The 230686-nt window shown below is 32.5% G+C and carries 201 protein-coding genes, 4 tRNA genes and 2 pseudogenes (1 of these 207 only partly in view); 134 read left to right on the top strand and 73 right to left on the bottom strand.

The genetic code is table 11. The features are described from left to right. Window positions 1-178: 178 nt before the first annotated feature. The 5 genes from EV196_RS03530 to EV196_RS03510 all read left to right on the top strand — a co-directional run bounded on the left by EV196_RS03530 (window position 179) and on the right by EV196_RS03510 (window position 7573). The gene (locus tag EV196_RS03530; RefSeq protein ID WP_132214938.1) at window positions 179-643 is read left to right on the top strand and encodes a hypothetical protein; all 465 of its coding nucleotides are present in this window, start codon (window positions 179-181) and stop codon (window positions 641-643) included. Between the two features lie 11 nt (window positions 644-654). Beyond that, entirely contained in the window at window positions 655-3636 is a 2982-nt protein-coding gene (locus EV196_RS03525; protein WP_132214936.1) for a type I restriction endonuclease subunit R, read from the top strand. A gap of 16 nt (window positions 3637-3652) precedes the next feature. Continuing rightward, on the top strand, window positions 3653-5668 hold the full coding sequence (locus tag EV196_RS03520; protein WP_132214934.1) for an AAA family ATPase: 2016 nt from the start codon (window positions 3653-3655) through the stop codon (window positions 5666-5668). A gap of 1 nt (window position 5669) precedes the next feature. After that, the gene (locus tag EV196_RS03515) at window positions 5670-6698 is read left to right on the top strand and encodes a hypothetical protein (RefSeq protein WP_132214932.1); all 1029 of its coding nucleotides are present in this window, start codon (window positions 5670-5672) and stop codon (window positions 6696-6698) included. Window positions 6699-6796: 98 nt separating this feature from the next. Further along, complete coding sequence (locus EV196_RS03510; protein WP_132214930.1) at window positions 6797-7573, top strand: uracil-DNA glycosylase family protein; 777 nt, start codon at window positions 6797-6799, stop codon at window positions 7571-7573. A 54-nt stretch (window positions 7574-7627) separates the two neighbouring features. Here the strand turns inward: EV196_RS03510 and EV196_RS03505 are convergent, their stop codons facing one another. From EV196_RS03505 to EV196_RS03495, 3 genes are all read right to left on the bottom strand, one after another. Next, window positions 7628-8851 (bottom strand): PD-(D/E)XK nuclease family protein, encoded by a 1224-nt coding sequence (locus tag EV196_RS03505; RefSeq protein WP_132214928.1) that lies wholly within the window; start codon window positions 8849-8851, stop codon window positions 7628-7630. Window positions 8852-8886: 35 nt separating this feature from the next. After that, window positions 8887-9225 carry a cyclic-phosphate processing receiver domain-containing protein gene (locus tag EV196_RS03500; RefSeq protein WP_132214926.1) on the bottom strand — a complete coding sequence of 113 codons (339 nt, stop codon included), beginning with the start codon at window positions 9223-9225 and terminating at the stop codon, window positions 8887-8889. 300 nt (window positions 9226-9525) lie between these two features. Further along, window positions 9526-9599 (bottom strand) — tRNA-Ile (locus tag EV196_RS03495). 393 nt (window positions 9600-9992) lie between these two features. Here EV196_RS03495 and rbfA point away from each other — a divergent pair. Beyond that, on the top strand, window positions 9993-10397 hold the full coding sequence (gene rbfA / locus EV196_RS03490; RefSeq protein ID WP_132214924.1) for a 30S ribosome-binding factor RbfA: 405 nt from the start codon (window positions 9993-9995) through the stop codon (window positions 10395-10397). Between the two features lie 7 nt (window positions 10398-10404). Continuing rightward, window positions 10405-11610: an ABC transporter permease gene (locus tag EV196_RS03485; RefSeq protein ID WP_132214922.1), complete on the top strand. Its 1206-nt coding sequence runs from the start codon at window positions 10405-10407 to the stop codon at window positions 11608-11610. Window positions 11611-11657: 47 nt separating this feature from the next. Here the strand turns inward: EV196_RS03485 and EV196_RS03480 are convergent, their stop codons facing one another. Together EV196_RS03480 and EV196_RS03475 are read right to left on the bottom strand one after the other, a co-directional pair. Next, the gene (locus tag EV196_RS03480) at window positions 11658-12569 is read right to left on the bottom strand and encodes a cation diffusion facilitator family transporter (RefSeq protein ID WP_132214920.1); all 912 of its coding nucleotides are present in this window, start codon (window positions 12567-12569) and stop codon (window positions 11658-11660) included. Beyond that, a complete protein-coding gene (locus EV196_RS03475) occupies window positions 12570-13004 on the bottom strand; it encodes an RpiB/LacA/LacB family sugar-phosphate isomerase (protein ID WP_132214918.1) in 435 nt (144 codons plus the stop codon). Between the two features lie 592 nt (window positions 13005-13596). Here EV196_RS03475 and EV196_RS03470 point away from each other — a divergent pair. The 17 genes from EV196_RS03470 (at window position 13597) to EV196_RS03390 (ending at window position 46754) form a co-directional block, all read left to right on the top strand. Continuing rightward, the gene (locus EV196_RS03470; protein ID WP_132214916.1) at window positions 13597-17352 is read left to right on the top strand and encodes a carbohydrate-binding protein; all 3756 of its coding nucleotides are present in this window, start codon (window positions 13597-13599) and stop codon (window positions 17350-17352) included. A 199-nt stretch (window positions 17353-17551) separates the two neighbouring features. Continuing rightward, complete coding sequence (locus EV196_RS03465; protein ID WP_132214914.1) at window positions 17552-19789, top strand: ribonuclease R family protein; 2238 nt, start codon at window positions 17552-17554, stop codon at window positions 19787-19789. Between the two features lie 172 nt (window positions 19790-19961). Then, the gene (locus tag EV196_RS03460) at window positions 19962-22181 is read left to right on the top strand and encodes an FUSC family protein (RefSeq protein WP_132214912.1); all 2220 of its coding nucleotides are present in this window, start codon (window positions 19962-19964) and stop codon (window positions 22179-22181) included. Window positions 22182-22284: 103 nt separating this feature from the next. Continuing rightward, on the top strand, window positions 22285-22959 hold the full coding sequence (locus EV196_RS03455; RefSeq protein WP_132214910.1) for a head GIN domain-containing protein: 675 nt from the start codon (window positions 22285-22287) through the stop codon (window positions 22957-22959). Window positions 22960-23225: 266 nt separating this feature from the next. Beyond that, window positions 23226-26036, top strand: coding sequence for a helix-turn-helix and ligand-binding sensor domain-containing protein (locus EV196_RS03450; protein ID WP_132214908.1), 2811 nt, complete (start codon window positions 23226-23228; stop codon window positions 26034-26036). Between the two features lie 232 nt (window positions 26037-26268). Further along, complete coding sequence (locus tag EV196_RS03445; RefSeq protein WP_132214906.1) at window positions 26269-29280, top strand: SusC/RagA family TonB-linked outer membrane protein; 3012 nt, start codon at window positions 26269-26271, stop codon at window positions 29278-29280. Window positions 29281-29289: 9 nt separating this feature from the next. Next, window positions 29290-30771: a RagB/SusD family nutrient uptake outer membrane protein gene (locus EV196_RS03440; protein ID WP_132214904.1), complete on the top strand. Its 1482-nt coding sequence runs from the start codon at window positions 29290-29292 to the stop codon at window positions 30769-30771. Window positions 30772-30867: 96 nt separating this feature from the next. Then, window positions 30868-32943, top strand: coding sequence for a hypothetical protein (locus tag EV196_RS03435; protein WP_132214902.1), 2076 nt, complete (start codon window positions 30868-30870; stop codon window positions 32941-32943). A gap of 11 nt (window positions 32944-32954) precedes the next feature. Next, window positions 32955-33839: a glucan endo-1,3-beta-D-glucosidase gene (locus tag EV196_RS03430; protein ID WP_132214900.1), complete on the top strand. Its 885-nt coding sequence runs from the start codon at window positions 32955-32957 to the stop codon at window positions 33837-33839. Window positions 33840-33913: 74 nt separating this feature from the next. Then, complete coding sequence (locus EV196_RS03425; RefSeq protein WP_132214898.1) at window positions 33914-35011, top strand: glycoside hydrolase family 16 protein; 1098 nt, start codon at window positions 33914-33916, stop codon at window positions 35009-35011. Window positions 35012-35059: 48 nt separating this feature from the next. Next, the gene (locus tag EV196_RS03420; protein ID WP_132214896.1) at window positions 35060-36367 is read left to right on the top strand and encodes a glycoside hydrolase family 2 TIM barrel-domain containing protein; all 1308 of its coding nucleotides are present in this window, start codon (window positions 35060-35062) and stop codon (window positions 36365-36367) included. Between the two features lie 4 nt (window positions 36368-36371). Further along, window positions 36372-39788, top strand: coding sequence for a hypothetical protein (locus EV196_RS03415; RefSeq protein ID WP_132214894.1), 3417 nt, complete (start codon window positions 36372-36374; stop codon window positions 39786-39788). Between the two features lie 4 nt (window positions 39789-39792). Then, window positions 39793-41088 carry a glycosyl hydrolase family 17 protein gene (locus tag EV196_RS03410; protein ID WP_132214892.1) on the top strand — a complete coding sequence of 432 codons (1296 nt, stop codon included), beginning with the start codon at window positions 39793-39795 and terminating at the stop codon, window positions 41086-41088. Between the two features lie 50 nt (window positions 41089-41138). Then, window positions 41139-42584, top strand: a complete 1446-nt coding sequence (locus EV196_RS03405) for a glycoside hydrolase family 30 protein (RefSeq protein WP_394343239.1) — start codon at window positions 41139-41141, stop codon at window positions 42582-42584. A 35-nt stretch (window positions 42585-42619) separates the two neighbouring features. Beyond that, entirely contained in the window at window positions 42620-44959 is a 2340-nt protein-coding gene (locus tag EV196_RS03400; protein WP_132214888.1) for an MFS transporter, read from the top strand. Between the two features lie 2 nt (window positions 44960-44961). Beyond that, entirely contained in the window at window positions 44962-45846 is an 885-nt protein-coding gene (locus tag EV196_RS03395; protein WP_132214886.1) for a glycoside hydrolase family 17 protein, read from the top strand. A 227-nt stretch (window positions 45847-46073) separates the two neighbouring features. Continuing rightward, complete coding sequence (locus tag EV196_RS03390) at window positions 46074-46754, top strand: LysE family translocator (RefSeq protein WP_132214884.1); 681 nt, start codon at window positions 46074-46076, stop codon at window positions 46752-46754. A 389-nt stretch (window positions 46755-47143) separates the two neighbouring features. Here the strand turns inward: EV196_RS03390 and EV196_RS03385 are convergent. Both EV196_RS03385 and folB read right to left on the bottom strand, forming a co-directional pair. After that, window positions 47144-47214, bottom strand: a tRNA-Cys gene (locus tag EV196_RS03385). A gap of 50 nt (window positions 47215-47264) precedes the next feature. Beyond that, window positions 47265-47627 carry a dihydroneopterin aldolase gene (folB, locus tag EV196_RS03380; protein ID WP_132214882.1) on the bottom strand — a complete coding sequence of 121 codons (363 nt, stop codon included), beginning with the start codon at window positions 47625-47627 and terminating at the stop codon, window positions 47265-47267. 79 nt (window positions 47628-47706) lie between these two features. Between folB and EV196_RS03375 the strand changes: the two genes are divergently transcribed. The 3 genes from EV196_RS03375 (at window position 47707) to EV196_RS03365 (ending at window position 51497) form a co-directional block, all read left to right on the top strand. After that, window positions 47707-49707 (top strand): glutamine--tRNA ligase/YqeY domain fusion protein, encoded by a 2001-nt coding sequence (locus EV196_RS03375; RefSeq protein ID WP_132214880.1) that lies wholly within the window; start codon window positions 47707-47709, stop codon window positions 49705-49707. Window positions 49708-49788: 81 nt separating this feature from the next. Further along, window positions 49789-50274, top strand: a complete 486-nt coding sequence (locus tag EV196_RS03370) for a DUF1761 domain-containing protein (protein WP_132214878.1) — start codon at window positions 49789-49791, stop codon at window positions 50272-50274. A gap of 68 nt (window positions 50275-50342) precedes the next feature. Continuing rightward, the gene (locus tag EV196_RS03365) at window positions 50343-51497 is read left to right on the top strand and encodes a GNAT family N-acetyltransferase (RefSeq protein WP_132214876.1); all 1155 of its coding nucleotides are present in this window, start codon (window positions 50343-50345) and stop codon (window positions 51495-51497) included. Window positions 51498-51558: 61 nt separating this feature from the next. On the opposite strand, the gene EV196_RS03360 is transcribed toward EV196_RS03365, so the two are convergent. Continuing rightward, window positions 51559-52485: an SPFH domain-containing protein gene (locus tag EV196_RS03360; protein WP_132214874.1), complete on the bottom strand. Its 927-nt coding sequence runs from the start codon at window positions 52483-52485 to the stop codon at window positions 51559-51561. A gap of 302 nt (window positions 52486-52787) precedes the next feature. Between EV196_RS03360 and EV196_RS03355 the strand changes: the two genes are divergently transcribed. Further along, window positions 52788-53906 carry a glycoside hydrolase family protein gene (locus EV196_RS03355; protein ID WP_132214872.1) on the top strand — a complete coding sequence of 373 codons (1119 nt, stop codon included), beginning with the start codon at window positions 52788-52790 and terminating at the stop codon, window positions 53904-53906. Window positions 53907-53948: 42 nt separating this feature from the next. Here EV196_RS03355 and gltX read toward each other — a convergent pair whose 3' ends face one another. Then, window positions 53949-55460, bottom strand: a complete 1512-nt coding sequence (gene gltX / locus EV196_RS03350) for a glutamate--tRNA ligase (RefSeq protein WP_132214870.1) — start codon at window positions 55458-55460, stop codon at window positions 53949-53951. A gap of 113 nt (window positions 55461-55573) precedes the next feature. Here gltX and EV196_RS03345 point away from each other — a divergent pair, with 113 nt between their 5' ends. The 5 genes from EV196_RS03345 (at window position 55574) to EV196_RS03325 (ending at window position 63030) form a co-directional block, all read left to right on the top strand. Then, entirely contained in the window at window positions 55574-58960 is a 3387-nt protein-coding gene (locus EV196_RS03345) for a DUF4175 family protein (protein ID WP_132215008.1), read from the top strand. After that, the gene (gene ybeY / locus EV196_RS03340) at window positions 58953-59363 is read left to right on the top strand and encodes an rRNA maturation RNase YbeY (RefSeq protein WP_132214868.1); all 411 of its coding nucleotides are present in this window, start codon (window positions 58953-58955) and stop codon (window positions 59361-59363) included. The genes EV196_RS03345 and ybeY overlap by 8 nt, the downstream gene beginning before the upstream one ends. Before the next feature lie 84 nt (window positions 59364-59447). Then, a complete protein-coding gene (gene mnmG, locus EV196_RS03335) occupies window positions 59448-61319 on the top strand; it encodes a tRNA uridine-5-carboxymethylaminomethyl(34) synthesis enzyme MnmG (RefSeq protein ID WP_132214866.1) in 1872 nt (623 codons plus the stop codon). Between the two features lie 107 nt (window positions 61320-61426). After that, complete coding sequence (locus tag EV196_RS03330) at window positions 61427-62287, top strand: class I SAM-dependent methyltransferase (protein ID WP_132214864.1); 861 nt, start codon at window positions 61427-61429, stop codon at window positions 62285-62287. 227 nt (window positions 62288-62514) lie between these two features. Then, window positions 62515-63030: an OmpH family outer membrane protein gene (locus tag EV196_RS03325; protein WP_132214862.1), complete on the top strand. Its 516-nt coding sequence runs from the start codon at window positions 62515-62517 to the stop codon at window positions 63028-63030. Window positions 63031-63091: 61 nt separating this feature from the next. Here the strand turns inward: EV196_RS03325 and EV196_RS03320 are convergent, their stop codons facing one another. Further along, a complete protein-coding gene (locus EV196_RS03320; RefSeq protein WP_132214860.1) occupies window positions 63092-64246 on the bottom strand; it encodes a DNA polymerase III subunit in 1155 nt (384 codons plus the stop codon). 351 nt (window positions 64247-64597) lie between these two features. On the opposite strand from EV196_RS03320, the gene EV196_RS03315 reads away from it, so the two are divergent. From EV196_RS03315 to EV196_RS03305, 3 genes are all read left to right on the top strand, one after another. Next, a complete protein-coding gene (locus tag EV196_RS03315) occupies window positions 64598-65785 on the top strand; it encodes a phosphoglycerate kinase (RefSeq protein ID WP_132214858.1) in 1188 nt (395 codons plus the stop codon). Between the two features lie 222 nt (window positions 65786-66007). Beyond that, entirely contained in the window at window positions 66008-67531 is a 1524-nt protein-coding gene (locus EV196_RS03310) for a lytic transglycosylase domain-containing protein (RefSeq protein WP_132214856.1), read from the top strand. A 25-nt stretch (window positions 67532-67556) separates the two neighbouring features. Continuing rightward, window positions 67557-68564, top strand: coding sequence for a DUF4837 family protein (locus EV196_RS03305; RefSeq protein WP_132214854.1), 1008 nt, complete (start codon window positions 67557-67559; stop codon window positions 68562-68564). Between the two features lie 70 nt (window positions 68565-68634). Here the strand turns inward: EV196_RS03305 and tatA are convergent, their stop codons facing one another. After that, window positions 68635-68814 (bottom strand): twin-arginine translocase TatA/TatE family subunit, encoded by a 180-nt coding sequence (gene tatA, locus EV196_RS03300; RefSeq protein WP_132214852.1) that lies wholly within the window; start codon window positions 68812-68814, stop codon window positions 68635-68637. Between the two features lie 115 nt (window positions 68815-68929). Here tatA and EV196_RS03295 point away from each other — a divergent pair, with 115 nt between their 5' ends. From EV196_RS03295 to EV196_RS03195, 21 genes are all read left to right on the top strand, one after another. Beyond that, complete coding sequence (locus EV196_RS03295) at window positions 68930-69799, top strand: M23 family metallopeptidase (RefSeq protein ID WP_132214850.1); 870 nt, start codon at window positions 68930-68932, stop codon at window positions 69797-69799. A gap of 1 nt (window position 69800) precedes the next feature. Then, on the top strand, window positions 69801-71294 hold the full coding sequence (locus EV196_RS03290; RefSeq protein ID WP_132214848.1) for a GH3 auxin-responsive promoter family protein: 1494 nt from the start codon (window positions 69801-69803) through the stop codon (window positions 71292-71294). 38 nt (window positions 71295-71332) lie between these two features. After that, window positions 71333-73018, top strand: coding sequence for a DUF6909 family protein (locus tag EV196_RS03285; protein ID WP_132214846.1), 1686 nt, complete (start codon window positions 71333-71335; stop codon window positions 73016-73018). Between the two features lie 14 nt (window positions 73019-73032). After that, a complete protein-coding gene (locus tag EV196_RS03280; protein WP_132214844.1) occupies window positions 73033-74106 on the top strand; it encodes a hypothetical protein in 1074 nt (357 codons plus the stop codon). Further along, window positions 74103-75146 (top strand): dTDP-glucose 4,6-dehydratase, encoded by a 1044-nt coding sequence (gene rfbB, locus EV196_RS03275; protein ID WP_132214842.1) that lies wholly within the window; start codon window positions 74103-74105, stop codon window positions 75144-75146. The genes EV196_RS03280 and rfbB overlap by 4 nt, the downstream gene beginning before the upstream one ends. Window positions 75147-75148: 2 nt before the next feature. Then, window positions 75149-76006 (top strand): glucose-1-phosphate thymidylyltransferase RfbA, encoded by an 858-nt coding sequence (rfbA, locus tag EV196_RS03270; protein ID WP_132214840.1) that lies wholly within the window; start codon window positions 75149-75151, stop codon window positions 76004-76006. 1 nt (window position 76007) lies between these two features. Continuing rightward, window positions 76008-76559, top strand: coding sequence for a dTDP-4-dehydrorhamnose 3,5-epimerase (rfbC, locus tag EV196_RS03265; RefSeq protein WP_132214838.1), 552 nt, complete (start codon window positions 76008-76010; stop codon window positions 76557-76559). Further along, the gene (gene rfbD / locus EV196_RS03260) at window positions 76556-77353 is read left to right on the top strand and encodes a dTDP-4-dehydrorhamnose reductase (protein WP_132214836.1); all 798 of its coding nucleotides are present in this window, start codon (window positions 76556-76558) and stop codon (window positions 77351-77353) included. Before rfbC ends, rfbD begins: the two co-directional genes overlap by 4 nt. Window positions 77354-77463: 110 nt before the next feature. Next, complete coding sequence (locus EV196_RS03255) at window positions 77464-78774, top strand: oligosaccharide flippase family protein (protein ID WP_132214834.1); 1311 nt, start codon at window positions 77464-77466, stop codon at window positions 78772-78774. A 45-nt stretch (window positions 78775-78819) separates the two neighbouring features. Continuing rightward, window positions 78820-79521, top strand: coding sequence for an acyltransferase (locus tag EV196_RS03250; RefSeq protein ID WP_132214832.1), 702 nt, complete (start codon window positions 78820-78822; stop codon window positions 79519-79521). Window positions 79522-79562: 41 nt separating this feature from the next. After that, window positions 79563-80411 carry a hypothetical protein gene (locus tag EV196_RS03245; protein ID WP_132214830.1) on the top strand — a complete coding sequence of 283 codons (849 nt, stop codon included), beginning with the start codon at window positions 79563-79565 and terminating at the stop codon, window positions 80409-80411. A 49-nt stretch (window positions 80412-80460) separates the two neighbouring features. Beyond that, window positions 80461-81528, top strand: coding sequence for an EpsG family protein (locus tag EV196_RS03240; protein WP_132214828.1), 1068 nt, complete (start codon window positions 80461-80463; stop codon window positions 81526-81528). Next, entirely contained in the window at window positions 81515-82285 is a 771-nt protein-coding gene (locus tag EV196_RS03235) for a glycosyltransferase family 2 protein (RefSeq protein ID WP_165876088.1), read from the top strand. Before EV196_RS03240 ends, EV196_RS03235 begins: the two co-directional genes overlap by 14 nt. Before the next feature lie 3 nt (window positions 82286-82288). Continuing rightward, window positions 82289-82834: an acyltransferase gene (locus EV196_RS03230; protein WP_132214824.1), complete on the top strand. Its 546-nt coding sequence runs from the start codon at window positions 82289-82291 to the stop codon at window positions 82832-82834. A gap of 3 nt (window positions 82835-82837) precedes the next feature. Further along, window positions 82838-83914 carry a glycosyltransferase gene (locus tag EV196_RS03225; RefSeq protein WP_132214822.1) on the top strand — a complete coding sequence of 359 codons (1077 nt, stop codon included), beginning with the start codon at window positions 82838-82840 and terminating at the stop codon, window positions 83912-83914. 46 nt (window positions 83915-83960) lie between these two features. Then, window positions 83961-85613 (top strand): O-antigen ligase family protein, encoded by a 1653-nt coding sequence (locus EV196_RS03220; protein WP_207902805.1) that lies wholly within the window; start codon window positions 83961-83963, stop codon window positions 85611-85613. After that, a complete protein-coding gene (locus EV196_RS03215) occupies window positions 85601-86359 on the top strand; it encodes a glycosyltransferase family 2 protein (RefSeq protein ID WP_132214817.1) in 759 nt (252 codons plus the stop codon). The genes EV196_RS03220 and EV196_RS03215 overlap by 13 nt, the downstream gene beginning before the upstream one ends. Window positions 86360-86635: 276 nt before the next feature. Next, window positions 86636-87988 (top strand): exopolysaccharide biosynthesis polyprenyl glycosylphosphotransferase, encoded by a 1353-nt coding sequence (locus tag EV196_RS03210; RefSeq protein WP_132214815.1) that lies wholly within the window; start codon window positions 86636-86638, stop codon window positions 87986-87988. 87 nt (window positions 87989-88075) lie between these two features. Beyond that, complete coding sequence (locus tag EV196_RS03205; RefSeq protein ID WP_132214813.1) at window positions 88076-89062, top strand: UDP-glucuronic acid decarboxylase family protein; 987 nt, start codon at window positions 88076-88078, stop codon at window positions 89060-89062. A gap of 9 nt (window positions 89063-89071) precedes the next feature. Further along, a complete protein-coding gene (locus tag EV196_RS03200) occupies window positions 89072-90481 on the top strand; it encodes an exopolysaccharide biosynthesis polyprenyl glycosylphosphotransferase (RefSeq protein ID WP_132214811.1) in 1410 nt (469 codons plus the stop codon). A 6-nt stretch (window positions 90482-90487) separates the two neighbouring features. Further along, window positions 90488-91267, top strand: a complete 780-nt coding sequence (locus EV196_RS03195) for a glycosyltransferase family 2 protein (RefSeq protein WP_132214809.1) — start codon at window positions 90488-90490, stop codon at window positions 91265-91267. Here the strand turns inward: EV196_RS03195 and EV196_RS03190 are convergent. Beyond that, on the bottom strand, window positions 91251-92558 hold the full coding sequence (locus tag EV196_RS03190) for a phenylacetate--CoA ligase family protein (protein ID WP_132214807.1): 1308 nt from the start codon (window positions 92556-92558) through the stop codon (window positions 91251-91253). The genes EV196_RS03195 and EV196_RS03190 overlap by 17 nt on opposite strands. A 91-nt stretch (window positions 92559-92649) precedes the next feature. Between EV196_RS03190 and purD the strand changes: the two genes are divergently transcribed. Beyond that, a complete protein-coding gene (gene purD / locus EV196_RS03185; protein ID WP_132214805.1) occupies window positions 92650-93921 on the top strand; it encodes a phosphoribosylamine--glycine ligase in 1272 nt (423 codons plus the stop codon). Here the strand turns inward: purD and EV196_RS03180 are convergent. Beyond that, entirely contained in the window at window positions 93916-94143 is a 228-nt protein-coding gene (locus EV196_RS03180) for a DUF6341 family protein (RefSeq protein WP_132214803.1), read from the bottom strand. The genes purD and EV196_RS03180 overlap by 6 nt on opposite strands. A 71-nt stretch (window positions 94144-94214) precedes the next feature. Here EV196_RS03180 and EV196_RS03175 point away from each other — a divergent pair, with 71 nt between their 5' ends. Beyond that, window positions 94215-95138 carry a DUF6427 family protein gene (locus EV196_RS03175; RefSeq protein WP_132214801.1) on the top strand — a complete coding sequence of 308 codons (924 nt, stop codon included), beginning with the start codon at window positions 94215-94217 and terminating at the stop codon, window positions 95136-95138. On the opposite strand, the gene upp is transcribed toward EV196_RS03175, so the two are convergent. Continuing rightward, entirely contained in the window at window positions 95127-95786 is a 660-nt protein-coding gene (upp, locus tag EV196_RS03170; protein ID WP_132214799.1) for a uracil phosphoribosyltransferase, read from the bottom strand. The two genes, EV196_RS03175 and upp, sit on opposite strands and share 12 nt — an antisense overlap. A gap of 163 nt (window positions 95787-95949) precedes the next feature. Between upp and EV196_RS03165 the strand changes: the two genes are divergently transcribed. Further along, the gene (locus EV196_RS03165; protein ID WP_132214797.1) at window positions 95950-96555 is read left to right on the top strand and encodes a DUF4254 domain-containing protein; all 606 of its coding nucleotides are present in this window, start codon (window positions 95950-95952) and stop codon (window positions 96553-96555) included. Between the two features lie 69 nt (window positions 96556-96624). Continuing rightward, a complete protein-coding gene (locus EV196_RS03160) occupies window positions 96625-97662 on the top strand; it encodes a glycosyltransferase family 9 protein (protein ID WP_243652161.1) in 1038 nt (345 codons plus the stop codon). A 57-nt stretch (window positions 97663-97719) separates the two neighbouring features. Here the strand turns inward: EV196_RS03160 and EV196_RS03155 are convergent, their stop codons facing one another. Beyond that, complete coding sequence (locus EV196_RS03155) at window positions 97720-98775, bottom strand: ferredoxin--NADP reductase (RefSeq protein ID WP_132214795.1); 1056 nt, start codon at window positions 98773-98775, stop codon at window positions 97720-97722. A 211-nt stretch (window positions 98776-98986) separates the two neighbouring features. On the opposite strand from EV196_RS03155, the gene EV196_RS03150 reads away from it, so the two are divergent. From EV196_RS03150 to EV196_RS03060, 19 genes are all read left to right on the top strand, one after another. Further along, window positions 98987-99388: a DUF2059 domain-containing protein gene (locus EV196_RS03150; protein WP_132214793.1), complete on the top strand. Its 402-nt coding sequence runs from the start codon at window positions 98987-98989 to the stop codon at window positions 99386-99388. A 6-nt stretch (window positions 99389-99394) separates the two neighbouring features. After that, window positions 99395-100873, top strand: a complete 1479-nt coding sequence (locus tag EV196_RS03145; RefSeq protein WP_132214791.1) for a DUF5687 family protein — start codon at window positions 99395-99397, stop codon at window positions 100871-100873. 11 nt (window positions 100874-100884) lie between these two features. Beyond that, the gene (locus EV196_RS03140; protein ID WP_132214789.1) at window positions 100885-101592 is read left to right on the top strand and encodes an ABC transporter ATP-binding protein; all 708 of its coding nucleotides are present in this window, start codon (window positions 100885-100887) and stop codon (window positions 101590-101592) included. A 266-nt stretch (window positions 101593-101858) separates the two neighbouring features. Beyond that, a complete protein-coding gene (porW, locus tag EV196_RS03135; protein ID WP_132214787.1) occupies window positions 101859-104426 on the top strand; it encodes a type IX secretion system periplasmic lipoprotein PorW/SprE in 2568 nt (855 codons plus the stop codon). Between the two features lie 8 nt (window positions 104427-104434). Next, on the top strand, window positions 104435-104854 hold the full coding sequence (locus EV196_RS03130; RefSeq protein WP_132214785.1) for a bactofilin family protein: 420 nt from the start codon (window positions 104435-104437) through the stop codon (window positions 104852-104854). Further along, the gene (locus EV196_RS03125) at window positions 104814-105044 is read left to right on the top strand and encodes an AtpZ/AtpI family protein (protein WP_243652160.1); all 231 of its coding nucleotides are present in this window, start codon (window positions 104814-104816) and stop codon (window positions 105042-105044) included. The genes EV196_RS03130 and EV196_RS03125 overlap by 41 nt, the downstream gene beginning before the upstream one ends. Then, window positions 105044-105436, top strand: coding sequence for a hypothetical protein (locus EV196_RS03120; RefSeq protein ID WP_132214783.1), 393 nt, complete (start codon window positions 105044-105046; stop codon window positions 105434-105436). Before EV196_RS03125 ends, EV196_RS03120 begins: the two co-directional genes overlap by 1 nt. Window positions 105437-105539: 103 nt before the next feature. Continuing rightward, entirely contained in the window at window positions 105540-106652 is a 1113-nt protein-coding gene (gene atpB / locus EV196_RS03115; protein WP_132214781.1) for a F0F1 ATP synthase subunit A, read from the top strand. A 92-nt stretch (window positions 106653-106744) separates the two neighbouring features. Further along, on the top strand, window positions 106745-106936 hold the full coding sequence (gene atpE / locus EV196_RS03110; protein WP_117158138.1) for an ATP synthase F0 subunit C: 192 nt from the start codon (window positions 106745-106747) through the stop codon (window positions 106934-106936). A gap of 74 nt (window positions 106937-107010) precedes the next feature. Then, complete coding sequence (locus EV196_RS03105; protein WP_132214779.1) at window positions 107011-107511, top strand: F0F1 ATP synthase subunit B; 501 nt, start codon at window positions 107011-107013, stop codon at window positions 107509-107511. A 3-nt stretch (window positions 107512-107514) separates the two neighbouring features. After that, complete coding sequence (gene atpH / locus EV196_RS03100; protein WP_132214777.1) at window positions 107515-108051, top strand: ATP synthase F1 subunit delta; 537 nt, start codon at window positions 107515-107517, stop codon at window positions 108049-108051. A 27-nt stretch (window positions 108052-108078) separates the two neighbouring features. Further along, window positions 108079-109659: a F0F1 ATP synthase subunit alpha gene (atpA, locus tag EV196_RS03095; protein ID WP_132214775.1), complete on the top strand. Its 1581-nt coding sequence runs from the start codon at window positions 108079-108081 to the stop codon at window positions 109657-109659. Between the two features lie 98 nt (window positions 109660-109757). Then, on the top strand, window positions 109758-110618 hold the full coding sequence (gene atpG / locus EV196_RS03090) for an ATP synthase F1 subunit gamma (protein ID WP_132214773.1): 861 nt from the start codon (window positions 109758-109760) through the stop codon (window positions 110616-110618). A 135-nt stretch (window positions 110619-110753) separates the two neighbouring features. Then, window positions 110754-112181: an oligosaccharide flippase family protein gene (locus EV196_RS03085; RefSeq protein ID WP_132214771.1), complete on the top strand. Its 1428-nt coding sequence runs from the start codon at window positions 110754-110756 to the stop codon at window positions 112179-112181. A 1-nt stretch (window position 112182) separates the two neighbouring features. Continuing rightward, entirely contained in the window at window positions 112183-112617 is a 435-nt protein-coding gene (dut, locus tag EV196_RS03080) for a dUTP diphosphatase (RefSeq protein ID WP_132214769.1), read from the top strand. A gap of 84 nt (window positions 112618-112701) precedes the next feature. Next, window positions 112702-113721, top strand: a complete 1020-nt coding sequence (locus tag EV196_RS03075) for a sugar phosphate nucleotidyltransferase (RefSeq protein WP_132214767.1) — start codon at window positions 112702-112704, stop codon at window positions 113719-113721. 172 nt (window positions 113722-113893) lie between these two features. After that, on the top strand, window positions 113894-115255 hold the full coding sequence (locus EV196_RS03070) for a tetratricopeptide repeat protein (protein WP_132214765.1): 1362 nt from the start codon (window positions 113894-113896) through the stop codon (window positions 115253-115255). After that, window positions 115255-116022 (top strand): DUF4292 domain-containing protein, encoded by a 768-nt coding sequence (locus EV196_RS03065; protein ID WP_132214763.1) that lies wholly within the window; start codon window positions 115255-115257, stop codon window positions 116020-116022. Before EV196_RS03070 ends, EV196_RS03065 begins: the two co-directional genes overlap by 1 nt. Then, complete coding sequence (locus EV196_RS03060) at window positions 116022-117257, top strand: murein hydrolase activator EnvC family protein (RefSeq protein WP_132214761.1); 1236 nt, start codon at window positions 116022-116024, stop codon at window positions 117255-117257. Before EV196_RS03065 ends, EV196_RS03060 begins: the two co-directional genes overlap by 1 nt. A 135-nt stretch (window positions 117258-117392) precedes the next feature. On the opposite strand, the gene EV196_RS03055 is transcribed toward EV196_RS03060, so the two are convergent. Both EV196_RS03055 and EV196_RS03050 read right to left on the bottom strand, forming a co-directional pair. After that, window positions 117393-117902, bottom strand: coding sequence for an acyl-CoA thioesterase (locus tag EV196_RS03055; protein WP_132214759.1), 510 nt, complete (start codon window positions 117900-117902; stop codon window positions 117393-117395). Window positions 117903-117968: 66 nt separating this feature from the next. Further along, window positions 117969-118916, bottom strand: a complete 948-nt coding sequence (locus EV196_RS03050; RefSeq protein ID WP_132214757.1) for an HU domain-containing protein — start codon at window positions 118914-118916, stop codon at window positions 117969-117971. 104 nt (window positions 118917-119020) lie between these two features. Here EV196_RS03050 and dprA point away from each other — a divergent pair, with 104 nt between their 5' ends. Beyond that, complete coding sequence (gene dprA / locus EV196_RS03045; RefSeq protein ID WP_132214755.1) at window positions 119021-120124, top strand: DNA-processing protein DprA; 1104 nt, start codon at window positions 119021-119023, stop codon at window positions 120122-120124. Window positions 120125-120593: 469 nt separating this feature from the next. On the opposite strand, the pseudogene trpS reads toward dprA, so the two are convergent. Further along, window positions 120594-121559, bottom strand: a pseudogene (gene trpS, locus EV196_RS03040) (tryptophan--tRNA ligase); the annotation flags it as partial. Window positions 121560-121677: 118 nt separating this feature from the next. Here trpS and EV196_RS03035 point away from each other — a divergent pair. Beyond that, on the top strand, window positions 121678-122415 hold the full coding sequence (locus EV196_RS03035) for a lysophospholipid acyltransferase family protein (RefSeq protein WP_132214753.1): 738 nt from the start codon (window positions 121678-121680) through the stop codon (window positions 122413-122415). Between the two features lie 84 nt (window positions 122416-122499). Here EV196_RS03035 and EV196_RS03030 read toward each other — a convergent pair whose 3' ends face one another. The 4 genes from EV196_RS03030 to recA form a co-directional block, all read right to left on the bottom strand. Next, complete coding sequence (locus tag EV196_RS03030) at window positions 122500-123975, bottom strand: hypothetical protein (RefSeq protein ID WP_132214751.1); 1476 nt, start codon at window positions 123973-123975, stop codon at window positions 122500-122502. After that, complete coding sequence (locus EV196_RS03025; RefSeq protein ID WP_132214749.1) at window positions 123976-124518, bottom strand: RNA polymerase sigma factor; 543 nt, start codon at window positions 124516-124518, stop codon at window positions 123976-123978. It abuts the gene before it with no gap. A gap of 31 nt (window positions 124519-124549) precedes the next feature. Continuing rightward, window positions 124550-124963 (bottom strand): hypothetical protein, encoded by a 414-nt coding sequence (locus EV196_RS03020; RefSeq protein ID WP_132214747.1) that lies wholly within the window; start codon window positions 124961-124963, stop codon window positions 124550-124552. A 109-nt stretch (window positions 124964-125072) separates the two neighbouring features. After that, complete coding sequence (gene recA, locus EV196_RS03015) at window positions 125073-126086, bottom strand: recombinase RecA (RefSeq protein ID WP_132214745.1); 1014 nt, start codon at window positions 126084-126086, stop codon at window positions 125073-125075. Window positions 126087-126379: 293 nt separating this feature from the next. Here recA and trhO point away from each other — a divergent pair, with 293 nt between their 5' ends. The 3 genes from trhO to EV196_RS03000 are packed head-to-tail and all read left to right on the top strand — an operon-like array spanning window position 126380 to window position 128926. After that, the gene (gene trhO / locus EV196_RS03010) at window positions 126380-127447 is read left to right on the top strand and encodes an oxygen-dependent tRNA uridine(34) hydroxylase TrhO (RefSeq protein WP_132214743.1); all 1068 of its coding nucleotides are present in this window, start codon (window positions 126380-126382) and stop codon (window positions 127445-127447) included. A 4-nt stretch (window positions 127448-127451) separates the two neighbouring features. Beyond that, a complete protein-coding gene (locus EV196_RS03005) occupies window positions 127452-128696 on the top strand; it encodes a peptidase U32 family protein (protein ID WP_132214741.1) in 1245 nt (414 codons plus the stop codon). Then, a complete protein-coding gene (locus EV196_RS03000) occupies window positions 128696-128926 on the top strand; it encodes a ferredoxin (protein WP_132214739.1) in 231 nt (76 codons plus the stop codon). Before EV196_RS03005 ends, EV196_RS03000 begins: the two co-directional genes overlap by 1 nt. Window positions 128927-129104: 178 nt before the next feature. Here the strand turns inward: EV196_RS03000 and EV196_RS02995 are convergent, their stop codons facing one another. Further along, window positions 129105-130520, bottom strand: a complete 1416-nt coding sequence (locus EV196_RS02995; protein WP_132214736.1) for a peptidoglycan DD-metalloendopeptidase family protein — start codon at window positions 130518-130520, stop codon at window positions 129105-129107. Window positions 130521-130849: 329 nt separating this feature from the next. On the opposite strand from EV196_RS02995, the gene EV196_RS02990 reads away from it, so the two are divergent. The 6 genes from EV196_RS02990 (at window position 130850) to EV196_RS02965 (ending at window position 137401) form a co-directional block, all read left to right on the top strand. Beyond that, window positions 130850-132106: a PSP1 domain-containing protein gene (locus EV196_RS02990; RefSeq protein ID WP_132214734.1), complete on the top strand. Its 1257-nt coding sequence runs from the start codon at window positions 130850-130852 to the stop codon at window positions 132104-132106. Continuing rightward, window positions 132096-132587 (top strand): gliding motility lipoprotein GldH, encoded by a 492-nt coding sequence (locus EV196_RS02985; protein WP_132214732.1) that lies wholly within the window; start codon window positions 132096-132098, stop codon window positions 132585-132587. The genes EV196_RS02990 and EV196_RS02985 overlap by 11 nt, the downstream gene beginning before the upstream one ends. 35 nt (window positions 132588-132622) lie before the next feature. Then, window positions 132623-134953 (top strand): penicillin-binding protein 1A, encoded by a 2331-nt coding sequence (locus EV196_RS02980; protein ID WP_132214730.1) that lies wholly within the window; start codon window positions 132623-132625, stop codon window positions 134951-134953. A gap of 97 nt (window positions 134954-135050) precedes the next feature. Further along, window positions 135051-135752: a CoA transferase subunit A gene (locus EV196_RS02975; protein WP_132214728.1), complete on the top strand. Its 702-nt coding sequence runs from the start codon at window positions 135051-135053 to the stop codon at window positions 135750-135752. Window positions 135753-135844: 92 nt separating this feature from the next. Beyond that, window positions 135845-136504, top strand: coding sequence for a 3-oxoacid CoA-transferase subunit B (locus tag EV196_RS02970; protein ID WP_132214726.1), 660 nt, complete (start codon window positions 135845-135847; stop codon window positions 136502-136504). A gap of 3 nt (window positions 136505-136507) precedes the next feature. Beyond that, window positions 136508-137401: an alpha/beta hydrolase gene (locus EV196_RS02965; RefSeq protein ID WP_132214724.1), complete on the top strand. Its 894-nt coding sequence runs from the start codon at window positions 136508-136510 to the stop codon at window positions 137399-137401. A gap of 357 nt (window positions 137402-137758) precedes the next feature. Here EV196_RS02965 and EV196_RS02960 read toward each other — a convergent pair whose 3' ends face one another. Next, on the bottom strand, window positions 137759-139438 hold the full coding sequence (locus EV196_RS02960; RefSeq protein WP_132214722.1) for an ABC transporter ATP-binding protein: 1680 nt from the start codon (window positions 139436-139438) through the stop codon (window positions 137759-137761). 78 nt (window positions 139439-139516) lie between these two features. After that, the gene (locus tag EV196_RS02955; RefSeq protein WP_132214720.1) at window positions 139517-140515 is read right to left on the bottom strand and encodes an OmpA family protein; all 999 of its coding nucleotides are present in this window, start codon (window positions 140513-140515) and stop codon (window positions 139517-139519) included. A 151-nt stretch (window positions 140516-140666) separates the two neighbouring features. Here EV196_RS02955 and EV196_RS02950 point away from each other — a divergent pair, with 151 nt between their 5' ends. The 4 genes from EV196_RS02950 to EV196_RS02935 all read left to right on the top strand — a co-directional run bounded on the left by EV196_RS02950 (window position 140667) and on the right by EV196_RS02935 (window position 145251). After that, window positions 140667-141659 carry a coiled-coil domain-containing protein gene (locus EV196_RS02950; RefSeq protein WP_132214718.1) on the top strand — a complete coding sequence of 331 codons (993 nt, stop codon included), beginning with the start codon at window positions 140667-140669 and terminating at the stop codon, window positions 141657-141659. 5 nt (window positions 141660-141664) lie between these two features. Continuing rightward, a complete protein-coding gene (locus EV196_RS20025; protein WP_207902804.1) occupies window positions 141665-142270 on the top strand; it encodes a hypothetical protein in 606 nt (201 codons plus the stop codon). Between the two features lie 6 nt (window positions 142271-142276). Further along, the gene (locus EV196_RS02940) at window positions 142277-142621 is read left to right on the top strand and encodes a hypothetical protein (protein ID WP_132214716.1); all 345 of its coding nucleotides are present in this window, start codon (window positions 142277-142279) and stop codon (window positions 142619-142621) included. Between the two features lie 83 nt (window positions 142622-142704). Next, window positions 142705-145251 (top strand): outer membrane beta-barrel protein, encoded by a 2547-nt coding sequence (locus EV196_RS02935; RefSeq protein WP_132214714.1) that lies wholly within the window; start codon window positions 142705-142707, stop codon window positions 145249-145251. Window positions 145252-145399: 148 nt separating this feature from the next. On the opposite strand, the gene EV196_RS02930 is transcribed toward EV196_RS02935, so the two are convergent. The 3 genes from EV196_RS02930 to EV196_RS02920 all read right to left on the bottom strand — a co-directional run bounded on the left by EV196_RS02930 (window position 145400) and on the right by EV196_RS02920 (window position 147941). Next, entirely contained in the window at window positions 145400-146113 is a 714-nt protein-coding gene (locus EV196_RS02930; RefSeq protein ID WP_132214712.1) for a 3'-5' exonuclease, read from the bottom strand. After that, the gene (locus tag EV196_RS02925) at window positions 146110-147255 is read right to left on the bottom strand and encodes a serine hydrolase domain-containing protein (protein WP_132214710.1); all 1146 of its coding nucleotides are present in this window, start codon (window positions 147253-147255) and stop codon (window positions 146110-146112) included. The genes EV196_RS02930 and EV196_RS02925 overlap by 4 nt, the downstream gene beginning before the upstream one ends. 155 nt (window positions 147256-147410) lie before the next feature. Next, the gene (locus EV196_RS02920; protein WP_132214708.1) at window positions 147411-147941 is read right to left on the bottom strand and encodes a methylated-DNA--[protein]-cysteine S-methyltransferase; all 531 of its coding nucleotides are present in this window, start codon (window positions 147939-147941) and stop codon (window positions 147411-147413) included. 113 nt (window positions 147942-148054) lie between these two features. On the opposite strand from EV196_RS02920, the gene EV196_RS02915 reads away from it, so the two are divergent. Continuing rightward, complete coding sequence (locus EV196_RS02915; RefSeq protein ID WP_132214706.1) at window positions 148055-150898, top strand: hypothetical protein; 2844 nt, start codon at window positions 148055-148057, stop codon at window positions 150896-150898. Window positions 150899-150989: 91 nt separating this feature from the next. On the opposite strand, the gene EV196_RS02910 is transcribed toward EV196_RS02915, so the two are convergent. From EV196_RS02910 to EV196_RS02900, 3 genes are read right to left on the bottom strand one after another with little or no spacing between them, the layout of a single operon-like run. After that, on the bottom strand, window positions 150990-152075 hold the full coding sequence (locus EV196_RS02910) for a CNNM domain-containing protein (protein ID WP_132214704.1): 1086 nt from the start codon (window positions 152073-152075) through the stop codon (window positions 150990-150992). A 26-nt stretch (window positions 152076-152101) separates the two neighbouring features. Beyond that, window positions 152102-153091, bottom strand: a complete 990-nt coding sequence (gene hemB / locus EV196_RS02905) for a porphobilinogen synthase (protein WP_132214702.1) — start codon at window positions 153089-153091, stop codon at window positions 152102-152104. A gap of 10 nt (window positions 153092-153101) precedes the next feature. Continuing rightward, window positions 153102-153488, bottom strand: coding sequence for a YchJ family protein (locus tag EV196_RS02900; RefSeq protein ID WP_132214700.1), 387 nt, complete (start codon window positions 153486-153488; stop codon window positions 153102-153104). 42 nt (window positions 153489-153530) lie between these two features. Here EV196_RS02900 and EV196_RS02895 point away from each other — a divergent pair, with 42 nt between their 5' ends. Together EV196_RS02895 and EV196_RS20095 are read left to right on the top strand one after the other, a co-directional pair. Then, window positions 153531-155522, top strand: coding sequence for a DEAD/DEAH box helicase family protein (locus EV196_RS02895; RefSeq protein WP_243652159.1), 1992 nt, complete (start codon window positions 153531-153533; stop codon window positions 155520-155522). Then, window positions 155501-156157 carry a hypothetical protein gene (locus EV196_RS20095; RefSeq protein WP_243652158.1) on the top strand — a complete coding sequence of 219 codons (657 nt, stop codon included), beginning with the start codon at window positions 155501-155503 and terminating at the stop codon, window positions 156155-156157. Before EV196_RS02895 ends, EV196_RS20095 begins: the two co-directional genes overlap by 22 nt. Window positions 156158-156167: 10 nt before the next feature. Here the strand turns inward: EV196_RS20095 and hemF are convergent, their stop codons facing one another. The 10 genes from hemF to hemA all read right to left on the bottom strand — a co-directional run bounded on the left by hemF (window position 156168) and on the right by hemA (window position 166677). Next, window positions 156168-157094, bottom strand: coding sequence for an oxygen-dependent coproporphyrinogen oxidase (gene hemF, locus EV196_RS02890; protein ID WP_132214698.1), 927 nt, complete (start codon window positions 157092-157094; stop codon window positions 156168-156170). A gap of 76 nt (window positions 157095-157170) precedes the next feature. Further along, window positions 157171-157854 carry a hypothetical protein gene (locus tag EV196_RS02885; protein WP_132214696.1) on the bottom strand — a complete coding sequence of 228 codons (684 nt, stop codon included), beginning with the start codon at window positions 157852-157854 and terminating at the stop codon, window positions 157171-157173. Window positions 157855-157866: 12 nt separating this feature from the next. Next, complete coding sequence (locus EV196_RS02880; protein WP_132214694.1) at window positions 157867-158625, bottom strand: hypothetical protein; 759 nt, start codon at window positions 158623-158625, stop codon at window positions 157867-157869. Window positions 158626-158721: 96 nt separating this feature from the next. Then, a complete protein-coding gene (locus EV196_RS02875; protein ID WP_132214692.1) occupies window positions 158722-159255 on the bottom strand; it encodes a GNAT family N-acetyltransferase in 534 nt (177 codons plus the stop codon). Beyond that, entirely contained in the window at window positions 159245-160000 is a 756-nt protein-coding gene (locus tag EV196_RS02870) for an EI24 domain-containing protein (RefSeq protein ID WP_132214690.1), read from the bottom strand. Before EV196_RS02870 ends, EV196_RS02875 begins: the two co-directional genes overlap by 11 nt. 145 nt (window positions 160001-160145) lie before the next feature. Beyond that, window positions 160146-161180: a uroporphyrinogen decarboxylase gene (gene hemE / locus EV196_RS02865; protein WP_132214688.1), complete on the bottom strand. Its 1035-nt coding sequence runs from the start codon at window positions 161178-161180 to the stop codon at window positions 160146-160148. Window positions 161181-161215: 35 nt separating this feature from the next. Then, on the bottom strand, window positions 161216-161932 hold the full coding sequence (locus tag EV196_RS02860; protein ID WP_132214686.1) for a potassium channel family protein: 717 nt from the start codon (window positions 161930-161932) through the stop codon (window positions 161216-161218). Between the two features lie 13 nt (window positions 161933-161945). Continuing rightward, the gene (locus EV196_RS02855) at window positions 161946-163688 is read right to left on the bottom strand and encodes a TrkH family potassium uptake protein (RefSeq protein WP_132214684.1); all 1743 of its coding nucleotides are present in this window, start codon (window positions 163686-163688) and stop codon (window positions 161946-161948) included. A gap of 159 nt (window positions 163689-163847) precedes the next feature. Further along, a complete protein-coding gene (hemC, locus tag EV196_RS02850; RefSeq protein ID WP_132214682.1) occupies window positions 163848-165425 on the bottom strand; it encodes a hydroxymethylbilane synthase in 1578 nt (525 codons plus the stop codon). Next, window positions 165418-166677 carry a glutamyl-tRNA reductase gene (hemA, locus tag EV196_RS02845; RefSeq protein WP_132214680.1) on the bottom strand — a complete coding sequence of 420 codons (1260 nt, stop codon included), beginning with the start codon at window positions 166675-166677 and terminating at the stop codon, window positions 165418-165420. The genes hemC and hemA overlap by 8 nt, the downstream gene beginning before the upstream one ends. A gap of 185 nt (window positions 166678-166862) precedes the next feature. On the opposite strand from hemA, the gene EV196_RS02840 reads away from it, so the two are divergent. The 11 genes from EV196_RS02840 to EV196_RS02795 all read left to right on the top strand — a co-directional run bounded on the left by EV196_RS02840 (window position 166863) and on the right by EV196_RS02795 (window position 175113). Beyond that, a complete protein-coding gene (locus tag EV196_RS02840) occupies window positions 166863-167768 on the top strand; it encodes a helix-turn-helix transcriptional regulator (protein WP_132214678.1) in 906 nt (301 codons plus the stop codon). A 49-nt stretch (window positions 167769-167817) separates the two neighbouring features. Then, the gene (locus EV196_RS02835; RefSeq protein ID WP_132214676.1) at window positions 167818-168057 is read left to right on the top strand and encodes a hypothetical protein; all 240 of its coding nucleotides are present in this window, start codon (window positions 167818-167820) and stop codon (window positions 168055-168057) included. Then, a complete protein-coding gene (locus EV196_RS02830) occupies window positions 168057-168353 on the top strand; it encodes a type II toxin-antitoxin system RelE/ParE family toxin (protein WP_132214674.1) in 297 nt (98 codons plus the stop codon). The genes EV196_RS02835 and EV196_RS02830 overlap by 1 nt, the downstream gene beginning before the upstream one ends. Before the next feature lie 18 nt (window positions 168354-168371). Next, window positions 168372-169094 (top strand): ThuA domain-containing protein, encoded by a 723-nt coding sequence (locus EV196_RS02825; protein WP_132214672.1) that lies wholly within the window; start codon window positions 168372-168374, stop codon window positions 169092-169094. Between the two features lie 90 nt (window positions 169095-169184). Continuing rightward, complete coding sequence (locus EV196_RS19835; protein WP_165876087.1) at window positions 169185-169343, top strand: hypothetical protein; 159 nt, start codon at window positions 169185-169187, stop codon at window positions 169341-169343. 52 nt (window positions 169344-169395) lie between these two features. Next, window positions 169396-170427 carry a ferrochelatase gene (hemH, locus tag EV196_RS02820; RefSeq protein ID WP_132214670.1) on the top strand — a complete coding sequence of 344 codons (1032 nt, stop codon included), beginning with the start codon at window positions 169396-169398 and terminating at the stop codon, window positions 170425-170427. Then, on the top strand, window positions 170427-171779 hold the full coding sequence (locus tag EV196_RS02815; RefSeq protein ID WP_132214668.1) for an MATE family efflux transporter: 1353 nt from the start codon (window positions 170427-170429) through the stop codon (window positions 171777-171779). The genes hemH and EV196_RS02815 overlap by 1 nt, the downstream gene beginning before the upstream one ends. A gap of 2 nt (window positions 171780-171781) precedes the next feature. Beyond that, a complete protein-coding gene (locus tag EV196_RS02810) occupies window positions 171782-172327 on the top strand; it encodes a CopD family protein (protein WP_132214666.1) in 546 nt (181 codons plus the stop codon). Between the two features lie 122 nt (window positions 172328-172449). Beyond that, window positions 172450-173907, top strand: a complete 1458-nt coding sequence (locus EV196_RS02805) for a sensor histidine kinase (RefSeq protein WP_132214664.1) — start codon at window positions 172450-172452, stop codon at window positions 173905-173907. Between the two features lie 3 nt (window positions 173908-173910). After that, on the top strand, window positions 173911-174327 hold the full coding sequence (locus EV196_RS02800; RefSeq protein ID WP_132214662.1) for a copper resistance protein NlpE N-terminal domain-containing protein: 417 nt from the start codon (window positions 173911-173913) through the stop codon (window positions 174325-174327). A 3-nt stretch (window positions 174328-174330) separates the two neighbouring features. Beyond that, window positions 174331-175113 carry an enoyl-CoA hydratase/isomerase family protein gene (locus EV196_RS02795; RefSeq protein WP_132214660.1) on the top strand — a complete coding sequence of 261 codons (783 nt, stop codon included), beginning with the start codon at window positions 174331-174333 and terminating at the stop codon, window positions 175111-175113. A gap of 91 nt (window positions 175114-175204) precedes the next feature. Here the strand turns inward: EV196_RS02795 and EV196_RS02790 are convergent, their stop codons facing one another. The 3 genes from EV196_RS02790 to EV196_RS02780 all read right to left on the bottom strand — a co-directional run bounded on the left by EV196_RS02790 (window position 175205) and on the right by EV196_RS02780 (window position 177142). Then, window positions 175205-175729: a DUF6985 domain-containing protein gene (locus EV196_RS02790; RefSeq protein ID WP_132214658.1), complete on the bottom strand. Its 525-nt coding sequence runs from the start codon at window positions 175727-175729 to the stop codon at window positions 175205-175207. A gap of 150 nt (window positions 175730-175879) precedes the next feature. Continuing rightward, window positions 175880-176356, bottom strand: a complete 477-nt coding sequence (locus tag EV196_RS02785; protein WP_132214656.1) for a hypothetical protein — start codon at window positions 176354-176356, stop codon at window positions 175880-175882. Between the two features lie 102 nt (window positions 176357-176458). Beyond that, a complete protein-coding gene (locus tag EV196_RS02780) occupies window positions 176459-177142 on the bottom strand; it encodes a hypothetical protein (protein WP_132214654.1) in 684 nt (227 codons plus the stop codon). 228 nt (window positions 177143-177370) lie between these two features. On the opposite strand from EV196_RS02780, the gene EV196_RS02775 reads away from it, so the two are divergent. Further along, window positions 177371-178444 carry a PA0069 family radical SAM protein gene (locus EV196_RS02775; RefSeq protein ID WP_132214652.1) on the top strand — a complete coding sequence of 358 codons (1074 nt, stop codon included), beginning with the start codon at window positions 177371-177373 and terminating at the stop codon, window positions 178442-178444. A 54-nt stretch (window positions 178445-178498) separates the two neighbouring features. Here the strand turns inward: EV196_RS02775 and EV196_RS02770 are convergent, their stop codons facing one another. From EV196_RS02770 to EV196_RS02760, 3 genes are all read right to left on the bottom strand, one after another. Next, entirely contained in the window at window positions 178499-179113 is a 615-nt protein-coding gene (locus EV196_RS02770; RefSeq protein WP_132214650.1) for a hypothetical protein, read from the bottom strand. 274 nt (window positions 179114-179387) lie between these two features. After that, entirely contained in the window at window positions 179388-179984 is a 597-nt protein-coding gene (locus EV196_RS02765; RefSeq protein ID WP_132214648.1) for a hypothetical protein, read from the bottom strand. Window positions 179985-180373: 389 nt separating this feature from the next. Next, window positions 180374-180445: transfer RNA gene (locus EV196_RS02760), tRNA-Arg, on the bottom strand. 141 nt (window positions 180446-180586) lie between these two features. Here EV196_RS02760 and EV196_RS02755 point away from each other — a divergent pair. Then, entirely contained in the window at window positions 180587-182047 is a 1461-nt protein-coding gene (locus tag EV196_RS02755) for a YiiX/YebB-like N1pC/P60 family cysteine hydrolase (protein ID WP_132214646.1), read from the top strand. A 54-nt stretch (window positions 182048-182101) separates the two neighbouring features. Here the strand turns inward: EV196_RS02755 and EV196_RS02750 are convergent. The 3 genes from EV196_RS02750 to EV196_RS02740 form a co-directional block, all read right to left on the bottom strand. After that, a tRNA-Asn gene (locus EV196_RS02750) sits at window positions 182102-182175 on the bottom strand. A gap of 74 nt (window positions 182176-182249) precedes the next feature. Beyond that, window positions 182250-183581: an RIP metalloprotease RseP gene (rseP, locus tag EV196_RS02745; RefSeq protein ID WP_132214644.1), complete on the bottom strand. Its 1332-nt coding sequence runs from the start codon at window positions 183579-183581 to the stop codon at window positions 182250-182252. A 73-nt stretch (window positions 183582-183654) separates the two neighbouring features. Beyond that, window positions 183655-185592, bottom strand: coding sequence for a M1 family aminopeptidase (locus EV196_RS02740; protein ID WP_132214642.1), 1938 nt, complete (start codon window positions 185590-185592; stop codon window positions 183655-183657). A 126-nt stretch (window positions 185593-185718) separates the two neighbouring features. Between EV196_RS02740 and EV196_RS02735 the strand changes: the two genes are divergently transcribed. The 5 genes from EV196_RS02735 to EV196_RS02715 all read left to right on the top strand — a co-directional run bounded on the left by EV196_RS02735 (window position 185719) and on the right by EV196_RS02715 (window position 190006). After that, window positions 185719-186387: an SCO family protein gene (locus EV196_RS02735; RefSeq protein ID WP_132214640.1), complete on the top strand. Its 669-nt coding sequence runs from the start codon at window positions 185719-185721 to the stop codon at window positions 186385-186387. A gap of 156 nt (window positions 186388-186543) precedes the next feature. Next, window positions 186544-186774, top strand: coding sequence for a FeoA family protein (locus EV196_RS02730; protein ID WP_132214638.1), 231 nt, complete (start codon window positions 186544-186546; stop codon window positions 186772-186774). Then, window positions 186771-188870: a ferrous iron transport protein B gene (gene feoB, locus EV196_RS02725; protein WP_132214636.1), complete on the top strand. Its 2100-nt coding sequence runs from the start codon at window positions 186771-186773 to the stop codon at window positions 188868-188870. The genes EV196_RS02730 and feoB (EV196_RS02725) overlap by 4 nt, the downstream gene beginning before the upstream one ends. Before the next feature lie 65 nt (window positions 188871-188935). Further along, complete coding sequence (locus tag EV196_RS02720; RefSeq protein ID WP_132214634.1) at window positions 188936-189073, top strand: FeoB-associated Cys-rich membrane protein; 138 nt, start codon at window positions 188936-188938, stop codon at window positions 189071-189073. 48 nt (window positions 189074-189121) lie between these two features. Next, window positions 189122-190006 carry a 3-keto-disaccharide hydrolase gene (locus EV196_RS02715; RefSeq protein ID WP_207902803.1) on the top strand — a complete coding sequence of 295 codons (885 nt, stop codon included), beginning with the start codon at window positions 189122-189124 and terminating at the stop codon, window positions 190004-190006. A gap of 75 nt (window positions 190007-190081) precedes the next feature. Here EV196_RS02715 and feoB (EV196_RS02710) read toward each other — a convergent pair. The 3 genes and pseudogenes from feoB (EV196_RS02710) to EV196_RS02700 form a co-directional block, all read right to left on the bottom strand. Further along, window positions 190082-192274, bottom strand: a pseudogene (gene feoB, locus EV196_RS02710) (ferrous iron transport protein B). Window positions 192275-192277: 3 nt separating this feature from the next. Further along, window positions 192278-193297 (bottom strand): metal-dependent transcriptional regulator, encoded by a 1020-nt coding sequence (locus EV196_RS02705; RefSeq protein WP_132214632.1) that lies wholly within the window; start codon window positions 193295-193297, stop codon window positions 192278-192280. Window positions 193298-193299: 2 nt separating this feature from the next. Continuing rightward, on the bottom strand, window positions 193300-193953 hold the full coding sequence (locus EV196_RS02700; RefSeq protein WP_132214630.1) for a metal-dependent transcriptional regulator: 654 nt from the start codon (window positions 193951-193953) through the stop codon (window positions 193300-193302). 171 nt (window positions 193954-194124) lie between these two features. Between EV196_RS02700 and EV196_RS02695 the strand changes: the two genes are divergently transcribed. Then, the gene (locus EV196_RS02695; protein ID WP_132214628.1) at window positions 194125-196377 is read left to right on the top strand and encodes a TonB-dependent receptor; all 2253 of its coding nucleotides are present in this window, start codon (window positions 194125-194127) and stop codon (window positions 196375-196377) included. Window positions 196378-196431: 54 nt separating this feature from the next. Beyond that, window positions 196432-196791: a YraN family protein gene (locus EV196_RS02690; RefSeq protein WP_132214626.1), complete on the top strand. Its 360-nt coding sequence runs from the start codon at window positions 196432-196434 to the stop codon at window positions 196789-196791. Window positions 196792-196860: 69 nt separating this feature from the next. On the opposite strand, the gene EV196_RS02685 is transcribed toward EV196_RS02690, so the two are convergent. Beyond that, complete coding sequence (locus tag EV196_RS02685; protein WP_132214624.1) at window positions 196861-198189, bottom strand: TlpA family protein disulfide reductase; 1329 nt, start codon at window positions 198187-198189, stop codon at window positions 196861-196863. Between the two features lie 80 nt (window positions 198190-198269). Next, window positions 198270-201680 carry a transcription-repair coupling factor gene (gene mfd / locus EV196_RS02680; protein WP_132214622.1) on the bottom strand — a complete coding sequence of 1137 codons (3411 nt, stop codon included), beginning with the start codon at window positions 201678-201680 and terminating at the stop codon, window positions 198270-198272. A gap of 422 nt (window positions 201681-202102) precedes the next feature. Here mfd and EV196_RS02675 point away from each other — a divergent pair, with 422 nt between their 5' ends. The 3 genes from EV196_RS02675 to EV196_RS02665 all read left to right on the top strand — a co-directional run bounded on the left by EV196_RS02675 (window position 202103) and on the right by EV196_RS02665 (window position 203597). Then, window positions 202103-202534 (top strand): tellurite resistance TerB family protein, encoded by a 432-nt coding sequence (locus EV196_RS02675; protein ID WP_132214620.1) that lies wholly within the window; start codon window positions 202103-202105, stop codon window positions 202532-202534. Between the two features lie 121 nt (window positions 202535-202655). Beyond that, window positions 202656-203000 carry a hypothetical protein gene (locus EV196_RS02670; protein WP_132214618.1) on the top strand — a complete coding sequence of 115 codons (345 nt, stop codon included), beginning with the start codon at window positions 202656-202658 and terminating at the stop codon, window positions 202998-203000. Window positions 203001-203093: 93 nt separating this feature from the next. Continuing rightward, window positions 203094-203597 (top strand): hypothetical protein, encoded by a 504-nt coding sequence (locus EV196_RS02665; protein WP_132214616.1) that lies wholly within the window; start codon window positions 203094-203096, stop codon window positions 203595-203597. A gap of 101 nt (window positions 203598-203698) precedes the next feature. On the opposite strand, the gene EV196_RS02660 is transcribed toward EV196_RS02665, so the two are convergent. Then, entirely contained in the window at window positions 203699-204613 is a 915-nt protein-coding gene (locus EV196_RS02660; RefSeq protein ID WP_165876086.1) for a T9SS type A sorting domain-containing protein, read from the bottom strand. 291 nt (window positions 204614-204904) lie between these two features. On the opposite strand from EV196_RS02660, the gene EV196_RS19830 reads away from it, so the two are divergent. The 4 genes from EV196_RS19830 (at window position 204905) to EV196_RS19815 (ending at window position 205785) form a co-directional block, all read left to right on the top strand. Beyond that, a complete protein-coding gene (locus EV196_RS19830) occupies window positions 204905-205054 on the top strand; it encodes a hypothetical protein (protein ID WP_165876085.1) in 150 nt (49 codons plus the stop codon). Continuing rightward, entirely contained in the window at window positions 205020-205208 is a 189-nt protein-coding gene (locus EV196_RS02655) for a hypothetical protein (RefSeq protein WP_132214612.1), read from the top strand. Before EV196_RS19830 ends, EV196_RS02655 begins: the two co-directional genes overlap by 35 nt. Further along, entirely contained in the window at window positions 205174-205362 is a 189-nt protein-coding gene (locus tag EV196_RS19825) for a hypothetical protein (RefSeq protein ID WP_207902802.1), read from the top strand. The genes EV196_RS02655 and EV196_RS19825 overlap by 35 nt, the downstream gene beginning before the upstream one ends. A gap of 252 nt (window positions 205363-205614) precedes the next feature. After that, window positions 205615-205785, top strand: coding sequence for a hypothetical protein (locus EV196_RS19815; protein ID WP_165876082.1), 171 nt, complete (start codon window positions 205615-205617; stop codon window positions 205783-205785). Between the two features lie 96 nt (window positions 205786-205881). Here the strand turns inward: EV196_RS19815 and EV196_RS02650 are convergent, their stop codons facing one another. Beyond that, a complete protein-coding gene (locus tag EV196_RS02650; protein WP_132214610.1) occupies window positions 205882-208287 on the bottom strand; it encodes a T9SS type A sorting domain-containing protein in 2406 nt (801 codons plus the stop codon). Between the two features lie 108 nt (window positions 208288-208395). Between EV196_RS02650 and EV196_RS02645 the strand changes: the two genes are divergently transcribed. After that, window positions 208396-208872: a regulatory protein RecX gene (locus EV196_RS02645; RefSeq protein WP_132214608.1), complete on the top strand. Its 477-nt coding sequence runs from the start codon at window positions 208396-208398 to the stop codon at window positions 208870-208872. Between the two features lie 36 nt (window positions 208873-208908). Here the strand turns inward: EV196_RS02645 and EV196_RS02640 are convergent, their stop codons facing one another. The 9 genes from EV196_RS02640 to metG all read right to left on the bottom strand — a co-directional run bounded on the left by EV196_RS02640 (window position 208909) and on the right by metG (window position 217789). Continuing rightward, window positions 208909-211035, bottom strand: coding sequence for a Tex family protein (locus EV196_RS02640; RefSeq protein ID WP_132214606.1), 2127 nt, complete (start codon window positions 211033-211035; stop codon window positions 208909-208911). A 111-nt stretch (window positions 211036-211146) separates the two neighbouring features. Next, the gene (locus EV196_RS02635; RefSeq protein ID WP_132214604.1) at window positions 211147-211533 is read right to left on the bottom strand and encodes a cupredoxin domain-containing protein; all 387 of its coding nucleotides are present in this window, start codon (window positions 211531-211533) and stop codon (window positions 211147-211149) included. A 51-nt stretch (window positions 211534-211584) separates the two neighbouring features. Then, window positions 211585-212133: a carboxymuconolactone decarboxylase family protein gene (locus EV196_RS02630; protein ID WP_132214602.1), complete on the bottom strand. Its 549-nt coding sequence runs from the start codon at window positions 212131-212133 to the stop codon at window positions 211585-211587. Window positions 212134-212248: 115 nt separating this feature from the next. Next, window positions 212249-212410: a hypothetical protein gene (locus tag EV196_RS19810; protein ID WP_165876081.1), complete on the bottom strand. Its 162-nt coding sequence runs from the start codon at window positions 212408-212410 to the stop codon at window positions 212249-212251. A 91-nt stretch (window positions 212411-212501) separates the two neighbouring features. Continuing rightward, window positions 212502-213344, bottom strand: coding sequence for a helix-turn-helix domain-containing protein (locus tag EV196_RS02625; RefSeq protein ID WP_132214600.1), 843 nt, complete (start codon window positions 213342-213344; stop codon window positions 212502-212504). A gap of 105 nt (window positions 213345-213449) precedes the next feature. After that, a complete protein-coding gene (locus EV196_RS02620; protein WP_132214598.1) occupies window positions 213450-214154 on the bottom strand; it encodes an OmpA family protein in 705 nt (234 codons plus the stop codon). A 6-nt stretch (window positions 214155-214160) separates the two neighbouring features. After that, on the bottom strand, window positions 214161-214631 hold the full coding sequence (locus EV196_RS02615) for a lipocalin family protein (RefSeq protein ID WP_132214596.1): 471 nt from the start codon (window positions 214629-214631) through the stop codon (window positions 214161-214163). 431 nt (window positions 214632-215062) lie between these two features. Then, the gene (locus EV196_RS02610) at window positions 215063-215581 is read right to left on the bottom strand and encodes a ferritin (RefSeq protein ID WP_132214594.1); all 519 of its coding nucleotides are present in this window, start codon (window positions 215579-215581) and stop codon (window positions 215063-215065) included. Window positions 215582-215689: 108 nt separating this feature from the next. Then, complete coding sequence (gene metG / locus EV196_RS02605) at window positions 215690-217789, bottom strand: methionine--tRNA ligase (protein WP_132214592.1); 2100 nt, start codon at window positions 217787-217789, stop codon at window positions 215690-215692. A gap of 174 nt (window positions 217790-217963) precedes the next feature. Between metG and EV196_RS02600 the strand changes: the two genes are divergently transcribed. Beyond that, window positions 217964-218977 carry a S66 peptidase family protein gene (locus EV196_RS02600; protein ID WP_243652157.1) on the top strand — a complete coding sequence of 338 codons (1014 nt, stop codon included), beginning with the start codon at window positions 217964-217966 and terminating at the stop codon, window positions 218975-218977. Window positions 218978-218996: 19 nt separating this feature from the next. On the opposite strand, the gene EV196_RS02595 is transcribed toward EV196_RS02600, so the two are convergent. Further along, window positions 218997-220106 (bottom strand): T9SS type A sorting domain-containing protein, encoded by a 1110-nt coding sequence (locus EV196_RS02595; RefSeq protein ID WP_132214588.1) that lies wholly within the window; start codon window positions 220104-220106, stop codon window positions 218997-218999. Between the two features lie 205 nt (window positions 220107-220311). Between EV196_RS02595 and EV196_RS02590 the strand changes: the two genes are divergently transcribed. Next, a complete protein-coding gene (locus EV196_RS02590; RefSeq protein ID WP_132214586.1) occupies window positions 220312-220956 on the top strand; it encodes a porin family protein in 645 nt (214 codons plus the stop codon). Between the two features lie 68 nt (window positions 220957-221024). On the opposite strand, the gene EV196_RS02585 is transcribed toward EV196_RS02590, so the two are convergent. Both EV196_RS02585 and EV196_RS02580 read right to left on the bottom strand, forming a co-directional pair. Then, complete coding sequence (locus EV196_RS02585) at window positions 221025-222434, bottom strand: DUF4403 family protein (RefSeq protein ID WP_132214584.1); 1410 nt, start codon at window positions 222432-222434, stop codon at window positions 221025-221027. Window positions 222435-222477: 43 nt separating this feature from the next. Beyond that, window positions 222478-222930, bottom strand: coding sequence for a DUF1569 domain-containing protein (locus EV196_RS02580; RefSeq protein ID WP_132214582.1), 453 nt, complete (start codon window positions 222928-222930; stop codon window positions 222478-222480). Between the two features lie 199 nt (window positions 222931-223129). On the opposite strand from EV196_RS02580, the gene EV196_RS02575 reads away from it, so the two are divergent. Continuing rightward, window positions 223130-223318, top strand: a complete 189-nt coding sequence (locus tag EV196_RS02575) for a hypothetical protein (RefSeq protein WP_132214580.1) — start codon at window positions 223130-223132, stop codon at window positions 223316-223318. 61 nt (window positions 223319-223379) lie between these two features. Here EV196_RS02575 and EV196_RS02570 read toward each other — a convergent pair whose 3' ends face one another. The 3 genes from EV196_RS02570 to EV196_RS02560 all read right to left on the bottom strand — a co-directional run bounded on the left by EV196_RS02570 (window position 223380) and on the right by EV196_RS02560 (window position 226509). Beyond that, entirely contained in the window at window positions 223380-225116 is a 1737-nt protein-coding gene (locus EV196_RS02570; protein WP_132214578.1) for an energy transducer TonB, read from the bottom strand. A gap of 11 nt (window positions 225117-225127) precedes the next feature. Then, window positions 225128-225667 (bottom strand): RNA polymerase sigma factor, encoded by a 540-nt coding sequence (locus EV196_RS02565; protein ID WP_132214576.1) that lies wholly within the window; start codon window positions 225665-225667, stop codon window positions 225128-225130. Between the two features lie 107 nt (window positions 225668-225774). Then, entirely contained in the window at window positions 225775-226509 is a 735-nt protein-coding gene (locus tag EV196_RS02560) for a TerB family tellurite resistance protein (RefSeq protein ID WP_132214574.1), read from the bottom strand. A gap of 196 nt (window positions 226510-226705) precedes the next feature. Between EV196_RS02560 and EV196_RS02555 the strand changes: the two genes are divergently transcribed. The 5 genes from EV196_RS02555 (at window position 226706) to EV196_RS02535 (ending at window position 230102) form a co-directional block, all read left to right on the top strand. Next, window positions 226706-227116, top strand: coding sequence for a BrxA/BrxB family bacilliredoxin (locus EV196_RS02555; protein WP_132214572.1), 411 nt, complete (start codon window positions 226706-226708; stop codon window positions 227114-227116). 106 nt (window positions 227117-227222) lie between these two features. Beyond that, complete coding sequence (locus EV196_RS02550; protein WP_132214570.1) at window positions 227223-227612, top strand: hypothetical protein; 390 nt, start codon at window positions 227223-227225, stop codon at window positions 227610-227612. A gap of 26 nt (window positions 227613-227638) precedes the next feature. Then, on the top strand, window positions 227639-228376 hold the full coding sequence (locus EV196_RS02545) for a lysophospholipid acyltransferase family protein (protein ID WP_132214568.1): 738 nt from the start codon (window positions 227639-227641) through the stop codon (window positions 228374-228376). 12 nt (window positions 228377-228388) lie between these two features. Further along, window positions 228389-229378 (top strand): acyl-ACP desaturase, encoded by a 990-nt coding sequence (locus EV196_RS02540; RefSeq protein ID WP_132214566.1) that lies wholly within the window; start codon window positions 228389-228391, stop codon window positions 229376-229378. A 70-nt stretch (window positions 229379-229448) separates the two neighbouring features. Then, window positions 229449-230102 (top strand): HD domain-containing protein, encoded by a 654-nt coding sequence (locus EV196_RS02535; protein WP_132214564.1) that lies wholly within the window; start codon window positions 229449-229451, stop codon window positions 230100-230102. Between the two features lie 71 nt (window positions 230103-230173). Here EV196_RS02535 and EV196_RS02530 read toward each other — a convergent pair whose 3' ends face one another. Continuing rightward, window positions 230174-230686 carry the 3' portion of an AraC family transcriptional regulator gene (locus EV196_RS02530; protein ID WP_132214562.1) on the bottom strand. Its footprint extends 360 nt past the window's final position, so the window shows 513 of its 873 coding nt (coding positions 361-873); the start codon falls outside the window, past its right edge — the gene reads right to left on this strand; the stop codon is at window positions 230174-230176.

Raw genomic sequence — 230686 nt, 5'->3', positions numbered from 1 at the left:
TGTTTTTTAATGAATTACAAATAAATAAAGGGGTCGTATTAGTATTCAACAAGTTAAAATAAAGGGCTCATAATGGGGTCAAAAGATATAAATTAAAGACACAAAACAATGAAAAACCAAGAAAAAATGGAGTTTGGGGGTAATTAAGCGCTGTGAAAATACATACAAAACTAATAATATGACAAAATATATAGTTGTAAATAAAGATTCCTTTGAGATTATAGAATCTGAAAAAGAGCCATTAAATATTGTTTTAAAAGAACCTAATAAAACATATAGTAAAAACACCTATACACTTGTAACTAACAATGTAAGTATATCATGGCTTGATGAATATAAATGGAATGGTAGATGGAAATGTTTGACAGTAACTTATAAAAAAACTAAACTTCTAGAAATTAATGCAGTTGAAAAACCTCAAATTGTTATTGACACACTTAAAAGATTTAAAAATATTTCAGAAGAGGAATTGGAAAAGCTTTATGAAAAAGCATTAAATAATGAAAAAACAGACCTTGAACAGGAAGTTGAAAAGTTAAAAGAAGAAAAAGTAGAAATGCAAAAAGCATACTGTGGTGCATGTATGGAAGACCCATGTATGTGTAGTGACCCGGAACAAACAAGCACAACGTTAGATTGGTAAAATCATAAATTATGGCATCAGGCACTAAAGAAATCCATTTCGAGGAACATATAGAAAACTATTTAACCAATACGGTTAAGGAGTATCATAGCATTTCAGCAGCTTTATATGATAAAGATTTATGCGTGATACCTAACGAGATTATTGCGTTTGTAAAAGATACACAACCTAAACAATATGAAGCTTTACAAAAACAATATGGCACACAGGTAGACACTAAAATTGTTGAAAATGTTGCCAAAAATATTTCTAAAAACAAAACCCTCGATGTGTTGCGTAATGGCATAAAAGATAGAGGCGAAAAGCTTGAATTGGCTTATTTTAAACCAGCACACAATAAAACACCAGAGCATGAGGTGGCGTATGTTAAAAACCGTTTAGCTATTGTACGCCAATTAAAATACTCCAATCGCAACAACAATTCTATAGATTTTGTGTTGTTTATAAATGGTATTCCGGTAGTAACTGCCGAACTTAAAAATGCATTAACAGGTCAAAACCACCACAATGCGGTTAAACAATATATACAAGATAGAGAACCAAAAGGCGAACCTTTTTTAGAATTTAAACGTTGTTTGGTTCATTTTGCTGTGGGTACCGAAAAAGTGTTAATGGCAACCGAGCTTAAAGGAAGATCCACCTATTTTTTACCATTTAATAAAGGTTTGGTTAACGAAAATCCCAATGGGTTTGCAGTAGCTTACTTATGGGAAGATGTATGGCGCAAAGATTCTTTAATGGACTTAGTACAAAACTTTGTAAGTGTACAAACCGACAAAGAAAAAATATACAACCCAGCAACCAAAAAGCTAGAAGATAAAACATCTACTAAACTATTGTTTCCACGTTTTCATCAACGTCGTGCTGTAAATCGCATTTTAGAAGCCTTAAAAACAGATGGAACAGGTAAAAACTATTTGGTACAACATTCGGCAGGTTCAGGAAAATCGAACACCATTACTTGGTTAGCGTATCGATTGGCTAATTTTTATCAAAATTATACCGATAATAAAGCCTTATACGATTCTATTATAGTTGTGACTGATAGACGCGTGTTAAATAAACAAATACAGGATAATATCCGTCAGTTAGACAACACTCCCGGAGTAGTAGCATATTTAGACGAAAAAACCACAGCACAAGACTTAAAACAAGCCATTGAAGAAAAGAAACGAATTATTATAACTACTATACAAAAGTTTCCCATCATTTCAAACGTGGTAACCAGTTTTCCCGATAGAAAATATGCCATTTTAATAGATGAGGCACATAGTTCACAATCTGGTGAAGCTTCAAGGCATATGCGCAAAGCATTAAGCTTGGAAGAAGCCGCAGAAGAGGAAAAAGACATTAAAACAATTGATGAGATTATTGCAGAAGAGATTTCTAAAAAAGGCCAGCAACCTAATATTTCACAGTTTGCTTTTACCGCCACACCAAAGCCCAAAACATTGGAATTGTTTGGAACCAAAGTGAATGGGCAAATTACCGCCTTTGATGAATACACCATGGAAGAAGCCATTAGAGAAGGGTTTATTAAAGATGTGCTTAAAAACTACATGTCGTTTAAACGATACTACAAATTAGTAAAGCGCACAGAAATTGACGACAAAGAATACGAAAAGAAAAAAACAGTTCGTGTTTTAGGAAATTATGTCGATTTACAAGACCATGCCATAGAAAAGAAAGCTAGAATTATTATTGAGCATTTTGCAAGTCAAACCCAAAACGAAATACAAGGTCAAGCTAGGGCGATGTTGGTTACCAAATCACGCTTACATGCCGTTCGTTTTAAGCGTAAGTTTGATGAAATCATGCAAGAAATGAAATTACCATATAAAGCTCTTGTTGCTTTTTCGGGAACGGTAAAAGATGAAGAAACTGGAGAAGATTATACCGAAACAAGCATGAATAATTTGGGAGGTAAAATAGGTATTCCAGAAGCATTAAAATTACCACAAAACAGAATTTTAATAGTAGCGAATAAGTACCAAACTGGATTTGATGAACCCTTGTTACACACCATGTTTGTTGATAAAAAATTGGGTGGTGCTAACACAGTACAAACCTTATCGCGTTTAAATAGAAACCGACGTGGTAAAGATTCTACCATGATTTTAGATTTTGTAAACGATCCTGAATTAGTAAGAGCTGATTTTCAACATTTTTATGGTAAAAACTATATGGACGAAGAAAATGAAACTGATCCTAACAGTTTATACGATGTTTTAAATACTATTGAAGGCTTTAACGTGTATTACGATACCGAAGTAGAGGCCTTTGCTAATGTTTTTTTCATATCAAAAGAGAATATGGAATCCATACAACCCATTTTAAATACTATTTCAGCACGTTTCGACCACGAACTTGAAGAAGAAGACAAAGCAGCCTTTAAGGCGGCAGTACAGTCGTTTACTAAAGTGTATCGTTTTTTAAGTCAGATTATCACATTTACGGATGTTGAACTTGAAAAAAAATATGTTTTTTTAGCAGCTTTATTAAAGAAGCTACCATATACGCAAAGCAACTTGCCTTTAGATGTAGTAAATGATATTGAGTTAGATAGCTATAAAATCCAACATAAATTTACGACAGATTTAGAACTGGAATCTGCTAATGGTGAAGATGTAGGAATGAAACCAGGAGGTCCCACCCAAAAACCAGAAGATGAATTAGATTTGCTAACCAAAATTATCAAAGTCCTAAATGATACCTTTGGTTTAGAACTAACGGAAGAAGATAAAGTGGATTTCAATAGAGTAAAGAAAAACCTTTATGACAATGATGAGTTGATGGCATATTTCAACAAGCAAAATTCTAAAAATAACATCAAGGATAAGTTTGATGAAGTGGTTGACAACGAATTTTTAAATTTCATAAACACCAAACTTGACTTTTATAACAAAATGACGGATGATAAAGCTAATGCCATGTTTAAAACCATGTTATTTAATGAGTTTTATAATCGAGAAGTTAGAGGGGTTAGGAAATAGAAGCATATAAAATATTATGATTACAAAAATTGGAGTTCAAAACTTTAAGTTATTTAAGGATGAGGTAAATTTAGAGATAAAACCACTCACCGTGCTTACAGGTGCCAATAACAGTGGCAAAAGCTCATTTATAAGTTTTATTAGATTTATTTTCAGAACCTACTACTTAGAATATGATAAAGATTACCATGGCGGTAGTGGTGGAATTGTTCTTAAAAGTTTTGAGCACTTATTTTTAAATGAATATGCTATTAAGAATTTTGGCGATTTAAGAAAATTTTTATCAAAAAATGCTGCGGATAAAAGTTTAACTTTTTCTTTTACCTATTTAGCAAACAAGTTTCCAAGTGATCCACATGACACTTCTGGAATGCAGCTTACTGCCAAATTAAAATATACCAGTAATGCTTTTGATGCTCCTACTAAAAAAAATAGTAATAAAGTTGAAAGTGAGCATCTTTACTTAAATAGAATGGCGTTTTATTATGAAAATAAACTGTTATTTTCTTTAGAACTCCATCAAAACAATAAAATTTTTGAAGGAAAAAATGTAATTAATGCCGACACGCCTATTTGGAGGTTAGAAAATGGTATACAATACAATAATTTAAAAAATTATATATGCACGTATTGGAAAGAGCAAAGAGTAAAAAATGGAAAAAAAGACTGGCAGACTAATTTCAATAAAAAGTATGACATACTTTTGCCAAGTCACTTTATTAAGATTGCTATATCAAATCCTGATTTTTTTAGCAATGAATTTCCATTAAAATCTTATGAAAGAGGACTGTTAGATTATTTAATTGAAAATGGTATAAAAAATCATGATGAGTTACTTATTGAGTATTTTAATTTTGAATCTCAATTGATTAATCAAATTATTAGCCGAAAATTTTCTAATCTTTTTAAAATTAAAGAGAATGATATTCTAATGAATTACGAAATAATTCCTTTAAGTATAAAAGAAGCGTTTGAAAAAGACAATTTTAGATCTAAAGAATTAAACAAATTCTATGAAGAACAAATTAAATCTATTAACAGCCCCATAGTAAATCTTGTTTTAACAGAAATTTTATCAAATGAAAATATTGAAACTAAACCTAAAGGAATCTTAATGAGTTATTTGGATAATAAATTCCTAAAACCGAATAGTAAATTAGATTTTAATGATATTCATTTAATCGAAAAACTAATAAATTGGACAATAACGCAATCTTTAGATTACTTCGAAGAGGATTTAACACAATTTTTAGCTAAAACCCCATGGATAACACTGAATAGTGATTTACCATATGTTGGACAAGACCAAAGTTTTAAATCTACTTTTTATGAAAATGAATCTGAACCTGAATCTTCGATTTTATATCAGTTTGGTGGTTATTATTTCCAATTTACAGCAGAAAAGCAATTAAATTTCATAAATAAATGGTTACAAAATTTAAATATTGCCGATGAATTGATTATCTATCCTACAAGAGATGGAGATGGAGATATTATTAAATTTACATATAAAGTAATCCATAAGTCTTGCGAAACCAATATTGAAGATTTAGGTCTAGGGTCCAGAAAGCTATTATTGATCTTAATGCAACTCGCTATGAATGGTGACATGGAATACAAGAAACGCGAAAAAAACTCAATAATTGGTTATGAAAATATAATCATAGATGGAAAATTAATAATTCTTGAAGAGCCAGAATCAAATCTACACCCATCCTTTCAGAGTAAATTGGCCGATATTATCATAGATGCATATAGGAATTTAAATGTTAAGATTGTAGTAGAAACGCATTCAGAATATCTTATAAGAAAATTGCAATATTTAGTAGCATCTAAGCAGGAAGGAATTTCAAAAAATGATATAGCTATATATTATTTTTATAACCCAAATGAGATTCCTGAAGGAGAAAATCAAATATATCAACTTGATTTGAGAGAAGATGGGTTTATGAATAATGATTTTGGCAGCGGTTTTTTTGATGAAGCATCTTCACTATCTTTAAGATTAATAAACTCTTCTAATTTTAATTAAAATGATGCAATCGTTTGTAGATAACAAGTATTTATTACATTTTTTTAATGCGTTATTAAAATCGGATCGATTTTCAAATGAAGCTGAAATACGAGAAGAGATTTTGAGTTTCTTTAAAAGTAAAACTAATATAAGTTTAGAGGCTGATTTTGAAACAATGTTAAACAACTTAGACAAAAAGAGTGTTCAAATTGTATTAACTCTCATCAATAAATTAACAACTGGACGCAACGGAACCACTATAAAAACAAAATGCGGAAACACTTTTAGAGAGTTAAAACGGGTGGAGGTTTATAGTAAATTAAAAAATCCATTTGCTTCATTTTGGTTAGGAAACTCTTATAACCATTCCTTAGACAAATACTCAAAAGCGAATCCTTACTATTTTTTGAGTAATGATGACGATCTTAATAAGTGGAAAGAAATGTCTAAAACTAAATCTTTTTATGTTGGACCGAAAAACAATAGTAATTCCATTGACTCGCTAAAAGATTGGTCTCAATTAAGTACTTTTTCACACCCTTTTAAAGATATTATAATTAGTGATAGATACTGTTTGAAAGATAAAGTGGGCATTAAATTGAATATTATTCCCATAATTCAAAACCTAGCAGAAAAAACTTCAAAAATTGAAAATATTATCTTTTTTACAGGATTTAATGAACTAATTAATAACTCGATTAGTGATGCCTATGAATTAATTAAGGGGCAATTAGATGAGATAAAAATTAACTACACAAATCTAATTATTTACCACTCAAATTTGACACCCCATACAAGATGTATTATTACTAATAATTTTTTTATAAAATCGGATGACTCTCTAGATTATTTTAATAGCAACGGAAAATATAAAACAAAAGGATCTTTGTTAACTATTGCCCCAGTTTTTAAGATTAATAAATCAGAGTTCAACGACTTAATTTATACTTGGTCAAACATCTTGAATAACTCCCGAGATGAAATGAAATATGGAAATGTTTCAAATAATTTTTTGGATTTAATTTCAAGGGATTTAGTAACCACGTGAAAATGTTTAAAATAGAAATTATTACTTATTAAGGCAGAAGACTTTTTTGAAGTATACAAAGTATAAAATTATGCTGAAAAGAAAAAATATAGAATTAAATGAAATACTCGCTATTACAAGGTGATCTTAAAATTAAGATCATACCTATTTTACAAAATATAATATCTTATAACAAATTGGAATTATCAAATTTATATGATGCTATACAAGAATCTAAAAATGAAATTGATTTTACTAAAAGAGGAAAACCTGCCGACATTTTAAATAATGATTTTGAAGTGTTTTTCGAAAAAACAGGTTTAGGAATCGATCTCCCGATATGGTTTGAATGGGAAAAAGATAAAAAGAAAACCATGATAATTGGAAGAGACCCACAACGAAATCACCATAACAATGAATTGATAATTAGCTCGCCATTTGGGCTGGCAAACAAGAAAGGCAGAGAGTCTATTAAAAATAAATATTGGCAATTTACTGAGCCGCTTCTAGAGAATAATAGAATTTATATAACGGATGTTTATAAACTATTCGCTAAAAATATAACTGACCGAAAATTAATTCGAAAAGATAAAGTTACTCATTATAGGATTTTAAAACAAGAAATAGATGTTATTAAACCAGACAATATTATTACAATTGGAAAAGACGCTAAAATTGCCATTTCAAAAATATTAGAGTGTTCCACTGAATCCCCTCATTTGACCACAAAACAGGGTATTGATATTTACTTTGTGCCTCATATTTCCAGTATGGTCCTTCAAAATTTCATCCCTATTGCAAATTTATTTTTATCAATTGGAAAACTTAAAAATGAGTCTCATTTGCAAAAAATAGGTAAAGACATTTTAGATTATAAAGATGAGTTGTTTAAATAACTCATCTTTATTCAAACTACTTAAAACAAGAATCTGACTTGTTCTAAAAACACTTTAAATTTGTCTTAATATTTGAAAATATTTTTGAATAAACTCAGATACCTCATTGACTGTCTTATTTAAAATTTTTTCATAATTATCAGCGTCCATTAAATTTGAAAGGAAAGCAACATCATTAAAGTCTATTTTTTCTCCATTTAATTCCTTTAAATATTCCCAAATAGGAAAATGATTTGTTGTATTTACTGTGCCCTTTATAAAGCCTTGAACCATTTTTACATTCTCAATATTGGCAGTATGGTTATAAATGCCATAATGAACAGGTTCTCCTTCATTATACATTATAGCAAAACATAATTGTTCGTTTTTAAAATTAGGTAATTCAAGATAAGTATTTTTGGAATCTATATTAAATTCTAATTCTTTAGGTATCCTTTTAGATAAAGCTGTCTCAAATTTCTTTCTAAATTCTTCTCTTATTCTCTTCTTAACAACTGGAAATGTATTGGCAACTTGTTCAGCCTCTAATAGATTGCTAATTAACATCCTTTCTAATTCATCCATAAATTCATCTTTAAGTTGGTTCGTTATTTTTTTGACTAAATTCAAATACTGACGAATATTTATCTTTACGTATTCGTTATCGCATTTTTCAACGCATTTTTCAAGCCATTCAATAATGTGATAATGATAGCTGATGGGATAATAATCTTGATTTGCTAATAATTTCCCTGCACTATGATTTGGTGCTTCATTCCCCCATAAATTCAGATAAAAAATTAAACAACTATTAGGTTTATAATTATTATAACGTTCCAATTGTAATAATTGATCACGGGCATCAATTTTATTTTCTATAATGATATTGATTTTATCGGATTGTATTAAAATATCTATTCTCCCTCCTGTACTTTCATCTAAATCAATAATGCCTATCGATTTTTCTTGAAAGACTATAGGTTTAGCATTTATAAATTCTGTAATTTTTTTCTCTACTTCACAGTTTTCATCATTAGAATGATATACAATTGGAAAAATGACCTTTATAAACTCCTCTAAAAATACGACACCTTGATGATGTGATCCTTTTGGGTTTAACAATTCGGTAATCATTGCGGAATGCGTATTATTCTCGTACCGTTCAATTTTAGTGATACTAAAGATGTTGAAATCCTCTCCACTATCCTTGAGATATTTTTTCTGCTTTTCTAAAATTGTTTTGGTTTTAAAAATTAATATCTTTTCTACTTCAAACATTTTGTTACTTGATTTATTCATAAAATAAATTTAAAACACACACAATACTATTAAACTTAAACACTTTTATTTAAAAACTTAATATAATTATTTAAAAGTCCTTTAATTTGTTCTGAGGCAACCGGATTTGCGGAATGTACCTTAAATTTTAAATGTTGTAAATCTATTCCTGATTCATAAACTAGCCATTTAGCTGCCGCCAATCCATCGGGCGCAACCAAACCATCATTAGCCAATCCAAGATCATTATCAAAACTAATAAACTCTGGAAGTCCATTAACTTCTATGTAATTAACAAATTCCTCATAGGTACGCACAACATCAAATTCTGAAATCATGGTTTTATCATAAACCATATCTACTGTTCTAATATCATCTAAAAAAAGTTTTTTCATTAAAATTAATAACACATTTGATTAAAAAACAATGTCACCTCTTCTTCAAATACATCAATAGGAATATGATGTGTTAAATTATTATGAAGATGGACCTTGTACTCTAAATTTATATTTATAGTTTCGGAAAATTAGTAGGTCACTAAAAATAAAATGACATAAAAGAAACAACGATACCCAAAACGAAATAAAAGCCGCGAAATACTGTTAAAAAATGTTAAATTTTGTGCTGTTTGCAAATTGTTTGCAAATAAAAAGGCTTTAAAGAGTTAAAACTCTGTAAAGCCTTGATTTTACTAGTGGTCCCACCTGGGCTCGAACCAGGGACCACCTGATTATGAGTCAGGTGCTCTAACCAACTGAGCTATAGGACCGATTCGTATATGCTACTGTATAAAATACGGTTTCATTCCGAAATTGGCTGCGAATTTAATACTATTTTTAAAACTCTACAAGAAAATTATTCTTTTAAAATATTTTCTTTACATAGCTTAATAGGTAATGCATTTATAGTTTTGGTTGAAAATAAACAACTCGCTTATTGTCAGATCCTTTTTAGGGTTTTAATGGCAATTCTTATGTTTTCAATTATATCTTTAATCGAAAAAAAAATTGTCATTTCATTCAAAAAATGGAATCATTTATTCAACTTAAACGTTTTTAAATTATAATTAATCTATTCATTTTACTTAAAACTACCGTAAAAAGTTAAATAATCTTTAAATAACCGCTATTTTTGCATCCTAAACCTTTAACAGGTATTTATAATGAGCAACGAAGAGGAAAGTCAAAGACAAAAAAAAATAGGATCGGTTTTACAACGCGATTTAGTTGAAGTGCTACAAGGTGCAGCTACACAGGGTGGTATGCATGGTATATTAATATCGGTTTCTAAAGTAAAGGTAACGGTAGATTTAGGTGTTGCCAAAGTATATTTAAGCATTTTTCCTAACGAAAAAGCTAAAGAATTACTTGTGGGCATCAAATCGAACTCGCCATTAATTAGACACGAATTAGCCCAACGCACCAAACACCAATTACGCCGCATGCCTAATTTAGAATTTTTTATAGATGATTCATTAGAGTATATCGACCAAATTGATAAATCTTTAAAAGGACAGGAAAACCCTATAAAAGATCCTTCTATTTTAGATCCAAGGAAAAAATCTTAATCGAAATTTGAACTTCCCTTTATATATAGCAAAACGTTATTTACGCTCAAAAAGCAGTAACAATGCTATTAATTTTATTACCATTATTGCTGTTGTTGGCGTTATTTTAGGTTCAGCTTCTTTATTTATTGTGCTTTCTGGTTTTTCGGGCTTAAAAGATTTTACACTTAAGTTCTCTAGTATTATCGACCCCGATTTAAAAGCTGAAACCGCAAAAGGAAAATCGTTTTTATTAACCGATGCCGATATTAGTAAGCTTAATCAATTAAGTGATATTGCCCAATATTCTAAAATTGTTGAAGAACGTGTTATTGTTGCATCTCAAGAAAAAAACACCATTGCGACTCTTAAGGGTGTCGATGAACGTTTTGAAAAGGTAGTTAATTTTGATACGGTTATTGAACACGGGCATTGGATAGATCCAAATTCAAGACAAATTATAGTAGGTTGGGGCATTGCCAACACTTTATCGTTAGGCGTTTTAGATTTTACAAATCCCATAAATATTTATGTGCCTAAACCAGGAAAAGGACAAATAACCTCTACTAAAAATGCTTTTAATAGTGTAAAAGTTGTTAATAAAGGTGTGTTTTTTATAAATGAAAAATTAAACGACACTTATGTTTTTGGACCTATAGAGTTAGCTCAAAACTTACTCAATTACGAACCTAACCAAATAAATGCTATAGAATTTAAACTTAAGGAAGGTGTTGATGAAGCCCTTGCTAAAGAACATATTCAAGCCATTTTGGGAGATAAAGTGGTTTTAAAAAATAGAGCACAGCTAAACGATGCGCTTTATAAAATGTTAAACACCGAAAATTTAGTGGTGTATCTAATATTTACACTCGTTTTAATTATTGCTTTTTTTAATGTAATAGGTTCATTAATTATGATGATGCTCGATAAAAAACGAAGCCTCAATACCTTATTTAATATTGGCGTAACCATAAAAGATATTCGACGCATTTTCTTTTACCAAGGCAGTTTAATGAGCATTGTAGGTGGTTTTATAGGTTTATTAATAAGTCTTATTATTGTTTTTCTTCAAAAAACATTTTCTTTGGTTATGATAACGCCATCGCTGGCTTACCCAGTAAACATTAAAATTGAAAACTTATTTATTGTGTTTGTAACTATTTCTGTTTTGGGTATTATAGCTTCAAAAATAGCATCGGTGCGTGTTACAAAATCGTTGGTTGAAGGTCGTTAATTTGAACGAGTTGCTTTAAAAAATAGACAAATAACTTCGTTTCTTAATTAATCTTGAACAATCACTTCCTTAGGATCGTTTTTATTAAATTCTGGTTGAATAGTTACATGGTTAATATCGTACTGCTCATGCAAAACAGCTTCAATATCTTGTAAAATACCATCAAATTCTGTTATTGATACGTTTTCATTTAAATCTAAATGGGCTTCCAGATGCAATTCATTATCACTTAAATTCCAGATATGAACGTGATGCATTTTTTTTACTTTAGAAATTTTATTTACATTTTTTACAACATCATCAATGTTTATATGACTTGGAGTAAAAAGCATCAACATTTTTGTAGAGGTTTTTAATAAATCGTAACCCATCCAAATTAAATACAAGGCTATTAAAAAAGTAAGGAAACTATCTACCCAAAATATTTGATAATATTTCATTAATAATCCACCTACTAAAACGGCTACACTCGCCAACATATCGGTTAATAAATGAATGTATGCAGACTTAATATTTATATTGTTACTAGAATCTTTTTTCAATAACAAAACACTAAAACCATTGCCTAAAATAGCCAATAAAGCCAATATAATTACTAGGTTAGACTCAATGGTTTGCGGATTTTGAAAACGCTCTATAGCTTCTTTTATTAAAATAACAGCAACAATAATTAACGTGGAAGCATTAATGAATGCTGCTAAAATTTCGGCACGTTTATAGCCAAAGGTTCTTTGTACCGACGCTTCTTTTTTTGTTAGTTTATTAGCTACGTAACTAACAACTAAAGAAAGTACATCGCTAAAATTATGAAGCGCATCGCTTAATAACGCCAAACTACCCGATATTAAACCACCAACAACTTGAGATGCCGTTATTAAAATGTTTAAAAAAATAGATATTAAAAGGTTGCGTCCTTTTAAATCGGTATGATTATGGGAATGGTTGTGCGAATGTGACATTTAACAAGAAACTGGTATTTTATCAATACGAGTTTGGTGGCGGCCACCTTCAAATTCTGTATTTAAAAAAACATCAACCATTTCTATAACTTGTTGAACCGCTGTAAACCGTGCCGGAATACATAAAATATTAGCATTGTTATGGCTGCGTATTAAATGTACAATTTCTTTGTTCCAACATAAACCGGCCCGTATTTTTTGGTGTTTATTAGCCGTTATAGCAACACCGTTTGCACTACCACAAAGTAGAATACCAAAATCGGCTTTTTTATTCGCAACATCTTCAGCAACTGGATGTACAAAATCGGCATAATCTACACTATCATTAGTATCAGTTCCATAATTATTAACAATATAACCTTTTGATTCTAAGTGTTTTAAAATAGCAAATTTATAATCAGTACCAGCATGGTCGTTTCCTATAGCAATTTTCATTTTTATATATTTATTGTATTGTTAAACAAAGGTAATAATTATAAACCATGTGTATTATAGTATTCATTACTTGTTAATAAGTGTTTATAATTTTTTAAAATTAAAATATTGTAAATCCATTTAATTTTCCAATCAAAAACCAACATGACATCACCAAAAATTTAACTCACTTTTTTTGGAAATATTATAAGCATTTAAAAGACCTATATGAACACCTATTTTTAAAATATTTATTAATAATTAATAGTATTTTTAAGTTGTTAACAACTGTTTATAGAATTTTAAAAATCGTTAAAAATGAACTCTTTAAAGTAAAATAGATTGTTAATTACCTATTAATAGAATGTAAATTTATTGTAAACAAAATAAAACTTAAAAAAGTTATACCGCTATTAACAAGCAATCATAATCACCATTTTATTTTTTAAATTTTTAAAAGAAAATATTTATATAATATATAATGTGGATAACTAACTTTATTTTTTGAATTAAGGTTTATAATTAATAGTGTTTGCCCTATAATTTATACAAAATACTTTTTTTAATGCTTTTATTTATAATTATAAAATTATAGAAAAAATAATATTTAATTATGAAAGCAAAAATTACACTAGTTACATTTTTATTTTTTAACTGCATTATATTGTTGCAAACATTAAATGCACAAAACTTTGTTCATCCTGGTTTACCATTCACTATCAATGATTTAGAGCGAATGAAGGCAAACCGAAGCAATGTAGAACCTTGGAAAGAGTCATGGGACATTATTTTAGGTATGCAGCAATCATCTCTTGATTATCAAATGCAAGGACCCGCAGTAGAGGTTGTAAACAAAGGAAATGATGATCTTTTTATAAACGATGTAAATGCTGCACTTTATCATGCACTACAATGGTATTTTACAAAAGATTCAGCTCATGCTGAATTGGCCATGTCTATTATAGAACCATGGGCTACCACTCATAAATCATGGGGTGGAACGTCGGCACATCTTGGTGCTGCGTGGAGAGGTGGTACTCTTGTACAAGCTTGTGAAATTTTAAGATATACGTATCCAGGATGGACAGATGAACTTACGGCAAAAACAGAAGATTATTTTCGAGAGGTTTATTGGCCACTATTTAGACTGCCTAACCCATTACGAGCAGCTAACCAAGGAGCAAACAATCTTATGGGAGCTATGTATGTTGCTGTATATATTAACGATCAAGAAAAGTTTGACATGTGTATAGATGCTTATTTAAATGATCAATGTGGCGGTATTTCTAATACATTACCTAATGGTGAAAATGGAGATACAGGTAGAGATCAAGGACATGCTATGGGTATGATTGGAAATCTTGCTACATGTGCAGAAATTGCATGGGCACAAGGAATTGATTTATATGGTGTACTTGATAATAGATTACTTGCAGTACACGAGTATTGGACTAAATATAATTTAGGAAATGATGTACCTTGGATTGATTTTGGAACATGTTATAATTATTTTACATCTATTGGTGCTGATGGTAGAAATCCAGCTTCTTCAGATGCTATTCCTGTAACGGAATTAACTTATGGGGCATATGCGGTTCGTAAAGGTCTTTCAGCACCCTATATAACACAATATCGTGCTGCAATGGGAGTTGATGAGAATACATTTCTTTTTGCTAAGGATGCAACGTTTATGACCACTGCACCCTTTACTTCTGCATCTGATCCAGAATTTACTTTAAGTGAAGTTACCGATTTAACGGGTACAAATATTGGTTCTGTAGGAGTTAACGGTAATACAAATTATAGTAATGGAACTTGGACTATTGAAGGAGCAGGAACAGGTGTTTATAATTCTACTAGCGATTCCTTTCATTATGCATATAAACAAATAACTGGTGATGCAGTATTAATAGCAAAGGTAAATTCAATCGAAAACACAGATAGTAATGCTACAGCGGCAGTAGTAATAAGAGAAAGTTTGGCTGCTAATTCAAAAACAGCAACAATGTCTTTAAAGTCTACATCAGGTTCTATTTATAATTCACGCGGTTTTTATGCTGCTGATGGTAATGGTTCTCTTTCTGATCCAGAACCGGTTGCTCCATTTTGGATAAAGATTGAACGTAGAGGAGATAATATTGTTGGTTTTGTAGGTCCTGATGGTGTAAGTTGGTCTGCTCAACAAAATACTATGTTCGACATGTCTGATAATTTTTATATAGGTTTAGGAGTTTCATCTACAAATAGTATTGAGCTTTGTACTTCTGTTTTTACAGATGTTAAAATAGGTAATGTAGACGGAAATACCGAAGATTTAGGAGTTTATGCACAAATTGAAGCTGAAGATTATTCTTTAATGTCTGGTATTTCTACCGAAACTACTACAGATGTTTCAGGTAATGAGCAAGTAGCTTCAATAGAAGCAGGTGATTGGATGGAATATGAAATTAATGTACCTTTTTCTGGTACTTATATAATGGACTATCGTGTTGCAAGTGCTGTTGCAAGTGATATAACACTATCATCAGGAGCTGGATCTTTAGAACAAGTCACATTTACTTCTACTGGAGGTGATAATCAATGGACTACCATTCAATCTGCAACACCATTTTATTTATCAAAAGGAACGCAAACTATCAAAGTATTAGCTAATTCCAATGGTTTTAAATTAAATTGGATGCGATTATTATTAGAGTGTAAAGATATCCCTATTATTCCTTATGTGGAGTCGTTTAATACGTCTGGTGTATCTTTAGGTAAACGTCAAACTTCAGAAATCACTATTTTACCAGGAAATAAAGCGAGCTTAGAACCGTTAGAACAAGCAAGTGGCTCATGGTCTTGGACCGATGCAAACGATGTTATTATTTCAAATCAAAGAGTATTAGTATTAGATAATATTCAAAAAAGTGCATCTGGTAATTACAAAGTGACTTATACAGGAGATTGCGGTGCACCAATTACACAAATTTTTACTGTGAATGTTACAGATTCAATTTATATTGAAGCCGAAGATTATACACTAATGAATGGTGTAACCGTTGAAGTAACTAGCGATACAAGCGGTGTAAATAATGTTACTAATATGGGTTCAGGAGATTGGTTAGAATACCAAGTAAATGTACCATATAGAGCACTTTACACCATAGACTATCGTGTTGCAAGTGCTACAAACTCTATAAATTTCGATTTAAATATTAATGGGTCACTAACTAAAAACATAAGTTTTAGTGCAACTGGAGGGGCTCAAACTTGGGAAACTAAAACGCAATCTGCCATATATTTAGAAGAAGGGTTACAAACCTTAAGAATACTTCCAAGTACAAATGATTGGAATATCAATTGGTTACAGTTAAATTTTATAGAGTTAATTGACGCATGTAGTTTACCTTATCAAAATACGGGGTTTACAGTACAAAATACAGTAACTAACTGGACAACAGGACTCGTAAATATTTCATGTCAAGATGAAGTTGACGTATTAATAAAGTATGATGAAATTGGTACTTTAACGCAATCGGATAGCTTCAAAGTTTATTACAAATTAGATAGTGGTACAAAAACAGAACTAACCAATATACTAGTATCTGGTAGTAATAAATTTATTTATAAAGATAACTTATCAGGTAGTTCTTTGGAACTTATTATTGAAGCCCAATCATCAAGTTCTAGTGCTTATTATAATGTTTCAGCAATTTCTATTTATATGGGTCACGATGAATCAGACATCATACAAGCAGAACATTTTGATGCCGTTTCGGGATCTAATTCTGAAAATACTTCAGACACTGGTGGCGGATCTAATATGGCTGGAATTAAAAATGGTGCTTATTTAATGTATTCCAACATAAATTTAACAGGAGTAGAAACTATAAATGCGCGTTTTGCAACCAAAACAGTTGGAGGTATTTTAGAAGTAAGAACAGACTCCCCTACTGGCGAATTATTAGGTACAGTAACTTTGCCTAAAACAGGTACTAATTGGCAAACATGGAAAACATTTTCAGGTGCATTATCAAGTAAAGTTGGTTTTTATGATGTTTACTTAGTATTTAAAACTGTTGATCCAGCTAGTACAGCTTATGTAGGCAACATCAATTGGTTTGAGTTAGTTGGTTCTTTAAGTACTTCTGAAGTAAGTTTAGAAAACAACATCGTTATATATCCAAACCCAGTAAAAAACATCATGAATATCACTATAAAACAAGGTATAGAACTTAAACAAGTTAACATATATAATATTCAGGGATCACATGTACTATCAACAAAAGATTTAAAAATTGATACCTCCCATTTAACATCAGGTATGTATTTTGTGGAATTAAATACGAATCTTGGAAAACAAGTTAAAAAAGTAATTATTGAATAACTAAAAATTTTTAATTTAAAAAAAGGCTTACATGAGAATTTGTAAGCCTTTTTTTTATGATTTAATATTAACAAAACATCCATTTAATATTTAAATCGTAGCTTTGTATAAAATAAATAGCAAATCTTCTCCTAAAATAAAGCTATTTAATAACAGAATTTCCAGTATCTTAGGAAATGAATATGATTACAAAAATTAAATGACAAGAAAGAAAAAAGGGAAATCCAAAAAAGGTATTTCCAACCTTACAAATACTATTTTAAGTATTTTAAAAAAAGATAGAAACCAAAGTTTTAACTATAAACAAATTGCTGCTAAATTAGATGTTAACGATGCTAGCAGTAGAAATCAAATTATTAAAAAATTAGCAGAACTTGCTGTAAAAAAAGAAATTGAAGAAGTAGAACGCGGTAAGTTTAAAGCAGTTCATAATGCAGAATACCATAAAGGTATCTTAGATTTATCTGGTAAAGGAACTGGTTACATTATCAGTGATGATTTTGATGATGATGTATTTATCGCATCAAACAATATAAATAAATCCTTAAATGGTGATGAAGTAGAATTCTATGTTTATAAACGTCGCCACCGTGGTAAATTAGAAGGTGAAATTACCCAAGTTTTAAAACGTGAAAAAAGTGAGTATGTCGGCACCATTCAAATTCATGAGAAAAAGAATTTTGCTTTTGTAGTAGCCGATAGTAATAAAATGTACAAAGATATTTTTGTACCTATCAATAAAATAAATAAAGCCGAAGATGGTGATAAGGTATTAGTTAAACTTGAAGATTGGCCAGAAAATGCCGATTCCCCTTATGGAAAAGTGATTCAAGTTTTAGGAAAACCAGGAGATCATAATACCGAAATCCATTCTATTCTAGCGGAATATGGCTTGCCTTACGAGTTTCCGCATGAAGTTGAAGAATTTGCAAATAAAATTGATACGTCCATAACGAAAGAAGAAATTGCAAAACGTCGCGATATGCGTCAAGATTTAACCTTCACCATCGACCCAAAAGATGCAAAAGATTTTGATGATGCCCTTTCCTTTAAAATATTGAAAAATGGTTTGTATGAAATAGGCATTCATATTGCCGATGTATCGCATTATTTACAAGAAGGAACTGTTTTAGATGATGAAGCTTACGAGCGCGCAACGTCTATTTATTTGGTAGATCGGGTGGTTCCCATGCTTCCAGAAGTATTATCAAACAATGCTTGTTCGTTACGTCCGCATGAAGAAAAATTAACTTTTTCTGCAGTCTTTCAAATGAATGAAAAATGTGAGATTAAAAACGAATGGTTTGGTAGAACCGTAACATATAGTGATGCGCGTTTTGCTTATGAAGAAGCGCAAGCTATCATCGAAAATAATGTCAGTTTGAGCGCAGTTGAAACCTCTCAGTTGGACAAAATCAACACAACCATTCCAAAAGAAGTTTCACTTACAGATAAAGCATACAATACCACTCCAGAAATTGCCCAAGCCATCTTAAAAATGGATGAACTAGCAAAAAAAATGCGTGCAAAACGTATGACTGCTGGGGCTATTTCGTTTGATAAAGTAGAAGTAAAGTTCAATTTAGATGAAAATGCAAACCCCGTAGGTGTTTTTTTCAAAACCAGTAAAGATGCCAATAAATTAATTGAAGAATTTATGTTGTTGGCAAACCGAAAAGTATCGGAATTTGTTGGTAAAAAAGATCCTAAAAAAACCTTTGTTTATCGTATTCACGATGAGCCAGACGATAGTAAACTGGCTAATTTACAAGGTATTGTTTCAAAATTTGGTTATAAATTAAATTTTAAAGACCGAAAAACAACCTCAGCATCACTTAACTTTTTATTAAAGGAAGTGAATGGTAAAAAAGAACAAAATTTAGTAGATACTTTGGCTATTAGAAGTATGAGCAAAGCCGAATATTCCACACATAATATTGGTCATTATGGGTTGGCGTTCGATTATTACAGTCATTTTACATCACCTATTCGTCGTTATCCCGATGTGATGGCGCACCGTTTATTGCAATTGTATTTAGATGGCGGAAAATCGGCTAATGAAGACCTTTATGAAGATAAATGCAACCATTCCAGTAACATGGAAAATTTAGCTACCAAAGCGGAGCGCGATTCTATCAAATACATGCAAATTAAATTTATGCAAGATCATAAAGATGAAGAGTTTGTAGGCGTTATTTCTGGTGTAACCGATTGGGGAATTTATGTTGAAATTATTTCGAATAAATGTGAAGGTATGGTAAGCGTTCGAGATATGAAAGACGATCATTATGCCTTCGACCAAGATCAATATGCTATGGTTGGAAGAAACACAAAAACCATGTATCAACTTGGTGATGAAGTAGTTGTAAAAGTTAAAAACACCGATTTAGTTAAAAAACACCTCGATTTCAACTTAATAGGAAAACACGAAGCATAGGTTTTATAAAGTTTTACATTCTATTAAAATTTTGTGCTTTATTTTTAAGCATTTATAAAATATAGAGCGGTTAATTTCTTTAAATATATTTTAGAAGTATTTTAAGCTTAAAACTTCCAAATAAAAAGTCATACCTAAAAATACTTCATAAATTTGGAGCTTAGTTTAATTTATGATTAATAATTTAATTAGGTATTTTAAGAGCATCCACTTTATTAAAGCATTTTTAGTTGCTTTAGCAATGGCTGTTCCTGTGTTAATATCTATATTTTTTTTCGATAGATTAGATATCGGGTTTAGTATTGCTTTGGGGACAATTTTATGTGCACCATCCGATATTCCTGGAGGTTTAAAACATAAGTTTTATGGTATTTTAGCTTCCATAATATTAGCGTTTACCATAACGCTTTTAATAGGTTATTTTAAAAATTACCTTCCTGTTTTAATTCCTTTACTAGTCATTTTAGTTTTTTCAGTTTCTTATATTTCGGTATTTGGCTTTAGGGCGTCATTGGTTTCATTAACAGGTTTATTGGCGCTGGTTTTAGCTTTTACGCGTCAAAATACCGAAACTTCAATTTTAGAACATGCTTTATTTATAGCTTTAGGTGGTTTTTGGTATTTATTTCTAATCATGTTATCTCAAGTCTTATTAAAAAAAGCTCAGATAGATTTTTTGTTTGTTCAATTGATTGAAAAAACTTCAGAATTTGTAAAAATAAGAGGCAAGTTATTAGTTGAAACAGAGGATAGAAGCAACCTTTTAGAGCAGATTTTTAAACTTCAAACGGAAATTAATGAACTGCACGAAACCATAAGGGAAGTTATTTTAGAAAAAAGGCAAAGCTCTGGTTTTAGTAACAGAACAAGACGCCAGCAACTCATATTTTCTAAAATTATGGAAATATATGAGTTGGCTATTTCAAACACGATTGATTATGATAAGTTTGATACCTTATTTAAAGAGCATCCTGAAAAAGTAGATGAGTTTAAATTATTAATTTTTGAAATTTCAGAACGGTTACATCATATTTCTAAAGTTATTTTAAATGAAGAAAAGCTAGCGTTCAATAACAATTTTAAAGTATTATTAAAAAAAATAGATAACCATATTCAAATTTATAAAGTAAGTGTTGGTTTGCCAGAATCTAGGGAAGGAGTTATTTTTTTATTAAACTATAAAGCCTACCAAGAAAAACAAATTGGCAACTTAAATGATATTGTTAGAATATTGTCTAATTATTCTAAAAACGATAAAATTAGGTCTATTAAGGATGCTGAGCAGTTTATTACACCTCAAGATTATGATTTTAGAAAACTGAATGCAAACTTTAGTTTTAAGTCACCAACTTTTAGGCATTCTCTAAGGTTAACCTTAACCATGTTAATTGGTTTTATTATTGGTAATCTTATCGATATGCAACAACCCTATTGGATTTTATTAACCATTGTTGTGATTATGCGACCTAGTTACGGGTTAACAAAAGAACGAACTTTTCAACGTGTTGTTGGTACATTAATAGGTGCTGCTATTGGTGTAGGCATTGTATTATTAACACAAAACATGATTATTTATGGCGTAATTGCGGCAATATCCTTAATAATTGGGTTTTCATTAGTAAAAAATAACTATAGAAATGCAGCGGCTTTTATTACCATGTATGTTATTTTTATGTTTGCCCTCATACATCCCAATATATTAACCGTTATAAAATTTAGAGTTTTCGATACTTTAATTGGTTCTTCATTAGCATACATAGCAAATTACTTTTTTTGGCCAGCTTGGGAATCTAAAAATATTAAAGAGTTTTTCTCTAATTCCATTCAATCTTTTTCAGATTTTCTAAAAGAAATAGATACTCTATATCATGAAAAAGGCGATGTTTCAACCGCATATAGTTTAGCCAGAAAAGAAGCCTTTTTACAAGTTGGAAATTTAAACGCGGCCTACCAAAGGTTAACTCAAGAACCAAAATCTAAACAAGAAAATAGTGCCATGATTTATGATTTGATAACTATTTTCAACACGTATTTATCGTCACTTTCTGCATTGGGCATGTTTATACGCACCAATGAAACGGGTAAAGTTCCAGAACAATTTGAAATTTATGTAAAACATATTTTATTTAATTTAAATGAAGCCATTAGTATTTTAAATAATGTTGATGAATCGAACATTAGTCTAGATTCTGAAGCATTAGCTCTGGCATCAAAAAATTATGAAGACTATTTTAATGATTTATCTACAGCAAGAGATAAGGAAATCGAAAAAGGCTTGCCAATTACTAAAGTAATGCGGCAACAATTGCACGAAACCCAGTTAGTATTCGAGCAAGTGAGATGGTTATTCAACTTATCGGAAGGTTTAGTTAAAAAATTGAAGAAAATTTAATTTTTAAAACCAATGATTTAGATGAATGGTAAAATTTTATTAAAAAAAAAATCACAACGGAATAATAATTGATATTCTTCGTTTTAAACAAAAACATACAAAAATGAAACGCTTAATCTTATTAGTAACAGTTTTAATATCTGGAGCTGCCATCGCTCAAAACCCAATAGAAAAATCGTTAGGAGATTTTCAGGAACTTAAAGTTTACGATTTAATAGAAGTTGAGTTAGTAAAATCTACCGAAAATAAAGCTATTATCACAGGAAGAGATACCGACGATGTGATTATAAACAATAAAAATGGTACGCTTAAAATTAAAATGACCATTGGAAAAAGTTTTGATGGAAATAAAACCAAAGTAATTTTACATTACACATCTTTAGATATTATAGATGCGAATGAAGGTGCTAAAATAGCTGGAAAAGACACTATTGAGCAATTTGAGATAGATTTAAGAGCCCAAGAGGGTGGAAGTATTGAAATACCTTTAAATGTTACCTACACTATTGTAAAAGCGGTTACAGGTGGTAAAATTAAAACGTCTGGTACATCAAAATCTCAAAAAGTATCCCTGTTAACAGGGGGCATATATGAAGGAGAAACACTGGAAACCGATAAAACAGAGGTTTCCATAAATGCTGCTGGAGAAGCCTATGTAAAAGCCTCAAAACAAGTAGATGCAAAAGTAAGAGCAGGAGGCGATGTATATATTTATGGAAAACCAGAAACTATTAACGAAACCACAGTTTTAGGTGGTAGAATTAAAAAAATAGAATAAAACCTTTTTTTAGATATTTTTTTTAAAAGAGGTTATCTGAAAAGTGTAATTCTTTGTCATATTGAGCTTGTCGAAATATTTTGACTTACGATAATCAACATTGGTTTCGAGAAGCTCAACCTGACAAAGCAAATGAAAAACACTTTATAGATAGCCTCTTTTTTGTTTCCGTTTTTTTGAAAGCGTCTATATAATTATTATACAATTTTCCCTTTACTTTTTATTTTTTACTAAATTAGTATTCTTATAAGTCCTTAAACGATTTAATGCCAATTAAACCACTATCTATATTATTCATATTATTTTTTTTCATTGTAGCTAATGGACAAGAGCATCCGCCTATAAAAACTTTTTCGCCAAATGAATATGGCGCAGAAAATCAAAATTGGGCCATATCACAATCTAAAGAAAAGGAAATTTATATAGCTAATAGTATTGGCTTATTGGTTTATAATGGTGCTAAATGGGTACTCTATAACTCACCCAACCAAACCAATATTAGGTCTGTTAAAGTCATAGACGAATTAATTTATACCGGTTGTTATAAAGAGTTTGGTTATTGGAAAAAAAACAATTTTGGTATATTAAATTACACCTCTTTATCATCAGAACTTGAAATATCTTTTTTAGATGATGAAGAAATTTGGAACATCATAAATGTTGATGATTTTATTCTGTTTCAATCCCTTAAACGTATTTATGTTTACAGTAAAAGCGATAATACCTGTTCTGTAATAAATTCTAAATCTACTATTTATAAAGTATTTAAAATAAATGAAGGTGTTTATTTTCAGAAAACAAAAGAAGGTATTTTTGAAATTGTAGATGGTAAGGCGCAATTAGTTTCCAATCATCCTATTTTAAAAGAAAATTTATTGGTTAATATTTTCAACCATCAAGGTAACATCCTATTTCAAACAGAAGATAATGGTTTTTATATTTTCAAAAATAATACACTTACAAAATGGGATATTTCAGCTAATAATTTGCTTTCAAATGATAGAATTTATAGCAGCATTAAGTTAAAAGACAATAGTTTTATTCTGGGAACTATTTCTAATGGTATTTTGCATCTAACTGCAAATGGAGATATTAAACACCATATAAATCAAGATAATGGACTAAGCAACAATACGGTACTTTCAGTATTTGAAGATGTTGACAAAAACGTATGGTTAGGTTTAGAAAATGGTATTAATTGTATCAATATCAATTCACCATTTAGTATTTATAACGATAAAAAAGGTGAAGTTGGCTCTGTGAATGCCTCTATTTTATTCAAAGATTTTTTATATATCGGTACCAATCAAGGGTTATTTTATAAAGAAATTAATTCAGAGAATCAATTTAAGCTTATACCAGGAACTAAAGGTGCTGTTTGGTGTTTAACAGATATTAATGGTACACTGTTTTGTGGACATAACTCTGGAACTTTCATAATAAACGGCACGCAGGCTGCGTTAATTTCTGATGTTCAAGGTACTTGGAATATTAAAACAATTCCTGAAAACAATCATTTATTACTTCAAGGTAACTATAATGGTTTAAACATTATTGAAAACAAACAAGGACAATGGGTGTTTAGAAATAAAATAGAAGGTTTTGATGGTTCGAGTCGTTATTTTGAAATGCTTAATAATACCGATGTATTTGTAAGCCACGAGTATAAAGGTGTTTTTAAAATAAAGTTGGACGCTAACTATATTAAGACTATTTCTGTATTAAAAGACACTTCTGTTGCTAAAGGACTTAAAACCAGTATAATAAAATATAAAAATAACATATTATATACACAAAAAGATGGTATTTTTAAGTTTAATGAAGTAAAAAACAGGTTTGAAAGAGACTCTGTTTTAAGCAAATTTTTTTCAAAAGAAGAATACACCTCTGGTAAATTAGTATTCAACAAGGATACCAATACGCTTTGGGCTTTTTCATTGGAAAACATGAGTTATTTAACTACTTCCAAACTTAGTAACAGTTATAAAATTAATACCATTTCATTACCAAGTTCGTTAAGAAATGATATTACAGGTTACGAAAACATTTCCTATATTAATAACAACAAATATTTGTATGGTAATACCTTAGGATATATAATAATAGATTTGGATAAGTTAACATACAAATCGCACAAAGTATATCTTAACTCAATTTCCAATGGTAATTATAAAAATGGTTTTAAATCTCAATTTTTAGATATATCAAAAAAAGGCATTTTTAAAAATAACGAAAATAATTTTGAGTTTAATTACAGTGTACCAGAATACAATAAATATTTAGAAGCCGAATATCAATATAAACTAGAAGGTATTTATGATGAATGGAGCAATTGGTCTTCACATCCAAGTGTTTTATTTGAAAATTTACCCTATGGCGAATACACTTTTTATGTTAAATCCAGATTAGGAAATGAAGTTTCAGAAAACATCGAAACCTATAGCTTTAAAATTGATGCACCGTGGTATTTAACTAAGGTAATGTTTGCTATCTATTTTATTTTGTTGGCTCTATTTTCTTTATTGATGCACACATTGTATAAACGGTATTATAGAAAACAGCGCGAAAAATTACTTTACAGAACACAGCGGGAGTTAGAATTGAAAGAGTTGGAAAATAAAGAGCAAGTAATGCTCCACAACAATGATAAATTAAGACAGGATATTGACAATAAAAATAGAGAATTAGGTATTTCAACCATGAGTTTAATCAAGAAAAATGAATTCTTAAATACCATAAAAAGTGAATTACAAAAATCTCAAGACCCAAAAAGTTTAAAACGTGTTATTAAAATAATAGATAAGAATTTAACCAATACCGATGATTGGCACGCCTTTGAAGAAGCTTTCAATAACGCCGATAAAGATTTCCTTAAAAAGATAAAATCGCAGCATCCTGCATTAACATCGAACGACTTAAAACTTTGTGCTTATTTGCGTTTAAATTTAACATCTAAAGAAATTGCCCCCTTACTTAACATATCATCGAGAAGTGTTGAAGTAAAACGTTACCGGTTACGTAAAAAAATGGATTTACCCCATGAATCTAGCTTAACAGATTATATTTTAGAGATATAACAACACAACAGTATTTACTTTTACCCATACAAGACCACAACATTTGTGGTTTTATCAACTTTTCCAAAAAAAAATATTAAATGCATTTTTGATAATATTACCCTTGATTATTGTGGTTTTGATAATATTTAACCATTTTTTTTATGATGTATGTTTTTTGTTGCGGTTAAAAATTATAATACACCAATCAATAAAATTAAATTTACATAAACTAAAAATAAACTAAATTAATATGAGGCATTATCTCTTTAAAATCCTAGCATTATTCTTTATTGCATATTCTGGAGCTCAGAATGTGAATGTTAGTGGAAATGTTCAAGACAACTCCGGATTTCCAATTCCGGGTGTCAATGTAATCGTAAAGAATACAACTAAAGGAACTGTAACAGATTTTGATGGTAATTTTACCATTTCAGATGTTAAAACTGGTACAACAGTCGTCTTTAGTTATATTGGTTACGTAACAAAAGAAGTAGTTATTACCAATAGTTCTAAATTAACCGTTCAATTAGTAGAAGATTTAGCAAAACTTGATGAGGTTGTTGTAATTGGTTATGGAACACAAACTAAAAAGGAAATAACAGGAGCAGTAAGTGTTGTTGGTTCCGAAGCTATTGAAGCTTTAAAACCTACCCGAATTGAACAAGCCTTACAAGGGCAAGTGGCAGGGGTTAACATAACAACGCAATCGGGCTCACCAGGTGGAGGATCTACCATTAGTATTCGTGGGGTTTCTACCAACGGCGACAGTAAACCATTAATTTTGGTTGATGGTAACGTTATTGAAGACCTAAGCGTTTTAAATCCAAACGATATTGAAAGCATCAACATACTTAAAGATGCAACAGCAGGTATTTATGGTGTAAGAGCGGCCAACGGTGTTGTTCTTATAAAAACCAAAACAGGGCGTAAAGAAATGCCTATAACGGTAGAGTATAGTGCTTATGCTGGTTTTCAACAAACAACTCGTAAAATTCCTGTTTTAAATGCAACAGAATATGCAGCTATTGTAAACGAAGCATATGCAGCAGGTGGTAATGCCATACCATTTACAGATTTGGCAAGTTTAGGTACTGGTACCGATTGGCAAGACAAGGTTTTTGAAAATGCGCCAATTACCAATCACAATATATCATTTCGTGGTGGTGGAAAAAAATCGGCATATTCCTATAGTGGATCTTTTTTAACCCAAGATGGTATTGTTGGTGGAAGTCAATCAAATTTCACACGTTTTACAAACAACGCCAGTTATAATTTAGACTTTCTAGATAATTTTAAATTCACATCGGGGCTTACCTTAATGAGAACTAACAAAAAGAATCTTCCAGAAAACTCTAATTCTTCGGTACTTTTTAATGCTATTAATATGGCACCAACATTTTCTGTATATGATGAAAATGGCGATTATACTTTAGCAGAAGGTTTGGGCGGTGAGGTTATTAATCCATTAGCACAAATTGATGATACTTATGATAGAGGTAAGGTTATGAGGTTAAGCGGTAACGCAGGTTTATCATACAATTTCTTAGATCATTTTACAGCGCAATCAAACATTCAATTTAATTATTCTGAAGTATCTTCAAAAGTATTCAATCCAATAGCATATTTTGGTAGTGGTAAAAATAGTAATGTGGATAGAAGTAGTGTAACCGAAAATTTAGATTACTATAAAGATTACACATTTGATGCGTTTATTAAATATGAAAACAAAATTAACGACATCCATAACATCAACTTACTTTTAGGAACATCTGTATTTAAAACAACTGGAGAATACACTGGAGCTACTGGATTTGATATTATAGATAATGATGTTGCTAATGCAAATTTAGAGCAAACTACAGATATTGAAAATAGAAACAGATTTACTGGTTACAATGATAAATTCGATTCTAGATTACTATCTTATTTTACAAGAATTCAATACGATTATAAAGGAAAATATCTGTTTTCAGGTGTAGTACGTCGTGATGGTTCAACTAAATTCGGACCTAAAAATAAGTTTGGTTTTTTCCCATCTGCTTCTATTGGTTGGGTAGCATCCGATGAAGATTTTCTTAAAAACAATTCATTAATTAATCTTTTAAAAGTAAGAGCTTCTTACGGTGTTTTAGGAAATGATAGAATTGGTGATTATAGATATGTATCTCTGTTAAATGGAGAAGGCACCTATATTTTTAATGATGTTGAATTAATAGGATTAGCAAGTGGTGGTATTGCCAACCCAGAAATTAGATGGGAAAAACAAAAAACACTCGATTTTGGTATAGACCTTCGTCTTTTAGATAACAAACTGGATATTACAGCCGATTATTTTAAAAAAACAACCGAAGATTTATTAGTAGCTCCAGAAGTTTCAGGATTACTTGGTACAGGTGAATCTCCTTATGTAAACGGTGGTACCGTTGAAAATGAAGGTCTTGAATTTGCTATTGGATATTCAAATAGAGTTAACGATAATTTTAAATTCAGTGTTAAGTATAACGTAACATATATTAAAAATGAAGTTACATATGTAGATACTAACACAGGCTTTTTAACAGGAGGAAGTTTTGGTATTAGCCAACCAGCACCTTCTAGAATGGAAGCTGGTCATGCTATGGGCTATTTTTATGGCTATGAAACTGATGGTATTTTCCAAAATCAAGCTGAAATTAATGAATCTGCTGTGGGCGATATTGCACCAGAACCTGGCGATATTAAATATGTAGATCAAAACAAGGATGGTGTTATCACTGTCGATGATAGAGTTGATATTGGAAACCCAATACCAGACGCCACTATGGGTCTTAATATATCGTTAGATTATAAAAATTTCGATTTTAGTGCCTATGCATTTTCTTCAATTGGAAACGAAATAGTTCGGAATTACGAACGTGGACAACAGCTTACCAACAGAACCAATTCTTATTTAGCACGTTGGACAGGTGAAGGTACAAGTAACTCATTCCCTAGAGTGTCTAACGGTGCAACACCTAATGGTTTGTTCTCAGATTTTTATGTTGAAGATGGGTCGTTTATCCGTTTACAAAACGTTCAATTAGGTTATACTTTTAATGAATTTTCAAATTCTAAAATAAGCAAACTGCGTATTTATGTTTCTGCAAGTAATTTATTTACACTAACAGAATACAAAGGTTACGATCCAACAACTTCAAATGGTGATCCACTTGGAGGAGGTATAGACCAAGGGTTTTACCCAAGTGCTAAAACATTTTTATTAGGTGTTAATTTAAAACTTTAATTAAGTATTATGAAAAATTTTAAAACTATAAATATCCTGGTATGTTTTGCTTTTTTAGCAATATTCTCTTGTGCTGATGACTTTATTGATGTGGCATCACAAGATGAAAATTCAGGAGATTTTTTCAATTCGGAAGAAGATTATCAAAAAGCATTAATAGCGGCTTACGATTATTTACAAGCTACTGCTCAACAAAATCAAATCGCCGAAATAGCATCTGATAATACATTAGCGGGTGGTGAAAGTGCTACCGATACTCCAGGTATTCAAGAAATTGACGATATGATTCACACATCAACAAACGATCAATTACGAAATATTTGGAAGTGGATGTACACAGGTGTAAACCGTACCAATTATATTATGGAATTTCAAGATAAAACTGATTTTGCCAACAAAACAAGTGTATTGGCTCAAACCAGATTTTTAAGAGCATTCTATTATTTTGAATTGGTTAAATGGTTTGGCGATGTGCCTTTAGTAGTTGATAAACGTATTCTATATGGTGAACAATTTGGTTTAGAAAGAACACCAAAAGCGCAAGTTTATGCTCAAATAGAAGACGATTTAAATTTTGCTATAGAGAACTTACCTTATACACAAAGTGAAACAGGTAGAGTAACAAAAGGAGCTGCACAGGCGTTACTAGGAAAAGCTTATTTATATCAAGATAAGTTTACGGAATCTGCAACCGTTTTAGAAGACTTAATTAGCAAAGGACCATATGATTTAGTACCTACTGCATTGGCACCCTTAATGTGGGAAAACGAATATGAAAATAATATAGAGTCTGTTTTTGAAATTCAATATTCTGATGTTGATGGAGGTTCTTACGATTGTTTTGAGTGTTTAGAAGGTAATTATGCTGTTGGTTTCAATGGTGTAAGAGGTTATGAAGGGCCTGTTTTCGATTTTGGTTACAGTTTCAATGTACCAACTCAAGATGTTGTTGATGCCTTTGAAGATGGAGATATTCGTTTAGATTATTCAATATTGGATATTAAACAATGGATAATTGATAATCCAACAGCAAGTTATAATGAAGATGCTGGTTATGAACAAACCGGTTATTATAACAGAAAATATATTGCACGTTTAGGAGACCAAAACCGTCCAGATGCAGCACTAACAAACCCTAATAATTTTCGCGAAATACGTTTTGCAGATGTATTGTTAATGGCTGCAGAGGCTTTAAACCGTGGCAATATTAGCGACGAAAGAGCAAAAATCTATTTAAACAGAGTTCGTAATAGAGCTACTTTAGGCAATATTACAACATCAGGAAACAACTTAACCAACGATATTTATAAAGAACGTCGTGTAGAATTTGTTGGTGAAGGTCTACGTTTCTTCGATTTAGTTAGAACAGGAAGAGCTGCCGGAACAATTCCAGGTTTTCAATCAAATAAAAATGAACTTTTTCCAATTCCTATTGAAGAAATTGAACTTTCAGGAAATACTTGGACTCAAAACCCAGGATACGAAAACTAAAAATGATATGAAATGAGCCTTATAAGAGGCTGATATAAAACAAAAGTCTATAAGCAAAATAGCATTAGACTTTTTAAAACTAATAAATATCTACAAATGAAAACATTAAAATATATATTTAGGCTAAGCCTAGTTTTTTTCTTCTTTATAAATTGTACAGAAGATAATAATGATTTGAGTTTTATAGATAATGTTGCAGCACCTTCAAATGTTTCAGCGTTATTTCAAATAACTCAAGATAATACAGGGTTGGTAACCATAACTCCAAACGCAGAATCGGCCGTTTCATACAATATAACGCTGGGCGATGGTTCAGAAGTTATTAATGTAAAACAAGGCTCTAGTGGTACTCATGTGTATGCCGAAGGAAGCTATACAGCAAAAATAGAAGCTGTAGGCATTACAGGACTTACTACAGAGGTTTCAAAAGACATTGTGGTATCTTTTAAAGCACCAGAAAATTTAGAGGTTACTATTGAAAACGATGCGGCTTTAACTAAGCAAGTAAACGTTACGGTAACTGCAGATTTTGCTATGTTTTATGAAGTGTATTTCGGAGAAGCTGGTAATGATGAGCCTGTGCTTGGTAATATTGGCGAAACTGTAAGTTACACCTACCAAGAAGTAGGAACGTATACCATTCGAATAGTTGCAAAAGGTGGTGCCATTGAAACTACCGAATATTCTCAGGAATTTTTGGTAACAGCTATTTTACAGCCTATTACAAATGCCACCACACCACCACGTCGTGATGCTGCTGATGTTATTTCTATTTACAGTGATGCTTACACCAGTATTTCTGGAGTGAATTTTTTTCCAAACTGGGGACAAGCAACTACATACACTCAAATTGATGTTGAGGAAAATAATATAATTCAATATGGTGATTTGAACTATGAAGGTGTTGATTTTGGAACTACAATTGACGCTTCTGCTATGGAATATTTACACATTGATGTTTGGACAGCCGATTTGGCTTCCTTAGAAATTTTCCCAATAAGCTCTGGTACTGGTGAGAAATCTGTTGTAAAAAACCTTGTTGCAGACGAATGGGTTAGTTTTGATATTCCATTAAGTGATTTTACATCCCAAGGCTTATCAATGGACGATTTATTTCAGTTCAAATTTGTGTCTCCTACTGGAACGGGTACTATATTTTTAGATAATATCTATTTTTATAAACCATCAAGCATTCCAACAGAACCTATTGTTAAAGCACCAACACCAACAGCACCACAGGCTAATGTTATTTCTATTTTTAGTAATGCATATACTAATGTTGCTTTAAGTGAGGTAAACCCAAATTGGGGGCAATCTACTACTTTATCAAGTGTTAATATAGAAAGTAATACTACTTGGTTATACGAAAACTTAAACTATACTGGTTTAGTAACCGATTATGGGAATCCTACAGATTTAACAGGTAAGACCTTTGTTCATTTCGATTATTTTACACCAGACGCAACAACTTTGGGATTAAAATTGGTTAACACATCCTATGCAGATGGTAATGCACTTAAAGAAGATATAGAATTTGTTTCAAGCTTATCATTGGGTACTTGGGTAAGTGTAGATATTCCTTTATCTGATTTTTCAACAGATATTTCAGGAATCACTCAAATTATTTTTGAATCTTCTACGGCCAAAGTATATATAGATAACCTATATTTTTATACTAATGGCGATGGTAGTGCTCCTACGGTAGCAGCGCCAACACCTACGTTTAGTGCAAGTAGTGTTGTATCAATATTTAGTGATGCTTACACCAATGTGGCCCTAAGTGAAGTGAATCCAAATTGGGGACAAACAACAACCTTAACAACTACCAATATTGGAGGTAATAATATCTGGTCGTATCAATCTTTAAATTATACTGGTATTGTAACTAGTTATGATAACCCAACTAATTTATCAGGTTTGAAATATGTACACTTCGATTATTTTACTCCTGATGCAACAACGCTTGGTTTAAAATTAGTTAACACAGCTTATGCTGATGGTAATGCTCTTAAAGAAGATATAGAATATGTAACAAGTATAATTAAAGGAACTTGGGTAAGTGTAGATATTCCTTTAGCTAATTATTCAACAGATATTTCAGCAATTTCACAATTTGTTTTCGAGTCTTCTGGAGCCAATGTATATATCGATAACTTTTACTTTCATAATTAAAATTTAGAACGATGAAAAAATTAAAAAACATAATAAGTTTCTTTTTAATAACTATTTTGGCATTCACAAGTTGTCAAGAAGATGATTTAACGATAGGAGACCTTGTAGCGCCTTCAAACATAGAAATAACGGTTACTTATATTGATAATGATACAGAATCACCAGCACCAGGATTAGGAAGCGGTGAAATTAAAGTATCTGCAACAGCTGATAATGCAACGGCATATCAATTTATAATTCAAGGAAAAACCTTACTTCAAAAAGCAGGTAGCGCATCTCATACCTTCACAACGTTAGGAACCAATACGTATGCGGTTACTGTAGTTGCTTACGGAACGGGTGGTGTGTCTTCTAGTAAAACTATTGAAGTTGAAGCGCTTGCTTTATATGAACCACCAGCTGATTTGATAACCATGCTTACTTCAAACAGCTCTAGAACATGGAGAATTAGTGCAGAATCTAAACCCCATTTTGGTTTAGGTCCAGTAGGTGGAGGAACTCCTTTTGAATGGTATAGTGCGGGAGCAAATGATAAAGATGGAACTGGAATGTACGATGACAGATATACATTTAATATAGATGGGACGTTTACCGCAGTGACTAACGGAACTGTTTTTGGTCGTGAAGTTTTAATTGATGAATTAGGAGGTTCTGGCGGAACTGCAGATGGCGCAGATATATTAAATTATGTTTATGGTGATTATACAGCCCAATGGTCTTTAACAGCTCCAAGTGGTGTTGAAACAATTAGTTTATCTGGTTTAGCTTTTATTGGCTATTACACTGGTGGAAATCATCAATATATTATTCATAGTCGTTCGGCGAATGAAATGGTTTTAACAACTACAGATGGTAATAACGGATTTAATTGGTGGTTTACTTTAATACCTGAATAAAAAGGGATTAATAGCAAGAAGAAGGGAGATTTAATATCTCCCTTTTTTAAAAATAAAAATTTAAAACAGAAAAAATGTTTAAAAAAACGCTTTATATTGTTCAAGTACTATGTTTCTTGTTATTGTCATGCTCTGGAGACAGTGATGAACCAATAAAGGAAGAAACTAAGGATATTATCCCTAATAATCTAGTATTACAAATAGATATTTCTGGTTTAGATAGTAGTAATCCTAATGGAGACGGATCAGGTTTAATTACATGTACCGCTACAGCAACCAATGCCATTTCTTATGGCTTTAAAGTAGGAAGTGAAGCCGAAGTAAAAAACACAACTGGTACTTTTAGTTACACATGTACTAATGAAGGTTTAAACGATTATATCATAACCGTTTTTGCATATTCTAGTACAGGAAATTCCATTAGTACTTTTAAAAAAGTAGCAGTTTTTGTTACTGAAAAAGGGGCACAATTAATTTGGTCTGATGAGTTTGATACTGCTGGTGCTCCAGATGCTACAAAATGGGGTTATAATATTGGTAATGGTGATTATGGTTGGGGCAATGGAGAAAAACAATATTATACAGACAGAACCGATAATGTTAAAGTAGAAAATGGCTTTTTAAAAATAATTGCTAAAAAGGAAAGTTATCAAGGTTTTGAATATACCTCAACAAGATTATTAACCAAAGGCAAATTCGATTTCACCTACGGTAGAGTGGATGTAAGAGCTAAATTACCATCAGGAACTGGTACATGGCCAGCTATTTGGATGTTGGGTGCTAATATTGATACCGCAGGATGGCCGGCATGTGGAGAAATTGACATTATGGAACACTGGGGGCATAATCCAACCAAAATATCAAGTGCCACACATACACCGTCATGTTCTGGAGGTTGTGCCAGTACTTCTGTTGGCGAAACCATAGTAACCGATTATGATACAGCATTCCATGTGTATAGTATAGAATGGACAACAAACGAACTTAAGTTTTTAATAGACGACGTTTATAAATACAGCTATAAACCATCGGTTATTAATAGCAGTACTTGGCCTTATTATGCACCTCAATTTTTAATTCTAAATGTAGCTATGGGAGGAAGTTGGTTTACCATCGATCCTAGTTTTACAGAATCTGTAATGGAAATAGACTATGTTAGGGTGTATCAATAATTAAAATGTTTTTTTCCTATTTAATTATTTGAATTTAAGTAAATACACATGAAAACCAATTTTTTAAAATTCATACTTTTTTTATTTACATCTGCTGTTTTAGCACAAACAGCTAACGTATCTGTAGTAAATAATGAAGAAGGAATGAAATTGGTTGTTAATGGTAACGATTTCATGATTAATGGTATGAATTGGGATTACTTTCCCATTGGAACCAATTATTCATATAGCTTATGGAGTCAATCGGATGCTTTTATAAAAGAAGCCTTAGATGCAGAAATGAGCTTGTTAAAAAATATGGGCGTAAATTCCATTAGAGTGTACACGGGCATTCAACCAAAATGGATTCAATATATCTACGAAAATTATGGTATTTATACCATGCTAAACCATCCTTTTGGAAGGTATGGGGTTATGGTAAATAACACATGGGTACCAGTTACTAATTACAGTGATGAGGCCACTCAAAAGCAGTTATTATTAGAAGTCTCAGAAATGGTCGAAGCTTATAAAAACACACCAGGCTTATTGTTATATCTATTAGGAAACGAAAATAATTATGGACTTTTTTGGGCAGGTGCCGAAACTGAAGATTTTCCAGATGATGAACATGAAAAGCAATTTATAGGTGAAAACCGAGGTAGACCCATGTATAAATTGATGAATGATGCTGTACTTAAAATGAAATCCATCAGTACATCTCATCCTTTTGCTATTTGTAATGGCGATGTTTTATTCATTGATATTATTGCAGAAGAATGTAAAGATGTCGATATATTCGGTGTTAACATGTACCGTGGTATTTCTTTCGTAGATGCATTTCAAGTGGTGAAAGAGAAGCTAAACAAACCCATTTTGTTTACAGAATTTGGTTCAGATGCTTTTAATACCATTAAAAATAAAGAAGACCAAAAATCGCAAGCTTACTATAATTTAGCTAACTGGAAAGAAATTTATGAAAACGTTGCTGGCCAAGGCAAAGCAGGAAATGCTATTGGAGGTTATACATTTCAATTTAGTGATGGATGGTGGAAACATGGCCAAACAACAGATTTAGATATACACGATACCCATGCTTCATGGGCAAATGCAGGTTATAAAAAAGATTATAAACCTGGTAAAAATAATATGAACGAAGAGTGGTTTGGTATTTGTGAAAAAGGGCCAACAAATAGCCGTGGGTTATATAAATTGTATCCACGAGCAGCGTATTATGTATTAAAAGAAGTGCATAAAATAAACCCGTATTCAGAAAAAACGACACTAGATAATGCTTTCAAAAACATTAAAATAAAGAATGCTGTTTTGTTAGCACGTAACGAAAAAGAAAATATAGTAAAATCAATAAAGAACTAAATTAATGGACCAAGTAAATACCATACAAGGCGATTGGGTAACTTTTGAAAATGAAAAGTTTTATAAGATATCGAATTCAGATAAAATGAGACCTTTTTTTATGAGCATTGTGAGTGACTCAAATCACTGGATGTTTGTATCAAGTAACGGTGGATTATCCGCAGGAAGAAAAAACGCTGATTATGCTTTATTTCCTTATTATACCGACGATAAAATAACAGAATCTACCGACGTTACTGGAAGTAAAACCATCTTTCAAGTTCATAAAGATGGCAAAACCCGTATCTGGGAACCATTTTCTATTCGTCAAATTGGGCTATACAATACCGTAACGAATCTTTATAAAAATAGTTACGGTAATAAAGTGGTTTTTGAAGAAATAAATACAGATTTAGGTCTTACTTTCAGATACCAATGGAATTCAAGTAACAGATTTGGCTTTATTAAAAAATCGACCATAATAAACAATACCAAAGAAAAACTGAATATTACAGTTTTAGATGGTTTACAAAACATAGTCCCTTTTGGAGTTTCTGCTAGTTTACAAAACAGTTATAGCAACTTAGTTGATGCTTATAAAAGAAGCGAATTACAAGCGAATGTAGGTATAGGTACTTTTGAATTAAGCGCCATTATTGTAGATAAACCAGAGCCAAGTGAAGCTTTAAAATCTAATATGGTGTGGTCTCATGGTTTAAATAAGCCTACATATTTGTTATCGTCTGTTCAATTAAATAATTTCAGAAGAGGTTTCGAAGTAAAACAAGAGGAAGATGTTAAAGCACAAAAGGGTGCTTATTTTATAGTTTCAAATGTAGATATTGATGCCAATGATGAAAAAAATTGGATGTTTATTGCCAATGTAAATCAATCCATTTCTGGAGTGGTTGAAATTGCTGAAATTATAAAAAATGAAAAGGATATTGTTTCGCTCATTCAAAACGATATTGATGCGGGTACAAACAAATTAGTAGCATTAACGGCTGCTGCCGATGGTGTACAACTATGTGAAGACGATTTAATTAACACCAGACACTTTTCAAATACACTATTTAACATCATGCGTGGTGGTATTTTTGATGATGGCTATACCATTGAAAAAGAGGATTTTGTAAAATATATTGCACACGCAAACAAAAAAGTATTTAAAAAGAAAGAAGATGTATTAGCTTCTTTACCCGAAACGTTCTCTTTGGATTTTATAAAAAATCTAGCTGAAAATGATACTGATAAGAATTTAAAACGTCTTTGTTTTGAATATTTACCATTAAAGTTTAGTAGAAGACACGGCGACCCAAGCAGACCTTGGAACCGATTTTCAATTAACACACAAAACGAAATTGATGGTTCTAAAGTATTGGATTATGAAGGCAATTGGCGAGATATTTTCCAGAATTGGGAAGCTTTGGCACATTCATACCCAGAGTTTATAGAAAGCATGATTCACAAGTTTTTAAACGCCACAACGTTTGAAGGCTACAACCCTTACCGTGTTACAAAAGGAGGTTTCGACTGGGAAGTTATTGAAGAACACGATCCATGGTCTTTTATTGGCTATTGGGGCGATCATCAAATTATCTATCTATTAAAGTTTTTAGAATTTATAGAAAGTCATTATCCAAAGCGTTTAGAAAAACTCTTTAATCAAGATATTTTTGTGTATGCCAATGTGCCTTATAAAATTAAGAGCTATGCTGATACACTAAAAAACCCAAAAGATACTATTGATTTTGATCATGAATTAAACGCTAAAATAATTGAAAAAAGAGGTGAATTGGGTGCCGATGGTGCTTTATTACGTGATGAAAATTATTTTATTTATAAAGTTAATTTAATAGAAAAACTATTGGCAACTGTACTTGCTAAAGTATCAAACTTTATTCCAGAAGGCGGTATTTGGTTAAATACACAGCGCCCCGAATGGAACGATGCCAACAACGCATTGGTTGGTAATGGTGTTTCTATGGTGACGTTGTATTATTTGAACCGTTTTTTAAATTTCTTTGAAACAGTTGTATCAAAATCTGAAACCGAAAGCGTTGAGGTTTCTCTAGAATTATACACGTTCTTTCAAGGTGTTTTAAATACCCTAGAAGCTAATAAAAGTATTCTTTCAGGTAAAGTATCTAACAAGGATAGAAAAACTGTTTTAGATGGTCTAGGATTAGCTGGAAGCGATTACCGTTTAACCATTTATGAAAAAGGTTTTTCAAGTGATAAAGCAGAACTAACTAAAGCCACGTTATTAGAGTTCATTAAAACAACAAAACACTATTTACAGCATACTATTGATGCCAATAAGCGTGAAGATAACATGTATCATGCCTATAATTTAATGACGCTTGAAAACGATAAAGAAGTCTCTATTTCTTATTTATCTGAAATGTTAGAAGGTCAAGTGGCTGTTTTAAGTGCAGGCTATTTAACACCTTCACAAGCATTAAATTTATTGGATGGTTTAAAAAGTAGCGCACTTTTTAGAGAAGATCAATACAGCTATATTTTATATCCAAATAAAGAATTAGCACGATTTGATAAAAAGAACAATATTCCAACCGAAAAAGTGGAACAATCAAGCTTATTAAAGCAATTGGTAAAAGATGGAAATTCTCAAATTATAGAAAAAGATGTTTTAGGCAATTATCATTTTAACGGTAATTTCAATAATGCTAATAGTTTAAAAACAGCCTTAGAAGGTTTATCAGAAACCTACAGTCCTTTGGTTGAAAAAGAAACTAAATATCTTTTAGAAACCTTTGAAACCATTTTCAACCATAAATCTTTTACAGGACGTTCAGGCACCTTTTTTGGGTATGAAGGTTTAGGGTCTATTTACTGGCACATGGTATCAAAACTGTTATTAGCCGTACAGGAAAATTGTTTATTGGCTGTTAATAATGGTGAGAGCGAAGTGCTTATTGGTAAACTTTTAGACCACTACTACGAAATAAATGCGGGCATTGGTGTGCATAAATCGCCTGAGTTATATGGTGCATTCCCAACCGATCCCTATTCACATACGCCAGCTACAAAGGGCGCGCAGCAACCAGGAATGACAGGACAAGTTAAAGAAGATTTGTTAAGCAGATTTGGTGAATTAGGTGTTTTCGTTAAAGGAGGAAGCATCCTATTTAACCCACGTTTATTACGAAAAGAAGAATTTTTAAAGGAGCCTAAAGTATTCAACTATTTTAATCTTAAAAATGACGTTTCTGAAATTAAATTGGATACTGGTGAGCTATGTTTTACATATTGCCAAATCCCTATAATTTATAAGCTTTCAAATAAAAATAGTATTCAAGTGTCTTTTAATGATAAACAAACAGAAATGGAAGGTTTAGAATTAGATGAAAAAACTTCAAAACTGGTTTTTGAAAGAAAAGGAGAAATAAACAGAATAATTGTATCTATTAAAAAATAGAAATATGACTTTCAATTTAAATAAAATTCTAATGCTTACAGCCATTTTAGCCATGGCGGGTTGCGGAAATAAGTCGAATAAAGAAGCAGAAACTGTGATAAATAATAAAAACATGACCGCTGAATCTATTTTAGGAAATCCAGATTATTTAGCAATATCTTATGGTGGTTACAGAGAAAAATTAAGAGATAGTCAACCTACCATTCCGCAGCTTAAAGAAGACATGAAAATTCTTTCTGCCATGGGTATTAAAATATTGCGTACATATAATGTTCAAACACCATTGCCGCATGCTTCCAATGTATTAGAAGCCATCCATCAACTAAAACAAGAAGATAAAAACTTCGAAATGTACGTGATGTTGGGTGCTTGGATGGATTGTGAAAATGCCTGGACAGACAAAACACCTAATCACGATGTTGAAAGTCCTCAAAACGCGGGCGAGATTGATAGAGCCGTGGCTTTAGCAAATAAATATCCTGACATTGTAAAGGTTATTGCTGTTGGTAATGAAGCCATGGTAAAATGGGCTACCAGTTATTTTGTGCAACCTAGTATTATTTTAAAATGGGTGAATCACTTACAAGATTTAAAAAAATCTGGAAAATTACCAGCAGATTTATGGATTACAAGTTCCGATGATTTTGCATCTTGGGGCGGTGGTGACCCACTTTATCATGTTAAAGATTTAGAAAATTTAATAAAAGCAGTCGATTATATTTCGATGCATACGTACCCATATCATAATTCACATTACAATCCAGAGTTTTGGAAAGTTCCAGAAAGTGAACAACACCTATCAGATATTGAAAAAACAGATGCTGCCATGTCTCGTGCGTTACAATTTGCTAAAAAACAATACGATAGTGTATCAAATTACATGAAAAGCTTGGGAGTAAATAAACCGATTCATATAGGCGAAACAGGTTGGGCATCTATTTCAGATGGTTTTTATGGGCAGGATGGTTCTAGAGCTACAGACGAATACAAACAGGCGGCTTATTATAAAAAATTACGTGAATGGACCAATAAAGCAGGTATTTCTTGTTTCTATTTTGAAGCTTTTGATGAGCAATGGAAAGACGCCAGAAACCCTTTAGGTTCTGAAAACCATTTTGGGCTTTTCACTTTAAATGGTGAAGCAAAATATCCGTTATGGGATTTGGTAGATCAAGGTGTTTTTAAAGGCTTAACAAGAGACGGTAAACCCGTTTCCAAAACCTTTAACGGTAATAAAGAAGCATTAATGAAAACCGTTTTACCACCACCAGCTTTAAAAGAAGTAAGTGTAACTAACTAAAAAACTATAAAAAAATGAAAACATATGTTTATTGTCTTTTCGTATTAATTATGAGTTGTAATCAAACCAAAAATCCATTGCAAGTTGAAGTTTTTGAAACATCGGCTAATGGAAATAAATTAACACAAATTACAGATTTTCAACCGGTTGATACGGTTCAGGCAACTATAAAATTATTGCCAGAACAAACGTTTCAAACTATTTCAGGCTTTGGAGGTGCTTTTACAGAGTCTTCAGCTTACTTATTAAACAAATTAAGCAAAGCCAATCGTGATACTATTCTAAAAGCATATTTCGCTAAAGATGGTGCTAGATATTCTTTAACAAGAACCCACATGAATTCTTGCGATTTTTCTTTAAGTCAATATTCATATTCACCAGTTGAAGGCGATAAAAATTTAGAGCATTTTACCATACAAGATGATATGGACGATTTAATTCCTATGATAAAAGATGCCATGGCGGTTTCAGAAGATGGTTTTAAAATATTTGCATCCCCATGGACGGCAGCACCTTGGATGAAAGATAATAACGCATGGGTAGGCGGTAAACTACTTCCCGAATATTACGATACTTGGGCCTTATTCTTTTCAAAATATATAGATGCTTATAAAAAAGAAGGTGTGGAAATTTGGGGTTTTACTGTTGAAAACGAACCTCATGGAAATGGTAATAACTGGGAAAGCATGCATTTTTCACCTAAAGAAATGACCGATTTTGTTGAATTTCATTTAGGTCCTAAATTAGAAGCAGATGGCTATGGTGATAAAATAATTTTGGGTTACGATCAAAATAGAGCGGGCTTAAAAGAATGGGTTGATGAAATGTACCGTGATGAAGCTTCTTCAAAATATTTTGATGGTACAGCGATTCACTGGTATGAAAGCACTTATGATTATTTTCCTGAAGCTTTGCAATATGCGCATAATAAAGCGCCAAATAAATATTTAATTGAAACCGAAGGTTGCGTAGATTCTGAAATTCCGGTATGGCAAGATGATGCTTGGTATTGGAAAAAAGAAGCGACCGATTGGGGTTGGGATTGGGCACCAGAAGACCAAAAACACTTACACCCAAAATACGCACCTGTAAACCGTTATGCGAGAGATATTATTGGTTGCCTAAACAATTGGGTAGATGGTTGGGTAGACTGGAATATGGTTCTAGATACACAAGGAGGCCCAAACTGGTTTGAAAACTGGTGTGTTGCTCCTGTAATTGTAGACCCGGCTAAAGATGAGGTGTACTTTACACCATTGTATTACACCATGGCACATTTTAGCAAGTATATACGTCCTGATGCGAAAGTTATTGGAGTTGAAAATTCAGATGATACTCTTATGGTAACAGCGGCACAAAACCCAGATGGTAGTATTGCTGTGGTTGTTTTTAATGAATTTGAAACCCCAAAAACTATTAGTTTATCATTAAATGAAAAATTAGTAGAATTTAAAATAGATGCGCAAGCAATTCAAACTATTGTAATACCTAATTAAAAAAACCGCTAACTAAGCTAACTAAATTAATTATTATGTCTTCCACCACAAACAAAGTTCCATTCGGGCAAAAAGTCGCCTTCGGTATTGGCATGCTCGCCAATCAAATGTTTCCTGCTGCCTTAGGTATTTTTATGGTAGTTTTAGTTCAAGATTTGGGCTTCCCTGGCTGGATGTGGGGTGTTATTTATTTCTTTCCGAGACTATTTGATTGTTTTACAGATCCTATTATGGGTTTTATTTCCGATAATACAAAATCGCGTTGGGGACGTAGAAGGCAATACGTGTTTCTTGGTGCATTAATAATGGGCATGGCGTTTATTGTGATGTGGCAATTATACCGAGTAGATGGCGTCGATTATAATTTTATTTATTTTATGCTATGGTCGTTTGTGTTTTATCTGGGGCTCACCATTTTTAGCGTACCTTATGTAGCTATGGGTTATGAAATGAGTAACGATTTTCACGAACGCACCAATATTATGGCAGTAGCGCAGTGGATAGGGCAATGGGCTTGGGTAATTGCACCTTGGTTTTGGGTAATTATGTATGACCCAGAATTATTCCCATCGGCCGATATTGCTACCCGATCACTTGCGGTTTGGGTAGGCATTGTTTGTATGATTTTTGCAATGGTACCAGCTATATTTATAAAAAGTAAATCGACCTTAAATGAAAACTATTCGCCGCTTGGTATTAAAACAATAGGAAGTAGCCTTAAAGAAATTTTAAGCGGTGTTGTAGAGGCTTTTAAAATAGTACCTTTTCGAAAACTTTGTATAGCTACTTTTTTAGTTTTCAATGCGTTTAATACGATTGCCGCTTTTTCATTTTTTATTATAGTTTACCATCTTTTTGGTGGCGATGCAGGAGCTGCTGGTATCTGGCCAACTCTTTTTGGGTGTTTGGGAGCTTTAGGCACTACGTTTATGGTAATTCCTATTGTAACTAGAATGTCTAAAAAAATGGGTAAAAAGAAAGCCTTTATTCTCTCTCAAGGTATTTCTATTTTTGGCTATATCATGTTATGGTTTCTATTCGTTCCTGGAAAGCCTTATATGTTTATTTTTGCCCTTCCATTTTTCTCTTTTGGTATTGGTAGTTTATTTGTACTCATGATGTCGATGACTGCCGATGTGATTGATTTAGACGAATTGAATACAGGAAAACGACGAGAAGGTACCTTTGGAGCAATCTATTGGTTTATGGTAAAATTCGGTTTTGCCATTGCAGGCGGCTTAAGCGGTCTCATTATGAGTTCGGTAGGTTTTGATTCTGGTGCAGCAATACAACCAGAAGGCGCCATTGACGGATTAAGATTAGCTTTTTCAGGTGTTCCCATTTTAGGAACGCTCATCGCCATGTATGTAATGCGAAATTATGATGTAACCGAAGAGCGTGCAAACAAAATTCGTGCTGAATTAGATGCGCGTAAAAATACTCATAAACCCCAATCAAGCTCGTATTATCAAACTAATAAATTGGTATCTCTAAAAAATGTTGATTTAAATATCGATACTGGATCTGACACCAATTTTACTTCATTATCAAATACTGAAATAGCACAACTATTTTCAAAATCATTACATGGTGGACTCCACGGATTGTGTTTTAGTCCTTATTCTGAAAGTCAAAACATAGGCGATCAATTATCTGAATCACAAATTGAACAGCGTATGGCCATTATTGCACCTTACACAAAATGGGTGCGTTCTTTTTCATGTACAGATGGTAATGAATACATTCCTATCGCAGCTCGAAATAAGGGCTTAAAAACGATGGTTGGTGCTTGGATTGATACCGACAAAGCTAAAAACGATAGAGAAATTAATGCTTTAATTAATTTGGCCAAACAAGGGCATGTAGATATTGCTGTGGTTGGTAATGAAGCGTTACTTCGTAAGGATTTAACCGAACAAGATGTACTGGACTATATTGCTAAAGTAAAAAAGGCATTGCCCAATATACCTGTTGGTTATGTTGATGCTTATTTTCAATTTCTTGAACGTCCAAACCTTGTAAAAGCTTGCGATGTTATTTTGGCTAATTGCTACCCGTTTTGGGAAGGTTGCCATATAGATAAAGCGTCTACATATTTAAAACAAATGCATGCAGTAACTACAAATGTAGCTCATGGAAAACCTGTTATTATTACAGAAACAGGATGGCCCAACAAAGGCGAAAATACGAATGATGCAAAACCGTCTCATGAAAACGCCATGAAATATTTTATAAATGCGAATAATTGGGCGAACCAAAACCATATTGAGATGTTTTATTTTTCATCGTTTGATGAATCATGGAAGGTTCATCATGAAGGCGATGTTGGTCAGCGTTGGGGTTTATGGGATAAAAACGAACATTTAAAATATTAAGGATGTCATTTAGAGAAGATAAAATAAAATCATTAGCAGGGTTAAAACTTGATGGTAAAACAAAAAAAGGTTTAAACAACCTGTTTAAACGCATTTTAAAAAGCGGTATGCACGGTTTGTGCTTTAGCCCTTATGAAGAAGGTCAAGAACCCGGACAAGAAGTTACCGAAGCCCAGATTAGAAGGCGCATGAAGATTATAAAACCATACACCAAATGGATACGTTCTTTTTCATGTACCGAAGGTAACGAGCTTATACCCATAATAGCTAAGGAATTTGGTATTAAAACGCTTGTAGGTGCTTGGTTGGGCGATAACGATGAAATCAATAAAAAGGAAATCGCAGGACTCATAAAATTGGCCAAGGCGGGCTATGTTGATATGGCCGCAGTTGGTAACGAAGTAATGTACAGAAAAGACCTTACCGAAGAACAACTTTTAGCTTTTATGGGTGAAGTTAAACAAGCGATACCAAACATCCCCATGGGTTATGTAGATGCGTATTATGAGTTTAAACAACGACCCAAAATAACCGAAGCCTGCGATGTTATTTTGGCCAATTGTTACCCGTATTGGGAAGGTTGCAGTGCCGAGTATTCCTTATTGTATATGAAAGATATGTACCAACAAGCTGTAAAAGCAGCCAATGGGAAAAAAGTGATTATCACCGAAACTGGTTGGCCTTCTTTTGGTGAGGGATTAGATGGGGCAGAACCCTCTTATGATAATGCTTTAAAATATTTTATCAATTCACAAGTTTGGTCTACAGAAGATAATATTGAGATGTTTTATTTCTCATCTTTTGATGAATCATGGAAAGTGGGTGCCGAGGGCGTAGTAGGAGCCTATTGGGGACTTTGGGATAAAAGCGAAAGACTGAAATTTTAAACATGTTTATTTGTGAAATGACGAGTAAAAAATAAAATAATAGCGACAAAAATTGTTTAGAAACTAAAATGAGAAGCGTTAACGGTCTCATTTCTTTTAAGATTATATAGATATTGTTGTCTTAAAACTAAGTTTAGTTTGTTTGAAAAGAGATGGTTTATTTATAAAGCATCTTTTTTTGTTTAGGCAATTATTTCTTTACTTTGTGTAAAACACTAACATATTCTATGTTTGATGATATTTTAGCAGCCATTCCTTTCGGAATCATTTTAGCCTTTACTATTGGGCCGGTTTTTTTTGTGTTACTTGAAACCAGTGCTACTAAAGGCTTTAAAAGTGCGCTAATTTTCGACTGTGGTGTTATGCTGGCAGATATTATTTTTATTATAGTAGCATTTTTTAGCACCAACAAACTTTTAGAATCTATAAAAGACGACCCTAGTTTTTTAATTTTTGGAGGCGTATTATTAGTGACTTACGGGTTTATTTCATTTATAAAAGCATCAAAATCTTTTCGAGTTATTGTTAGGGAATATCATAAAATTGAAATAAAAAAAGGCTACGGAAAACTATTTTTAAAAGGGTTTTTGCTCAACTTCATCAATATAGGTGTGTTATTAGGTTGGGTGGCGTTTATTGTAATAGCTAATTCAATTACAAGTTCAAAAGACGGTGTTTTGGTTTTTTTAAGTACTATTTTAATCGTCTATTTTTTAGTCGATTTAGTTAAAATAGTTATTGCAAAAAAATTGAAAAATAAGCTCACCCCTCGTCGTATATTTAAAACTAAAAAAATAATAGCATTGGTTATTTTAGGCTTTGGCGTATTACTTCTGGTGCAAGGTTTTTTTCCAAAAGAAAAAGAACTTTTAAAAGAAAAATTTGAAAATATAAGTCCTATAAAATAAAAAGACTTTCAGTTTAATAGAGTTCTTTTTGTTGAGGTATCGAACGTATTTCGATATAAAAATAACCAGAGTAATAGCTTTTCATTTACATTATTTCCTCTAATAATTCATCATAAAAACGCCCTTAACGAATGTTGAATATTCTTTGAGGTGTCGAGCGTCCGATAGCAATCGCGAGAACTGCAGTAGCAGCTTTTGTTATCCTTTAATCAATTTTTCTTAAAAATTTGCCATAAAAAAACCCTCAACAAAGGTTGAAGGTTTCTTGAGGTATCGAGCGTCCCGATAGCAATCTGGAGAACCGCAGTAGCAGCTTTTGTTATCCTTTAATCAATTTTTCTTAAAAATTTACCATAAAAAAACCCTCAACAAAGGTTGAAGGTTTCTTGAGGTGTCGAGCGGATTCGAACCGCTGTAGCAGCTTTTGCAGAGCTGAGCCTAGCCACTCGGCCACGACACCTTAATTGTGCTGCAAATTTAAAAAAAATTAAGACTTTACAACAGTTAAAATCATTTTTTACGCTTATCAGTCATTTTTATGGTCACTTTTTCTACATCGCCACCTATGGGCGGGTTTAATTTGCTAACCCAAACCGTAGCTTTTTTTACCAATTTATCTTCATTAAATATGCGATTTAAAATACGTTTTGCAACCGTTTCAAGCAATTGCGCAGGTATGGCCATTTCATCTTTTATAATGCGATTTAAAAACACATAATCCACAGTATCAATAAGTTTGTCTGTTTTTGATGATGTTTGTAAATTAGCTTCAACTTGTAAATCTACACGATAATCACTGCCAATTTTTGTTTCCTCTTGTAAGCAACCGTGATAAGCAAATACACGAATATTTTCAACTTTTATAATTCCCATGTTAGGTGGTTTTAAGTCGGTAAAATTACCTAATTTTACACAATATTTTTTGTTTAATTACCTATTGCGATACATTTTTATGTCTGAAGAAAGAAAATCACTAAACTTTTTAGAGCAAATTATAGAAGAAGATTTGGCTAACGGCATGCCAAAAAACAAATTACGATTTCGTTTTCCACCAGAACCAAATGGCTACTTACATATTGGGCACACCAAGGCTATAGGTATTAGTTTTGGTTTGGGTGAAAAGTACAATGCGCCTGTAAATCTTCGTTTTGATGATACCAATCCTGCAAAGGAAGAACAAGAATATGTAGATGCCATTAAAGAAGACGTTTCTTGGTTAGGTTATACATGGGATAAGGAATTATTTTCATCCGATTATTTTAAACAACTTTATGATTGGGCAGTACACTTCATTAAAGAAGGTAAAGCTTACGTAGATTCTCAGTCTAGTGAAGCGATGGCAGAACAAAAAGGAACACCAACACAACCGGGTGTAGATGGGCCTTTTAGAAATAGAAGTATTGCTGAAAATTTAGATTTGTTTGAGCGTATGAAAGCTGGTGAATTTGAAGAAGGCTCCCATATTTTACGCGCAAAAATTGACATGCAACACCCTAATATGCTGATGCGTGACCCTATTATGTATCGAATTTTGAAAAAGGATCATCATAGAACAGGTGACGATTGGTGTATTTACCCCATGTACGATTGGACACATGGTGAGAGCGATTATATTGAGCAAATATCACATTCATTATGTTCACTAGAATTTAAACCTCACAGAGAGCTTTACGATTGGTTTTTAGACCAAGTGGTAGATAAAACCTTAGTTAGACCTAAGCAACGAGAATTTGCGCGTTTAAACCTTAGCTATACCATAATGAGCAAGCGCAAGCTACTTAAACTGGTAGAAGATAAGATCGTAAATGGTTGGGACGACCCACGTATGCCAACAATTTCGGGTTTACGCCGCAGAGGTTACACACCAGCAGCTTTAAGAAAATTTGTAGAAACCGTTGGTGTTGCCAAACGTGATAATATTATTGATGTATCCCTTTTAGAGTTTTGTATTCGAGAGGATTTAAATAAAACTGCGCCACGTGTTATGGCGGTTTTAGATCCTGTTAAATTGGTTATAACAAATTACCCCGAAGGAAAAGAGGAATGGTTAGAAGCTGAAAACAATCAAGAAGACGATAGTGCAGGTTTTAGAAAAGTACCTTTTTCTCGTGAGCTTTATATTGAAAAAGAAGATTTTAAGGAAGTTGCAGGTAATAAGTTTTTCAGATTAAAATTAGGTGGTGAAGTTCGACTTAAGAACGCTTATATTATTAAAGCAGATTCTGTTACAAAAGATCCGAATGGAAACATTACTGAAATACAATGTACGTATTCTGAAGACACTGCTAAAAAAGTAAAAGGCACATTGCATTGGGTCTCCATAAAACATGCTGTTAAAGCTGAAGTTAGAGAATACGACCGTTTATTTATGGATGAAGCGCCCGATAGCCACCAAGATAAAGATTTTATGGAGTTTTTAAACCCTGAATCTTTAAAAATTATTGAAGCTTATGTAGAACCAAGTCTATTAGAAGCTAAAATTGGTGATAGGTTTCAGTTTCAACGTTTAGGTTATTTTAATGTGGATAATGATTCATCCTCTAATAAATTAATATTCAATAAAACGGTTGGTTTAAGAGATTCTTGGGAGAAGCAAAAACCTATAGAAAACAAAAACCAAAATAAACCACAAAATAATACATCGCAACCTCAGCGTAAGGCTATTGATGTGATTCAGCAATTAGGTAAAAAATATACTAATTTACCAGAAGGGAAACAAGAAAAGGCAAAAGCTGAAATTTTAGAACTTGCTAAAGATGTGAGTTATGATGACTTACAACCATTATTTAATACCGCAGCCAAAAAAGTGGGGACACGTATTGCAACCACAATTGTTTTGGGTGTTTTGCTTGAAAACGGACTTGAAAGAAATGCAGAGGTTAATGATTTTATTAACAAAGCTTTAGAAGATACGGATGCTCTTTTAGTTAAAGAGGCTAAAATGCTTCTTTAATTACCTTTTGTAAATAATTAAAAATGAGTTATCTATAAAAAATTTAGCTATATTTAACACCTAACTTCAACTTTTAACAATATGGATTTTTTAAATATTTATGCAATTTTAGCGGCCGCAATTTCAGCCTTGGTGGTTGGTTTTGTTTGGTATCACCCGAAAGTATTTGGTACCGCTTGGATGCATGCAGCAGGTATAACAGAGGAACAGATCAAAGGTGGAAACATGGCTAAAATTTTTGGTTTAGCACTACTTTTTGCTTTTATGTTAAGCTTTATAATGGAAAGTATTGTTATTCATCAAGCAGGTGCATTAAGTTTAGTTGGTGGTGATTCAAGTGTCGCGTTACAATCGTATTCTGATTTTATGACGGATTATGGAAATAATTTCAGAACTTTTAAACATGGAGTTTTACACGGTGTTATCGCTGGTATTTTCTTTGCGTTGCCTGTTTTGGGTACCAATGCCTTATTTGAACGAAAAAGTGCCAAATACATCCTTATAAATAGCGGGTATTGGATAGTAACACTTGGTATCATGGGTGGTATTATTTGTGCTTGGAAATAATAATTTGTAAACTTTTAACTTATATAAAGACTGAAGTATTTTAACTTCGGTCTTTTTTATTTTTAATATTGAAATCATTTAAAATTTATTATGCGGTAGCCAACCTCCCAAATTATTGGGATAAAGTTGTTGCACACGATATTTTTCTTCAAACATCCTATTTGAAAGCCCTTGAAGATGCTTCCCCAAAAAACATTCAACTTTTTTATGTTGGAATTTTTTCTGAAGATATTTTAGTGGGAGTTGCCATTATTCAACGTGTGCAGTTGTACTTAAAAGACATGTTTAGAACCATTAACGTTTCGTGTGCAAAAGAGTTTTGTCGTGATGTAGTTTCAAAAATATTAAAAGGCAATATTTTAGTAGTTGGCAACTTAACGCATACAGGACAACACGGTGTATTTTTTCAAAAGGAAAATATATCTCAAATTGCTTATTTGAATTTGGTTTATAATGCTTTAGAAACGATTAAAAATTATATAAAAACCAATCAAAATAAAACCATACGTGCCATTATGTTTAAAGATTATTTTCTTGATGATACCATACATCTGGAACCTGATTTTTTTAACCAGCATAAATTGCATAAAGTGAATGTACAACCCAATATGATTTTAGAATTTATACCAAACTGGTTAAGTTTTAACGATTATATAAATGCACTTAATAAAAAGTATAGAAATCGATATAAAACAGCTAGAAAAAAATTAAATGGCATTACATGTACAGAACTAGGTTTAGAAGCCATTAAAACGAATTCTAAGAGCTTACACGCCCTTTATTTGAATGTTTCTAACAACGCGAAGTTTAATACGTTTATATTGCCTGAAAATCATTTTTACAGTTTAAAACTTCAGTTAGAAAATCGATTTAGAGTGTTTGGTTATTATTTGAATGAAGAACTTATTGGTTTTTTCACTTTAATAGAAAATGAAAGGCATCTGGAAACTTATTTTTTAGGTTACGATGAAGCGCATCAATATAAAAATCAGTTATATTTAAATATGCTTTATAGTATGTTGGAATTTGGTATCAACAATCAATTTAAAACGGTTGTTTATGCCAGAACTGCTATGGAAATTAAAAGCTCGGTAGGAGCTAAACCTATACCTATGGTTGTGTATATAAAGCATACCAATAGTTTTATAAATGCAGTTTTAAAACAGGTTTTTGGATTAATGAACCCAAAACAAGAGTGGGAGGAAAGGCACCCGTTTTTATAAAAAGATAAAACCCCACAAGTTTTAAAATCTTGTGGGGTTTTATATAATTTATAAAAAAAACTTATTGTAATCTCTTTTTCTCTTTAGCTTCTTTCATTGCCTCACCAATTTGGTTACTAGCAGTAAAACTTGCAAGCATTTCGTTAAGCATATTACTTCCTGCTTGTGGCGAATTTGGCATTAAAATTAGGTTACTATTAGTGTGTTGTCCAATAGATTGCAATGTATCGTAATGTTGTGTTACAACAATTAAAGCAGAGGCTTCCTGCGAGTTTATCCCAACTTTATTTAACACAAGAACCGATTCTTCTAAGCCACGTGCAATTTCACGACGTTGGTCTGCAATACCTTGTCCTTGCAAACGCTTACTTTCAGCTTCAGCTTTCGCTTTTTCAACAATTAAAATACGAGCAGCATCCCCTTCATATTGTGCGGCTGTTTTTTCTCTATCGGCAGCATTAATACGGTTCATGGCTTCTTTTACTTGGGCATCTGGGTCAATATCTGTTACAAGTGTTTTAATGATGTCGTAACCATATTCCATCATGGCATCATTTAATTCGGTTTTAACCGCAATGGCAATATCATCTTTTTTCAAGAAAACATCATCTAAAATCATTTTTGGTACCTCGGCACGTACCACGTCAAATACATAACTAGTAATTTGATCGTGTGGATAGTCTAGTTTGTAAAAAGCATCTTCAACTTTGTCTTTGATAACCTTATATTGAACAGACACTTTTAGTTTAACAAACACATCATCTTTTGTTTTTGTTTCAACAATAACATCTAATTGCTGAATTTTTAAACTTAAACGACCTGCAACTTTGTCTATGATGGGTATTTTTAATTGTAAACCTGATTGGCGAATGCTTAAAAATTTTCCGAAGCGTTCAATAATAGCCGCAGATTGTTGTTTTACTGTAAAGAAGGACGAAAATAAAATAACTAATGCTAGGAAAAGTAAGGGGATAAGATAAAGGCTCATAATAAAATATTTTAAAATGTTTATAATTGGTATTTAATAAATTAAGTTAAAGATACAATGAAAAACGTAGAACTAATCTTATTAGTAGCTATAATATATGCTTTTGTTACAAAAATTAGTTAAAATGTAATTGAGTGTGTTTTTATTAATTTAAGCAATAAAACAAGTTTTCAATAAGTTAGATATATCCTCATTTAAAATTCTTAAAATGTTTTAAGTGATTATAACGTTAAGAATGGTTTAATACCTGCTGGTTTTAAATATTTTTTTAAATTTGAAGATATGAAAAGAAGAATGAAGATATGAAAAGAAGAACATTTTTAGAAACAACACTTAAAGGGTCCGCATTACTTGCCACAACAAGTTTATGGTCTTGTGCTGCCTTTGGAAAACAACCTGAAGCTGCTTTTATAGACCGTATTTTACCCGCTCCAGTAGGCGGTGGTTTTCGTGATGATAAGTATTGGATTTGGGGTTCGTCTGTTATTAAAGGTGAAGATGGTAAATACCATATGTTTGCTTCCAGATGGTCTAAAGATGTTGGTTTTGGAGCTTGGGTAACCAATTCTGAAGTTGTTAGAGCTGTGGCAGACACACCGGTTGGTCCTTATGAATTTCAAGAGGTGGTGTTGCCTGTTCGTGGAAAAGAATTTTTTGATGGCATGTGTACGCACAATCCAAGAATTATAAAATATAAGGATAAATATTTGTTGTATCACTTCGGTACGACTTATAATTTTCCCCAACCCAATAAAGAAAACCCAAAATTTTCTAGTGAAAATTGGAATGAAGCTTGGATAAACAAACGCATAGGTTTAGCTATAAGCGACTCTGTTTTTGGGCCATGGGAACGTGTTGATAAACCAGTAATTGAACCTCGTGCGGGGCATTGGGATGCATCCATAACATCAAATCCTGCGCCAGCAGTAGATCCTAAAACAGGAAAGATATTGTTAATGTATAAATCCTCAGCGACTCCAAAACCACCGTTATTATTAGGTGTTTGTATGGCCGATAGCCCTAGAGGTGAGTATAAAAGATTAAGTGAAGAACCTGTTTTTAGGTTTGAAACCCCAGGTAATGACCACATTGATGTAGAAGATCCATTTATTTGGTGGGCTGGTGATAAATATGAAGCTGTCATTAAAGACCGCTCTGGTGAAATTTGTGGTGAAGAGGGTGGTGGCATCCACGTGTGGTCTAAAGATGGTATAAAATGGCATTTGTTCGATCAAGTAAAAGCATACAGCCGTAATGTTTTATGGGATGATGGAACGACTTCGCATCAAAATCATTTTGAACGTCCTTTTGTTTTAATTGAAGACGGAAAGCCGACTCATTTATTTGCAGCTGTAGGAAGTGGCCCCGAGGCTTGGAAATTTGAAAATACTTGGAATATGGTAATTCCTTTGAAGCATTAATTAAAAAGCCCTAAATTTTGTTTTAGGGCTTTTTTATGAATTTTATAGTTTTGTAATTAATTTTTTAACACGTTTTATAGTTTCTGTTTTCCCAATCATAAACATAATTTCAAAAACATCAGGCCCGTGTAAACCTCCTACAAGAGCAATACGTAAAGGCATCATTATTTGTCCGAACCCCACATTATTAACCGTTATCCAGCCTTTAATTTCTGTTTGTATGTTATCTATTGAAAAATCTGTGATAGTGTCTAAAACATCATTTATAGAAGCCATTAATTCGCCAGTATTTTCTTTAAATGCTTTTTTAGAAGCTTTTTCATCGTAACAATTTGGTGCAACAAAAAAGAAAGCGCTCAATTCCCAAAAATCTGAAATAAATGTTCCACGTTCTTTTATCATGCCAACTACGAGCGCAATGTAATTCACATCAATATCGGCTAATTCAGAATGTTCTTTTTTGAAAGCCTCTGCCAATTCATCATTATTCTGTTCTTGCATGTAATGATGATTGAACCATTTAATTTTATCTGGGTCGAAACGTGCCCCCGATTTATTTACGCGCTCTAATTCAAAAGCAGCAATCAATTCTTCTAAATTAAAAATTTCTTGTTCTGTTCCTGGGTTCCATCCTAAGAATGCTAAAAAGTTTATCATAGCATCTGGGAAATAACCATCCTCTTTGTAACCTCTAGAAATTTCTTCAGTAACTGGATCTGTCCATTGTAATGGAAATACAGGGAAACCTAATTTATCACCATCACGTTTGCTTAATTTTCCTTTTCCTGTAGGTTTTAAAATTAATGGTAAGTGTGCAAATTCTGGAGCTTCCCAACCAAACGCTTTGTATAATTGATAATGCAATGCTAAAGATGGTAACCATTCCTCACCACGAATAACGTGGGTAATTTCCATTAAATGGTCATCTACAATATTTGCTAAATGGTAGGTGGGCATCCCGTCGCTTTTAAACAAAACTTTATCATCTAAAACGTTGGTTTCAATTTTAATGTCGCCACGAATGATGTCTGTTAAATGCAAAGTTTCGTCTTGCGGACTTTTAAATCGGATCACGTAATCATCACCAGCCTCCAATTTAGCCTGAGTTTTTTCCGCGCTAAGCGATAACGAATTGCTTAACTTTAAACGGTTGTGCCAATTGTAAATAAAAGTTTTTCCTTTAGCTTCGTGGTCGGCTCTGTGGAAATCTAATTCTTCTGCAGTATCAAAAGCATAGTAAGCGTTTCCTGATTTAATTAATTCTTCAGCATACGCTTTATATAAATGTTTGCGTTCACTTTGTCTATAAGGTCCAAATTTCTCATTCTTGTTAATACCTTCATCAAAAGGAATTCCACACCAATTCAAAGCATCAATTATGTATTGCTCAGCACCTTCAACATAGCGATTTTGGTCGGTATCTTCAATTCTTAAAATAAAGGTTCCGTTATGTTTTTTGGCAAATAAATAGTTGAATAATGCCGTACGTACACCACCTATATGAAGGGGTCCTGTTGGGCTTGGTGCAAAACGCACACGAACTTTTTTACTCATGTTTTGTAATTTTGTTGCAAAGATACAATTAACACATAATTATAAAGGCTGTAAAAAATAAAATTGTAGTTTAGTAAGTTAATAGTTTAGCGTTGAATTAGTTTCCCCAAATGATGAATAATTTTAAAAATATAAAAACCAAATTAGAAGCATTTATAAAGCGCTACTACACTAATGAGTTGCTTAAAGGTGCTATTCTGTTTTTTGCTATTGGGCTTTTGTATTTCCTATTTACTTTGTTTATTGAACATATTTTATGGTTGAATACAACGGCAAGAACTATTTTGTTTTGGTTTTTCGTTCTAGTTGAATTGGGTTTGCTTGTCAAGTTTATTTTTATTCCTCTAGCAAAATTATTCAAACTTAAAAAAGGAATCAATTATGAAGATGCTTCCAGAATTATCGGTCAGCATTTTCCGGAGGTGAATGATAAGTTGTTGAATGTTCTTCAGCTTCAAAAAAGTACTTCGCAGTCTGAATTACTTTTAGCAAGCATTGAACAAAAATCTTTAGAACTGAATCCCATTCCTTTTAAGCTCGCTGTTAATTTCAAAAAAAATATTCCTTATTTAAAATATGCTGCCATACCCGTATTAATTTTATTGGTAATGTTCATTTTTGGAAAAATGAATTGGTTTAGTGATAGTTTAGAACGCGTTACTCATTACCGAATGGCTTATGAACCACCAGCACCATTCCAGTTTTTTGTTGTAAATGAAAATTTAAACGCTATAGAAAACAAAGACTTTAAATTGATAGTTAAAACAGCAGGCGATGTGATTCCCGAAAATGCTGAAATAATTTATAACAATGAAACCTATTTTTTAAAACAAACTGGAATTGGCGAGTTTGAATATGTCTTTTCTCAACCAAAGGAATCCATCCAATTTCAGCTAAGTTCTAATAATGTCACCTCGAAACCTTATACTATTGAGGTTGTTGAAGTCCCTTCCTTGATAAGTTTTGAAATGCAGCTTAACTACCCAAAGTACACAAACAAACAAAATGAAATTTTGAAAAGTACGGGTAACGCCATGGTTCCAGAAGGTACATACATTACTTGGAGACTTAAAACAAAAGCTACCGATAAGGTTCAGTTATTTGCAAAAGACACTGTTAATTTTTCATCAGATAAAGCCGGTATTTTTGAAACATCTAAACGTGTTTATAATAATTTGGATTATAGTCTAAGCACAAGTAACACTGCCCTTAAAAATTATGAAACCTTAGCATTTAATTTAAATGTTGTTAAAGATGAATTTCCTAATATTAACTTACAAGTTAAAACAGATAGTTTGGATTTACAAACACTATACTTCAAAGGACAGGTGAGCGACGATTACGGATTCAGCAAACTACAGCTGGTTTATTATCCCTCCGAAGATGATACCAAAAAGAAAATTGAAAGCATTTCTATTGCAAATTCTAACATTTCAGAGTTTATAACGGCATTTCCTAACAATTTACAGATTGAAGAAGGAGTTTCTTATGAATTATACTTTCAAGTATTTGATAATGATGCCGTTAATAAGTATAAAAGCGTAAAAAGTAATGTTTTTAGTTATAGAAAGCGTACAAAAGAGGAAGAAGCCACTAAACAGCTAAATTCCCAAAGTGAATCCATCAAAGACTTGAATAAATCCTTAAAGAAATTTGACGAACAGGAGAAACAATTAGAACAATTATCTAAAACTCAAAAAGAGAAATCGAATCTAAATTTCAACGACAAAAAGAAGTTAGAAACTTTTTTAGAACGCCAAAAGCAGCAGGACGAAATGATGAAAAATTTCAACAAAAAGCTCAAAGATAATTTAGAAGAATTTCAAAAGGAAAATAAAGAGAAAGATGTTTTTAAAGAAGATTTACAAAAGCGTTTAGATGAAAATGAAAAACAGTTAAAACAAGATGAAAAGCTACTGGAAGAATTACAAAAACTTCAAGATAAAATCGGGAAAGAAGAGCTTACCCAAAAGTTAGAAGATTTGGCAAAACAGAATAAAAACAAGAAACGTAGTTTAGAACAATTATTGGAATTAACAAAGCGTTTTTATGTTGAAAAAAAGTTAGCAAAACTCAAAGATGATTTGGATAAACTTGCTAGTGAGCAAGACAAATTAGCCAACCAACAAGAAGCTAAAAACGCCAAGGATGAACAAGAGGAATTAAATAAAATATTTGATGAATTTAAAAAGCAATTAGAGGAATTAAAGAAAGATGGAAAAGACTTAAAGAAGCCCATTGAAGTTCCTCAAGATAAATTATTGGAAAACGAAATTACGAAAGATCAAGAAAAGGCGACTGAAGAATTAGAAAAAAAAGAAAAGGCTTCAGACAAAAATGAAAACCAAAAAAACGCTAAGGATAGTCAAAAGAAAGCGGCTCAAAAAATGAAGAAATTGAGCCAACAAATGCAAAGCTCCATGCAAGCAGGAGGTGGCGAACAAATGCAAGAAGATGTTGAAATGCTAAGACAAATTTTAGATAATTTGGTATTGTTTTCATTCGATCAAGAAAAGCTTATGAAACGTTTTCAAATGGTTGAAGAAAACGATAATCAATATGCTTCGTTCCTTAAAAAGCAAAATTATTTAAGAGAACATTTTGAGCATGTAGATGATAGTTTGTTTGCTTTATCGCTTCGCCAACCAAAGCTTTCCGAAGAAGTAAATAAACAAATTACAGATGTGTTTTACAACATAGATAAAGCCCTGGGTTTGTTTGCGGAGAATCAAATTTATCAAGGTGTTTCCAACCAACAATTTACTATCACAGCAGCTAATAATCTAGCTAATTTTTTAAGTGATGTTTTAGATAACATGGAAGAAAACTTAAGTATGTCCATGGGTAAAGGAGGTCAAGGTGATATGCAGTTACCAGATATTATTATGAGCCAAGAGGAGCTCAATAAAATGATGGAAGAAGGTTTGAAAAAAGGTAATGAGGGAAAACCTAAAGGTGAAGGCGAAGGCAAGAAAGAAGGCGAAAAAGGCAAACAAGGAGACCATGGAAAAGAGGGCGAAAAAGAAAATAGTGGTGATGGAAAAAACGGTAATAAAACTGGCGGTGAGGGTGAAGGAAATAGTGAAGACATGAATGGATTATTATACGAAATATATCAGCAACAACAAGAGCTTAGAAATGCCTTGGAAGAGAAGTTGGCTAAAGAAGGTAAATTAGGTAACGCATCGTCTTTATTACGTAAAATGGAAGAGGTTGAATTGGATTTGTTAAACAAAGGTTTTACCAATCAAACACTTCAGAAAATGATGGATCTTAAGCATCAATTATTAAAAATGGAGAATGCTACGTTTCAACAAGGGGAGGATAATAAGCGTGAATCGAAAACCAATCAAGGAGACTATAATAACGATTCCAACAATCAAATTCCTAATGCTAAGCAATATTTTAATACGACTGAAATATTGAACAAACAAATGCTACCTTTGCAGCCAATTTATAAAAAGAAAGTTCAAACTTATTTTAAGCAAAGCAATGATTAGTTTTAATTACGAAACAACCTTTTCATTAGACAATGAAGAGCAATTATCTGAATGGATTAGTAGTGTAATTTCAGAAGAAAAGTGTCAGTTAGAAGAGATTAATTATATCTTTTGTGATGATGAATATCTTCATAAATTGAATGTTCAATTCCTTAATCACGATACGCTTACAGATATTATAAGCTTTGATTATTCCATTGGTAAAAACATACAAGGGGATATTTATATTTCGGTTGATAGAGTAGCAGATAACGCTAAAGATTTTAATGTGTCTGTTCTCGAAGAATTAATGCGCGTTATGGTTCATGGCGTATTGCATTATTGCGGTTACAAAGACAAGTCAGTTACTGAAGCTAAGTTGATGCGTGACAAAGAAAACCACTACCTAAAGCAGCTAGCTTAATATTCAGCAAATCAACGTATATTTGCAAATTCAAAAATCAAATTTAGTTAATGTTCCACGTGGAACAATTCAATAAATCAAGTTATGTTTAATGATGTTTATGATGTTATAGTTGTTGGTGCTGGTCATGCTGGAAGCGAAGCCGCTGCGGCTGCTGCCAACATGGGAAGCAAAACATTGCTTATCACAATGAGCCTGCAAAACATTGCGCAAATGTCTTGTAATCCTGCTATGGGAGGTATTGCGAAAGGCCAAATTGTTCGCGAAATTGATGCGCTTGGTGGATATAGTGGTATCGTTTCTGATACCTCTGCTATACAGTTTAAAATGCTTAATAAATCCAAAGGACCTGCTATGTGGAGTCCGAGAGTTCAGAGTGACCGTATGCGATTTGCAGAAGACTGGAGATTGATGCTGGAAGGGACTCCGAATTTAGATTTCTATCAAGAAATGGTTTCTGGTTTATTAGTTGAAAATAGAAAAGTTGTTGGTGTTAAAACGGCGTTAGGAGTTGAGGTAAAAGGCAGGTCTGTTGTGTTAACTAATGGTACTTTTTTAAATGGATTGATACATATTGGTGATAAGAATTTTGGAGGTGGTAGAGCAGGTGAAAAAGCCGCAACAGGTATTACGGAACAGTTAGTGAGTTTGGGTTTTGAATCTGGGAGAATGAAAACGGGAACGCCTCCACGAGTAGATGGTCGTTCGTTGGATTTTTCTAAAATGATTGAACAGCCTGGGGATGAAAATCCAGAGAAATTCTCTTATTTGGACGTTACTAAACCATTGGTAAAACAACGGTCTTGTCACATGACTTACACAAGTGAATTGGTTCACGATTTGCTGCGTGAAGGGTTTGATAGATCACCTATGTTTAATGGTCGAATTAAAAGTTTAGGGCCTAGATATTGCCCTTCTATAGAAGATAAAATTAATCGTTTTGCAGATAAAGATAGGCATCAATTGTTTGTTGAGCCAGAAGGTTGGAATACTTGTGAAGTTTATGTAAATGGCTTTTCAACATCACTTCCGGAAGACGTTCAATTTAAAGCCTTGCGTTCTGTTGTTGGATTTGAAAACGTGAAATTTTTTAGACCAGGTTACGCTATCGAATATGATTATTTTCCACCTACTCAATTAAAACATACTTTAGAAACTAAGCTGATAGATGGTTTGTATTTCGCTGGTCAAATTAACGGAACAACGGGTTATGAAGAAGCAGCTTCTCAAGGTTTGATGGCTGGTGTTAATGCCAGTTTGAAAGTACATGATAAAGATCCTTTTATTCTAAAAAGAGATGAAGCATATATAGGTGTTTTGATCGATGATTTAATTACCAAGGGGACAGAGGAACCTTATAGAATGTTTACATCTCGCGCAGAATATAGAACCCTTTTGCGTCAAGATAATGCGGATATTCGACTAACACCAAAAAGTTTTGAGTTAGGTTTGGCAAGTGAGGCGCGTATCATTAGAATGGAGGAAAAGCATAATGCGGCTGAAAAGTTTGTTGAGTTTTTTGCTGAAACAAGTATTAAACCAGAAATAGCCAATCCTGTTTTGGAGTTAAAGGATTCTTCTCCAATTAGGCAATCAGATAAGATGTTCAAGATTTTTTCTAGACCAAACATCACTATTGATGATATGCGTAAATTTGAAAAAGTTGAAGCTTACATACAACATAATAATTTGGATATTGAAGTTATTGAGCAAGCAGAAATTCAAGTTAAATATTCTGGATATATTTCGAAAGAAAAGAATAATGCTGATAAATTGAGTAGGTTGGAGTATGTTAAAATACCAGAAAATTTTGATTATTCTCAAATTAAATCTATGAGTTTTGAGGCGCGTGAAAAACTGAAAAAAATACAACCTGCAACGGTGTCTCAAGCTTCAAGAATTAGCGGTGTTTCCCCTAACGATATCTCAGTATTGCTGGTTTATATGGGGCGTTAAATTCCTGAAAAGAGTAAAATTTTAGTTTTAATCCATTTAAAAACTAAATATTATACAAACGTTCCACGTGGAACGTTTGTAGTTTTTTTTAAAATATTTGTGTATTCGTGACAAAAGAAAATTCAAAATCGCCATTTGTAAAAGTAAAAGATCATTCCGTTTCAGGAGAACTGTTTAGTTTAATTGAAAACGAAACATACGGGTTTTTGGAAACAACGCCCCAGCCATCTTCTGAATTCCTACCCGATTATTATATAAGTGAAGATTATATTTCGCATACCGATTCCAAAAGAAATATTTTTGAAAATGTGTACCACTTGGTTAGAAAAATTTCTTTAAAACAAAAGCTTAAACTCATCAATAAGTTTTCATCTGAACAAAAAACGCTTCTCGATGTGGGATGTGGTACGGGCGATTTTTTGCAAACGGCGCAACAAAATAATTGGATGGTTTCTGGAATTGAACCTAACCAAGAGGCGAGAAGTATTGCTAACAAAAAAACCTATAACTCTGTTTTCGATACAGAACAACTTTTAAAATTTGAACCTAAAAGTTTTGACGCTATTACGCTTTGGCATGTATTAGAGCATTTGCCAAATTTAGAAGAACATATTCAAATTTTAAATAAATTATTAAAACCTAATGGTGTTTTAATAATTGCAGTCCCAAATTATAAAAGCTACGATGCCACTTTTTACAAAGAGTATTGGGCGGCTTTTGATGTGCCCAGACATCTATGGCATTTTAATAGAACGTCGATATCTAAATTGGTTTCTAAAATTTCTATGAAAGTAGTAAAAATAAAACCCATGTATTTTGATGCCTTTTATGTAAGTCTTCTTTCTGAAAAATATAAAAATGGCAAAATGAATATTTTAAAAGGCTTTTGGGTTGGTTTGCTGTCAAACTTAAAATCTTTGTCAACAAAAGAGGTTTCTTCCTTAATTTATGTCATTAAAAACTATTAAAATCAATTTTAAGGCGTTTTAAGCTTTGTTTTGCTCTGAAATTGTATAATCACCACCGTAAATTTTAAAAATTGATTTAAACGGATTTATGAGTCTTATTTTTGATAAGAAAACCTTATTAACGTAAATAATTATCATAAATTAAACTTATATAATAAAATCAAACAAATTTTCAACTTAAATATAGTTTACTTTATTACTTTTGCTCGTGTTATAAAATTATACAAATGAAAAATATATTTTACGCAGTAGCGGTTATGTTGGCATTTACTTCTTGCCAAGAACAAGCAAAAATTGGATTTGTTGATAACGGAACAGTTATAAACGATTATCAAGAAAAAAAAGATGTGGAAGCTAAATACCAAGCTAAAGAAGAAGCTTTTAGAAAAAAAGCTGATAGTGTTGGTCAAGATTTTCAATTAGAAGTTCAAGAAACCCAATTAACAGCTCAAAAATCATCTCAAGCTAAAGCTCAAGAATTAATGGGTGGTTTGCAACAAAAGCAACAATTGCTTCAACAAAAAATGCAAATGGAGCAACAACAATTACAACAAGAGTTTCAAGCTGAAATTGATTCTGTAATTAGTAAAGTAAAAAAACACGTTAAAGAATACGGAAAAAGCAATGGCTACACATACATTTTAGGTACTAGTGACGCTGCCGCTACTGTTATGTACGGCGCTGACGATAATGATTTAACAAAAACTATTTTAGATGCCTTAAACAAGGAGTACAAAAAATAGTATTGAAACTTATAAATTTAAAAAGCCTTGAAAATTCAATTTCAAGGCTTTTTTTATGATTTTATTCAGCTTTTTTATGCAATAACCGTGTCAATTTAATAGATAAATCGGTTAAAATTATTTTAGAATTCCCATTGCGTTCAATATGGTAAATAGCGTCTTGCAGTTCGTCGCTTATTTCCATAATGTTATTACCATGTATAAAAGGCGCAAAATTTTCAAGTTTAAATTTATCGGTTTTGGGCTCTAAAAAAACCAAATCGGTGGCATTATAATTAAGTAACAAGGCTTGTCTAAAAAAATCTAAACAGAAATTAAGAAACTGTTTCTGTGTTTCTCTGCCTGTTTTGGAAATATCATCGCTCCAAGAAATTAAATCGTGAATGGCCGCTTTGTTTCCTTTCGCTTTAAAAGCACTTCGAATCCAGAAAATAAACCAAGTTTCAAACTGTAAATCTTCAGAATCTTGATATACTAAATCGCAAGCTTTATTATAATTTCCATTAGCTTGGTGCGCAATTTTTGAAGCCACAGTAGTCTCTAAACTGTACTGTTTTATCAAACCATCTTTAACAACAGCTTCGGCCAAAGGTGGAAAATGTAATACTTGGCAACGCGAACGTATGGTGTTAATTATTTGTTGCTCATCTTCGGCAATTAAAATAAAAACCGTTTTATTGGGCGGCTCTTCAATAAGTTTTAAAAGCTTATTCGCGGCAGCTGTGTTCATTTTTTCTGCCATCCAAATAAGCATCACTTTATAACCACCTTCATAAGCTTTTAAAGACAGTGCTTTTACAATATCTTGCGCCTCATCAACCCCAATTTGCCCTTGTTTATTGTCAACTCCAAGCAATTTGTACCAATCAAATAAATTTCCGTAAGGTTGTTCCTTTAAAAGTTGGCGCCATTCTTCTAAATAATGACTAGAAACAGGATGACTTTTAGCCTTATCACTTGTAGTAACGGGAAATGCAAAATGCAAATCTGGATGCGAAAAATTCTTGAATTTTATGTTGCAGGCTTCGTTACCAGAATTATTTTCTCCATTAATATTGCCACACAAAATATATTGCGCATAAGCAATTGCCATGGGCAATGTACCGCAGCCTTCTGGTCCCACAAACAATTGTGCATGCGGAATGCGTCCATTATCAACACTTTGTGTTAAATGTTTTTTTAGGTGTTCTTGCCCAAGAATATCTGTGAATTGCATAAACAAACCTACACAATTTTTACAACATGGTAAAACACAATTTTAGTATAATGGGCGTTACCACAAGGGTCGGGTTTTCCGCTATATCTTTTGGTTTTTTTAAATTACAAGGGCTCAATACACTCTTAAAAGCTTAAAAACTTTTTTATAAGTCATGTCTTATCAAAGAAAAGCAAAAGGATGCCGCTTCAACCCCTAACGCACCTATTTATTTAGTTAATAGCTATGCCCAAAAGTAGGCTTACTTAAAAAAAATTAAAGCTATATCGTTTTCGTTTAAAAACAGGTTTTATAGCATATTTTAATTAGTTACATTTGTATTTAAATACTTAAAAATAATACATATATATAATGAAAACGCTTAACGATTTTAATTTCAAAAACAAAAAAGCATTAATTCGTGTAGATTTTAATGTGCCTTTAAACGATAAGTTTGAAGTAACCGATGATACCAGAATAGTATCTGCAAAACCAACTATTATTAAAATTTTAGAAGACGGTGGAAGCTGTATTTTAATGTCACATTTAGGACGTCCAAAAGGAGTTCAAGATCAATTTTCTTTACGTCATATCGCTAATAAAGTTGAAGAAATTTTAGGAGTTGAAGTTAAGTTTGTAGATGCTTGCGTAGGTGAAAAAGCTGAGGCTGCGGCTGCTAGTTTGCAACCAGGGGAAATTTTGTTGCTTGAAAATTTACGTTTTCATAAAGAAGAAGAAGCTGGTGATAAAGCATTTGCAGAGCAATTATCAAAACTAGGCGATATTTATGTAAATGATGCTTTTGGAACGGCTCACAGAGCACATGCTTCAACCACTATTGTTGCTCAATTTTTTCCTAATAATAAATGTTTTGGTTATTTATTGGCTCAAGAAATTGAAAGCATCAACAAAGTATTAAAAGATGGTGAAAAACCCGTTTTAGCTGTACTTGGAGGTGCTAAAGTGTCTTCAAAAATAACTATTATCGAAAACATATTAGATGCTGTAGATCACTTAATAATTGGTGGAGGTATGGCATTTACCTTTATTAAAGCGCAAGGCGGAAAAATAGGAAACTCTATTTGTGAAGATGATAAACAAGAATTAGCTTTAGAAATATTAAAACAAGCCAAAGCTAAAAATGTACAAGTGCATATTCCTGTTGATGTTATTGCGGCAGATGCTTTTAGTAACGATGCCAACACGCAAGTTGTTGATATTAATGCAATTCCAGATGGTTGGGAAGGTGTTGATGCGGGACCAAAATCTATAAAACAATTTCACGACGTTGTTATGAAATGTAAAACGATTCTTTGGAATGGACCTCTTGGCGTTTTCGAAATGGAAAGTTTTGCAAAAGGAACTATTGAATTAGGAAATTCTATCGCAGAAGCTACTAAAAATGGTGCATTTTCTCTTGTTGGTGGTGGCGATTCTGTTGCTGCTGTAAAACAATTTGGATTTGAAGATAAAGTGAGTTACGTAAGTACCGGTGGAGGTGCTATGTTAGAAAGTTTAGAAGGTGTTGTTTTACCAGGAATTGCTGCTATTTTAGAATAAGCTTTTTAAATTCAATTAATAATTAGCCACAAGTATATGAGTGTTTTTATTCATGTATTTGTGGTTTTTTATTTTAAAATGTTCAATATATCCGATGAAATGTATTAAAATCCGACGTTTTGCACCTTTTTTTATTAGATAAATGAAATTAAGTTTTTATTTTAACTTAAAAAATACGATTTTAGCCATAATATCGTTCAATATGACCAAATGAATAGATTTATGACGTTTAGATTTTTTATATCGCTAGCACTTTTTAATGTTACTTTGTGCTTTTCACAAATGCAAGATTCTATTTCTGCAAAAGGAAATACGAATGATTTAAAACACATTGAAACCCAAAAGGATAGTCTTTTAATTGAAAAAGTTGAGGATGATTTAATCGCTGCCGATTTTGACCAAAAATGGTTAGAAGAATTATATAGTAATTCGCTTTACGATACTATTTATAATTCCATTACAGAACTTACTTTTGATGAAGTGGAATACCCCGAACTTTCAACTGAAGTTTTAAAAACAAGACTAGCAGATTTAAGTTCAAAAACACCTTTTAATGTGGAATATAATCCTGGTTTAGAAAGTGTTATAAAATCCTATTTAAAAAACAGAAGAGGTAGCTTGCAAAAACTTATTAATTTAAGTGCTTTTTATTTCCCCATGTTCGAGCGTGAATTAGATAATTATGATTTACCTCTTGAAATTAAATATTTAGCCATTGTAGAATCGGCACTGAAACCCAGAGCGAAATCCAGAGTAGGCGCTACGGGCTTATGGCAATTTATGTATAGTACAGGCAAAATGTACGGATTGGATGTAAGCAGTTATGTTGATGAGCGTAGCGATCCCATAAAATCTACCGAAGCTGCTGCAAAATATTTATCAAAACTTTACGAAATTTTTGGAGATTGGGATTTAGCACTTGCTGCTTACAATTCAGGCCCGGGAAATGTAACCAAAGCCATCCGTCGTTCTGGAGGGTATCAAAATTATTGGAATATTAGGCATAATTTACCTCGCGAAACTGCAGGATATTTACCAGCTTTTTTAGCAACGATGTATATTTTTGAGTATGCTGAAGAACATGGTTTTACAAAACCAAAACCAGAAGTCGCTTATTTTGAAACCGATACCATACGCGTAAAACAAATGATTACACTCGATCAAATATCGGAAGCTACGGGTGTTGAAATGGAAGAACTTCAGTTTTTAAATCCTTCATATAAATTAGATATTATCCCTTTTGTAAAAGGTGAAAACTATACACTTCGTCTACCCAGAACTATTATTGGTGATTTTGTAACAAACGAAGAGCAAATATATCAGCTTGCTAAAACAGAATTTGATAAGCGCGAAAAACCCATGCCTCAATTTTTTGACGCGGATACAAAAACGACCCATAAGGTTCGTTCTGGTGAATTTTTAGGCTTAATTGCTAGAAAATATAGTGTTCGTGTAAGCGATATAAAAAAGTGGAATGGTTTAAGAAGTAATAATTTAAAAATAGGGCAGCGTTTAACTATTTATCCGAAAAACGGAGCCGTTTCAGCGACAGTTTCAACTAATAAAGCGACTACTTCTAAAGTGGTTTCTGCTAGTTCAAAAATATATACAGTAAGAAGTGGGGACTCATTATGGAGCATCTCACAAAAATTTTCTGGAGTTTCTGTTCAAAATATTAAAGATTGGAACGGTATTAGTGGTAGTAAATTAAAACCAGGAATGAAACTTAAAGTATCTAAAAGTTAAAACTTCCAAAAACCTAATTTAAATTATGCGAAATATTATTTTTTCAGCAGCTTTACTGTTTTTATTTGTTTCCTGTGGTGACAAAAAATCATCCGATGATAAGATGCTTTTAGATTCATCGGGAAGCATCAACAACGTATCTGTTGTTGTAGACAATGAATTGTGGAACGGTAGCGTAGGAGACGCTATTAGAAACGTGCTTACAGCACCCATTTATGGCTTACCGCAGGATGAGCCTATGTTTACCATTAGTCAAATTCCACCATCAGTTTTTACGGGTTTCGTAACAAAAAACAGAACCATTTTAAAAATTGAAGTAAGTAAAGATGCTGGTATGGAAATAAAAAACAATGTATACGCCCAGCCTCAAAAGGTCATTATAGTGTCAGGTGCATCAAGAGAACAACTTGTGGAAGCTATAAATGATAATGCAGCAAAAATAGTTAAAACCTTTAAAAGTGAAGAAATTGCTGAGAGACAGCGACAAATGGCCAAATCGCCTCATAATTTTACCTCAATTCAAGAAAAATTAGGCTTTACTATTCAATTTCCTTCAGCATATAGAATTAAAAAATCTAGCGATAATTTTTTCTGGATGAGTAAAGACATTACCACTGGAACTACCAATTTATTGTTTTTCACAGTGCCTTTTAATAATATTAAGCGAAACGATAGTTTGGTGAATCAAATAATAAAAATTAGAGATTCTGTAGCAAAAGAGCAAATTAAGGGAAGACAAGATGGCGATATAAAATCAAACGGTGAAAAAGTTGAATCTTATATGACTACTGAAAACATGTATGCTCCTTATGTTCATGAAACTATAATTGATAATAAGCCAGCCATTGAAACTAAAGGATTATGGGATTTAAAAGCAGATTTTATGGGAGGACCATTTATAAATTACGCTATTGAAGACAAAATAAATAAAAGATGGGTAATTGTTGAAGGGTTTGCATTCGCACCTTCGGTAGAAAAACGCAACTACATGTTAGAGCTAGAAGCTATAATTAAATCGATTAAAATTAATTAGAATACGATTTATAAAACAAAAAAGACCAACAAGCTGTTGGTCTTTTTTGTTTATTTCAAAAGAAGATGAATTACTTTTTATCCTCTTTTTTATCGTCTTCTCTACTGGCATCTTTAAATTCTTTAATACCGCTTCCTAGTCCTCTCATTAATTCAGGGATTTTCTTTCCTCCAAACAATAATAGAACAACCACAACAATTAGTACAATTTGCATGGGACCAATAGCTAGAAATATACCTAATGAATTCATAATTATTAATTTTATGATGCAAAGTTAATAATTAAAGTTTAATAAAATCGTTTTAAGCATAACTTTAGCATAAAGCAACCACTCTTGACATAATTTTATTTAATTTTGCTTTAAGATGAACACAAAGAAACCTGAAAAAAGAAAAATAAAACGGAAATTACTCGATAAGTACCGATTGGTAATACTTAACGAGCATACGTTCGAGGAACGCTTATCGATTAAATTAACACGCTTAAACGTATTTGTTCTAGCTTCCTTAACGGCCATTATTTTAATAGCAGGTACCACCATGCTCATTGCTTTTACCACGTTAAAAGAATATATACCTGGTTACTCTTCTGCGTCATTAAAGAAAAAAGCAACCGAACTAAGTTATAAAACCGATTCATTACAACAAGTAATAACCATGAACGATCGGTATTATGAATCTATAAAGAAGGTTTTACAAGGTGAAGTGAGCACGGTAGATTTTTCAAGGGATTCTATTATTCAAGCAGTAAAATTAGAAGCAAGTGAAGTAAACTTAAACCCAACTGCTGAAGATTCTATTTTAAGACAAAAAGTAGATAAAGAAGATAAATATAATTTGTTTGAGTCGGCAACATCTGCATCCAATTTCATATTATTTCCGCCTGTAAATGGAACAATAAGTGAACAATATAATGTAAAAAACAAACATTATGCAGTTGATATTGTGGTTGCCAAAGGAACACCCATTAAAGCAACTGCCGATGGGATTGTTATATTTGCAGAATGGACCGCCAATACAGGTTACGTTGTAATTATTGAGCATAGTTACGGGTTAATTTCAGTTTATAAACACAATTCTGCCTTAGCAAAAACGCAAGGCGATTTGGTAAAGGCAGGTGAGGTTATTGCATCTGCAGGAAATGCAGGAGAGCTTTCTAGCGGTCCGCATTTGCATTTCGAACTTTGGAACGATGGTTACCCAATAAACCCAACAAACTTTATAGATTTTAAATAAGATGATGTCAATAAAATCGGCTTTAGCAAAACCCTTTGCAAAACGTGTGCATTATACAGTTCAAAAGTGGGCCAAAAAACCTTTTGAAACCCAAGAAAAGGTGTTTCAAAACCTAATTTCAGAGGCGGCTAGTACGCAGTTTGGTAAAGACCACGATTTTATAAGTATCAATTCTCATGAAGATTTTGTAAAACGTGTACCCATTCGAGATTATGAAGATTTAAAACCATATGTTGAGCGCGTTGTTGCAGGTGAAGAAGATATTCTTTGGAAAGGAAAACCTATTTATTTTGCTAAAACCTCGGGGACAACGTCTGGTTCAAAATACATCCCTATTACAAAAGAAAGTATGCCCTACCATGTAGAAGCTGCCAGAAATGCTATTTTATTGTATATAAATGAAACAGGAAATAGCAAATTTGTAGATGGTAAAATGATTTTTCTACAAGGAAGCCCCATTCTTAAAGAACAAAATGGCGTTCAATTAGGCCGACTTTCGGGTATCGTAGCACATTATGTTCCTAAATATCTTCAAAAAAACCGATTACCATCATGGGAAACCAATTGTATAGAAGATTGGGAAACAAAAGTTGATGCGATTGTTGAAGAAACGCTTCCGGAGGATATGACGATTATATCGGGTATTCCATCGTGGGTCCAAATGTATTTTGAAAAAATTCAGCAAAAAACAGGTAAAAAAGTAGGTGACGTTTTTAAAAATTTCAACCTTTTTATTTTTGGAGGTGTTAATTATGAACCCTATCGAGCAAAATTTGAAAACTTAATTGGAAGAAAAGTTGATAGTATAGAATTGTACCCAGCAAGCGAAGGTTTTTTTGCATTTCAAGATAAACAGCAAGAAAAAGGCATGTTACTTCAATTAAACTCTGGTATTTTTTACGAGTTTATTAAGGCTGATGAATTTTTTAATGAAAACCCAAAAAGGATTACCATTAAAGATGTAGAGATTGGCGTAAATTATGTGATGATTATTTCAACCAACGCAGGCCTTTGGGCATATAATATTGGCGATACGGTAGAGTTTACTTGCACAAAACCATTTCGTGTTATTGTTTCTGGACGCATCAAACATTTTATTTCCGCTTTTGGAGAACATGTTATTGGCAAAGAAGTAGAACAAGCCATGCAAGAAGCTGTATTAGGCTCAAATATTCAAATTTCAGAATTTACGGTGGCGCCTCAAATTAACCCAAAAGAAGGATTGCCTTTTCATGAATGGTTTATAGAATTTGAAAACGAACCTGATGATATTTCAGCGTTAGCTAGCAAAATAGATGTTTCACTTCAAAAGCAAAATAGTTATTATTTCGATTTAATTCAAGGCAAGGTTTTACAACCGCTTAAGATAACCAAAGTGAAAAAAGATGGGTTTCAAGAGTATATGAAATCTGTTGGGAAATTAGGTGGGCAAAATAAGCTGCCAAGACTGTCTAACGACAGAAAAATAGTTGCGGGTTTACCACACATCAATTAAACTAAAAAGTAGTACATTTGGTGCGTTAAAAAATGAGTATGAGTAACAAAAAACATCACGATAGAACGCGAGCCCAAGAGAGTTCGAACGCCATTGAGCGGATGTATATAACGATGCGCCATTTATTTAATAGAGGCTTTTACAAACCTATGGGTATTTCGGGCGAAACGCTTCGCCAATCCTTACTGCTTTTACGACCAGAAATATATGGTTCTATAGGAGAAGAAAAGGCCGAATTAGAAGGCTTGCTTTATGTTATTGATAGGCTTCCCATTGGGATTGAAGAGTGTACGTTTATTAATTTAACGAGTGACGAGGGGTATTCCAACTCCCATTTCAAAGCTATAATTCCAGAAAAAAGAAGACGTAATTGCTACAGAATTGATGCAGAGCAAATGAATATCGAAATCACGCGCGGACGTTCTGAAATATATGATATTTTAACCCACATCACTTTTATTTTTATTGAATCGCACAAAATTAGTAATCGTGTTTTAATTGATGAAAGCGGAGCAACTACTAGAGATTGGACAAAACTTGAAAAAGCCGTTGCATCAAAAAAGAAATTAACGCAAGAGGAGCGTGAAATAGCGATTACACATACGGCCAATATTTTAGGACGAACGTTTAACGAATTGAGAGCTGCTTATCAAGATTTTGCTACACCAGAACAACCAGAACGCTTACTGCATATTGTGTATTGGTTAGGAAAACTAGCCATAGAAGAGCAAATAAATAATAACAAACGTACCGTAACGTTTAGCCCAGTTTTAAGAGAACGACTTGGTCACCACATACATGGCGAAATTTGGGCAGATGCCATTAAGGACGTATTGTATAAGAATGAATTGTTGGAGAGACCCATACATATCATCAGTGCCAATATGCATAGTGTTATGAATACACTGTTTTCATCATCAATTTTAAAAACAGTACCATCAAAAGATATTTATAGCGTTTATGAGTCATTAAGTAAAAAGGAGAACAATGATTTGCGAAGTAAAGTAACCAAAGAAGCGTTGCAAAATGGTATGATTTATATTGAAGATACTTCGGGTACCAAAATAGATGTTCAAATTTTTGACACCAGTAAAATAGATGTTTCAAAATTAGATATTCAAGTGGACGAAAATCTGATAAAATCTAAAAAACCGGTTATTTTGGTTATGGATTATGCTTTTGGAGAACAAGCATACGAAACTATTGATGAATTACTAAAACCTTATAAAATAAAAGGGAGTAAAATTCATTTGAACATAGATTCTATTTCCATAATGGGAAAAGCGGGCATTTTAGAAGGAGGAAAAGGAGATATCATGATACCAACAGCTCATATTTTTGAAGGTACAGCTGATAATTATCCATTTCATAATGAATTATCTAAAGATGACTTAGAGGACAATGGAATTGATGTTTATGAAGGCACGATGATTACCGTTTTGGGAACTTCACTACAAAACAAAGACATTTTAAAGTTTTTTTACAACTCTACATGGCGTGTTATTGGATTGGAAATGGAGGGAGCACATTATCAAAAAGCCATACAAGCAGCATCAAAAGTAAGAGGCAGTATTAGTCCTAATGTAAAAGTAAGGTACGCTTATTATGCTAGCGATAATCCTTTAGAAACTGGAGCTACACTAGCCTCTGGCGGTTTAGGAACTACAGGTGTAAAACCAACGTATTTAATAACAAGAAAAATAATTGAACAAATATTTAATTAATAATACTTTATAATATGAGTAACGATTTACCAAAACCACAACAATCTGAAGAAGTAGACTTAGGGCAATTATTTAAGCTTATAGGGAATGCTTTTGATCGTTTTTTCCGTTTCATAGGTAATATTTTTAAAACCTTGTTTTTAGCTTTTGTTTGGTTTGTGTTTTTTATAAAAAAGCATATTATAAAGTTATTTATTGCCGGCTTTATTGGGGTTCTGCTAGGATTTTCACTTGAAACGGCTTTAGAACCTGTATATAAATCCTACGCTACCATTAAACAGAATTACCAAACAGGTGAAAATTTATATAATTCTATAAGCTATTATAAAGATTTGGTAAGACAGAAAGATATTAATACCCTAAAAAAATCCTTAAATATTGAAGAAGCTGAAGCGGCATCAATTTTAGATTTTGAAATAGTGCCTATCTTAACAGAAAACGAAAAAATACAGAATTATGATACTTATATCAAAACATTAGACTCTATGGTTGCATCAAAAGTAACCTATGAAACTTATGTTGCTAATTTTGAAGATTATAATTATGAATATCAACAAATTGCTATTAAAGCAAAAGCTAGAAATAATTTCAAAAAAGTATTTGATAAAATAATTGAAAATATTGACACTAATGAGTTCTTTAAAAGAGAACAAAAAAAGGACTTAACAGAACTTAAAAATCAAGAGTCTTCATTAATAGAAGCATTGAACCAATCCGATTCCTTACAAAGTACATACAAGCGTGTATTAGAAAAGGTATCTGGAAAAGAAAATGGAGGACAAACAAGTATCACTATTGAAGGTTCTACACAAATAGACAAAACAAAAGAGTTTGATCTATATAAAAGCGATCTAGAACTAAGAGAAAAATTAGTAGAAAATAGAAGAAAACAAGCCGATAAAGAATTTGTTATAGAAGTAGTGTCTAGCAAGCAAGAAAGTGGTATTATAGACAAAACTAAAAAGGTTTTTGGCAAAACAGTTACTAATAAAATGTTTTATGCTGTTGGTATTGTATTGTTAACTCTATTAGTTTTATTAAGCTTAGAATTTATTAAATTTTTAGAGAAATATAAAACAGATAAATGAAAATATTAATTACAGGAGGTGCGGGATTTATAGGTTCTCATGTGGTAAGGTTATTTGTTGAAAAATATACAAACTACCATATTTTTAACATTGATCTACTAACTTATGCAGGTAATTTAGAAAATTTAAAAGATATTGAAGGCAAGCCCAACTACACGTTTATAAAAGGGGATATTACCAACGAAGTTTTTATAAACGAATTATTCGAAAAGCACAAGTTTGAAAAGGTTATCCACCTAGCCGCGGAATCTCATGTAGATAGATCAATAAAAGATCCATTAGCTTTTGTAAAAACAAACGTAATAGGTACCATGGTTCTTTTAAATGCGTTTAAAAACACTTGGAAAGACAGTTTTAAAGATAAACTATTTTATCATATTAGTACCGATGAGGTTTATGGTACCTTAGGGCAAATTGGCTTGTTTACAGAAACAACGGCTTATGATCCTAATTCACCATATTCTGCATCAAAAGCTAGCTCAGACCATTTTGTAAGAGCCTATGGGGAAACGTATGGTATGCCTTATGTTATAACAAACTGTTCTAATAATTATGGGCAAAATCAATTCCCTGAAAAGTTAATTCCGCTGTTTATTAATAACATAATACATAATAAACCGTTACCTGTTTATGGAGATGGAAATTACACTCGAGATTGGCTGTATATAAAAGATCATGCGGTAGCTATTGATTTAGTTTTTCATAAAGGGATTAACCATGAAACCTATAATATTGGTGGTTTTAACGAGTGGAAAAATATTGACTTAGTTAAGTTGTTATGCCAACAAATGGACGAAAAACTAAATAGACCAAAAGGAACATCAGAGAAGTTAATAACCTATGTAAAAGACCGTCCTGGGCATGATTTAAGATATGCTATTGATGCTTCAAAAATAAACAAGGAATTGGGTTGGAAACCATCCGTAACTTTTGAAGAGGGCTTAAATAAAACTATTGATTGGTATTTAAATAATGAAACATGGCTAAATAATGTAACTAGTGGCGATTATCAAATGTACTATCAAAAACAATACAATTAAAAATGAAAGGCATCATATTAGCAGGAGGCTCAGGAACACGTTTGCACCCACTTACCAAAGTGGTAAGTAAGCAACTCATGCCAGTTTATGATAAACCCATGATATATTATCCACTTACCACTTTAATGTCGGCTGGAATAAATGAAATTTTAATAATTTCAACATCTAAAGACATACCAAGGTTTAAAGAACTATTAGGAAGTGGTAAAGATTACGGTTGTACTTTTGAATATGCTATACAAGAACAGCCTAAAGGATTAGCTGAAGCATTTTTAATAGGTGAGAGCTTTATAGGAAACGATAGTGTCGCGCTTATTTTGGGCGATAATATATTTTATGGCTCGGGCTTAGATGAAACCTTAAGGTCTAAAGTTGACCCAGATGGTGGTGTAATTTTCGCCTACCATGTTCAAGACCCGCAACGTTATGGTGTTGTAGAATTTGATAAAGATAACAATGCTATTTCTATTGAAGAAAAGCCAGAAAAACCAAAATCAAACTATGCTGTTCCTGGTATATATTTTTATGATAATTCTGTGATTTCTATTGCAAAAAGTATACAACCAAGTCAAAGAGGCGAATTAGAAATAACAGATGTAAATAAAGCTTATTTAAAGCTGGGCAAATTAAAAGTTCAAATTTTAGATAAAGGTACAGCTTGGTTAGATACCGGTACATTTACGTCATTAATGCAGGCATCTCAATTTGTTCAGGTAATCGAAGAGCGTCAAGGACAAAAAATTGGATGTATAGAGGAAACGGCATTTAATATGGGATATATAAAAAGAAATCAACTACTTAAACTAGCCGAACCCTTATTAAAAAGTGGTTATGGCGAATATCTTCAACAAATAAAATAGTATGAAAATTGAAGAAACACACTTAAAGGGCTGTTTTGTAATTACACCAAAAGTTTTTGAAGATGAAAGAGGTTACTTTTTTGAAAGCTTTAATCAACATGTTTTTGAAACAGATACTGGCATCAACGTTAATTTTGTACAAGATAATCAGTCTATGTCCGCTAAAAAAGTGTTAAGAGGGCTGCATTTTCAAACAGGAGAATACGCTCAAGCCAAATTAGTGCAAGTAATTAAAGGTAAAGTGTTAGATGTTTGTGTCGATATTAGAAAAAAATCGCCCACTTTCGGACAACATTTTTCAATAATATTAGACGACAAAAATCGTAAACAACTCTATATTCCTAGAGGGTTTGCTCATGGTTTTGTGGTGCTAGAGAACAATACGATATTTTCTTATAAATGTGATTATTTTTATAATAACAAAAATGAAGCGGGCATTATATTTAATGATAAAACATTAAATATTGATTGGGGAATTTCAGAAAATGAGTTAATTATTTCAGAAAAAGATAAGCTTTTACCAACTTTCGAAAACCTATTCAATTTAATATGAATAAGAAAGTACTCGTAACTGGAGCTAATGGTCAGTTAGGTAAAACCATTGAAGAATTGTATTCAATAAATGATGCTAGTTTAGAGTTTACTTTTGTTTCCAAAGAAAATTTAGACATAACAAATGAAGGCGAACTCCTTTTGTATTTTAAAGCAAATAAGTTTGATTACTGTATAAATTGTGCAGCATATACAAACGTAGAACAAGCTGAAAAAACACCTGAAATTGCCTATAGAGTAAATGCAGAAGCTGTTAAAAACTTAGCAGAATCGTGTAAAGAAAATAATATCACTTTAATCCACATATCAACAGATTATGTTTTTGATGGAGAAAAAATCGAACCATATGAGCTAACAGATGTCCCAAACCCAATAAACGAATATGGAAAATCTAAACTATTAGGAGAGCAATATATCCAGAGAACTTTAGAAAAATATTTTATCATAAGAACTTCCTGGTTGTATAGTAAAAAATATAGTAAAAATTTTTACAAATCAATACTAGAAAAGGTTAAAGTTGAAAACGAACTTTTTATTACTGATGAACAAATAGGATGCCCAACAAATACTGAAAATTTAGCTGATTTTATTATTAAGATAATTATTGTTAGGATAAGCAAGTTTGGACTCTATCACTTTTGTGATGAAAAAGCAATGACATGGTATGATTTTGCAAATCAAGTTTTATTTGAGAATTATTTATTAGATAAAATTAAACTTGTAAAAAGTAATAGCTATCGTACTTTTGCGAAACGACCGAAAAATTCAGTTTTAATAAACTCAAAATTATCTTAAAATTGGAATAGGGAAGGATGTTTTTAACTATATGGTTTAGGATGGAAATCAAAATATTGAATTGGAAGCAAGAATTGAAAAATATGATGAGAATTTTTAAGTTTTGATTTATGAAGAGCAGCAATGAAACTAAATCATATAAGATTAATACTTTTTTAAATCTTTTTTTAAAAATAGGATCTCTTGGTTTTAATTTATTAACCATCCCCCTGTTAATAAATTATCTTGGAGAAGAAAGATTCGGTATTTGGCAAACTTTCATATCATTAACAATGATAATAACTGTTTTTAAATTAGGGTATGACAATGGATTACGGAATAGAATAACAGCCTTAATTGCTAAAGACCAGAAAGATGAAATAAGCGGGATTGTTTACGGAGCTTTTAGCCATATTTCAAAAACAACATTTTTTATTGCTTTTCCATTAATTATAATTGTATATAATATTGACCCAACCAGATTTATTGAAGATGTAACTATACCGAAAGAAGAAATTATATATTCATTATTGATTTTTCTTTTCTTTTCTTTTCTTAATAATATATTAAGTTTAACTGACTCAATTTCTTTAGGGTTTCAAAAAAGTTTTTTTACTTCCTCTGTACAGTTTGTTTTTGTTTTTGTTTTTTATATAGTAATTTTTTGTTTTTTCAAAATAGAGCTAGGTAGTAGTTTGATTTACACTGTTTTAACTTATTGTGTAGTTAGGTTAATTGTTTACATTTTATATTTCTTCTTTGTTAAGAAAAAGTTCAGGTTAAAAGTTTTAAAATATACTAATATAGATAGTTTTAAAAAAATGTCATATAATTTTTTTATAATACAGGGATTAGGCCTTACATATATGTATATAGATAATTTTGCAATTACTTATTCCCTTGGCCCTGTTAAGACTGCAGAATATTCGATTATTTATAAATTATTTTTTTCAATTATAAATATTTTTTCAATTTTGTTAATTCAATTTTGGGACAGCTCTAGATTAGCGTATTTGAAGAATGAGTTTGTTTGGATAAAAAAAATGATTATACGATTCTCACTTTTAAGTGTTTTGATTTTATTGGGTTGTCTAACGGTAAGTGTTTTTGCTAAAGAGCTTATGTTTATGTTTTTAGGAAATTCAGAGTTGGAATTTGAAAGAACCACTTTTTATTTATTTTCAATATATACTTTTGTTCATTGTCTTTTTGCAATTTTCATTAATTTATTTAATGGTATCAACTTGTTTTCTTATCAAAAAATAGCATTAGTAGTTATGTTAATGATATATTTATCAGCATTGATTTTTGGTAATCTCTCAACGTATGGATATAATCTAATTCTAATAATAAAAATTATATGTACAATTGTGGTTTTGCCAATTTTAATAGTTCCTTATCTAAGAAAATTCTACTTTAGCACAAGTTTAGATGTTAATTAATCTTATTAAAAGGGATGAGTTATTTATGAAAATTAATACAAAAAAATGACATTCAATTACTTTATAATGTATGTCTTAGGGAGGTTTTATAAAATATTTCTCAAGATTTGGTACAGAGGAAAAATAGAATTTATTGGTAATGGGGTTTTTTTAGGAAAAATAATATGTAAGGGGAGTTCTGTAAAAATTTATAACGATTCAGGGTTTGTTGTTTTTAGTAAATTTGTGTTTATAGGAAATAACATAACAATTAATTTTATTAACAATGCCAGGGTGAAAAAATGTTCTTTTATTTTTAAAGCAAATAACTGTTCGCTCTCTGTAGAAGGTTCTAGAAATATAACTAATACTATATTTGAAGTGTTAGATAATGATTGTTCTATTATTGTAGGAGAGAATACAGGGCTTAATACTAATAGAATATTGGTTGCTGGAAAAAGTAATTATATTAAAATAGGAAAAGAATGTGTTTTTGCAGAGAATGCTGAAGTTTGGGCATCTGACACGCATTCTATTTTAGACCTTAAAACGAATAGAAGGATTAATTTAGATAAACCAATAATTATTGGCGATTATGTGTGGATAGGGAATAGGGCACTCATATTAAAAGGGTCTGAAATAGGAAATAATTCAATAATTGGTGCAAATTCCACTGTAACAGATAAATTCAAAAAAAATGTATTATTAGCTGGAACCCCAGCTAAAGAAATAAAAGAAGGTGTGTATTGGGATATAAATAGATTATAAAAAAAAATTACAATCTGAGTATTATATATTAAAAAATTACAATGATTACATTAGTAAATTTTGCAGATAAAAAATTTAAAAAAAAGCGAAACTGGAGCAGTTTTACAGCCAAATTATTTGGGAAAGTTAATAAGGTAATTAAATATGGTCCTGAAGATATAGACAAAGCTTATATCGAGAAAAATAAAGAAAGTGTAAAGTATAGAGATAAAGGATTTGGAAATTATTTCTGGAAACCCTTTATAGTTAATAAAGCGCTTAATGAAATAAATGATGGTGAATATCTATTTTATGCAGATAGTGGCACTTTGTTTATTAAAACTGTCGTTCCATTAATTAAACATATGGAGAAACAAGAAAAGAATATAATGTGTTTTAGATTACCGTTAATTGAAAAACAATGGACTAAAAGAGATGCTTTTTTACTGATGGATTGTGATAAAGCTTATTATAAAGACTCTACGCAAATTATGGGAGGTTTCATTATTTTAAAGAAATGTAAAGAAAGTATGGAGTTTATAAATCAATGGATTAAGTTTTCTTCTGACAACCGAATTCTAAGTGATGATGAAAATGTAATGGGGAAATCAAACGATCGAGAGTTTATTGCTCATAGACATGATCAATCTGTTCTAAGTTTATTATCTAAAAAACATTCTAATGTTTTAATTGAAGGAGATATAACGGATTATGGATGTTTTCCATATAGGTACATTAATAACTTAAATAATATGGATAAAAAATGTTTATATGATAAAAACATAATAAATAACCCTGAGATTAATGCTTTCAGAGGGACTATTCTGTTAAATAGAAAAAATGATCCTGTAATTTATTTTTGTAAATATTTAGTTAGGCAAATTCTTTTTAAAATAGGAATCAGAAAATAAAATGTTTATTTAAATTTCATCACTATCTCCTTATAAGAAAAATAAGTATATGTTTATTTACATTCTTTTTTTTATTGTTGTATTTCTACTTTTGGAGGCAGGGAAATATAAAATAGTTGAAGGTGTTAATTTTTATTGGTTAGCGTATTTTTTTATTTTCATATTTAGTGCTTTTCGTTTTGATGTTGGTTATGATTTCGAAATGTATTATAATTTAATTGAGGGAAAATCAAGATGGCTTGAGGCACAGTTAAATAGGTTTGATTTTTTAAGTAGAGAGCTAGTCATTTTTTCTAGTTATATTAAATTTACTCAATTCTTTTTTATTGTATCCTCATTTTTAATAATGTTTTTGACATATAAAGTGATTAAAAGAGAAAGCAAAGATTTTGTTATTTCTACTTTAGTGTTTCTATCATTCCCAATATTTTTTCTCAACTCATTCTCTATAGTTAGGCAATATATGGCTCTTTCTATAGTATTCTATTCGCTGAGATATATAAGTTCTAGAAAATTACTTTATTTTTTAATAGCAATATTTGTGGCTGTATTTTTTCATAAAACGGCAATTGTAGCGATAGTGCTATATTGGATTTATAATTTAAAGCTTAAAAACATACACTTTATTATAATATTTATAGGAGGTTTCTTTTCTTCTAAATTACTTTATTTCCTTGTTGAATACTTACTTCCACATTATTTGAAATATTTAGATGAGAATGTAGGTGTAGGTGGAGATAAGCTTTTATTGTTATTTCAAATTATTGGTTTTTTTATTTTATTTTTTGTAGATAAAAAAAAGGAGGATTTAGTCTATAACTTTTATATAAACACTTTTTATGTTGGGTTATTTATATGGTCAAGCCTAGCGCCTTATGGCCATGCAGGGTATAGAGGAGCGCTATATTTTATTGTCTTTTTTATTTTATTAGCACCAGAGGTTATTCAGATCATAAAGCAAAGGAGGCTTTTAAAACAAATAACTTATATAGTTGGTTTTTGTTTCTTTATTTTTACTTTATGGCTAGGAACAAAAAACATACATAAAGATCCTAATATTCCATATCGTGTATTTTTTTTAACAGATAAAACTCATTTTAAAAGTGTTACACCGTAAAAAAAGACCATTAGTTAGTATTATCACTATTACTTTTAATAATGAAAATACAGTCAAAGACACAATTGAGTCATTATTAAATCAAACTTATGATAATCTAGAATATATAATTGTTGATGGCCAATCATTAGATGAAACGGTCTCAATAATAAATCAATATGAAGATAAAATTAAAAGTAGAAATATTTTGTTTAAATTTTTGAGCGAGAAAGATGAAGGTATTGCTGATGCTTGGAATAAAGGTTTAAAACTTTCAACAGGAGATATAATTGGAATGCTGAATTCTGATGATTGGTATGATAATATGGCAGTTGAAAATGTTGTAAATTGTTTGAATATTAATAATTCTGAATTATCTTATGGAGTTTGTAAAAGGGTTAATGAAAAGAATGAGGTTACTGAAGTTATGGATAAAAAATTTAATCCTAAAAGAATTTATTTAAATTTTGGTTTTTCTCATACAACTTGTTTTGCAACAAGAAAAACTTACGATTTAGTAGGCGGATTTAATTTAGATTATAAAATAGCAATTGATACAGACTTTTTGTTTAGGGCTTTTAAGTTAGGTGTTAAATTTAAAAAATGTTCTAATGTTACTTTTATGAGATTAGGAGGAGTAAGCACAAAATTTAAAAGTGTAGCTTTAAATGAAAATCAGAGGGCTATGTTAAATAATGGGTTTAATCCTATATTTGTATTTATTTATGGAATGATTAAAAAAGGGATTTTGATATTACAAGAATTTAAATTGTTATAGTTTATGAAAAAGAAAATTTTATGGATTCCCTTTTACTTTCTTATCCATTACCTTCCAAATCACATAATAAATAAAATACCCTTTTATTTCATAAGGCATTTTTATTATAAATTAATAATTGGAATTAAAATAGGTTCAGGTAGTAGCATACACATGAATGTGATTATTAATAAGAGAAATATTAAGATAGGAAATAATAGCGCTATCAGTAGAGGGTGTTATTTAGATGGACGTGGTGGTTTGATTATTGGGAATAATGTTTCTGTCTCGCCTGGGGTTCAGTTTATCACAGCTTCGCATGATGTTAATAGTAGTGATTTTAAATATATTAAAAAGCAAATTATCATTGAAGATTATGTATGGATAGGAACTAACGCAATTATACTTCCTGGCGTAAAGTTATGCAAGGGTTCAGTTGTTGCGGCGGGATCTGTAGTTAGTAAAGATGTTGAAGAATATAATATTGTTGGAGGCGTACCTTCAAAATTCATGTCTTTAAGAAATAAAAATTTAAACTATAATTGTCGTTGGTTTCCTCCTTTTGATTAAAATATGAAAGAAAAAAAAATTTTAATAGTTGATTTTAATGGAACTTCTGCAATATACACGCATTATCTGTCTAATGGTCTAAAATGCTCTAATGTAGAAGTTTTTATTTTAGGAAAAAAAAAACCTCCTTTTTTGGATGTCTTTAAAGAAACCAATACTTATTTAGGTGTAAACACAGGATTAAAATTAATTGATTATTTACTTAACTGGATTTGGCTTTTATTAAATTTTAAAAAATTTGATGGAATAGTGATTCAGTGGTTGCAACTACTTCGATATTTTAGTTTTGAAGTTTATTTGGTGTCTTTTCTCCAAAAAAAAATTCCTGTCATATACATTGTGCATAACTTATATCCTCATAATAATGAAAATTTCAAAATAAAAAAACGTTATAATTTACTTTATAATAAAGTTAAAAATATTGCAGTTCAAACTAAAAATATCAAAACTATTATTCACAAAATCAATGGTAAATCAAATATAATTAAAATTCAGCATGGATTATTCTTTAAAGAGTTTAGAAAACCAATATTTAATTCAAATAGTAATAATTGTTTAATTATAGGATATATTTCTAAATATAAAGGGATAGAAGACGCTATAGAAGTTGCTAAGATGTTAAAAGAGAGTCAGGAATCTTTTTTTTTAGAGATTATAGGATATGGAGAACCAAATTACATTGAAGCACTTAATAAGAGAGTTTTAGATTATAATTTATCAGATAGAATTAAAATTTATCCAAATGAAGTTTCAACCAATTTTTTAATTAAAAAAATAGTAGAGGCTTCTATGCTTTGGTTACCTTATAAAGAAATAAGTCAAAGCGGTGTAGCCTATACATCCATAGGTTTAGGGGTGCCTTTTGTCGCATATAATGTTGGAAATTTTAAAGAAGCTTTTGGAACTGGAAAAGTTGTAGAAATAGTAGAAAAAGATAATGTAATAGACTTTTGTAAATCTGTTCAAAAAGTCTTAAGAAATAATGGTAGTTACAGAAATAATATAAACAAATTTTTTCCAGATGACTTATGGAGTACCAACAGTATTCTAATTAAAGAAATGTTTAGAAATGTTAAATAAGTTACTAATAAATAACAAGTCCTTTTGTGTTTTTACAGGAAGTTTAGTGATTCCATCATTACTATTGCCTATTAAGTATTCTAGTATACTTTTAGTAATTCTTTTTTTGATTGTTATTTATAAATTAATAACTAAACAAAGAGAAATTAATTTCCCTAAAATTTTATTATTACCTTTTATTATCTATTATATATCAATAATAATTTCATTTCTTATTGACGTTTATTTTGGAATTATAAATTTTGATTTTTTGTTAAGAAATTTGGTAATTATTATAGTACCCCTATTTGTTTTTACTTCAAATTTAAATGAAATTGGAATAAAAAAAATGCTAAATATTTCTTCAATTATAATCTCTTCGCTTGGAGTGGTCTTTATTCTATTATGGGTAACAGGATATATGAAATATTTTAATCAACAAGAATTTAAAAAAAATGAATGGATAAAAAGTGGAATAACCTCAATCGATAATTATAAACCTAACGATTCTGTTTTTGAGTTTGAGATAGGGACAACTTCAAAAACAAATTCATTTAGAAAAGTAGGGTCTTTATCAAAATGGAACAAGAAAGATTCGGTAATTAGAGAATTAACTATCAAGGTTAAGAAAAGTAATCAAGACGTTTGGGTATACTTTCGTAATTTTAATAAAAAACAGAGTCAAGGAGCCTGGTTTAATGCTAAAACAGGGCAGATTGGGTTGACTCAAAAAGGCATTAAGGCTGAAACTAAATTGTTGCCAAATGGTTATTTTAAGTTTATATTAAAAGATAAACCTCAAAGAAAATCTACTAGAGAATGGTTTCACTTTTCTTTGGTTAGTGAAAATGGTGGTAATAAATGGTATGCTGAACAACAAAAAAGCAACAAGTTAATTCAGTTACTACCCCCCAAGTTTTATTTAAGTTCAGGGCAAGATTTATTACAAAAAAAATCATTGTTAAGCTATAAAATAACAAGTTTTAGTAGCCTTCATAGTTATGCTCATGGAACATATATGAGTTTGGTTTTTACTTTTTCTTTAATGTTTTTACTTTTTAATCAGTTTTTAAACAAATGGATTCGGTATCTTTTTATAGCTATAAATATTTTCATTATTTTTAGTTTAGCTTCAAAAGCGGTAATTATTAGTTTGATTATTTTGTTTCCCATTTATTATTATAAATGTATATATCGCAATAAATATACTGTTGCCTTTTGTCTTATTTGTTTTATTGTTGTTTTAATTGGATTTAAAGGTTATGCAATAGATAGGTTTGTTGATATGTATAAAACACTAACTATAGATAATAAAGGAGATTTAGAAAATTTAAGCACTAATGAACGGATTCATATCTATGAAAATTATTACAACTTAATAGATAAGAATTATTGGTTTGGTTATGGTAATATAAACGGGAAAAATGCAGTTAAAACAATATACAATCATGATTTTAATACTCATAATCAATATATTCAAAGTTTATTTAATTCTGGCTTTTTAGGTTTTTTATTATTTATTTTATTTTGTTTATCCCCATTTATTTTAATAAAGAGTACTATTAATAATAGAAATGAGTATATGTTTTTTTTATTAATAGTACTCTTTAATTTTTTATTTGAATCTTTATTGTATAGACAATGGGGATTAATTTTAGTAAGTTTTATCTTTGCCATTTACTTACAAACATTTAAATTGAAGTTAAGATGGTCTCGATAATTATTCCTGTTTATAATTGTGAAAATTTTTTAACACAATGTATTGAATCTGTCTTTAATCAAACTTTTAAAGATTGGGAACTAATTTTAATAGATGATTGTTCAACAGATGGATCAAGAAACATTATTAAGAAATATGCAGAAATAGATTCGAGAGTAAAGTTTTATTTTTTTGATTGTAATGTTGGTGCAGGTTTAGCAAGAAATAAAGGAATTGAGATATCAGAAATGAGATTTATTGCTTTTTTAGATAGTGATGACTTTTGGCATAAGGATAAACTAAAAATGCAAATAGATTTTATGTTAAAAAATAATTTTAGTTTTTCCTATACTAGGTTTTATCAATTGAATGATAGAGAGGAACCAACAAAAATTATTTTATCTCCAAAAACGATAAATGCAAAACAATTGTTGCGAAACAATTATATAAAGACTTTAACAGCAATATATGACACTAAATTATTAGGTAAGGTTTATATGCCAGATTATAGAAAGAGACAGGACTGGGGGCTATGGTTTAATATTTTAGAAAAGGCGAAAATAGCTCATTGTTTACCTAAACCACTTGCTTATTACAGAACTTCTAACACAACATCTTTGAGCACGAACAAATTTGTGTTGATTAGGGAAAACTATAATTTTTATCGTTTATTTTTAAAAAAAAATATTTTAACATGTACTTTAATGATGATTATTTTTTTAGTAGTACATCTTAGATTTAAGGCATATGGTTTTAAAAGGTTATAATTTAATTTCTTAAATCAATCATTTATTCTTTATTTGCATAATGAGATGTTTAATAATTAATTCTCTAAAAAGAAATTTACCAAAGAATAAAATAGAATAAATTAAGGTATTTTTGCTTTCATTATGGTTATCCGGTTTTGATTAGATTTTCATTAGTTAAATGTAACTAAGATTCATATTTTTTTCGTCCTTTTGTATTAATTCAAATAAACCAATCAATTTTCAAGTTAGTAAAGATATTATAAAAGAGCTATTTGTATATTTAAAATAAAAAAATTGAACTATAAACAGGGTAGATATTCAAAATTCATTAAACCATTAGTAGGGTTTATTGATTTAATAATTATAAATGGGGCAACTTTTATTATCCCTATTAATTTAAGCAATCATTATCTGTTTAATTTTTATATATCTATTTTATGGTTAATTATATCTGTAAAGAATAATTTTTATGAAGTTCACCGTCATACTAAAATAATACAGATAACTCCACTTTTAATTAGACAAATAATATTTTATGCCATTATTCTTTATGCTTATATGGGTTTTTTTAAGCAACCAGATGTTGGAAGATTGGCACTTGCTAAATATCTTTTGTTTATTACTCTATTAATATGGTCTTTCAAGTTTTTTACATTTTTTTTATTAAAAAAATTTCGTGCTATTCTAAGTGGTAATGGGAGAAAAGTTATTGTAGTTGGTAAAAATACCAAAACAAGGCAGTTAATAAATATTTTTAAAGATAATCCAGATTATGGATATCAATTTAAAGCAAATTTTTCTATAAATGATGTAGATTTTTCTTTGGATAAATGTTTTAATTATATCATTGAAAATAATATAGATGAAATTTATTTTTCAGTTGCTGAGTTATCAAATAAGCAAATTAATAGATTAATAGATTTTTCTGACAATAATTTAAGAACACTTAAATTTATACCAGACAATAAAGATATTTTTTCTAAAAACCTCAAATTTGAGTATTATGACTATATTCCAATTCTTTCTTTAAGAAAAATCACATTACACGAGCCTATAAACTCTTTTGTTAAAAGAACTTTTGATCTCGTTTTTTCAACACTAGTGATATTATTTATACTGTCATGGTTAACACCATTGATAGCATTTCTTATTAGAATAGAATCAAAAGGGCCTATTTTTTTTAAACAAGTAAGGCATGGTCTAGATGGTCAAGAGTTTAATTGTTTAAAGTTCCGATCTATGGCAGTAAATAAAAATACTGATGACTTACATGTTAAGAAAAATGATATGAGAGTTACAAAGGTGGGTAAATTTATACGTAAAACTAGTTTAGATGAAATGCCCCAGTTTTATAACGTGTTTTCTGGAGACATGTCTATTGTTGGTCCCAGGCCACATATGATTTCACTTTCAGAAGTATATATGCAGAAAGCAGATAAGTATATGGTTAGGCACAATGTAAAACCAGGTATAACAGGGTTAGCTCAAGTTAGTGGTTATAGAGGCGAGGTAGAAAATGATTTAGATATAATAAATAGAGTAAAATACGATATATTTTATATTGAAAATTGGTCTTTATTGTTAGATGCTAATATCGTTATTCAAACATTTTTAAATATATTTAAAGGAGACGAAAAGGCTTATTAATTATTTTAACAAGCCTAATTTAAATGCTTTATGTTTAATTGGCAACAATAATATAGTTTTATATATAGAAACAATAAAAATCAACATATGAAAAAAGTATTAATTACAGGGGCAGCAGGTTTTTTAGGTTCTCATTTATGTGATCGCTTCATTAAAGAAGGGTATAAAGTTATCGGGATGGACAATTTTATAACAGGTGATAAAAAGAATATTGCTCATTTATCAAACAACGAGAATTTTGAATTTATAGATCACGATGTTTCCGAATACATAAAATATGACGGAGATTTAGATTACATACTACATTTCGCATCACCTGCAAGTCCAATCGACTACTTAAAAATCCCCATTCAAACATTAAAAGTAGGCTCTTTAGGAACACATAATTTATTAGGCTTAGCAAAAGCCAAAAATGCTAGAATGCTTATCGCTTCTACTTCCGAGGTTTATGGAGATCCACTGGTACATCCGCAAACAGAAGATTATTACGGAAATGTAAATACCATAGGCCCTCGTGGTGTATATGATGAAGCCAAACGTTTCCAAGAATCTATTACCATGGCATACCACAGATTTCATGGCGTAGAAACCCGTATAGTAAGAATTTTTAATACCTACGGTCCAAGAATGAGACTAAATGATGGCCGTGTAATACCTGCATTTATGGGGCAAGCACTTAGAGGTGAAGATTTAACCATTTTTGGAGATGGTTCGCAAACGCGTTCTTTTTGCTATGTAGACGATCAAGTAGACGGAATATATAAATTGTTATTAAGCGACTATGCGGAGCCTGTAAACATTGGAAATCCACACGAAATTTCCATAAAGGATTTTGCTGAAGAAATTATAAAATTAACAGGAACAACCCAAAAAGTAATTTATCAAGATTTACCTGTTAACGACCCCATGCAACGTCAACCAGATATAACATTAGCTAAAAAGTTATTGGGCTGGGAGCCAAAAGTAGATAGAGCAGAAGGGATGAAAATAACCTATGACTATTTTAAAGGTTTAACCGAAGATGAGCTTTATAAAAGTGAACACAAAGATTTCTCCAGTTTTATTAATAAGTAAAATGAGCTGATGGAGTATAAACGCGGAAGATATTCATGGCTATTAAGACCCATATTAATTACATTCGATCTTATAGTTATAAATTTTTTCGCGTTTAATCTTTTAAATTTTAATGATGAAAACCTGTATTTTTTTTCGTTAAAATTACTTAACAATAAAAATTTGCTCTATGCCATTTATTCTACTGTCTTGTGGCTAACATCAACCTATTTTTTAAATTTTTATAAAGTTTATAGGCATACTTCGATTCTCCATGTAGTGTCTATTTTATTTAGGCAATTTCTAATATATTCAATAATTGTATTTGCGTTTTTGGGGGTATTTAGAAGTATAGATATATCTGCGTTTGTAACCTTACGCTATTTATTATATTCATTTGCCGTCATTGGGCTGGTAAAAATAGTGAGCTATTATGTGCTTAAAACATTTAGGCTTTACCTTAAAGGAAATTTAAGAAACGTTATAATTGTGGGTCGTGGAGAAAGTATTGAAGAACTAACTCAAATATTTACTCTTAAAAAAGAACTTGGATACAACTTAAAAGGTGTTTTTGGTATTTCAGAAGATAAAAATACAACAGGAACTATAGCCGAAAGTTTCAGTTTCTTAGAAAAAAATCAAAACATAGATGAAATATATTGTGCCATTGACGACCTATCTGAAAAAGAAGTAAATGAATATGTTAGGTATGCTAATATGCATCATTGCAATATTAAATTTGTGCCCAATAGGTCTAAACTTTTTACTAAACGGCTTCGTGCAGATTATTACAACTATATACCTGTTTTATCAATTGAAGAAGGTGTCTTAAATGATGATTTTAATAAAATTATAAAAAGAAGTTTTGATATTGTTTTTTCACTATTTATAATAATATTTATTCTGTCTTGGTTGTCTATAATCTTATTCATTTTAATCAAAATTGAATCTAAGGGGCCTTTATTTTATCGCCATAAAAGAAACGGAATTAACTACAAAGAATTCTATTGTTATAAATATAGGTCGTTAACGATCACAAATGAAGTTAAAGGTACTTATGTGAAACAAAAAGATAGTAGAGTAACAACTATCGGACGGTTTTTACGTAAAACGAGCATGGATGAGTTACCGCAATTCATAAATGTTTTAAAGGGAGACATGAGTGTTGTTGGCCCCAGACCACATATGCTGTCTTATACCGATGCGTATTCTAAAAAAATAGACAAATACAACTTTATTTATAGGCATCATGTAAAACCAGGCATTACAGGTTTAGCACAAGTAAAAGGTTACAGAGGGGAAGTTGAAACCGATACAGATATTATCAATAGAATAAAGTACGATATATTTTATATAGAAAATTGGTCGTTGCTATTGGATTTAAAAATCATCTTTCAAACACTTCTAAATATCATACATGGCGATGAAAAAGCATATTGAATTCATTTGAAACCATTAGTATCCATCATAACGCCCCTATTTAATTCTGAAGCATTTATTTCGGAAACCATAAACAGTGTTATAAACCAAACCTATAAAAATTGGGAATTACTTTTAATTGATGATTGTTCAACCGATAAAACCATTGAAATAGCACATCAATTTGTTTTAAAATTTCCAAATATAAAACTTATTAAAAACGACAAAAATTTAGGGGCAGCTATTACCAGAAATAAAGGCATTGAAGCTTCTCAAGGCACTTATATTGCTTTTTTAGATGGCGACGATGTATGGAAGCCAGAAAAGCTAGAAAAACAAATTGCGTATATGCAAGCTGAAAATTGCGATGTATGTTTTAGTGGTTACGAGCAAATAGACGAAGCTGGCAAACCGCTTAACAAATTAATAAAAGCCTTACCAGAACTAACCTATCAAAAATATTTAAAAAGTAATTACATCGGTAACTTAACAGGTATTTACAATGCTACTGTTTTAGGCAAAATAAAAGCCCCTGATTTACGTAAACGACAAGATTGGTTGCTTTGGTTGGCTGCCATTAAAAAATCGGGGAAACCCGCTAAAAGTATTGAGGAATCGTTAGCATATTATCGGGTTCGGAAAAATTCCATGTCTGCAAATAAATTGAATTTATTAAAATATAATTATTTAGTGTACAGAAAAGGGTTGGGGTTTTCAACCATAAAATCTGTTTACTACATGCTAATCTTTTTAAATGAGCATTTTTTCGTAAAATCGAAATTAATTGTTTCTACAGAAAAGATTTAAATTGCTTCAACTTTCCTCGGCTGGTGCGTTCTAAAGCTATTTTTCTTTCGAACAGAACCGTTAAATTAGGCTCTAAATATTTAGAAACCGCGTTTTTAATGGCAGTTAATTTTTCTTCGGAAAGTTGATAAGTACTTGTGTAACTTATTTTAAAAGTATCCAATTTCAACTGTTCAATAATAAATTCTTTTACGTTACCATTGTTTTCAATAACGGTTTTGGTTACGTAGTAAAAAGTTAAACCTGCTGCCTTTTTTCCGCTGGGTAAACTCACAATATCGTTTGTTCTACCTACCAAAGATTCTAGAATCGGTTTGTTGGATGTGCTTTCTTTTGAAAGTTTTCCAATATCTCCCAAATCGTATCGAATAAAGGGGTGTGCTTTGTTGTAAAGTGAGGTTACTACAACCCGACCTTCTTCACCGTAGGGTAAAACCATGTTGTTTTTATCTAAAATTTCAATATATAAATCTTCAGTATTTACAATCCATTCGTTTTTGGTGTTTTGAAAGGCAATCAAACCTAATTCTGCGGCGCCGTATTCATTAATAATTGGAATACCAAATTGTGTTTCTAAAAGGTTTTTATCTGCTTCAAAAAGCATTTCTGAAGTAACAATACACGCTTTTAATGTGGGGCAAACCATTTTTAAAACACTGTTTTCCCGTTGTAAATATTTAGCAAATTGAACAATGGAACTTGTGTACCCATTAATGTAATCGAACTTGGTATTTTTAAATATGATGAGGTTCTTTTCAAGTTCAGAATCACTTAAGTCGAATACGGAAAACCGATAACGTTTACTTAAAAAATCTTTAAAACGTTCTTTGTAATACCCTAATTTATTTAATGGAATCCCATAAAAACGGGCTTGTTTCGAGGCGTTAAAATCCAAATGAAACCAACTATATCTATCCATAAAACCAGCCCAAGTTACTGCATGACAAAATTTATCTTTTGCAAAAATAAAAGGGTCGCCAGAGGAACCAGAGGTTTTATTGATGTAAACATTTTTTTTAGTAAAACCATCTGAAAGTCGCTCGCTTAAAGGGTGTTGCAATTGCCGTTTGGTCATTATAGGAATGCTGCTCCAATCTTTCGGATCAGCATCTTTTGCAAACGTTTTATAAAAAGAATTGTGTTTTAAATGAAATGCAACAATGTCTTGTTTTTTAGTTTCAATATAATTTAAAAGTTCATTTTCATCATGCTTCTGAATAGAATTCAAAAGGTTTTTAGCTTTTTCAATAGGAAAGCCATTAAATTTTAATGAAAGATTGAACAAATTCAAGATAAACTATAATTTTTGGTAAAGTAAATAAAAAATAGTCGTGAATTTAGCAGCATTAATTTATTTTTGTGCTTCATTTAAAAACAATTCAATGAATATTTTAATTCTAGGTTCTGGCGGAAGAGAACATACTTTTGCTTGGAAAATTGCTCAAAGTCCATTGTGTAAAAACTTATTTGTGGCTCCAGGAAATTCAGGAACTGCTACTATAGCAACAAATGTTAACATTGGTGTCACCGATTTTGAGGCAATTAAAAAGTTAGTTTTAAGTGAAAAAATTGATATGGTGGTTGTTGGACCAGAAGATCCTTTGGTAGAAGGTGTTCACGATTATTTTTTAAATGATGATGCTATTAAGCACGTAAAAGTCATTGGACCACAAAAAGAAGCCGCCACTTTAGAAGGTAGTAAGGAGTTTGCTAAAGAATTTCTTTACCGTCACAACATTCCAACAGCAGCTTATGAAAGTTTTACAAAAGATACTGTGGAAAAAGGTTTTACCTTTTTAGAAACGTTAAAGCCGCCATATGTATTGAAAGCAGATGGTTTAGCCGCAGGAAAAGGCGTTGTTATTTTAAATGATTTAGAGGAGGCTAAAGCGGAGCTGAAAAGCATGTTAGTAGATGCTAAATTTGGTCAAGCAAGCACCAAAGTGGTTATTGAAGAGTTTTTAAATGGTATTGAATTGAGCTGTTTTGTGTTAACGGATGGTAAAAATTACAAAATTTTGCCAACCGCCAAAGATTACAAACGTATAGGTGAAGGAGATACAGGTTTAAATACGGGTGGTATGGGAGCTGTATCTCCAGTGCCATTTGCTACCGATGAGTTTCTAAATAAAATTGAAGAACGTATTGTAAAACCAACAATTAATGGTTTTAAAAAGGATAATTTGCCTTATGTTGGCTTTGTGTTTATCGGACTTATAAAAGTGGGGGACGACCCAAAAGTTATCGAATACAATGTACGTATGGGCGATCCTGAAACTGAAGTGGTTTTACCAAGATTGAAAAACGATTTTGTTGAAATTCTTCAAGCCATGGGTAACGGGACTTTAGATAAAATTAATATTGAAATTGACCAGCGTGCTGCAACAACCATTATGTTGGTATCTGGTGGTTACCCAGAAGATTACGAAAAAGGAAAAGAAATTACAGGAATAAACGCTATTGAAGGTTCTATTCCGTTTCATGCTGGTGCACAATTAAAAGATGGTAAAGTGGTAACGTCTGGTGGTCGTGTTATGGCGATTACTTCTTATGGAGACACGTACCAAGAGGCCGTAAAAAAATCTTATCAAAATATAGAAAAACTACATTTTGATAAGATGAATTATCGTAAGGATATCGGTTTCGATTTATAGATAAGAATGCGAAGAAATACTTTTGTTTTCTTCGTTATTATCACTGTATTTTTTAAGTTGTAGCATCCAATAAACCATAGCAACAATACCTATGATAATAAAAATCCAAGAAATAAAGTTTGCGGCAAACCAGTTTTCAAGCTCTAAAGCTCTTAAAGCATCATAAGGCAAGAATAAAACATCAACAAATAAATCTTGTATAGCGTAAAAGAAATCTTTCATGGTATTATAATTATTGGTTTCTAACCAGTTTTAGTTAGTATATTTACGAAGCAAAAATACAAAAACAGTTAATGATAACAAGCATTTTTAATAAATCTAAATCAATAAATTTTATCATTGTTCTTTTTATTACTGTTTTGGCTTTTCTAGCAGCTAGAACAAACTTAATAACAGAACCTGTAACGCCTGCATTTGTTTTTAAACAAATAACGGTATTTGGTATTTGTGTTCTTACAATTTTAGTTTTTAATTTTATTATTACCAAGAATAGTTTAACCCAAACCAATAACTACGAAATTTTATTGTTCAGTTTGTTTTTATTAGCAATCGTACAAACAACAAGCCATACTAATATTCTTATATCTAATCTTTTTGTGTTGTTGGGTCTTAGAAGAATTATAAGTTTGCGTTCACAAAAAAACATTAAAAATAAACTTTTTGATGCCGCTTTATTTATAGCCATGGCTTCATTATTTTATTTTTGGGCCATTCTCTTTTTTATAGTATTTCTTTTTAGTTTGATATTCTATTCTGATAATAATATCAGACATTGGATTATCCCATTTATAGGTGTAGTATCTGTTTTTAGTATTTCGGTTGGTGTGTCGGTTATTGTTTATGATGATTTTTTTGGAATATTTACATCACCCAGAAGTGTTAGTTACGATTTTAGCCCATACAATTCCACTAAATATTTAGTAGCTATAACCATGTTGCTTTCCTTTGGAATATGGTCTTCTATATTTTATATGCAGAGTATTAAAAAGAAAAAAAAAGATTTGAGGGCATCTTTTAAAATTGTTATTGTTACAGCGATACTTGCATTTGTTTTAATATCGCTTGCGCCAAATAAAAATGGCAGTGAGTTTTTGTTTTTGTTTGCCCCGTTAGCTATAATTATTACAAACTACATAGAGATTGTAGAAGACAAATGGTTTAAAGAAGTATTTCTGGCGCTTTTAATACTCACGCCTTTTTTGGTGTTAATGTTGTAGTTTTTCTCCAAAAGATAAATCGCCTGCATCACCTAAACCAGGAACAATATAACCTTTATTGTTTAGTTTTTCATCAACAGTAGCAATCCATAAATGTGTTGTTTTGTCAAAATGTTTTTCAACGTAGTCAATACCTTCTTGTGCACCAATAACACTCACTAAATGGATCTCTTTAGGGGTTCCATAAGGCTTTAAAGCTTCAAAAGCACAAACCATCGATTGTCCTGTTGCTAGCATGGGGTCTGCTAAAATAAGCGTTTTGTTTTCTAAATTGGGGCATGCTAAATATTCTACTATAATTTCAAAATTTTCAGAATTTTGTTCGTGGTGTCTATAGGCGGAAATAAAGGCGTTTTCTGCGGTATCAAAATAATTTAACAATCCATTATGCAACGGTACGCCGGCTCTTAAAACAGAGCATAATACAATATCATTTTCTAGAACCTGTACGGACGATGTTCCTAATGGCGTTTCAACAGAAACCGATTTATAATTTAAGATCTTACTCATTTCATAGCCCAAAATTTCGCCAATTCGCTCAATGTTTCTTCTAAAACGCATACGGTCTTTTTGAATGTTTACATTTCTAACTTCAGAAATAAACGTATTTAAAACTGAGTTTTTTTGTGATAAGTTATGAATGTGCATAAGTTTCAATCTTTCGTTTTGAATGCTAAAGTTAATTATTTCGTGTCAAATTATGGGTATCTTACCATTTATAATAAAAATGAAATCGTATTGGGTATAAAAGAGAAAACCTACTAATTATGTTTAATTTTTGTAGTTTTGTACTTCTTAAAATTTATACACCATGTTTACAAATAAAGCCAATAAAATTTTTCAAGACGTTATAGCAAAATACCACGTTATAAATACTGTAGATCAATCCTTTGACAACCCCTATTCAGAAAGTGATTTATTAGAACATTTATTATATAGAAAATGTTGGATTGATACGGTACAATGGCATTACGAAGACATTATTCGCGACCCGCAAATAGACCCAGTGGCAGCTTTAACCTTAAAGCGGAAAATTGATGCTTCCAACCAGGATAGAACCGATATGGTGGAATACATTGATAGCTATTTTTTAGAAAAATACAAACATGTAACGCCTAAGCAAAACGCAACAATCAACACCGAAAGTCCTGCTTGGGGCGTAGATAGATTATCTATTTTAGCCTTGAAAATTTATCATATGAATGAAGAAGCAACTAGAAAAGATGCTTCTGATGCACACCGTTCTGCTTGCCAAACAAAACTGGATATTTTATTAGAACAACGCGTTGATCTATCTACCGCCATCGATACGCTTCTTAGTGATATTGAAAAAGGCGATAAATACATGAAAGTGTATAAGCAAATGAAAATGTATAATGATGATGAATTAAACCCTGTACTAAGAGGACAGAAATAATAGCAATACAGTTAAATTAATAAACTCCTGTCAGTCTGAGCTTGTCGAAGACTTTTCAAGTAACTATCGATGTCTAAACTGCCAAAACACATACTCGTTATTCGTCTATCCGCTATGGGCGATGTGGCTATGACAGTACCTGTTTTAAGAGCTTTCACACAGCAATATCCAGATGTTAAAATTACCGTTTTAACCAGAGCATTTTTTAGCCCTTTTTTTAGAGAATTAGAAAATGTTTCGGTTTTTCCTGCTGAAGTAAATGGAAACCATAAAGGCATTGTTGGACTTTACAAACTTTCAAAAGAATTAAAAAATTTAGGAATCGATGCTATTGCAGATTTGCATAATGTGCTTAGAACTAATATTTTAAAAACCTTTTTCTTCGGAAAACGTTTTGTCCAAATTGATAAAGGCAGAGCTGAAAAGAAAGCATTGATTTCAGGTGAAAATTTTCAGCAATTAAAAACCACGCATCAACGTTATGCAGATGTTTTTGAGGCTTTGGGTTTTAAATTGAACTTATCAAATCCTACATTTCCTAAAAAAGCTATTTTAAATGAAAAAATAAAAATCCTTTTAGGAGACACTTCAAAAAAGTTAATTGGTATCGCGCCTTTTGCAGCTCATGAAGGTAAAATGTATCCATTAGATGTTATGAAAGACGTGATTAAAACGCTTTCAAAAGAATATAAAGTAATTTTATTTGGCGGTGGAAAAAAGGAAACGGATATTCTAAATGAGGTCAAAACAACATTTGAAAATGTTATAAATGTTGCCGGAAAATTGACCCTTACTGAAGAATTAGACCTTATTTCAAACTTACACTTAATGCTTTCCATGGATTCTGGAAATGCGCATTTAGCAGCCATGTTAGGTGTAAAAGTGGTGACCATTTGGGGTGTAACACATCCGTTTGCAGGTTTTGCGCCATTTAATCAACCAGAGGAATACGCTTTACTTTCAGATAGAAATAAATATCCCAAAATTCCAACGTCCGTTTACGGCAATAAATACCCAGAAACATACAAAGAAGCATCCAGAAGCATTTCACAAGAAACAGTTGTTGATAAAATTGAGTACATAATTTCTGTGAAAGTAGGAATTTAATTTACTAAAAATTCTTATCCACAACCGTGAGTATTCCCCTTCGGGGGTTGGGGGCTTTTAAACATCATCATAATCCACCACAATAGTAGCGGTGGTTGGATGTGCTTGACACGTAAGAATTAAACCAGCAGCCACTTCTTTTTCGGTTAAAATATTGTTTTGGCGCATGGTTACTTCGCCTTCTTTTAGACGGGCTAAACAACTACTGCAAATACCGCCTTGGCATGAATATGGCGCATCGATATCTTCATCTAGAGCAGCTTCTAAAATAGTTTGTTTTTGAGACATTTCAATGGTCGTTGTCTCGTCATCTACCGTAATGGTTGCTGTTGTATTACCGGTTGGCGCTATTTTTTCTTCAATTTCAACAGGTTTTGCAGCTTTAAAAAGCTCGAAGTGAATACGGTCTTTATCAATGCCATTATCTGTTAAAACATCTTTAACAACATGAATCATGGCTTCTGGTCCACACAAATAAAAGGCATCTACCTCAATATGTTTGTGTTGGTTTAACATCACATAATTAACCGTGCTTTTTTCAATCCTGCCAAAAATAGAATCGTCTTTATCTTGCTTGCTAAAAACAAATTGAATAGAAAAACGATCTTTATGTTCATGTTGAAGTTCTAAAAGTTCATTTAAAAACATAGTATCTTCGGTCGATTTGTTTCCATAAACCAAAATAACCTTGCTATTAACTTCTTCTTCCAAAGCACATTTTATAATGCTTAAAATAGGTGTAATACCACTACCAGCAGCAAAAGCAGCTATGTTTTTTGTTTTAGAATCGTTTGGTTCAAATATAAAATGACCTTTTGGTGATGCCACTTCCAAAACATCTCCAGCTCTCAATTTAAAATTAGCATACGATGAAAATGTACCGTCTTGAACCGCTTTTATAGCTATTTTAAGTTCCCCACTTTTAGGAGATTCGCATAGCGAATAATCGCGACGTAATTCTTTACCATTTAAGTTGGCTTTTAAAGTAACATACTGCCCTGCTTTAAATGAAAAGGTGCTTTTCAAGTTATCGGGCACATTAAAAGCTATACTTATGGCGTTATTGGCTTCTTTTTTTATGTTTTTAATGGAGAGTTTGTGAAATGTTGGCATATGTAAGTTTTTTGACAAAAATAATGAAGCCTTTAGATTTATAATACAATTAATTAAAAAAATAATTACTCATGATATTTATGTGTAAGAATATTATCTATATATTTGAATTTAAGAGTCTATCAAATAAATTTTTAAAACCTTGTAACAAACAGTTTAAGTAAAGTACTAACTAATTACAAATTAATAAATAACCTAAGAAATTATCAAAATGAAAAAATTACTATTTGCATGCCTATTTTTAGTTGCCATTGCAACCCAAGCCCAAGAATCTTCTGATTTTAAAACAGAAACTATTGAATTTATAAAACTAACGGGAGCGGGTGCTGCGTTTGATGGTGCCATTGCACAAATTGGTTATAGTGTTCCCGAAGCAAATAAAGAAGCATATACCAAAGAAGCTATGGCCACATTAGATGCTTTATATGATAAGATAGCAGATCTTTATATGGAAGAATTCACTCAAAGTGAAATAAAAGAACTCGTTGCTTTTTACCACACCGATTTAGGAAAAAAATTAGCAACCAAACAATTAAGTTTAACCCAAAAAGCGATGATGTTTGGGCAATCTTGGGGTATGGAAGTGGGTCAAATTGCCCAAAAACATAACTAATTAGTTATGATTAAAAACTTTTTAAGTTTAGAATGGAAATCTTTTTTTAGGTCGGCAAGCTTTGGAAAAGGACTCGCCATAAAAATACTTATGGTATTTTTAGCACTGTATTTTATAACCATTTTTTTAGGGTTGGGAATTATTTTGTACCCAGCACTTAAAAAAGGGTTTCCAGACCAAAATCCACTAACTATTGTAAACAGTGTTCTGTTTTATTGGATTATTGGCGATTTGGTTTTTAGGTTTTTCTTTCAAAAATTACCTGTAATGATTGTAAAACCATTATTGGTTCTACCAATTAAAAGACGGGAAATTGTAAATTATGTTTTAGGAAAATCGGTTACTTCATTTTTTAATTTCCTGCCGCTTTTTGCCATCATACCCTTTGGTATCACCTTATTGATAGAAGGTTATCCAACAGTTTCAGTTTTAACTTGGATGTTAACCTTAATGTTGGTAAGCCTCATTATAAATTTTCTAAATTTTATTATTGAGAGTTTTTCATCAGAAATTGAATTATCCTTTTTGCCCATTATAAGTATCGTTGGTGGCCTGTTTGCTCTTAACTATTTCAATATTATTTCGTTTTCCCAAATTTTTTCTAATGGATTTAATGCTATTTATAATACGCCCATTTTAATTGTAATTCCTGTTTTAATTTTAATAGGACTTTATGTCGTAAACTTCAAATTACTAAGGAAAAAGCTGTTTTTAGATAGTGGTTTAAAAGAAAAAGTAAAGGAAATAGAAACCTCTAATTTAGATTGGACCAAAAATTTTGGAGCTATTGCGCCTTTTATGCAGTTGGATTTAAAACTAATTTGGCGTAATAAGCGTACTAAATCATCAGTTTGGATGTTGTTATTGGGTTTGTTTTATGGACTGTATTTTTACTCGAAGCCTATATACCAAGATATGCCCTGGTTTTTTGCATTTATTGGTATTTTTTCAACAGGCACATTTTTAATCAATTTTGGTCAATTTATTCCTGCTTGGGATAGTGGTTATTACAAACTGCTCATGAGCCAGAATATTAAATACGAACAATATTTGCAATCCAAATTCACATTAATGGCTTTAAGTGTTGTTATATTATTTGTTTTAGGTATTCCTTATGTGTTTTTTGGTTGGAAAATTCTTTTAGCTCATTTTGTGGCTGCTATTTACAATGTTGGGGTTAACACGCATGTTATTTTATATGGTGGCTCATTCAATAGAAAGAAGATAGATTTAAGTCAAAAAGCAGCATTTAATTATCAAGGTACGGGTGCGGTACAATGGCTTATTGGTATTCCATTGTTACTTATCCCCATGGGTATATTTGCTTTGTTTTATTTTCTAATAGGTTTTGAACTAGCCTGTTTAGTCCTAGCAATTTTAGGTATTTTAGGCATTGTGTTTCATCAAAAAATAATGAAAGGCATTACCGCCAAATATGTGCAGTCAAAATATAAAATGATTGATGCTTTCAATCAAAACAACTAATAAACAATATCATGATAGTAACATCAAACTTATCAAAAAAATATAGCGGCAATTTAGTTTTAAATATCGAATCTTTGGAAATTCCAAAAGGACAAAGTTTTGGTTTAGTTGGTAATAACGGTGCTGGTAAAACCACTTATTTCAGCTTGCTTTTAGATTTAATTCAGCCTACAACCGGCTTTATAATAACTAAAGACATTCAAGTGAATGAAAGTGAAGACTGGAAACCTTTTACGTCTGCATTTATAGATGAAAGTTTTTTAATAGGGTATTTAACTGCGGAAGAATACTTCTATTTTATTGGTGAATTGCGTAATCAAAATAAGGCCGATGTAGATGCTTTGGTAGCACAGTTTGAAGATTTCTTTCACGGTGAAATACTCAATCAGAAAAAATACTTACGCGATTTAAGTAAAGGAAACCAAAAGAAGGTGGGTATTGTAGCGGCTTTAATAGGAAATCCTGAAGTGATTATTTTAGATGAACCTTTTGCCAATTTAGACCCAACAACACAAATCCGCCTTAAAGGCATCATTAAAGATTTAGCAGAAAAACAAGGTGTTACCGTATTGGTTTCCAGTCACGATTTAATGCATGTAACCGATGTTTGCGAACGTATTGTGGTGCTTGAAAAAGGTGAAGTTGTAAAAGATTTAGCAACCAATGCCACTACTTTAAAAGAACTGGAAGCACATTTTGCGGGAACGGAAGTTGTCTAGCCTAGGTTTCAGCCGGAGTCTTCAGTTTTCGTCATTTCCAACTCTGCGCCTTTAGGTAACAATTATTATTCTCTGTGAAACGCTGTGGTTCACAGCGAATCTTAGCGTAATAATTTTTGTTTCAAGCCTCAAAACCAAACAAATACTGTCACTTCATCCAAAAATCCTGTCATTTTATCGGATAATCAAAAAAGATGCTTATTTTTACCTGCTTACATAATATAAGCACGAGTTTATAGTTATTATTTAGACTAAAAATACCAACATTGAAAATACCGTTTAAAGCAGCCCTCGTTATTGCATGTTCTATAATACTGTTAGTAAGTTGTTCTAGAAAAAAGGACAAATTCATTAACCGAAATTTTCATGCCGTTACTGCAGAATTCAATGCACTTTACAATGGTTACAATGCCTTGGAAGCTGGCAGAAGCAGTTTAATTGATGGGTATTTTGATAATTATTGGGATGTTTTACCAATTGAACGTATGCAAATATCTGAGGAAGTCATGCTTCCTGGGCAATCTAAAAATGAAAATTTCAATACAGCAGAAGAAAAAGCGGTAAAAGCCATTCAAAAACATAGCATTACGATTGATGGGAAAGAAAAAAACCCTCAAATTGATGAAGCGTACCTGCTTTTAGGAAAATCTAGATATTTCGATCAGCGTTTTATACCAGCGTTGGAGGCTTTTAACTACATCTTGTACAAATATCCTGCAAGTGATAAAATTAACCAAGCGAAAATTTGGCGTGAAAAAACCAACATCCGATTGGATAACGATGAACTTGCCATTAAAAACCTAAAACGTTTATTAAAACAAGAAAAACTTGAAGACCAAGATTTAGCCGATGCTACGTCTATGTTGGCACAAGCGTATTTAAATACAAAATCGGTTGATAGTGCCATTACCCAACTAGAAATAGCTTCGAATGCTACAAAAAGTGATGATGAACGTGGGCGTTACAGATTTATTCAAGGGCAATTATACAACGAATTAGGAAAAAAAGATAGTGCTATTTATGCTTTTGATCGGGTTATTGAACTCAACCGCAGAACACCTCGAATTTATATGATTGGTGCCGAAATTGAAAAAATTAAAAATTTCGATTATGAAAACGGCGATAAATATGAGTTGTTAGAACATATTACAGAACTTGAAGAAAATCGTGAAAACCGACCTTTTTTAGATAAAATCTATCATCAAAAAGCATCTTATTTTCTGCACTATCAATCAGATTCTTTAGCAACCGCATACTTCAATAAATCGTTAAGAACCAACTCGCCAGACAAAGTTTTAAGAGCCAAAAATTACGAGATTTTGGGTGATATGAATTTTGATAAATCTGTTTACGAAACAGCAGGAAACTATTACGATAGTACCATGACAAGTTTGGTTTTAAACTCGAAACCATACAGAATTATAAAACGTAAACGCGATAATTTAGAAGATGTAATTTATTATGAATCCATCGCTAAAGTAAATGACAGTATTTTGAATTTAGTCAATTTATCTGAAGATGAACGTGTTGCTTATTTTGAAACTTTCATTGAAAAGCTAAAAATTAAAGCAAAAGAAGAAAAAGAAAAAGCAGAAGCTGCCGAACGTAATAGTAACTCGGGCTTAGTAGTTGCTAATAATATAGGAAATCAACCGGTTCGAACAGGCACGCCAACACAAGCTGCCATGTTTTATTTTTATAACCCAACAACCGTGGCGTATGGTAAAAATGAATTTACAAAAATTTGGGGAAATCGTGCGTTGGATGATAATTGGAGATGGTCTAACAAAGGAACATCTGGAGCCGTTGGAAATGCTTCAACCAATAATTTAATAGTATCGGCTTCAGAAGACGAATTATTCGATCCGCAGTTTTATATTTCTAAAATTCCTTCCGAAGCTAAAGAAATTGATAGTCTTTCTAAAGATAGAAATTATGCTTATTACCAATTAGGATTGATTTATAAAGAGAAATTTAAAGAATACGAATTGGCAAAAAGTAAACTTCAAAACTTACTAAATAGCAATCCAGAGGAACGATTAATTCTTCCTTCAAAATACAATTTATATAAAATTTATGAAGTTTTAGGCGAAAATAGCGAAGCTTCAATTGCTAAAGCAGATATAGTTTCAAACTACCCAGAATCTCGATATGCCACTATTTTAACGAATCCAGATTCAGCTTCAGATAAAGATAAAAACAGTCCAGAAAGTTTATATGAAACACTGTATGAACAGTATGAAAATCAAGAGTATGCAGAAGTTATTTCAAAAAGTGAAGCATACATAAACACGTTTGATGGCGAACCAATTGTACCAAAGTTAGAGCTTCTAAAAGCCACAGCCACTGGCCGTTTATATGGATTGGAGGCTTATGGAAAAGCTATTAACTATATTGCAATTACGTATGCTAATACACCTGAAGGCAAACAAGCACAAGATATAGAAACTAATGTATTGCCAAAATTAGCGAGTTCCGATTTCATTCAAGAAAGTGATAATACTGCAAATAATTATAAAGTTATTTTCAAGTTTGAAAACCCTAAACCAGAACAGATTGCGAGTTTTCAAAAGACATTGGATGAGGTATTAAAAAACATTAGATATTACACGTTAAAATCATCGGTTGATGTGTATAACCCTAATACCACATTTGTGATAGTTCATGGGTTAAAAAATGAACAAGTAGCAAAAACATTTGACCAGTTGCTTGTTAAAGAAGATAAGAAAAAAATTAAAGAACCATATTTTGCAATAACATCTGCAAATTATCAAATTATTCAAATCCATAAAAATTTGGATGCTTATTTAAGTACAGGTAATAACTCTAAATAAACAATATTATGTTTTCAGATAACAAAAAAGAAAAACAGTCTATTGAAGGCTTATCGAGTCAGAACATCATTTCACAAGGCACTAAAATAGTGGGCGATTTTACAAGCGAAGGCGATTTTAGAATAGATGGTACCTTAGAGGGTAACATTAAAACTTCAGGCAAAGTGGTAGTTGGTAAATCAGGATTTATAAAAGGAACCTTGCAAGGTACCGATGCTTATTTTGAAGGTAAGTTTAATGGTAAATTAGCATTATCGGGCACACTAACCTTAAAAGCAACAGCAAATATTGATGGGGAAGTGGTAGCAGGAAAATTAGCGGTTGAACCAGGTGCTAATTTTAACGTGACCTGTATTATGAAAGGAACCGTAAAAGAAATGAATAAAGGTGGACAGGAAAAATCAACAGGATCCGAAAAAACCGCTTAAAAACGCTGTTATTCTTACTGGAATAGCATTTCAAATGGGTATAACTATTTACCTTTTTATTATGCTGGGCAAATGGTTAGATGTCAAATTTTCTAACGGCGGAAAATTATTCTTGATTATAGGCACCCTGCTTGGTGTTGCCATAGCGCTGTATGTTGTTTTGCAGCAATTAAAGAAGTTTAATGATTAATGAGGAGATTATTAGCGGTAAATATTTTTATAATAGCTAGCATATCTATTATAACCTATTTCATTTACATTTTTGTTTTAGAATATACAGAATTACCCATACTTAAAAGTCAAATTTTATGGGCGTATATTATTAATACCCTGTTGGCAATAGGTATTATGTGTTTTCTATTTTTATTTAGAGAACGGTTTAAAGACCAGTTAGGGCTTCTTTTTATGCTGGGGAGTTTTATAAAATTCGGCTGTTTTTTTATTTTCTTTTATCCATCCTATAATTCCGATGGAAATATAACACGCTACGAGTTTTTTTCCTTCTTTATTCCATATGCCATTTGTTTAGTAACCGAAACAACAACAACTGTACGGATTCTCAATAAATTAGATACAAATTAAGAAGCAAAAACAACCCCTTTAAATAATGTGAAATTTAGATTTTTTATTTTAAGATAAAAACATACCTTTGCACCGATTTTTAGCCCACTATTAATTAAGTGATATGCAAAATATATTTTCATTAAAAACAATTTGTTTATTATTTTTCTTTGTTACAAGCATTTCTTTTGCTCAAGATAGTCATCAAAAGATGCACATTGAAGAAATTGCACCAGAAGTAGAAGGTAAACAAGGTTTAAAAGAAGAAATTAAAGAATACATCAATCATCACTTGCTAGATTCGCATGATTTTGGTTTGTATTCTTACGTAAATGATGCAGGTGAACATAAGCATATTGGTTTTCCGCTTCCAGTAATTTTATGGGATAATGGGTTACAGGTTTTTATGTCTTCAAAATTACATCATGGAGAATCTGTGGCTGAAGTTAATGGAAACTACTACAAGTTATACCACGGAAAAATTTATAAAACAGATGCAGAAGGTACTATTAATTATGACGAGCATCATCATGCAACAAACGCAAAGCCTTTAGATTTTTCAATCACTAAAAACGTTTTCACTATTTTCTTAGTAGGTTTATTAATATTCTTCATGTTTGGAAGAATGGCTAAATCTTACCAAAAAGGAGCTATACCAAAAGGGATGGGTCGTTTATTAGAGCCTATTGTGCTTTATATTCGCGACGACATCGCCATTCCAAATATTGGAAAAAAACACTACAAACGTTACATGAGTTTCTTGTTAACGGTGTTTTTCTTTATCTGGATTATCAACTTATTAGGATTAACGCCGCTTGGGGTTAACGTAACCAACAATATTGCTGTAACGCTCGCATTAGCATTATTAACTTATTTAATAACTACATTTACAGCTAACAAAAACTATTGGGGGCATATTTTCTGGATGCCGGGTGTGCCATGGCCAATGAAAATTATTTTAGCTCCTATTGAGTTATTAGGAACAATAATTAAACCTTTCTCATTATTAATTCGTTTGTATGCAAATATTACTGCAGGACACATTGTATTAATGAGTATTATTGGTTTAATGTTTATTTTTAAAAATTGGTTAGGAAGTTCATTATCATTTGGTTTAGCTTTCGTGCTAGCTTTGTTAGAACTTTTAGTGGCAGCTTTACAAGCCTATATCTTTACAATGTTATCGGCATTGTACTTTGGTTCGGCTGTAGAAGAACATCACCACGACGACCATTAAATTGTAGTTTTTGTCATTTCCATACCTGTACTGAAGTTGTTTTAGTAAAGATGGAAATTTAAATTGAGTGTTTAATTTTTAATATATATATTATGGAAATCCCAACAATTGTAGGAGCTGGTTTAATCGTTATCGGTGCTGGTTTAGGTATTGGTAGAATTGGTGGACAAGCAATGGAAGCTATTGCTCGCCAACCAGAAGCCTCAGGAAAAATCCAAACAGCTATGCTTATCGCAGCTGCACTTATTGAAGGTATTGGATTTGCTGCTTTATTTGCAGCTTAAAAAACAAAAACAGCTATAACGGTTGGTTATAGCTGTTTTTAAATTAAAAATTAACTGGTTAACAAAACGTATAAATGGAAAAATTAATTGAACAATTTTCATTCGGATTATTCTTCTGGCAATTATTATTATTTGTTGGATTAGTACTTTTATTAAAAAAGTTTGCTTGGAAACCAATTCTTGATGCTGTAGAAAAAAGAGAAGAAGGAATTAAAGATGCATTAGATTCTGCTGAAAAGGCAAAATTAGAGATGCAAAACCTTCAAGCTGATAATCAAAAATTATTAAAAGAAGCAAGAGCAGAGCGTGAAGAGATGCTGAAAGAAGCGAGGGACATCAAAAACAAAATGATTGATGATGCTAAAGGTGAAGCACAAGCACAAGCTAATAAAATGATTGAGCAAGCAACAGCTGCCATTGAAAGTGAAAAGAAAGCTGCCATGGCTGAACTTAAAAGTCAAGTTGCTGGTTTATCTATAGAAATAGCTGAAAAAGTAGTACGTGGTGAATTATCTAACAAAGACAAACAAGAACAATTGGTTGAGTCTATGTTAAGTGAAGCTAAATTAAACTAAAACATGGCAGGAGCAAGAGCAGCAATACGTTACGCAAAAGCAGTACTAAGTTTAGCATCAGACAGAAAAACAGCCGATGCTGTTAACGATGAAATGAAGCTAATAGCTAGTACTATTGCACAAAGTAAAGACTTAAGCGATGCGCTTCAAAGCCCAGTATTAAGTGCTTCAGTTAAAAAATCTGTTTTATTAGAAGTTTTTAAAAAAGCAGATAAAACAACTTTAGGTTTAATCGACACCTTGGTAGCAAATAATAGAATTGCTATTTTAGCAGATGTTGCTGCTAAATACAACCAGTTATACGACAAATCCAAAGGTATTGAAGTTGCTACGGTTACAACAGCAATTCCTTTAACCGATGCTCTAAAACACAAAGTATTGGCAAAAGCAAAAGAGCTTACAGGAAAAGATATTGAAGTACAAAGCATTGTAGATGAAAGCATTTTAGGAGGTTTCATTTTACGAATTGGCGATATACAATATAATGCAAGTATTTCAAATCAATTGAGTAAATTAAAAAGAGAATTCACATTAAACTAAGATATTTATATCTAAATAAATAATAAGATGGCAGAAGTAAAACCAGCTGAAATATCAGCAATCTTAAAGCAACAACTAGCAGGTTTCGAAGCAAGTGCTTCCTTAGACGAAGTTGGAACTGTATTAACTGTAGGTGATGGTATTGTACGTGCTTACGGATTAGCTAACGCACAATATGGTGAGTTAGTAGAATTCGAAGCAGGTTTAGAAGGTATCGTACTGAATCTTGAAGAAGATAACGTAGGTATTGTATTATTAGGAGTTTCTGAAGGCGTAAAAGAAGGTTCTACAGTAAAACGTACAGGTCGTATCGCATCTATTAATGTAGGTGAAGGTATTGTTGGACGTGTTGTTGATACTTTAGGAAACCCAATTGATGGTAAAGGACCTATTGCTGGTAAAACTTACGAGATGCCTTTGGAGCGTAAAGCGCCTGGAGTTATTTTCCGTGAGCCAGTTACCGAGCCATTACAAACAGGTATTAAATCGATCGATGCGATGATTCCTGTAGGTCGTGGTCAACGTGAGTTGGTTATTGGTGACCGTCAAACTGGTAAAACAGCGGTTTGTATTGATACCATCTTAAATCAAAAAGAATTTTACGATGCAGGTGAGCCTGTATATTGTATATATGTTGCCGTTGGTCAAAAAGCATCAACCGTAGCTTTAATTGCTAAAACGTTAGAAGAAAAAGGTGCTTTAGCCTATACAACTATCGTAGCAGCAAACGCATCAGATCCTGCTGCAATGCAAGTGTATGCGCCATTTACAGGAGCGTCTATTGGAGAATATTTTAGAGATACAGGTCGTCCAGCATTAATCGTGTTTGATGATTTATCAAAACAAGCGGTAGCTTACCGTGAGGTGTCTTTATTATTACGTCGTCCACCAGGACGTGAGGCGTATCCAGGTGACGTTTTCTACTTACATTCACGTTTATTAGAGCGTTCTGCAAAAGTGATTAATAATGACGAGATTGCTAAAAACATGAACGACCTTCCTGAATCTTTAAAAGGAATTGTTAAAGGTGGTGGTTCGTTAACAGCGTTACCAATCATTGAAACGCAGGCGGGTGACGTATCAGCTTATATTCCAACAAACGTAATTTCTATTACAGATGGACAAATCTTCTTAGATGGAGATTTATTTAACTCTGGGGTACGTCCAGCAATTAACGTTGGTATTTCGGTATCTCGTGTTGGGGGTAATGCTCAAATTAAATCCATGAAAAAAGTGGCTGGTACTTTAAAATTAGACCAAGCACAATATCGTGAGTTAGAAGCGTTTGCTAAGTTTGGATCCGATTTGGATGCGGTTACTTTAAACGTAATTAACAAAGGTAAACGTAACGTTGAGATTTTAAAACAAGCTCAAAACGATCCGTTTAAAGTGGAAGATCAAATTGCGATTATTTACGCAGGATCTAAAAACTTATTAAGAGATGTACCTGTTGAAAAAGTAAAAGAATTTGAAAGAGATTATCTTGAATTCTTAAAAGCGAAACATGCAAATGTGTTAGCACAATTAAAAGCAGGTAAATTAACTGATGAAGTTACAGATACATTAACAGCTGTAGCTAAAGATTTATCAGGAAAATATAAAGCGTAATCCCCTCTTATATCTTCCCATAGGGGAGAAAACAGCAACGGGAATTTCATATTTAACGAATCAATCCCTCTCCTTTGGAGAGGTTAGGAGAGGAAAAAATGGCAAATCTAAAAGAAATACGTAACAGAATAGCATCGGTATCTTCAACCATGCAGATTACCAGTGCCATGAAAATGGTATCGGCTGCAAAATTAAAGAAAGCACAAGACGCTATTACAGCAATGCGTCCGTATGCAAATAAGCTAACCGAGCTTTTACAAAGTTTAAGTGCTACCTTAGATGCAGATTCTGGAAGTAAATTTTCTACGCAACGCGAAATAAAAAAGGTTTTAATTGTAGTTATAACGTCGAATAGAGGTTTAGCAGGAGCATTTAATTCAAATATTATAAAAGAAGTTAATAGGTTAACATCTAAAACCTATGCCAACCAAGAAGTTTCGTATTTGGCTATTGGAAAAAAAGGTAATGATGCTTTTAAAAAGACCAATAGAGTTATTGCAAATGAAAGTGCTATTTATGACGATTTAACTTTTGATAACGTCGCTGAAATAGCTGAACTATTAATGGCGAAATTTGTTGCTGGCCAATTCGATAAAATTGAAATTGTTTATAATAAGTTTAAAAACGCTGCGACACAAGAAGTCATGGTTGAACAATTTTTACCAATAGTTCCTGTGAAATCAGAGTCAAATGTGAATTTAGATTACATTTTTGAACCATCAAAAATTGAAATCGTTGAACAGTTAATTCCTAAGTCGTTAAAAACACAACTGTTTAAAGGTGTTAGAGACTCTTTTGCGAGCGAACACGGTGCACGTATGACTGCGATGCACAAAGCAACAGATAATGCAACAGAGTTAAGGGATCAGCTTAAATTAACGTATAATAAAGCGCGTCAAGCTGCGATTACCAATGAAATTTTAGAGATTGTTGGTGGAGCAGAAGCACTAAATAACTAGTTTTATCATTTCTGCATAAGCAGAAATCCTTTATATATTCAAAAGCCTCAATTATTTGAGGCTTTTTTTATGTCATGATTATTTTTATAGCTCTCTTGAATTATCTACTTTTAACACAACTAATTATATGTTAATTTGAGCGTATTAAAAAAGTTTTTTAAGGACACTATTATTTATGGTTTAGCAACTGTTTTACCTCGTTTAATGAACTTTTTATTAGTGCCATTACACACAGGCAAATTAGCAACTACAAGCTATTCTGATAACACAACGTTTTATGTATATGCTGCTTTTTTTAATGTGCTATTAACCTATGGAATGGAAACTGCTTTTTTTAGATTTTTTAATAAATCTGATGAGAAAGATAAAGTTTTTTCAACCACATTTATAAGTTTAGTTGTAACAACTATTTTATTTTTTTTAATTGTGGTGTTTGTTTTTAATCAGCAACTTTCAATATGGCTTAATATTTCACAAAAGTATTTTAATATTCTTTTGGGTTTATTAGTTTTAGATACGCTTGTTGTGGCGCCTTTTGCTTACTTAAGGGCTACAGGTAGACCCATTAAATTCGCATCTATAAAAATTGCTAATATTTTAATTTATGTGTTATTAAATTATTTCTTCTTATGGGCAATACCAAAATTTAATATAAACGTACCTTATTATGATGAATCAGATTTGGTTCAGTATATTTTTATAGCTAATTTAATAGCTAGCACCGTTACACTTTTATTATTGTCTCCTTATTTTTTTAAAACAAAGTTAGAGTTTAGTAAGCGTGTGTTTAAACAACTTATTAATTATGGATGGCCCATTATGATAGCTGGTTTAGCTTATGTAATTAATGAGAATTTTGATAAATGGATACTCCCATATTTGCTTGATAAAGATATAAATGGTGCTTATAGTGGTTGTTATAAAATAGCAATGTTTATGACCATTTTTATTCAAGCCTTTCGTTTGGGAGCAGAACCTTTTTTCTTTTCACATTCAAAAGAAGTAAATGCTAAAGAAACCTATGCATTAATTATGAAGTATTTTGTAATTGTGGGTAGTTTTATGTTGGTTTTTATTATTTCATATTTAGATATTTTTAAAATAGCGTTGGTTAAAGATGAAAGTTATTGGCAAGCCATTTCTATAGTGCCCATCGTATTAATTGCCAATTTATGTTTGGGAATCTATTTTAATTTGGCTATTTGGTATAAATTGACAGATAAAACGAGGTATGGTATGTATTTATCTATAGTTGGAGCTGTTATTACTATTGCTTTTAATTTATTTTTTATTAAAAGAATGGGCTTCATAGCTGCTGCTTGGGCTACTTTGGCTGCATATGGTGTTATGATGGTGTTATCATATATAATTGGCCAAAAACATTATAGAGTTCCTTACGATTTAAAGAAAATATTAGGGTATTTAACTTTAGCAATTGTATTATCCATCATTACATTAAATACAAATGGCAATTATTACATTAATACTTTTTTAGTTTTGTTATTTTTGGGAAATGTAATCTTGTTTGAACGAAATGAACTAAAACGACTATTAAAAAAATAATATGAAAATTAAAATAATAAACAAATCAAGTCACGCATTACCAAATTATGAAACCCTTGCTTCGGCTGGAATGGATTTGCGAGCCAATTTATCAGAATCTCGTGTTTTAAAACCATTAGAACGAACCATAGTTGGTACGGGGCTATTCATAGAACTACCAATAGGTTACGAAGCACAGGTACGTCCACGTAGTGGTTTAGCAGCTAAAAAAGGAATTACTGTTTTAAACGCACCGGGAACCGTTGATGCTGATTACAGAGGTGAAATTGGCGTTATTTTGGTTAACCTTTCCCATGATAATTTCACTATTGAAAATGGGGAACGTATCGCCCAATTGGTTATTGCAAAACATGAGCGAGCCGAATGGATTGATGTTGCAGAATTAACTGAAACCGCTAGAGGAGAAGGTGGTTTTGGGAGTACAGGAACCAAGTGATTGAAGAATTACGATTAACGATTTTTGATTTCAGAATATAAATCAAATACACAAATCAACGAATAAACGAATCAACTCAAAAAAATGAAAATAATAGTACCAATGGCAGGACGAGGGTCTCGTTTGCGTCCACATAGTTTAACAGTACCAAAACCTTTAATTCCAGTAGCAGGTCAACCTATTGTTCATCGTTTAGTAAAGGACATTGCTAAAGTTTTAAAACAACCTATTGATGAAATTGCATTTGTTTTAGGCGATCCCGCTTTTTTTGGTGATGATGTTGTTCAAAGCTTAGAAAAACTAGCAACCGATTTAGGTGCCAAAGCATCCATTTACCGTCAAGATTTACCTTTGGGTACTGGTCACGCCATTATGTGTGCGAAACCATCTTTATCAGGTCCTGCAGTTATAGCTTATGCCGATACGTTGATACGTGCTCAATTCGATTTAGATCCAGCCGCAGATAGCGTTATTTGGACCAAACAAGTGGACAACCCAGAAGCTTACGGTGTGGTGAAACTAAATGCAAACCAAGAGATCGTCGAGTTGGTTGAAAAACCAGAAACGTTTGTAAGCGACCAAGCCGTAATTGGTATTTATTATTTTAAGGATGTAGCGGTTTTAAAAGAAAAACTACAACAAATTTTAGATGAAAACGTTACCAATGGAGGCGAATACCAAATTAATGATGGTATTAAACGTATGATGGCCGATGGAAAAATTTTTAAAACAGGATCGGTTGATGAGTGGATGGATTGTGGAAACAAAGCCATAACCGTTGAAACAAATACCAGAATGTTAGGATTTTTAAAAGCAGATGGAGAAGAACAATTGGTAGCAACTTCGGCGAAATTGGAAGATTCTAGCATTATCGAACCTTGTTTTATTGGCGAAAATGTGGTGCTTAAAAACAGTACGGTTGGACCTAATGTGTCGATTGGAAATAATAGTGTTATCGAAAATTCAACTATAAAAAATAGTTTGATTCAAACAAACACCATTATTAAAAATGCTAATTTGGATGATGCCATGATTGGTAACCACGTAAAATTTGACGGGAAATTTACGAGTGTGAGTATTGGTGATTATTCTGTTTTAGAATAAGGTCATAACAAATTTGGAATAACTTTTGACTAAACCAATTGTGGGCAAACACGCGCGTTAGGGATTGAAGCGGCATCCTTTTTTGTCATTAAAAGCAAAAAAGATATAGCGTAAAGCCCGACCCGGTTCCTGAACTTGTTTCAGGATAAGGGTAACGCCCAATTAACAATTTATGAAGCAAAAAATCTACATAGTCATCTTTATCATCGGAACATTTTTGCTTCCGCAGATAAATTATGCCCAAGTAGATTTTAATAAAAAGCCAGATGATGATTTAGGCGATGTTGAAGATAAATTTCAAGAGCAATTTTACGAAGCGTTAAAACAAAAAGGTATTGAGAATTACGACCGTTCGGTGACCGCGCTTTTAAAATGTATTGAATTGGATAATTCAGTACCTGTTTTATATTATGAACTGGGAAAAAACTACAATCAGCTTAAAAATTTTGGCGCTGCTGAAGATGCGTTTAAAAAAGCCATAAGTAAAGCACCTGAAAATGAATGGTTTTTGGATGCACTTTACAGTTTTTACATGGAACAAAATGAGTTTGATAAGGCCATAAAAACGGTGAAGCAATTGTTGAAATATCACCCCGATTACAAAGAGAATTTAGCAGCCTTGTATGTAAAAACCAAGGATTATGATGAAGCTTTAAAAATTTTGGATGCATTGGATGCCGAATTTGGTATTTCGGTGGCACGCGACATCATGCGAAATCAAATTTACGAAGCTACAGGACGTAAAAAAGACCAAATTAAAAACTTGGAAGCGCGCGTTGAAGATAATCCAGATAAAGAATCTAATTATTTGCAACTCATTTTCCGCTACAGCGAAAATAACGAAAAGGAAAAAGCGTTTGAAACGGCTAAGGAATTATTGAAAATAAATTCGAATTCACAAATTGTTCATTTGGCTCTATACAAATTTTATTTAGATGAAAATAATGCTGAAAAGGCTATTGAATCGATGAAAATTGTGGTTAAAAGCCCCGAAATAAAACCAGAGGCTAAACTAAAAGTACTTACAGATTTTGTTCAGTTTGTAGGTGAAAATCCGCAATACGAAGCCGATTTAGTTGAAGCAACAGCTTTAGTGGGTGATAGTAACAACAGCAAAACACTTATAGAACTGGGGCAGTATTATTTATCTAAAAACAACAAACCAAAGGCTTTAGAGTATTTTGAAGCGGCTTTAAAAATAGATTCAGAAAACTTCAATGTACTTCGCAACGTATTGTTACTTTACATAGATTTGCAAAAGTTTGATGTGGCAGAAAAAAAGAGTAACGAAGTGTTGCAAAAGTACCCAGCACAACCGTTGTTTTATTTAATAAATGGCGTAGCATTAAACCAATTAAACCAACCAAAAAAAGCGGTTGATATTTTAGAAACGGGATTGGATTTTATAATTGATGATACCAAAATGGAAATCGATTTTTATAAGCAATTAAGTAACGCTTATAACTCGTTAAACAATACAGCAAAGGCAAAAACGTTTAGTGATAAAGCAAAACAATTAGAAACCTCAAATTAATGAAGCTATTAAAGTACATTGTTTTAACCTTGTTGGCATTGGTAGTGGTTAGTTGTAAAACGACTAAAACCATTTCAGGTGGTGAAACCAATTTAAATTTAACAACCAAACAGCTCATAAAGGAAAATGCCAAAAGTGCGCCAGACTTTAAAACCTTGCAATCGAGACTTAAAATAAGCTATGCTCAAGGCGATAAAGAACAATCGTACACCGTAAATTTTAGAGCAAAAAAAGATGAGGTGATATGGATAAGTGCTATGTTTTCGGTTGTAAAAGCGTTAGTTACACCAGAGAAAGTAAGTTTCTATAATAAAATAGATAACACTTATTTTGAAGGCGATTATAAATATTTAAGTGATTTGTTAGGAACTGAATTAGATTTTCAAAAAGTACAGAATTTGTTACTTGGGGAGGCTATTTTCCCTTTGAATTCAAATGCTTATGAAGTTTCTGTTAATGAGGATGCTTATATTCTTCAACCCAAACAACAACGTGAACTTTTTGAAATTTTCTTTTTGTTAGACCCCATTCATTTTAAAATAAAATCCCAACAAGTATCGCAACCAAAAGAGTTGAGGCATTTGCAGATAGATTATTTAACCTATCAAGAAGTAGAAAAGCAAACATTACCAGAAAATATAAAAGTAATTGCTGTTGAAGCTAAAAGTGAAACTGTTATAGATTTAGAGTTTAAAGGTGTAACTTTAAATGAAAATTTAAGTTTTCCTTATAAAATACCCTCAGGTTTTAAAGAAATAAAACTTTAATGTTACAAAATAACCATCCATTTAAAATAGTAGTACTACTAAGCTTTTTGTTTTGTAGTGTTTTTTCGTTTTCCCAAAGTGCCAAACAACAAGAATTGGAGGCGCGTAGGCAGGAACTCCGTTTGGAAATTCAAAAAATTGCCAAGTTACGTTCAGAAAATCAAAGTAAACAAAAATCGCAATTAACCTTAATTCAAGATTTCAAGCACAAAATAGATGTGTTGGATAAGTTTATTAAAGTCACCAACCAACAAGCGAATTTAATAAACCGAGATATTAATTATAACCAAAGAAAAATAACAAGTTTAAGAGACGAATTAAAGGTTTTAAAGGAAGATTATGCGGCTATGATGGTGAAGTCCTATAAAAGCAAAAACCAACAAAGTAGAATCATGTTTTTGCTTTCAGCGAATGATTTCAAACAGGCATATAAGCGTTTGCAGTATATGAAGCAATATACGGATCATCAAAAAGAACAAGGTGAAACGATAAAAGCAAAATCGGCCGAATTACAAGCTACCAACTTAGATTTGCTAAAACAACAAGAAACCAAGAAAAAACTGATTGCTGAAAACAGAGAAGTTCAAAAAACATTAGAAGGCGAACGTAAACAGCATGAAGAATTAATGAAAGCCATTAAAAAGAATCTATCTGTTTATGCAGCCCAAATAAAACAAAAACAACAAGAAGCCGATAGAATTGATGCTGAAATAGACCGTATTATTAAAGAAGCCATTGCTAAATCGAATAAAAAATCGGGTGCTACAACAACAAAAAGTTCTTCTGGGTTTGCTTTAACGCCAGAAGAAAAGGTTTTAGCAGCCAATTTTGTATCAAATAAGGGCAAATTACCGTGGCCAGTTGAAAAGGGCTATGTAACGCTAGGTTATGGCACACAACCGCACCCTATTGATAATTCGTTAACTATTAAAAGTAATGGCGTACGTATAGCAACTGAAAAAGGCGCTAAAGTACTCGCTGTTTTTAATGGGGAAGTAAGTGCCATTATTAGAATGAAAAACGTGAATCCTATAGTGATGATCCGTCATGGAGATTATATAACTTTATACAAGAATCTATCATCGGTATTTGTAAAAGAGGGCGATAAAGTAACTACGAAACAAGTTATAGGCGAAGTATTTACGAACCCTTCAAACGGAGAAACCATTTTAAGTTTTTCAATTTCTAAAGGTACAGCGACTGAAAATCCGGCATCTTGGGTTTTTAAAATGTAACAAATTCCTGCGAAAGCAGGAATCTCTTTTTAAAGTTATTGTATGAACGAGGCAATCTGTTAATTTTTGTATTATTCAAACCAATTTACCTCTCGCATTTTAAAAAGGATACCGCTATCCAGAACGTAAAAAGCCTTACTTAAAAAAAGCTCTTAATTCTGAAGCATCAATAGGTTTCATTTTACCAGATAATAATAAACTTAACTGTTTACGGCGTAAAGCAGCATCAAAACGTTGTTTTTCCAAATCGGTTTCAGGGATTATTTCTGGTACTAAAACAGGTTTTCCAATATCATCAACCGCCACAAAGGTATAAATACCTTCATTGGCTTTAGTTCGATCTCCAGATTGCCTATCTTCAATCCAAACATCAATAAATACTTCCATCGATGTTTTAAAGGCCCGTGATACTTTTGCTTCTACCGTAACCACACTACCTAAAGGTACTGCTTTATTAAAAGCCACATGATTTACAGATGCCGTTACCACAATATGTCTGCAATGGCGTCCTGCAGCTATACTCGCTGCTCTATCCATACGTGCTAATAATTCGCCGCCAAAAAGGTTGTGTAAACTATTGGTTTCACCAGGTAAAACAACGTCGGTAAGTGTTGTTTTAGATTGTTTGGGTGTTTTTGCTTGCATAACAACATGTTTAAAGTTGCGCAAAGAAAAGGATTTTAGAATTTAGAATGTCTTTTTAAGAATTAATTATTCAGCAGTTACGTTCAAATCCTTAACCAACAACCAAGCATCTTCATTGTGATAATTTCTAACGTCACGCAATACTTTTAAAGCTTCTTCGCCAGTTTCATAACTACCGTAAACCACTTCGTGTAAACCATATTTGTTTACGCCAATGGTTCTAGCATTATAACCTTGCTCTTTTAATTGGCTAATGATTGATTCGCAGTTATCTTCAACCCTAAAAGCACCAGCAACCACGTGGTAATTACCAGATTGTTTAGTCACATTTAAAGTGATAGCAGGAAGCGGATTTAAATTAAAAGTAGCTTGCTCAATCTTAGCTTCCAATTGTTGTGTTGCTTGATCTTGAGCTATTTGATTGTGTTGCTCAATTTGATCGATATAATATTTAGAAGACACCAATCCACCTAAAGTTAATGCAATTAAAGCTACCGCAGCGTATTTAAAATACGGTTTAGACTTGCGTTTTTCTGGAGTAATTGTTAATGGAATTACTTTTTCAATAGCTTCAACTTCCGTTTTATAAACTTCACGAGACACTTTAGGCGATACTAATTGAGACAACCCAAAAGAATCTGTTAAATAGTTAAGTTGATAAACAGGTTCAAATAAAATTTTACCTTCACTATTAAAAGTAATGTCACCAATATTCTTAAAAGTAATGGTTTCTCCTTGTGTTAAGTATGATTTTATGCTATTTACACGTTTTGCAATTTTCTCATTAGCAACCTCAAAAGGAATTTTTTCCACATCGGCAATGTAATGCGCTAATAAGCCATCGTTTTTTTGAATCTGCTCGTTAAACGACACCGTTTTTTTAGGTGGATAAAAGCTATTCGTAGCATCATCAATCGTTGCAGATGTACGTTGGGTTAAAAATGCACCAAATTCTGGTATGGTAACACACTCATATCTATAGAGTAAATCGCTTATGTAAGTTTCTAATTGCATAGAAACAAAGTTAAAATTTTTTGCTTTTAGATAAAATTTACAGCGAAGTATTTATTAACATCGTAAAAAATTCTTTTCTTTAACTTCGAAATCAACAATATAGAATGACCGAAAACGATTTGCTTTACACTTTAGCGTTGCAACATGTGCCAAACATAGGGGATATTACGGCAAAACGACTCATTTCACATTGTGGTTCTGCGGAAGCTGTTCTGAAGGAAAAGAAACAAAACTTACTTAAAATTGATGGTATTGGAAGTGTGATTTTAGGCGATTTGTTTAAACCACACCATTTAAAGGAAGCTGAAAATGAACTCATATTCATTAAAGAAAATAACATTCAGGTTTTATATTTTGAAGAAGAAAATTATCCTGATAAACTTAAGCATTGTATTGATGGTCCTCTTGTGTTATTTCAATCGGGAAACATTCATTTAAAACAACAACGTATCATTAGTATTGTTGGAGCCCGAAAAATTACCTCAAACGGTATAGCATTTTGTGAAGATTTGGTTGAAAAACTAGCCATTTACAATCCCGTTATTGTTTCTGGTTTTGCATATGGCACCGATATTACAGCCCATAAAGCAGCTATAAAGCATAATTTACAAACTATTGGTTGTTTGGCGCACGGATTGAACCAAATTTATCCAGCGGTGCATAAAAGGTATATGGTGGATGTTGAAAAGAAAGGTGGCTTTTTTACCGATTTCTGGAGCACGGATACCTTCGATAGAAACAACTTTTTAAAGAGAAACCGAGTGATTGCGGGGTTGAGTGAAGCTACTATTGTGATAGAATCTGCTGAAAAAGGCGGAAGCTTAGTCACTGCCGATATTGCCAATTCATACAACCGTGATGTCTTTGCAGTACCTGGTAGAACCACCGATTCGCAAAGTGTAGGCTGTAACAATTTAATTAAACACCAAAAAGCACATATGTTAACAACACCTTTAGATGTGCCTTATATATTGGGTTGGAAATTAGATGACGATAAAAAACCTGTTATTCAAAAACAGTTGTTTGTTGAATTAGATGCTACCGAAAAAATAATTTATAACCATTTAAAAGACAACGAAAAACAGCAGTTGGATATGATTGCTATTAATTGCAATCTACCTATTTTTAAAGTAGCCAGCGTGTTGTTGAATATGGAACTTAAAGGTGTTGTGCGCCCGTTACCCGGGAAGTTGTTTGAGGTTATCTAATATTAATTCTTGCTTTATATTTTAGGGAAGAAACAATAAGTTTAAAAATATCAATTTCTAACTTAAAGCAATAAATTAATTGATTAACTTTTAGAATATAATTATATAAATGAGTTTCATTCTTTATTACTTTTAAATCTTTGTTTGTTATCGCATAATGTAAAGACTCATCTTGAGTTGTTTTGTCGAATAATTTAATTGTTTGATTTAAAATTTCGCTTGCTGAATTTAGTTTTTCTGAACTTTTCAAGTTTAAACTATCTAATTCAAAATTTATCTTTCTTTGACAATTATCTTGATCTAAAATTTGTTGGATATCTATGTTTAAAAACTGTTGGAGATTATTGTTTCCATGTGTTTTATTCCAATAGTTAATGGCTTGTCTGTGATTTGTTTTCCAAGATTTAATTTTAGAATTGAGGCTGTTAAAGTATTTATCTTGAATTGTTAGAGTTAGTTTAATTGTACTATACCCAACCTTCTCACGAACTCGTTTCAAAACATCATCAGCAACCAATCTCGCTTTTTCAGCACCTAAAGACAAAGCTTTATCAAGCTCATTAAGGTTATTCATATAATAATGGTAACGCTCGCGTTGAACCGCAAAGGTTTCAACTATCAATTCAAACAAGGCTTGTTTGGCGTGTCCGTAACCATAATTACCATTTTCATAATGGGCTTTCATGATTTTTATTTGCTCATCATTAGCCAACAAACGGTAAATAGCAAAACAGTTACAGGTTTTCCAATCTTTAGGGTCTTCAAGTGCTGTGCTATCGGTTTGAATGGTCATTATTTGCTTGCGTAGTTTTTTATCGTCTAAAAATATATTGATGGTGTTATCTCTACTTTTGCTCATTTTTTCACCATCTGTACCAGGAATAAGCATGATGTTTTCTTCCACTTTCCCTTCTGGCAATACAAAAACGTCTCCCATTTTCGCATGAAAACGAGAAGCCACATCGCGTGTCATTTCAATATGTTGCAACTGGTCTTTCCCTACGGGAATTATTTCAGCATCATATAATAAAATATCGGCAGCCATAAGCATGGGGTAGGTAAACAAACCAGCATTTACATCTTCCAGCCTATCGGCTTTATCTTTAAAACTATGTGCCAATGTTAAGCGTTGATACGGAAAAAAACAGCTTAAATACCACGATAATTCGGTTACTTGCGGAATATCACTTTGTCTGTAAAATACGGTTTTCTCAACATCCAACCCAAAGGCTAACCAAGCAGCAGCCACCGAATAGGTGTTTTGCCTTAAAGTTTCGGCATCTTTAATCAGGGTTAACGTGTGTAAATTGGCTATAAATAAAAACGAATCGTTTTCGGGGCTGTTAGCCATTTTTATTGCGGGCATTAATGCGCCTAAAATATTTCCTAAATGTGGTATTCCTGTAGCTTGTATGCCAGTAAGTATTCTTGCCATCCTGTCATTCCCACGAAGGTGGGAATCTATTTTTAATTAATAATTTTAAAATTTTAACAGCAACAAAGGTAATTTTTTTAATAGAATTGCTCAATACAATTATGTATTTTTGGGCTTGATGAAGCTTTTTAAATATCTATTCTGGATTTTATACCGTATTTGGTTCTACATACTTGTAGCATTGCCAATACTTATTTTGTTTCCTATACTTTTAGTTTCTATTTTGAAAGAGTCGTGGTATCCATACTTTTTTAAATTGGCGCGTTTTTGGGCAAAAATAATTTTAGTAGGCATGGGTTTTCGATGGAAAATAGAAAGAGAACAAACGCCCGAAAAAGACGAAAGCTATATGCTTATTGCCAACCATACCTCTATGGCCGATATTATGCTCATGTTAATTTCAATAAAAAACCCCTTTGTTTTTGTGGGGAAAAAGGAGCTGACTAAAATTCCGTTATTCGGTTTTTTTTATAAGCGCACCTGTATTTTGGTTGATAGAAGTTCTGAAAAAAGCCGAAAAGCTGTTTTTTTAAGAGCACAGAGACGATTAAAAACAGGGGTGAGTATTTGTATTTTTCCTGAAGGCGGCGTGCCAGAAGAACACATTATGCTAGATGATTTTAAAGATGGCGCTTTTAGGTTGGCTATTAACCATCATATTCCTGTTATACCCATCACTTTTGGAGATAATAAAAAACGACTTTCGTACACCTTCTTTAGTGGAGGTCCTGGTAAAATGCGTGTAAAAATCCATAAATTTTTATCCACTGAAAATTTAACGGTTCAAGATACAAAGTCATTAAATGAAAAGGCGAGAACCATTATTTTGGAACAATTGCAAGATTTCAATCCATAAAAAAAACGACTCTGGGGAGAGCCGTTTTCATTGATATTAATTTCCGAGCTTAAGGAAAATTAATATCTAGATCTAACCAAAAACCTAGAATTTAATGGCGAATCCGGTATAAACACCAATAAAATAGGGTGTAAAATCGCCAGAAGTATTATTAAACGTGTTAATTTGATATTTAAACATAGGTTCTAAATTCAAATCTATTTTTTGTGAGATTTGGTAATTAAAACCAATACCAAAATTAGCACTATAACTTACGTTGTTTATATTGCTAGCTTCACCCAAAAAGGTTCGTGTACCCGTTTCGGCTTCAGAATATATTTTATTATCACTTAAAAAGAACGAACTAAAACCACCAATTAAGTTAACTCCTAATTTTCTATTTAAAAGCGCATATTGAATTTCCAAAGGCACTTCTATATAGCCTAAAGCCTGATTGATAGAGGTGTTGGTGGTAACAAACGATTCTGGTTTAGCACTTATACTTTCACCACTAACAATTGAAAGATTATCAGATGAATAGTTGGAGGCGCTCCCATCAACATTTTGTAACGCACGCATACTTGAATTTACACCAACCGATTGATAAACAACCACATTGTTGGTATTATAGCCTAAGTTCACTTTGTTAATACCCGAACGTACTTTTATTTTATCGTTAATAACATAACTAGCACTAATACCATAACTCATGTTTACTTCGCCCGTTTTAGAGTTGGCGTTAAATTGAGGGTCTATAGACGAGCCTTCGCCTAAACTATTAAAATAAACAGGTGCTGCATTTGGGGTAATGCGCCATTTGTTCGCGCTTTTTTCATTTTCAATAACATCTTTATTTTTTTCTAAAGCTTCTTCAATGGTTATTGATGTTTTTTCTTTGTTTTCAGCTTTTGCAACAGTGGTGCTGTCTTTTGAAGTATTACTAATGATTTCTTTAGCTCTTTGATTGTTTATTAAAGCTGAGTTTTTTTTAGATGTTTCCTCTTTTATTTCAGAATTATCAGCAATGTTTTTAGAAGTGTTTTTTTCTTCGGAAACAGTAGCAACCGCATTATTATTTGAACTTGTTAAATTGTTTGTTGCGTTCGGTTTTTTATTTGAAGACAAGCTAGATGGATGTTTTCTTTTGTCTTTATGGGTTGAAATAGATGTATTTGAAGTGGATGATTCTTGAGACGCATGCGTTGAATGTGATATAACATTGGTGTTATTTTTAGAATCATTTTCTACATCACTTGGTGCCACATGGTTATTTTCAACAGCAATTTTAGTTTCGGTTGAATTGTTTGAACTTCGCGTTTGCGTGTTTTCAGTATCTACAACATTTGTTGGTTTTTGTTTTATATCTTTTTTATTGAAATAATAAGAACCACCAATGGTTAACAGTAACGCTAATAGTGCCGCAACGCCAGCATATTGCCACCATATAGGGATGATGCGGCGTTTTTTCTTGTCTTGGTTAAGTTCTGCTTCAATGTTTTTCCAAACAGCGTCGCTAGGAGTCGCTTCAAAATCTTTGAAGCGCTCTTGAAATAACCTATCTATATGTTTTTTATCATTCATTTATAATGATTGAGAGCTTTCTGATGTTTTGTAATCTTCAATGTTTTGCTTCAAAATTTGTCTGGCGCGTGCTAAGTTTGATTTTGAAGTACCAATATTAATATCTAGCATGTTTGCTATGTCTTTATGCGAATAATCATCTAGTACATACAGGTTAAAAACCAATCGGTATCTATCTGGTAATTCTTGGATGATTTTTAAAAGATAGTCGATGGAAAGGGCTTCTTCATCAACTTCTAATTCAACATCATCAATAATATTTTCATTTACAATATCAAAAACCTTTTCTTTTCTGTACTGCTGTAAAACGGTATTTATAGTAATGCGCTTTAACCAGCCTTCAAAAGAGCCTTTGTTTTTGTATTGTTCAATTTTTTTGAAAATGGTTAAAAAAGCATCTTGTAAATTATCTTCCGCTTCGACATAATTACGCGAATACTTCAAGCACACAGAGAAAAGTTTACTCGAAAAGAGTTTATACAATTCACTTTGTGCTTTAATATCATTTTTTTTACAATTTTCTATGAGTAGATTTAAACTCAATTTAAAAAAATGGATTAGTTAATACTTAAACTTATTCTGTTACTGGTACTTCAATAATTAAGTATTGATCTTCTCCATTTTCATCTTCACCTTGCCAAAACTTAAATATGTAAGAACCGTTACTTGTAACTACAAAGTTAAAAGTAGCGTCTTCTGTAACATTTTCCAAAGTTTGGCAATTATCATTTTCATAAACCAATGTTATGGGTGCCACAGTACGTTCATTTAGGTTTTTTGAATAATAAAATTCTCTAAAAACATGGCAAGTTGAGGGGTTTAAATACGTAACCGTTATTGGGTATGTTTCTCCTAGAGTAAATTCAGTAGGGATATCAACACTCTCTACGGATAAAATTTCAAAGCTATAATTATCGTTGTCGTTGTCGTCAAGACTACAAGAAACAAGCAAAACTAAAGCTAAACTTAGGGCTATTAACTTTTTCATAAAATTCGACTTTAAATATTTAAATAGTTTTTATTTTATAGATGCATTAATACCTAAATGGTTGCGTATTAAAACAAAAAAATCCCGATGTGTATCGGGATTTTTTAAACTATTCTGCTTCTGAAGCTGCTTTGGCTATTTTTCTAACCTTAGCTTCCAGTTCGTCCATAAGTTCTGGATTATCTTTTATAAGTGCCTTTACAGCATCTCGACCTTGCCCTAGTTTCGTGTCTTCATAACTAAACCATGAACCGCTTTTTTTAACAATTTCGTTTTCAACAGCTATGTCTAAAATTTCACCAACTTTACTAATGCCTTCACCATACATAATGTCAAATTCTGCCATTTTAAAGGGTGGGGCCACTTTATTTTTAACCACTTTTACACGGGTTTTGTTTCCAGACACACTTCCGTCAGTTTCTTTAATTTGAGTAGAACGACGAATATCTAAACGAACAGATGCATAAAATTTTAAAGCATTACCACCTGTTGTTGTTTCTGGATTACCGAACATAACACCAATTTTTTCACGTAACTGGTTAATAAATATAACAGTACAGTTGGTTTTACTAATAGAACCCGTAAGTTTTCTTAAAGCTTGAGACATTAAACGGGCGTGTAATCCCATTTTTGAGTCTCCCATTTCGCCTTCAATTTCACTTTTTGGTGTTAAGGCAGCCACAGAATCAACTACCACAATATCAATAGCGCCCGAGCGAATTAAATTATCGGCAATTTCTAACGCTTGTTCTCCATTATCTGGTTGAGAAATAATTAAGTTATCTAAATCGACACCTAATTTTTCAGCATAAAACCGATCAAAAGCATGTTCCGCATCAATAAAAGCTGCAATACCGCCAGATTTTTGCGCTTCAGCAATAGCATGTAAAGTTAAAGTTGTTTTACCCGAAGACTCTGGTCCGTAAATTTCAATTACACGTCCGCGTGGATAACCACCAACGCCTAAGGCAATATCCAAACCAAGAGAACCCGATGAAATAGCATCTACATCAACAACTGCTTTGTCGCTCATTTTCATTACGGTACCTTTTCCGTAGGCCTTGTCTAATTTATCTAAAGTAAGTTTTAGTGCTTTTAATTTTGCTTCTTTTTCGCTGCTCATTTTCGTTTTTTATTTTTCTAAAGTAATGGATGCTAAAATACTATAAGTTTCGTCATCTTACAATATTCTAACGCAACCTTTATGAACATTTTGCATCTACTAATAAATAGTGGGAAGATTTTGCTATGAAAAACTTATCTTAAGTATACTTTTAAAGTAGACTAACTCAAACTATTATTTAAAGCGCCTGTTCGTAAATGGGTGCTTTTTTTATGTTTATAAGGTTAGTTTTTTTAAAAATTGTACTTTTGCATTTTTAAAATAATTCTTTAACCTTAAAACATTGGTATAGCATGCAACTGTACAATAAATTAAGCGCAAAAGAAAGAGCCGAATTAATAGACCAAGCTGGAAAAAAACGCTTGACGCTTTCTTTTTACCAATACGCTAATATTGGAAATCCACAAATTTTACGTGACCACTTATTTTTAACCTGGGATAAACTAGAAGTTTTAGGCAGAATTTATGTTGCCACAGAAGGTATTAACGGGCAACTTTCTTTACCTGCCGATCGATTTAATGAATTCAAAAACCATTTAGATAGCATCGATTTTTTAAAAGATATTCGGTTGAATATTGCCGTTGAACAAGACAATAAATCGTTTTTAAAGCTGAAAGTAAAAGTGCGTAATAAAATTGTTGCCGACGGTTTAAATGACGACACCTTCGATGTGACCAATAAAGGCATTCATTTGGCAGCGGAAGATTTCAATACATATATTGAAGATGAAAACACTATTTTGGTGGATATGCGTAACCATTACGAAAGCGAAATTGGCCATTTTAAAAACGCCATCACACCCGATGTGGATACGTTTAGAGATTCCTTAGATATTATTGAAGCAGATTTAAAAGACCACAAAGAAGATAAAAATTTAGTGATGTACTGCACAGGCGGTATCCGTTGCGAAAAAGCCAGTGCTTATTTTAAACATAAAGGTTTTAAAAATGTGTTTCAATTAGAAGGTGGCATTATAGAATACACACGTCAAGTAAAAGAACAGAATCTTGAAAATAAATTTTTAGGTCAGAATTTTGTGTTTGATGATAGACGCGCCGAGCGTATTAGTGACGATGTTATAGCAAATTGCCACCAATGTGGAGAACCTTTCGATGTGCATACCAATTGTGCGAACGAAGCTTGCCATTTACTATTTATACAATGTCCAAAATGTAAAGAAGCGATGGAAAATTGTTGTTCTACAACCTGTATGGAAATTAATAGATTGCCTTTCGAGGAACAAAAGGAACTTAGAAAAGGACAAGGTAATAGCAACGATATTTTCAAAAAGGGACGCGCAAATCACTTGCCACATAAAAAGGATTTAAGAAATATTTTCGACCATTTTCAAAAGAAATAATAAGATGCAAAAAATAGAATTAATGGCTCCTGCAGGGAATTTTGAATCAATGCAAGCCGCTTTAGATAATGGTGCAGATTCCATTTATTTTGGTGTTGAACAGTTAAATATGCGTGCTCGTGCATCCATAAATTTCACTTTGGACGATCTTCAAGAAATATCAAAACGATGTAAAGCTAAAAATGTTAGAACCTATTTAACATTGAATACTATTATATACGACCACGATTTATCTATAGTAAAAACACTTATAAACAAGGCGAAAGAAGCAAATATTACAGCAGTTATCGCTATGGATCAAGCAGTAATTATGGCTGCTCGGGAAGTTGGTATGGAAGTGCATATCTCCACCCAAATAAACATAACTAACATTGAAACCGTTAAGTTTTATGCGATGTTTGCCGATACGATGGTTTTGAGCCGTGAATTAAGTTTACGTCAGGTTAAAAAAATCACCGAACAAATCGAGAAAGACCAAATAAAAGGGCCAGCTGGAAAATTGATTGAAATTGAAATTTTCGGTCACGGCGCACTTTGTATGGCAGTTTCTGGCAAATGTTATATGAGTTTACATGCTTATAATTCATCGGCAAATCGAGGGGCTTGCAAACAAAATTGCCGTAAAAAATATACGGTTATTGAGCAGGAAACGGGTTTTGAAATGGAGCTTGATAATGAATACATTATGTCGCCAAAAGATTTATGTACCATCGATATTTTAGATCAAGTTGCCGATGCTGGCATCAAAGTTTTAAAAATTGAAGGACGCGGTCGTGCGCCAGAATATGTTGCCAAAGTAATTTCTTGTTACCGAGCGGCGATTGATAGTTTAGAAAACGAAACCTACGATAAAGAAAAGGTAATCTCTTGGATGCAAGATCTTGAAAAAGTGTACAACCGTGGTTTTTGGAATGGTTATTATTTAGGTCAGAAATTAGGGGAGTGGAGCAATGGTTCTGGGTCGCATGCTACACAAAAGAAAGTGTATATTGGGAAAGGCACACACTTTTTTCCGAAACCTCAAATAGGCGAATTTAAAATTGAAGCGTTCGATATTGCTATTGGCGACACCATTTTAATTACTGGCCCAACCACAGGAGCGAAAGAACTTGAAGTGAGCGACATGATGGTAAACGACCAAAAGCTAAGTAAAGGTAGCAAAGGCGATTTAGTTACCATTCCGCTTGGTTTTAGAATCAGACCATCCGACAAGTTATATAAAATTGTAGAAAATAAAGTAGAAGCTTAATGGTGGTTATCACATTGCAACGCAACAAATGTATTGGCTGTAATTATTGTGTGGAATTAGCGCCGAAACAGTTTCAAATGTCGAAAAAAGACGGAAAATCGGTGTTGCTACATGCAACAGATAAAAAAGGGTTTTTCACTTTGAAATCGAATGAAAACGAGATTTTAGAATCTTGTGAAAATGCATCAAAAGCATGTCCAGTAAAAATAATTAGAGTGAAGTTGATTTAGACATTTGAATTCTTCTGAAAAAAAAGAAGCTGTACGAAAAGTTAAAATTCATCGTCATTACGAACGCAGTGAAGTAATCTGTTTATTCACTATTAACGACTTACAGATTGCTTCGTTCCTCGCAATCACGTAAAATTATACTTTTTAGACAGCCTCTTCTTTAAATAATTAAAACAATTTACTCTTTTACAATCTTAACAGTTTTCTTCTGAGAATTAGCGTCTTCAAGCGTTAAAAAATAAATGCCTTTTGAAGCAGATTCCATGTTAATTTCTTTAATACTTCCCGATGTTATGTTTTCAACTTTAATAGGTTGACCTAACATATTCACTACAGTAGCTTTTTTAATGATAGTATTTGATTTGATATTAATACTATTATTAAACGGATTTGGATACACTTCTGTGTTTTTAAAAATTGCTTCGTCAACACTTAAAGTACCAACGTTAAAGGTATGCGTTACCGTTTGTCCTTTATAGGTTGCTTGCCATTTCCATTCGCCAGCGGCATCAAAAGAACTACTCCAACGCCACCATGAGGCGTCATAACTATCAACAAAATCAAAATTCCAATCACGCAGATTGGTATTGTTTGGTCTAATAATTTTAAGATTGATACTGGTCCCAGCAACTTGATCTCTTAAATACAATCCGAAATAAGCTGTTTCGTTCAGTGCAAATTGGTTACTAACGTTAAGGGTTTCAGTTGTTGGACAATCAGGAAAAACGGCCGGACTAGAGTGTGTTAGCAAAGCGTTTATGTTAGAGTCCACGTAAGGTTTTTGGTCTTGCCACCACGAGTCGGTGTTTAAATTATTACAGGCATCCGCAAAAGGATCTATTAAAATATCTTGTCCTACACCATTTTGTTCAATTTCAGAGTAAACTTCAAAATGTAAATGGGGTCCGGTAGAGTTACCAGAACTTCCTACAATTCCTAGATACTCACCAGCGACTACTGAATCTCCAATATTTTTTTGGGTTGCCGAATTTTGTTTCATATGTCCATACAAGGCAACACTTCCATCTGCATGCTGAACATATACAGCATTCCATTGGTTTGAATTAAAACTGCAACTTCTATCTGAATTCGAAACTGTTTTAGCAATAATCTGCCCAGGAGCAGCTGCAACAATTTCAACACCATCAGTATCCATTAGATTCCAGGAGAATGGCCATGTAAAAATATCGACACCAAGGTGATTGTAACCGGCGTCTGTATCATAGGTTTTTGTTCCGCAGTTATAATCCTTTAAATTATTTGGATACGCCGTATCGTGATCCATATATCCTGAAATGGCCCACACATCATTATAAGTTATGTTACTTGCTTTCTTAACTGGCCAGATGAAAAGTGGGTGATCTAAGGCTTTTGTTTTATTGTAAACTAATTTGTTTTGCGTTTTTAATAGCGCAATATTTTTTTTTATTTCTGTTTTTATCTCGTCTCTTTGCACATTAGTCAGGCATTCTGTTTTTTCCTTGTTGAAGGCATATTCACCACCAGCTACTGTTTTATTCATGTCTTGCGCATGTATATTAAACATAAAAAAGGTTGTAAACATAAAAAAAGTAAATGTAAAATTAAGTTTCATAAGCTAGATTTTTTAGTAGTTATTTACAAACATCAATTTTTTTTTGAATTGTGAGCATATTTTTTTAATATATTTTTACAAAAAATAATAATTAGTGAATAATTTCATTGTTTTTGCTTACATACTCAACAAAAAAATTAAAGATATTTTTGGGTGATATATTTATAATATTTCAAACTGAATAAATAATCTTATCTTTACATCGAGAAGTTTTTTTGAAATAATAGTTCAATTAAATTGGTATTCTCGAAAATATGGGGATTTTAAAATAATTATAAACCTTCATTCGTAATAATTTAATTATTAACGAATTCAATATATAAAAACATATGGCTTGTAACAGTTGTTCAACTGGAAAAGACGGTCAACCAAAAGGATGTAAAAATAATGGCACATGCGGAACGGATAGTTGTAACAAACTAACGGTGTTCGATTGGTTAGCCAATATGTCGCTTCCAAATGGTGAAAAACCGTTTAATTGGGTTGAGGTCCGCTTTAAAAACGGCAGAAAAGAATACTACCACAATACCGAAAACTTAACCTTAAGTATTGGCGATGTGGTGGCAACACAAGCACAATCTGGTCATGATATAGGGATGGTTACCCTTTCGGGGGAATTGGTGCGTGTTCAAATGAAGCGCAAAAATATTTCAGAAAATCCCGAAGAAATTCTTAAAATTTACCGAAAAGCAAGTCAAAAAGATATTGATATTTGGAGTGAAGCGCGAGACAAAGAAGAACCTATGAAGGTTAAAGCGCGACAATTTGCTATCGATTTAAAATTAGAAATGAAAATTTCTGATATCGAATTTCAAGGCGATGCCAGTAAAGCAACGTTTTACTACACTGCCGAAGAACGCGTCGATTTTAGAGAACTCATCAAAGTATTTGCACGCGAATTTAGAACACGAATTGAAATGAAACAAGTAGGGTTTCGTCAAGAAGCTTCCAGACTTGGTGGCATTGGTTCTTGTGGGCGCGAACTTTGTTGTTCTACTTGGTTGACAGATTTTCGTTCTGTAAGTACATCAGCAGCACGTTACCAGCAATTATCATTAAATCCGTTAAAATTAGCAGGACAATGCGGTAAGCTAAAATGCTGTTTAAATTACGAATTGGATAGTTACCTCGATGCTTTAAAAAGTTTCCCCAAAACAGAAATTAAACTTCAAACTGAAAAAGGAACGGCTGTATGCCAAAAAACCGATATTTTTAAAGGGCATATGTGGTATGCTTATGAAGGCGAATGGGCAAACTGGCATAAAATAACTACCGATCAAGCTAATGAAATTATTAGTTTAAACAAGAAGAACCAAAAGGTAGTTAGTTTGGAAGAATATGCTTTAGAAGTTACTGAAGATACTAAAACCGAGTTTGAAAACGTTGTAGGTCAAGATAGTTTAACACGTTTTGATAGTCCAAAACCTAATAAAAAACGTAAAAATAACAGACGCAAACAAAATCAAGGTAATAAGAACAAACCTCCAGAAAGTAATAATACCCAAGGGCAGGCTGTTAAAAAAAATAATAACAGAAATAAGAAGAATAGAAATAAACCTCAAAACACTAAAAACATTGAGAAATAGTGCCACATTATTTTTGTTATTAGCTTCTATAATATTTACATCTTGCGACCCTAATCGTGTTTTTGATGTCTATCAACCCGTACCAAACAAATGGCATAAAGACTCTGTTGCAAGTTTTAATATCAAGGCTCCAGATTCAACAAACGCCTACAATTTGTTTGTTAATTTAAGAAACACTAATACCTATAAATACAATAATATATTTTTAATTGTTGAAATGACTTTTCCGCATGGAAAAACAATAAAAGACACGTTAGAATATAAAATGGCAGATCCTTCAGGTAAGTTTTTAGGTACTGGTTTAACCGATATTAAAGAAAATAAACTTTGGTATAAAGAACAGGTTGTTTTTAAGGAAAAAGGAGACTATGTGGTTAAAATTCAACATGCTATGCGCGAAAACGGAAAAGTTAATGGCGTGGTAGAGCTTGAAGGCATTACCGATGTTGGTTTTAGAATTGAGAAACCAAGTATAAAATAATTTTATAAATTAAAAATCTTTAAGCCACTTAAACTATGGCAGCAAAAAAACAAACATCAGTAACTCAAGACTTTTCAAAATACATTCGTTGGTTTTGGATGCTCTTTATAGGAGGTATTCTTTTAGCAATCCTTATGTTTTTATTAGCATCTTGGGGACTTTTTGGTGAGATGCCAGACCATACGGTTTTAGAAAATCCTAAAACAAATCTTGCAGCCGAAATTATTTCTTCTGATGGAAAAACTATAGGTAAATTTTATTTAAATGATAATAGAACGCCTGTTGAGTACGATGAATTACCAAAGCATTTAGTAGAAGCTTTACTGGCAACTGAAGATGCACGTTTTCACGATCATTCAGGTATTGATGCTGTTGGAACTTTAAGGGCTATTGTTAAAATGGGTAGTGGAGGTGGTGCCAGTACCATTTCTCAACAATTGGCAAAACAGTTGTTTCATGGTGAAGGTTCTAAAAATAAATTGGGCAGGATGACCCAAAAAATTAAAGAATGGATTATTGCCACCCGTTTAGAAAGGCAATACACCAAAGAGGAAATTATCGCACAGTATTTCAATATTTACGATTTTTTAAATAATGCCGATGGTATTAGAAGCGCTGCTAGAATTTACTTTGGAAAAGAACCTAAAGATTTAGATTTAAAGGAATCAGCAATGCTTGTTGGGATGTTTAAAAACTCATCATTATTCAACCCAAGAAAACGTCCTGAGCTTACACTGCAAAGAAGAAATGTAGTATTAGCACAAATGTATAAATACGATTATATTGATGAGAAAGTTAAAGACTCCCTTCAAAAAACACCTCTAGATTTAAACTACAATCCAGAATCTCACCGCGAAGGTATAGCCACTTACTTCAGAACCTATTTAGATGGTTTTATGAAAGATTGGATAAAAAACAATCCGAAACCAGATGGTTCAAAATATAACTTATATAACGATGGTTTAAAAATTCATACCACCATCGATTCTCGTATGCAATTATATGCTGAAAATGCGGTTCAAGATCACATGTCCAGATTGCAGGCTGCCTTTTTTAGTCAAAACACACCAGAAAAAAATAAAACAGCACCATTTATAGATTTATCAGCAGATGAGATTAAGTCATTATTAAGAGGCGCCATGAAGCAATCGGAGCGTTGGAGAAAAATGAAATATGATTTAGATAAGTCTGATAAAGAAATTGAAGCTTCTTTTTACAAACCTACCGAAATGTCTGTTTTTGCTTGGAAAAAAGGAAAAGCAACCGAGATAGATACGATTATGAAACCCATTGATTCCATACGGTATTACAAAACATTTTTACGTACAGGTATGATGGCTATGGATCCACAAACAGGACATGTAAAAGCATGGGTTGGAGGTATTAATTACCGTCATTTTCAATATGATATGGTAAAGCAAGGTAAGAGACAAGTGGGGTCAACCTTTAAACCTTTTGTGTATGCCACAGCTATCGATCAATTACATTATTCACCTTGTGATGTATTTCCAGATACTCCTTTTTGTATAGAAGCCAATAAATATGGAAACCTTAAAGATTGGTGTCCTAAAAATTCTGGTGGCGATTATGGTGGAACCAGAACGTTAAAGGATGCTTTAGCTAATTCAGTAAATACCATTACAGCCCGCTTAATGGACAAAGTTGGTCCAAAACCAGTAATAGATTTAGTTAAGAAATTAGGAATAGAATCCGATATTCCTGCGGTACCTTCCATAGCATTGGGAACTGCCGATTTAAGTGTTTACGAAATGGTTGGCGCCTATGCAGCTTTTGCTAACAAAGGTGTTTACACAAAACCAGTCATGGTAACTACTATTGAAGATAAAAACGGCACTATTTTGTATCAATTTAAACCAGAAACACGCGATGTTTTAGGTGAAGAAGAGGCGTACGTAACCGTAAAACTTTTAGAGGGTGTTACCCAATTTGGTTCTGGTGCAAGATTAAGAAGAACTGGCGAGCCTTATGGTGTTTATAAAGAAATTATTACAGGATATCCGTATGCGTTAACCAACCCAATTGCAGGAAAAACAGGAACCACACAAAACCAAAGTGATGGTTGGTTTATGGGTATGGTACCAAACCTTGTAACAGGTGTTTGGGTAGGCGCCGAAGATAGAGCTGCGCATTTTAGATCCATTACTTATGGTCAAGGAGCTTCTATGGCGTTACCAATTTGGGGACTGTTTATGAAAAGTTGTTATGCTGATAAAACTTTAGATGTATCAACAGGTAATTTTGAAGTTCCTAAAAACCTTTCTATTAATGTAGATTGTTCTAAAGAATCTGGTAATTATGTAAATGGGGAAGAATCTGGAAGCACACCCGATGATTTGAATTTTTAATAACAAGTTTCTACTTTTTAACATAAAAATGAAAAGCCATTCCTTTTAGAATGGCTTTTTTATTTCGTATTTTTAAAAAGCAATAAACAAAATAAGCATGATTAATAAAAAAGTAGCTAATGTTGAAGAGGCCCTTAAAGGTGTTACAGATAATATTACCTGTATGGTCGGTGGTTTTGGGCTTAGTGGCATTCCAGAAAATGCGATTGCCCAATTAGTAAAACTCGGTATCAAAGGTTTAACATGCATTTCTAATAACGCAGGTGTAGATGATTTTGGATTGGGTTTATTACTTCAAAAGCATCAAATTAAAAAGATGATATCGTCTTATGTGGGTGAAAATGATGAATTTGAACGCCAAATGCTTTCTGGCGAATTGGATGTGGAACTTATTCCACAAGGGACGTTAGCAGAACGTTGCAGAGCAGCACAGGCTGGTTTTCCAGCTATTTACACACCCGCAGGATATGGAACGGAAGTAGCCGAAGGAAAAGAAACCCGGGAATTTGATGGAAAAATGTATGTGTTGGAACACGCTTTTAAAGCCGATTTTGCTTTTGTAAAAGCTTGGAAAGGCGATGCCGCAGGTAATTTAATTTTTAAAGGAACTGCCAGAAATTTTAATCCTGTTATGTGTGGCGCCGCAAAAATAACAGTTGCTGAGGTTGAAGAATTGGTACCACTTGGAACTTTAGACCCCAATCAAATTCATATTCCAGGTATTTTTGTGCAACGAATTTTTCAAGGAAACCACTATGAAAAACGCATTGAACAACGAACAGTAAGACAAAGAAACTAAATAAGTTTAAAGTTATAAGGACTTAAACTGCGCTTAGGTTTTTATGAGCACGAGTAAGTAACTTTTATACTTTCAACATTATAACTAAAAACATGTTAGACAAAATAGGAATCGCAAAGCGAATAGCTAAGGAAGTAAAAAATGGCTATTATGTAAACTTAGGCATCGGTATTCCAACCTTGGTTGCCAATTATGTGCGTAATGATATAGAGGTAGAATTTCAAAGTGAAAATGGCGTTTTGGGCATGGGACCATTTCCTTTTGAAGGTGAAGAAGACGCCGATGTGATTAACGCAGGTAAACAAACCATTACCACATTACCGGGAGCTAGTTTTTTCGACTCAGCCATAAGTTTTTCCATGATTCGAGGCAAACATGTCGATTTAACTATTTTAGGAGCCATGGAGGTCGCTGAAAACGGCGATATTGCCAATTGGAAAATTCCTGGACGTCTGGTTAAAGGTATGGGAGGTGCTATGGACTTAGTTGCCAGTGCTGAAAATATTATCGTTGCTATGATGCACACTAATAAAGCAGGAGAATCTAAATTATTAAAGCGTTGCTCATTGCCATTAACAGGAGTTGGCTGTGTAAAAAAAATTGTGACCAACTTAGCTGTTCTTGAGGTTACCGATAAAGGTTTCAAACTTTTAGAACGTGCTCCAGGAATTTCGGTTGAAGCCATTAAAGAAGCTACAGAAGGCACTTTAATTATTGAAGGTGATATTCCAGAAATGGATATAAATAATTAAGCCTTGAAAAAAAGGTATAAATTTTTAATAGTCCTTGCACTGTTTTTAGGAGTCGCTGGATATGTGGTTTTAATACATGTGCTTCCATATTCTATAATAAAACCACCAAGAGTTACTGCGATAAATTATTTATTAACTGATTCTATTAGTTACGATAAAGTTGTTGTAGTTTCCTTTGATTCAACAAAACTTAAAGGTTTTCATGTAAAATCTATTTTAAAGAAACCCAAAGCTTCATTAATTTTAGTTCATGGAGTTGGAGGTTGTAAAGAACATTTCTCTAATCTGGCAATTAATCTCGCCAAAAAAGGATATGATTGTTGGTTTTTTGATAATAGGGCACATGGTGAAAGTGACGGACTGTACTCGACATACGGTTATCTTGAAAAAAAAGACATTAAAGCAATAGTTGATACCATTAAAACTAAAATACCAGAAACCAAAGTAGCTATTTGGGGTAATTCTTTAGGTGGCGCCATAGCCATTCAAGCAATGGAGTATGATAAAAGGATACAATTTGGAATTGTAGAAAGTACTTTTACCAATTTGAGGCAGATAGTTTATGATTACCAAAAGCATTTTTTGTATGGTATAGGAATTAAGTTTGCTTCAAATATCGCATTAAACCAAGCTGGTGAAATCGCTAAATTTAATCCAGATGAAGTTTCTCCAATTCAGTCTGTAAAACATATAACACAGCCCATATTAATTTCTCATGGTGATCAAGATGAAAATATTAGTGTGGATTATGGACATGCTTTGTTTGAAAATTTGGCATCAAAAGACAAATCATTTGTTCTAGTAAAAGGGGGAGGTCATCATAATTTAGCAGCTATTGGTGGAGATGCTTATAAAAAAAAACTTATGGATTTTTTAGAAGTTCATGCTTATAGATAAATTAAGAAAATAAGACTGCTTATTAAAATAGATTTTACTTATAACTCCATTTATTTTAATAGTAAAAAAGAAGTATTTTAACTACATAATAGATTTAAATGTTAAAAATAAACGCATTTAAACGAATTTATGTGTTTTTAAACTGATATACTTAAAAAACGTTATATATTAGCAAGAGTCAAATTAACCAAACAAAATAAATAGATTCCCAAATCTACCATAAACTTGAAGCCTATGAATTTTGCAACAAATCTACCTGAACAACCTACATTTAATGAAAGTAAATTCAAAGAAACAGTTCGTGAGAATTTACAATTTTTAAAAAGCTTAATGTATTTAACTAAGAAAATTTTTATGCTATAATCCTTTAGGGATGGCATCAATTAATTTTTTTGTGTAATCTGTTTTGGGCGATGCATATATAACATCTGCATCGTCCAATTCTTCTATTTTACCCTTATTCATAACTAGTAATTGGTCACTCATATATTTTACAACTGCCAAATCGTGCGATATAAAAATATAGGTAAATCCAAACGTATCTTTAAGTGAGTTTAAGAGGTTTAAAACCTGCGCTTGCACCGAAATATCCAACGCCGAAACCGACTCGTCACACACAATCAATTTAGGTTGTAAGGCAATTGTTCTGGCAATACCAATGCGTTGACGTTGCCCACCTGAAAATTCATGGGGATAGCGGTTAAAATAATCTTCAGATAAGCCTACTTTATTTAAAATTTCAATTGTTTTTTCTTTTCGTTCTACATCATTATTATAAAGCTTATGCACTTTCATAGGTTCCATAATAGCCTCACCTACGGGCATTCTAGGGTTTAGTGATGAATAAGGATCTTGAAAAATTATTTGAATGTCTTTTCGAAGTTTTTTAATTTCTGAATTTGGTAATTTTGTAATATCAATACCTTGATAAAGAATTTTTCCAGCGGTCGCTTTATCTAATTGAAGAATGGCATTTCCCAACGTCGATTTTCCGCAACCCGATTCGCCTACCAACCCCAAGGTTTCACCTTCATATAATTTAAAACTAACATCATTTACTGCTTTAAAAGATTCTGGTTTTGTAAACCAACCCGATTTGGAAATATATTCCTTCTCCACATTAATAACTTCTAATAAAGGCGGTTTACTGTATAGTTTTTCGTGATTTAATTGACGTTCTTCTTGCGTTATAATTTCATGTTTGGTAGTATTTTCCAAATAATCTTTAATAGTTGGCAATACTTTTAAGCGTGTTTTTAATGAAGGACGCGAATTAATAAGTGCCTTTGTATAAGTATGCTGAGGTGTTTTAAATATGGTTGAAACGACGCCTTGTTCTACAATAGCGCCTTTATACATAACTAATACGCGGTCTGCGATTTCAGATATTAAAGACAAATCGTGTGTTATAAAAATAATACTCATTTGGGTTTCAATTTGCAGCTCTTTTAGCAATTGAATGATGTTTTTTTGCACCGTAACATCCAATGCTGTTGTAGGTTCATCGGCAATTAAAATGTCGGGTTTACAACTTATTGCCATGGCAATCATAACCCGTTGTTTTTGGCCTCCAGAAATTTCATGTGGGTACGCTTTGTAAACGCGGCTGGCATCTGGCAATTTTACTTTTTCAAAAAGATTTAGAGTTTCAGATTTTGCTTCTTGTTTAGATAAATTGGTATGTTGTAATAAAATTTCTTGAACTTGTTTTCCGCAGGTCATCGATGGGTTTAAAGAACTCATAGGTTCTTGAAAAATCATCGCTATTTTTTTTCCTCGGATGCTTTGAAATGCTTTTGATGACAACGTAGTTAAATCTACGTCTTTATAAACAATACTTCCTGATGTGATTTTAGATATTTTATTTGGGAGCAAACCCAAGATAGCGAGCGAAGACACCGATTTCCCCGAGCCCGATTCGCCTACAATACCTAAAATTTCATTTTGATTTAAATGATAAGAAATATGATGAATCACTTCATTACTTCCAAAGGAAATGGTTAAATCTGTGATTTTAAGAATTACATTATTTGCCATAAGTAAATATAGCAACATTCCTTATTTGAATCAAATAATATTCAGAATGAATAGATATTTTAAATAATAGCGATAAACCTATTTTCTGATAACTAACGATATTTCAACACGTCGTGCTTCGTCATCGGTAGTCGCTTTATAATCAATACCATAGTTGATTGTTAAAATCCTTGTAGGATGTATACCTTTTGATATCAAATATTTTTTAATCGTTTCAGTACGTTCCATTGATAAGCTTTGGTTATAAACAGCGGACCCTTTTTTACTCGCGAATCCTTTCACTAGCACATCAAAATTCTTGTTTTCATTTAAAATTTTAACCAAATTATTCAAATTCTCAAATTGGTTTTCTTCAATAGATTTAGAGTTGTTCTTAAAAAATATCTGATTTTTATAACTGCTATATTTATTCAAAAGCACGCTTTCTTTAGAAAGCGATGCTTTCTTAAGATTGAGTTCAGATTGAATGGCAATTAACTTTTTCTCAATGTTTGATAAATCATCTGAATAATCAGGATTTGAAGTTTGTAAAGTAGCAACCTTGTTATTTAAAACTGCCGATAGCGAATCTATACTATATTGAAGTTTTTGTTTGTAAATAACGTTTAAACTATCTTTTTCGAGCGTATTTGTTTGTTTTAATGGTTCCTTTTCGATTATTATGGTAATTGGTTCGTTGCTATTCTGTTTAGCTTGTAAGTTTCGTAATTCGTTAATTTTAAATTCTAAATCTTCTATATCCCTTCTTAAATATAAATTGTTATTTGTTTGTGTCGTAGTAGGATTTGGCGTTTTTTTTAAGTTAGTCGCGTTTATTTGTTTCTGTAAAGCTTCTATTTCTTTGTTTAGATAATCAATTTCAAAACTGTCTGATTCTATTTCTTGCGGCTTACCTTGATCATTGATATTACCATGCTCACGCATATTTCGTTTTTTGGCTTCAACTATTTTGCCAATAACAGCTTGTAAATCTTCCTCAGACATTCTAATAACGCTGGTGGTTTCTGTTTTGTTTTGGGCATGAAAAGCTATTGTAAATAGCGCTATCGATACTATAATAATATGTTTTAAGGCCATTTTGTTGGATTTAATAATTAATACGGAATCTATATATAAGACGGTGAAATTATTATTTGGTCACTTTTTATAAAAATAGTGACTTTTTTAAAAAGTTACAGTCATAACTATAAGATAATCAATATTCTTTAATTAATTAATAATCCAAAATATGAAAACAAAAATTATTTTACTAAGTGTATTTGCTTTTGTAGCTTTTAATTGTTCAAAAGCAGACAAAAACGCAGATCAATCTTTAACAAAAGATGCAAATCAAACAAGTTCCAATGTATTAGTTTCAGTAAAAAACCAAGATTCTATTAATTTTCTCAACTCAAAACTAAATTTATTGGGTGCTGAAAAAGATGGTAAAACAAAATTGGTTAATATGGTTTCTAAGCAAAGAGACTCGTTGCAAGCTTTATTAGCTCAACTTGAAACATCTGTTAAAGCGATAAATGATAAAAAACTATCGCCGGGCATCGCAGGTGTAAACAGTAAACTTGACCAACTAAAAGGACAAAAAGAAAATTTGCAAGAGCAAATAGCACTTCAAAAGAAAGAAGTTGCTTTAGCTACAAAAAAAGTTGATATTTTAAATGAAGAAAAAGCAGTTTACCAAGATCAAAAGAAAGCGCTTTATGATAAAGGAGCACCACCAGTTGCCTTTAAAGTAGTTGATTCTTTATTAAACGGAATAAATTCTCAAATGCTTATCCAAAATGATGTTGTTAAAAACATTAACAGAAATGTGGCAGATGCCGAAGAGCAAATGCTTAGAATCACTGGTCAAAGAGATGAATTAAGTAAAAAAATTAGAAATAATTACGACACGCAACTCATATTAAGTGAATATAATTCTGATGAGAAAAACAGATTGGACGCTCAATTGGCTAAAGTGAATGAAAATTTAAATATGCTTTTAAATGAATCGTCAATTTTAGATACCGATTATAAATTATTAGCTGCAAAACTATCCAATTTAAACACGCCTACTGTAGATTTAAGCAAAATTGAAGGAGCAGACAATGCTGAAACCGCAGATTCAGATGAAGAATCAGGAAAATCGTCATTTGCATTAATTGTTGTTTTAGCGCTTGGAGTTATTATGGCAATATTTTATGTAATAGGAAAAAGAAGAAAAAATAAAAACATTAAAAAATAAGAAAAATGGCAACGTCAAAAACACCTATAGAAAAAAACACTGCAGAAACTAAGCCTGCAGCAACCAAACCGGCAGCAGCTAAAAAAGTAGCCACTAAAAAAGCAGCCACTAAAAAAGCAGCCACTAAGAAAGTAGCTACTAAACCTGCAAAAGCAAAAAAAGTAGTTACTAAAAAACCTGTTGTAATAAAAGAAGAGACTCCTATACCAAAAAAAGGCTTCTTTAAAACGCTGTTTGAAAATGTAACCGAAACATTAGATCATGTTACCGAAAATGTAGCAGAAGGAGCCTCTTTTGTAACAGAAAAGGTTAAAGAAACAACTGCAAAGGCTTATGTGGCTAGCACAGAATTGGTAGAAGAAGCCAATGAAAAGATTCATCAATTTACCGACAAGCAATCTTTAAATAAAGAAAAGAATAGAATTGAAGATATTCAAGCAGAGTTAACTTTAAAATTTGGTGAAATTACACTTCAGCATTATTTAAAAAATGACTCAATGCATAGAGCTTTTTTAAATACTAAGCCAATAACCGATTTGGTATTAGAATTTAAGGCGAACGAAAAACAGTTAATAAAACTTGAAAAAGAATTAAAAAAACTAGATAACTAAAACGATATGAAATACATCATCATATACATTTATCTGGCTATTAACGTTTTTTTATTGATCCTAAACTGGAATTTATTTTCATCTTCCATAAATATGGACTTGGGTTTTGGGGTATATAGTATGCCACCATTAATCATGTTACAGGTTATTGGATTGGTAGCATTAATAATTTTTGCTGTCTTAGACGGGGTTAAAGATTTAAAAAGAGAAGTCGTTATTTCAGAACTTCAAAAAACCATTTTAGGTCTTGAAAAAGATGCTGTAATAAATAAACTTCAAAACCAAAACAAATTAACCGAAACTAAAGAGTCTGCACCTATTATCGAAGCCAATAATAAATTAAGCGATTAAGGTCTACATTTTTTTTTAATAAATGATTTTGTTTAAATCTTTAAAAAAGAGAATAAGCATATGGTCATTATAAATAATTCAAAATGAAAAAATTAAACATAGTATTATTCACAATTTTACTTGGAACCACAACGCTTTTCGGGCAAGTAAAAGACATAAGTGTTACCTTGTCTCCAGCTGTAGAATATACCTTTTGGGACGATAAATCTGGATTAGAAGACGGTTTATTGTTTGGAGGTAAAGTTGGTTTTGGATTTGGTGAATATATCGAGTTAAGAGCAACTTACATGCAAGGACTTGATTTAACTACAAATTTTGAAAATTTTGGCTTATCCAATTATTCAAAGGATTTGTTTATTTCAAGAGATGTTAATTTGACACGTTGGGGCGGTGAGTTTAAGGCTAATTTTGGCACAAAAACAAAACTTAATCCCTACTTTACTTTAGGGTCTGGTGTTCAAACAATTCAGTTAGAAGATTTCGAAAAGCAGGAGCAAATTTTTGCCACTTTAGGCTTAGGTGCTAAGTTTAATATTGGTAAACGTGCTGTTTTTGCGTTAGAAGCTAAAAACACGATGTATAATTTTAATGCGGGCGCAAGATTACTTACCGATGCAGACAAAACTACTTTTAGTGTTACCGATGCTGATTTTGAAAATGAAAGATTGAGTAACTGGTCTGCAATGGCATCGTTGCAATTTTATTTAGGTGGTAGAAAACCAGGCGCGCTAACAGAATTAGACAAAGCTTATTTAAATGGTTTTTCTAGCGGATTTAGAGGTTTAAGATTGGTTTTTGAACCAGGTTTAGCAAATATTAAATTTGATGATAAATCCAATTACAGAGACACTTGGATGTTAGGAGGTTATGTGGGTTTAGATTTTAATAATTATGTTGGCTTAAGAGGATTCTATTATAAATCGACTAAAGACGAGCAAATTTCTACAGATTTTGACGAGCTATCTATGTATGGCGCAGAATTTAGAGCACGACTAAATATTGCTAAAGGCATTGCGCCATATTTAGCATTAGGCGGTGGTTATTTAAATACATCGAATGATTATTTAGGAAAAGATGGATTAGCCGTAGATGGCAGTTATTTTGCTTCTGGTGGTATTGGATTAAACATTCCGTTGGCGACAGGACTTCAAGCCTATGGTGGTATAAAAGCCTTATTAACGTCTAATTCAAATGAAGAAGATCTTCAATCACCCGATCAAATTCAAACGCATACCATGTATAATTTTGGTTTGAAAATATCGATTGGTAAAAGAGCAAAATCTGCAAGTTCTGTTTATAATGAAAATTTAAATAATGCTTTAAATGAACAACAAGCTAAAAATGACGAAAAATTAGCGATTCTTAAATCTGATTATAAAGCTAAAATAGCCCAATTAGAATCCGATTTAAATACAGCTAATCAAAATCAGGATGTAGATAAAGCTGTAGAACTATTAGAAGAGAAAAAAGAAACGGAAGAAGCGCTTAAAAAAGTTGAAGAAGTAGAAAAAGTTGCAACCACATCTAAAAAAGCAGCTGTAGAGGTTGCTGAAAAGCAAAAAGTTCAACTTGTAATTCCACAAAAACAACAAATTGAGCAAAAACAAGCTGAAGAAGTTAAAGCAATAGAAAAGGATGCAACCACATCTAAAATGGCACCTGTAGTAGTTGCTGAAAAACAAATAGCTCAGCCTGTGGTTCCACAAAAACAGCAAATTGAACAAAAAGAAGTTAAAGAACCCTTAGTTCAAATGACGCCTGTTGAGTTCGAATTATTAATTCAACGGATATTAAATGAGGTTGAATACAATTCAATAAAACAGACTGTTCAACCCAATCAAATTGATAAAGATGAACAAATTCGTATTTTAAATGAGAGAATTAAGGTTTTAGAAACACGACTTTTACAAGGAAAAACTTCCGAAATAAGAGAGAATACTAAAGCTATTAATACGTTACAACCTGCTTTGGAGGAAGAAAACGATGATAAAACCCGACAAATACTTGATAAATTAGATGAATTAAACAGAAAAATTGAACGTAATTCTGATAAAATTGATTCACGCCCAACGGAAACAATTAATCCACAAACTATTATTGTGAAACCGGGCATAGAATCAAGTATACCATTAGAAAACCAAGACGAGGTTGCTCCAGTTACAGAAAAGGTTGAAGTTGAACAGATTCAAGACGAGGAAGAAGAGAACATGGAAGTAAATGATGAAGAGGTAAGTATTTTTTCTAAATTAACTTTTCAAGACTTGTCTATTTTTGGAGGGATTATGTTTGGCGATGCCACTATGCCAGTAACCGGTGTACGCGCCAATTTTGGCATTGATAATTCTAAAATACTGTTTGTACCCGAATTGTTTTTTGGGTTTTCAGACCCTGTATCATTCGGTTTGTCAGCAAACGGTATCATTCCAATAAATGTTAATAGCACAAAAATAAGCCCTTATGCAGGTGCTGGGTTAGGATTTATGAGGATTGAAGACACGGTGAATCTTAATGCGAATTTAATTGTTGGAACTAGTATGAATGTATTAAACGGAAAACTTTACATCGATTTTACAACGCGTAATTTCTTAAAGTATAATCAGGTTTCTGTTGGGTACAAATTCAGTTTTTGAATTTAATATCAAGAAGAAATAAGTTTTAAAACGACAAAGCGTTTTAAAATACTTAAACTAATTTTAATAAACATCCCTAATAATTCATTTTAAACTTAATGAATTATTAGGGATTGTTTTTTTTAAACCACATAAAAGCAGTTTTTATTTATATATGAATAATTTCATCGTCAGTTAAAATGTTGTCGCCACGTAAGCGTAGAAATATTTGAGCCACCGCAATGGTATCTTTTTCGCAATAAATGACGATGCGGTCAATTTCATTTTCTTCATAGAAAACTCTGTAAACTTCGCTGCCATCAATGTCATCTTTTGGTGATGGAATTCCCAATACATTGGTTAATAATTTTAATGAGGTATAAGATTTATAATCGCCAAATTTCCACAATTCTAATGTGTCTAAATGTGGAATTTCCCAAGGTTTCTTGCCAAAAAGATTGAGTTTATATGGTAATTCGATGTTGTGAATAATCATACGACGTGCTATGTATGGAAAGTCGAATTCTTTGCCATTGTGCGCGCAAAGTAAATGTTTAGTTTCACTGAAATGGGAAATCAGTAAGTTTTTAAAATCTTTTAAAATTTTAACTTCATCACCATGAAAAGATGTGACTCTAAACTGCCTTAAATCTCCTTTTAGAATGAAATATCCAACCGAAATACATACAATTTTACCAAATTCTGCCCAAATACCGGCACGTTCGTAAAATTCCTCAGCAGTTTCATCTTCTTTCCTTTGGTATTTCGACTTGTGTTCCCAAAGGGCTTGTTTGGTATCATCTAATTCAGAAAAATGTTGCGTTTCTGGAACGGTTTCAATGTCCAGAAATAAGATGTTTTCTAAGTTTAATTTTGAAATCATTTTTCAAGCATTTTATAAGCTTCTTCAATATAAACCGTAATGTCATCGGTAAATCGTCCCACAGCTTCATCGGGCGATTTTCTGTGTCCTAAACGTACAATGATTACATTATCATCGGGTTCAACAATAACATATTGACCTAAGTGCCCGCGCATCATAAAAAAGTGCTTTTTGCCTATATCTTTCATCCACCAACCGTAGCCGTATTGCGGACTTTCCTTAAACCTAGGTGTAATAGATTTTGCAACAAAAACCGAATCTAATAACTGTTTGCCATGCCATTTACCATGATCTTTGTAAAGTTTTCCAAAGCGAGCAAAATCTCTGGCATTACTTGAAATACAACAAAATGCTTTAGCTAGTCTGTTTTCACCATCATCCAATTGCCAAAGAGCATCGTCCGTAGCACCCATAGGTTCCCAAAAACTTTCGGAAAGATAAGTGGCTAAGCTTTTTCCTGTTGCTTTTTGAAGAATCATTCCCAATAGTTGTGTGTCGCCACTTAAATATTTAAATTCTTTGCCAGGTGTTTCTACTATTTTTTGGTTTAACATGGTTTCGGCTAAATCATCGTCGTAATTAGCGCGTGCCGTAATGGAAAAGGGACCTTTATAATCTTCAACCCAATCTAAACCAGAAGCCATGGATGCTAAATCGCCTACCGTAGTTTTTTCGCCCTTATATTCTGGATAAAAATCGCTAATAGGTTGGTCTAAACTTTTAATATAACCATCCATAATAGCTTTACCAAGCATAGATGTGGTGATGCTTTTTGCCATGGAAAAGGAATTGGTTTTGGAATTTTCATCGAAGTTTTCATAATAATTTTCAAACCAAATACTGTCGTTTTTTATAATCATGTAGGCTATGGTACCCCAATCTTTATTTACTTTAGAAAGCTTTTCTGTTTCTTTTACACTGTTGTAATCTTTATGAATTGGCCACGGACTTACATCAGTTCCTTTTTTTATGGTATCGTTTTCAAAATAAGGATAATCATCAATAAAAGCAGTGTTGTGCCCTGTCAAATAAACCACACGTACACCTTTTAAAATATAACTATAATCAAAAATATACAGAAGAATTACAAGTGCTACAAGAATAATTGCAATCCATTTAAAAAGCTTTTTTAAGAATTTCATGTGTTTGTGTTTATTGTTTTTTAATTGTTGAATGCTACATCCATTTAATCATTTTTATAGTTAAAAATAATGCAGTTATGGATATTTCATTTTTAAGGAGTTTAGTTGTTTTAAATATAGGAAATATTTTATGTATTTCTGTTTCCGAAAAGAAACTAAAATAGTGATGTTTGTTTGAATGGACTTTCATGTTCCAATAACCATTTTTTTCGGTGTAAACCACCAGCGTAACCTGTTAAACTACCATCGCTTCCAATAACGCGGTGGCATGGAACGATAATCCACAGCGGATTTTTTCCGTTAGCATTTGCAACGGCTCGAATCGCTTTTACATCGCCTAGTTGTTTAGAAAGTTCTAAATAAGAAATTGTTTTGCCATAAGGAATTTGTTCTAGCAGTTTCCAAACTTGTTTTTGAAAATCGGTGCCTTCAGGATTTAATTTAAGGTCGAATTGTGTGCGAGACCCTTCAAAATATTCGTTTAGCTGAAACACACAATCTTCTAATACTTCAGGAATGATATCGGTTATTTTTTCTTCTGATTTCCACTTTCGTGGGAAAGATAAACCATTTGATTCCCCTTCGGATGTCTCTATATTATTTAATATTGAAACAGATGCAATACCATCTTCATCACCAATAATTTTGGTAAAACCTAAAGGCGATTTGATGATGCAGGTTTCCATAACGCTAAATTTTATAGCTAATGTACAAAAACTAATCAAAAATTAAATCTTGTAAGAATTTGTTTTATATTGGTATGATAATTGTGCAGGTTTTTAAACCTAACTAACTATTTATGATAAACCATTTCCGCTTCATCCTGTTCAGTTTTCATTTTCTATTAATATGCCATCAAGTTCAATCTCAAGAAAAGGCCTTGGTTATAGATTCCAAAAATGCCTATGCTGAGAAAATATACCTTCAACTAAGCAGTACCATTTTCACTACCGATGATACGGTTTGGTTCAAAGCCATAGTAACCGATTTTGTACATTTTCCAACCATGGTAAGCAGTGTTCTACATGTAGAACTTATTGATTTTGACAAACGCATCATTGATAAAAAACTGTTGAAACTGGAAAACGGTATTGCAGATAGTTTTTTCGATTTGAACGAGGATTTACCACCGGGACGCTACATGGTTCGTGCCTATACCCAATGGAACAAAAACTTTGGCAGTGAATTTATATCGCAAACATATATCGACATTTACGCTGCCAAAAAAGTTACTGAAAACGAAGAAGCCATTAGGAACATCACACTTACGGAAACCGCTCCCAACCAGTTTGAACTTTCCGCAAAAGCATTCCCCAATTTACTGAACCCAAAATACAGGGGCAGACTAAAAATGTACATACATACCGATACCAAAACAGATTCCGTTGAAATTAAAAAGGATACAGATGATGGCTATACATTTAAATATGAACTCCCAAAAGATGTTATAAAAGCCAGAATCGAATTAAAATTGGATTCCATAAAACTAAAAAATAACAATTTAGGTTTCATTAACTCTTACAGTAAAACCGTAGCTGTAAACAAGGATTATCTCGATTTACAATTTTTTCCAGAAGGCGGTAAGTTAGTAGATGGCTTAACAAGTACCCTCGGATTTAAGGCACTCGATTATAACAACAAGGGAAAGGAAGTTACCGGCTATATTATAGACCAGGATAACAATATCATTATACCATTCCAGACCAACACGTTGGGTATGGGTACTACGTATTTAACACCCGACTTTCAAAAAACGTACTATGCCAGTGTAAAAGGTAAGGACGATATTGAATACAAATACGAACTGCCAAAACCAAACCAAACAGGCGTTGTTTTAAAGATAAAAGAGTTACAGGACTATATCATAATGAGTCTAAATTCAAAAAATCCAAACCAGGAGGAACTCCATGTAAAAGCACAAGTTCGAGGCGTAGAATACGATAATTTCAATATTTCATTTAAAAAAGGTGTTGCCAATATGGGCATAGAAAAAAGCATGTTTCCCGAAGGCATTATAAAATTTACCATAATAAACAAAGCAAACCAAATTGTTGCCGAACGTTTGTTTTTTAACTATAAAGAAGAAGAAGAACGCATCAACATAACCGCAACTCCACATTTAAAACACTATAGCCAACGCGATAAGACCGTTTTTAATATAACTACAGAGGATATAGATAGTAATGCCATTAAAACGAACCTTTCCGTATTGGTGATCAACAAAGAACAACTGGGAAGTGTAAACAATGCACGAAACAATATTTTATCCTATTTTTTATTGAATTCAGAGTTGCGAGGTAGCATAGAAACACCTTCTTATTATTTCAACCCAAAAAATAAGAGCAGAAAAAACGATATGGATGCGCTTTTATTAACCCAAGGTTGGAGCAATTACAAATATGAAAACTCAGCATTCAGTACCGATTTTAAGTTTCTACCAGAAAAAGGCTTGAGTATTTCTGGTAAGGTTAAGGATATATGGTTTTCTAAAAAAGAATTAAAAAAGCCTGTGGAGCTTACAGCTGTTTACGGACCATTAAACGTAGCGACCCAACAAGTAGACAGTACAGGGTATTTTAATATAAATTTAGAAGATTACTATAAAGATGAATTTAGAGTGACACTTCAAACTAAAAATGAAAAGGGAAAGAAACAAGATTTTACTATTGAATTAGAGGAACATAAAAGTCCGATTATAAACTACAAAAATGAAGAAAAAGTTTATTTGGCAGATAGTGTCCATGTTTATGTAGAACAGAGTATAGCCCGTAAACAAGCTGAAGATTTAAAAGTAGCAAAAGGCACTATTGTTTTAGATGAAGTGAAATTAGATGGTTACAATCTGACACCACAACGACAAAAAATGATGGATTTACATGGGCCACCAGATTTGGTAATAGAGAATAAAGAGTTAATAAGCGAAGCCCCAAAATGGAATTCAGGGTTGTTTAGTGCTTTACAGGCTAGTTTTCCAGATGATGTGGAAATAAGTGATGCTGGCGGGTTTTTACAGGCTAAATTATTTGGTAGTAACTTTACTTTTATTGTGATAGATGGTGTTCCTGTAACATTGTTGGACTATCCATATATACAAAGTTTACCCATTGAAGAAATTAAAAGTTTTGAATTGATAAAACATCCTAAAAACGCAAATTATTATATTAGTGAAGTTTTTCGTGAGCCTTTTCATGAAGAAGAAATTGGACTTATTGGGAAAATAGATACTCCAGTGAGTAATCTTAATGGAGGACTTGATGGTATAGGGTTGTTTGAAGAAAGGTTAATAAGAGATCCAAAAACATCCATAATAAGCATTTATACTTACGCTGGTAAAGGACTTAATTATGTTAGCAATAATAAAGGAATCGACAAATTCTCTGTTCAAGGTTTTACTCCAAAGCGTGAATTTTATGCCCCCAAATATGGAACTGATGACCCTAACGATTGGAACCTTCCAGATTTACGTTCGGTAGTTCATTGGGTGCCAAGTATTGATACTGATGCAGAAGGAAATGCACAAGTAGAGTTTTATAATGCTGATACTATAGGTGATATGCTTTTTATAGTGGAAGGCATTACAAATAATGGTAAAATCGGGTATTTTGAAACCATTTTTACCGTTGATAAAAAAATAGAAAGATAAATTTTTAATTTATTTAAGAATTCAAAAAAAACATCATTCGATTAAATGGTCCTAATAAAACCAAAAGATGATTGAATGATGTAAAATTCCATTATTTTTTTGGGCTAATATCGTCAATCATCCCCAGTCGTTTGGCACGTGCTTCCCAACTTTTTCTTGCTAGTAGCTGTAAATCTGGAATATCATCGCTTTCGTCCATAATTTCTAAACCTAAAAGTGTTTCAATAACATCTTCCATAGTCACCAAACCACTTACAGAACCGTATTCATCTACTATAAGAGCCATGTGATTTTTACTTTCAACCAATTGCTCAAATAAACGCGGAATGGGTAAACTGCGGTTAATGATAATAATGTCTCTTTTTATATCTGAAAGCAATTTATCGCCGTTTCCAAAGGCCATTTCTTTAAAAACCTCATGTTTTAAAACCAATCCGGTAATATTATCTTGCGTTTCAGTAAAAACGGGAATTCTAGAAAATTTTATATTAGCATTATTTCTAAAAAAGGTTTCAATAGTTTGATTTTCATCTTCAATAGACATGACGGTTCGTGGCGTCATAACATCTTTGGCTAATACTTCTTTAAAGGTTAACATGTTTTTTATAACCTTACTTTCAGATTCATGAAAAACACCTTCTTCTTCAGCTAAATTGGTCATGGCATGAAAATCTTCACGACTTAAAACGCTACCATGGGTATTGCCTCCAATAAGTTTCGTGGTAAGCCTTAAAAGCCATAAAAGACCGCTATATTTTAAAGGGAAAATTAAAATATTAAGCGTCGTTGCTGTAAAACCGACCAATTGTTTCCAATAAGAAGCGCCAATGGTTTTTGGAATAATTTCTGAAAGCACTAAAATAAGCAAGGTCATAATAGCAGAAATAATGCCCACCGTATTAATACCAAAAAGCTCTATTTTGAAAGGTAATTTTTCCGCTTGAATACCAACCATCATCGCACCAACAGTATGCGCAATGGTATTAAGCGTTAAAATAGCAATAAGGGGCTGATCGATATCGGCCTTAAGCGTTTCCAATGTAAATGCGTACGCTTTATTTTCTCGCTTTTTAATGTTGATAAACGTGGGCGTAACGCTTAGCAAAACAGCTTCAAGTATGGAACATAAAAAAGAAAAGAAAATAGATACGGTTGCCCAAAAAATTAATGCGCTCATTAAAAGTGTTTTTTATAAAGGCTAATTTACGAAATCAATTTCACAACATCTTTAGAAAAATAAGATGCTATAATATCTGCACCAGCACGTTTAAAAGCCATTGTGGTTTCCATCATTACTTGGTCGTGATTTAACCAACCTTTTTCGGCTGCCGCTTTTATCATCGCATATTCACCAGATACTTGATACACCGCCACAGGCACATTCACTTCGTTTTTAATATCTCTTAAAATATCAAGATACGAAAGTCCTGGTTTTACCATCACAATATCAGCGCCTTCGTCAATATCCATGTTGGTTTCTCGTATCGCTTCTATACGGTTGGCATAATCCATTTGGTAGGTTTTTTTATCCTTTGGAATATCAACCATATCCACAGGAGCAGAATCTAAAGCATCACGAAACGGTCCGTAAAATGCCGAAGCGTATTTCGCTGAATAACTCATAATACCTGTATTGATGAATCCTTCATCTTCCAAAGCTTCACGAATGGTTAAAATACGTCCGTCCATCATATCACTTGGCGCCACAAAATCGGCACCTGCCTTAGCGTGGGAAATACTCATTTCTGCTAGAAAATTAGTAGTAGGATCGTTTACTATCATCCCATTTTCAACAATACCATCATGTCCGTAAGCAGAGTAGGGGTCGAGTGCTACATCCGTCATAACCAACATGTCTGGGCAGGCATTTTTTACGGTTTTAATGGCGCGTTGCATCAATCCGTTTGGATTTAATGCTTCTTTTCCTTTATTATCTTTTAAATTATCGGGTACTTTTACAAAAAGCAATACCGATTTTAATCCCAAACTCCAAAGTTCCTTCACTTCCTTTTCCAATAAATCTAAACTGTAACGAAAATAATTTGGCATCGATGGAATTTCATCTTTCACACCTTTGCCTTCCACCACAAAAAGCGGTACTAAAAAATCGTTAGGTGATATGATGGTTTCACGAACTAAACTGCGAATAGCTTCGTTGGTTCTTAAACGTCTGTTTCTTCTAAGTGGGTACATGACTATAATTTTATTTGCTTAAACCTAAGTAGGTCCAGTGATTATTCTCTTTTATAAAAGCAGATTTTTCGTGAATTATACTCACGTTTCCGTGCTCGTAAAAATAAGCATTAAATGTGACAGTGCCTTCGGTATCTTCTGGTTTTCCTTTTGAAGTTTCCAATACGTCCAATTTAATCCATTGTACCGATTTTGCCCATTCAACAATAGATTTTTTCTCTTTTATTGGGCGTGTAGAAGGGTGGTGGCTTTGCATTAAATAATCGCCATTGGCTAATACAAATGCAGAGTATCTGGAACGCATTAATTGTTCGGCGGTTAAAGCTTCATCTATATTTTTATGTGCTTTTTCGCAGCATTTGGCGTAAGTTTTTAAATTTCCGCAGTAGCAGGTCATAGTTTTTCTATATTTGAAACGATAAAAATACTAATTCTTAATATGCCCTTTAAAAAACTAGAATTTATTTTTCCTTGGCGAAGCTATCAAGAAACGTTTATAAATAATATAAGTAAGCATATTGATGATAACCATTTGCATGTTGTAGCACCACCTGGTTCTGGAAAAACCATACTTGGTATTGAAATAGTGAGGCAAATTGGTAAAAAAACATTGGTGCTTGCTCCAACACTTACCGTTAGAAATCAATGGGAAAACAGATTGCAAACTTTTTTTGTTGAAAATGAATTGTTTAACGATTTTTCTTTTGACATCAATAACCCAAAAGCGATTACTTTTTCCACCTACCAATCGCTACATGCATTCTATAAAAAATTTGAAAATAAAGCAGATTACTACGCCTTTTTTGAAAGTGAAAACATCGATGCGATTGTTTTAGATGAAGCGCATCATTTAAAAAATGCTTGGTGGACCTGTTTATTCGAATTAAAAAGAGATAATAATTTAACCATTGTTGCACTAACGGCAACCCCACCTTATGATAGTGATGCGTTTGAAGTGTCAAAATATTTCAGACTTTGTGGTGATATTGATGAAGAAATCGCCGTACCTAAACTTGTAAAGGAAGGCGATTTGTGCCCGCACCAAGATTTTGTGTATTTTTCTAAACCTGATGAAAAACAGATTCATTTTATTTTTGAATATAGAATGAAAATCTCAAATTTTATTGATGAATTAAAGCTGAATACCGAGTTTATTTCTTTTATAAATAACCACCGATTTTTAAAATCGACAGAACATAGTTTAAATGACATTTACAGTAATCCTGAATATTTTTCGGCTATTTTAATTTTCCTAAATGCGATTCATCAAGAAATTCCTAAAGAGAACTTATATATTTTAGGTTTTGAAAAAAAGGAGAAAGTTGAATTTCCTGCTTTTACTAATGATTGGGCTGAGGTGTTATTTCAAAATTTATTGGTTGTAGACCGCCTTAATTTAATAGAAAAAGAACCCTTTTTAAATGATTTAGAAACAAAACTGAGACGATTAAATATATTCGAAAACAAAAAAGTGGATTTAATTGGCGATAAGCAGTTGTACCGTTCGTTATCCAATAGCCCAAGTAAACTGTTTAGTATTGTTGATATTATTTCAAATGAATATAGAAATTTAAAAACCGATTTACGCGCTGTCGTTTTAACCGATTATATTAAAAAAGAGTTTAAAATCACCGAGGATAAAGCTATTCACTCCATAGATAGATTGGGTGTTATTCCCATTTTTCAACACCTTCGAATAAGTGCTATTCCGAAACAAGAAATTGCGGTATTAACGGGCACTTTAGTCATTATTCATAAAAATAACATAGAAGCTTTTGGTAAGGTTGAGCCTTTTGAAAATTACAGTTTTATTCCTTTTGAATCGGATACTGATTTTGTAGAAATAGTTCCGAGAGTAGGCGCTAATCATTTAGTAAATACGATGACTAAAATGTTTGAATTAGGAAATTTTAAAATCCTAATTGGTACTAAATCGCTTTTGGGTGAAGGTTGGGATGCGCCCTCCATAAACACTTTGGTATTGGCGTCGTTTGTAGGTTCGTATGTGTCTTCCAACCAAATGCGAGGTCGTGCCATTCGAACGCAAAAAGGAAATATAAATAAAACAGGAAATATTTGGCATTTGGTGTGTTTAGATCCTACCGATGCTAAAGGAGGAAAGGATATTGAAACTTTAAAGAGAAGATTTGATGCTTTTGTTGGAGTTTCAAATTCTGAAAAAAACCATATAGAAAGTGGCATCGATCGATTGAATCTCCCAGATAATTTCTCGGATGTGGATCTTAAATCTTTGAATGATGCTATGTTAAGTCAATCTGAAAACCGAGGCATTTTAAAAGAAAAATGGCACCATGCTATTGGACTTGGAACAGGAATGTCTAGAGAAATAAAACAGTATTACCAAGGTGATGAACCTTATGAAACTGAAAAAGCCAAACGTTTAATGATGTGGTTCGCTATAGTTTTTTAGAATTATCGGTAGCACTTTCGTTTTTCTTACCTCAGTTTTTAGCTAAAAACCTGAATGTTTTAATTACGAAGGGTGCTATGACTTTTATCTATTCGTTGTTAACCGCTTTAGGATTGAGTTTCGGTTTGAAAACCTATAAATCCATAAAGAATTATATTCAATTCGGGTTATTACATAAAGATTTAAAAAAGATTGCAAACGCCCTTTTAGATAGTATGTACGATTTAAAAATGATTTCAACTGATAGGTCAAAAATTATCCTTACCACAGAAATTCTACCAAAAGGCGAAGTGATTTGTGCCATAAAAGGAGGGAGCGAAATGGAAAGTGCCTTGTTTATAAATTCGCTTCAAGAAATTATTGAACCCATTAAAAACCCACGGTATTTAATTGTGAAAACGAATTGGCTACGAAGAAATTTTGAGATACAAAACTATTATTCAGTTCCCGAATTGTTCGGAGAAAAAAAGAAACACTGTGAGGTATTTTTAAAACATTGGAAAAACCATGTAGGCACATCCAAAGTTTTTTATACACGCCATTTAAAAGGGCGGAAAATATTGCTAAAAGCAAGAATGTTCCATCTATCAAATTCGTTTAAAGAAACCACTAAAAAAGCCGTTATTTGGAATTAAAGTTGAGGTTTTAAACCCAATCTTTCGGGTTTTTCAATACCTCTAAAAGTTTGTCTTCATCGCTTCCAACTTCTGGATGGTGGTCGTAAACCCATTGTACATGCGGTGGCAAACTCATTAAAATACTTTCTATACGTCCGTTAGTTTTTAATCCGAAAAGTGTGCCTTTATCGTGCACTAAATTGAATTCTACATAACGCCCACGCCGAATTTCTTGCCAGTCTTTTTGTGCTTCTGTATATGGTAAATCTTTTCGCTTTTCAACAATAGGCACATAAGCTTCAAGGAAACTATCACCAACTTCGGTCACGAAATTGTACCAATCTTGCATAGTCATGTCATCTGTAGCTTTGCAATAATCGAAAAATAAACCGCCAATACCTCTGCCTTCTTCACGATGTGCGTTATAGAAATATTCGTCGCAACGTTTTTTATAAGTTGGGTAAAACTCAGGATTATGCTTGTGGCAAGCTGTTTTGCAAGTTTGGTGAAAGTGAATAGCGTCTTCCTCAAATAGATAATAAGGGGTTAAATCTTGTCCGCCACCAAACCAACTAAGCCCCCCAGCCCCCAAAGGGGAAGTTTCTCCAGAAACGTTTTTAGGATACATTTCAAAATATCTCCAATTTGCGTGAACTGTTGGAACCATTGGGTTTTTTGGATGTAAAACCAAACTCAAACCACAAGCAAAAAAATCAGCTTCATCAACGTTGAATAATTTTTGCATAGAATCAGGTAACTTCCCATGAACAGCAGAAATATTGACACCGCCTTTTTCAAAAACATTACCGTTTTCGATTACTCGAGTTCTTCCACCGCCACCTTCTGGTCTATCCCATGAATCTTGATGGAATTTGGCTTTTCCATCAACAGCTTCCAAACCTTTGCAGATTTGATCTTGTAAGTTCTGTATGTATGCGTAAAATTTATTTTTCATTAATAATATTTAAAGGCTAACCGATTTTTTATTGAATAGCGTTTATTATGTATTTCATGTTTGTGTAGAAAACATTCTATTTTTCTGTTAAGTTTATTTGCGAAACATAGTCATTTATAAATTCTTCAACTTGTATAGGTTCAGTAAAACGCATAGGTTTATCGTCTATAGTTATTGTTATTAAATACCTATCGCTTACGTAGGCAACATATTGGACATCGTCACTTTTACCTCCATAAGGCGAAAAACGAGTAGATGCAATAACGCTATTTTTATATTTTTTGTTTAATGGTGAGTGATTATGAATTCCTAAAGCGATTACATTTGGTTGAAACACGACTAAATCTAAGTCTTTAAGAGCTTTTCCTATTTTGGTTTCAAAAAAAGGAGCATTATAGTCTGTAATTTCAACCTTCATTACTTGTCTGGTATTTGGGATGCAATAACTAAAACTTAGTTTGGAATTAGTTAAAGTAGGAGGATCCAAAGGAGCATATTCTTCTAAATTTTGAAACGAAGAAGAAAATAGGTCACGATAAATAAATTCTTTATACTCTAGTATTTTTGGAAACATACCGTATATAGCCTCTTTATAAGTGGTTTTGCTTCCTACCTTGTCCCATGGCAGTATTTCGGGGATATACCCGCTCTCTAAACTAGGGCAACAAGCGAGTTTGTTTAGGTCATCACAATCTGTTTCTATTTGCGCAAAAGCATTTAAGGAAATAAAAATTAAGGCTAAAAAAAACAGTTTTTTCATATTATCTTAAACTTATTTATTGTAGGTATAAAGAATCCATGTTAATCCACCATTTTCAGTTTTATGCTCCGAAACAGGATAATTGTTGCTGTTATATTCAAAATCTGAGCTGTAACTATAAATTTCCATCCCAGATCGAACAAATTTATGGGTTTTAGTATTGTTTATGCCACCAAAAATATATTTAAAGCCTTTTGACCCATCTTTAATGTTTAAGTGTGAAGCGTTCTTGCTATCGTATGTATAGCTAAGTACGGTGCTAATGGCATTGGCATCAGTATATGCATTTGTTAAAATCTGTCCTGCTGAATCTAAAGTATAAGTACCTTGAATGCTAAGGGTGTTTTGAGTTGTTAAGTTGCCTGAATATGTTGTATAATTGATCGTGCCATTGGTATTGTAAGTAAAAACCGTTTTGGTACCAACTGAATTATAATCATATAAAGTTATTTCTTGAATCAATCTTCCAGTAGCATCGTATGTAAAGAATCTTTCGTTTGAAAATTTAGGATCTTTATAATCAATTTCAATTTTAGTAACAAAATCACCTTCATAGGTATAATATTCCCTGTTTTCATTTGAGTCTACAGTTGATGATAACTCATTGCCATTTTCATAGTTAAATGACTTGCTATAATCGGTATTGTTAGCATAATTGATGGTGATATGCGTGATTAAAATATCTGAGCTTAAGCCTATTGGGCTGTCTTCTTTATCTGAACATGAAAGGATAGAAGACAAAATGACGAACATTGAAATTATTTTTTTCATAGATTTTTTTAAAGGCGAATATAATTGAAATTTAAATACGGTGTATTTTTTTCTTATGCTGTTGAAAATTCTTTCTCTATGTGTGGAGATGTTCAATTAAAATGATAATTCGTATAATTCCATATCTAATGGAATATCATTTATTGGAGTAAATTCTTTTTCTAACATTCTTTGCCATTTAAACTGACAATTTTCGGCAACTTTAATACTACCAAAATTCGATTTATGGACGATAATTTGAAGCGTTTTTAACTCTAAAACTTCAGATGCATATTTTGATAAAGCTTTTACAGATTGACTAACGAACCCTTTACCTTCATATTCATAGCCAATACAATATGCAAATTCACCTTGTTTTTTTAACCAATCGATATCTTTAATATAGACTAAACCTATTATTTTCTTGGTCTCATTTTCTTTTAAAGTGAATAAGAACGTTTCTTTAAACTGCTGTTGTTTTATGGTTTTTTCAACAAATCGTTTGGCTAAATCTGGTGTTAAGTTTTGTTCTAAAGTTTTTGGAAAATAGCGCTTTAATCGGTCTTCGTTTGAAACTACAAAATCACAAATACTCCAAGAATCTTGAATTTGAACAGGTTCTATATAAAAATTTTCAAATTTAAACAGCATTCGATAGCTGAGGTTTTAATTGTAAGGCTTCAATAGTTTTAACGGAAGCCGCAGTTACCGAAAGTGGTAAAACTAAAATAACACCAATCACAGGAATTAACAAAAACAGCATAAAAATAATGCCATTTCCAATGGCTAAACCTCGATTTTTTTTAACAAATTGAATACTTTCATTGTATTTAAAATGGCGTTCCAGTGTATAATCCATATTACCAAACCCCGCATAATAGGCTTGAACTAAAAACAAAAGCACCGTAGAAATGATTCCAATTATGGGGATAAATCCTAATAGCAAAATGGGAATGGTTAGCAGTAATTCTAAACTTAAATTTCTAATATTTATTCTAATACCTCGCCACAATTGTTCTGTGAATGTTGTTTTGCGATGCGTGTGTATGTTGCCCACTAAATGTTTTTCTATTTTTTCGGAAACAGGACTCATAAACGGTGCAGATAGTGCCATTATGATGTGTTTAAATAGGATAAGCCCTATCAATATGATGAATAGACCTCCAATAATATTGCCAATGCTTGTAAAGGTTTCTTTGCCCCAATTCCAAATCCAAAGTTTTGAGATATAAAATCCGATATTATCGGATAATCCATAAGCGGAAACACCAATAAGAACAGCTGTTATAAAACTTATTAGCATAGGAATAGCAAAGAATTTCCAGAGTTTTAGTTTTGAAATTAAACTAAAAGCTCCAAAATATGCTTTAATTCCTGAAATAATATTTTTAATCATTCCTCTCCTTAATCCTCTCCAAAGGAGAGGAAACTGTTATGTTGTTAAATATTGTTATTCGATTTTCAATTTAAAAATAATAGTTCGGTTTGAAAGATTTTTTATAAATAAGATTTCCATTACGAGTTCCTTCCCTTTGGGAAGGTTAGGATGGGACATTATATTCTTTTACAGCATCTATAAAAGCCTTAGCATGGTCTAACGGAATGTTAGGTAAAATACCATGACCTAGGTTTACTATATATTTATCTTTTCCAAATTCATTAATCATTTGGGTTACCATTTTCTTGATTTCCGATGGTGGCGATAACAAGCGTGAAGGATCAAAATTACCTTGAAGTGTAATATTTCCACCTGTTAAATAACGCGCATTTTTAGGGGAGCACGTCCAATCCACTCCTAAAGCAGAAGCACCAGATTTTGCCATGTCTCCAAGCGCAAACCAACAGCCTTTACCAAAAGCAATTACTGGAGCATCGTCTTTTAAAGCATCGATAATTTGTTGGATATATTGCCATGAAAATTCTTGATAATCTACAGGGGAAAGCATGCCTCCCCAAGAATCGAATACTTGTACAGCGTTACAACCTGCTTTTACTTTTTCTTTTAAATAAGCAATCGTCGTATCGGTGATTTTTTGCAATAAAGTATGTGCCGCTACTGGATTTGTAAAGCAGAATTCTTTGGCTTTATCGAAATTTTTACTGCCTTGACCTTGTACGCAGTAACATAAAATGGTCCAAGGTGAACCAGCAAAACCAATTAATGGAATATCATCATTCAACAATTCCTTAGTTGCTTTTACGGCTTGATATACATAATCAAGAGCTTCTTTAACGTCGGGAACAATAACGTTTTCAACATCTTTAGAAGTACGAATAGGGTTTGGTAAATACGGGCCAAAATTTGGTTTCATCTGTACCTCAATATTCATGGCTTGCGGTATCACCAAAATATCACTGAATAAAATAGCAGCATCCATACCATAACGGCGAATGGGCTGTACTGTAATTTCGCTCGCAATTTCTGGGGTTTGGCAGCGTGTAAAGAAATCATATTTCTCTCTAAGCGCTATAAATTCTGGTAAATAACGACCTGCTTGACGCATCATCCAAACAGGTGGGCGGTTAACGGTTTCTCCTTTTAGTGCTCTTAAAAATAAATCGTTTTTTATACTCATATCGTGTGGTTCTTGTTAAACAAGATGGTTTTCAATTATATGTTTTTATTTCTTAAATCGTATTCTTCTTCACCCATGCAGTAGTTTTCAATATCTTTATTGTTGCCATAAACAACCAAAATATCGTTATCTAAAACAATGGTTTCGGGAGATGTTCTACCTAAAGTTTCTTTAACAATTGTTTTTTTGCCTATTAAATTCTTCTTTTCAACTTCTCGAATAATGGTAATTAGCGTAAGGCGGTATTTGTCTATAGAATCTAATTCCTGCAATGTTTTACCAAAAAACTCTTTTTTTGCTTTTACTTCAGAAATAGTATAATTGTTGTCTAATTGGTAATTTTCTAAAGTCGATTTGAAGTTAATTTGTTTTGTAAGTCTATCAGCCGAATCTTGCTCGGGGTGAACAATACTGTGTATGCCCATGGCTTCCAAAACCGTATCGTGAATGGGGGAAAGTGCTCTACTTATAATTTTCGCATTGCATAATTTTTTAATAATGGCCGTCGTAATAATAGCAGCTCCTTCATTTTCGCCAATAGCAACTATAACCTTATCGGCATCTTTTAAAGGCACCGCTTCATAGGCAAGTTCGTTGGTAGAATCCATACAAATGGCATGCGAAATTTTATCTTTCACCAAGTTAATTTTATCCATTTGCTTATCAATAGCAATAACTTCGTTGCCGGTTTCAGTTAAGCTAATTGATAAAGACATTCCGAAATTTCCAAGTCCAAAAACAATTATTTTCATGTGTTTTAACTTTCTAATTTATTAAAATATTTTCCTTTGGTAACTCATAAAATTGATGGTTTACTTGTCGTAATAAACCAATCATTAAATTGAGCATTCCTATTCTACCAATAAACATAACAGCTATAATAACATACTTACTAGCTTCGGTTAATGTTGGCGTAAAATTTAAGCTTAAACCAACGGTGCTATAAGCCGAAAAACACTCAAAAACCACCGTTAAAAGCGGCGTGTCTGTGGGTTCTAAAATTAATAATGCCATAATAGCCATACCAATAATAATGAGCGAAATAGATAAAATAGCAAAGGCTCTTGAGGTTGATTCTGCTGAAAAACGTCTTCCAAAAATTTCTATTCTACTTTTTCCTCTGGCTATCGCATAAATATTTAAGGTAGCCAATGCAAAGGTACTGGTTTTTATACCACCACCGGTTGATGCTGGTGAAGCCCCAACCCACATTAAAAATATAACAAATAATAAGGAAGGTACCGTCATTTGTGTATAATCTATCACGTTAAAACCTGCTGTTCTTGGTGTTACAGAACTAAAAGCGGCATTTGTAATTTTACCAAAAATGGTTGTGTGCTCTAAAAGTGTATGGTTGTATTCTGAAATGAACAAGAAAATCCAACCAACAAACAATAATATAATGGTGGTGTATATAACTATTTTAGAATTTAAAGTTAGAATAGCGACACGCCTGTGGATTCTTTTTTGATTGAATAATTCTAAAACGTAAGTTTTTAAATATTTATAGTAATTAAAAATGATGTGATACCCCAGACCTCCAAAAACGATAAGAATCATAATAACCCATTGAAAGAAATAGTTAAAACGGATACTTTGGTCGAACAACCCTGATGAAATTATAGAAAACCCCGCGTTACAAAATGCCGAAATAGAATGAAAAATTGAAAAGAAAAATGGGTTATTTATACTTTGATTGTTTGTTATTGAAAAATAGATGAATAAAGCCCCAACAATTTCGATACCAAGTGTAAATGTAACGACGTTTAATGCGACTCTAAAAACATCTTTCAACCCTTCATGGGCTAAAAAATCTTTGGTATTTAAACCTTCTTTAAATGAAGAACTTCCTCTAAAGAAAAAGGCAAAGAATGATGTAAATGTTAAGATACCAATACCGCCTAATTGTATTAATACCAAAATGATGGATTGCCCCATAATAGTAAAGTCTGTACTGGTATCAACTACTGCCAATCCAGTTACGCACACACTGCTGGTTGCCGTAAACAAAGCATTTGTAAAACTAATGCCGTTAGTTGTGGCACTTGGTAGCATAAGTAAAAAACCACCTGCTAAAGCTAAAATTACAAAACTGCCAACAAAAACAATGGCTGGATTAAAGTAAACATCGTAAATATGCCTTACTAAAACGAATAACCTTAATAGAAAGTAAAGAATTAATCCGCCTTCTAATATTGGTTTTATTCTTTGTAGGATAAAATGATAATCCTGTTTAATATGAAACAAGGAAACAACAATAGAAATAAAAAATAACACAGCTATAATAACCATGTTTACAAGTGCTATGTTTTTACCTTTTTTGAAATTATAAACAAAAAATTTAACAGCATTAAAAAGAAGTAAAAAAAACGAAAGAACTATTAAACCAGTAACGTGGGCTGTGGTAAAGTTTTCGGCAAAATCGTAACCAAAATCGAAAACAATGAATATAAGAACAATAATATCAAAAAAACGATAAATATAATTGAGTATTGATTCTCTTTTCATGTATTAGTGTTATTGCCTTTTATTGGTCACATGGTTCATCCTTATAATCATTTCTATGGGTATTGAAATTTAGTTATGGATGTTTTATTATACTTAAAGTAAAATATAAAAACTCTAAAAAATTGAAAATTTAAAATTATAAAAAATATCTAAATAATTTTAAATGTAGTGTTCATTTATTAATTCGATAACACTTTCTACCGTTGGCACTTTAGCAACACGAACATCCTTGAAGTGTTTTTTAGCTTCATTTGCTGTAGAATCTCCAATACAAAAAGCAATAATTTCTGTTTTGTTTTTTTGAACAAAGCTTTCAACTGTTGATGGGCTGTAAAACATAACACTATCAACGCTATCTGTAACTTTCAAGCCATCGTATTTGGTTTGGTAGGCTTCCACTTCGGTTACTTTTATGTTGTTTTCTTCTAAAATAGTTGGCAGGTCGTCCATTCTTAAATCGCTACAAAAGTAGGTTACTTCACTACCTTCCATAAACTCAACTAAATAATTAGCTAATTTTTTAGCATTGTTTTCAAAGTGTTTTACTTTGCCAATTTTTTGCTCCACCAAACGCTTGGTTCGACGGCCTACGCAATAAATGTTTTTAAATTGAAGTTCTATAGCTGAAAAATTAGTAAGTAAGGCTTCAACCGCATTTTTACTGGTAATAATAACATTTTGAATTTCATTCTTTACAAAGCGCGGATGAATTCTATTTAGACTTATCTTAATAAAATCGCTACTTTCAACCGTTACTTTTTCATGAAAAAGTAAACGTTGGGCTTCTGTAAACGATTTTGTTGAATATACATTCGTTTTTTTATGGGAGTTTTTAATACTATCCATTAAACGCTTGCCACCACGTTCAATCACAAAATTGGCACAAAACTCTGCCATGTCATGGTGTTCGCCTAGTTTCTTAACTCGGGTTACATCAATTCTTTTAGAGCCATCAACACTTAATAAAACACCTTTAAAGTTTATTTCTTCGTCTTTTATGTAAGCCAAAGCGCCGATGGGAGCGGTACAACCACCTTCTAGTTTATTTAAAAATTCACGTTCAATAGTGGTGCAAATTTCAGTTTCTTCGTGGTTTAACTCTTTACATGCTGTGCGAACAAATTCATCTTCAGCTAAAGCAGTAACCATAATGGCACCTTGTGCAGGAGCAGGAATCATCCAATCTAAATTGATAGCTTCTTCGGGTCTAATCCCTATTCTGCCAATACCTGCGGCTGCAAAAATAGCACCGTTCCAGTCTTCATTATTTTCCAGTTTTTGTAAACGTAAATTCACATTGCCTCTTAAATCTACAACCGTATGCGTTGGGAAACGGTTTAGCCATTGCGCACGTCTGCGTAAACTTCCTGTGGCAATAACAGCATTTTTAGAACCTAAAAACTCTTCGTTATTTTTAAAAACTAAGGTATCGTTTACATTGCCACGTTTTAAAACAGCTGCTTGTACAATGCCATTTGGTAATACTGTTGGCACATCTTTAAGCGAATGTACTGCGATATCAATATCATGGTTTAACATCGCAATATCGAGCGTTCTAGTAAAAATACCTGTAATGCCTAATTGATAAAGGGGTTTGTCTAAAACTAAATCGCCTGTAGATTTTACAGGGATTAATTGTGTTTTATAACCTAAACCTTCGAGTAATTTTTGTACTATTTTGGCTTGCCATAACGCTAATTCGCTATCGCGCGTACCAATTCTTATAATTTTAGACATGTGTTGTTGGTTGTAACTGAAAAACCTTTTTTATGAGTTCCAGACTTTCATCGGTAGGAATGCCATCATCTTTTAAATGATGTGCAAAATGATTGGTGATTTTTTGTATGATATTGTTGCTTATCAACGCTGCTTGGGCTTCATTAAAATCGCTATTTTTTCTTCGCTGTGTATCTAATTCCGCAGCAGCGAAATCATGTAATTTAGCTTTTAAAGCTTTAATGGTTGGTGCAAATTTACGAGTTTCTAACCAGCTGCTAAACTCTGCTTTTACCTCTTCAATAATAAGTTCAGCTAACGGAATGTATGCTTTTCTTGCTTCTAAAGTTTTATCGGTAATTTGAGATAAATGATCTAAGTGTACCAAGGTTACATTATCCAATTCTTCAACATTATCATCCACGTTTTTTGGAATCGATAAATCTAAAATCAATAACGGTTTTTTCGTTTGAATAATGTGTTTATCAATAGTTGGGCGTTGTGCACCTGTGGCAACAATTATAATATCAGACGTTTGAATTTCTTCCTGTAAATTAGCATAATCTTTAACTAATAAATTGAATTTTCCAGCAATTTGTTCTGCTTTATCTTTCGTTCTGTTAATTAAAGTGATGTGTTCGTTTTTTGTGTGCTTAACTAAGTTTTCACACGTATTTCTTCCTATTTTTCCTGTTCCAAAAAGCAAAATATTTTTATTTGAAACATCTGCAACGGTATTGAAAATATATTGTACAGAAGCAAAAGAAACAGAGGTGGCGCCTGATGAAATTTCGGTTTCATTTTTAATACGTTTGCTTGCTTGAATAACAGCATTTATCAAACGCTCTGTAAAATGGTTTAATAAACCTAGATTTTTAGAAACACGAGCACTTTTTTTCAACTGACTAATAATTTCAAAATCACCAAGAATTTGGCTGTCTAATCCAGAACCTACACGAAACATGTGCGCTATAGCATCATTGTTTTTATAAACGTAAGCTACTTTTTGAAATTCCTCAACAGTACCTCTAGTGTTTTCACAAAGTAATTGGATTAATTGGAATGGATGTTCGGCAAACCCATAAATTTCCGTACGGTTACAAGTAGAAGTTACCACCAAACTCTCTATGGCATTTTTTTTAGCTTGGTTAAGCAGTGCTAATTTAGCAGTATCGTCCAAACTAAAATGGCCTCGTACGTCAGCATCAGCTTTTTTATAACTTAAGCCAATGGCGTAAAAGTATTTGCTTTTAGATATGTTATATTGGTGCATAGTTGGTTTACGAATTTCCGAAAGCAAATGTAAATGTATGGAAACAAAAAAAGTAACGCTGAAAGAACTTTTAGTGTCGTTTGTGGTTTTTTACCTTGTTTTTAAAGAAATATATGATAATTGTCATATTTTTGCAGTAAAACCAATGTGTTAAAATCGATTAGTTTAGAATAAATCTAAATAGTATGTTTGAAAATAACCATAATAGTCAACAAAAAAATAACGCTGTAAGTGCTTTTGATGAGACAAAAGTAGATGATGGTTTTTTTGTTCTAGTTTATAAAAATGATGGAAACGAAACGCAAAGTCTTCTTAAAGAAATACATAGCGATTATATTCAATTTCATTTTTGTTTAAAGGGTTCTAGTAAATTTGTTTTTAATGAAGGGCGCTATTTGTTGAATATTTTGGAAGAAAACTCTTTGTTGCTTTATAATCCACAACAAGATTTGCCAATTAACCTTCAAGTTAGTCCAAACTCTTGGATGGTTACGGTGTTAATTTCAATAAAAAAATTCCATGGACTGTTCTCCCAAGAGGCCGATTATATTACATTTTTAGACGAAGATAACAAGGATAAAAAATATTATAAAGATGGTAACATTACACCATCTATGGCTATTGTTCTCAATCAATTAATTAATTATAATCTGAATCAATCCATTAAAGATTTATATTTTAAAGGAAAAGCTTATGAACTTTTAAGCTTATATTTTAATAGAAGTGAAGATACTAATATTGAGCAATGCCCATTTTTAGTTGATGAAACGAATGTAATTAAAATTAGAAAAGCAAAAGATATTATAGTGTCTCGAATGGCAGAACCACCAAGTTTACAAGAACTTGCCGATGAAATTGGATTGACTCTTAAGAAATTAAAAGAGGGTTTTAAACAAATTTACGGAGATTCGGTTTTTAGTTTTTTGTTTGATTACAAAATGGAAGTTGCTCGAAAACTTTTAGAGTCTGGTGAAAACAATGTGAATGAAGTGGGTTTAAAAGTGGGTTACAGCACATCGAGTCATTTTATTGCGGCTTTTAAGAAGAAGTATGGTACTACGCCTAAAAAATATTTAATGTCATTGTCCTGAAATAAATAATGGAACATTAATTGTATATTTGATATAAAAGCGAACGGTTATGGCAACTTTAGATTTAAAAAAAAGTGTTTTAAAATATATAGATGAAGCGGACGAACGACTTTTAAAATTAATGAAAGCATTGGCAGAAAGTTATCAAGAGGATTCTCAAGAAGATTTTTTGTTAAACGAAGATGATTATTATAAACTTGATAAGCGTCGTGATTTACACTTAAAAGGAAAAAGCGCATCCAATACTTGGGATGAGGTGAAGAAAAATGCAAGAAACGCCGCAAGATAATGGCCTTTAATTTGGAAATTAAAGAAGAAGCTACTATTGAGATTATTGAAGCCTATCTTTACTACGAAAGTAAACACCTAGGATTGGGAGAAAAGTTTTTAGAGCATTTAGATACCTATTTTCTCAGAATTCAAGCCAACCCAAATCACTTTCCTAAAAAACGAAAACCTTATCGTGAGGCCTTTATTAAACGTTTCCCTTTCGTAATTATTTATGAAGTTGAAAAGCATAATATAATCGTTTACGCTGTATTTAATACTTGGCAAAACCCAGTAAAAAAGAAAAGAAATATTTAGTGTCCTAAAATTAATTTTATGAAAAACATCTTAGCAATTCTTATTATTTTTTTAAACCTTTCATGTAAAGCTTCAGATACACTTAAAAGTCCAGATAAAGTGCTTATTTTTACAAAAACGGCTGGATTTAGGCACCAATCTATTGAAACGGGTGTTAAAACCATTGAAGAATTAAGCAAGCTAAATAATTTTGAAATAACACATACTGAAGATGCTGCGGTGTTTACTCCAGACAGTTTAAAACAATACCAATTGGTTATTTTTCTTAACACCACAGGCGATATTTTGAATGCCGATGAAGAAAAAGCTTTTGAAGCATTTATTCAAAATGGCGGAAGTTTTATGGGCATCCATTCTGCTACCGATACAGAATACGAATGGCCTTGGTTTGGTAAACTAGTAGGCGCCTATTTTTTAAACCACCCAGAACAAGCAACAGCAACGATAAAGCGTGTTAATTCTAAGCATCCATCTACAAAACATTTACAGGAAAAATGGGTTCATTATGATGAATGGTATAATTTTAAATCTATTAATCAAGATATAAATGTGATATTGAATTTAGATGAATCAACTTATGAAGGTGGAAAAAATGGTGAGTTTCATCCCATAGCATGGTATCATGAATTTGACGGTGGCCGCTCGTTTTACACAGGATTGGGACATACCAACGAATCGTATGCCGAACCCGAATTTAAACAACACCTTTTAGGCGGTATTTTATATTGCTTAAAACGATAATTTTTGTAAGTAATATGGTTTTTAATTGACTATTTGTTAACAAACGTGCAATTAAATGATTGTAATTTTGCCATATTAAAAATGTTTAAAATGAAATATCTAACCCCAGAAATAGAAGCATTATCTAAAAATGCAAACACGAAATCTTTAGTGCGATCGAGTACCTCTTGTGGTATTTTTCAGGATTGTGATTATAATGAGGAACGCCCTAAATTATACCATCAACAAAAAATAGAAAAACAAATCTAGAATTACTTGTTCCAAAATATGTTGATTGCAATTTCTATCGTATTTTTGCAACATGAAAAAAGGAATTTTACTTGTGAACCTTGGCTCTCCCGATAGCCCAACCCCAAAAGACGTAAAAAAATATTTAGGCGAGTTTTTAATGGACGAGCGCGTTATAGATATCCCGTTTTTAGCAAGAACAGCACTTGTAAAGGGTATCATACTAAAAACGCGCCCTAAACAATCGGCTGCAGCTTATAAAAAAATATGGTGGGATGAAGGATCTCCATTAATTGTGCTTTCAGAAAGACTTCAAAAGAAAATACAAAAGCAAGTTGATGCTCCAGTTGCTTTAGCGATGCGCTATGGTAGTATGACCATTAAAAAAGGACTTCAAGAATTGGTTGATAAAGGTGTAGATGAGGTGTTGTTATTTCCATTGTACCCACAATTCGCCATGGCAACCACAGAAACTATTACGGTTTTAGCAGAAGAACTTCGTCAGGAATTTTTCCCTAATGTAAAGATAGAATCGGTGCCAGCGTTTTATAACAAACCCGATTATATAGAGGTGCTTTCAAATTCAATAAAAAATCATTTAGAAGGTAAAAATTACGAACATTTGTTGTTCTCCTATCATGGAGTTCCAGAACGCCACATTCGAAAAAGTGATGTCACCAAATCGCACTGTAAAATAGATGGTAGTTGTTGTGTAACGCCAAGTAAAGCTCACGAATTCTGTTACCGCCATCAATGTAAAGAAGTCACCAGATTGGTTGCTGAAAAACTTCAATTTAAAGAAGGAACCTATTCAACATCATTCCAATCCCGTTTAGGTTTCGACCCGTGGTTGCAACCTTATACAGACAGAACCATTGAACGTTTAGGGAAACAAGGGCTTAAAAGTATGGCGATTGTAACACCAGCATTTGTGAGCGATTGTTTAGAAACTTTAGAAGAAATAGCGATGGAAGGTCAGGAAATTTTCCATGAAATGGGCGGAAAGGATTTTGCAACCGTACCATGTCTAAATGACGATGATGCTTGGGTAGCATTACTTTCTAAATGGATTAACACTTGGACAACTACTAATATACTAGTTTAATGGCTAGAGTATCATCACAAGATTTAGGATCGCAGCCCATCGGTAAAATACTGATAAAGCAAGCCATTCCTGCGTCTATTGGTGTTTTAGTTATGTCGCTAAATATTTTGGTAGATACCATTTTTGTTGGACATTGGATAGGCTCAACAGCCATTGCAGCCATTAATGTTGTGTTGCCAGTTTCATTTTTTATTGCCGCTTTAGGTATGGCCATTGGTATTGGTGGTTCTTCTATTATATCGAGAGCTTTGGGTGCCGATAGTCCAGATAAAGCACTAAATACATTTGGTAATCAAATTACATTAACGGTACTGCTTACGGTTACTTTAGCGGTGATTGGGTTGATTTATAAAGATGCCATTATTTTATCTTTTGGTGGTAAAGGTGCAATTTTCGAACCTGCTAAAATTTATTATACCATCGTATTGTACGGTGTGCCATTTTTGGCTTTAAGTATGATGGGAAACACCGTAATTCGGGCTGAAGGCAAACCAAAATTTGCGATGTATGCGATGATGATTCCTTCGGTAAGTAACTTAGTTTTAGATTATATTTTTATAAATGTATTAGATTTTGGAATGGAAGGCGCTGCATGGGCAACATCCATTTCTTATATATTATCTTTCTCTTTTATACTATGGTTTTTCATTTCTAAAAATTCAGAATTAAAAATAAATGCAACCCATTTTGGGTTAAATCCATCTATTGTTTCAGAAATTGGATCTTTAGGCTTTGTAACATTAGCGCGACAAGCAGTAGTGAGTATTACTTATTTGTTTATGAATAATATTTTATTCGATTTAGGTGGAGAAACTTCGGTAACTGCTTATGCCATTGTGGGGCGCATGCTCATGTTTGCCATGTTTCCAGTTTTAGGTGTTACACAGGGTTTTTTACCTATTGCCGGGTTTAATTATGGCGCCCAAAATTACGATAGGGTAAGGCAAAGTATCAATACGGCCATTAAATATGCTGCTATTTTATCTACTTTCATATTTATTATTTTAATGATTTTTCCTGAGGCCATAACACGGATGTTTACAACCGATTTGGAGGTTATTAAACAAACTCCAAGCGATATGCGTTGGGTATTCGCTGCCACCCCCATTATTGCTGTTCAACTCATTGGTGCTGCGTATTTTCAATCTATCGGAAAAGCCATTCCAGCGTTGTTATTAACTTTAACACGTCAAGGGTTTTTCTTTATTCCTTTAATATTAATATTGCCAAAATTTTATGGCGAATTAGGTGTTTGGATTTCTTTTCCCATCTCCGATGTGCTTTCAACCATCGTCACCGCTTATTTTTTAAATAAGGAAGTTAAAACAAATTTAATGAATCAATCCGTTTAGTTATGGCATATTTCTATATCAAAGCATTTCATCTTATTTTTGTAATTACTTGGTTTGCAGGCTTGTTTTACATTCCAAGGCTGTTTGTATATCAAATTGAGGCTTTTCACAAACCATCACCCGACAAAGAAATTCTTGGGAAACAACTAAAACTTATGGCGAAACGTTTGTGGTATATTATTACGTGGCCATCGGCTATTCTAGCTTTACTTTTTGGATTGATTTTATTTTACATGAATCCGACTTTAATTTATTTCGATTGGATGCAAGTTAAATTAGGCTTTATTGTTTTACTCTTTATTTATCATTTAAAAACACAACAATACTACAAACAATTACAAAACGATATCGTTAAAAAAACATCCAGTTTTATGCGAATCTGGAACGAAGGTGCTACATTTATTTTATTCGCTGTTATATTTTTGGTTATTTTAAAAAGTGCCATTAATTGGATTTGGGGTATTGTAGGCATATTTGTTTTAGGGGTGTTAATCATGTTAGGGTTTAAATTGTATAAAAACATACGTGATAAAAATCCAGAAGCTTAATCGAAAAATTCAAACATTAAAACCCAAGTGCCAAATTCTAAAAATTTAAAAAGTGTAATTTGGAATTTCACAAACGTGTTTTTGGTTTGATTATTGCTATATTTATTGAATTGAAAATATAGATGAAACTCAAAAAACTTTCCTTACGTACTCGTATTTTTTTAGCCATGATCCTGTTGGTATTAATGGCATCGGTGCTTATTTCCATAGTTGCTATTTACCAATATAAAGAACAAAGTGAAGATTACCATAAAGAGCGCTTAGAACGTAAGGAAGAGAATATCCAAACACATTTAAAACGTGTGTTGAACGGTAGGCAAAACACTTGGGAAGTTAAAACCGAAAACATTCCCATCATTTTTAAGGATGAGGTTTATAACATAGCCGATATTCATAAACTTCAAATTAATTTATACGATTTAGAAGGATCCTTATTGATTTCTTCCAGAGCAGGTTTGCAAAATAATGCCGCAGACCAATGTATTGATGCTGAAATTTTAAATACCATATCAAATACAGCGTTTCATAGGTTTGTAGATAAACGTGTAGAAAATGGCGAAACGTTTCAATCGTCATACACCTATCTTGTCGATCAAAAATCGAAAGCCATTGCCATACTAAATTTACCATATTTAGAAAAAGACGATTTTCTAACTAAAGAACTTGAAGAATTTTTAACGCGTATCGCTGTTGCCTTTATGTTTGTGTTACTTACGGCAATCGTTATTGCATTTTTATTATCCAAATACATCACAAAATCGTTAAAAACTATTAGCGATAAAATTAATACCACTCGATTAGAAAAACGCAACCAGAAAATTGTTGTAGATGATACCAGTGAAGAGATTTCAACCTTAGTTAGTTCTTACAACAGTATGATTGACGAACTTGAAGAAAGTGCCATACAATTAGCTAGAAGCGAACGTGAACAGGCTTGGAGAGAAATGGCAAAACAAGTAGCTCATGAAATTAAAAACCCGTTAACACCTATGCGTTTAACAGTTCAAAATTTTCAACGGAAGTTTAATCCGGAAGATGAAAATATTCATTCCAAATTAGATGAATATAGCAAAACGTTAATTCAGCAAATAGATACCATGAGTTCTATTGCATCCGCTTTTTCAAACTTTGCTAAAATGCCAGCGCAACAAAACGAAACCTTAAATGTGGTTAACATTGTAAAGCTTGCTTTAGAAATTTTTAATGAAGATTACATCGATTTTTCTGCTGAAAAAGACGAAATTATAGCGAAACTAGATAGAACGCAATTAATACGCGTTGTTACCAATTTGGTTAAAAATGCCATTCAATCTATGCCAGAGCATCAAACTCCAAAAATTAATATTAACGTATCTACTAATAATAACAATGTGGTTATTTTAGTTTCAGATAATGGTTCGGGTATTTTAGAAGAAAATATAGATAAGGTTTTCGAACCAAAATTCACCACAAAAACTAGTGGTATGGGGCTTGGTTTGGCCATGGTAAAAAATATTGTAGAAACTTACAAAGGCACCATTACATTTAACACAGAGAAAGATAAGGGTACCGTATTTCGTGTCACATTTCCTAAATTATGAATTATGAAGTATATAGTTTTATTATTAGTTTTTTGTTTTAGTTTAAGTGTTTTTGCTCAAGCTGGAGTGTATATTAGAGAATCTAAAAATACTGATGGTACAAAAATGAAATGGACCCTTACATTGAATGATGATGGTGTATTTTTGTACCATTTTTATCGCAATATTGAGGGAGTGGGTAATCCAGAAGAAAATTTTTATGGAAAAGGCACTTGGAAAGCTGAAAATAATGTCATCTCTTTAACTACAAATAAAGAAACAGATTTGGATGATATGCACACCATGAATTTTTCAAATTCCAAAGCAAGATATACAACTAAATCACCCAGAGATACATCAGATAAAGTACTAAAAACGTCATTACGATTTTATGAATCTGATATTTTTCATATTAAAGGATTAGAATTATTTAAAGAATAAATTATGAGTTACAACAACATTTTAGTAGAAGAAAACCATGGAATAACCACCATAACTATTAACCGACCAAACAAATTAAACGCTTTAAATAAGGAAACGATTGAAGAATTGCATGAAGCTTTTAAAGATGAGGAAGAAGATGACGATACCAAAGTTGTTATTTTAACAGGAAGTGGTGAAAAAGCTTTTGTAGCAGGTGCCGATATTAGCGAGTTCGCTAATTTTGATGTGAATGAAGGCACAAAACTAGCCGCAAAAGGTCAAGAAATGCTTTTTGACTTTGTCGAAAATTTTTCTAAACCGGTTATTGCTGCTGTAAACGGTTTTGCGCTTGGTGGTGGCTTGGAATTAGCTATGGCATGCCATTTTAGAATAGCCAGCGATAATGCTAAAATGGGACTTCCAGAGGTGTCTCTTGGTGTTATTCCTGGGTATGGTGGTACTCAACGCTTGCCACAGTTAGTAGGTAAAGGTCGCGCCATGGAAATGATTTTGACGGCAGGTATGATTGACGCAAACCAAGCCTTAAATTATGGGTTGGTAAACCATGTAGTACCACAAGAAGAATTGATTCCGCTTTGCGAAAAAATAGCTAATAAAATTGCGAACAATTCGCTGGTTGCCATAAGTTCTGCTATTCGAGCTATTAATGCCAATTTTGAAGATGGTGTTAACGGGTACGATGTTGAAATAGAGGAATTTGGAAATTGCTTTGGGACCGATGATTTTACAGAAGGTACCACGGCTTTTTTGAAAAAAAGAAAAGCTAATTTTCCGGGGAGGTAGGTTTCAAATTCAATTTTAATGTGTTATCATATTTTAGGTCAAGACACGGTGTGTCTAGTACTTTTTATTTATATGCTCATATATTACTGTGTTACTCTTCATAGTCAAAATGTCGAATATAACCTCCGCTTTCCCCATAATGGTCCAGTAGAATGCCATTTCTTAAAATCAATTCGCAACCGTGTTCATCTTCCCATTCAGGGTAAAAAACTAATTTTACAAATCTATTGTTTACCTGGTCAGTTTCGTCGATAACAACGTGGTCGATATTTGACTTTTCAAAGGCACTTTCTTCATCAGTTATTCCAAATTCCCTTAGATTGGCTTGCGATTCTGTTTCTCCATCCAATACTTCAAATCCATAAGAAGTGTTTTCGCAACATTCAATACAATGTTTGTATAGTAATATCTTCATAAGAGATTTGCTTTCGACTGGTAAATTCAAAAAATCATTAACTGCTTTTACAAACTTTTCCGATATTATTTTATCTGTATTTTTGAGATTGTAATCGGAAGTAAATAAGTCTAACCGAACTTCTTTTTTAAAAAATTTAGAATGGACATTCATTTTTCCAGAAGTCCAAATACTGTTAATTAATATTTCTTCTCTTGTCATTATTGAGCAATCTATTTTAGTGGTAATGTTTATTTATATTGAAAGTTTCGTGTTTGCGTCGAGGATTTTCCGAATGAAAATAAGACGTTAGTAAACAATGCAACTGGCATTGGTTAAGCTAAAAGTAACATTTTTTTTATACCGTGATGGCTACAGTTTAGTACTAACATTTTCATAAATTTCTTTTAAAAATTTAATTTTTTCACTGTCAATGGTTAATTCTTTTGTGTCTTTTAAACTCATCGAAACTAACTTATTTTCAATTATACCAATTAAAAAAATTGACCATTTGTTATCATTTTCGTTTTTATCAATAATCCGCAGTTTCCATAAAAGAATGTCATCATTATGGTTATTTTCAAGTTGTTTTATTTCCGCTTTTATTTTTTCATCAGAATTGTTGCTCCAATAGTTAGATTCCCAGTTGTAATATTTTTTGATTAATTCAGTTGTCGATAAACTATCTGAATAGTATTCAAACAGGTTTTTGTTCCTTACTGATACTGTAAACATCTGATTGGTCTTTTTTATTTTAAAAAAATGCTGATTGGCATTGGTGTTTTTACCTAAGTATTCGAATCTACTAGGAAAATGAAAAGTAATTCCATTCAATTCTAAAACATCCATTTTTTGAGAGAAGCAAACAAATGGTAATAATATCAGGACTATAAGTTTTATCTTATTCAAGTACTTTATTTAATTGTAGCCAATAAGTATAAAACAATAATCCTACTCATGAAAAATACTAGATTTCCCTCTTTTTTTTCTGTAAATTTTAATAGATATAATGATGACCCAAATCACGAATAAGCTTAAAAAGAAGTAGGTAGCTAGTACGTAGCCATATCTATATTTTGGTGGTTTTCCTAAATATTGGCTAATATCTTGCTTGGTGTTTATTTTAACAGAATTAAAAAGTTCGGTTTTAACATCGTTATTAAATTGTGTATCACTTGCGTAGAAAAATGTATATAAATTCTTGTTTAATAAATAGAATTCAGCTTCGTAAGTAGGTGTTTCTAAGTCGTTTGCAAATTTTAAATTATAACCGGTAAAACCTTCTTTTTCAACAAGTGTTTTCGATTTTAAATAATAAGGAACTCTATAACGCATTCTAGCTATAACACGATTATATTCGTCTATTAAACTTGTGTAATCGTATGGCAATCTGGATAGACTTTCCTTTTGGTCTTCATTTTCAAAAAGTACTTTTTGTACAATGAAATTGAAAGTTTTAGTTTTAAATCTAATTTGGTGAATTTCTACACCATCGACAATTGTGTCCGATTCAACGAAATTTTTTGGAACATCCAAACTAACCAAGTCATCTAATTTGTACGAGATCATCTCGCTATTTTGGGCAGTTAAAGTACTGGTAATCAGAATAAAAAATAATATATAAAGCTTTTTCATAATAGTGCGGTTCTTAAAAATCCTTCAATAAAGTTTAAAATTTTAATAAGCCTAAAGTAAACATTTTTTCAACTCCATAAACAATTCATATTCATATTTAATAAAACATTATTAGTGATTAACTTAGGTGTTTTGTTAATAACCCACTAGGGTTTTAACAGTTTTCAGTAAAAATATTAAGTAATTTTAAAGTGCTATTTCGCTTAAACACTCTTTATTTTTACTAAAATGAATCCAAAATCTACCATAAAAGGTCGTGGTGCACAGCTTAACGTACCCAACCGCTTCTTTGAATTAAGCCATGAAATGCGTGACGATTTTTTAGAATTCTGCCATAAAGAAGGGGAGGAGAGCGATAAAAATAAAACGCTTTATTTAGAAGTTTTCCCAAAAACCATTGTAAACAAAGTGGAGAGTCCAGATATTGGGATGGCATATTCCATGAATGCCTATCAAGGTTGTGAACATGGATGTATTTATTGTTATGCACGCAACAGTCATGAATTTTGGGGATATAGTGCAGGTTTAGATTTTGAGCGACGTATTATGGTAAAAAAAGAGGCGCCAAAATTGCTGGAAGATTTGTTAAAAAAGAAAAGTTGGAAAGCACAGCCCATTGTTATGTCTGGGAATACCGATTGTTACCAACCTGCCGAAAAGCAATTTGAGATTACAAAGCAATGTTTGGAAGTGTTCTTAAAGTATAGACACCCTGTTGCTATTATCACTAAAAATGCTTTGGTTTTGAGGGATTTAGAAATTTTAAAGGAACTTTCAAAAGATAATTTAATTGGGGTGAATATTTCTATTACCTCACTTTCAGAAGAAACTAGACGTGTTTTAGAACCCAGAACTGCTAGTATCAGCAAACGTTTGGAAACCGTAAAAATATTAAGCGAAAATGGTATTCCAGTTAATGTGATGTTGGCACCTATTATTCCATCTATAAATAGCCATGAAATATTACCGTTGGGAAAAGCAGCGTCTGATCATGGGGCTTTGGGAATTTCCCATACTATTGTAAGACTTAATGGTGCCATTGGTGAAATTTTTACCGATTGGATACATAAAACCATGCCCGATAAAGCTGAAAAAGTATTACATCAAATTGAAAGTTGCCATGGTGGTACTTTAAACGATTCCCGTTATGGCACCAGAATGCGAGGTGAAGGAAAAATTGCCGAACAGATTAATAATTTGGTAAAACTGGCTAGACAAAAATATTTTAAGGATAAATTGATTTTAAAATTGAACACCCAATTGCACGAGCAATTTAAAGATGGACAACTAAAGTTGTTTTAATAAAAAAAAGAGCAGACAAATCGCCTGCTCTTTTAACAAAAAATAATTGAGTAGTTAGTTAATTTCTGTTGTAAAAACTCGGTCTTCAGTAGTAAAAACAATTTTGTAATCACCACTATTTTTACTCGCTAGTTTGTAAATTCTGCTAGCATTTTCAGTGTTTTCAACTGTTTCAGAATAAATAAGCTCTGGTGTGCTAAAGTTGTTTTGACTATCAGTAAAGTAAATAGCGATTTTCATTGGTGCTTTGTTTAAAGATAGTCTAGAAACAAAAACAACATTGCCTTTTACTCTTGTTACTGGTTTAAAAATAGTAGCTTCCATTTCTTTTTTAAATGTCACCGTATTTGATAATACTGTAAAAGGTATGGTGTTGATTTCTACATCTTTATCAAGCTCAAAAATGTAACCACCGTTTGGTAATTCTGTTAAATCGAAACCTTTAGTATAGGTTCCAGATTGTTCAATGAGCTCTTTATATATAACGACACCATTATTATCTTTAATAGATAATAGGTTTCCTTGCTTTACATCATTTAAAGTAAGAGAGGTTCTTTCTGCATCATTTTCAATTTTAAATAATGATACTTCATTTGCGAAACTTAACATGGTAGCAAACAGTGTTACCATTAAGATTCCTTTTTTTGAGTTGTTTAATACGTTTTTCATGATTTGGTTTTTTTAACGTTTCACAAGACAAATATATAACCGATTTATAGTTTATAAAACATTGATATTGATGTATTTATGTGCTATTTTATCTGTTATTATTACGTCAATTTTATGTTAAATTAATATAGAATATATTGGGGTTAAATATGTTGAATAGAGCAAATTCTTGAAGAAACATATTGAGTGATAAAATGCTTCAATTAAAAATAGAACAAAAAAAAAGTGAGCCACCACAGCTCACTTTACCAACTAAACTAAATAAGACATTAAACTAATTATTAATGAATTCGGTGAACTCTTTATTATCAGAGCTTATTACAATTTTATAATTTCCTTTTTCTAATTTAAAAACTCTTTGAACATTTTGAACATCTTTGATGCTTTCAGCGTGTACTAATTGGTAATCACTATCGTTATTAGCATACACACTAATTTTAACTGCTTCAAGATTTGGAGACAATTTTGTAACAAATAATAAGTTGTCTTTTTGTCTTAATTGAGGTTTGAAACTTGTAGTTTCTTTAGCTCTGTTAATAGAGATGCTTGTTTTGCTTACCGTGAAAGGTATCGTTTTAATTTCTACATCTTTATCTAATTCAAAAACATACTCACCATCAGGAAGAGAAGTAAAATCGAAACCTTTAATATAGTTTCCAGATTTTTGAATTTGTTCTGTGTAAAGTAAAATACCATTTGCATCTTTAATAGATAATTGATTTCCAACTTTTACATCTGTTAAGGTTAATGCCGTTTTTTTAGCATCATCTTTAATTGTTGAAAATGAAGCTTCATTAGCGAAACCTAACAAGGTAGCACACATAGTTACCATTAGGAATCCTTTTTTTGTATTGTTTATTGCGTTTTTCATAATTTTCTTTATTTACAATGTTTTACATGGCAAATATATGGTGGGTTTTCATGTTGCAAAACACTCATTTTGACCAATATGTATGCTAAATTATCTGTTAATAAAACATTAACATTGTGTAAAGTTAATATAGCATACATCTGTGGTAAATTTGAATAGTTGGGGTAATTAATTTGTTATTTTTAAAATTTAACAGCCAACTATTTGCTTTAAATAATAAGGTATGGTTAAAAATTTTCTTTAATAATAATATGTTTGGGGAGTTAACGTAAGAACCATATATATTGGTAAGAGAACCAAAAGGATTTATTGAAGCTTAATTAACTAATTATATTGGAATAGATAAGTAGGTTCAGGTTTATAAAACGCTTTAACAGTCTTGAATTTAGTGACTCCATCAGGATTCGAACCTGAATCTAAAGTTTAGGAAACTTTTGTTCTATCCCTTGAACTATGGAGCCTTTTTGTAATATTAAAGTATTCACCATTACTTTTCTGAAAAACTTTTGATTTTCAAATATTTAAAATCAAACACTTTGCGTGAAACTTAATAGCTTATATTTAACACCAATATAGCCCGATTCAAATAAATAAAAAACAATTTGAAGAAGTATTTAAAAATTTTATTATTTATAGTGGCAATGTATTTATTGCTTCTAATTCCTGTACCAAATCTTCAAAACGAACCTCGAAAAGCATCTAAAACTCCCTTTTTATGGAATCAGGATACACTTTTGAATACATTGGAGACAAATTTTCAACAGGCTCTAAAAACATCGTCAAACGAACTTGATTCCCTCGTTCTTACCAAGATTAATAATACCGAATTGAAATTATTGGGTTTTGAAGATGCAGTTCATGCACCAGACGACAGTATTTTTAAAAAAATTGAAAATGAATTTTATGAAATAGCGCCCTATATTGCTGCACAAAAAAATAAATCTGATTGGTATATTCGCTTCTATAATCGGGTTAGAAAAAAAGTAAAACTCGATTCACGTTATTGGGATATGAGTACTCCAGAAGCAAGAATTACAACCTACCGCTTGCTTTATGGCATGAGAGCCACGGTAGAAGAAATATTGTTACAATCTACCGATGACCAATTTATTTCTACCATGTATGTTAATGATGAGCATTCTAAAGCGCCATTTGTTAACCTATTAGGAATAAAAGTACATAGTGGTGATTTACTTGTAAGCAGAGGAGGTGCGGAAGTTTCGGCATTTATATCTAGAGGAAATGATTTTCCTGGAAATTTTTCACATGTCGCTATTGTGCATATAGACAATAAAACTAACGAACCTTACTTTATTGAAGCGCATATTGAAAAAGGGGTGGCTATAGCAACAGCCGACCAATATTTAAAAGATAAAAAACTAAGGTTTATGGTTATGAGGCCAAGAGCTGATTTACCGGAGTTGATTAAAAATCCCATGCTCACTTATGAAGCTTCATTGTATATTTTTGGTGAATCGCAGAAAAGACACATTCCATACGACTTTAAAATGAACTATTTTGATGCATCGGCCATGTTCTGTTCGGAGGTTGGATCGTATGCCTACAAACAACACGGGATTAAGCTTTGGGAATTTGAATCAACCATATCTTCAATCGGCATTAGTAATTGGTTAAATGCTTTTGGTGTAGAAAATTTTGTAACTCAAATGCCTTCAGATCTTGAGTATGACCCGATGTTAAGTATTGTTGCCGAATGGAGAAATAAAGAAACCCTTTTTCAAGATCATTTAGATAATGCCGTTATGGATGCTTTAATAAGCAGAGCGAACCAAGGAGAAAGGCTAGATTATAATATCTGGTTGCTTCCTGTTGCCAGAATTGTAAAAGCCTATTCGTTTGTGCTTACATTATTTGGTAAAGAAGGTGTTATTCCAGAAGGCATGAACGCTGAAACGGCTCTTAAAAACAATGATTTTGTAGATAGATTTCAAAAGTGTAAATTATTAACCAAGTCAAAAATTGATCGTTTTATAGTCAAAAATGGTTATCTCCCGCCTTATTGGCAAATGGTTAGAATTGCTGAAAGCAGTTTAATTAAGTAGTTTTTAAAACCAAAAAAGACCTTACATTTCTGTAAAGTCTTTTTCTTGTTGTTGCTCCCCCTCTTGGGCTCGAACCAAGGACCCTTTGATTAACAGTCAAATGCTCTAACCAACTGAGCTAAGGAGGAGTGTTTGTTTTTCGCCTAAGCGAGCGCAAATATATATATCTTTTTAATTACTACAAACATTTTTTTAAAAAATTTTAATTAAAAATTGCCTTGAAAATATCGTTGCCGTTTGCGAACAAAACTAGACCGATTAATATAAAGAAACCAACCATTTGTGCATATTCCATAAACTTGTCTCCAGGCTTTCTTCCTGATACCATTTCGTAAAGTAAAAATGCCACATGCCCACCATCTAAAGCTGGTATTGGTAATAGGTTTAAAACACCTAGCATAATAGATAAAAAGGCCGTTAAATACCAGAAGGCATGCCAGTTCCAAGTTGCTGGAAACATGTTGCCTATGGCGGCAAAACCACCAATTTGAGAGGCGCCTTTTTTGGTGAAAATATACTTAAATTGACCTAAGTAGTCTTTCACTTCCCAATAACCTTGACTTAAACCTCCCGAAATACTTTCAGAAAATGAGTATTGTCTGTTTCGTATTTTAATATACTCTAAATCGGTTGAAGATTTGTAAATCCCTATCGTTTTATCTTCGGCAGGTGTAATCGTCAAATTTTTAATTTCATTATTACGCTCTACTTCTAAAGCTAAGTTTTTCTTCGTGTTGTTTTTAATGGCATATGCTACATCGAAAAAATAATCTATTGGCTGCCCATTAATTGCAATAATTTTATCGGTAGCCATTAACCCCGATTTATCTGCTGGAGAATCTTTTACAATGGAATCTAATTGAAATGGATAACGTTCTGATAATGCAGGTAAATCTCCTGCTTCAAAAAGTTGTGTACCAATATCTTCAGGAAGTTTAATGTCTTCTACAGAACCGTTTGGGTGTTCTACTTTAATATTATCAACCTTTCTGAACATGATATACTTATTAATATCTATAGTAAGATCTTCATAAGCTTCCCCATTCACCGATATAACTTTATCACCTTGCTGAAAACCGTAAGATTCTAATGTTTTCGAAACACCAAAACCATATTTAATATCATCTTTAGTAGTGTAGTTTGTTCCCCAAACAAGTAGCATCATCATAAATAAAAAGAAGGCTAACAAAAAATTAACGGTTACGCCACCAAGCATAATAATTAAACGTTGCCATGCCGGTTTAGAGCGAAATTCCCATGGTTGCGCCGGTAACGCCATTTGCTCGGTATCCATGCTCTCATCAATCATACCCGATATTTTAACATAACCACCTAAAGGCAACCAACCAATACCGTAAACAGTATCGCCAATTTTCTTTTTGAATAATGAAAATTTCACATCGAAGAATAAATAGAATTTTTCTACGCGTGTTTTAAATATTTTTGCTGGGATAAAATGTCCTAATTCGTGTAGAACAACTAGTATAGAAAGGCTTAACAGCAGTTGAGCTCCTTTTATTAAAAATTCTGGCATTTAATCGTTTTTTTTTATAATCGCACAAAAGTAAGCTTTTAACACCATTTAGAAAACATAATGCGAAGTATTGCTAGTTTTTTAACAAGGTTTTATTAATTACACCTTGATTAGTAATGAATTGAACCAAAAGCAACCCCGAAGAAAACGTTGTAGCGTTAATAGTTTGCGACCAATTAGAATGATATATTAATTGTCCCAACGTATTGAATATTTTAACATCGGTTACTTGAATATGCTCAGGTTTTACGATGTTGAATTGATTTGAAGTTGGAACTGGATAAATTTTGAATTGGGATTGTAACTCTAAATTTTTATCGGCAAGCGTTACATTATTGTTTTTTGAAATTAAATCTGATTCGGGGTCAAACTGAACAGATGCCACGGTGAAATTGACGGTTTGTGAAAAATCTTCATTATTTACGGTATTATTTAGGGTGATATCCAATGTTTCGCCCAAAGTCCCTATAAGTTTTAAAGTTACTGGTGCTTCAAAAAAAGTAACTGATGCATCACTTTGCGTTTGAGACAGGTTTATTGCTGTTTGATTTGCTGAAGTTTGGCTCCATTGCACCGTATAACTAGGATATCCTTCGTTGTATAGCCAATCATTAAAAAATTCGGTTAAATTTTCACCACTCGAACTTTCCATAATATTTATAAAATCGGGCGTTTTAGCATATCCATAAGCATGATTGGGGTTACTTAAATAACTTTTTACTCCTTGAAAAAAATTAACGTCACCAAGCTTTTTTCTTAACATGTGCAAAACCATCGCTCCCTTGTCATAGGACAATCTACTACTAAAAACTCTATTTACACTTGTGGTATCGGCATCTGTTAAATAAACGGCACCATTTGTTGAAGATGTAATATTGGCGTTTAGTTGTTCTTTCCATGCTATAAAATCAGAATTACCATCTAAATTTTCAATGGTTAATCCAGATAAATAGGTAGCAAAACCTTCATTCAACCAAATATCTTTCCAGCTTCCACATGTAATTTTGTTACCAAACCATTGATGGGCTAATTCGTGAGCTATCAAGCCTCTGCTAAAACTACCCATAAACGATACCGTTGTATGTTCCATACCACCGCCCCAACCAAACTGTGCATGTCCATATTTTTCATTAGCAAAAGGGTACTCTTCAAAAAGGTTTGTATATAAATCCATTATTTCAACGGTAACCGGTGTGTTGGACTGCGCATAACTTATGTTTTCTGGGTACACATAATTTATAATATCGAATGGGTTATTATTATTTTGTACGGTATGCGAATACACTTCGTAATTGGTTACCGCAATGGCTATTAAATAAGCAGGAATGGGATAACGATGTTTGAAATGTGTTATTTTGTTACTGCCGTTGATAGTTTGGCTTTTTTCTAAACCATTTGAAACAGCAACGTAAACTTCGTTTGAAGGATTGAGCGTTGGTGATGTAATATAAACATCTATTGAATCTGCTTTATCAATTAAATCTTGTTTACAAGGCCACCAACCTTTAGCACCGTAAGGCTCAGAAAGGGTCCAGATAACAGGGGAGCCATTATGTTCATTTTGTTCAAAAGAACCTAAGCCAGAACTTTCTGCATCTCCAGAATAACTAATGGTTAAAGAATCTAAAACACTCGTATTTTGTGTTGCAGGCAAAGTAATGATCAATTCATCATTTGCGTTTTGAGAAAACGATAGTGCATTACCGCGTTGCAAAACTTTCGAAACAGTCATATTATTTGATAAGTCGAACGTTACTTGCGTTAGGTTTTCTTTAGCTTCAAAATAGGTGGTTACGTCCCCAGAAATAAATGGAGTTGACGGGTCTACATTAAACTTTAAACGGTGATATTTCACATCATAATTCCCCGTATTGATATTCGCTTTAAAAAGCATTTTACTTAATGCCGCTTTGGCTTCTGTTTTCTGTATGGCATTGAAATTTTTATTGAAATCCTGCGCAAATAAACTTAGGGAGACTAGATAAAAAACGGATAAGAAACCTGTTTTCATGAAAATGTTTTTTTATAATTATTTGGAATAATTCAAAGCACTTTAAGGTGTTAAATTACTATTTTTATTATTAATGTATTGTATTTTTGCACCTATTATACATTGTTTACCTTTAAACTGCACATTATGCTTTCCTTTTTTAAAGATTATAAAATTTTCGGAATTGTTTTCTTGATTTTATCCATCATTATTGTTTCCATTATTTACAACACTTTAAACGTATACCAACCTCTGCCTATTTATCAACCAGCTATGGTAAGCACAGAGTTGGTGGATAGCACCATTCAATATCAAAAAAAATACCATAAAATAGCCGACTTCAAACTGATAAACCAAAATGGGAAAACCATTACCCAAAACGATTATAAGAATAAAATTTATGTAGCCGATTTCTTTTTTACTACCTGCCAAACCATTTGCCCAATTATGACAAACCACATGGCAGACATTCAAAAAGAAATTATAAATGATGATGAGGTTATGTTGCTTTCGCATACCGTTACTCCAGATATTGATACTGTGGCGCAACTTAAACGATATGCCATTGAAAAGGGTGTGAATGATGCGAAATGGAACATGGTTACAGGTGACAAAAAACAAATTTACGAACTAGCAAGAAAGAGTTATTTAGCTGTGAAAGATGATGGTGATGGCGGCGATTTTGATATGATACATACTGAAAACTTTATGCTTATAGATAAAAAGCGTCAAATTCGGGGCTTTTATGATGGTACTGATCCTGAAGCTATAAAAGAACTTCTTGAGGATATAGAGATTCTTAAACAGGAAAAATAGTTTGTTGTATGTTCGTTTGTTGTTAAGTTGTTAGTCGTTAAGTTGTAAATCGACTTAACCATTCAACTTTAGATAACCAAAACTTTTAAACCTTAAACTTTTTAACTTTAAACTATTTAAGTTATTTTTGCTTCTTTAAAATCAATCTAAATAAGTTTGCAATACACATTAGCCGAATTAAAACGAGGAGAACGCGCCATTATTACAGATGTTTCGTCCATTCATATTCCATTAAAACTCTTAGAAATGGGTTGTTTACCTGGTAATTTGGTAGAACTTGTTCAATTGGCGCCATTTAAGGACCCCATGTATTTAAACATAAATGGTACCCATTTGGCAATTCGGAAAGAAACTGCTGTTCATATTTTAATAGAAAAACAAGGATGAGCAAGCAAATAAATGTAGCTTTAATAGGGAACCCTAACACAGGAAAAACTTCGGTTTTTAATGCGCTTACCGGTTTAAACCAACAAGTGGGCAACTACCCTGGTATTACTGTAGAAAAAAAGGAAGGGGTTTGCAAATTATCTCGCGGTATTAAGGCACATATTATCGATTTGCCCGGAACTTACAGTTTAAACGCATCATCTTTAGATGAAAATGTGGTTATTGAATTGCTTTTAAATAAAAACGATAAAGACTTTCCTGATATTGCTGTTGTGGTAAGTGATGTTGAAAATTTAAAACGGAACCTGCTCCTTTTTACCCAAATTAAAGATTTAGAAATCCCTACGCTATTGGTAATTAATATGGCCGATAGGATGCGCTACAAAGGAATTTCTTTGGATATTGATTATTTAGAAGCTGAACTTCAAACAAAAATAGCTTTAATAAGTACCCGAAAAAAAGAAGGAATTGACAATTTAAAAAATCTAATTGCAAATTATAAAGAGCTTTCTGTAACACCTTGCATAAACCCTTCTGATATTGATAAAGAATATTTTGACAATTTACAGAAAGCATTCCCTAACCAACTTTTATATAAATTATGGTTAGTTATAACGCAGGATGTTAACTTCGGAAAAACAGATCGAAAGGAAATTGAAGCTGTTGCGAATTTTAAGACCAAAAGTAAAGCCGATTTAAAACGATTACAGCAAAAAGAAACCATAAAACGTTACCAGTTTATCAATAATGCGCTTAAGCATGGGCAAACTATTGATGCTTCGCAAGCCAAAGATTTACGTTCAAAATTAGACCGAATTTTAACGCACAGAATTTGGGGCTATTTTATTTTCTTTGTTATTTTATTAACCATTTTTCAAGCTATTTACGATTGGTCTAGTGTTCCTATGGATTTTATAGATAGCGCATTTGCATCCTTAAGCGAATGGACCAAGATCCAGTTGCCACAAGGTGCTTTTACCGATTTGTTGGCAGAGGGCATCATTCCCGGGCTTGGTGGTATTGTTATTTTTATTCCGCAAATTGCTTTTTTATTCCTGTTTATTTCAGTGTTAGAAGAGAGTGGTTACATGAGTCGAGTGGTATTTTTAATGGACAGAATCATGCGTCGCTTTGGGTTAAGCGGAAAAAGTGTTGTGCCTTTAATTTCAGGTACCGCTTGTGCCATTCCTGCTATTATGGCTACCAGAAATATTGAAAGTTGGAAAGAGCGTTTAATAACCATTTTAGTAACGCCTTTTACAACCTGTTCTGCCAGATTGCCGGTTTACTTAATCATTATATCTTTAATTATTCCTGAAGGTCGATTTTTAGGTTTAGGTTATCAAGCTTTAACATTAATGCTTTTATATTTTATTGGGTTTGGTATAGCTGTTCTTTCGGCTTACATATTAAACAAGGTTTTAAAAATAAGAAGCAAAACATTTTTTGTTGTTGAAATGCCAAACTATAAGCTGCCTATGTTTAAAAATGTGGCCATAACGGTGTTGGAAAAAACAAAATCTTTTGTATTTGGTGCTGGAAAGATTATTCTAGCTATTTCTATTATTTTATGGTTTTTAGCATCTTATGGCCCTGGTGACAACTTTAATAATGCCGAAAGTATCATTAATACCGAATATGCATCACAACAATTATCGGAAGACGAAATTAACCAACATATTGCTTCTTATAAACTGGAACATTCTTATATAGGTATCGCTGGTCATGCTATTGAACCCGCTATAAGACCTTTAGGTTACGATTGGAAAATAGGTATTGCCATAGTAAGTAGTTTTGCTGCCCGAGAAGTATTTGTGGGTACTTTGGCAACTATTTATAGCGTTGGAAGTGATGATGAAGCCACCATCAAAAACCGAATGGCTGCTGAGGTTAACCCAATTCTGGGAGGCCCTTTATTTAACTTCGCTTCGGGTATTTCATTACTGCTTTTTTATGCTTTTGCCATGCAATGCATGAGTACACTAGCCATTGTGAAACGGGAAACCAATAGTTGGAAATGGCCCACATTACAATTGTTTATTATGAGTGGTTTTGCATACGTAGTGGCATTAATTGCTTATCAATTATTAAAGTGACATATTTCTCTGCGGAAGCAACAATCTTTTGAAATGAAACTAAAGTAACAGCGACAAAATAAACTATGAACACCATCATTCAAAATATATTAGTTTTTGTAGCCATTGCGTTTGCTTTCATTTTTTTGATTAGAAAATTTATTTGGAAAAAATCGAAATCAAAAAAAGTATGTGGTGGCGATGATGGTTGCGGCTGCCATTAAAAGAAAATTTTTCTATATATTTAACTGGAATTCATAAATATTCAAAAAATGACACTTCAGTTAAAGTTTGCTTTTCTTATCACTTTTTTCAGTTTACATAGTTTTGCTCAAAACAATTCAAAATCTCTTAATTTGCTAGATGTTGATTTAAGCCATTTTGATGTATGGATTGGAATTCCGCATAGCTCCGTTAAAGATTTACCCGAAGGAACTTACCAAGCAGATAATGTTTATAAAGGAGAACCTCTTGGTTTAAACAACGATATAAAAAATGTTTTTACTGTTTTTGTTGAAAATGAAGAACCCATTTTAAAAATAACTGGGGAAATTTATGGGTGTTTAGCAACTAAAGAGGAATTCGAAAATTACCACTTAAGTACCATGTTTAAATGGGGCGATAAAAAATGGGAACCACGTTTAGATGAGTTAAGAGATAGCGGTATCCTTTACCATTGTTATGGAGAGCATGGTCGTTTTTGGAAAACTTGGAAAACCTCTTTAGAGTATCAAGTTCAAGAAACCGATTTAGGCGATTTTATTCCGTTGGGAGGAAATGCTGCTGAACCAAAAGTCCCTGCACCACTTGTAGAAATTCGAGGCACTGTGGGTGAAAAACGAAATAGTTACGATCCAAATAGTTCTTCTTACTTAGAAAAAATAGGCTACACTAGTGCGAGCAAAGAACTAGATGCACCACATGGCGAATGGAATACTTTAGAAATCTATGTAGTAGGAAACAACTCAGTACATGTTGTAAATGGCGAAGTGGTTATGGTGGTTGAAAACGCTAAAAAACCTGATGGTTCTATATTAAACAAAGGGCAAATTCAAATACAATCGGAAGCTGCGGAGTGCTATTATAAACAACTAACTATTACACCTATTACAAAATTTCCTAAAGTTATTTTGAAACAGGTGAAGTTTAAAGAATAAATTTTCAAAAAATTACTTTTTTTAATTCATTCTTTCAACTTCTAATTTGAGTTTTTTAAAAAAAAGCTTGGGTTACTAAAACACAATTCGCCAAATTTGAGCCACTAAAAATGTAACTATAAACCCTAAAATTACAGGCATTATGGATGCAAAAACCGTCCACTTTACACTTTTTGTTTCTTTGTAAATGGTATAAATGGTCGTGCTACATGGGTTATGAAGCAAGCTAAAAAGCATCAAATTAATGGCGGTTAATAACGTCCAACCTCCTGCTTTTAAAATATCGCCTGTAGCATTTACTGAATCAAGTTCAAACATAACACCTGCACCTGCACCTCCATCAATGCCCGTTACTAAAACCGTAAGCATTAATATGGTAGGAATCACTATTTCATTAGCTGGAATGGCTACGATATAAGCTAACAAAATCACGCCATTTAAACCTAAAAGAAACCCGAATCCATTCATGGAGTCAATAGCCCAAGCAGCAATACTTTCATTTCCAATATAAATATTTGAAATAAGCCAAATAACAGCACCTGCAGGCGCAGCAAATACAATGGCGCGCCATAAAACAATCATGGTTCTGTCAATTAACGATGTGTAAATGGTTTTCCAAAAACGTGGTGGACGGTACGGAGGCAATTCTAAATTAAATGTAGAAACTTGCCCTTTTAATAATGTTTTTGACAATGCCCACGATGTACCAAACATAAATGCCATCCCTAAAACCGCTATAACTATTACTGCCAATAAAGACGCTAGACTAGAAAATGTGGATGGAACAACAGCACCAATAAAAATAGTGGCAATTAGTATTTGTGTAGGCCAACGCCCATTACAAAGAGAAAAATTATTGGTAATAATAGCGATTAAGCGTTCTCTGGGGCTGTCAATAATACGCGTAGCTACGACGCCTGCTGCATTACAACCAAAACCCATTGTCATAGTCAATGCTTGTTTACCATGAGCGCCCGATTTTTTAAATAAATTGTCTAAATTAAATGCTACACGCGGTAAATAACCAAAATCTTCTAAAAGTGTAAACATGGGAAAAAATATAGCCATAGGCGGTAACATAACAGCAATTACCCAAGCGACGGCTAAATACACACCATCAATTAAAAAACCACTAAGCCACCAAGGCATATTAATAGCTGCCACACCCGTTTTTAAAATGGGATGAAAGGTATCTAATAATAATTGTGCCAATAACGACGATGGATAATTGGCTCCAATAATTGTTAACCAAAGCACCGTTGCCAAGATTAAAAACATGATGGGAAATCCAAAAACCTTACTCGTCACTATTTTATCGATTTGTCTATCTAATCGGAAGCGTTTTTTTGACTCATCAACTTGCACGGTATCACTCACAATTTGAGCGGCATCGGCATAAATACCTTCGGTTAAATTATCATGAAATTCATCGCCAATTTGCCAACGCAATTCATTTGAGAGTTCTAATATGTGATCTATATTTTTATTTGCCATGATTTTATTTTAAACTAATTCACCCGATTTTAAAGCTTTAATAATCTCGGTATCTCCTTCCAGCAGTCTAAATGCAATCCATCGACTATTCGGAATGTTAGGAAACTCTTTTTCAATCTCAGCAGTAAGTGTTTTAACAGCGTTTTCAATATTACTCGGTACGTTTTTAATACGGTGTGGTTTACAAATAATATTTCCATTAGCAATCTCACTTATAGTGTGTATCAATTCGGGAATTCCTTGACTAAACCTAGCGCTGGTGGCAACCACAGGAATACCTAAATCGCGTGCCAAAGTTCTTTCATCAATAATAATGTGGTTTCGTTTGGCTTCATCCATTAAATTCAAACATAACACAGCTTTATCGGTAATTTCTAAAATTTGAAGCACCAAGTTTAAGTTACGTTCCAATCGATTCGCATCGGCTACAATAACTGTGACATCTGGTTTTCCAAAAAGAATAAAATCTCTGGCCGCAGCTTCATCTTCCGAAGTCGAAAGTAATGAATAGGTGCCTGGTAAATCGACTAACTTATATTTTTGTTTGTTATACTCAAAACCACCTTCGGCCCTAGTTACTGTTTTACCTGGCCAATTGCCTGTGTGCTGGCGTAAACCGGTTAATGAATTAAAAACGGTACTTTTTCCTGTGTTTGGATTTCCTGCGAGTGCTACTACAAAATCGACATTATCTGTATGAATGCCCATTTTTTTTAAACCATCTGCATTAAAATGGGCACAGGTTTCGCAAGCACTTTTTACTTTAGTATCCATAAATTAATCTTTTTTAATAAGAATTTTTGCCGCTTGATCTTTTCGTAAAGCAATGGAGGTGCCTTTAATAAGGTAAGCATTCGGTTCGCCCAATGGATTTATTAAATCTATTTTGATAGTGGCACCTTTTACAAAGCCTAAATCGAGTAAACGGCGTCTGCTTTCCCCTCTACTTTCTTTTGAAATGCCTGTTATTATGGCCGTCTCATCTTCTTTTAAGCTTGATAATCTGGCAATATTATCCTCAATTATAATTTCTTTTTCAATAGGAGCTACAGTTAAATTAGCCGCCACAATGGGTGCTAACCTAAACTCTTCTCCTTCCGAAAGAAAAACAATTCGCGTTGCGTTGTTTTCAACCACTCTAATAAGCGACCCCATGTGAATGTTTTCAGCTAAAATTTGCTTATAAATAATCTCGGGTTCATCTTCTATATGGGTAATTCTTCCAATGGAATTTACAGGTAATAAAGGCAATTCTACACCATGAACTTCCGCCACTTTTCCTGTTTTAGTAGGTATGGGGTCGCCATGTGGGTCAAATTTTGGATTTCCTAAATGAGCCGCCAACGTATTGGTTTCATCATGGTTTAATTTGTGCTCCATCATTTCTGCTCTATCATGCCATTCTTCTTTACTAAACCCTGTTTTATCGGCTAAATAACGTTCCCAAAGTCGGTGAATTCTAACAATTCGTAAAGCATAATCTCTACCAGCATTCGTTAATTTTAATACATCCGATTCAAAATAAATTAAATCATTGATGGTCATTTTTTTTACAACTTCTATAATTTGATTGTTATTAAAGTCTAATACCTGAAGCAATGTTTTGGTATCGACCTTATTTCCCGAATTCTCAAAATGGTATAGTTGTTTTAATATATCTTCAGTGACTATTTTTTCGTTGCTTTTAAAGTTGTTTTTTATAATCCAAAACCAACCTTTTGCAGGCCGAAATAGCACATATAAAACACCCGATATGATAAAAAATAGAATGAGGGCGTATGTGGGATTGTACTTCATAATTATAGACTTAAGTATAAATTTTTGGCAACTTCTTTAGAAATAATAATTTGCCTTTCTTTTGTTTGAATAGTTACCGAATCATCAAACGGTTCGAACTCTAAAACCTTAATAACATCTCCCAAAGCCAAATTGTTTTTATTTAAGTATTTTAAAAACACATCGGAAGAATCTTTAACCAAAGACAAAATACCTTCACTGCCAATTTCTAAATCTAGAATATTAACACTTTTATTTGGCGCATATTTGCCATCTTTATCTGGAATGGGGTCGCCATGGGGATCGTGGGTTGGAAACCCTAAAAAAGCATCTAATTCATTTACCAATTTTAATGATTTTATATGCTCTAATTGTTCGGCAACATCATGCACTTCATCCCAAGAAAAGTTAAGTTTTTCAACTAAAAACACTTCCCAAAGACGGTGTTTTCTAATAACTAAAGCAGCAGCTAAACGCCCTTCGTTCGTTAAACTTACGCCTTGATACTTTACATAATTGGCTAAATTTTTATCTGCTAGTTTTTTAACCATATCAGTTACCGAAGAAGCTTTCGATTCTATCTTTTCTGCAATAGCATTGGTGCTTACGGCTGCAACACCTTGCTTCCCTAAATGGTAAATAGCTTTTAAATAATTTTCTTCTGATAATGTAATCATATAATGTAATCATACGTTCACTTTAGTTTACAAATATACTAAATTTTACTTTCAATTAAATATTTTTTTAGGCAAGACTAAAAATAAATATATTCAAAAATATGACCTTTGTCATTATTTAGACTTAATAAAAATAACTATGTTTGCCAAAAATTATTTAAAACCTAACCAATGAAGAACCTTATTGCCTTGTTTTTGCTTCTTTCCAATGTATTGAATGCAGATAACACTTACAATATATCGGGTAAAATAACAACTGATGATGAATCCCTTCCTTATGTAAACGTGTATTTAAAAGGCACATCTAAAGGGGCTGTAACTAGGGAAGATGGCGGTTTTATAATAGAAAATGTTAAAGAAGGCAATTATACATTAATCGTTTCCTATACAGGTTTTAAAACAATTCAAAAACCTATAACATTAAAAGGAGGGCATATTAATCTTGATATAAATTTAGTGGAAGATGAATTACTAGACGAAATTGTTATAACTGGAACCCTTAAACCTGTAACCAGATTAGAAAGTCCTGTTCCCGTGGAAGTGTATTCTCCAACATTCCTAAAAAAAAATCCAGCACCTAATATTTTCGAATCTTTACAAGCCGTAAATGGGGTGCGCCCTCAAATAAATTGTAGCGTTTGCAATACGGGTGATATTCACATAAATGGATTAGAAGGGCCTTATACATTAGTGCTAATTGATGGTATGCCTATAGTAAGTGGACTCTCTACCGTATATGGACTTTCAGGCATTCCAAGCTCTTTAATAGAACAGGTTGAAATAGTTAAAGGACCGGCGTCATCACTTTATGGAAGTGAAGCTGTGGGCGGATTAATTAACGTTATTACAAAACTTCCTGAAAATGCACCACTTGTATTTGTTGATAGTTATACCACAGATTGGGAAGAACTAAATGTTGATTTAGGTTTTAAAGCAAATGTGGGTAAAAAAGCGACCATGCTTTTAGGAGCTAATTATTTTAATTATTCAAATCCTATTGATGCGAATAATGATAATTTTACCGATGTTACCTTGCAAGACCGTATTTCTGTTTTTCAAAAATGGGATTTCAAAAGGCAAAACAACAGAGCATTTTCGTTAGCTGGTCGCTTTTTTTACGAAGACCGCTGGGGTGGCGAAATGCAATGGACACCAGAGTACAGAGGTGGTAGCGATGTATATGGCGAAAGTATCTACACAACGCGTTATGAATTAATTGGAAAGTATCAATTACCTATACAGGAAAAAATGATGTTTCAGTTTTCATATTCAGATCATGACCAAAATTCAGCCTATGGTAATACCTTGTATTTAGCGCAACAACGCATCGGTTTTGGTCAATTAACATGGGATATTTCAAACCAGAATCACGATTGGCTTTTGGGAGTTTCAGGACGTTACAATTATTATAATGATAACACGCCGGTTACTGAACAAGAAGATGAAATAGTGATTCCTTCACTATTCCTTCAAGATGAAATAAAATTAAATGAAAAACATAAAGTGTTACTTGGTGCTAGATATGATTACGATAAACGCCATGGCAATATTTTCACCCCTAGAATAGCCTATAAATTTAAACCAACAGAACATGATATTTTTAGATTGAACGCAGGTACTGGTTTCCGAGTTGTAAATCTGTTTACCGAAGAGCATGCCGCATTAAATGGCGCAAGAGATGTTATTATTGAAGAGGAATTAAAACCAGAACGCTCGTATAACGTCAATTTAAATTACCTTAAAAAGTTATATACAAAAAGCGGAAAAATAATAGGGATTGATGCCTCTGCTTGGTACACCTTCTTTACCAATGCTATTTTACCAGATTATGATACCAACCCGAATCAAGTTATTTATGATAATTTAAGTGGTGGCGCCTCAAGTTTGGGTTTTAGTGTTAATATAGACGCCATAATAACAAGTAATTTTAAAGCTTTAGCAGGGTTTACAGTTCAAGAAGTAACCCAAAAAGAAGATGGCATTAAGCAACAGCAAATTTTAACTGAAAAATACTCTGGAACTTGGTCTGTTTCTTATAAAAACTTCAATCATAATTTCTTAATTGATTATACAGGTAATATTTATGGCCCCATGAGATTGCCTATTTTAGGTGATTTAGATCCTAGATTACCAGAATCACCCATTTGGAGCATTCAAAACATACAAATAACCTATGATGGCTTAAAGAATTTTGAGTTTTATGGCGGAGTTAAAAACCTGTTAGACTGGACCCCAAATAAAGGAAATCCGTTTATAATAGCAAGAGCGAACGACCCGTTTGATAATGATGTTGTTTTTGATGGCAACGGAAATGCGACACAAACAGCCAATAACCCGTATGCTTTAACCTTCGATCCTGGCTATATTTATGCACCCAATCAAGGAAGACGCTTGTTTTTTGGATTGCGATATATGCTGAAATAAAGAAAGCGTTTCTTTGTTTTAATTAATATATTTAGTTCAAATAAAGAATGGTAAATGGCAAAACACAACGAATTAGGTAAAAAAGGCGAACAACTTGCAGAAGATTTTCTGTTGAAAAACGGCTACGATATTATTGAAAAGAATTACCGTTTTGATAAGGCCGAAGTCGATATTATTGCCCAAAAGAGCAATATACTAGCCATTATTGAAGTAAAAACACGATCGACAGTCGATTTTGGAAACCCGCAAGACTTTGTAAAACCAAAACAAATACAACGCTTAGTAAAAGCGGTTGATGAATATGTTACGGTAAATGGGTTTGATGTTGAAGTGCGCTTTGATATTATTGCGATTGTAAAACAAGGAAAAGTTTATAACATAGAGCATTTGGAAAATGCTTTTTACCATTTTTAATTTCTAAAAAAACAGGAGCTTCTCAATAAGTGTCTAAAAACTTATAAGAGATATATTCAATAATACTTTTTATTTGCCTAGATAAGCTTTTAAAACATCAAAATCTTCAGGCTTAGAAACAATTTTTTTGTCTTTATCTAGTATAAAATATGTTGGAGTTTCATCGACACCATAATCGTTTCCTATTTTATTATCCCATTTTCCTAAGCCCAAAACGTTTATAAAATCGGGATAATTTTTAATTTGTTCTTTCCACTTCTTATCATCATCTTCTAAACCTATGGCAATCACCTTTAATTTATTTTTCACTTTTGATTTGATAAAGTTTTGCAACTGCGGAATTTCATCTAAACAATGAGAACAGCTGCTACTCCAAAACACAAGAATATAGGTTTCGGCACTGTTTAATTCGCTCAACTTTTTGGTTACTTTTTGATTATCTTTTTCTGTTACAAAAGAAAAATCGGGTGCTTTATTCCCAATAGATAAACTGCTGTAGCGTGTTAAGGTTTCAATAAGTTCGTTATCTTTTAAAAGCTTTGCAACATCTAATAAATGGTTTTTTGAAATATGGTTTGCAACGGGTTCTAAATCTAGATCAACCATTTCTTGCCACAAATCAACCAACAAAATGCGTTTTATATTAGCTGGAATTGTTTTTACGGCATTGCAAAATACATCAATATTATTTTTGTAATTAGTCATGTCGTCATTACCATCAGCAGAGACTCCAAATACGTAATTAAGCATGCGCTCCTGTAAAAAACTAGAACTTTGTAATGTTTTATTATTAAAATCTATGTTGTCAAAATAATGAATTTTTAAATTCTTCACATAGGTTTTAACATCCTCATATTTTTTAGGAATGTATGGTTTATTTGCCTTTATAAAATTATACGCAATGGTATTTTCAGCTTGTTTTTCGTAACGCGTTTGTGCTTCTCGTTGTGTTCTAAAAATAGCTTTTAGAGCCAATGTATCTTTTTTACCTTCTCTAAAATAATTACTAATACTTTGGGTAATGGCAGACATACTGCTCGTGTAAGACGCCAGTAATTTGTTTTCTACGGATGATTTAAATGAAATGCCCGTTTCTGTATTAAAAGTAAGCAGAATATCTTCTTTTCCGTTGTAAATAACATCAAAATTAAAGTCTTCTTGTGGCACGGCATAAACGATGCGATATATGCCTGGAGCAGCTGAAGCATCTAATTGAAATTGAAAACTACCATCTTTTTGAACATCTACATTTGTAATATAATCCGATACAGTTGGGGTTACTTTATATAATAAAACCACCTTATAATTTGAGGCAGGACTGAACACACCTTTAATGGTATGTTGTGCCAAAAGTATTTGCGGTAAGCATATTAATAAAGCAAGAATTCTAGATAACATAGTTTTTTATAAGTTTCAAAAGTTTTAGAGCATAAAATTATTAAATATTTGATGCTCAGTTATTTATTTAACAACAATAATTACACCACAATAGGTTGTAGTGCTTTTAATGCTTGTTTTACCGATTTAATATTTTCAAAAGTTAACATAAGGCGTAAACCATTACGGGTTTGTTTTTCTTTCATTTTACAACTGCTTGGATTTGATTGTACAAACTGCAAAACACGTGTAAAATTACTACTTTGGTAAAAACTACTTTGTTGGTCGTTTATAAAATAACCAATAAGTTTACCTTGTTTCATTACGATTTTTTCAAAGCCAGCTTTGGTGGCAATCCATTTTATTTTAACACTATCTAGCAAATCGTTTACTTGTTTAGGCAATTCACCAAAACGGTCTATTAATTCGGTTTCAAATTTTTGTAATTCGGCTTCGGTTTTTATATCGTTTAACTTCGTGTATAGACTTAATCGTTCGGCAATATTATTGACGTAATCATCTGGAAACAATAGTTCAAAATCGGAATCAATCGTTACATCTTTCACATACACTTTTTCAACACCGTCATCTTCATATAAATCTTTAAACTCGTTTTCCTTGAGTTCTTCAATGGCTTCATTTAATATTTTTTGATAGGTATCGAAACCTATTTCATTTATAAAACCACTTTGTTCACCACCTAATAAATCACCAGCACCACGAATTTCCAAATCTTTCATAGCAATGTTGAAACCACTTCCCAACTCGGTAAATTGTTCTAAAGCGGTGATACGTTTTCTGGCATCATCGGTCATTGCCGAATATTCAGGAGTGATAAAATAACAAAAAGCTTTTTTATTGCTTCGCCCAACACGACCTCGCATTTGGTGTAAATCACTCAATCCGAAATTATTCGCATTGTTAATGAATATGGTGTTTGCGTTAGGAACGTCCAATCCGCTTTCAATAATGGTGGTACTTACCAGCACATCAAAAGCACCATTCATAAAAGATAACATGAGTTCTTCAAGTTTTTTACCATCCAACTGCCCATGACCAATCCCTATTTTAGCGTCGGGTACCAAACGCTGAATTAAACCTGCTACTTCCTTAATATTTTCAATACGATTATGAATGAAGAAAATTTGTCCGCCACGTTCAATTTCATAACTCACCGCATCGCGTATGGTTTCTTCATTAAAACGAATCACATGACTTTCAATAGGATAGCGGTTTGGTGGTGCCGTGGTGATAACTGATAAATCGCGTGCCGCCATCAAGCTAAACTGAAGCGTTCTAGGGATGGGTGTTGCGGTTAAGGTCAACACATCCACATTATCTTTCAAGGTTTTAAGTTTTTCTTTTACTGCAACGCCGAATTTTTGCTCCTCATCTACAATAAGCAAACCTAAATCTTTAAATTTCACCGATTTATTTACCAGTTGATGTGTACCTATAATGATATCAACTTTACCATTTTCTAAATTTTCGAGGGTTTCTCGTTTTTCTTTAGCGGTTCTAAAACGGTTTACATAATCGACCGTTACCGGGAAATCTTTTAAACGTTCTGCAAAGGTTCTGGAATGTTGATAGGCTAAAATAGTGGTTGGCACTAAAACCGCCACTTGCTTGCCATTATCTACCGCCTTAAATGCAGCTCGAATAGCAACTTCCGTTTTTCCGAAACCTACATCACCACAAACTAAACGGTCCATAGGGCGTTCGCTTTCCATATCTGCTTTTATATCGGCGGTGGCTGTACTTTGGTCGGGTGTGTCTTCATAAATAAAAGACGCTTCCAACTCGTGTTGCATATAACTATCTGGATTGTATTGATAGCCTTTTTCTGTTTTACGTTTGGCGTAAAGTTTTATAAGGTTAAACGCCACATGTTTAACACGCGATTTTGTTTTTTCTTTAAGCGTTTTCCAAGCAGCACTTCCTAACTTGTAAATTTTGGGTGGCTTTCCGTCTTTTCCATTAAACTTGGTAATTTTATGTAAAGAATGAATGCTTAAATACAAGACGTCGCGCTCGCCATAAACCAATTTAATAGCTTCTTGTTTTTTGCCTTCAACATCAATTTTTTGAAGTCCGCCAAAACGCCCAATACCATGGTCGATGTGGGTTACATAATCGCCAATATCTAAATTGGTAAGCTCTTTTAAAGTGATGGCTTGCTTTTTAGCATAGCCATTTTTTACATGAAACTTATGGTAACGTTCAAAAATTTGGTGGTCGGTATAGCAAACAATTTGGTTATCGTGGTCTACAAACCCTTGATGCAACGAAAGTACGATGGCTTTATAAGGCTTCACTTCCAGATGTGAATCATCAAAAATATCGTGGAAACGTTTTGCTTGTTGTTCACTTACGCAAGCAATATAATTGGTATAACCTTTATCGTAATTGGTATTTAAATCTTCAATTAACAAATCGAATTGTTTGTTGAAAGAAGGTTGAGGGGTTGTGTTAAAAACGATGTCGTCATTGCGAGTCGTTTTTGACGAAGCAATCTCATCCAATGGAACAGATTGCTTCGTTTCTCTCGCAATGACGTTACTTTTGAAAAAAGCCGTTGAACCAAATTCAATAATTGTAAAATCTAATAATTGCCTTTTTAATTGGGTTGAATTACAGAACAATTCTTCTGGTTGAGCATGTTTAATATCAGAAGACAGGGTTTTAAAAGCTTCCTCGGCTTTCGAATAAAAATCGTCTATTCTTGAAAAGAATAAATCAACATTTTTAAAACACACCACCGTTTTTTGCGCCATGTATTGCAGGAAACTTTGTCTGCTTTCTTGCAATAGTTTATTAGCAACATTGGGGATGATATTAATTTTATTGGTTTGCTCGATGGAAAGTTGTGTTTCTACATCAAACGTTCGAATGCTATCAACCTCATCACCAAAAAACTCGATGCGGTAAGGTGTGTCGTTGGCGAATGAAAACACATCTACAATACCACCACGCACTGAAAATTCACCAGGTTCTGTAACAAAATCGACCCGTTTGAATTGATATTCAAACAAAACTTCGTTTACAAAATCGATGGATAATTTATCATTTACCGATACTTTTAAAGTGTTTCGTTCCAATTCTTTTCTGGTAACTACTTGCTCAAAAAGCGCATCGGGATACGTTACGATGATGGCCGGTTTTTTTCGCGAATTGATGCGGTTCAAAACCTCGGCACGTAACAACACATTAGCATTATCAGTTTCTTCTATTTGATATGGCCTGCGGTAACTGCCTGGGTAAAACAGCACATCTTTATCGTTACAAAGTTGTTCCAAATCGTTTAGGTAAAAAGCGGCTTCTTCTTTATCGTTAAAAACCAATAAAAAAGGGAGTTCACTTTGATTGAAAACAGTTGAAATAACGAAGGAAAAAGAAGAACCTGTAAGTCCTTTTAAATGTGTTTTACTTTTAGTTTGGGCAATAGCATTTTGCAGATTTTGCGTTTGCAAAGTCTGTAAATAGGTTTGAGATACTATGGTTTTACTCACCTAACATTCGGGTTTTAAGATTGCAAAGATACAGTTTAGAATTATTTTAAAAATGTTTTGATTGAATTTCATAAGTATTTTTGTTTTAATGTTATAGCGCCGACTTAATCGAAAGCCGCATTAACGATTGCTCTTACGATTTATATTAAATTTAAATCGTCATATTTCATATTTAGAGCGGCATGTTTTTTGCCATTAAAAGCAAAATAGATGTCACATTTCGAATCTGCTCAAGATAAACAGGAAAGACTACCAAGCTTAAAAGCGGTAATGCCAAAAAAAAAATATTTTATTACTTTTTTAAAAATGATTTTTATTGACTAACTTGTGTAAGGAGAAGAATCTAAAATATTTATTTCATTTTAACAAGTAAAAAAAAACGAAAAAAATATGTAGGTTTGTAGACTTAAAACAAAAAATATATGTCGTTTTCAGATTTATTTGATAGTGGATTTAAAAAGCGTAATGAAGACCATTTTGCTGCTATAGTGCGTGTCGCCATGGATGATGGTGTGATTACTGATGATGAAAAAGCATTTTTAGACCGATTAGCCACTAATTTAGAAGTTAATCAAGAAGATTATAAACTAATTTTAAAAAATTACAAATCGCACCCCATAAATCCACCAATTGAGTACGATAGACGCTTGGAGCGTTTGTACGATTTGGTGCGTATGGTACATGTAGATCAAATTAAAGGAGACACGGAACATAAACTATTAAATAAAATTGGTGTTGGCCTTGGTTTTCATGCGGTAAACGTAAAATATATTGTAGATAAAGCTTTAACCTTGGTAAGGAATGGTGTTGATTTGGATACTTTTATTAACGAAATAAAAAACATGCACAGATAGTAAATAGTTCATTTATAATATTAAATGCGAACCATTTGGTTCGCATTTTTTGTTTTATTAAAATTTATTATTTTTTTAACATTCATTATTTATACATTTACACTTTGTAATTTTTTATTAAATGCTAAAGATTAACAGTTTACTTTTAACGCTTGCGTTAAGTTTATTTACCTTGTTTCTGTGTGAAACTGAAGGTGATCTGGCTTTAAAGAAAACTACGCCTACCCACGATGTTAAAATCGATCATTCTTTTAATGCTTTAGCCATTACTACCAATAATTCTTTTCCAGAATTAGTAAGCTTTAACGCAGAGAAAGAACCAAATTTCCAAAACCAGTTTTACGCTAAAAACATTTTAAAACTTGTGGTTTTTGAAAATGAGTCGCAATATTTAAAGGTTTGTGATTTTATCGATTTAAACTTAACGACTCAAAGTATTATATATCCGTTTCATTCCTTCTTGTAGAAATTAATTTTTTTTATGAACCCAAATAACCATTAAATCGATTAGTGGTTACTCTATCTATTCAAAAAAAATTAATTTTAAAAAACATACAAGATGAAAATTTCATTAATATTTATTTCAACCATTTTAGTTTTAAGCGTTGTACTTCCTTTTCTTTTATTTGTTTACAACGGTGCAAAAAACACAGTGAGCGTAAAAAAACAAGCGGAAGCTATAATAAAAGGTAACGGGTTGGTTTATAGCCTAAAAGAAGTTTGGCGCAAAAATTTTATTGGTATTAGTACTGATAATAAAGCGATAACTCACATAAAATTTAATTCAGATAAATCTAAAACCATTAACGATATTAACTTAATTGAGGTTAAAGCATGTAACATTATTAAAAGCTATCAAAATGGTGCTAATAAATCGCAATCGCTAAAAAGCTTAGCCTTAGAATTTATTTACAAAACGTCTGGCAAACCAAATACAATAGTTTCCTTTTTTGATGTAGACGATGATTTAACCGAAGATTTTGAATTACAACGCATCGAAAAATGGCAAGCATTAATTAAAAATGCTATTATAGCACAACCTAATTTAAAGTTAGCTTCTTAAATAAATAATTATAAAAGCATTCATTACGAGGAAGTTCTGCGAAGCAATCTTTTAATAAATATTAAAGTTAAAAGATTGCTTCGTGCTTCGTGATGATGGCTTTATTTCTTAAAGGCCTTTTTAGTAATTACAGTACCGTTTGATAGTTCTACTTTAGCAATAAAAATACTATGCTTTAAGTTTGAAAGGTGGTAGGTTTCCGAATTTGTTTTGCCTTTAAAATTATATACCTGTTTTCCTAATACATCAAATATTTGGACCGATTTAATACTTAAATGGTTTGATGTAATAAATTGCACATTGTCGTTAGTTAACTCAACAATTTTAAGAGATTTAGGTTGTAAAGTTTCATTCTTCGTGGCTAAAAGTGGTGCTTCAAACCTTATTTCAAAACGGTCGTTAAATTCACCAACAACCGAAGTAAATGTATAATCACCAATTGTTAAATCGTGCCATGTATTAAGTAAATTATCTTTTATATAAATAGGACTACTGCTTAAAAAATCGCCTTGTAATTTTGATATAGATAATTTGTATAACGAAGCAGGGTCTGTTTTTTTACCAAAACCTAATTTAATAACTTCACCTTTGTGAATGCTGTTAGGAGATTTTCCTTGAATAATAAACTTTTTGGTAGAATTAGGAATGCATGAGTATAACGAAGCCGTATAATTACTACCAATGTTTTTTGGCGCATCATAAGTGGGGCCGTCCAAACCATCTGTAGCTCCTTCTACATAGCCAATCAATATTTGATTGAATATACCGCTGTTTGATGTTAAATTGAACCATAATTTATTAGAAATTACGGTGCTTTCTTTGTTACTGTTATTTAAGTTTTTATAAACTAAATTACTGTTCAAAGTGTCATTTGCCTGAACTGTGATACTAGATTGGGATGTACTTGATTTTGTACTTATTGTAGGGTTATTTAACATGCTTTTAGAAAAACTTAAAGCACTTGTAAATACGAATAATAGGAAAATCGTTTTTTTTAGTAGGGTAGTTTTGCGCATAATGTCTGGTTTTAAATATTTGTGTGTGAGAGACATTATGAATTTGGAGGGAATTTTGGGGCAAAATCATAATTAAAAAAAAGTAATACGTGGTGTATTAATTTTATTCAAAAATAGAAAAAAACAAGTTTAAAGAACAAAAAATATCGTTTAAATGTTGTAATTGTAATCTTAAATATACATAAAAATGTATTTTGTCTAATTTTTTATGGCTGATCGTCATTACGAGGAGGTACGACGAAGTAATCTTATTGTTTGAAGTTGTATGTTATAAACTAAAACCATTAACAGATGGCTTCGTACCTCGCCATGACGTTTCGTTATAGTATTTACGTCATTACGAGGAGGTACGACGAAGTAATCTTATTATTTGAAGTTGTATGTTATAAACTAAAACCATTAACAGATGGCTTCGTGCCTCGCCATGACGTATTACGATAAGCAGATGGCTTCGTGCCTCGCCATGACGTTTCCTTATAGTATTTACGTCATTACGAGGAGGTACGACGAAGTAATCTTATTATTTGAAGTTGTATGTTATAAACTAAAACCATTAACAGATGGTTTCGTGCCTCGCCATGACGTATTACGATAAACAGATGGCTTCGTGCCTCGCCATGACGTTTCCTTATAGTATTTACGTCATTACGAGGAGGTACGACGAAGTAATCTTATTATTTGAAGTTGTGAGTTATAAACTAAACCCAACAACAGATGGCTTCGTGCCTCGCCATGACGTTTCCTTATAGTATTTACGTCATTACGAGGAGGTACGACGAAGTAATCTTATTGTTTGAAGTTCTATGTTATAAACTAAACCCAACAACAGATAGCTACTTGCCTCGCCATGACGTATTACGATAAGCAGATGGCTTCGTGCCTCGCCATGACGTTTCCTTATAGTATTTACGTCATTACGAGGAGGTACGACGAAGTAATCTTATTGTTTGAAGTTCTATGTTATAAACTAAACCCAACAACAGATAGCTACTTGCCTCGCCATGACGTATTACGATAAGCAGATGGCTTCGTGCCTCGCCATGACGTTTCCTTATGGTATTTACGTCATTACGAGGAGGTACGACGAAGTAATCTTATTATTTGAAGTTGTATGTTATAAACTAAACCCAACAACAGATAGCTTCGTGCCTCGCCATGATGTATTGCGATAAACAGATGGCTTCGTGCCTCGCCATGACGTTTCCTTATAGTATTTACGTCATTACGAGGAGGTACGACGAAGTAATCTTATTGTTTGAAGTTGTATGTTATTTCTTAAATGCCTTTTTAGTAATTACAGCACCGTTAGATAATTCAACTTTTGCAATAAACACACTGTTGTTTAAGTTTGAAAGTTTGTAGGTTTCTGAGGTTGAATCACCTTTAAAACTATATAGCTGTCTGCCTAACATATCAAAAATGTGAACCGATTTAATACTTAAATTGTTTGACGTATTAAACTGTACGTTATCGTTATCTAACTCCACAATTTTAAGCGTGTGTTTACTTGAAATAATATCTTCAACCGATAAGGCTTGGTTGCTAAACGTAATTTCAAAACGGCTGTTAAACTCACCAACGGCCGATGTAAATGTGTAATCTGAAGCCGATAAATTATGCGTTTTATTAAGTAAGTTATCTTTTAAAAATATGGTGTTGCTATTTAAAAAATCACCTTTCAATTGGTCTATCGATATGGTGTAAAGTGTTGCAACGTTTATAGAGGTTTTAAACGAAAGTTTAATAACTTCATTTTCATTAATACTATTGGCGTCTTTACCTTGAATCACAAACTTTTTGTTTGAGCCTTCAATAATCCAAGATAAAGTTGCAGGTATTTCAGAAGCAGTTCTAGGGGCATCATAAGCGGTTACATCATAACCATCGGTTGCTCCGTCAACATAGCCTACTAAAATTTGACCAAATACACCATTATCAGATGTTAAGTTAACCCATAATTTATTGGCATCTGTTGCATTCGTTTTAGCTTTTGTATTGGTGTTTTTGAAAAACTGACTATTATCGGTATCTCCCTTTACACGCATCGCATTTGTAAACGTTACAGTTCCAGTTCCAGCAGGATTAGCTTTAACAAAAAAGCCTTGGCCAGATGGAATATATTGTGTTGGTTTAATACCTGCACCACCCGCATTACCATCAAAGGCAGCTGCATATATAGCATAATCACCAGCGTTAAAGTTTACTTGCTGGTTTCCAGGATTACTTGATAACGCTGGTGAACCTTGGGACCAATAATTTGCAAAACCGTCTATTTCACCAATGTTTGCCGCATAAAATGCGTCAAAGTCGACGGCACAAGGGTAGGGGTTTCCAATAAAATTCCATTTTTCACCAGGGTTGGTTGGGTCAAACGTAATAGTAACAGGTATATTACCTGTATTAAATTCACCTGCAAAGTTAGCAGTACCAGTACCCCCAGATAAAAAAGTTCGAGCTTCGGTAACTGCATATCCAACACCAGGCTCCATAATTGTTCCTGCAGAAGCATATTGCCAATCATTGTTATTGTCATCAACATCATCTGGATTACCATCAGTAGTGCCAACGGTATGTTCATCTTTAAAGTTTGCTGCATTGTACCAAAAACGTCTATCCCCATCTACATCGGGGAACACATTTCCTATGGTTTCATCTTTAACTGGCGAGCTCCAATAGGTGTAATAATACCAGTTTGCTTTATTTGGTGTTTGTTTATTAACGGAAGCCGTGCCAGTTAATTTAAATTCACCAGCATCATCCTTTTGAACAAATGCTCCTGTTGTTTCTACATAAATATTGCCAGCCCCTTCAACATCATGTTCAACTTCTACATAAGTACCATTGGAAACTGTTAAAGTGGCGCCAGCTTTAACTGTTAAACTACAAGCTGTAATATCACCAGAACTTGTGTAATAATCATCAGCAATAACTACAGCTTTTGATAAGCTATTTGGTGTGCCATTTGACCAGCCACCTAATGCTGTGTAGGTTGTACTTGTTGGACATGGATCACAAGAAAAAGAACAACCACCTAATGTTGTGTATCGGGTATTGCCTGTAGCCCAATTAGTAGCATTAGATACTGCTGCTAGAATTAAAGATTGATTAGTAGTAACAGAACATAAATAATTACCATTAGAATTATTTCCGAGATAAACGGCATTTAAGCCATCAGTTAATCCTGGAGGAATATTTGTTAAATTAGAGTTTCCGTCTACATCAGACCAACCACTTGGGCCATAATGGATTGTGTATATAAAAAATGGAGATGAAAATGATCCTTGATATGCTAAAATTTGGTCGCCAATTGTGCTTAAAACAAAACTACCTTTAGCAACTAGAGAGCCATGAGAAACTGTAAGGTTTGAGTTGATTACGCGCGATAGTGATATTTCAGTCCCACATGGCAAATCAGAATCTGCTTGCCATGTTAATGTTCCTTCAGAATCGCGTAAACCATCAGTTGAATTCCAACCATTATCTGTAAAACTTATTTGTGTAGTATTCGAAACATCCTTTAATAGTACGAATGTTAATTGGTATGGAGAGCTTGAGTTAAATCCAGTAATAGCAATATCACCAGGAGCTAAAGTCGTCTGCCCAAACCCAAAATTCATCGCACAAAAAAGGGTAATGAAAAAAGAGAATTGCTTTATAAGGGTAGTTTTTTTCATGTTGTTAAGTTTAAAAGGTGTACTTCTGTTTACCTAGTACAGTCAGATTTGGTTTTTATATTTTTTTATACTACTAGTTTCTGTTTCAATTGTTATTTTTGGGGTACCATGCAGCAAACCAAAAAAACATATACACTACAAGAAGCTACCAAAAAACTGGAGCATTATTGCGCATACCAAGAACGTTGCCATAAAGAAGTTGCGCAAAAACTTGAAGGTATGTACATGATACCCGAAGCGATAGATGTTATTATTGTACACCTAATTGAGCATAACTTTCTAAATGAAGAACGTTTTGCCAAAACATTTGTTAGTGGCAAGTTCAAAATTAAGAACTGGGGCAAACGCCGTTTATCTTTTGAATTAAAGAAAAAAGACATTAGCAAAGTTAATATAAATCAGGCACTTGAAGATATTTCGGACGAGGAGTATATCGGCGTTTTTAATACTATTGCCGAAAAAAAAGCGAATTCCATAAAAGAACCCAATGTTTTTAAGAAAAAGAAGAAATTTGTTGACTACTTTTTATACCGTGGTTGGGAAAGTTTTTTGGTGTACGACAAGGCGAACGAACTTATAAAATAAACCGTGCTTAAAAACAACTATTTGGTTGTTAATGATCTATGTATGTAATTTTAATTGAATGCGCTTTCGCGGAACATCAACCTCCAAAACCTTTACAATAATTTGTTGGTGAAGGCTTACATGTTCGTTCACATCTTTAACAAAACCATCCGATAAATTCGATACGTGAATGAGGCCACTTTCTTTTATTCCAACATCTACAAAACAGCCAAAATTGGTAATGTTATTTACAATACCCGGGAGTAATTGTCCTTCGTGCAAATCGTTAATTTTTTTTATATTTTGATTGAAGGTGAACACTTTAGCTTGTTCTCGAATATCCAATCCTGGTTTTTCAAGTTCTTTAATAATATCTTGAAGCGTTGGCAAGCCAACAGATTCTGTACAATATTTTTTTAAATCTATTTTTTTAAGTGTTTCAGCGTTTCCTATTAAATCTTGAACGCTTTTGCCTAAATCTTTTGCCATTTGTTTAACCAAATCGTAACGTTCAGGATGTACTGCCGAATCATCCAGCGGATTTTTAGCTTCTTTTATTCTTAAAAAAGCGGCGCCTTGTTCAAAAGCTTTTCCGCCCAAGCGTGGTACTTTTTTAATATCATTTCTAGAAGTGAATGCGCCATTTTCATCTCTATAAGACACCATATTTTCTGCTAGTTTTGGGCCAATACCCGATACATAACTTAATAAACTTGCACTCGCTGTATTGATGTTTACGCCAACGGCATTTACACAACTTTCAACCACCACATCCAACTCTTTTTTAAGTTTGGTTTGATCCACATCGTGTTGATACTGGCCAACGCCGATGGATTTAGCATCAATTTTAACCAATTCTGCCAACGGATCTTGCAAACGTCGACCAATAGAAACCGAACCTCGCACCGTCACATCGTAATTAGGAAATTCATCACGAGCAATTTTTGAAGCTGAATAAATACTCGCACCCGCTTCGCTTACTACAAATACTTGAATCTCATTTTTAAAATGAATTTTTCTTATAATGGCTTCGGTTTCACGTGATGCTGTACCGTTTCCAATAGCAATGGCTTCAATTTTATAAGCTTCGGTTAACGAACTTATTTTTTTTATGGCACCCATACTATCGTTTTGTGGTGGATGCGGGTAAATAGTTTCATTATACAACAAACCACCTTGCGCATCTAAACAAACCAGTTTACAACCCGAACGAAACCCAGGATCGATGGCTAAAATGCGTTTTTCACCTAATGGCGAACCCAATAATAACTGTTTTAAGTTTTTAGCGAATACCGAAATAGCAGATTCATCGGCTTTTGTTTTTGCTATTTGAAGCGCTTCATTACTTAACGAAGGCAATAGCAAACGCTTGTAAGCATCTTGAATAGCGATTTGAATTTGCTCGGAACACTCGTTATTTGAACGAATGATTCGGCTTTCAATTTTATCTAGAGCTTTATCATCATCTATTTGAATTTTTGTTTTTATAAAACCTTCGCTTTCGGCTCTTAAAATAGCGAGTAATCTGTGCGATGGAATTCTGCTTAACGATTCTTCCCAATCAAAATAATCTCTGAATTTTTGTGCATTTTCATCGTCCGCTTTTGTTTTTACCACTTTCGTGGAAATCATAGCAAAACGTTCTAGTTGTTGACGGATGTTGTTTCTGATATCGGTGCGCTCGTTAATCCATTCTGAAATAATATGGCGTGCGCCTTCCAAAGCATCTTCAACCGAAGCGATTTCACCTTTTACATACTTAAAAGCTATCGATTCGACATCGTTCGCATTTTGAGACATGATTATTTTTGCCAACGGTTCCAAACCATGTTGTCTCGCCGTTTCTGCTTTGGTTTTTCTGCTTTTTTTATAGGGTAAATATAAATCTTCAAGGGTTGTTAAGTCTAGAGTAGCTTCAATTTTTTGTTTTAATTCAGGCGTTAAAACACCTTGTTCTTCTAAAGCTTTTAAAATGGCTATTTTTCGTTTTTCTAAAGCTTCAAATTGCTCTTTAAACTTTACTATATCACCTATTTGAACCTCATCTAAATTACCGGTGCGCTCTTTTCTGTAGCGGGAAATGAAGGGGATGGTGCAGTCTTCATTTAATAATTCAATGGTGTTTTTTACTGAAACTTCAGGAAGTTTCGTTTGGGAAATAATATAAGTAGTAAGTGCTTTCATTGTTTATAAATAGTTGCTGCGAATTTAATAAAGTTCCACTTAAAATGATCATAAAACAAAAAAGGTTACCCTTTTATAGGCAACCTTTTTGCTATTAATCAAATTAAAAAACTACTTAACTGTAAGTGTGTATTGTGGCGTTGGATTTAACGGGCAGAAATACACATATTCCCCTTTTGTTAATGTTGTTGCATTTGTTTTCTCGGTTTTACCATCTTTAACCGTTGTGGTTACGTAAGCCGTTTTTATATGGTTTTCAGGATTGCTGGCATCTTTACCTTTAGGAACTAAAACTAAACCTACCTCTTTAGCTGCATGATTGTTTGTCACTTCAAAAATATAAACACCTTCATTTAATGTTAAAGATTTTTGTTTAAACTCACCTTTTGTTTGTTCTAAAGCAACTGTTTTTACTGCTTTATCCATCATTTTATCTTGTGCATTCGTGTTTAATGTGAAAACTAATGCTAATACTAAAATTGAAATTATTTTTTTCATGTGTTTTTGTTTTTAAGAGATTTTTACTCTGGTTTATTATTGTTTTTATTATTAAACTGTAGCCACTAATAATTCTTCAACTACTGGAAAATCTACTGGTACTTGTGTGGTGCTGTGTAGGTAATTTGAAATGGTTTTGTCTCCTACTAATGAAATAACATCCACTAAATTACCTTTTGAATACCCAGCGTTAAAAAAGTTTTCCAAAACACTAGCATCGGTTCTTCCTCGGTTAACCGTTACATTTTTAGCTAACTGTGCTAAAGCATCTAGTTTTGTGTTGAAAGAAGCGTTACCAGCTCTTAATTCTAGTATTTGTTCATCGGTAAAACCATTCATTTTTCCAATGGCTGTATGTGCAGATAAACAATACACACAGTTATTAACTTGACTTACAGCTAAATTCACCACTTCTTTTTCTTTAGCAGATAAGGATGTTTTAGCATTTGCAAAATTTAAATAATTTTCTAAAGCGGTTTCACTATGTGCATAGGTTGCATATAAATTTGGTACAAAGCCTACTGCTTTACTTAAGTTATCGAAAATTGCTTGATTATTTTCGCTTACTTCTTCTCTTGTTGGTACATTAAATGTGCTCATTGTTTTATTTGTTTTTATTATTAATTTTCTTGGTACAAAGGTGCGACGGTTATTAAAGTGACACCATGTAATTATTTCCTTTTAGCTTGTCAATTTTTCCCTAAATAACTTTAAGTTATATTTTTAATGACACATAAGGAGTTTCTGCATCGCAATAAAAATCGGTTAAGTGATTTTGTTCGCAATGTGTTTTTTCAGTAATGGTTTTAAGTGCAACCTTTCTACTTCCTCTAAATATTTCAATTAAATTGAATATGGATACATGTTTTACATTCATAATTTTGTTGTTTTAATTATACAATGCAAAGATGTACTAAAAGGGAAGGGTATAAAATGGATAGAATTCCCTAGGTGTTGTCAATTTTTCCCTAAAGTGTTGTTTTTAATGTTTTTTTAAAGTCGGAAGGTGTTAAAGAGGTATTTTTTTTGAATAATCGGCTTAAATGTGAAGCATCATCAAAACCAACTTCGTAGGCTATTTCTTTTGCGGTTTTATCGGTATACATTAATAACCGCTTTGCTTCAAGTACAATGCGTTCGTGAATTATTTGTAACGGCGTTGTGTTTAATTTAGCGAAATTATTTGATAGGGTTTTAGGAGATTTATAAAGTGAATCTGCATAAAAAGAAACACTGTGTTGTGTTTTAAAATGCGATTCTACCAATAAATTGAATTCACGTAATAAATCTAGTTTTTTGTCTTTTGAAATTTCAAGATAACCTTCTTTAGCCTTTAATAAACGCGTACTCATAATAATAAAGCGCGCCATGAGCATACGAAGCATTTCTGCTTGAATGGTGTCTTTGGTTTCAAATTCATCAATAAAAACTTCGTGGAGCGTTTTAAATTTTCGTTGTTCTTCTATATTTAACTCTATAATAGGGATGTGTAGGTTTCCAAAAAACAAAAGTCCGGCACAACTAACTTCTTGGTCGTGGTCTTTAATGCAATAAAACTCACGGTTAAATTGATACACAGTTAAATCTTTACCTTCTACAAATTTAAAATATTGAATAGGCGTTAAGGCTAAAACACTATTTGGGCTTATAGAATAAGGAATATTATCTACTAGAATTTCAGCTTTGTGTTGATTGACTTTTATAAACGTATATAAACCCGTTTGTGTTGGTACTTTGTAAGATTCTAAAAGTGATTCGTTGCCTATTTTTAAAGTGGCATTGGTGGAGAACTCTGTAAATATTTCTTGCATTTGTAATTTGTCTAATTATATTTCTAAACATTACAGATGCAAAAAAAAACTCGTTTTCAAACTTAGTCTGAAAACGAGTTTTGTAAAATTTATATTGAAAAATAATTATTTTCCAGCTTGTGTTTCCGCATCTTGAATCATTTTTTCATTTGGTAAAATGGCGATGTTAACACGTCTGTTTTTTGCACGTCCTTCTGCAGTAGCATTATCATGGATGGGTTGTGTTTCTCCAAACCAATTGGTTGTTAATCTTCCACTAGAAATGCCTTTTGAAGTTAAATAATTAGTAACAGCATTGGCTCTGTTTTTAGAAAGCGTCATATTTGATTCTTCAGACCCTACGCTATCTGTATGACCAACTACTAATAAATTGGTGTCTGGATATTCTTGAAATACCCCTATTAACTTATTTAAAGTGGTTTGAGATGCTGCGTTAATGTTATATTTTGCCGTATCAAAATACACACCGCTAGTTTCATCAAAAGTTACAACAATACCATCATCAACACGTTCTACTTGTGCGCCAGGTATTTCTTCTTCAATTTTTTGGGCTTGTTTATCCATCTTGTTTCCAATAAGAACACCTGCTCCACCACCTACTACACCGCCAATAACAGCACCTAGTTCGCCATTACCACCTTTACCTAAATTATTGCCTAAAATGGCTCCTAATAAAGCGCCACCAGTAGCGCCTATAACGGCTCCTTTTTGTTTATTATTTGCGTTTTGTACCGATTTACAGTTAGTTAAACTTATGGCTATTGCCACTGTAAAAAATAATATTCCTGCTTTATTTATAATTGTTTTCATTTCTTTTTAGTTTTTAGAAAAATTCATGTTAATAGTTAGTGGACTACCGCCCACATTTACTGATTGTTGCCACTGCATATCGGTATCAGACAATGCTGAAAGTTTCAATCTAAACCCTTGATTGGTTTCCGATTTGTGTTTTTCATCCGTAGGTTTTAACAAGAAGTCATACAAACCCGTTTCTGCATCCACTTCTTGAATGGTAAATACAAAATATCTCTCTCCTGTAGCACAAGTGGCATCATTAATAGAGTAAACTCCTGTATTATTATTTGGAACAAATTGCCAAGTACTACCTTCAAAACAGGCTTTAGAAGCATCGTTTAACAAGGTTGCGTTAAATGTTCCTGATTGATTGTATGTAATTGAATTTAACACCCAATCGCCCTTAATAACTTTTTTTGAAACCCTAACAGTTTTAGAAGCTCCACAACTTAAAATAGTTATTGCAACGCACAATAGAATTAATTTTTTCATAAATATTAGATTTTTAATGATACAAAGATGCGACAGAGTTTTTAGTTTTCTATTACATTATTATCCAATTTGATTATAAAATTTTCATTTTTGTATTTGGACGACAAAACAGATTTGTTCTAAAAAGAAAAAACAGATCCTTCATGAAGAAAGTCTGTTTTTTAAATTATATTAATGATAGTCTTTGAATAAACTAGGCTACTTTTTTAACTAAATCGAAGCAAGGGCATTTTCCACAACGCTTATCTTCCTTCTTTTTGTATTTTTCACAGCAACTACTTTTAACTTTGTTAGGAAGTATTATTCCTGCCTTTTTAAGTTTTTTTAGTGCTTTTTTTTGCTTCTTTTTGCCCAAGAGATTATGAGTAAATAAATTACATGGGCAAATGTATGCTATTTTTATTGAATCTAAATAAGATTAAATGTTAAAATTATTGTGCTGGTACGGTAGCTGCTGTACTAACAGTTAAGTTTAATATATCTCTATCAAAAAGATACAGGCCACCTTTATCGTCACCAATTAAATTTATTTTATCTAAAATGGTGCGTGCCATTGCTTCTTCTTCAATCTGTTCGGCAACGTACCATTGTAAAAAGTTATGGGTAGAATAATCTTTTTCTTGTAAACTGATATGCACTAACTCGTTGATGCTTTCTGAAACAAAAACTTCATGCTTATACAATTCTTCAAACATTTCTTTAAACGATTTGAAGGTAACATTAGGTGCAGCAAGCGCCGAAACTTGGGCGTGTCCACCACGTTCGTTCACATATTTAACTAATTTAAGCATGTGGTCGCGTTCTTCTTGCGATTGCTTGTACATAAAACCAGCAACACCTTCTAAACCTTTCACTTCTGCCCAACAGGCCATGGCTAAATAAATTTGAGAAGATTCAGCCTCAATTTTAATTTGATTGTTTAGCGCTTTTTCAATATTTTTTGATAACATAATTATACGTTTTTTGTAAAGTTAATAAATTTCTTAGCGTATTCAAGTATCAAAAAAGTAATAATAATGTTATAAAACTTCAGTTTTAATTAAAATTAAACCGGTACATTAACTTATTTGCAAACCATTTGAAACATTTGGGTCGTCTGGATTTACAAACACCAATTTACCTTCTGCATTTTCAGTCATTAAAATCATGCCTTGGCTTTCTACACCTCTTAACTCTCTGGGAGCAAGATTTACCAAAACGGTTACTTTTTTACCAACCACTTCTTCTGGTGTAAAACTTTCGGCAATACCAGAAACGATGGTGCGTACATCAATACCCGTATCTACTTTTAAAACCAATAATTTTTTAGCTTTTGGCATTTTTTCAGCTTCTAAAATGGTACCAATACGAATATCAAGTTTTGTAAAATCATCAAACGTAATGGTCTCTTTTTGAGGCTCCACTGTTTTGTTTGCAGCTTCGTTTGCTTTTTTACTGGCTTCTAATTTATCTAATTGAAACTGAATGGTTTCATCTTCAATTTTAGAAAATAGTAATTCTGCTTCGCCTATTTTGTGACCTATTGGAAGTAATACTTCCTTAATTGAAACATCGCTCCATTGAGATGCTTCAACAAGCTCAGCATGACTAACGTTTCCATTATTTTCTTTCGATTTCAAATTAAGAATACCTTTTAATTTTGCAGAAGTAAATGGTAAAAATGGTTCACTTAACGTTGCTAAAGCTGCTGCTATTTGAAGTGCCACATACATGATGGTTTCTGTACGTGCTTCATCAACTTTTATCATTTTCCAAGGTTCTTCATCAGCAAGATATTTGTTTCCAAGTCGTGCCAAATTCATAAGTTCTGTTTGTGCTTCTCTAAAACGGTAACGCTCAATAGAACTTGAAATAACTTCTGGATATGCTTTTACGGCAGCCAAAGTTTCTTCATCTACCTGTGAAAATTCATTAGGCGCAGGTACAATGCCATCATAATATTTTTGAGTTAAAACAACAACACGATTAATGAAATTTCCAAAAATAGCAACCAATTCATTGTTATTTCTTGCCTGAAAATCTTTCCAAGTAAAATCGTTATCCTTAGTTTCTGGTGCATTAGCTGTTAAGGCATAGCGCAACACATCTTGCTGACCAGGAAATTCTTTTAAATAATCTGGTAACCAAACCGCCCAATTTTTAGAGGTTGACAATTTGTTGCCTTCTAGATTTAAAAATTCATTAGCTGGCACATTTTCTGGTAAAATGAAACTTCCTTCCGCTTTTAACATCGCTGGAAAAATGATGCAATGGAAAACAATATTGTCTTTTCCTATAAAGTGAACCAATTTGGTATCGTCACTTTTCCAATATGGCTCCCAATCTTTACCTTCACGTTCTGCCCATTCTTTGGTAGAAGAAATATAGCCAATAGGTGCATCAAACCAAACGTAAAGCACTTTGCCTTCACCACCTGGCACTGGTACGGGAATTCCCCAATCTAAATCGCGGGTTACAGCACGTGGACGTAAACCATCATCAATCCACGATTTTACTTGTCCGTACACATTCGGTTTCCAATCTTTTTTGTGGCCTTCTAAAATCCATTCTCTTAAAAAAGCTTCATATCTATCTAAAGGTAAAAACCAGTGTTTTGTTTCTTTTAAAGTAGGTACATTACCTGTTAATGCCGATTTTGGATTGATTAAATCGGTGGCATTTAAACTGGTACCGCATTTTTCACATTGGTCGCCATAAGCTTCTTCATTGCCACATTTTGGGCAAGTTCCCGTTACAAATCGATCAGCTAAAAACTGATTTGCTTTTTCATCGTATAGTTGTTCGGTAACTTCTTCAATAAAATCACCTTTATCGTAAAGTGTTTTAAAAAATTCTGAAGCGGTATCATGATGAATTTTGGCCGAAGTTCGTGAGTAATTATCAAACGAAATACCGAATTCTTCAAACGATTTTTTTATAATCGCATGGTATTTATCAACCACATCTTGCGGAGACACACCTTCATTTTTTGCTTTAATGGTAATGGGCACACCATGTTCATCACTTCCGCCAATAAAAACCACATCGTTTCCTGTTAAGCGTAAGTAGCGTGCGTAAATATCTGCTGGCACATAAACACCTGCTAAATGTCCAATATGAATAGGGCCGTTTGTGTACGGTAATGCAGAAGTTATGGTGTATCTTTTCGGTTTGTTCATCAATCTAAAAATTATATGTTACCGTCATTGCGAGGAGTATGCGACGAAGCAATCTCATTAATTGAAACTCCTAACAAACAGATTCCCATGCTTTACTCGGAATGACGTATCATTTTGAAGCCGTAAAAGTACACATTTTGACTGCTATATTGAAAAAAAATGTACATTTACATCATGTCTAAAATCACTTTATTTACAATTCTACTTTGTGCTAATTTTTTCTGTGGAAACATAACGATTACAGCACAAAACAATACAACTAAAACCACTACATTAATGCGTCCACCATATTTAAAAGCTGGCGACACGGTTGCCATTGTTGCGCCTTCGGGCGTTTTAAGAAATAGAACTTCGGAAGTTGAACAAGCTAAAAACTTACTTAAAAGTTGGGGTTTGCATGCTGTTGTTGGAAAAAATGTGTTTAACCAAAATAATCATTTTGCTGGAACAGATGCCGAACGTGCTGAAGATTTACAAAAAGCTATGGACGACTCTAAAATTAGTGCTATTTGGTGCGCTCGTGGTGGATACGGAACCGTTCGGATTTTAGATAAATTAAATTATTCAAAGTTTAAGAAAAACCCGAAATGGGTTATAGGGTATTCTGATATTACAGCGCTTCATAACCAAGTTCATAATGAAGGTTTTGAAAGCTTGCATGCCATGATGTGTACTAGTTTACAAGACGACAATAGTACTATTTCAGAAACTATTTCAACCTTTAAAGACGCCCTTTTTGGCAAACCTTTAGCCTATACTTTGGAAGGTTCTAAATACAATAAAACAGGCACCACTTCAGGACAATTGGTTGGTGGCAATTTAACCATACTACACACCATGTTAGGCTCGAAAACCAGTATTGAAACTTCTGGTAAAATATTATTTATTGAAGAAATTGGCGAATATGAATACCATATAGACCGCATGCTCCAAAGCCTAAAACGTGCTGGTTATTTTGAAAATTGTAAAGGCGTTTTGGTAGGCGATATCACTAAAGTTAGAAGAAATACGACCGCATGGGGCGTACCGGTACAACAACTTATTTTAGATGTTTTGGCTGAATACAATTTCCCAATTGCTTTTAATATGCCTGCAGGCCATGAAAAAGATAATCGTGCTTTGATTTTGGGGAGAATGGTTGAATTAGTTGTTGAAAAAGAGAAATCTAAAGTTATTTTTCAAAATTAAAATAGATTTCATAAATATCTTAGTTTTTTACAAACTTAACAACTTCATAATTATTAATTACTAAATAATACAACCCACCAGCTAAATGGGAAATATTTAATTCTTCTGAAGGACTTTTCAATGGAATTTCTTCAATAAGCTGACCTAAAGTATTGTATATTTTCACCTTTTCGTTTTTCAAAACATTAGGCAATTCAATGGTTATAAAATGATTTGAAGGGCTTGGATAAACAGAAATTGTAGATTTATGGAATGAATTGTTTGACAACGTTGAAACACCCGTCCATGTGCTTAAAGTACTAACTGTATTCCATGCTACTTGTTGCATTATCTCTGCTTGTGCCTGAGTTGGCATATCTGTAAATGCTGAGCCATAAGTATTATTTATATTTGTTGTTAAACCAAAAGGCGATTGTTTAAAAATAGTGGCGTACATAACACATGCAATGAAATAATTTCCTTTGTTATTTAAATGAATATCATCCACAAACAAATCTGTAAAACTTGTAATTCCTGAAACGTTACCATTATTTATTTGAGTGGTTAAATTGTAAAACGCTTGTCCTGCAGGAACCATCCAAATATCTGTATCGGTAGGATTTTCGTTTTTAACATAATCTACAATGCCTGTCCATAAAGAAAAATCGGCTTGAAGCCTTGGGTGCCAAAGCGTGTTGCTATTGGCTGAATTGTCGTATTCACAGCCAGTTAACCCTGTATTTATGCAATGCCAAGTTTCATAAATAAAGAATTTTACAGGATTATTATTGTTGTTGTTTTTGGCATAATTGTAAAAATTATTTGCATATAGATATGTATCACTCCATGTTAAATGGTTTTGCAAAGGCACAGCTTCTGTAACTACCAAATTATTGAAATTTCCATTAGGAAAAGCAGTTGTATAAGGGGTGCCTTCTGCACTAGCGGCATTATTGTAATTCCATTGTAAAGGCGAACCATTTATTATTTGAATACCATAATTTGTAGTAAGGCCAGCATCAACGGCTAAATCGTTTACCATTTTTGGCATATTGCTATTCACCAAACTATGACCAATATAAAAAGGTCTTTCTTGAGAATTTACTTTTAAAAAAAGGATTAGTGATAATAAAATTATGTATCCTTTCATTATTATAGGTGGTTAAGTATGGGACTATTTTTTTTTACATTCAAAATAAATATAGTATCAATTTAATGCAATTTAAACAATTTTATAATTTCATTACCATTGGCACTTATAAAATGGAAATTCTATAAGACATCAATAAAAAGTTGTAACGCTGAAAAATTCTAACTACCTCATCTTTGTATGGTAAAATTTTAAACATACAATTATGAAAAACATAGGAAAAATTTCAATAGCACTTCTTTTAGTATTCGGATTTACAGCAACATCGAATGCGCAAGTTAACGATGGGCCGCAATTTGGTATAAAAGGTGGCGCTAACTTTTCAAATTTATATACCGATGAAGTAGATGATAATAATGTGCTAACCAGTTTCAATGCTGGTATTTACACATCGTTTCCCATCACCGATTTTATTGCCATTCAACCCGAATTATTATATTCTCGAAAAGGTTCGGAATTGGTTTATGATAATGCATTTCTTTCGGGTACAGCGAAATTTAAACTAAATTATATTGAAATACCGGTTTTACTAAAAGTTAATTTAGCTAAAAATATTAGTGTACATGCTGGTCCTTATTTTGCTTATTTAGTTGACGCCCAGGTAACAAATGAATCGGACAGTGGAAGTTTCGATTTTGAAGATAATTATGATAACGACGATTTTAATAAATTTGATGCTGGTGTAGCCGCAGGTGTTGGTTTCGATTTTAACAATTTTGGTATTGGATTAAGATATAATTATGGTTTATCAACCGTTGGAAAAGAAAGAACGGTTGCTGGACAAACTTACACCATTCCTGATGGGAAAAATAGCAACCTTAGTTTGTATTTAAGCATGCAATTAAACTAAATTAGGTTTAGCATAGAAAATATTATGGCAAGTGCTCGTTTTGACGGGCATTTGCTTTTTTATTATAGTTACTTCAAACCATCAACGGTAACACTTATGTTACCCTTCACCTTTAAAAAAGCTAAAATGGCGCTGTTGGTTAATTCTACTTTTTGAAAATTGATGTCTTCCATAGTTCCATTTACAAAAACACCTGGAATTGGCGAATAATTACTAAGATAATTTAACATGGTTTGCTTGCCTTCATCTAAATTAGGCTGAATGGAATAGCGGCAATTTTCTTGAATTTTACTAAGTATTAAGCCTTTTGCCAACCAATTTGCAGTACGCAACAATTTACTTTTGGTGTCCAAAACATAATCTAAATCATTAAAATAAATTTCTTTCTTTAAGGCATCGTATTGTGGCATACCTTCCAAATAGATGGTGCCGTTTATCGAACCTTGTAAATCGAGCGCAATAACCATATGGCCTTCTTTGTGCCAAATATCTACTTTTTTTACAGTTACTTTTTTAGAGCCAGAACTAAATTCTTCACCTGCAAAATTTTTGGTCATAACTTTTGATGCATCTTCATATGTGGATATGGCAATGATATTTGAAGTAACATGATTTGGCATTTTAGTAACTGGTTTCAATACAATATTTTTAGCATCAAATTTTGGCTCAGGTTCTTGACCAATTACGGTTTCCATATTACATTTCATACCCATTTGAAGTAGTACTTTATCGTTTTTTAACTGTGCATCGGTACTATAAATTTCTATGGGCACTATTCTTAGCCAACTTTCGTAATCATCGTTCATTTTAAAAGGGACGGTTAATTTTTCGATGGCTTCAAGCACATTTGGTTTAAAATCCATAGATGCTTCAATGGCATCGTCTATGCTTTCTTCAATATTTGTTCTAAAAATTTTTATGGCTGGATTTATCAAATAAGTCACAGGTATATTTTTACCATACACCACCATCGATGGGCTTTCAGTCCATTCTAAATTGGTTATACGTGTTTTTGATTTTAATTTCCAGTTGGACAGACCAATATCGCTAACTAAGGTAACAACCCCATTTAAATTGAATTCGCTGGTTTTATAAAGATCTACACCCATAGTTTGGGTGCCAATTCTGTATTTTACAATAGCTTTTAAAGGGAGCATTGTTTTAATGCGTTCGTTGTTTGAAGCACGATTATTCTGAATGGTAATGGGGGCTTGTTTCCAAACCTTTATTTCAATGTCATCATCTTCTATGACTTTATCTTCATAAATCAAACCTTTTAAAATGGTATTTATTTGATATTCAATATCTTTCAAATTCACGCTTACCGGAACATTTATAAACGATGGTACATGCTCCAATACCAAAGGAGCTGTTTCTTCAGGCTCTGGTTTTAAAGTGATTAACTGTTGTTTGGTAGCGCAGGAAGTATTAAGAATAAAGAGCGTTACTAATGCAAAAAACAAAGCACATTTAGCCATTTAATAAAATGTTAGAGTTTATAAGTACTTAAAAACTTAATATTTAAGCACCAAATTGATTTAAATGATGGTCTAAATGTTTGTAAAACATGGTGTTCCATTCGTTTTTAGTAAGTTTTCCAAAAGAAAGAGATTCACGGTTGTCAAAATAATCTTCACCTAAACTTATCGCTTTCAGAATATAATTAATGAGTCTTACTTTTTCCAATTCAAAATTTTTAGAATCGTGAATTATAAATTCTGGAGCAGTTCTACTATTTCGCTTATATGGTTTTTTACTTACAACAATAGGCTTTACAAATAGTTTTAGCAAGGTTTTTTTAAAACCAGTTGGTTTAGGGTGAACATCTTCAAACGCCATTTCGTAAGTAACGTTACAATGCGCCAACATTTTATCAACACTCATTTTGCCCCATAATGGTGATGCATCTGGTTTAAGATTGTTTATTCGTTGAATAACGGTATTGGCTTCGTTAATGTCGAAAATGTTTATCATAATAAATGTTTTAGTTTTAAACGAGCTGCAATTTATTTATTTTAATCTTAGTTTGAAACTTCTTAAATACTAAATATTTAGGTTTTAAATTGAGTTTAGTGTATTACAAGTGAAAGTTTTGTAAAAAAAACAAGAAATAGTGTAAAGCAAATAGGCGATAAGCGTTCCATCTTTGTATTAAATGATTAAAAAAGAGGCCATGAAAAAAGATAAAGAAGATTTTGAATTAGTAAAAGATCCAGAAAGCAAGAAAAAGAATTACATTTTCCAAAAAGATGGCATTACTAAAAAAACTGGGGTATTTGTAATTATAGTATTGGTACTATTAATTGTTGCCGTAATACTTTCTGGTGTGTTTTTTTATTTTTCATCCATTGGCAACCATTAAAATCACAAATTTTTTTTAAAATTCCTAATGGGCAACTTCTATTTGTTTAAATTAACTTTTACTATTTGAATAATTTATCAAGTTTTTTTATTTGCTCTTTCAATTCAGTAAGCGTTACTTCTTTAAAGCTTAATTCTATATTTGGATTTTCGGAAATAGTGGTTTCAACAACGTCTAAATAGAACTTATTATTATCTTTTTTTACAGCAATTAATACAACATCTTCATTTTTCGGAATCATATCAAAATCAAAAATATTGCCGCTTCTGTAACTCGTCAATACCGAATTTATAGACTTAAAAACCATATCAATACGTACGTCAGTATCATTTTTAATTTTGAGTTTATATTTTATCCGTTGACGGCTACTATTGAATCTATCACAATTTATCCAACCTAAGTTTGATGTTCTTAAGATATATCTATTTACTTCCGATGCCGTAACATTTTTGCGATCCAAACCTGTTAATCTATCTTCAAACCTTTTGTTATTTAAGGAATCTAGAATTTGTTTATCCTTTCTTAAATCACCGCCAACTTTAGCTGTTAACTGTGGTCCACCTTCAACCTCAAAAATAATTGGTAATGAATAAGGTACCGTAACAACTCTACCTCTTTGTTTTCCAGGTTGCATTTTTGGTAACGATGTAATAACTCTATTGGCTTCATCTTCTAAGTCAGGATCGGAAGCCCTTGATCTCACATCAATAACATTTCCATTTTGATTGATTCTAAAAATTACATTAATTCGTTGCCTACCTGTTAAACCTAGGTTTTTGGCTATTTCAGTATTAAAATTTGATTGAACGTATTTACTAATAGCTTCTGTTGTGCATTTTTTTGCCTCTGAATTAGTTAAATTTTCACAACCTGGGTAGATGGGAACTTGTTCTATAACGGCAAAAGGCACCTCAACATCTTCTTCTATTGGTGTCACAACTTTTTCAATTAACTCATTTTGAAGTTGCCAGTTTATTTCATCGTTTTTCCATACTCCAGAAAAAAGCTGCATGCCTTCTTTTTTGTTAGCCGTTGGAAAAGACATTTCAATACTTGTGTTTTCTTTTAGTTTTAAATCTAAATTATCCTTTTTAGCTTTAATAAAAAGCATACCTCCAGTTTCTAAAAGTTTGTCATCAGATTTTGTAGTTAAATTGGCAAAAAGAATATCGGAAACCTTATAATATTCGGTAACCTCTAAATCTACGTTTCCAGTAACATTTTTATTATTTTGATCACTAAATGAATTGGCTTTAATAACCAGTTTAGTACCTTCTTTACATGTTAGAGTTATATCTTTTGAAGTATCAATAGTGAATTTTTGAGCTGCTTTTTTAGGAATTTCAACTTTAGTGATATCTTTTTTTGAGGCAACTTCATCTACAGCTGTTTCAATAGTTGCTTTTGAAGTATCTATTATTATTTCCTCATGCAAATCGTTTTTAGGAAAAATAGTATCTAAAACTATATTGGTATTTTCTTCTGGCTGAACATCAGTTTCTTCAACATTAGAAGTTTTCAAACTACTATAAATTACTATTGGAATTACCAAAACAGCTATCAAAATCCCTAAATATCGAAACCATTTATTTCTAATATACCGCTGTTTCCCTTTTATTATTTCACCTTTTAAACTTTGGCGTTTTAATCCTTCTAAAAAAACAATATGGTTTTCATAAAGATCTTTGAATTCTGAATCATTTTCTAAACGGATTTCAAAATCTATAACTTCAGTTTCTGAAAGCGTTTTATTTAAATAATTATTAATTGACTCTATATTTTGAATATGATTTTCCATGATTTTCCGAATTAAGATTGAACTGTTTTAATAGTTTGATAGATGTCTTTAGCTTTTTCTAAGCATTTGTACTTCTGGTTTTTTGCAATTTTTTCAGATTTAAATTGCATCACTTCGGCAATGCCTTTAAAAGGCATGGCTTTGCTGTAAAACAGTTGTAAAAGTTGTTGACATCGTGCTCCTAATTCGAGAAATGCACGTTCGGCGAGTTGGTATTTTTTTTCTTCTAAAACACTATGGAAATATTCAATTTCAGTTGTTTCGAAATTATTTAATTCTTCTTTTGAAAATTTTTTTTGTGTATCCTTCCAAATAAATCGGGATACAGAATATAAATAGGTATAAAATGAAGCCGTTAGTTTGAAATCTGATTTCTCCAGATTTCTGTTCAATATAATTAAGGCTTCTTGAAAAACATCGTGAGCATCTTGTTTTTTTCCGCCTTTTGATAGAATTAAAGCTTCAATTTTCGGGTATAAACCATATAGTTTTGAAAAAGCTTTTTCACGTTGACCATTTTGAAAAAGTTCTAAAATTTGTTTATCATTCATAAAACTGGTTTATTACTTAATGGTCAAATTTCAAAAAGGTCTCCTAAATTATTTCAAAAAAATAAATTTTAAGTTAATTGAATGAGATTTCAGCTAAGGCAGAAATTTTAAAACCCTCGCTCTTTCTGCAATTGATCATAGGCATCTTGTACTTGCTTAAACTTTTCTTCAGCGCCTTTTTGATGTTCTTTTCCTAAGTGAATCACCTTATCTGGATGGTATTTTTTCGCCATAGTACGGTAGGCTTTTTTAATGGCATCGTTAGTTGCCGTTTTATCAATTTCCAATATTCTGTAAGCACTATCGGTGCTTTTATAAAACATGGCTTTGATGCTCTCGTAATCGTTATGGCTAATTCCTAAATAACCTGCCATAGTGTAAATTTGGGCAACTTCATCTTCGGTTACTGCGCCATCGGCATTCGATATTCCAAATAAAAAGTGTATAAGTTGCAAGCGTGAAGCATGTTGCATCATTTGTCTTATTTGCAAACACACTTGCCTCGTTGAAATATCTTGTTGTTTGTTTATTTCTTTAAATAACTTAAAGGCATTATTAGCCCGTTCCTTACCATACATACTAACAAACTGAAGTCGTACAAAGTCCAGTTCTCGTTGGTCTTGTTTACCATCGGCTTTTATAACTATAGAGGCTAAAATGAGTAAACTTACTTCGAAATCGCCAGGTTGCGTTTGTGGGCGTTGTTTTGGGTTATTTGTATAAACCACCGTTCCTTTAGACATACCATCTATAACACTACCCAGTGCCAAACCTAAAATAGCACCAATGGGTCCACCAAACGACCACCCTAAGGCTGCACCAATCCACTTTGAAAAACTCATGTAATCTTCTTTATTTTAAATAGGTTTCAAATATACTACTGTTAGTCGAGTTTTTTAATGATTTGTTACGTTGAAGTTTATTGTCGAGTCGTTTATTGTTGATTTGTAAGCAGGAGCTGTTTAATACGACTAGTTACTAAATACTTTTCTGTATCTTTGCAGTCTTAAAATTGTTAATTATTAAAATTTAAAAAATATGTATCCAGCAGAATTAATAAAACCAATGCGTGAAGATTTAACCAACCTTGGTTTTGAAGAATTACATACTGCCGAGGCAGTTGATGCGGCTTTAGCTAAAGAAGGAACTACATTGGTTGTGGTTAATTCGGTTTGTGGTTGTGCAGCAGCAAATGCGCGCCCAGGTGCTAGAATGAGTTTGCAAAACGCAAAACGTCCAGACCATATAGTAACGGTTTTCGCAGGTGTTGATAAAGCAGCTGTTGATGCGGCTCGTGGCCATATGGTGCCGTTTCCTCCAAGTTCCCCAAGTATGGCTTTGTTTAAAGATGGTGAATTGGTGCACATGTTAGAGCGCCACCACATTGAAGGCAGACCCGCACAGTTAATTGCAGAAAACCTTAGTGATGCTTATAATGAGTATTGTTAAATAAGACGGAATATCTTATTAAACCAAAAAAACCACGATTATGTCGTGGTTTTTTTCGTTAATTACGCAACCTTTTACATGATAAAGCATCTAAAAAGTAAAGATTATGAGAAAATTATATCTCCTTCTATTTATTACCTGCTTATTCTTAATGGCATTTCAATGTGAAGACGATGCGGTTTCAACTCAAGAAACTGAACAACAAGATTTATTGGTTTCAAAAAAAGCCATTGAAGATTTAGCGGCAACTTCTGTATGCAACGATAGTTTTACTTGTAAATTTATTGCTTTAGGAAGTAAGCCTTGTGGTGGCCCTTGGGGTTATTTAATATACTCAACCTCTATAAATATTGAGAAACTAGAAAATATGGTAGCGGCTTACAATAAAAAAGAAGCCGAATATAATAATAAATGGGATGTTTTTTCCGATTGTGCTTATGCCATGCCACCAACCAGTTTAAAATGTGAAAATAACATCTGCGTAGCTGTTTATTAAAACTACTTTTTGTTTATTTTTGAAATATGCAAAAAATAGTATCATACCCCTTAAGTGTTATTTATTATCTGTGTTTTTTTATAACACTGGTTATATTTCACCCCATTCAATGGTTTTGTTTTAATGTATTTGGTTATCAGGCACATAAAAAAAGCGTTGATGCTTTACAATTTTGTCTCATGCGTTGTGCCAACATTTTGGGCACTCGTTTTACGTTTACAAATCCGTATCAAATAGACACCAATCAACCTTTAATAATTGTGGCAAACCACCAGAGTTTACATGATATTTACCCCATTACGTGGTACATGCGTAAACACCACCCAAAATTTATTAGCAAAATTGAATTAGGAAAAGGCATACCCAGTGTGTCTTACAATTTACGTCATGGTGGGGCTGCATTAATTGATAGAAAAAACCCCAGACAGTCACTACCTGCACTTATGAAATTTGGTGAATACATAGAAACCAACAAACGAGCAGCTGTTATTTTTCCAGAAGGTACAAGAAGTAAAAATGGTGTGCCCAAACCTTTTCAAACTAAAGGATTAGAGATATTATTAAAAAAAATACCATCTGCAACGGTAGTGCCCATAACTATCAATAATTCATGGAAAATGTTAAAATACGGTAAATTCCCTATGGGTTTGGGCACTCATATCACTTTTACTGTGCATAAGCCTTTAAAAGTTAGTACCTTTGTAAACAAAGAAGAGCTACTTAATAGTATTGAAACTATTATTGCAATTAATATAAATAATTAAAAAACTACAACGATGTCGTTAAAAAATGTAAGACTAGAAGTAATGGATTTTTTGGAAAAGGACGTTGAATCTTTAATACAGAAATATTTAATCCCTATTGAAACTATATGGCAACCAACAGATTTTTTGCCAAATTCTGAAAGTGATTCCTTTTTTGATGAAGTGCGTGAAATAAGAGAGCTTTCAAAAGAATTACCTTATGATTTTTGGGTGGTTTTGGTTGGTGATATGATTACCGAAGAAGCTTTGCCAACCTACGAATCTTGGTTAATGGATGTTGAAGGTGTTGGGCAAGTAGAACGCAACGGTTGGTCCAAATGGATGCGCCACTGGACTGGTGAAGAGAATCGCCATGGCGATGTGCTAAATAAATACCTATATCTTTCTGGACGTGTAAACATGAAAGAAATTGAGAAAACAACACAATATTTAATTGCAGATGGTTTTGATATTGGTACCGATAGAGACCCATATAAAAACTTTGTTTATACCAGTTTTCAAGAGTTGGCAACCTATGTTTCGCATAACCGTGTTGCTAAAATAGCAAAGAAAAATGGCAACAAACAATTGGCTAAAATGTGCCAGATTATTTCTGGTGATGAAATGAGACACCACCATGCTTATTCTGAGTTTGTTGAGCGTATTTTTAAAGTAGATCCAAGCCAAATGATGATGGCATTTCACGATATGATGAAGCTTAAAATAACCATGCCTGCACATTTTTTAAGAGAATCGGGCAACCAAATTAGTACAGCTTTTGAAGAGTTTTCTAATACCGCGCAGCGTATAGGCGTTTACACATCGACCGATTATGTTGATATTTTAGATAAATTAATCAAACGTTGGGAAATTGATAAAATTACCGGACTTACCGATGAAGCTGAAAAAGCCCGAGATTATTTAATGAAACTTCCCGCAAGAATGTATCGTTTATCGGAACGCATGAAAATACCTCAAAATTCTTTTCAATTTAAATGGGTAGAACCTGCTGTAATTAGATAAAAGCAACACCATTATATATTAATATTAAATTCCTTTCGGTTCAGAAAGGAATTTTTACTTTTATACACCTATGACTTCACAAGAAATAATTAATAAAACCATCGACTTTGTAAAAGAAACCCTTGCTGGCGCAGAGGGTGGACACGATTGGTTTCATATAGAACGTGTTTATAATAATGCGTTGCTCATTGCTAAAAATGAAAAGGTAGATGTATTTATTGTACAATTAGGTGCTTTACTTCATGATATTGCAGATAGTAAATTTTACAATGGCGACGAAACAGTTGGTCCTAATAAGGCACGCGAATTTTTGTTTAACCTAAATGTAGATTCTAAAGTTATTGAGCATGTTGTACATGTTATTGAAAACATCTCTTTTAAGGGCGGAAATGACACACAAAAGTTTAAATCGGCTGAACTCGATGTCATTCAAGATGCCGATAGGTTAGATGCTCTTGGTGCTATCGGTATTGCGCGTACTTTTAATTATGGCGGATTTAAAAATCGGGAAATATACAATCCTGATATTAAGCCAGACCTGAATATGACAAAAGAGGAGTATAAAACATCAACAGCGCCAACAATCAATCATTTTTATGAAAAATTACTGCTTCTAAAAGATAAAATGAATACAAAAACAGGAAAAGATATAGCTTCTAAAAGACATGCTTTTATGGAACTATATCTTGACCAGTTTTATAACGAATGGAATGGAAACGTTTAAAAAATAGGTTTCGGCTTATTTTATCTTAAGCGAAGACGAAAGACTTAGCCCGACAATCTCGCTAAAATTACCTATTGAATAATTAGCTTAATTTCCTTTCTATAATTTGAGGCACTTTTACCTGTAATCTCGTTAAACTGTTTATTAAAATGCGAGAAATTATTAAATCCGCATTCAAAACAAACATCTGCAATACTTTTTTGACTTTCGTTAAGCAACTTGGTGGCATGCACAACACGATATTCATTAACTAATTGCGTAAATGTTTTACCTGTTGATTTTTTAAAGTATCTACAAAAAGCTGGTACCGTCATGCTTACTTCATCTGCTATTTCATCTAAAGTAATGTGGTTTTGAAAGTTCTTATTAACATATTTAAAAATAACATCAATTTTAGAACTGTCTTGTGCTTCAGCTTCAAAAGCAAAACCATCGGCATTTAACAATGTATAATCATCTGTTGTAGCTAAATAGTCTAAAATTTCCAAAAACTTTAAAACACGTTTTAATCCGCCGTGCTCTAGTAATTTTTCAATTTTTGGACCAATTTTCTGTTTGGTTTCAACTTTAAATCTTATACCTTT

Source organism: Mariniflexile fucanivorans (assembly GCF_004341235.1).
GTDB classification, from domain to species: Bacteria; Bacteroidota; Bacteroidia; order Flavobacteriales; family Flavobacteriaceae; genus Mariniflexile; species Mariniflexile fucanivorans.
The sequence above is the reverse complement of the archived record's forward strand: the minus strand, read 5'-3'. Positions and strand labels throughout refer to the sequence as shown.

What these genes read in the sequence shown, in the direction of transcription:
- EV196_RS02540 (WP_132214566.1), top strand. Translation starts at nt 228,389, where the DNA reads ATGTCGTTAAAAAATGTAAGACTAGAAGTAATGGATTTTTTGGAAAAG.
- hemH (WP_132214670.1), top strand. Translation starts at nt 169,396, where the DNA reads ATGAAAAAAGGAATTTTACTTGTGAACCTTGGCTCTCCCGATAGCCCA.
- EV196_RS03390 (WP_132214884.1), top strand. Translation starts at nt 46,074, where the DNA reads ATGTTTGATGATATTTTAGCAGCCATTCCTTTCGGAATCATTTTAGCC.
- EV196_RS02555 (WP_132214572.1), top strand. Translation starts at nt 226,706, where the DNA reads ATGTATCCAGCAGAATTAATAAAACCAATGCGTGAAGATTTAACCAAC.
- feoB (WP_132214636.1), top strand. Translation starts at nt 186,771, where the DNA reads ATGAGCAAGCAAATAAATGTAGCTTTAATAGGGAACCCTAACACAGGA.
- EV196_RS02640 (WP_132214606.1), bottom strand. Translation starts at nt 211,035, where the DNA reads ATGAAAGCACTTACTACTTATATTATTTCCCAAACGAAACTTCCTGAA.
- EV196_RS03160 (WP_243652161.1), top strand. Translation starts at nt 96,625, where the DNA reads ATGTCTAAACTGCCAAAACACATACTCGTTATTCGTCTATCCGCTATG.
- EV196_RS03410 (WP_132214892.1), top strand. Translation starts at nt 39,793, where the DNA reads ATGACTTTCAATTTAAATAAAATTCTAATGCTTACAGCCATTTTAGCC.
- EV196_RS02715 (WP_207902803.1), top strand. Translation starts at nt 189,122, where the DNA reads ATGACACTTCAGTTAAAGTTTGCTTTTCTTATCACTTTTTTCAGTTTA.
- EV196_RS03290 (WP_132214848.1), top strand. Translation starts at nt 69,801, where the DNA reads ATGATGTCAATAAAATCGGCTTTAGCAAAACCCTTTGCAAAACGTGTG.
- hemE (WP_132214688.1), bottom strand. Translation starts at nt 161,180, where the DNA reads ATGAGTATAAAAAACGATTTATTTTTAAGAGCACTAAAAGGAGAAACC.
- EV196_RS03240 (WP_132214828.1), top strand. Translation starts at nt 80,461, where the DNA reads ATGTTTATTTACATTCTTTTTTTTATTGTTGTATTTCTACTTTTGGAG.
- EV196_RS02565 (WP_132214576.1), bottom strand. Translation starts at nt 225,667, where the DNA reads ATGAATGATAAACAAATTTTAGAACTTTTTCAAAATGGTCAACGTGAA.
- EV196_RS03175 (WP_132214801.1), top strand. Translation starts at nt 94,215, where the DNA reads ATGATAACAAGCATTTTTAATAAATCTAAATCAATAAATTTTATCATT.
- EV196_RS02720 (WP_132214634.1), top strand. Translation starts at nt 188,936, where the DNA reads ATGAACACCATCATTCAAAATATATTAGTTTTTGTAGCCATTGCGTTT.
- EV196_RS02700 (WP_132214630.1), bottom strand. Translation starts at nt 193,953, where the DNA reads ATGATTACATTATCAGAAGAAAATTATTTAAAAGCTATTTACCATTTA.
- EV196_RS02885 (WP_132214696.1), bottom strand. Translation starts at nt 157,854, where the DNA reads ATGAAAAAACTGTTTTTTTTAGCCTTAATTTTTATTTCCTTAAATGCT.
- EV196_RS02915 (WP_132214706.1), top strand. Translation starts at nt 148,055, where the DNA reads ATGATAAACCATTTCCGCTTCATCCTGTTCAGTTTTCATTTTCTATTA.
- EV196_RS02800 (WP_132214662.1), top strand. Translation starts at nt 173,911, where the DNA reads ATGAAGTATATAGTTTTATTATTAGTTTTTTGTTTTAGTTTAAGTGTT.
- EV196_RS03455 (WP_132214910.1), top strand. Translation starts at nt 22,285, where the DNA reads ATGAAACGCTTAATCTTATTAGTAACAGTTTTAATATCTGGAGCTGCC.
- tatA (WP_132214852.1), bottom strand. Translation starts at nt 68,814, where the DNA reads ATGAATTCATTAGGTATATTTCTAGCTATTGGTCCCATGCAAATTGTA.
- EV196_RS02620 (WP_132214598.1), bottom strand. Translation starts at nt 214,154, where the DNA reads ATGAAAACAATTATAAATAAAGCAGGAATATTATTTTTTACAGTGGCA.
- EV196_RS19825 (WP_207902802.1), top strand. Translation starts at nt 205,174, where the DNA reads ATGGTTTCGTGCCTCGCCATGACGTATTACGATAAACAGATGGCTTCG.
- EV196_RS02815 (WP_132214668.1), top strand. Translation starts at nt 170,427, where the DNA reads ATGGCTAGAGTATCATCACAAGATTTAGGATCGCAGCCCATCGGTAAA.
- EV196_RS02625 (WP_132214600.1), bottom strand. Translation starts at nt 213,344, where the DNA reads ATGCAAGAAATATTTACAGAGTTCTCCACCAATGCCACTTTAAAAATA.
- EV196_RS03445 (WP_132214906.1), top strand. Translation starts at nt 26,269, where the DNA reads ATGAGGCATTATCTCTTTAAAATCCTAGCATTATTCTTTATTGCATAT.
- EV196_RS02950 (WP_132214718.1), top strand. Translation starts at nt 140,667, where the DNA reads ATGAAAACAAAAATTATTTTACTAAGTGTATTTGCTTTTGTAGCTTTT.
- EV196_RS02585 (WP_132214584.1), bottom strand. Translation starts at nt 222,434, where the DNA reads ATGGCTAAATGTGCTTTGTTTTTTGCATTAGTAACGCTCTTTATTCTT.
- EV196_RS03035 (WP_132214753.1), top strand. Translation starts at nt 121,678, where the DNA reads ATGAAGCTTTTTAAATATCTATTCTGGATTTTATACCGTATTTGGTTC.
- EV196_RS03285 (WP_132214846.1), top strand. Translation starts at nt 71,333, where the DNA reads ATGAGTAACAAAAAACATCACGATAGAACGCGAGCCCAAGAGAGTTCG.
- EV196_RS02975 (WP_132214728.1), top strand. Translation starts at nt 135,051, where the DNA reads ATGATTAATAAAAAAGTAGCTAATGTTGAAGAGGCCCTTAAAGGTGTT.
- EV196_RS02970 (WP_132214726.1), top strand. Translation starts at nt 135,845, where the DNA reads ATGTTAGACAAAATAGGAATCGCAAAGCGAATAGCTAAGGAAGTAAAA.
- EV196_RS02810 (WP_132214666.1), top strand. Translation starts at nt 171,782, where the DNA reads ATGGCATATTTCTATATCAAAGCATTTCATCTTATTTTTGTAATTACT.
- EV196_RS02600 (WP_243652157.1), top strand. Translation starts at nt 217,964, where the DNA reads ATGTCTAAAATCACTTTATTTACAATTCTACTTTGTGCTAATTTTTTC.
- EV196_RS02615 (WP_132214596.1), bottom strand. Translation starts at nt 214,631, where the DNA reads ATGAAAAAATTAATTCTATTGTGCGTTGCAATAACTATTTTAAGTTGT.
- EV196_RS02665 (WP_132214616.1), top strand. Translation starts at nt 203,094, where the DNA reads ATGAAAATTTCATTAATATTTATTTCAACCATTTTAGTTTTAAGCGTT.
- trhO (WP_132214743.1), top strand. Translation starts at nt 126,380, where the DNA reads ATGCAACTGTACAATAAATTAAGCGCAAAAGAAAGAGCCGAATTAATA.
- EV196_RS02740 (WP_132214642.1), bottom strand. Translation starts at nt 185,592, where the DNA reads ATGAAAACAGGTTTCTTATCCGTTTTTTATCTAGTCTCCCTAAGTTTA.
- EV196_RS02560 (WP_132214574.1), bottom strand. Translation starts at nt 226,509, where the DNA reads ATGAGTTTTTCAAAGTGGATTGGTGCAGCCTTAGGGTGGTCGTTTGGT.
- EV196_RS02960 (WP_132214722.1), bottom strand. Translation starts at nt 139,438, where the DNA reads ATGGCAAATAATGTAATTCTTAAAATCACAGATTTAACCATTTCCTTT.
- EV196_RS02650 (WP_132214610.1), bottom strand. Translation starts at nt 208,287, where the DNA reads ATGAAAAAAACTACCCTTATAAAGCAATTCTCTTTTTTCATTACCCTT.
- EV196_RS03120 (WP_132214783.1), top strand. Translation starts at nt 105,044, where the DNA reads ATGAGGAGATTATTAGCGGTAAATATTTTTATAATAGCTAGCATATCT.
- EV196_RS03525 (WP_132214936.1), top strand. Translation starts at nt 655, where the DNA reads ATGGCATCAGGCACTAAAGAAATCCATTTCGAGGAACATATAGAAAAC.
- EV196_RS02675 (WP_132214620.1), top strand. Translation starts at nt 202,103, where the DNA reads ATGTCGTTTTCAGATTTATTTGATAGTGGATTTAAAAAGCGTAATGAA.
- EV196_RS02630 (WP_132214602.1), bottom strand. Translation starts at nt 212,133, where the DNA reads ATGAGCACATTTAATGTACCAACAAGAGAAGAAGTAAGCGAAAATAAT.
- EV196_RS02920 (WP_132214708.1), bottom strand. Translation starts at nt 147,941, where the DNA reads ATGGAAACCTGCATCATCAAATCGCCTTTAGGTTTTACCAAAATTATT.
- EV196_RS02595 (WP_132214588.1), bottom strand. Translation starts at nt 220,106, where the DNA reads ATGAAAGGATACATAATTTTATTATCACTAATCCTTTTTTTAAAAGTA.
- EV196_RS03395 (WP_132214886.1), top strand. Translation starts at nt 44,962, where the DNA reads ATGTCATTTAGAGAAGATAAAATAAAATCATTAGCAGGGTTAAAACTT.
- EV196_RS02910 (WP_132214704.1), bottom strand. Translation starts at nt 152,075, where the DNA reads ATGAGCGCATTAATTTTTTGGGCAACCGTATCTATTTTCTTTTCTTTT.
- EV196_RS03050 (WP_132214757.1), bottom strand. Translation starts at nt 118,916, where the DNA reads ATGCAATTAGAAACTTACATAAGCGATTTACTCTATAGATATGAGTGT.
- EV196_RS02955 (WP_132214720.1), bottom strand. Translation starts at nt 140,515, where the DNA reads ATGGCCTTAAAACATATTATTATAGTATCGATAGCGCTATTTACAATA.
- EV196_RS03305 (WP_132214854.1), top strand. Translation starts at nt 67,557, where the DNA reads ATGCGAAATATTATTTTTTCAGCAGCTTTACTGTTTTTATTTGTTTCC.
- EV196_RS02570 (WP_132214578.1), bottom strand. Translation starts at nt 225,116, where the DNA reads ATGGAAAATCATATTCAAAATATAGAGTCAATTAATAATTATTTAAAT.
- dut (WP_132214769.1), top strand. Translation starts at nt 112,183, where the DNA reads ATGAAAATTAAAATAATAAACAAATCAAGTCACGCATTACCAAATTAT.
- rfbC (WP_132214838.1), top strand. Translation starts at nt 76,008, where the DNA reads ATGAAAATTGAAGAAACACACTTAAAGGGCTGTTTTGTAATTACACCA.
- EV196_RS02535 (WP_132214564.1), top strand. Translation starts at nt 229,449, where the DNA reads ATGACTTCACAAGAAATAATTAATAAAACCATCGACTTTGTAAAAGAA.
- EV196_RS02980 (WP_132214730.1), top strand. Translation starts at nt 132,623, where the DNA reads ATGGCAGCAAAAAAACAAACATCAGTAACTCAAGACTTTTCAAAATAC.
- EV196_RS02775 (WP_132214652.1), top strand. Translation starts at nt 177,371, where the DNA reads ATGAATCCAAAATCTACCATAAAAGGTCGTGGTGCACAGCTTAACGTA.
- hemB (WP_132214702.1), bottom strand. Translation starts at nt 153,091, where the DNA reads ATGTACCCACTTAGAAGAAACAGACGTTTAAGAACCAACGAAGCTATT.
- EV196_RS03480 (WP_132214920.1), bottom strand. Translation starts at nt 12,569, where the DNA reads ATGTCACATTCGCACAACCATTCCCATAATCATACCGATTTAAAAGGA.
- EV196_RS02840 (WP_132214678.1), top strand. Translation starts at nt 166,863, where the DNA reads ATGTTTGAAAATAACCATAATAGTCAACAAAAAAATAACGCTGTAAGT.
- atpH (WP_132214777.1), top strand. Translation starts at nt 107,515, where the DNA reads ATGGCAGGAGCAAGAGCAGCAATACGTTACGCAAAAGCAGTACTAAGT.
- EV196_RS02870 (WP_132214690.1), bottom strand. Translation starts at nt 160,000, where the DNA reads ATGATTAAAAATATTATTTCAGGAATTAAAGCATATTTTGGAGCTTTT.
- EV196_RS02895 (WP_243652159.1), top strand. Translation starts at nt 153,531, where the DNA reads ATGCCCTTTAAAAAACTAGAATTTATTTTTCCTTGGCGAAGCTATCAA.
- atpA (WP_132214775.1), top strand. Translation starts at nt 108,079, where the DNA reads ATGGCAGAAGTAAAACCAGCTGAAATATCAGCAATCTTAAAGCAACAA.
- EV196_RS03370 (WP_132214878.1), top strand. Translation starts at nt 49,789, where the DNA reads ATGGATTTTTTAAATATTTATGCAATTTTAGCGGCCGCAATTTCAGCC.
- EV196_RS03065 (WP_132214763.1), top strand. Translation starts at nt 115,255, where the DNA reads ATGAAGCTATTAAAGTACATTGTTTTAACCTTGTTGGCATTGGTAGTG.
- EV196_RS03355 (WP_132214872.1), top strand. Translation starts at nt 52,788, where the DNA reads ATGAAAAGAAGAACATTTTTAGAAACAACACTTAAAGGGTCCGCATTA.
- EV196_RS02690 (WP_132214626.1), top strand. Translation starts at nt 196,432, where the DNA reads ATGGCAAAACACAACGAATTAGGTAAAAAAGGCGAACAACTTGCAGAA.
- EV196_RS02705 (WP_132214632.1), bottom strand. Translation starts at nt 193,297, where the DNA reads ATGAAGTACAATCCCACATACGCCCTCATTCTATTTTTTATCATATCG.
- EV196_RS02735 (WP_132214640.1), top strand. Translation starts at nt 185,719, where the DNA reads ATGCTTTCCTTTTTTAAAGATTATAAAATTTTCGGAATTGTTTTCTTG.
- rbfA (WP_132214924.1), top strand. Translation starts at nt 9,993, where the DNA reads ATGAGCAACGAAGAGGAAAGTCAAAGACAAAAAAAAATAGGATCGGTT.
- EV196_RS02935 (WP_132214714.1), top strand. Translation starts at nt 142,705, where the DNA reads ATGAAAAAATTAAACATAGTATTATTCACAATTTTACTTGGAACCACA.
- EV196_RS03200 (WP_132214811.1), top strand. Translation starts at nt 89,072, where the DNA reads ATGGAGTATAAACGCGGAAGATATTCATGGCTATTAAGACCCATATTA.
- EV196_RS03435 (WP_132214902.1), top strand. Translation starts at nt 30,868, where the DNA reads ATGAAAACATTAAAATATATATTTAGGCTAAGCCTAGTTTTTTTCTTC.
- EV196_RS02545 (WP_132214568.1), top strand. Translation starts at nt 227,639, where the DNA reads ATGCAAAAAATAGTATCATACCCCTTAAGTGTTATTTATTATCTGTGT.
- EV196_RS03500 (WP_132214926.1), bottom strand. Translation starts at nt 9,225, where the DNA reads ATGAAAAAACTTTTTTTAGATGATATTAGAACAGTAGATATGGTTTAT.
- EV196_RS03225 (WP_132214822.1), top strand. Translation starts at nt 82,838, where the DNA reads ATGAAAGAAAAAAAAATTTTAATAGTTGATTTTAATGGAACTTCTGCA.
- EV196_RS02860 (WP_132214686.1), bottom strand. Translation starts at nt 161,932, where the DNA reads ATGAAAATAATTGTTTTTGGACTTGGAAATTTCGGAATGTCTTTATCA.
- EV196_RS03295 (WP_132214850.1), top strand. Translation starts at nt 68,930, where the DNA reads ATGAACACAAAGAAACCTGAAAAAAGAAAAATAAAACGGAAATTACTC.
- EV196_RS03075 (WP_132214767.1), top strand. Translation starts at nt 112,702, where the DNA reads ATGAAAATAATAGTACCAATGGCAGGACGAGGGTCTCGTTTGCGTCCA.
- EV196_RS03105 (WP_132214779.1), top strand. Translation starts at nt 107,011, where the DNA reads ATGGAAAAATTAATTGAACAATTTTCATTCGGATTATTCTTCTGGCAA.
- EV196_RS03130 (WP_132214785.1), top strand. Translation starts at nt 104,435, where the DNA reads ATGTTTTCAGATAACAAAAAAGAAAAACAGTCTATTGAAGGCTTATCG.
- EV196_RS02590 (WP_132214586.1), top strand. Translation starts at nt 220,312, where the DNA reads ATGAAAAACATAGGAAAAATTTCAATAGCACTTCTTTTAGTATTCGGA.
- EV196_RS02795 (WP_132214660.1), top strand. Translation starts at nt 174,331, where the DNA reads ATGAGTTACAACAACATTTTAGTAGAAGAAAACCATGGAATAACCACC.
- upp (WP_132214799.1), bottom strand. Translation starts at nt 95,786, where the DNA reads ATGCACATTCATAACTTATCACAAAAAAACTCAGTTTTAAATACGTTT.
- EV196_RS19810 (WP_165876081.1), bottom strand. Translation starts at nt 212,410, where the DNA reads ATGAATGTAAAACATGTATCCATATTCAATTTAATTGAAATATTTAGA.
- EV196_RS03520 (WP_132214934.1), top strand. Translation starts at nt 3,653, where the DNA reads ATGATTACAAAAATTGGAGTTCAAAACTTTAAGTTATTTAAGGATGAG.
- EV196_RS02610 (WP_132214594.1), bottom strand. Translation starts at nt 215,581, where the DNA reads ATGTTATCAAAAAATATTGAAAAAGCGCTAAACAATCAAATTAAAATT.
- EV196_RS03205 (WP_132214813.1), top strand. Translation starts at nt 88,076, where the DNA reads ATGAAAAAAGTATTAATTACAGGGGCAGCAGGTTTTTTAGGTTCTCAT.
- EV196_RS02880 (WP_132214694.1), bottom strand. Translation starts at nt 158,625, where the DNA reads ATGAAAAAAATAATTTCAATGTTCGTCATTTTGTCTTCTATCCTTTCA.
- EV196_RS03505 (WP_132214928.1), bottom strand. Translation starts at nt 8,851, where the DNA reads ATGAATAAATCAAGTAACAAAATGTTTGAAGTAGAAAAGATATTAATT.
- EV196_RS03000 (WP_132214739.1), top strand. Translation starts at nt 128,696, where the DNA reads ATGGTGGTTATCACATTGCAACGCAACAAATGTATTGGCTGTAATTAT.
- ybeY (WP_132214868.1), top strand. Translation starts at nt 58,953, where the DNA reads ATGATTAGTTTTAATTACGAAACAACCTTTTCATTAGACAATGAAGAG.
- EV196_RS02765 (WP_132214648.1), bottom strand. Translation starts at nt 179,984, where the DNA reads ATGAAAAACGCAATAAACAATACAAAAAAAGGATTCCTAATGGTAACT.
- EV196_RS03325 (WP_132214862.1), top strand. Translation starts at nt 62,515, where the DNA reads ATGAAAAATATATTTTACGCAGTAGCGGTTATGTTGGCATTTACTTCT.
- folB (WP_132214882.1), bottom strand. Translation starts at nt 47,627, where the DNA reads ATGGGAATTATAAAAGTTGAAAATATTCGTGTATTTGCTTATCACGGT.
- EV196_RS03475 (WP_132214918.1), bottom strand. Translation starts at nt 13,004, where the DNA reads ATGAAAATTGCTATAGGAAACGACCATGCTGGTACTGATTATAAATTT.
- rseP (WP_132214644.1), bottom strand. Translation starts at nt 183,581, where the DNA reads ATGCCAGAATTTTTAATAAAAGGAGCTCAACTGCTGTTAAGCCTTTCT.
- EV196_RS03070 (WP_132214765.1), top strand. Translation starts at nt 113,894, where the DNA reads ATGAAGCAAAAAATCTACATAGTCATCTTTATCATCGGAACATTTTTG.
- rfbA (WP_132214840.1), top strand. Translation starts at nt 75,149, where the DNA reads ATGAAAGGCATCATATTAGCAGGAGGCTCAGGAACACGTTTGCACCCA.
- EV196_RS03180 (WP_132214803.1), bottom strand. Translation starts at nt 94,143, where the DNA reads ATGAAAGATTTCTTTTACGCTATACAAGATTTATTTGTTGATGTTTTA.
- EV196_RS03470 (WP_132214916.1), top strand. Translation starts at nt 13,597, where the DNA reads ATGAAAGCAAAAATTACACTAGTTACATTTTTATTTTTTAACTGCATT.
- EV196_RS02930 (WP_132214712.1), bottom strand. Translation starts at nt 146,113, where the DNA reads ATGATTTCAAAATTAAACTTAGAAAACATCTTATTTCTGGACATTGAA.
- EV196_RS03415 (WP_132214894.1), top strand. Translation starts at nt 36,372, where the DNA reads ATGGACCAAGTAAATACCATACAAGGCGATTGGGTAACTTTTGAAAAT.
- EV196_RS03425 (WP_132214898.1), top strand. Translation starts at nt 33,914, where the DNA reads ATGTTTAAAAAAACGCTTTATATTGTTCAAGTACTATGTTTCTTGTTA.
- EV196_RS02550 (WP_132214570.1), top strand. Translation starts at nt 227,223, where the DNA reads ATGAGAAAATTATATCTCCTTCTATTTATTACCTGCTTATTCTTAATG.
- EV196_RS03005 (WP_132214741.1), top strand. Translation starts at nt 127,452, where the DNA reads ATGCAAAAAATAGAATTAATGGCTCCTGCAGGGAATTTTGAATCAATG.
- EV196_RS03060 (WP_132214761.1), top strand. Translation starts at nt 116,022, where the DNA reads ATGTTACAAAATAACCATCCATTTAAAATAGTAGTACTACTAAGCTTT.
- EV196_RS03310 (WP_132214856.1), top strand. Translation starts at nt 66,008, where the DNA reads ATGACGTTTAGATTTTTTATATCGCTAGCACTTTTTAATGTTACTTTG.
- EV196_RS03280 (WP_132214844.1), top strand. Translation starts at nt 73,033, where the DNA reads ATGAGTAACGATTTACCAAAACCACAACAATCTGAAGAAGTAGACTTA.
- EV196_RS03460 (WP_132214912.1), top strand. Translation starts at nt 19,962, where the DNA reads ATGATTAATAATTTAATTAGGTATTTTAAGAGCATCCACTTTATTAAA.
- EV196_RS03450 (WP_132214908.1), top strand. Translation starts at nt 23,226, where the DNA reads ATGCCAATTAAACCACTATCTATATTATTCATATTATTTTTTTTCATT.
- EV196_RS03165 (WP_132214797.1), top strand. Translation starts at nt 95,950, where the DNA reads ATGTTTACAAATAAAGCCAATAAAATTTTTCAAGACGTTATAGCAAAA.
- rfbD (WP_132214836.1), top strand. Translation starts at nt 76,556, where the DNA reads ATGAATAAGAAAGTACTCGTAACTGGAGCTAATGGTCAGTTAGGTAAA.
- EV196_RS02830 (WP_132214674.1), top strand. Translation starts at nt 168,057, where the DNA reads ATGGCCTTTAATTTGGAAATTAAAGAAGAAGCTACTATTGAGATTATT.
- EV196_RS02805 (WP_132214664.1), top strand. Translation starts at nt 172,450, where the DNA reads ATGAAACTCAAAAAACTTTCCTTACGTACTCGTATTTTTTTAGCCATG.
- EV196_RS03515 (WP_132214932.1), top strand. Translation starts at nt 5,670, where the DNA reads ATGATGCAATCGTTTGTAGATAACAAGTATTTATTACATTTTTTTAAT.
- EV196_RS02580 (WP_132214582.1), bottom strand. Translation starts at nt 222,930, where the DNA reads ATGATAAACATTTTCGACATTAACGAAGCCAATACCGTTATTCAACGA.
- hemC (WP_132214682.1), bottom strand. Translation starts at nt 165,425, where the DNA reads ATGTCTAAAATTATAAGAATTGGTACGCGCGATAGCGAATTAGCGTTA.
- EV196_RS02990 (WP_132214734.1), top strand. Translation starts at nt 130,850, where the DNA reads ATGGCTTGTAACAGTTGTTCAACTGGAAAAGACGGTCAACCAAAAGGA.
- EV196_RS02825 (WP_132214672.1), top strand. Translation starts at nt 168,372, where the DNA reads ATGAAAAACATCTTAGCAATTCTTATTATTTTTTTAAACCTTTCATGT.
- EV196_RS03345 (WP_132215008.1), top strand. Translation starts at nt 55,574, where the DNA reads ATGAATAATTTTAAAAATATAAAAACCAAATTAGAAGCATTTATAAAG.
- EV196_RS02685 (WP_132214624.1), bottom strand. Translation starts at nt 198,189, where the DNA reads ATGTTATCTAGAATTCTTGCTTTATTAATATGCTTACCGCAAATACTT.
- EV196_RS19815 (WP_165876082.1), top strand. Translation starts at nt 205,615, where the DNA reads ATGACGTATTACGATAAGCAGATGGCTTCGTGCCTCGCCATGACGTTT.
- EV196_RS03140 (WP_132214789.1), top strand. Translation starts at nt 100,885, where the DNA reads ATGATAGTAACATCAAACTTATCAAAAAAATATAGCGGCAATTTAGTT.
- EV196_RS02900 (WP_132214700.1), bottom strand. Translation starts at nt 153,488, where the DNA reads ATGACCTGCTACTGCGGAAATTTAAAAACTTACGCCAAATGCTGCGAA.
- EV196_RS03030 (WP_132214751.1), bottom strand. Translation starts at nt 123,975, where the DNA reads ATGAATGATAAAAAACATATAGATAGGTTATTTCAAGAGCGCTTCAAA.
- EV196_RS03155 (WP_132214795.1), bottom strand. Translation starts at nt 98,775, where the DNA reads ATGCCAACATTTCACAAACTCTCCATTAAAAACATAAAAAAAGAAGCC.
- dprA (WP_132214755.1), top strand. Translation starts at nt 119,021, where the DNA reads ATGACCGAAAACGATTTGCTTTACACTTTAGCGTTGCAACATGTGCCA.
- EV196_RS03245 (WP_132214830.1), top strand. Translation starts at nt 79,563, where the DNA reads ATGATTACATTAGTAAATTTTGCAGATAAAAAATTTAAAAAAAAGCGA.
- gltX (WP_132214870.1), bottom strand. Translation starts at nt 55,460, where the DNA reads ATGAGTAAAAAAGTTCGTGTGCGTTTTGCACCAAGCCCAACAGGACCC.
- EV196_RS03405 (WP_394343239.1), top strand. Translation starts at nt 41,139, where the DNA reads ATGAGTTGTAATCAAACCAAAAATCCATTGCAAGTTGAAGTTTTTGAA.
- EV196_RS02575 (WP_132214580.1), top strand. Translation starts at nt 223,130, where the DNA reads ATGAAAAAAGATAAAGAAGATTTTGAATTAGTAAAAGATCCAGAAAGC.
- EV196_RS03530 (WP_132214938.1), top strand. Translation starts at nt 179, where the DNA reads ATGACAAAATATATAGTTGTAAATAAAGATTCCTTTGAGATTATAGAA.
- EV196_RS03315 (WP_132214858.1), top strand. Translation starts at nt 64,598, where the DNA reads ATGAAAACGCTTAACGATTTTAATTTCAAAAACAAAAAAGCATTAATT.
- EV196_RS03255 (WP_132214834.1), top strand. Translation starts at nt 77,464, where the DNA reads ATGAAGAGCAGCAATGAAACTAAATCATATAAGATTAATACTTTTTTA.
- EV196_RS02655 (WP_132214612.1), top strand. Translation starts at nt 205,020, where the DNA reads ATGGCTTCGTGCCTCGCCATGACGTATTACGATAAGCAGATGGCTTCG.
- EV196_RS03420 (WP_132214896.1), top strand. Translation starts at nt 35,060, where the DNA reads ATGAAAACCAATTTTTTAAAATTCATACTTTTTTTATTTACATCTGCT.
- EV196_RS02645 (WP_132214608.1), top strand. Translation starts at nt 208,396, where the DNA reads ATGCAGCAAACCAAAAAAACATATACACTACAAGAAGCTACCAAAAAA.
- EV196_RS02770 (WP_132214650.1), bottom strand. Translation starts at nt 179,113, where the DNA reads ATGAAAAACGTATTAAACAACTCAAAAAAAGGAATCTTAATGGTAACA.
- EV196_RS02785 (WP_132214656.1), bottom strand. Translation starts at nt 176,356, where the DNA reads ATGGATGTTTTAGAATTGAATGGAATTACTTTTCATTTTCCTAGTAGA.
- EV196_RS20025 (WP_207902804.1), top strand. Translation starts at nt 141,665, where the DNA reads ATGGCAACGTCAAAAACACCTATAGAAAAAAACACTGCAGAAACTAAG.
- EV196_RS19835 (WP_165876087.1), top strand. Translation starts at nt 169,185, where the DNA reads ATGAAATATCTAACCCCAGAAATAGAAGCATTATCTAAAAATGCAAAC.
- EV196_RS03055 (WP_132214759.1), bottom strand. Translation starts at nt 117,902, where the DNA reads ATGCAAGCAAAAACACCCAAACAATCTAAAACAACACTTACCGACGTT.
- atpG (WP_132214773.1), top strand. Translation starts at nt 109,758, where the DNA reads ATGGCAAATCTAAAAGAAATACGTAACAGAATAGCATCGGTATCTTCA.
- hemF (WP_132214698.1), bottom strand. Translation starts at nt 157,094, where the DNA reads ATGAAAAATAAATTTTACGCATACATACAGAACTTACAAGATCAAATC.
- EV196_RS02660 (WP_165876086.1), bottom strand. Translation starts at nt 204,613, where the DNA reads ATGCGCAAAACTACCCTACTAAAAAAAACGATTTTCCTATTATTCGTA.
- EV196_RS03465 (WP_132214914.1), top strand. Translation starts at nt 17,552, where the DNA reads ATGACAAGAAAGAAAAAAGGGAAATCCAAAAAAGGTATTTCCAACCTT.
- metG (WP_132214592.1), bottom strand. Translation starts at nt 217,789, where the DNA reads ATGAACAAACCGAAAAGATACACCATAACTTCTGCATTACCGTACACA.
- EV196_RS19830 (WP_165876085.1), top strand. Translation starts at nt 204,905, where the DNA reads ATGGCTTCGTACCTCGCCATGACGTTTCGTTATAGTATTTACGTCATT.
- EV196_RS03320 (WP_132214860.1), bottom strand. Translation starts at nt 64,246, where the DNA reads ATGCAATTCACAGATATTCTTGGGCAAGAACACCTAAAAAAACATTTA.
- EV196_RS02790 (WP_132214658.1), bottom strand. Translation starts at nt 175,729, where the DNA reads ATGACAAGAGAAGAAATATTAATTAACAGTATTTGGACTTCTGGAAAA.
- EV196_RS03510 (WP_132214930.1), top strand. Translation starts at nt 6,797, where the DNA reads ATGAAATACTCGCTATTACAAGGTGATCTTAAAATTAAGATCATACCT.
- EV196_RS03440 (WP_132214904.1), top strand. Translation starts at nt 29,290, where the DNA reads ATGAAAAATTTTAAAACTATAAATATCCTGGTATGTTTTGCTTTTTTA.
- EV196_RS02780 (WP_132214654.1), bottom strand. Translation starts at nt 177,142, where the DNA reads ATGAAAAAGCTTTATATATTATTTTTTATTCTGATTACCAGTACTTTA.
- EV196_RS03150 (WP_132214793.1), top strand. Translation starts at nt 98,987, where the DNA reads ATGAAAAAATTACTATTTGCATGCCTATTTTTAGTTGCCATTGCAACC.
- EV196_RS03400 (WP_132214888.1), top strand. Translation starts at nt 42,620, where the DNA reads ATGTCTTCCACCACAAACAAAGTTCCATTCGGGCAAAAAGTCGCCTTC.
- mnmG (WP_132214866.1), top strand. Translation starts at nt 59,448, where the DNA reads ATGTTTAATGATGTTTATGATGTTATAGTTGTTGGTGCTGGTCATGCT.
- EV196_RS02940 (WP_132214716.1), top strand. Translation starts at nt 142,277, where the DNA reads ATGAAATACATCATCATATACATTTATCTGGCTATTAACGTTTTTTTA.
- EV196_RS02995 (WP_132214736.1), bottom strand. Translation starts at nt 130,520, where the DNA reads ATGAAACTTAATTTTACATTTACTTTTTTTATGTTTACAACCTTTTTT.
- purD (WP_132214805.1), top strand. Translation starts at nt 92,650, where the DNA reads ATGAATATTTTAATTCTAGGTTCTGGCGGAAGAGAACATACTTTTGCT.
- EV196_RS03250 (WP_132214832.1), top strand. Translation starts at nt 78,820, where the DNA reads ATGACATTCAATTACTTTATAATGTATGTCTTAGGGAGGTTTTATAAA.
- EV196_RS03145 (WP_132214791.1), top strand. Translation starts at nt 99,395, where the DNA reads ATGATTAAAAACTTTTTAAGTTTAGAATGGAAATCTTTTTTTAGGTCG.
- EV196_RS03375 (WP_132214880.1), top strand. Translation starts at nt 47,707, where the DNA reads ATGTCTGAAGAAAGAAAATCACTAAACTTTTTAGAGCAAATTATAGAA.
- EV196_RS03430 (WP_132214900.1), top strand. Translation starts at nt 32,955, where the DNA reads ATGAAAAAATTAAAAAACATAATAAGTTTCTTTTTAATAACTATTTTG.
- EV196_RS03215 (WP_132214817.1), top strand. Translation starts at nt 85,601, where the DNA reads ATGGTCTCGATAATTATTCCTGTTTATAATTGTGAAAATTTTTTAACA.
- rfbB (WP_132214842.1), top strand. Translation starts at nt 74,103, where the DNA reads ATGAAAATATTAATTACAGGAGGTGCGGGATTTATAGGTTCTCATGTG.
- hemA (WP_132214680.1), bottom strand. Translation starts at nt 166,677, where the DNA reads ATGCACCAATATAACATATCTAAAAGCAAATACTTTTACGCCATTGGC.
- atpB (WP_132214781.1), top strand. Translation starts at nt 105,540, where the DNA reads ATGCAAAATATATTTTCATTAAAAACAATTTGTTTATTATTTTTCTTT.
- atpE (WP_117158138.1), top strand. Translation starts at nt 106,745, where the DNA reads ATGGAAATCCCAACAATTGTAGGAGCTGGTTTAATCGTTATCGGTGCT.
- recA (WP_132214745.1), bottom strand. Translation starts at nt 126,086, where the DNA reads ATGAGCAGCGAAAAAGAAGCAAAATTAAAAGCACTAAAACTTACTTTA.
- EV196_RS02925 (WP_132214710.1), bottom strand. Translation starts at nt 147,255, where the DNA reads ATGAAATTCTTAAAAAAGCTTTTTAAATGGATTGCAATTATTCTTGTA.
- EV196_RS02855 (WP_132214684.1), bottom strand. Translation starts at nt 163,688, where the DNA reads ATGAAAAGAGAATCAATACTCAATTATATTTATCGTTTTTTTGATATT.
- EV196_RS02875 (WP_132214692.1), bottom strand. Translation starts at nt 159,255, where the DNA reads ATGCTGTTTAAATTTGAAAATTTTTATATAGAACCTGTTCAAATTCAA.
- EV196_RS02635 (WP_132214604.1), bottom strand. Translation starts at nt 211,533, where the DNA reads ATGAAAAAAATAATTTCAATTTTAGTATTAGCATTAGTTTTCACATTA.
- EV196_RS02695 (WP_132214628.1), top strand. Translation starts at nt 194,125, where the DNA reads ATGAAGAACCTTATTGCCTTGTTTTTGCTTCTTTCCAATGTATTGAAT.
- EV196_RS03230 (WP_132214824.1), top strand. Translation starts at nt 82,289, where the DNA reads ATGAAAAAGAAAATTTTATGGATTCCCTTTTACTTTCTTATCCATTAC.
- EV196_RS02670 (WP_132214618.1), top strand. Translation starts at nt 202,656, where the DNA reads ATGCTAAAGATTAACAGTTTACTTTTAACGCTTGCGTTAAGTTTATTT.
- EV196_RS03360 (WP_132214874.1), bottom strand. Translation starts at nt 52,485, where the DNA reads ATGAGCCTTTATCTTATCCCCTTACTTTTCCTAGCATTAGTTATTTTA.
- EV196_RS02835 (WP_132214676.1), top strand. Translation starts at nt 167,818, where the DNA reads ATGGCAACTTTAGATTTAAAAAAAAGTGTTTTAAAATATATAGATGAA.
- EV196_RS03020 (WP_132214747.1), bottom strand. Translation starts at nt 124,963, where the DNA reads ATGAAAAAGTTAATAGCCCTAAGTTTAGCTTTAGTTTTGCTTGTTTCT.